This is a genomic window from Methylobacterium sp. FF17, assembly GCF_025813715.1.
Taxonomy (GTDB): Bacteria; Pseudomonadota; Alphaproteobacteria; order Rhizobiales; family Beijerinckiaceae; genus Methylobacterium; species Methylobacterium flocculans.
The window spans coordinates 1,308,061-1,534,156 of record NZ_CP107532.1; the positions used below are offsets into that span (position 1 = coordinate 1,308,061).

The 226,096-nt window shown below is 70.1% G+C and carries 214 protein-coding genes and 2 tRNA genes (2 of these 216 running past the window's edge); 97 read left to right on the forward strand and 119 right to left on the reverse strand.

The window, feature by feature from the left end; all coding sequences use genetic code 11:
- The 3 genes from OF380_RS06005 to OF380_RS06015 all read right to left on the reverse strand — a co-directional run.
- A protein-coding gene (locus OF380_RS06005) for an ABC transporter permease (protein ID WP_264049853.1) crosses the window boundary here: on the reverse strand, positions 1-577 show its start. The gene continues 1,124 nt to the left of window position 1, outside the view; the window shows 577 of its 1,701 coding nt (coding positions 1-577); its start codon is at positions 575-577; the stop codon falls past the left edge of the window.
- A gap of 87 nt (positions 578-664) precedes the next feature.
- The gene (locus OF380_RS06010; protein WP_264049854.1) at positions 665-1,678 is read right to left on the reverse strand and encodes an extracellular solute-binding protein; all 1,014 of its coding nucleotides are present in this window, start codon (positions 1,676-1,678) and stop codon (positions 665-667) included.
- Positions 1,679-1,826: 148 nt separating this feature from the next.
- Positions 1,827-2,903, reverse strand: coding sequence for an ABC transporter ATP-binding protein (locus OF380_RS06015; RefSeq protein ID WP_264049855.1), 1,077 nt, complete (start codon positions 2,901-2,903; stop codon positions 1,827-1,829).
- 156 nt (positions 2,904-3,059) lie between these two features.
- Between OF380_RS06015 and OF380_RS06020 the strand changes: the two genes are divergently transcribed.
- Both OF380_RS06020 and OF380_RS06025 read left to right on the forward strand, forming a co-directional pair.
- Complete coding sequence (locus OF380_RS06020) at positions 3,060-5,306, forward strand: primosomal protein N' (protein WP_264049856.1); 2,247 nt, start codon at positions 3,060-3,062, stop codon at positions 5,304-5,306.
- Between the two features lie 38 nt (positions 5,307-5,344).
- Complete coding sequence (locus tag OF380_RS06025; protein WP_264049857.1) at positions 5,345-5,704, forward strand: SpoIIAA family protein; 360 nt, start codon at positions 5,345-5,347, stop codon at positions 5,702-5,704.
- Positions 5,705-5,713: 9 nt separating this feature from the next.
- On the opposite strand, the gene OF380_RS06030 is transcribed toward OF380_RS06025, so the two are convergent.
- From OF380_RS06030 to OF380_RS06065, 8 genes are all read right to left on the reverse strand, one after another.
- Complete coding sequence (locus OF380_RS06030) at positions 5,714-6,109, reverse strand: hypothetical protein (RefSeq protein WP_264049858.1); 396 nt, start codon at positions 6,107-6,109, stop codon at positions 5,714-5,716.
- A gap of 196 nt (positions 6,110-6,305) precedes the next feature.
- Positions 6,306-7,289 (reverse strand): asparaginase, encoded by a 984-nt coding sequence (locus OF380_RS06035; RefSeq protein WP_264049859.1) that lies wholly within the window; start codon positions 7,287-7,289, stop codon positions 6,306-6,308.
- An 8-nt stretch (positions 7,290-7,297) separates the two neighbouring features.
- Positions 7,298-7,504, reverse strand: a complete 207-nt coding sequence (locus tag OF380_RS06040; RefSeq protein ID WP_264049860.1) for a Trm112 family protein — start codon at positions 7,502-7,504, stop codon at positions 7,298-7,300.
- Between the two features lie 27 nt (positions 7,505-7,531).
- A complete protein-coding gene (locus OF380_RS06045; protein ID WP_264049861.1) occupies positions 7,532-8,200 on the reverse strand; it encodes an LON peptidase substrate-binding domain-containing protein in 669 nt (222 codons plus the stop codon).
- A gap of 28 nt (positions 8,201-8,228) precedes the next feature.
- Complete coding sequence (gene trxA / locus OF380_RS06050) at positions 8,229-9,122, reverse strand: thioredoxin (protein ID WP_264049862.1); 894 nt, start codon at positions 9,120-9,122, stop codon at positions 8,229-8,231.
- Between the two features lie 168 nt (positions 9,123-9,290).
- Positions 9,291-9,794, reverse strand: coding sequence for a hypothetical protein (locus OF380_RS06055; RefSeq protein WP_404810600.1), 504 nt, complete (start codon positions 9,792-9,794; stop codon positions 9,291-9,293).
- Positions 9,795-9,858: 64 nt separating this feature from the next.
- The gene (locus OF380_RS06060; protein ID WP_264049864.1) at positions 9,859-10,836 is read right to left on the reverse strand and encodes a glutathione S-transferase family protein; all 978 of its coding nucleotides are present in this window, start codon (positions 10,834-10,836) and stop codon (positions 9,859-9,861) included.
- A gap of 42 nt (positions 10,837-10,878) precedes the next feature.
- Positions 10,879-11,844, reverse strand: a complete 966-nt coding sequence (locus OF380_RS06065; protein WP_264049865.1) for an alginate O-acetyltransferase AlgX-related protein — start codon at positions 11,842-11,844, stop codon at positions 10,879-10,881.
- A gap of 109 nt (positions 11,845-11,953) precedes the next feature.
- On the opposite strand from OF380_RS06065, the gene OF380_RS06070 reads away from it, so the two are divergent.
- From OF380_RS06070 to OF380_RS06090, 5 genes are all read left to right on the forward strand, one after another.
- On the forward strand, positions 11,954-12,484 hold the full coding sequence (locus tag OF380_RS06070; RefSeq protein WP_264049866.1) for a 2'-5' RNA ligase family protein: 531 nt from the start codon (positions 11,954-11,956) through the stop codon (positions 12,482-12,484).
- Between the two features lie 68 nt (positions 12,485-12,552).
- The gene (locus tag OF380_RS06075) at positions 12,553-13,326 is read left to right on the forward strand and encodes a phosphatase PAP2 family protein (protein ID WP_264049867.1); all 774 of its coding nucleotides are present in this window, start codon (positions 12,553-12,555) and stop codon (positions 13,324-13,326) included.
- 198 nt (positions 13,327-13,524) lie between these two features.
- The gene (locus tag OF380_RS06080) at positions 13,525-13,794 is read left to right on the forward strand and encodes a hypothetical protein (protein ID WP_264049868.1); all 270 of its coding nucleotides are present in this window, start codon (positions 13,525-13,527) and stop codon (positions 13,792-13,794) included.
- 151 nt (positions 13,795-13,945) lie between these two features.
- Positions 13,946-15,256, forward strand: coding sequence for a Gfo/Idh/MocA family protein (locus OF380_RS06085; protein WP_264049869.1), 1,311 nt, complete (start codon positions 13,946-13,948; stop codon positions 15,254-15,256).
- Between the two features lie 137 nt (positions 15,257-15,393).
- Positions 15,394-16,872 carry a carbohydrate porin gene (locus OF380_RS06090; RefSeq protein ID WP_264051211.1) on the forward strand — a complete coding sequence of 493 codons (1,479 nt, stop codon included), beginning with the start codon at positions 15,394-15,396 and terminating at the stop codon, positions 16,870-16,872.
- A 3-nt stretch (positions 16,873-16,875) separates the two neighbouring features.
- On the opposite strand, the gene OF380_RS06095 is transcribed toward OF380_RS06090, so the two are convergent.
- Positions 16,876-18,285 carry a TAXI family TRAP transporter solute-binding subunit gene (locus OF380_RS06095; protein ID WP_264049870.1) on the reverse strand — a complete coding sequence of 470 codons (1,410 nt, stop codon included), beginning with the start codon at positions 18,283-18,285 and terminating at the stop codon, positions 16,876-16,878.
- Between the two features lie 95 nt (positions 18,286-18,380).
- Here OF380_RS06095 and OF380_RS06100 point away from each other — a divergent pair, with 95 nt between their 5' ends.
- From OF380_RS06100 to OF380_RS06110, 3 genes are all read left to right on the forward strand, one after another.
- On the forward strand, positions 18,381-19,001 hold the full coding sequence (locus OF380_RS06100) for a regulatory protein RecX (RefSeq protein ID WP_264049871.1): 621 nt from the start codon (positions 18,381-18,383) through the stop codon (positions 18,999-19,001).
- A gap of 83 nt (positions 19,002-19,084) precedes the next feature.
- Positions 19,085-20,299 (forward strand): putative DNA modification/repair radical SAM protein, encoded by a 1,215-nt coding sequence (locus OF380_RS06105; RefSeq protein WP_264049872.1) that lies wholly within the window; start codon positions 19,085-19,087, stop codon positions 20,297-20,299.
- Positions 20,300-20,528: 229 nt separating this feature from the next.
- A complete protein-coding gene (locus tag OF380_RS06110; RefSeq protein ID WP_264049873.1) occupies positions 20,529-21,935 on the forward strand; it encodes a UdgX family uracil-DNA binding protein in 1,407 nt (468 codons plus the stop codon).
- Between the two features lie 4 nt (positions 21,936-21,939).
- Here OF380_RS06110 and ybaL read toward each other — a convergent pair whose 3' ends face one another.
- Positions 21,940-23,754 (reverse strand): YbaL family putative K(+) efflux transporter, encoded by a 1,815-nt coding sequence (gene ybaL / locus OF380_RS06115; protein WP_264049874.1) that lies wholly within the window; start codon positions 23,752-23,754, stop codon positions 21,940-21,942.
- Between the two features lie 322 nt (positions 23,755-24,076).
- On the opposite strand from ybaL, the gene OF380_RS06120 reads away from it, so the two are divergent.
- Genes OF380_RS06120 through polA form a run of 4 tightly spaced genes read left to right on the forward strand, consistent with a single transcriptional unit; the run spans position 24,077 to position 29,014 of the window.
- The gene (locus tag OF380_RS06120) at positions 24,077-25,234 is read left to right on the forward strand and encodes a YihY/virulence factor BrkB family protein (RefSeq protein WP_264049875.1); all 1,158 of its coding nucleotides are present in this window, start codon (positions 24,077-24,079) and stop codon (positions 25,232-25,234) included.
- 45 nt (positions 25,235-25,279) lie between these two features.
- Positions 25,280-25,576 (forward strand): nucleotidyltransferase family protein, encoded by a 297-nt coding sequence (locus OF380_RS06125; protein ID WP_264049876.1) that lies wholly within the window; start codon positions 25,280-25,282, stop codon positions 25,574-25,576.
- Positions 25,566-25,964, forward strand: coding sequence for a HepT-like ribonuclease domain-containing protein (locus OF380_RS28865; protein WP_449818272.1), 399 nt, complete (start codon positions 25,566-25,568; stop codon positions 25,962-25,964). Before OF380_RS06125 ends, OF380_RS28865 begins: the two co-directional genes overlap by 11 nt.
- A complete protein-coding gene (polA, locus tag OF380_RS06140; RefSeq protein ID WP_264049877.1) occupies positions 25,961-29,014 on the forward strand; it encodes a DNA polymerase I in 3,054 nt (1,017 codons plus the stop codon). Before OF380_RS28865 ends, polA begins: the two co-directional genes overlap by 4 nt.
- Before the next feature lie 19 nt (positions 29,015-29,033).
- Here polA and OF380_RS28755 read toward each other — a convergent pair whose 3' ends face one another.
- A complete protein-coding gene (locus OF380_RS28755; RefSeq protein WP_404810601.1) occupies positions 29,034-29,255 on the reverse strand; it encodes a DUF6968 family protein in 222 nt (73 codons plus the stop codon).
- Between the two features lie 614 nt (positions 29,256-29,869).
- On the opposite strand from OF380_RS28755, the gene OF380_RS06145 reads away from it, so the two are divergent.
- Positions 29,870-30,586: a DUF4142 domain-containing protein gene (locus OF380_RS06145; RefSeq protein ID WP_264049878.1), complete on the forward strand. Its 717-nt coding sequence runs from the start codon at positions 29,870-29,872 to the stop codon at positions 30,584-30,586.
- Between the two features lie 81 nt (positions 30,587-30,667).
- Here OF380_RS06145 and gph read toward each other — a convergent pair whose 3' ends face one another.
- Positions 30,668-31,360 carry a phosphoglycolate phosphatase gene (gene gph / locus OF380_RS06150; RefSeq protein ID WP_264049879.1) on the reverse strand — a complete coding sequence of 231 codons (693 nt, stop codon included), beginning with the start codon at positions 31,358-31,360 and terminating at the stop codon, positions 30,668-30,670.
- A gap of 328 nt (positions 31,361-31,688) precedes the next feature.
- Between gph and OF380_RS06155 the strand changes: the two genes are divergently transcribed.
- Together OF380_RS06155 and OF380_RS06160 are read left to right on the forward strand one after the other, a co-directional pair.
- Positions 31,689-32,195, forward strand: coding sequence for a GcrA family cell cycle regulator (locus tag OF380_RS06155; protein WP_264049880.1), 507 nt, complete (start codon positions 31,689-31,691; stop codon positions 32,193-32,195).
- An 89-nt stretch (positions 32,196-32,284) separates the two neighbouring features.
- Positions 32,285-32,527 (forward strand): hypothetical protein, encoded by a 243-nt coding sequence (locus OF380_RS06160; RefSeq protein WP_264049881.1) that lies wholly within the window; start codon positions 32,285-32,287, stop codon positions 32,525-32,527.
- Positions 32,528-32,533: 6 nt separating this feature from the next.
- Here the strand turns inward: OF380_RS06160 and OF380_RS06165 are convergent, their stop codons facing one another.
- The 10 genes from OF380_RS06165 to OF380_RS06210 all read right to left on the reverse strand — a co-directional run bounded on the left by OF380_RS06165 (position 32,534) and on the right by OF380_RS06210 (position 43,780).
- On the reverse strand, positions 32,534-32,743 hold the full coding sequence (locus OF380_RS06165; protein ID WP_264049883.1) for a hypothetical protein: 210 nt from the start codon (positions 32,741-32,743) through the stop codon (positions 32,534-32,536).
- Positions 32,744-32,863: 120 nt separating this feature from the next.
- Positions 32,864-34,531: a DNA repair protein RecN gene (gene recN, locus OF380_RS06170; protein WP_264049884.1), complete on the reverse strand. Its 1,668-nt coding sequence runs from the start codon at positions 34,529-34,531 to the stop codon at positions 32,864-32,866.
- A 132-nt stretch (positions 34,532-34,663) separates the two neighbouring features.
- Positions 34,664-35,542, reverse strand: coding sequence for an outer membrane protein assembly factor BamD (locus tag OF380_RS06175; protein WP_264049885.1), 879 nt, complete (start codon positions 35,540-35,542; stop codon positions 34,664-34,666).
- Between the two features lie 221 nt (positions 35,543-35,763).
- Positions 35,764-36,711, reverse strand: a complete 948-nt coding sequence (gene lpxC, locus OF380_RS06180; RefSeq protein ID WP_264049886.1) for a UDP-3-O-acyl-N-acetylglucosamine deacetylase — start codon at positions 36,709-36,711, stop codon at positions 35,764-35,766.
- Positions 36,712-37,038: 327 nt separating this feature from the next.
- The gene (gene ftsZ, locus OF380_RS06185; RefSeq protein ID WP_264049887.1) at positions 37,039-38,847 is read right to left on the reverse strand and encodes a cell division protein FtsZ; all 1,809 of its coding nucleotides are present in this window, start codon (positions 38,845-38,847) and stop codon (positions 37,039-37,041) included.
- 117 nt (positions 38,848-38,964) lie between these two features.
- Positions 38,965-40,287, reverse strand: coding sequence for a cell division protein FtsA (gene ftsA, locus OF380_RS06190; protein WP_264049888.1), 1,323 nt, complete (start codon positions 40,285-40,287; stop codon positions 38,965-38,967).
- Between the two features lie 60 nt (positions 40,288-40,347).
- Entirely contained in the window at positions 40,348-41,331 is a 984-nt protein-coding gene (locus OF380_RS06195) for a cell division protein FtsQ/DivIB (protein ID WP_264049889.1), read from the reverse strand.
- Positions 41,298-42,221: a D-alanine--D-alanine ligase gene (locus OF380_RS06200; RefSeq protein ID WP_264049890.1), complete on the reverse strand. Its 924-nt coding sequence runs from the start codon at positions 42,219-42,221 to the stop codon at positions 41,298-41,300. The genes OF380_RS06195 and OF380_RS06200 overlap by 34 nt, the downstream gene beginning before the upstream one ends.
- A 291-nt stretch (positions 42,222-42,512) precedes the next feature.
- Complete coding sequence (murB, locus tag OF380_RS06205; RefSeq protein ID WP_264049891.1) at positions 42,513-43,451, reverse strand: UDP-N-acetylmuramate dehydrogenase; 939 nt, start codon at positions 43,449-43,451, stop codon at positions 42,513-42,515.
- Positions 43,448-43,780, reverse strand: a complete 333-nt coding sequence (locus OF380_RS06210; protein ID WP_264049892.1) for a hypothetical protein — start codon at positions 43,778-43,780, stop codon at positions 43,448-43,450. Before OF380_RS06210 ends, murB begins: the two co-directional genes overlap by 4 nt.
- Here OF380_RS06210 and OF380_RS06215 point away from each other — a divergent pair.
- Positions 43,779-44,168 carry a helix-turn-helix domain-containing protein gene (locus OF380_RS06215; RefSeq protein ID WP_264049893.1) on the forward strand — a complete coding sequence of 130 codons (390 nt, stop codon included), beginning with the start codon at positions 43,779-43,781 and terminating at the stop codon, positions 44,166-44,168. The two genes, OF380_RS06210 and OF380_RS06215, sit on opposite strands and share 2 nt — an antisense overlap.
- 7 nt (positions 44,169-44,175) lie before the next feature.
- Here the strand turns inward: OF380_RS06215 and murC are convergent, their stop codons facing one another.
- From murC to OF380_RS06245, 6 genes are all read right to left on the reverse strand, one after another.
- Positions 44,176-45,591: a UDP-N-acetylmuramate--L-alanine ligase gene (murC, locus tag OF380_RS06220; protein ID WP_264049894.1), complete on the reverse strand. Its 1,416-nt coding sequence runs from the start codon at positions 45,589-45,591 to the stop codon at positions 44,176-44,178.
- Positions 45,592-45,650: 59 nt separating this feature from the next.
- Positions 45,651-46,760 carry an undecaprenyldiphospho-muramoylpentapeptide beta-N-acetylglucosaminyltransferase gene (gene murG, locus OF380_RS06225; protein ID WP_264049895.1) on the reverse strand — a complete coding sequence of 370 codons (1,110 nt, stop codon included), beginning with the start codon at positions 46,758-46,760 and terminating at the stop codon, positions 45,651-45,653.
- On the reverse strand, positions 46,757-47,923 hold the full coding sequence (locus tag OF380_RS06230; protein WP_264049896.1) for an FtsW/RodA/SpoVE family cell cycle protein: 1,167 nt from the start codon (positions 47,921-47,923) through the stop codon (positions 46,757-46,759). Before OF380_RS06230 ends, murG begins: the two co-directional genes overlap by 4 nt.
- Positions 47,924-48,185: 262 nt before the next feature.
- Entirely contained in the window at positions 48,186-48,413 is a 228-nt protein-coding gene (locus tag OF380_RS06235) for a hypothetical protein (RefSeq protein WP_264049897.1), read from the reverse strand.
- Positions 48,414-48,536: 123 nt separating this feature from the next.
- Positions 48,537-49,520 carry a CobW family GTP-binding protein gene (locus OF380_RS06240; RefSeq protein ID WP_264049899.1) on the reverse strand — a complete coding sequence of 328 codons (984 nt, stop codon included), beginning with the start codon at positions 49,518-49,520 and terminating at the stop codon, positions 48,537-48,539.
- Positions 49,521-49,560: 40 nt separating this feature from the next.
- Complete coding sequence (locus OF380_RS06245) at positions 49,561-50,157, reverse strand: TetR/AcrR family transcriptional regulator (protein WP_264049900.1); 597 nt, start codon at positions 50,155-50,157, stop codon at positions 49,561-49,563.
- Between the two features lie 132 nt (positions 50,158-50,289).
- Between OF380_RS06245 and OF380_RS06250 the strand changes: the two genes are divergently transcribed.
- From OF380_RS06250 to panB, 4 genes are all read left to right on the forward strand, one after another.
- Positions 50,290-51,234, forward strand: coding sequence for a quinoprotein relay system zinc metallohydrolase 2 (locus tag OF380_RS06250; protein WP_264049902.1), 945 nt, complete (start codon positions 50,290-50,292; stop codon positions 51,232-51,234).
- Between the two features lie 83 nt (positions 51,235-51,317).
- A complete protein-coding gene (locus OF380_RS06255; RefSeq protein ID WP_264049903.1) occupies positions 51,318-52,169 on the forward strand; it encodes a quinoprotein dehydrogenase-associated SoxYZ-like carrier in 852 nt (283 codons plus the stop codon).
- 12 nt (positions 52,170-52,181) lie between these two features.
- Entirely contained in the window at positions 52,182-52,790 is a 609-nt protein-coding gene (locus OF380_RS06260; protein ID WP_264049904.1) for a rhodanese-like domain-containing protein, read from the forward strand.
- A gap of 445 nt (positions 52,791-53,235) precedes the next feature.
- Positions 53,236-54,060 (forward strand): 3-methyl-2-oxobutanoate hydroxymethyltransferase, encoded by an 825-nt coding sequence (gene panB / locus OF380_RS06265; protein WP_264049905.1) that lies wholly within the window; start codon positions 53,236-53,238, stop codon positions 54,058-54,060.
- Positions 54,061-54,111: 51 nt separating this feature from the next.
- On the opposite strand, the gene OF380_RS06270 is transcribed toward panB, so the two are convergent.
- The 3 genes from OF380_RS06270 to OF380_RS06280 all read right to left on the reverse strand — a co-directional run bounded on the left by OF380_RS06270 (position 54,112) and on the right by OF380_RS06280 (position 58,142).
- Positions 54,112-56,274, reverse strand: coding sequence for a TonB-dependent siderophore receptor (locus tag OF380_RS06270; RefSeq protein WP_264049906.1), 2,163 nt, complete (start codon positions 56,272-56,274; stop codon positions 54,112-54,114).
- A gap of 442 nt (positions 56,275-56,716) precedes the next feature.
- The gene (locus tag OF380_RS06275; protein WP_264049907.1) at positions 56,717-57,019 is read right to left on the reverse strand and encodes a hypothetical protein; all 303 of its coding nucleotides are present in this window, start codon (positions 57,017-57,019) and stop codon (positions 56,717-56,719) included.
- A 190-nt stretch (positions 57,020-57,209) separates the two neighbouring features.
- Positions 57,210-58,142 carry a LysR family transcriptional regulator gene (locus tag OF380_RS06280; RefSeq protein WP_264049908.1) on the reverse strand — a complete coding sequence of 311 codons (933 nt, stop codon included), beginning with the start codon at positions 58,140-58,142 and terminating at the stop codon, positions 57,210-57,212.
- A gap of 461 nt (positions 58,143-58,603) precedes the next feature.
- On the opposite strand from OF380_RS06280, the gene OF380_RS06285 reads away from it, so the two are divergent.
- Positions 58,604-59,716 (forward strand): asparaginase, encoded by a 1,113-nt coding sequence (locus tag OF380_RS06285; RefSeq protein ID WP_264049909.1) that lies wholly within the window; start codon positions 58,604-58,606, stop codon positions 59,714-59,716.
- A 234-nt stretch (positions 59,717-59,950) separates the two neighbouring features.
- On the opposite strand, the gene OF380_RS06290 is transcribed toward OF380_RS06285, so the two are convergent.
- Positions 59,951-60,154, reverse strand: coding sequence for a hypothetical protein (locus OF380_RS06290; RefSeq protein WP_264049910.1), 204 nt, complete (start codon positions 60,152-60,154; stop codon positions 59,951-59,953).
- A gap of 99 nt (positions 60,155-60,253) precedes the next feature.
- Here OF380_RS06290 and OF380_RS06295 point away from each other — a divergent pair, with 99 nt between their 5' ends.
- Positions 60,254-60,673: a TetR/AcrR family transcriptional regulator C-terminal domain-containing protein gene (locus tag OF380_RS06295; protein ID WP_264049912.1), complete on the forward strand. Its 420-nt coding sequence runs from the start codon at positions 60,254-60,256 to the stop codon at positions 60,671-60,673.
- A 177-nt stretch (positions 60,674-60,850) separates the two neighbouring features.
- Here OF380_RS06295 and OF380_RS06300 read toward each other — a convergent pair whose 3' ends face one another.
- From OF380_RS06300 to OF380_RS06325, 6 genes are all read right to left on the reverse strand, one after another.
- Positions 60,851-61,771, reverse strand: a complete 921-nt coding sequence (locus OF380_RS06300; protein WP_264049913.1) for a bestrophin family protein — start codon at positions 61,769-61,771, stop codon at positions 60,851-60,853.
- Positions 61,772-61,854: 83 nt separating this feature from the next.
- On the reverse strand, positions 61,855-62,610 hold the full coding sequence (locus OF380_RS06305; protein ID WP_264049914.1) for a glucose 1-dehydrogenase: 756 nt from the start codon (positions 62,608-62,610) through the stop codon (positions 61,855-61,857).
- Between the two features lie 189 nt (positions 62,611-62,799).
- A complete protein-coding gene (locus OF380_RS06310) occupies positions 62,800-63,750 on the reverse strand; it encodes a LysR family transcriptional regulator (RefSeq protein ID WP_264049915.1) in 951 nt (316 codons plus the stop codon).
- Between the two features lie 52 nt (positions 63,751-63,802).
- Entirely contained in the window at positions 63,803-65,776 is a 1,974-nt protein-coding gene (locus OF380_RS06315) for an acyl CoA:acetate/3-ketoacid CoA transferase (RefSeq protein WP_264049917.1), read from the reverse strand.
- A gap of 349 nt (positions 65,777-66,125) precedes the next feature.
- A complete protein-coding gene (locus OF380_RS06320; protein ID WP_264051213.1) occupies positions 66,126-67,388 on the reverse strand; it encodes an ATP-binding response regulator in 1,263 nt (420 codons plus the stop codon).
- Between the two features lie 89 nt (positions 67,389-67,477).
- Entirely contained in the window at positions 67,478-68,650 is a 1,173-nt protein-coding gene (locus OF380_RS06325) for an FIST N-terminal domain-containing protein (RefSeq protein ID WP_264049918.1), read from the reverse strand.
- A gap of 133 nt (positions 68,651-68,783) precedes the next feature.
- Here OF380_RS06325 and OF380_RS06330 point away from each other — a divergent pair, with 133 nt between their 5' ends.
- On the forward strand, positions 68,784-69,443 hold the full coding sequence (locus tag OF380_RS06330; protein ID WP_264049919.1) for a response regulator: 660 nt from the start codon (positions 68,784-68,786) through the stop codon (positions 69,441-69,443).
- 4 nt (positions 69,444-69,447) lie between these two features.
- Here the strand turns inward: OF380_RS06330 and OF380_RS06335 are convergent, their stop codons facing one another.
- Positions 69,448-69,885 (reverse strand): PRC-barrel domain-containing protein, encoded by a 438-nt coding sequence (locus OF380_RS06335; RefSeq protein ID WP_264049920.1) that lies wholly within the window; start codon positions 69,883-69,885, stop codon positions 69,448-69,450.
- Between the two features lie 238 nt (positions 69,886-70,123).
- Positions 70,124-70,249, reverse strand: coding sequence for a hypothetical protein (locus OF380_RS06340; RefSeq protein ID WP_264049921.1), 126 nt, complete (start codon positions 70,247-70,249; stop codon positions 70,124-70,126).
- A 576-nt stretch (positions 70,250-70,825) separates the two neighbouring features.
- Between OF380_RS06340 and OF380_RS06345 the strand changes: the two genes are divergently transcribed.
- Positions 70,826-71,191 carry an SWIB/MDM2 domain-containing protein gene (locus OF380_RS06345; RefSeq protein ID WP_264049923.1) on the forward strand — a complete coding sequence of 122 codons (366 nt, stop codon included), beginning with the start codon at positions 70,826-70,828 and terminating at the stop codon, positions 71,189-71,191.
- Between the two features lie 77 nt (positions 71,192-71,268).
- Here OF380_RS06345 and OF380_RS06350 read toward each other — a convergent pair whose 3' ends face one another.
- On the reverse strand, positions 71,269-73,413 hold the full coding sequence (locus OF380_RS06350) for a helicase-related protein (protein WP_264049924.1): 2,145 nt from the start codon (positions 73,411-73,413) through the stop codon (positions 71,269-71,271).
- 146 nt (positions 73,414-73,559) lie between these two features.
- Positions 73,560-74,063, reverse strand: a complete 504-nt coding sequence (locus tag OF380_RS06355; RefSeq protein WP_264051214.1) for a YciE/YciF ferroxidase family protein — start codon at positions 74,061-74,063, stop codon at positions 73,560-73,562.
- Positions 74,064-74,557: 494 nt separating this feature from the next.
- On the opposite strand from OF380_RS06355, the gene OF380_RS06360 reads away from it, so the two are divergent.
- Positions 74,558-74,824, forward strand: a complete 267-nt coding sequence (locus OF380_RS06360) for a hypothetical protein (protein ID WP_264049925.1) — start codon at positions 74,558-74,560, stop codon at positions 74,822-74,824.
- A gap of 7 nt (positions 74,825-74,831) precedes the next feature.
- Here the strand turns inward: OF380_RS06360 and OF380_RS06365 are convergent, their stop codons facing one another.
- Together OF380_RS06365 and OF380_RS06370 are read right to left on the reverse strand one after the other, a co-directional pair.
- The gene (locus OF380_RS06365) at positions 74,832-75,413 is read right to left on the reverse strand and encodes a sigma-70 family RNA polymerase sigma factor (protein WP_264049926.1); all 582 of its coding nucleotides are present in this window, start codon (positions 75,411-75,413) and stop codon (positions 74,832-74,834) included.
- Positions 75,410-75,655 carry a NepR family anti-sigma factor gene (locus tag OF380_RS06370; protein WP_264049927.1) on the reverse strand — a complete coding sequence of 82 codons (246 nt, stop codon included), beginning with the start codon at positions 75,653-75,655 and terminating at the stop codon, positions 75,410-75,412. The genes OF380_RS06365 and OF380_RS06370 overlap by 4 nt, the downstream gene beginning before the upstream one ends.
- 377 nt (positions 75,656-76,032) lie before the next feature.
- Here OF380_RS06370 and OF380_RS06375 point away from each other — a divergent pair, with 377 nt between their 5' ends.
- Positions 76,033-76,974: a glutaminase gene (locus OF380_RS06375; RefSeq protein ID WP_264049928.1), complete on the forward strand. Its 942-nt coding sequence runs from the start codon at positions 76,033-76,035 to the stop codon at positions 76,972-76,974.
- Between the two features lie 12 nt (positions 76,975-76,986).
- Here the strand turns inward: OF380_RS06375 and OF380_RS06380 are convergent, their stop codons facing one another.
- Complete coding sequence (locus tag OF380_RS06380; RefSeq protein WP_264049929.1) at positions 76,987-77,745, reverse strand: helix-turn-helix transcriptional regulator; 759 nt, start codon at positions 77,743-77,745, stop codon at positions 76,987-76,989.
- Positions 77,746-77,821: 76 nt separating this feature from the next.
- On the opposite strand from OF380_RS06380, the gene OF380_RS06385 reads away from it, so the two are divergent.
- Positions 77,822-78,424, forward strand: coding sequence for a glutathione S-transferase family protein (locus OF380_RS06385; RefSeq protein WP_264049931.1), 603 nt, complete (start codon positions 77,822-77,824; stop codon positions 78,422-78,424).
- Positions 78,425-78,548: 124 nt separating this feature from the next.
- On the opposite strand, the gene OF380_RS06390 is transcribed toward OF380_RS06385, so the two are convergent.
- Positions 78,549-79,589, reverse strand: a complete 1,041-nt coding sequence (locus tag OF380_RS06390) for a glutamine synthetase beta-grasp domain-containing protein (protein ID WP_264049932.1) — start codon at positions 79,587-79,589, stop codon at positions 78,549-78,551.
- Positions 79,590-79,784: 195 nt separating this feature from the next.
- Here OF380_RS06390 and OF380_RS06395 point away from each other — a divergent pair, with 195 nt between their 5' ends.
- Positions 79,785-80,876, forward strand: a complete 1,092-nt coding sequence (locus OF380_RS06395; protein ID WP_404810545.1) for a cytochrome-c peroxidase — start codon at positions 79,785-79,787, stop codon at positions 80,874-80,876.
- 11 nt (positions 80,877-80,887) lie between these two features.
- Here OF380_RS06395 and OF380_RS06400 read toward each other — a convergent pair whose 3' ends face one another.
- On the reverse strand, positions 80,888-81,049 hold the full coding sequence (locus OF380_RS06400; RefSeq protein ID WP_264049933.1) for a hypothetical protein: 162 nt from the start codon (positions 81,047-81,049) through the stop codon (positions 80,888-80,890).
- Positions 81,050-81,386: 337 nt separating this feature from the next.
- On the opposite strand from OF380_RS06400, the gene OF380_RS06405 reads away from it, so the two are divergent.
- Positions 81,387-82,385, forward strand: coding sequence for a hypothetical protein (locus OF380_RS06405; RefSeq protein WP_264049934.1), 999 nt, complete (start codon positions 81,387-81,389; stop codon positions 82,383-82,385).
- 48 nt (positions 82,386-82,433) lie between these two features.
- Here OF380_RS06405 and OF380_RS06410 read toward each other — a convergent pair whose 3' ends face one another.
- Positions 82,434-82,781 carry a cupredoxin domain-containing protein gene (locus OF380_RS06410; protein WP_264049935.1) on the reverse strand — a complete coding sequence of 116 codons (348 nt, stop codon included), beginning with the start codon at positions 82,779-82,781 and terminating at the stop codon, positions 82,434-82,436.
- 196 nt (positions 82,782-82,977) lie between these two features.
- Between OF380_RS06410 and OF380_RS06415 the strand changes: the two genes are divergently transcribed.
- Complete coding sequence (locus OF380_RS06415; RefSeq protein ID WP_404810546.1) at positions 82,978-85,863, forward strand: EAL domain-containing protein; 2,886 nt, start codon at positions 82,978-82,980, stop codon at positions 85,861-85,863.
- A 48-nt stretch (positions 85,864-85,911) separates the two neighbouring features.
- Here OF380_RS06415 and OF380_RS06420 read toward each other — a convergent pair whose 3' ends face one another.
- Positions 85,912-86,214, reverse strand: a complete 303-nt coding sequence (locus tag OF380_RS06420; RefSeq protein ID WP_264049936.1) for a hypothetical protein — start codon at positions 86,212-86,214, stop codon at positions 85,912-85,914.
- 210 nt (positions 86,215-86,424) lie between these two features.
- On the opposite strand from OF380_RS06420, the gene htpG reads away from it, so the two are divergent.
- The 4 genes from htpG to OF380_RS06440 all read left to right on the forward strand — a co-directional run bounded on the left by htpG (position 86,425) and on the right by OF380_RS06440 (position 90,711).
- Positions 86,425-88,260: a molecular chaperone HtpG gene (gene htpG / locus OF380_RS06425; RefSeq protein ID WP_264049937.1), complete on the forward strand. Its 1,836-nt coding sequence runs from the start codon at positions 86,425-86,427 to the stop codon at positions 88,258-88,260.
- Between the two features lie 136 nt (positions 88,261-88,396).
- On the forward strand, positions 88,397-88,696 hold the full coding sequence (locus OF380_RS06430; RefSeq protein WP_264049938.1) for a hypothetical protein: 300 nt from the start codon (positions 88,397-88,399) through the stop codon (positions 88,694-88,696).
- Positions 88,697-88,866: 170 nt separating this feature from the next.
- Entirely contained in the window at positions 88,867-90,489 is a 1,623-nt protein-coding gene (locus tag OF380_RS06435; RefSeq protein ID WP_264049939.1) for a DEAD/DEAH box helicase, read from the forward strand.
- 146 nt (positions 90,490-90,635) lie between these two features.
- A tRNA-Thr gene (locus OF380_RS06440) sits at positions 90,636-90,711 on the forward strand.
- Between the two features lie 171 nt (positions 90,712-90,882).
- On the opposite strand, the gene OF380_RS06445 is transcribed toward OF380_RS06440, so the two are convergent.
- The 3 genes from OF380_RS06445 to OF380_RS06455 all read right to left on the reverse strand — a co-directional run bounded on the left by OF380_RS06445 (position 90,883) and on the right by OF380_RS06455 (position 96,540).
- On the reverse strand, positions 90,883-93,240 hold the full coding sequence (locus OF380_RS06445; protein WP_264049940.1) for a bifunctional diguanylate cyclase/phosphodiesterase: 2,358 nt from the start codon (positions 93,238-93,240) through the stop codon (positions 90,883-90,885).
- A gap of 341 nt (positions 93,241-93,581) precedes the next feature.
- Positions 93,582-96,347: a hybrid sensor histidine kinase/response regulator gene (locus tag OF380_RS06450; RefSeq protein WP_264049941.1), complete on the reverse strand. Its 2,766-nt coding sequence runs from the start codon at positions 96,345-96,347 to the stop codon at positions 93,582-93,584.
- 4 nt (positions 96,348-96,351) lie between these two features.
- On the reverse strand, positions 96,352-96,540 hold the full coding sequence (locus OF380_RS06455) for a hypothetical protein (RefSeq protein WP_264049942.1): 189 nt from the start codon (positions 96,538-96,540) through the stop codon (positions 96,352-96,354).
- 605 nt (positions 96,541-97,145) lie between these two features.
- On the opposite strand from OF380_RS06455, the gene OF380_RS06460 reads away from it, so the two are divergent.
- Positions 97,146-98,678, forward strand: a complete 1,533-nt coding sequence (locus OF380_RS06460) for a sensor domain-containing diguanylate cyclase (RefSeq protein WP_264049943.1) — start codon at positions 97,146-97,148, stop codon at positions 98,676-98,678.
- An 80-nt stretch (positions 98,679-98,758) separates the two neighbouring features.
- Here OF380_RS06460 and OF380_RS06465 read toward each other — a convergent pair whose 3' ends face one another.
- Positions 98,759-99,202: a hypothetical protein gene (locus OF380_RS06465; protein ID WP_264049944.1), complete on the reverse strand. Its 444-nt coding sequence runs from the start codon at positions 99,200-99,202 to the stop codon at positions 98,759-98,761.
- Positions 99,203-99,818: 616 nt separating this feature from the next.
- Between OF380_RS06465 and OF380_RS06470 the strand changes: the two genes are divergently transcribed.
- The 4 genes from OF380_RS06470 (at position 99,819) to OF380_RS06485 (ending at position 102,979) form a co-directional block, all read left to right on the forward strand.
- The gene (locus OF380_RS06470; protein ID WP_264049945.1) at positions 99,819-100,772 is read left to right on the forward strand and encodes a DUF4114 domain-containing protein; all 954 of its coding nucleotides are present in this window, start codon (positions 99,819-99,821) and stop codon (positions 100,770-100,772) included.
- A gap of 50 nt (positions 100,773-100,822) precedes the next feature.
- The gene (locus OF380_RS06475) at positions 100,823-101,416 is read left to right on the forward strand and encodes a TadE/TadG family type IV pilus assembly protein (RefSeq protein WP_264049946.1); all 594 of its coding nucleotides are present in this window, start codon (positions 100,823-100,825) and stop codon (positions 101,414-101,416) included.
- Positions 101,417-101,429: 13 nt separating this feature from the next.
- Positions 101,430-102,068: a TadE/TadG family type IV pilus assembly protein gene (locus tag OF380_RS06480; RefSeq protein WP_264049947.1), complete on the forward strand. Its 639-nt coding sequence runs from the start codon at positions 101,430-101,432 to the stop codon at positions 102,066-102,068.
- Between the two features lie 317 nt (positions 102,069-102,385).
- Positions 102,386-102,979, forward strand: coding sequence for a DUF4142 domain-containing protein (locus OF380_RS06485; protein ID WP_264049948.1), 594 nt, complete (start codon positions 102,386-102,388; stop codon positions 102,977-102,979).
- A gap of 81 nt (positions 102,980-103,060) precedes the next feature.
- Here the strand turns inward: OF380_RS06485 and OF380_RS06490 are convergent, their stop codons facing one another.
- Positions 103,061-103,411 (reverse strand): cupredoxin domain-containing protein, encoded by a 351-nt coding sequence (locus OF380_RS06490; protein WP_318784508.1) that lies wholly within the window; start codon positions 103,409-103,411, stop codon positions 103,061-103,063.
- 424 nt (positions 103,412-103,835) lie between these two features.
- Between OF380_RS06490 and OF380_RS06495 the strand changes: the two genes are divergently transcribed.
- Complete coding sequence (locus tag OF380_RS06495; protein ID WP_264049950.1) at positions 103,836-104,393, forward strand: metallophosphoesterase; 558 nt, start codon at positions 103,836-103,838, stop codon at positions 104,391-104,393.
- A gap of 302 nt (positions 104,394-104,695) precedes the next feature.
- A complete protein-coding gene (locus tag OF380_RS06500; RefSeq protein ID WP_264049951.1) occupies positions 104,696-105,061 on the forward strand; it encodes a hypothetical protein in 366 nt (121 codons plus the stop codon).
- A gap of 72 nt (positions 105,062-105,133) precedes the next feature.
- Here the strand turns inward: OF380_RS06500 and OF380_RS06505 are convergent, their stop codons facing one another.
- Positions 105,134-106,477 carry an MFS transporter gene (locus OF380_RS06505; RefSeq protein ID WP_264049952.1) on the reverse strand — a complete coding sequence of 448 codons (1,344 nt, stop codon included), beginning with the start codon at positions 106,475-106,477 and terminating at the stop codon, positions 105,134-105,136.
- Positions 106,478-106,505: 28 nt separating this feature from the next.
- Complete coding sequence (locus tag OF380_RS06510; RefSeq protein ID WP_264049953.1) at positions 106,506-107,528, reverse strand: helix-turn-helix domain-containing protein; 1,023 nt, start codon at positions 107,526-107,528, stop codon at positions 106,506-106,508.
- A 406-nt stretch (positions 107,529-107,934) separates the two neighbouring features.
- Between OF380_RS06510 and OF380_RS06515 the strand changes: the two genes are divergently transcribed.
- The gene (locus OF380_RS06515) at positions 107,935-108,183 is read left to right on the forward strand and encodes a hypothetical protein (RefSeq protein WP_264049954.1); all 249 of its coding nucleotides are present in this window, start codon (positions 107,935-107,937) and stop codon (positions 108,181-108,183) included.
- Positions 108,180-108,926 (forward strand): hypothetical protein, encoded by a 747-nt coding sequence (locus tag OF380_RS06520; RefSeq protein WP_264049955.1) that lies wholly within the window; start codon positions 108,180-108,182, stop codon positions 108,924-108,926. The genes OF380_RS06515 and OF380_RS06520 overlap by 4 nt, the downstream gene beginning before the upstream one ends.
- Before the next feature lie 19 nt (positions 108,927-108,945).
- Here OF380_RS06520 and OF380_RS06525 read toward each other — a convergent pair whose 3' ends face one another.
- The 4 genes from OF380_RS06525 to OF380_RS06540 all read right to left on the reverse strand — a co-directional run bounded on the left by OF380_RS06525 (position 108,946) and on the right by OF380_RS06540 (position 111,030).
- The gene (locus OF380_RS06525; protein ID WP_264049956.1) at positions 108,946-109,515 is read right to left on the reverse strand and encodes a peptidase S14; all 570 of its coding nucleotides are present in this window, start codon (positions 109,513-109,515) and stop codon (positions 108,946-108,948) included.
- A gap of 45 nt (positions 109,516-109,560) precedes the next feature.
- Positions 109,561-110,361, reverse strand: coding sequence for a Crp/Fnr family transcriptional regulator (locus tag OF380_RS06530; protein ID WP_264049957.1), 801 nt, complete (start codon positions 110,359-110,361; stop codon positions 109,561-109,563).
- 78 nt (positions 110,362-110,439) lie between these two features.
- Complete coding sequence (locus OF380_RS06535; RefSeq protein WP_264049958.1) at positions 110,440-110,712, reverse strand: hypothetical protein; 273 nt, start codon at positions 110,710-110,712, stop codon at positions 110,440-110,442.
- A 72-nt stretch (positions 110,713-110,784) separates the two neighbouring features.
- On the reverse strand, positions 110,785-111,030 hold the full coding sequence (locus tag OF380_RS06540) for a hypothetical protein (RefSeq protein ID WP_264049959.1): 246 nt from the start codon (positions 111,028-111,030) through the stop codon (positions 110,785-110,787).
- 152 nt (positions 111,031-111,182) lie between these two features.
- On the opposite strand from OF380_RS06540, the gene OF380_RS06545 reads away from it, so the two are divergent.
- Positions 111,183-111,896, forward strand: coding sequence for a YoaK family protein (locus tag OF380_RS06545; protein ID WP_264049960.1), 714 nt, complete (start codon positions 111,183-111,185; stop codon positions 111,894-111,896).
- 10 nt (positions 111,897-111,906) lie between these two features.
- On the opposite strand, the gene map is transcribed toward OF380_RS06545, so the two are convergent.
- The gene (gene map, locus OF380_RS06550; RefSeq protein WP_264049961.1) at positions 111,907-112,656 is read right to left on the reverse strand and encodes a type I methionyl aminopeptidase; all 750 of its coding nucleotides are present in this window, start codon (positions 112,654-112,656) and stop codon (positions 111,907-111,909) included.
- Between the two features lie 210 nt (positions 112,657-112,866).
- On the opposite strand from map, the gene OF380_RS06555 reads away from it, so the two are divergent.
- The gene (locus tag OF380_RS06555; protein ID WP_264049962.1) at positions 112,867-113,793 is read left to right on the forward strand and encodes a histone deacetylase family protein; all 927 of its coding nucleotides are present in this window, start codon (positions 112,867-112,869) and stop codon (positions 113,791-113,793) included.
- Positions 113,794-113,851: 58 nt separating this feature from the next.
- Complete coding sequence (locus OF380_RS06560) at positions 113,852-114,673, forward strand: endonuclease/exonuclease/phosphatase family protein (RefSeq protein ID WP_264049963.1); 822 nt, start codon at positions 113,852-113,854, stop codon at positions 114,671-114,673.
- Here OF380_RS06560 and OF380_RS06565 read toward each other — a convergent pair.
- The 3 genes from OF380_RS06565 to OF380_RS06575 form a co-directional block, all read right to left on the reverse strand.
- Positions 114,564-116,006, reverse strand: coding sequence for a phospholipase D-like domain-containing protein (locus OF380_RS06565; RefSeq protein ID WP_264049964.1), 1,443 nt, complete (start codon positions 116,004-116,006; stop codon positions 114,564-114,566). The two genes, OF380_RS06560 and OF380_RS06565, sit on opposite strands and share 110 nt — an antisense overlap.
- 243 nt (positions 116,007-116,249) lie before the next feature.
- Complete coding sequence (locus tag OF380_RS06570) at positions 116,250-117,263, reverse strand: catalase family peroxidase (protein ID WP_264049965.1); 1,014 nt, start codon at positions 117,261-117,263, stop codon at positions 116,250-116,252.
- 246 nt (positions 117,264-117,509) lie between these two features.
- On the reverse strand, positions 117,510-118,859 hold the full coding sequence (locus tag OF380_RS06575) for a dicarboxylate/amino acid:cation symporter (RefSeq protein ID WP_264049966.1): 1,350 nt from the start codon (positions 118,857-118,859) through the stop codon (positions 117,510-117,512).
- A 359-nt stretch (positions 118,860-119,218) separates the two neighbouring features.
- Here OF380_RS06575 and OF380_RS06580 point away from each other — a divergent pair, with 359 nt between their 5' ends.
- The 3 genes from OF380_RS06580 (at position 119,219) to OF380_RS06590 (ending at position 122,825) form a co-directional block, all read left to right on the forward strand.
- On the forward strand, positions 119,219-121,117 hold the full coding sequence (locus OF380_RS06580) for an ATP-binding protein (protein ID WP_264049967.1): 1,899 nt from the start codon (positions 119,219-119,221) through the stop codon (positions 121,115-121,117).
- Positions 121,114-122,472 carry a sigma-54-dependent transcriptional regulator gene (locus OF380_RS06585; RefSeq protein ID WP_264049968.1) on the forward strand — a complete coding sequence of 453 codons (1,359 nt, stop codon included), beginning with the start codon at positions 121,114-121,116 and terminating at the stop codon, positions 122,470-122,472. Before OF380_RS06580 ends, OF380_RS06585 begins: the two co-directional genes overlap by 4 nt.
- 98 nt (positions 122,473-122,570) lie before the next feature.
- On the forward strand, positions 122,571-122,825 hold the full coding sequence (locus OF380_RS06590; protein ID WP_264049969.1) for a DUF6894 family protein: 255 nt from the start codon (positions 122,571-122,573) through the stop codon (positions 122,823-122,825).
- Between the two features lie 109 nt (positions 122,826-122,934).
- On the opposite strand, the gene OF380_RS06595 is transcribed toward OF380_RS06590, so the two are convergent.
- The 5 genes from OF380_RS06595 to OF380_RS06615 form a co-directional block, all read right to left on the reverse strand.
- Complete coding sequence (locus tag OF380_RS06595; protein WP_264049970.1) at positions 122,935-123,567, reverse strand: DNA-3-methyladenine glycosylase family protein; 633 nt, start codon at positions 123,565-123,567, stop codon at positions 122,935-122,937.
- Positions 123,568-123,647: 80 nt separating this feature from the next.
- The gene (locus OF380_RS06600; protein ID WP_264049971.1) at positions 123,648-123,917 is read right to left on the reverse strand and encodes a hypothetical protein; all 270 of its coding nucleotides are present in this window, start codon (positions 123,915-123,917) and stop codon (positions 123,648-123,650) included.
- Between the two features lie 144 nt (positions 123,918-124,061).
- Positions 124,062-125,846, reverse strand: coding sequence for an ABC transporter ATP-binding protein (locus OF380_RS06605; RefSeq protein WP_264049973.1), 1,785 nt, complete (start codon positions 125,844-125,846; stop codon positions 124,062-124,064).
- Positions 125,843-127,012: a beta-glucosidase gene (locus tag OF380_RS06610; protein WP_264049975.1), complete on the reverse strand. Its 1,170-nt coding sequence runs from the start codon at positions 127,010-127,012 to the stop codon at positions 125,843-125,845. The genes OF380_RS06605 and OF380_RS06610 overlap by 4 nt, the downstream gene beginning before the upstream one ends.
- On the reverse strand, positions 127,009-129,171 hold the full coding sequence (locus OF380_RS06615) for a sugar nucleotide-binding protein (protein WP_264049977.1): 2,163 nt from the start codon (positions 129,169-129,171) through the stop codon (positions 127,009-127,011). Before OF380_RS06615 ends, OF380_RS06610 begins: the two co-directional genes overlap by 4 nt.
- A gap of 269 nt (positions 129,172-129,440) precedes the next feature.
- Here OF380_RS06615 and OF380_RS06620 point away from each other — a divergent pair, with 269 nt between their 5' ends.
- The 3 genes from OF380_RS06620 (at position 129,441) to OF380_RS06630 (ending at position 132,234) form a co-directional block, all read left to right on the forward strand.
- Positions 129,441-130,664 (forward strand): glycosyltransferase, encoded by a 1,224-nt coding sequence (locus OF380_RS06620; protein WP_264049979.1) that lies wholly within the window; start codon positions 129,441-129,443, stop codon positions 130,662-130,664.
- 65 nt (positions 130,665-130,729) lie between these two features.
- Complete coding sequence (glf, locus tag OF380_RS06625) at positions 130,730-131,884, forward strand: UDP-galactopyranose mutase (protein ID WP_264051217.1); 1,155 nt, start codon at positions 130,730-130,732, stop codon at positions 131,882-131,884.
- On the forward strand, positions 131,884-132,234 hold the full coding sequence (locus OF380_RS06630; protein WP_264049980.1) for a hypothetical protein: 351 nt from the start codon (positions 131,884-131,886) through the stop codon (positions 132,232-132,234). The genes glf and OF380_RS06630 overlap by 1 nt, the downstream gene beginning before the upstream one ends.
- Here OF380_RS06630 and OF380_RS06635 read toward each other — a convergent pair.
- From OF380_RS06635 to OF380_RS06680, 10 genes are all read right to left on the reverse strand, one after another.
- A complete protein-coding gene (locus OF380_RS06635; RefSeq protein ID WP_264049981.1) occupies positions 132,223-135,351 on the reverse strand; it encodes a glycosyltransferase in 3,129 nt (1,042 codons plus the stop codon). The genes OF380_RS06630 and OF380_RS06635 overlap by 12 nt on opposite strands.
- A gap of 791 nt (positions 135,352-136,142) precedes the next feature.
- On the reverse strand, positions 136,143-137,399 hold the full coding sequence (locus OF380_RS06640; RefSeq protein ID WP_264049982.1) for a D-amino acid dehydrogenase: 1,257 nt from the start codon (positions 137,397-137,399) through the stop codon (positions 136,143-136,145).
- Positions 137,400-137,562: 163 nt separating this feature from the next.
- On the reverse strand, positions 137,563-138,336 hold the full coding sequence (gene soxA / locus OF380_RS06645; RefSeq protein WP_264049983.1) for a sulfur oxidation c-type cytochrome SoxA: 774 nt from the start codon (positions 138,334-138,336) through the stop codon (positions 137,563-137,565).
- Complete coding sequence (gene soxZ / locus OF380_RS06650) at positions 138,333-138,653, reverse strand: thiosulfate oxidation carrier complex protein SoxZ (protein WP_264049984.1); 321 nt, start codon at positions 138,651-138,653, stop codon at positions 138,333-138,335. Before soxZ ends, soxA begins: the two co-directional genes overlap by 4 nt.
- Positions 138,654-138,659: 6 nt before the next feature.
- Positions 138,660-139,148, reverse strand: coding sequence for a SoxY-related AACIE arm protein (locus OF380_RS06655; RefSeq protein ID WP_264049985.1), 489 nt, complete (start codon positions 139,146-139,148; stop codon positions 138,660-138,662).
- A complete protein-coding gene (soxX, locus tag OF380_RS06660) occupies positions 139,145-139,642 on the reverse strand; it encodes a sulfur oxidation c-type cytochrome SoxX (RefSeq protein ID WP_404810547.1) in 498 nt (165 codons plus the stop codon). Before soxX ends, OF380_RS06655 begins: the two co-directional genes overlap by 4 nt.
- Positions 139,639-140,889, reverse strand: a complete 1,251-nt coding sequence (locus tag OF380_RS06665; RefSeq protein ID WP_264049986.1) for an NAD(P)/FAD-dependent oxidoreductase — start codon at positions 140,887-140,889, stop codon at positions 139,639-139,641. The genes soxX and OF380_RS06665 overlap by 4 nt, the downstream gene beginning before the upstream one ends.
- Positions 140,886-141,173 (reverse strand): c-type cytochrome, encoded by a 288-nt coding sequence (locus OF380_RS06670; protein ID WP_264049987.1) that lies wholly within the window; start codon positions 141,171-141,173, stop codon positions 140,886-140,888. Before OF380_RS06670 ends, OF380_RS06665 begins: the two co-directional genes overlap by 4 nt.
- Positions 141,170-143,362, reverse strand: coding sequence for a xanthine dehydrogenase family protein molybdopterin-binding subunit (locus tag OF380_RS06675; RefSeq protein ID WP_264049988.1), 2,193 nt, complete (start codon positions 143,360-143,362; stop codon positions 141,170-141,172). The genes OF380_RS06670 and OF380_RS06675 overlap by 4 nt, the downstream gene beginning before the upstream one ends.
- A 10-nt stretch (positions 143,363-143,372) precedes the next feature.
- Positions 143,373-143,834 (reverse strand): (2Fe-2S)-binding protein, encoded by a 462-nt coding sequence (locus OF380_RS06680; RefSeq protein ID WP_264049989.1) that lies wholly within the window; start codon positions 143,832-143,834, stop codon positions 143,373-143,375.
- A 498-nt stretch (positions 143,835-144,332) separates the two neighbouring features.
- On the opposite strand from OF380_RS06680, the gene OF380_RS06685 reads away from it, so the two are divergent.
- Together OF380_RS06685 and OF380_RS06690 are read left to right on the forward strand one after the other, a co-directional pair.
- Positions 144,333-145,076, forward strand: coding sequence for a Crp/Fnr family transcriptional regulator (locus OF380_RS06685; protein ID WP_264049990.1), 744 nt, complete (start codon positions 144,333-144,335; stop codon positions 145,074-145,076).
- Positions 145,073-145,318: a hypothetical protein gene (locus OF380_RS06690; RefSeq protein WP_264049991.1), complete on the forward strand. Its 246-nt coding sequence runs from the start codon at positions 145,073-145,075 to the stop codon at positions 145,316-145,318. Before OF380_RS06685 ends, OF380_RS06690 begins: the two co-directional genes overlap by 4 nt.
- Here the strand turns inward: OF380_RS06690 and OF380_RS06695 are convergent.
- From OF380_RS06695 to OF380_RS06715, 5 genes are all read right to left on the reverse strand, one after another.
- Positions 145,312-146,310, reverse strand: a complete 999-nt coding sequence (locus tag OF380_RS06695; RefSeq protein WP_264049992.1) for an SDR family oxidoreductase — start codon at positions 146,308-146,310, stop codon at positions 145,312-145,314. The genes OF380_RS06690 and OF380_RS06695 overlap by 7 nt on opposite strands.
- A gap of 95 nt (positions 146,311-146,405) precedes the next feature.
- Positions 146,406-147,209, reverse strand: coding sequence for a VOC family protein (locus tag OF380_RS06700; RefSeq protein WP_264049993.1), 804 nt, complete (start codon positions 147,207-147,209; stop codon positions 146,406-146,408).
- Positions 147,206-148,108 (reverse strand): SMP-30/gluconolactonase/LRE family protein, encoded by a 903-nt coding sequence (locus tag OF380_RS06705; protein WP_264049994.1) that lies wholly within the window; start codon positions 148,106-148,108, stop codon positions 147,206-147,208. The genes OF380_RS06700 and OF380_RS06705 overlap by 4 nt, the downstream gene beginning before the upstream one ends.
- 4 nt (positions 148,109-148,112) lie before the next feature.
- A complete protein-coding gene (locus OF380_RS06710; protein WP_264049995.1) occupies positions 148,113-148,571 on the reverse strand; it encodes a cupin domain-containing protein in 459 nt (152 codons plus the stop codon).
- Complete coding sequence (locus OF380_RS06715) at positions 148,568-149,062, reverse strand: DoxX family membrane protein (protein ID WP_264049996.1); 495 nt, start codon at positions 149,060-149,062, stop codon at positions 148,568-148,570. Before OF380_RS06715 ends, OF380_RS06710 begins: the two co-directional genes overlap by 4 nt.
- Positions 149,063-149,274: 212 nt before the next feature.
- On the opposite strand from OF380_RS06715, the gene OF380_RS06720 reads away from it, so the two are divergent.
- On the forward strand, positions 149,275-150,837 hold the full coding sequence (locus OF380_RS06720) for a GMC family oxidoreductase (protein ID WP_264049997.1): 1,563 nt from the start codon (positions 149,275-149,277) through the stop codon (positions 150,835-150,837).
- Positions 150,834-151,748 carry an alpha/beta hydrolase fold domain-containing protein gene (locus tag OF380_RS06725; protein ID WP_264049998.1) on the forward strand — a complete coding sequence of 305 codons (915 nt, stop codon included), beginning with the start codon at positions 150,834-150,836 and terminating at the stop codon, positions 151,746-151,748. The genes OF380_RS06720 and OF380_RS06725 overlap by 4 nt, the downstream gene beginning before the upstream one ends.
- A gap of 476 nt (positions 151,749-152,224) precedes the next feature.
- Here the strand turns inward: OF380_RS06725 and OF380_RS06730 are convergent, their stop codons facing one another.
- Entirely contained in the window at positions 152,225-152,845 is a 621-nt protein-coding gene (locus OF380_RS06730) for a class I SAM-dependent methyltransferase (RefSeq protein ID WP_264049999.1), read from the reverse strand.
- 285 nt (positions 152,846-153,130) lie between these two features.
- On the opposite strand from OF380_RS06730, the gene OF380_RS06735 reads away from it, so the two are divergent.
- The 5 genes from OF380_RS06735 to OF380_RS06755 all read left to right on the forward strand — a co-directional run bounded on the left by OF380_RS06735 (position 153,131) and on the right by OF380_RS06755 (position 158,413).
- Positions 153,131-154,267, forward strand: coding sequence for an S-(hydroxymethyl)glutathione dehydrogenase/class III alcohol dehydrogenase (locus tag OF380_RS06735; protein WP_264050000.1), 1,137 nt, complete (start codon positions 153,131-153,133; stop codon positions 154,265-154,267).
- 219 nt (positions 154,268-154,486) lie between these two features.
- Complete coding sequence (gene fghA / locus OF380_RS06740; RefSeq protein ID WP_264050001.1) at positions 154,487-155,320, forward strand: S-formylglutathione hydrolase; 834 nt, start codon at positions 154,487-154,489, stop codon at positions 155,318-155,320.
- Between the two features lie 53 nt (positions 155,321-155,373).
- The gene (locus OF380_RS06745) at positions 155,374-156,510 is read left to right on the forward strand and encodes a tyrosine recombinase XerC (protein WP_264050002.1); all 1,137 of its coding nucleotides are present in this window, start codon (positions 155,374-155,376) and stop codon (positions 156,508-156,510) included.
- A gap of 146 nt (positions 156,511-156,656) precedes the next feature.
- Positions 156,657-157,958 (forward strand): leucine-rich repeat-containing protein kinase family protein, encoded by a 1,302-nt coding sequence (locus OF380_RS06750; RefSeq protein WP_264050003.1) that lies wholly within the window; start codon positions 156,657-156,659, stop codon positions 157,956-157,958.
- A gap of 74 nt (positions 157,959-158,032) precedes the next feature.
- A complete protein-coding gene (locus tag OF380_RS06755) occupies positions 158,033-158,413 on the forward strand; it encodes a hypothetical protein (protein ID WP_264050004.1) in 381 nt (126 codons plus the stop codon).
- A 9-nt stretch (positions 158,414-158,422) separates the two neighbouring features.
- On the opposite strand, the gene OF380_RS06760 is transcribed toward OF380_RS06755, so the two are convergent.
- Positions 158,423-159,193 (reverse strand): SDR family NAD(P)-dependent oxidoreductase, encoded by a 771-nt coding sequence (locus OF380_RS06760; protein WP_264050005.1) that lies wholly within the window; start codon positions 159,191-159,193, stop codon positions 158,423-158,425.
- A gap of 262 nt (positions 159,194-159,455) precedes the next feature.
- On the reverse strand, positions 159,456-160,394 hold the full coding sequence (locus tag OF380_RS06765) for a 3-hydroxyacyl-CoA dehydrogenase NAD-binding domain-containing protein (protein WP_264050006.1): 939 nt from the start codon (positions 160,392-160,394) through the stop codon (positions 159,456-159,458).
- A 114-nt stretch (positions 160,395-160,508) separates the two neighbouring features.
- Here OF380_RS06765 and OF380_RS06770 point away from each other — a divergent pair, with 114 nt between their 5' ends.
- From OF380_RS06770 to OF380_RS06780, 3 genes are read left to right on the forward strand one after another with little or no spacing between them, the layout of a single operon-like run.
- Complete coding sequence (locus tag OF380_RS06770; protein WP_264050007.1) at positions 160,509-161,501, forward strand: ABC transporter substrate-binding protein; 993 nt, start codon at positions 160,509-160,511, stop codon at positions 161,499-161,501.
- Between the two features lie 8 nt (positions 161,502-161,509).
- Positions 161,510-162,313, forward strand: coding sequence for an ABC transporter permease (locus OF380_RS06775; protein ID WP_264050008.1), 804 nt, complete (start codon positions 161,510-161,512; stop codon positions 162,311-162,313).
- Positions 162,314-162,329: 16 nt separating this feature from the next.
- Complete coding sequence (locus OF380_RS06780; RefSeq protein ID WP_264050009.1) at positions 162,330-163,124, forward strand: ABC transporter ATP-binding protein; 795 nt, start codon at positions 162,330-162,332, stop codon at positions 163,122-163,124.
- Between the two features lie 213 nt (positions 163,125-163,337).
- Here OF380_RS06780 and OF380_RS06785 read toward each other — a convergent pair whose 3' ends face one another.
- The gene (locus OF380_RS06785) at positions 163,338-166,523 is read right to left on the reverse strand and encodes a helicase-related protein (RefSeq protein ID WP_404810602.1); all 3,186 of its coding nucleotides are present in this window, start codon (positions 166,521-166,523) and stop codon (positions 163,338-163,340) included.
- A 58-nt stretch (positions 166,524-166,581) separates the two neighbouring features.
- Here OF380_RS06785 and OF380_RS06790 point away from each other — a divergent pair, with 58 nt between their 5' ends.
- Positions 166,582-166,779, forward strand: coding sequence for a hypothetical protein (locus OF380_RS06790; protein ID WP_264051525.1), 198 nt, complete (start codon positions 166,582-166,584; stop codon positions 166,777-166,779).
- Between the two features lie 104 nt (positions 166,780-166,883).
- Here OF380_RS06790 and OF380_RS06795 read toward each other — a convergent pair whose 3' ends face one another.
- Entirely contained in the window at positions 166,884-168,374 is a 1,491-nt protein-coding gene (locus OF380_RS06795) for a DUF2252 domain-containing protein (protein ID WP_264050010.1), read from the reverse strand.
- A gap of 239 nt (positions 168,375-168,613) precedes the next feature.
- Positions 168,614-168,690 (reverse strand) — tRNA-Ala (locus OF380_RS06800).
- Positions 168,691-168,941: 251 nt separating this feature from the next.
- On the opposite strand from OF380_RS06800, the gene OF380_RS06805 reads away from it, so the two are divergent.
- On the forward strand, positions 168,942-170,573 hold the full coding sequence (locus OF380_RS06805) for an alpha-D-glucose phosphate-specific phosphoglucomutase (protein ID WP_264050011.1): 1,632 nt from the start codon (positions 168,942-168,944) through the stop codon (positions 170,571-170,573).
- On the opposite strand, the gene OF380_RS06810 is transcribed toward OF380_RS06805, so the two are convergent.
- Positions 170,566-171,753, reverse strand: coding sequence for a CaiB/BaiF CoA transferase family protein (locus OF380_RS06810; RefSeq protein ID WP_264050012.1), 1,188 nt, complete (start codon positions 171,751-171,753; stop codon positions 170,566-170,568). The genes OF380_RS06805 and OF380_RS06810 overlap by 8 nt on opposite strands.
- Before the next feature lie 225 nt (positions 171,754-171,978).
- Between OF380_RS06810 and OF380_RS06815 the strand changes: the two genes are divergently transcribed.
- The 5 genes from OF380_RS06815 to OF380_RS06835 all read left to right on the forward strand — a co-directional run bounded on the left by OF380_RS06815 (position 171,979) and on the right by OF380_RS06835 (position 177,807).
- Positions 171,979-173,208 (forward strand): acyl-CoA dehydrogenase, encoded by a 1,230-nt coding sequence (locus OF380_RS06815; RefSeq protein ID WP_264050013.1) that lies wholly within the window; start codon positions 171,979-171,981, stop codon positions 173,206-173,208.
- Between the two features lie 17 nt (positions 173,209-173,225).
- Positions 173,226-174,260, forward strand: a complete 1,035-nt coding sequence (locus OF380_RS06820) for an NAD(P)-dependent oxidoreductase (RefSeq protein ID WP_264050014.1) — start codon at positions 173,226-173,228, stop codon at positions 174,258-174,260.
- 24 nt (positions 174,261-174,284) lie between these two features.
- A complete protein-coding gene (locus OF380_RS06825) occupies positions 174,285-175,220 on the forward strand; it encodes a dihydrodipicolinate synthase family protein (protein ID WP_264050015.1) in 936 nt (311 codons plus the stop codon).
- A gap of 23 nt (positions 175,221-175,243) precedes the next feature.
- A complete protein-coding gene (locus OF380_RS06830) occupies positions 175,244-176,956 on the forward strand; it encodes an IlvD/Edd family dehydratase (RefSeq protein WP_264050016.1) in 1,713 nt (570 codons plus the stop codon).
- Between the two features lie 74 nt (positions 176,957-177,030).
- Positions 177,031-177,807 carry a 2-keto-4-pentenoate hydratase gene (locus tag OF380_RS06835; RefSeq protein ID WP_264050017.1) on the forward strand — a complete coding sequence of 259 codons (777 nt, stop codon included), beginning with the start codon at positions 177,031-177,033 and terminating at the stop codon, positions 177,805-177,807.
- 36 nt (positions 177,808-177,843) lie between these two features.
- Here the strand turns inward: OF380_RS06835 and ssuD are convergent, their stop codons facing one another.
- From ssuD to OF380_RS06860, 5 genes are all read right to left on the reverse strand, one after another.
- On the reverse strand, positions 177,844-179,007 hold the full coding sequence (gene ssuD, locus OF380_RS06840) for an FMNH2-dependent alkanesulfonate monooxygenase (protein ID WP_264050018.1): 1,164 nt from the start codon (positions 179,005-179,007) through the stop codon (positions 177,844-177,846).
- Positions 179,008-179,039: 32 nt separating this feature from the next.
- Entirely contained in the window at positions 179,040-179,879 is an 840-nt protein-coding gene (locus tag OF380_RS06845; RefSeq protein ID WP_264050019.1) for an ATP-binding cassette domain-containing protein, read from the reverse strand.
- A 239-nt stretch (positions 179,880-180,118) separates the two neighbouring features.
- On the reverse strand, positions 180,119-180,916 hold the full coding sequence (gene ssuC, locus OF380_RS06850) for an aliphatic sulfonate ABC transporter permease SsuC (protein ID WP_264050020.1): 798 nt from the start codon (positions 180,914-180,916) through the stop codon (positions 180,119-180,121).
- A 61-nt stretch (positions 180,917-180,977) separates the two neighbouring features.
- Positions 180,978-181,568 carry an FMN reductase gene (gene msuE / locus OF380_RS06855; protein ID WP_264050021.1) on the reverse strand — a complete coding sequence of 197 codons (591 nt, stop codon included), beginning with the start codon at positions 181,566-181,568 and terminating at the stop codon, positions 180,978-180,980.
- Positions 181,569-181,855: 287 nt separating this feature from the next.
- Positions 181,856-182,971 (reverse strand): HD-GYP domain-containing protein, encoded by a 1,116-nt coding sequence (locus OF380_RS06860; protein ID WP_264050022.1) that lies wholly within the window; start codon positions 182,969-182,971, stop codon positions 181,856-181,858.
- A gap of 376 nt (positions 182,972-183,347) precedes the next feature.
- On the opposite strand from OF380_RS06860, the gene msrA reads away from it, so the two are divergent.
- The 8 genes from msrA to OF380_RS06900 all read left to right on the forward strand — a co-directional run bounded on the left by msrA (position 183,348) and on the right by OF380_RS06900 (position 188,646).
- Positions 183,348-184,004, forward strand: a complete 657-nt coding sequence (msrA, locus tag OF380_RS06865; protein ID WP_264050023.1) for a peptide-methionine (S)-S-oxide reductase MsrA — start codon at positions 183,348-183,350, stop codon at positions 184,002-184,004.
- 143 nt (positions 184,005-184,147) lie between these two features.
- Positions 184,148-184,648, forward strand: a complete 501-nt coding sequence (locus OF380_RS06870; RefSeq protein WP_264050024.1) for a TIGR00645 family protein — start codon at positions 184,148-184,150, stop codon at positions 184,646-184,648.
- A 30-nt stretch (positions 184,649-184,678) separates the two neighbouring features.
- On the forward strand, positions 184,679-185,005 hold the full coding sequence (locus tag OF380_RS06875) for a DUF2293 domain-containing protein (protein ID WP_264050025.1): 327 nt from the start codon (positions 184,679-184,681) through the stop codon (positions 185,003-185,005).
- Positions 185,006-185,180: 175 nt separating this feature from the next.
- Positions 185,181-185,390, forward strand: coding sequence for a TOBE domain-containing protein (locus OF380_RS06880; RefSeq protein ID WP_264050026.1), 210 nt, complete (start codon positions 185,181-185,183; stop codon positions 185,388-185,390).
- A 4-nt stretch (positions 185,391-185,394) separates the two neighbouring features.
- Positions 185,395-185,934 carry a hypothetical protein gene (locus OF380_RS06885; protein WP_264050027.1) on the forward strand — a complete coding sequence of 180 codons (540 nt, stop codon included), beginning with the start codon at positions 185,395-185,397 and terminating at the stop codon, positions 185,932-185,934.
- 204 nt (positions 185,935-186,138) lie between these two features.
- A complete protein-coding gene (gene mepA, locus OF380_RS06890) occupies positions 186,139-187,038 on the forward strand; it encodes a penicillin-insensitive murein endopeptidase (RefSeq protein WP_264050028.1) in 900 nt (299 codons plus the stop codon).
- A gap of 52 nt (positions 187,039-187,090) precedes the next feature.
- Positions 187,091-187,981, forward strand: coding sequence for an aldose 1-epimerase family protein (locus tag OF380_RS06895; RefSeq protein ID WP_264050029.1), 891 nt, complete (start codon positions 187,091-187,093; stop codon positions 187,979-187,981).
- Positions 187,978-188,646, forward strand: a complete 669-nt coding sequence (locus tag OF380_RS06900) for a TenA family protein (protein WP_264050030.1) — start codon at positions 187,978-187,980, stop codon at positions 188,644-188,646. Before OF380_RS06895 ends, OF380_RS06900 begins: the two co-directional genes overlap by 4 nt.
- A 19-nt stretch (positions 188,647-188,665) precedes the next feature.
- Here the strand turns inward: OF380_RS06900 and OF380_RS06905 are convergent, their stop codons facing one another.
- Positions 188,666-188,980, reverse strand: a complete 315-nt coding sequence (locus tag OF380_RS06905; protein ID WP_264050031.1) for a hypothetical protein — start codon at positions 188,978-188,980, stop codon at positions 188,666-188,668.
- 377 nt (positions 188,981-189,357) lie between these two features.
- A complete protein-coding gene (locus tag OF380_RS06910; protein WP_264050032.1) occupies positions 189,358-190,074 on the reverse strand; it encodes an HAD family hydrolase in 717 nt (238 codons plus the stop codon).
- A gap of 166 nt (positions 190,075-190,240) precedes the next feature.
- On the opposite strand from OF380_RS06910, the gene OF380_RS06915 reads away from it, so the two are divergent.
- The 3 genes from OF380_RS06915 to OF380_RS06925 all read left to right on the forward strand — a co-directional run bounded on the left by OF380_RS06915 (position 190,241) and on the right by OF380_RS06925 (position 191,984).
- A complete protein-coding gene (locus OF380_RS06915; protein ID WP_264050033.1) occupies positions 190,241-190,561 on the forward strand; it encodes a PetM family of cytochrome b6f complex subunit 7 in 321 nt (106 codons plus the stop codon).
- Positions 190,562-190,726: 165 nt separating this feature from the next.
- Entirely contained in the window at positions 190,727-191,014 is a 288-nt protein-coding gene (locus OF380_RS06920; RefSeq protein ID WP_264050034.1) for a hypothetical protein, read from the forward strand.
- A 28-nt stretch (positions 191,015-191,042) separates the two neighbouring features.
- Complete coding sequence (locus tag OF380_RS06925) at positions 191,043-191,984, forward strand: ABC transporter ATP-binding protein (protein WP_264050036.1); 942 nt, start codon at positions 191,043-191,045, stop codon at positions 191,982-191,984.
- Between the two features lie 6 nt (positions 191,985-191,990).
- Here OF380_RS06925 and OF380_RS06930 read toward each other — a convergent pair whose 3' ends face one another.
- The 3 genes from OF380_RS06930 to argH all read right to left on the reverse strand — a co-directional run bounded on the left by OF380_RS06930 (position 191,991) and on the right by argH (position 194,599).
- On the reverse strand, positions 191,991-192,695 hold the full coding sequence (locus tag OF380_RS06930; protein ID WP_264050038.1) for an invasion associated locus b family protein: 705 nt from the start codon (positions 192,693-192,695) through the stop codon (positions 191,991-191,993).
- A 104-nt stretch (positions 192,696-192,799) separates the two neighbouring features.
- Complete coding sequence (locus tag OF380_RS06935; protein ID WP_264050039.1) at positions 192,800-193,123, reverse strand: hypothetical protein; 324 nt, start codon at positions 193,121-193,123, stop codon at positions 192,800-192,802.
- A gap of 90 nt (positions 193,124-193,213) precedes the next feature.
- Entirely contained in the window at positions 193,214-194,599 is a 1,386-nt protein-coding gene (gene argH / locus OF380_RS06940) for an argininosuccinate lyase (protein WP_264050040.1), read from the reverse strand.
- Positions 194,600-194,653: 54 nt separating this feature from the next.
- On the opposite strand from argH, the gene tlpA reads away from it, so the two are divergent.
- Entirely contained in the window at positions 194,654-195,280 is a 627-nt protein-coding gene (gene tlpA / locus OF380_RS06945) for a thiol:disulfide interchange protein TlpA (protein ID WP_264051220.1), read from the forward strand.
- 48 nt (positions 195,281-195,328) lie between these two features.
- Here the strand turns inward: tlpA and OF380_RS06950 are convergent, their stop codons facing one another.
- A complete protein-coding gene (locus tag OF380_RS06950) occupies positions 195,329-195,475 on the reverse strand; it encodes a hypothetical protein (protein ID WP_264050041.1) in 147 nt (48 codons plus the stop codon).
- 132 nt (positions 195,476-195,607) lie between these two features.
- On the opposite strand from OF380_RS06950, the gene OF380_RS06955 reads away from it, so the two are divergent.
- The gene (locus tag OF380_RS06955; protein WP_264050042.1) at positions 195,608-197,296 is read left to right on the forward strand and encodes a methyl-accepting chemotaxis protein; all 1,689 of its coding nucleotides are present in this window, start codon (positions 195,608-195,610) and stop codon (positions 197,294-197,296) included.
- Positions 197,297-197,308: 12 nt separating this feature from the next.
- Here the strand turns inward: OF380_RS06955 and OF380_RS06960 are convergent, their stop codons facing one another.
- The 3 genes from OF380_RS06960 to OF380_RS06970 form a co-directional block, all read right to left on the reverse strand.
- Positions 197,309-197,971, reverse strand: a complete 663-nt coding sequence (locus OF380_RS06960; protein WP_264050043.1) for a haloacid dehalogenase type II — start codon at positions 197,969-197,971, stop codon at positions 197,309-197,311.
- Between the two features lie 11 nt (positions 197,972-197,982).
- Positions 197,983-199,518 (reverse strand): murein biosynthesis integral membrane protein MurJ, encoded by a 1,536-nt coding sequence (gene murJ / locus OF380_RS06965; RefSeq protein ID WP_264050044.1) that lies wholly within the window; start codon positions 199,516-199,518, stop codon positions 197,983-197,985.
- 201 nt (positions 199,519-199,719) lie between these two features.
- A complete protein-coding gene (locus OF380_RS06970) occupies positions 199,720-200,319 on the reverse strand; it encodes a superoxide dismutase (protein WP_264050045.1) in 600 nt (199 codons plus the stop codon).
- A gap of 210 nt (positions 200,320-200,529) precedes the next feature.
- Here OF380_RS06970 and OF380_RS06975 point away from each other — a divergent pair, with 210 nt between their 5' ends.
- The 3 genes from OF380_RS06975 (at position 200,530) to OF380_RS06985 (ending at position 203,454) form a co-directional block, all read left to right on the forward strand.
- Positions 200,530-201,519, forward strand: coding sequence for a hypothetical protein (locus OF380_RS06975; protein WP_264050046.1), 990 nt, complete (start codon positions 200,530-200,532; stop codon positions 201,517-201,519).
- 349 nt (positions 201,520-201,868) lie between these two features.
- Positions 201,869-202,201, forward strand: a complete 333-nt coding sequence (locus OF380_RS06980; protein ID WP_264050047.1) for a hypothetical protein — start codon at positions 201,869-201,871, stop codon at positions 202,199-202,201.
- Positions 202,198-203,454: a pilus assembly protein TadG-related protein gene (locus OF380_RS06985; RefSeq protein ID WP_264050048.1), complete on the forward strand. Its 1,257-nt coding sequence runs from the start codon at positions 202,198-202,200 to the stop codon at positions 203,452-203,454. The genes OF380_RS06980 and OF380_RS06985 overlap by 4 nt, the downstream gene beginning before the upstream one ends.
- Positions 203,455-203,601: 147 nt before the next feature.
- Here OF380_RS06985 and OF380_RS06990 read toward each other — a convergent pair whose 3' ends face one another.
- On the reverse strand, positions 203,602-206,547 hold the full coding sequence (locus OF380_RS06990) for an FAD-binding and (Fe-S)-binding domain-containing protein (RefSeq protein ID WP_264050049.1): 2,946 nt from the start codon (positions 206,545-206,547) through the stop codon (positions 203,602-203,604).
- 237 nt (positions 206,548-206,784) lie between these two features.
- Here OF380_RS06990 and OF380_RS06995 point away from each other — a divergent pair, with 237 nt between their 5' ends.
- Positions 206,785-207,831 carry a threonine aldolase family protein gene (locus OF380_RS06995; protein ID WP_264050050.1) on the forward strand — a complete coding sequence of 349 codons (1,047 nt, stop codon included), beginning with the start codon at positions 206,785-206,787 and terminating at the stop codon, positions 207,829-207,831.
- A gap of 230 nt (positions 207,832-208,061) precedes the next feature.
- Here OF380_RS06995 and OF380_RS07000 read toward each other — a convergent pair whose 3' ends face one another.
- A complete protein-coding gene (locus OF380_RS07000) occupies positions 208,062-208,799 on the reverse strand; it encodes a GntR family transcriptional regulator (protein WP_404810548.1) in 738 nt (245 codons plus the stop codon).
- Between the two features lie 203 nt (positions 208,800-209,002).
- Between OF380_RS07000 and OF380_RS07005 the strand changes: the two genes are divergently transcribed.
- The 5 genes from OF380_RS07005 (at position 209,003) to OF380_RS07025 (ending at position 214,674) form a co-directional block, all read left to right on the forward strand.
- Positions 209,003-210,178 carry a pyridoxal-phosphate-dependent aminotransferase family protein gene (locus OF380_RS07005; RefSeq protein ID WP_264050052.1) on the forward strand — a complete coding sequence of 392 codons (1,176 nt, stop codon included), beginning with the start codon at positions 209,003-209,005 and terminating at the stop codon, positions 210,176-210,178.
- Positions 210,179-210,542: 364 nt separating this feature from the next.
- Positions 210,543-211,775, forward strand: a complete 1,233-nt coding sequence (locus OF380_RS07010; RefSeq protein WP_264051221.1) for an MFS transporter — start codon at positions 210,543-210,545, stop codon at positions 211,773-211,775.
- Positions 211,776-211,990: 215 nt separating this feature from the next.
- Positions 211,991-213,214, forward strand: a complete 1,224-nt coding sequence (locus tag OF380_RS07015; protein ID WP_264050053.1) for a CaiB/BaiF CoA transferase family protein — start codon at positions 211,991-211,993, stop codon at positions 213,212-213,214.
- On the forward strand, positions 213,211-213,996 hold the full coding sequence (locus OF380_RS07020; protein WP_264050054.1) for an enoyl-CoA hydratase: 786 nt from the start codon (positions 213,211-213,213) through the stop codon (positions 213,994-213,996). The genes OF380_RS07015 and OF380_RS07020 overlap by 4 nt, the downstream gene beginning before the upstream one ends.
- A gap of 150 nt (positions 213,997-214,146) precedes the next feature.
- A complete protein-coding gene (locus OF380_RS07025; protein ID WP_264050055.1) occupies positions 214,147-214,674 on the forward strand; it encodes a gamma carbonic anhydrase family protein in 528 nt (175 codons plus the stop codon).
- A gap of 18 nt (positions 214,675-214,692) precedes the next feature.
- Here OF380_RS07025 and OF380_RS07030 read toward each other — a convergent pair whose 3' ends face one another.
- The 9 genes from OF380_RS07030 to OF380_RS07070 form a co-directional block, all read right to left on the reverse strand.
- Positions 214,693-215,472, reverse strand: coding sequence for a FadR/GntR family transcriptional regulator (locus OF380_RS07030; RefSeq protein WP_264050056.1), 780 nt, complete (start codon positions 215,470-215,472; stop codon positions 214,693-214,695).
- Entirely contained in the window at positions 215,472-216,971 is a 1,500-nt protein-coding gene (locus tag OF380_RS07035; RefSeq protein WP_264050057.1) for a M81 family metallopeptidase, read from the reverse strand. The genes OF380_RS07030 and OF380_RS07035 overlap by 1 nt, the downstream gene beginning before the upstream one ends.
- Positions 216,972-216,981: 10 nt before the next feature.
- Positions 216,982-218,265 (reverse strand): Zn-dependent hydrolase, encoded by a 1,284-nt coding sequence (locus OF380_RS07040; protein ID WP_264050058.1) that lies wholly within the window; start codon positions 218,263-218,265, stop codon positions 216,982-216,984.
- Positions 218,266-218,294: 29 nt separating this feature from the next.
- A complete protein-coding gene (locus tag OF380_RS07045; RefSeq protein WP_264050060.1) occupies positions 218,295-219,005 on the reverse strand; it encodes an ABC transporter ATP-binding protein in 711 nt (236 codons plus the stop codon).
- On the reverse strand, positions 219,002-219,772 hold the full coding sequence (locus OF380_RS07050; protein WP_264050061.1) for an ABC transporter ATP-binding protein: 771 nt from the start codon (positions 219,770-219,772) through the stop codon (positions 219,002-219,004). Before OF380_RS07050 ends, OF380_RS07045 begins: the two co-directional genes overlap by 4 nt.
- Positions 219,769-220,833, reverse strand: a complete 1,065-nt coding sequence (locus OF380_RS07055) for a branched-chain amino acid ABC transporter permease (protein WP_264050062.1) — start codon at positions 220,831-220,833, stop codon at positions 219,769-219,771. The genes OF380_RS07050 and OF380_RS07055 overlap by 4 nt, the downstream gene beginning before the upstream one ends.
- 13 nt (positions 220,834-220,846) lie before the next feature.
- Positions 220,847-221,701, reverse strand: coding sequence for a branched-chain amino acid ABC transporter permease (locus OF380_RS07060; protein ID WP_264050063.1), 855 nt, complete (start codon positions 221,699-221,701; stop codon positions 220,847-220,849).
- 213 nt (positions 221,702-221,914) lie between these two features.
- Positions 221,915-223,132 carry an ABC transporter substrate-binding protein gene (locus OF380_RS07065; RefSeq protein WP_264050064.1) on the reverse strand — a complete coding sequence of 406 codons (1,218 nt, stop codon included), beginning with the start codon at positions 223,130-223,132 and terminating at the stop codon, positions 221,915-221,917.
- Between the two features lie 168 nt (positions 223,133-223,300).
- Entirely contained in the window at positions 223,301-223,849 is a 549-nt protein-coding gene (locus OF380_RS07070) for a cupin domain-containing protein (RefSeq protein WP_264050065.1), read from the reverse strand.
- 151 nt (positions 223,850-224,000) lie between these two features.
- Between OF380_RS07070 and OF380_RS07075 the strand changes: the two genes are divergently transcribed.
- Both OF380_RS07075 and OF380_RS07080 read left to right on the forward strand, forming a co-directional pair.
- Positions 224,001-225,338: an aspartate aminotransferase family protein gene (locus OF380_RS07075; RefSeq protein WP_264050066.1), complete on the forward strand. Its 1,338-nt coding sequence runs from the start codon at positions 224,001-224,003 to the stop codon at positions 225,336-225,338.
- 33 nt (positions 225,339-225,371) lie between these two features.
- Positions 225,372-226,096, forward strand: partial view of a CoA-acylating methylmalonate-semialdehyde dehydrogenase gene (locus OF380_RS07080; RefSeq protein ID WP_264050067.1) — the beginning only. Its footprint extends 775 nt past the window's final position; only the first 725 of its 1,500 coding nucleotides appear in the window; it begins with the start codon at positions 225,372-225,374; its stop codon lies off the right edge, out of view.

Genomic DNA, 226,096 nt, shown 5'->3' on the forward strand with positions numbered 1-226,096 from the left:
CGGAGGGTGAGCGCCCGAGCATCCGCGCCGCCTCGATGAGGTTGGCGGCCTGCATCAGGAAGAGTGCCCGGGTCGGAAGGTAGACGTAAGGGTAGAGCACGAAGCCGAGCAGCAGGATGCAGCCGGGCAGCGAGCGTAGCTCCGGCAGCACGAGGTCGCGCGGGCGGGCATAGCCCAGCATGTCGCGCAGGGTCGTCTGCACCGGGCCGATCGGGTGCATGAGGTCGAGATAGGCGAAGGCGATGATGTAGGTCGGCACCGCCATGGGCAGCAGCAGCCCCGCCTCCAGAAGCCGTCGGCCGGGAAACTCGTAAGCCGCCACGAGCCAGGCCGAGCCGGCCCCGAGTACGATCACCAGGGCGCCGACGCCCGCGAGCAGCAGGCCCGTATCCCACAGTGCCTGCGGCAGCACGTGGGCGACGAGATGGGGCCAGAGCGCCCCGCTTCCCTCGCCCGCCGCCACCACGAGGGCGACGACGGGGCTCAGCACGAGGGCGCAGAGTGCCAGGGCGGCGGCGCTCCAGGCCAGGGCACGTGGCCGGACCGTGGGCGAGAGGGCGGACGCGGCCCCGGTCATGCTGATCTCAAAACCGTTTCCGGATGAACAGGCTGAAGGGAGCAGGCCCCACCGTCCCCTCCCCGCTCGGAGGAGGAGAGACGGCGCTCAATTGTCGAAGCCGACCTTGTCCACGAGGAGGCTCGCCGCCTTGCGGTTGCGGGCGATCTCCACAAGCGGCACGGCATCGATGGTCAGGGGGCCGAGGGCCGAGGTGAGCAGGGGGTCGATCGGGGCGCCGGCCTTCACCGGATACTCGTAATCGGCCTTGGCATAGAGCCCCTGCGCCTCGTCGGAAACGAGGTATTCGAGAAGCTTGACGGCTTCCTCGCGGTTCGGCGCCGTCTTCGACACCACCGCGCCCGAGATGTTCACGTGGGTGCCGCCGCCCGCGAAGGTCGGCATCACCACCTTGATGCCGTCGCCCCATTTCTGCTGCTCGGGGCCGCCCCGGCCGGAGCGCATCAGGCCGACATAGTAGGAATTGCCGATCCCGATCTGGCAGGTATCGGCCAGGATGTCGCGGGCCACGTCCCGGTCGCCGCCGGCGGGCTTGCGCGCGAGGTTGGCCTTGACCGCGCGCAGCCACGCCTCCGTCTTCTCGGGACCGTGCTTGACGAGGTGATGCGCGATCAGCGCCGTGTTGTAGGGATGCTGACCCGAGCGCAGGCAGAGACCGCCCGTCCACTTCGGATCGGCGAGCCCCTCGTAGGTGATGGCCTTGAGGTCCGACAGGTCCTTGTCCGCGTAGAGCACGCGGGCCCGCATGGAGAGGGCGAACCAGCGCCCGTCCGCGTCCCGCAGCGTCGCGGGCACGGCCGCCTCGAGGACGCTCGAGCGCACGGGCTGGGCGAGGTCGCGGTCCACGAGGTCGATGAGGTTGCCGACATCCACCGTCATCAGCACGTCGGCCTTGGCGCGGGCGCCCTCGGCGGCCACGCGCTCGGCCAGCCCCTTCTCCACGAAGACCGTGTTGACCGTGACGCCGCTCTTGGCGGTGTAGGCGTCGAGGAGGGGCCGGATGAGGCCGGGCTCGCGGGTGGTGTAGAGGTTCACCTCCGCCGCCGAGGCCGGGCCGATCAGGGCCGCCAGCACGATGCCCGCGAAGCCGGTTGCCTTCATCCCACCCACCATGACCAACACCCCTCCTGAAGCTCGTGGCGGGTGTTCAGAAGCATCGGCGGAGAAAAAGCAAGCAGGATGTCTTTGATTTAAAACAGTTAAAAACTACAGTTTCGCAGGTCAATGCGTCGCGATCAAGTCTTGTGTTTTAATCCTGCGGATCCGCAAAAATAAAGCCGCGTGTCGCGTCGAGGGCGAGGCCGACGCGGTCACCCGGGCGACCCGGCACGTCGTCCGGCACCGGGAGGCGCAGGGGCTCGGGAAATCCCTCCACCGCGAGGGACAGGAGGGCCGTCGCACCGAGGAAGCGGCGCTCGATCACGACGCCGCGCAGGGGTGCGTCCGGATCGCCGAGGCGGATCGCCTCGGGACGCAGGCACAGGGTCAGGGTCGCGCCCTCCGCCTGGCCCGGTGCCGGCCACCGGCCGAAGGGTGTCGCGAGACCGCCGTCGCGGCAAGTCCCGGAGACCTCGATCAGGTCACCGAAGAAGCGGGCGGCAAAGCGCGAGGCGGGTCGCTCATAGAGGTCGCGTCCCGTGCCGACCTGAACGATGCGCCCCCGGCGCATCAGCGCGATGCGGTCGGCGAATCCGAGCGCCTCCTCGGGGTCGTGCGTGACGAGCAGCGTCGTGGCGCCTCCGGCGCGCAGAACCGCCAGGGTGTCGTCGCGGACCCGGTCGCGGGTGCGCCGGTCGAGGTTCGAGAACGGCTCGTCGAGGAGGAGGATGCGCGGCCCCGGCGCCAGGGCGCGGGCCAGCGCCACGCGCTGACTCTCGCCCCCCGAGAGCGTGGCGGGATAGCTCTTCGCCCGATCGCTCAGGCCCACCTGTTCGAGGCGCGCGGCCGCGATGGCGCGCGCCTCCGCACCGGGCCTGGCGTGGAGCCCGAAGCGGACGTTCTCGGCCACCGTCAGGTGCGGAAACAGCGCGTAGTCCTGGAACATCAGCCCGACGCCGCGGGCTTCGGGCGCAACCCCCTGCCCCCCCTCGCTGACCACGGCTCCGTCGAGGCGGATCGTGCCGGTCTCCGGCTGCTCCAGGCCCGCGATGGCGCGCAGGAGCGTGCTCTTGCCGCAACCGGAATCGCCCAGCAGCGCGAGGATCTCGCCGGGCTGAACCTGGAGGGCGATGTCGGCGAGCGCCTGGACCGCGCCGAAGCGCAGGCCGATCCCGCGCAGGTCGAGGCGTGGCGGGACGCGCGTCTGGGGATGAGAGGGGTCGTTCATCGGAACCGGGGCGATGCGGGGCCCCCGCTGCTTAGGAGCCAATGCGGTCCGGATGCAATCACCCGGTCGCGATCCGGCCAGCCATCGCCCGACACCCATCGCGTCGGGACGGCGTTATGCCTATATTCCGGTTATGTTCCACCAAAGCCCCGCCCGATGCCCTGCGTCGCCGAGATCCTGATCCCGCTGGCGCTCGACAGCGCCTACAGCTACGCCGTGCCGGCCGGGCTCGACCTCTCGGTCGGTGAGGTCGTGCAGATCCCTCTTGGGCCGCGCGAGACGGTGGGGGTGGTCTGGGGCGTGCGCCAGAGCGCTGCCGGCTCGAACCTGCGCCCCGTGACGGGGCGCCTCGACGTGCCGGCCCTGCCCGACGCCCTGCGGGAACTGGTGGACTGGCTCGCCCGCTACACTCTCGCGCCCAAAGGCTCGGCGCTGGCCATGGCCCTTCGGTTGCCCGACGAATCGGCACTCACCGAGACGGTGCGGGTGGGCGTTCGGGCGTCGGGCAAGGCCCCGGCGCGGCCGACCGCAGCCCGCACCAAGGTGCTCGCGGTGGCGGCGGACGGCGCCATGCGCGGCAAGAGCGCGCTCGCCAAGGAGGCCGGCGTCTCGCTCAGCGTGGTGGACGGACTCATCGACGACGGTGCCCTCGAGGCGATGGCCCTGACGCCCGAGCCCGTCGCCCTGCCGCCGGACCCGGACCACGCACGCGTGCCCCTCTCGGAGGCACAGGAGGCGGCGGTGCGCGAACTGGCCGTGCTGATGAACCCGGCCCCGGACGAGCCGCCCCCCACCGACGCGATCGGCGATCCCCTGCCGCCGGACGGCAAGGTCCCGCCGCCGGGCGTCGTGCACAAGGCCCCGACCGTCCTGCTGGAAGGCGTGACCGGCTCGGGCAAGACCGAGGTGTATTTCGAGGCGGTGGCCGATTGCGTGCGGCGCGGTCACCAGGCCCTGATCCTGATGCCCGAGATCGCGCTCACCGCGCAGTTCCTCGACCGCTTCGCCGAGCGCTTCGGCGTGCGCCCCGCCACCTGGCACTCGGGCGTGGGCGCGAAGCGCCGGGAGCGCATCCGGGCCGGGGTCACGGCGGGCGAGATCGCCGTGGTGGTGGGCGCGCGCTCTGCGCTGTTCCTGCCGTTCGCGGATCTCGGCCTCATCGTCGTTGATGAGGAGCACGAGGCCGCCTACAAGCAGGAGGACGGGGTTCACTACCACGCCCGGGACATGGCGGTGGTGCGCGGGCGCATCGAGAACTGCCCCGTGATCCTGGCCTCCGCCACCCCCTCCATCGAGACGCGGGTGAATGCCGAGCGCGGCCGCTACATCCGGGTCGCCCTGCCCGAGCGCTTCGGCGGGCGGCGCCTGCCCGACATCGCCGCCATCGACATGCGCGCCGACAAGCCCGAGCGCGGCCGCTTCATCGCACCCACCCTGATCGCGGCCGTGCGCGAGACGGTGGAGGCGGGCGACCAGGCCCTGCTCTTCCTCAACCGGCGGGGCTATGCGCCGCTCACGCTGTGCCGGGCGTGCGGCCACCGCTACCAGTGCCGCAACTGCTCGACCTGGCTGGTGGAGCACCGCTTCCGCCGGGCGCTCGTCTGCCACCAGTGCGGCTACGCCGAGCGGCGCCCGGATTCCTGCTCGGAATGCGGTACCTTCGACAACCTCACGCCCTGCGGCCCCGGCGTGGAGCGCATCGCCGAGGAGGTCGCCGAGCTGTTTCCGGACAAACGCGTCATCGTGCTGTCGAGCGACTTTCCCGGCGGGGCCGAGCGCCTGCGCGCCGAACTCCAGACCGTGGCGGAGGGCGGTTGCGACATCGTCATCGGCACGCAGCTCGTGGCCAAGGGTCATAACTTCCCGCACCTCACCCTGGTCGGTGTCCTCGACGCGGATATCGGCCTCACCTCGGGCGACCCGCGCGCGGCCGAGCGCACCTTCCAGCTCCTGCAGCAGGTCACCGGTCGGGCCGGGCGCGGCGAGAAGCCGGGGCGCGCCCTGCTTCAGACCTACCAGCCCGACCACCCGGTGATCGCGGCCCTGTTGTCGGGGGATTCGGAGCGTTTCTACGAGGAGGAGATCGGCGCCCGGGAGGCGGCCGGTCTGCCGCCCTTCGGGCGGCTTGCGGCCCTCATCGTCTCGGCCAACGAGCGCGAGGTGGCGGAAGCGCACGGGCAGGCGCTGGCCCGGGTGGCCGAACCGCCCGAGGGCGTGATGGTGCTCGGGCCGGCCGAGGCGCCCCTGGCGCTGATCCGTGGGCGCTACCGCTTCCGGCTGCTGGTGAAGACCGAGCGATCGGTCGATCTGCAGACCTACCTGCGCGACTGGCTGGCCCGGGGCCCGAAGGTTCGCGGCAACGTGAAGGTCGCCATCGACGTGGACCCGCAGAGTTTCCTATAACGCGAGCCCGACGTTCGACCTTTTCAGGAGTGCCACACGTGCTGACCTACACCAAGAAGCCGGATTCGAACGTGGCCGAGATCGTCGTCGACGGTCAGATCACCGATGCCGAGATGAACACCGTCATCACGGCGATGCAGGCCGACCTCGACAAGGGCGGCAAGATCAAGCTCCTGGAAGACGTGCGCGACTTCAAGGGCATGGAGCCGGCCGCGTTCTTCAAGGACCCGCGCTTCGGCCTCGCCATGATGAAGGGCGTCAGCCACGTCGCCCTGGTCACCGACGCCTCTTGGCTGCGGATGATCGCCGACACCTTCGGCAAGGTCTCGCCGGCCCAGATCAAGACCTTCGACCGCGCGCATATCGACGAAGCGCGTCAGTGGCTCGCCGCCGCTTGACCTGAGGGTTCACTCGGCCTGGGCGGTCCGCGTCGTATGACGCCGGGCCGTCCAGCGCCCCGAGCACAGGGACGAGACCTTCCAGGTGCCGCCGCCGCCCTGAGCCTGAAGGCGGCCCGAGACCGCGCCCGAGGTGGTGCCGTTCGAGACGTTGAGTCCGACCGTGCCGTCGGGACCGACGCGGCCGCTCACCGTGGCACTGCCGCTCGCGGAGGCGAGACGCACCAGTCCTTCCTGCACCGAGACCGCGTAGGTGTAGCGGCTGTCGCAGACCATGCCGCTCTCGGTGACGAGGTCCACAGACCAGGAACCGTTGAAGTTGCCCGCGTCCCGCGCGGCGGCCGGGTTCGTCACGGGCGAGGACAGGCCGGCTCCGAGCGCCAGGACCACCACGAATTTGGACATGCATCATCCTTCGATAGAAACGTCGGTCCGAGCCCGGCCGCGGGGCGGCACGGTGACATCGCAAGCAGACGATCGGGTGAGAATGCGCACATCATATCCGCCGAAGCGGCAGGATTATGACAGGTGCTGCATTCACAGGATGAGACCTGTCGCAGACGGCGCCTGAACAGGCCATGACCGTGCCGAAGCTTGGCGATTAACGGTCGTAATACGCCTGCAATGTTTGGCGATCCCGGGTCAGCGGCAGGGCGAGGAGGGCAAGCACGCGCGCCTTGTCCGGCGTCAGGTCGTCGGCGAAGATCGCGCCGGCCCGGAGAAGCATGTTGCCGCCGCCCTTGAAGCCGTAGACCGGGAGCGCCCGGCCCTGCGGGACCTGGCTCGCCACGACGACGGTGACACCCGCCGCGATCGCCCCGACCACCGCGTCGTGGAGGGCCTCGTTGACGTTGCCGAAGCCGTAGGCGGCGATCACCACCCCCTCGGCGCCGCGCGCCACCGCGTGTTGGAGATGGCCCCCGTCGTCACCCGCCGTCATCGCCACGAGGTCGACCCGCGCGAGGCGCTCGGGCAGCGGCAGCGTCTGGCGCCGCAGGGACTTGCGGGCGAACACCACCCGGTCCTCGTCCACGTGGCCGAGGAAGCCGGCCTCGCCCGAGTTGAAGGTCTCGACGTTGTTCGTGTGGGTCTTCCGGACCTCGCGGGCGGCGTTGATGTTGTGGTTGAGCGTCACCGTCACGCCCATGTCGCGGGCGCCCGGCGCCAGGATCTGGCGCACCGCATTGAGGAGGTTGCGCGTCCCGTCGGCATCGGCGTCGGAAGCGTTGCGCTGGGCGCCCACCATCACCACGGGCTTGTCGCTCGCCAGCGTCAGGTCGAGGAAATAGGCGGTCTGGTCCAGGGTGTCGGTGCCGTGCAGGACGACCGCGCCCGCGATCTCGGGCCGCGCGAGCAGATCCGAGACCGTGCGGTTCAAGGCGGGCCACAGGGCCGGCCCCATATAGGCGCTCGGCACGTTGGCGAATTCCACCACCTCGATCCGCGCGAGGTCGGCGAGGCGTGGGACGGCGGACGCGAGATCCGCCCCCGTCAGGGCCGGGACCGGCGCCCCCGTGGCGGGATCGGTCTTCATCGCGATGGTGCCGCCGGTGGCGACGATGGCGACGGTCGGACGGCCAGGCATGGCGACGGTCAGTCGGTCAGGGCCCGCGCCTCTTCCGGCAGCATGATCGGGATGCCGTCGCGGATCGGATAGGCGAGCCGAGCCGAGCGGCTCACCAGTTCCTGGCGGGCGGAATGGTATTCCAGCGTATCCTTCGTCAGCGGGCAGACGAGGAGTTCGAGGAGCTTGGGGTCGACGCGGGTGGCCTCGACGGGGCGCGGGGTGTCATCGGCCATCGGTGGCGTTCCTTCGAGAGAGCAAGATCACTGCAGCGTGGGCTCGGAGCCCGACCCGCGCACCAACTCCATTTCGGTCACCGCGATCAAGACCTCGGCCCGCGTCTTGAGGTCCGGCGCCTCCAGCATGGCCTGCTTCTCGCGCGCGCCGAAGGGGCTCATCATGCAGAGCGCGTTGACCAGCGCCTCGTTGGGCGCCTCCTCGATGCCGGCCCAGTCGACCTTGAGGTCGTTGACCTCGACGAAGTCCCGCAGGGCCTTCAGCACGCCCTCGCGGTCCACCCCCTCCTCGCCGGCCCGCGCCTCGAAATCGGTGGCGAAGTCGTCGTAGGAGACCTGGCAGCGCCGATAGCGCGTGGTGGTGGCGAGCTCGCTCTCCACCCGGAAGCGCGCGATGCCGGTGAGCGAGATGAGGTAGCGCCCGTCGCCGGTCTCGGCGAACTGGGTGATGCGTCCGGCGCAGCCGACCCGGAAGAGCCTGGGGGTCATCGGCGAGGCGCCCGCCTCCACGTCGGGCTGGATCATGCCGATGATCCGGTCGGTGCGCAGGGCATCGTCGATCATGGCGAGGTAGCGCGGCTCGAAGATGTTGAGCGGCATCTGTCCGCGCGGCAGCAGCAGCGCACCGGGCAGGGGGAACACCGGAATCACGCCGGGGCAATCGGCCGGTCCCTTGTAGCCCGCATGCGTGCTCATCGCGTCACCCCGCCGTTGGTTGGCCGCCTCACGCGAAGACAAGCGTCGACAAGCGCCGCCGCCCGCGGATCGAAGCCTTGTCCATGAGTCCCCAGGCCTCGAAGAACGTGAGGAGCTGCTTGCGTGCGGCCCCCTCGTTCCAGCTCCGGTCCCGTCGCTCGATCTCGATCAGTTGGTCCACCGCCTCGTCGCGCATGTTCCGGCCATTGAGGCCGAGCGCAAGGTCGAAGCGGGCCTGGAAGTCGTTCGGGTCGGCATCGATCCGCGTCTGGAACGTGCCGAGATCGCCGAGCGCCGCCGCCTGCTCGGCCAGCTCGATCGCCGCCCGGATGCTGGCGAGCCCCGCATGGCCCGCCTTGTCGGCAGGCGCCATGGCCACGAGCTGCTTGGCGTTCTCGATGTCGCCGAGGTCGAGCTGGATCTTGGCGAGCGCCGCGATCGCGTCGACGTTCTCGGGCTCCTCCGCAAGCACGGCGGCGTAGAGCTGCGCGGCCTGCGCCACATCGCCGGTCCCGAGAAGCGCCTCGGCCTCCGACATCGCCTCCTCGATGGGCGTCGGTCCGGCCGGGCCGGCGAGCCGCGTGATGAATTCCTTGATCTGGGCCTCGGGCACCGCGCCCATGAAGCCGTCCACGGGCTGGCCCTTGTCGAAGGCGATCACGGCGGGGATGGACTGGATGCCGAGCTGACCGGCGATCGAGGGATGCTCGTCGATGTTCATCTTGACGAGCTTCACAGCGCCGGCGGAGGCCTGCACGACCTTCTCCAGCACGGGGGCGAGCTGCTTGCAGGGGCCGCACCACGGCGCCCAGAAATCCACCAGCACGGGCTGTCGCATCGATTCGGCGACGACGTCCTGGCGGAAGCTCGCCGTGGTCACGTCCTTGGTGGGTTCGCCCTGCATCGGCGCATCGTTCAGCATAACGTCCTCAAGGCAGTCGTTGGAGCGGCGTGAAGAGCGGGTCTGTCCACACGCCCTCCTCAGCGTCAAGAGATGGGCACGCCGGGCGCCCGCACCAGAGTTCGCGCCTCGCGCCCGGAAATCCCTTTCGGACCGGCCGGCTCGGGCGCTCGCGCCAGTTCCGTTTCGTCAGCGCGCCGGCGCGGCCACACCCGCCTTCGGGGCGTCCGGCGTCTTGGCATCCGTGACGAAGATACCCTGGTAGAGACCCTTCGCGGCGTTGGCCTCGCAGGTGATCATGGTCTTGCCCAGTTGCGGCGTACTGAAACCGCAGGACCCCACGGCGACGAGGGGGCCCTGCACAACGCCGTCCTTCGTCGCCTCGCTCGGGATCACAAGGTTGATCGGCTGAAGCGGGTCGGTCTCCTCCGTACGCTCCTGCTGGGCGCCGTTGCCGCTGAAGCTCAAGGACCGGCCCTCGGCCGCGAAGTCGAAGCTCGTGCGGTTGCGCGTGACCGTGTTCATCAGGGTGCCGCGGCAGGAGGGGGTCACGTCCTTGCCCGCGATCACGAGCTTCTCGCACCGGCCCTCCAGCTTTACGGCGGTCTGGGCGGAAGCGGGCAGCACAAAGGTCGGCAGTGCCAGGACGAGCGGGGCCGCGATGCGTGCCAAGCGAGGGGTCGAGAACAACATCATGCCTCCGATGTAAGGCTGGGCGTCGATCTGTCGAGGGCCGCGCCGGGGATCGTCGGAGGCCTCAGGCCGGAAAGCGTCGAGCCCGGTCGTGCGGCGTCTCGAAGTCCAGGTCCGGCCCCAGCGGCACGATCCCCGTCGGGTTGATGGTGCGGTGGCTCTCGTAATAGTGGCGTTTGATGTGGGTCAGGTTCACGGTGCCGGCTACCCCCGGCAGGGCGTAGAGTTCGCGCAGGAAGTTCGACAGGTTCGGATAATCCGCGATGCGCCGGCGGTTGCACTTGAAGTGCCCGACATAGACTGCGTCGAACCGCACCAGCGTGGTGAAGAGGCGCAGATCGGCCTCGGTCAGCCGGTCGCCGCATAGGTAGCGTGAGCGGTCGAGACGGGCCTCCAGGTCGTCGAGTTCGGCGAACAGGGCCGTGACGGCCTCCGCGTAGGCGTCCTGCCGCGTGGCGAAGCCCGCCTTGTAGACCCCGTTGTTCACGGCGTCGTAGACGCGGGCGTTGACAGCATCGATCGCCTCCGCCAGCTCCGCCGGGTAGAGGTCCGGCCCAGCCCCGCCGAAGGCGCCGTTCAGCATGCGGATGATCTCGGCAGATTCGTTCGACACGATGACGGCGCGCCGCTTGTCCCACAGGACCGGCACGGTGACGCGGCCGGTGAAGGCGGGATCGCTCTTCAGGTAGACCTCGTAGAGCCGGGTCGCGCCGTTGACCGTATCGGGCGTGGCGCCGGGCGCGTCGCCGAACACCCAGCCTTCGGCGCCCATGTGCGGATCGACCACCGAGACCGAGATCGCGTCCTCCAGGCCCTTCAGGGCGCGCACCAGCAGGGCCCGGTGTGCCCAGGGGCAAGAGAGGGAGACGTAGAGGTGGTAGCGCCCCGCCTCGGCCGGGAACCCGCCCTCCCCCGATGGCCCGGGCGCGCCGTCCACGGTCACCCAGTTGCGGAACGTGGCGTCGGTGCGCCGGAAGCGCCCGTCGCTGCCCTTGATGTCCTCTGAGGTCTCCCGCCAGACCCCGTCGACGAGCAGTCCCATGCCGTTCCCCCTTGCGTGATCGCCCCGGAGAGACATGGCCGCTCAAGCCTCCGTGGAAAGCCCCTCGGACACGGCGATCTTGGCGCGCGGGGCGGCCTCGTCGCGGCCCTTGCCCGCCTGATGGCGCGCGATGTCGAAGGTGTCGTCGGGCAGGCGGACGAGGAAGCGCTCGGCGATCTCGAACAGCAGGAGATCGGGCTTCACCGCGGCGACGTAGTTCCAGTCGATGCTCGATGACCAGATGAAGTGGACTTCGCGGAAGGTCTCGGCGACGAGGCCCGTGAGCATGATCGGCGTGAAATGCGCATAGGAATCCCCGAACAGCACCACCGTGCGCGGGTCGGCCTCCGGCGATTCGTTGCGATAGCGCACATGGGCGCCGACATGCAGGTCGATGGCGCGGCCGGCGGCCTCGTAGGCCTCCACGAGGGGGCTCGCGTAGACCCGGCGGGCGTCGTAGTCGATTTTGCCGTGAATCGCGGTCTCGACGGGCCGGCCCGGCAGTTTCTCGCCGAGATCGCGCACGGAGGTGACCTCGTAGCGCTGGCGCGCGTCGAGGCCGGCCGGAGGCACCGCGCCGCAGGCCCGCATCAGGGTCCGGTAGGCCAGCAGGCAGCCCTCGTAGGTCCAGTGAGTGTCCGTGCGGTAGTAGAGCGGCGCGGGCCCGTCGCGCGCCGCGCGCAGCGGGGCGAGGAGATCGACGAAGGCCGGATTGCCGATGAGGCGCCGGCCCAGGGCGCGGGCGGGCGAGCGGCGCGGATCGTAATCGAGGTCCCGGGTCCGGTCGTCGTAGACGGAAAGCTTCTCCGGCACGATGACGTGGAGGTAGCGGATCCCGAGGGCCTGGGCCCGCGCGCGCCGGGCCTCGATGAGGCGGCGCCAGCCGCGCAGGAGCCACCAGCGGGCGAGGGTCGCGCGGTACTGCTCGAGGACGCCGTTGCTGCCCCCGATCAGGAAGAGCCAGCCGTCCCGCCCCTCATGAACCAGTTCCCGATGTCTGCGCCGCATCCGGGCTCTCTAGCCGCCCTCGGCCGCGCTGAACAGGCCACGTCCCCGTGAGGGGACCTGAGCGAGCGCGCCTGGACGGAACCGCGATGCGCGCCATCTCCCTCCCGGCATGACCCAGTCCGCCCCCACCACCGATCCGCTGATCCTGACGCTCGCGCTGGATCCCGAGACCTTCGCGCGGTTCGACGGCCTTCGGCGCAGGCATTTTCCGCAGGCGCTGAATCACATTCCGGCGCATGCGACGCTGTTCCACCACCTGCCGGGCCTGCACGAACCCGGCATCGTCGAGACCCTCGCGGCCCTGATGCGGACCCAGGCGGCCCCCGAGGTGGCGGTGACCGGCCTGCGCTTCACCGGGCGGGGCGTCGCCTACGTGCTCGCCTCGGAGCCTCTGTCGGCGTTCCGCGGCAGGCTCGTCGAGCATTTCCAGGCCCTGGATGACGGGCTGACCGCGCAGGACCGCCAAGGCTGGCGCCCGCATGTCACGGTTCAGAACAAGGTCGACCCCGCCACCGCCCGGGCGCTGCACACGGACCTGGAGGACAGCTTCGTACCGTTCCGCTTCACCGCACCCGGCCTCCTGCTCTGGCGCTATCTCGGCGGACCCTGGGAGCGCCGTGCCACGTTCTCGTTCGGGTAAGAGGGTTTTCCCCACTCACTCCGCACGGGTGCCTTGCTGCCCGGCCTCCTCGCGATGAAAACGGCCCCATGAGATCCCTGCCCTCCGGCTACCGGAACAATCCCCTCATCACCCGGGCCAATGCCCTGCGCCTCGCGCTGCGCCTCAACGAGGTCGGCCCCGTCATCGCGCTGCTTGCCGTGAGTCTCCTCGGCTACGGCTTCTTCGCGCTGGCCAACGAGGTCGGAGAGGGCTCGACGGCCGCCCTCGACCGCAAGGTCCTGCTCGCCCTGCGCAACCCCGCCGACATCTCCGATCCGATCGGACCGCGCTGGTTGGAGGAGACCATGCGCGACATCACGGGCCTCGGCAGCGTCTTCACCATCGTGTTCGTGACGGCGGCGGCCTGTGCCTACCTCGCCATGACCCGGCGCCGACGCATCGCCGTGTTCGTGCTGGCGGCGATCGGCGGCGGCGAGGCCGTTTCGACGGTCCTGAAGCTGTTCTATCACCGGCCCCGGCCCGACCTCGTCCCACACGGGATGGAGGTGTTCACCGCGAGCTTTCCGAGCGGTCACGCCATGATGTCGGCCATCGCCTACCTGACCCTCGCGAGCCTGGTCGCCCGTGTCGACCGGCAGCGGGGGGTGAAGGTGCTGGTGCTCATCATCGGTGTCTCGATGACGCTGCTCGTCGGGATCAGCCGGATCTACCTCGGCGTGCACTGGCCGAGCGACGTGGTCGCCGGCTGGTGCGTCGGTGCGGCCTGGGCGGCTTTGTGCTGGTTCGTCGCCCTGATCCTGCAGCAGCGGGGCGACGTCGAGGCCCCGAGCAGCCCCGGGGTGCCGGACGGCGAACCTTAACCTTATCCGACGATCGGCCGCGCGGGGACTTGTGCGCACCCGCACTCACCCCTCACAACCGCGTTATCCCGGATCACCACTTCTGGAGAGGCGGCTATGGTGGAAACGTCCAGGGAGCGGCGGCGTGGGGTTCGGCGGCGAAGCCTGCTCGGCGCCGACATCCGATGCGGCCTGCATGAATCCGAGACAGCCTGCTGGGTGCGGGACAGTGGACCCGACGGCGCACGCATCGCCCTCAGCGACGCGGTGCCGTTGCCGGAGGTCTTCGAACTCTACGTTCACAAGACCCGGCAGACGCGAACGGTACGCCTGATCTGGCGGGGCTCCGATTTCGTGGGCGTCCGCTACGTCCCCGTGGCGCCCGTCGCGCAACCGATCCCCATCGGTGTGATGCGTGACCTTCAGAATGCGCGCTCGGAGATCGCATCCCTGCAGGCACGCCTGGCTCGGCAGGACGACGAGGGCTGAACACGGCGGCGGTCCGATGCCGTGCCACCGGAATTGCCGGAACCGCGTTTCCCGACCTGACGTTCCCGCAGGACAGGCCGTGGCCGCAAGGTCCAGCAAGGCCCCGGCAGTCCCTGACGACCCCGCCCCGCCGGAACCGACAGCGAGCTTCATGACGGACAACCTTCCGCTTTCACGCCGCACCCTCCTTCATGCCGGCGGCGCCACGCTGACCGGGCTCGCCCTCGGAGCGACGGGGGCCGCGGCCCAGTCCGGTCCGCCCGCGCCCTCGGTCCCGGCCGATACCGGGGCGGTCCAGGGCGGCAAGGTGATGTTCCCGAACTGGCGCGGCCCCGGCGACAAGACACCTCCGCCCCCGCCCGCTCCGATGCCCCCGGGCCAGCGGGTGGGCTTCGCGATCGTCGGCCTCGGACGCTTGAGCCTGGAGGAGATCCTGCCGGCCTTCGGCGAGACCAAGCGGGCGCGCGTGGTTGCGGTGATGTCGGGAACGCCGGCCAAGGCCAAGCTCGTCGCCGAGCAGTACGGGATCGCGCCGGACGCGGTCTACGGCTACGACGAGTGGGACCGGCTCGCGCAGAACCGCGCGGTCCAGGCCGTCTACGTGGTGACGCCGAACGCGGTTCATCGCGGCGATGTCCTCGCGGCCGCGAAAGCCGGCAAGCACGTCCTCTGCGAGAAGCCGATGGCGAATTCCTCGGCCGAAGCGCGCGACATGATCGCGGCCTGCGCGGCGGCCAAGGTCAAGCTGATGATCGCCTATCGCTGTCAGTACGAACCCTACAATCGCGAGGTGGTGCGGCTCGCCCGCTCCGGCGCATTCGGCAAGCCGCGCCTGATCCAGGCCTTCAACGGCCAGACCACCGGCCTGCCCGAGCAGTGGCGTTTGAGAAAGGCGCTCGCCGGCGGCGGCGCCCTGCCGGATATCGGGCTCTACTGCCTCAACGGCGTGCGGGCGCTGACGGGCGAGGAACCGGTCTCCGTGGAGGCACAGATTTATTCCCCCCCGGGCGACCGCAAATTCGCCGAGGTGGAGGAGAGCGTCTCCTTCACCCTGCGCTTTCCATCCCAGGTCATCGCCCAGTGCATGACGAGCTACGGCGTTCACGAGTCGCGCCGGCTCCAGGTCCATACGGAGCGGGCCGACATCGATCTGCAGAACGCCTTTGCCTATCGCGGCCAGCGCCTCGTCGTGGCTCGGGCCGATGGGCAGGCGGAGTCGCAGGACACCCGCATCCTGGCACAGAAGAACCAGTTCGCCCTGGAGATCGACCACATGGCCCGCTGCATCCAGGAGGATCGGCGGCCCCGGACGCCCGGCGAGGAGGGCCTGCAGGACCACGTCCTCATGGAGGCGATCTACGAGGCCGCGCGCACGGGCCGGCCCGTGACGGTCGGCCCGCCCCCCGGTGCCGGTGGCGGCCTCGATGTCACACGCGGCCCCGAACTCGATGAGGCCGGCTGATCCACCCCCGTAGTGGTTGTCCGGGCGTCATGCAGCGTGACTAGGGTGGTGTCGAGACCCCCAACGGGACCGCGAGACACTTGGCTCCACTACAGAACAGCCCATCACCGGGACGGCGCTCCGCCACCAAGTACGGTATCCTCCTCGCGCTCGCCCTCAGCTTCGCGACCTCGCCGGCATGCGCCGAGACTCCGGCGGAGACGGCCGCGCGCCTCGCCGCCGAGGGTCGCGCCATCGGCTCGGCGCGGGGCGCCGGCGGCGATCCGCAGACCTCGGTGGCCCAGTCCGTTACCTCGTCGCGCCCCTCCGCCAACCTCGACACCTCGATCGAGGACCAGTTGGGCCCCTACGGCGATCCGTTCGGCTTCCGTGCCTACCTGAAGGAACGCGGGGTCACCTACAGCCTGACCTATATCGGCGAGAGCCTCGGCAACGTCTCCGGGGGCTTTCGCCGGCGCGGCATCTACGAGGGCCTGCTCGACCTCGAGATCGACGTGGATCTCGGCCCCCTCCTCGGCTGGACCGGGGGTGCGCTCCACACCAACCTGTTCCAGATCCACGGCGCCGGCCTGTCGCGCAGCGCGGTGGGGAATCTCATCACGATCAGCGGCATCGAGGCGCTGCCCTCCTCCCGGGTCTACGAACTGTGGTTCGAGCAGAAGTTCTTCGGCGATCAGTTCGGGCTGAAGATCGGGCAGATCGCCGCCGATACGGAATTCGCCGTGACCCAGACCGGCACGGTGTTCGTGAACTCCACCTTCGGCTGGCCCAACAACATGGCGGTCGTGCATCCCAGCGGCGGGCCGATCTACCCGCTGGCGGTGCCGGGCATACGCGCCAAGTACGTGCCGAACCCCAACCTGTCGTTCCAGGTCGGCCTCTTCGACGGCGACCCCGCCGGTCCCGCGCGCGGCACGCTCGACTCCGATCCGCAGCGTCGCAACCGCACCGGCACCAACTTCCGCACCAGCGATCCCCCCCTGGTCATCGCGGAGGCGTCCTACGCCTACAACATCGAGGCCGGCAGCACCGGTGAGGCCGGGACGATCACGCTCGGGGGCTGGTACCATTTCGGCCGCTTCGACAGCCTGCGCTTCGACGAGAACGGGACCTCGCTGGCGGCCTCGTCCAGCACCGGCGTCCCACGACGTTTCCGGGGACAGGCCGGGCTCTACGGCCTCATCGACCAGACCATCTATCGCGAGCCGGACGACCCGAACGACGGCGCCAGCGTGTTCCTGCGCGCCTCCGGCTCGCCCGCCGACCGCAGCCTGGTGGATGTCTACGCCGATGTCGGCATCGCCTATAAGGGGCTGCTGCCCGGCCGCTCGGACGACACCATCGGCCTCGCCTTCGGCCTGTCGCGAATCTCGCCCCAGGCACGCGGCCTCGACGCCGACACCATCCTGGCCACGGGCATCGCCACCCCGCGCCGGAGCAGCGAGGCGGTGATCGAGGCGACCTATCAGGCCGTGCTCGGCCCCGGCGTCACGCTCCAGCCGGACTTCCAGTACGTGTTCCGCCCCGGCGGCGGCATCGCGAACCCGCGCGACGCCGGCGGCGCGCGCCTCCGCAACGCGGCGGTGTTCGGCCTGCGGGGGACGATCCGGTACTGACGGCTATTCGGCCGCCGGCGCGTGGAGCGACAGCAGGCGGGCCGTGCGGGCATGGTCCACGGCCCGGCCGCCCTCGGCGTCGGTGGCGCCGAGGTTGCGCCGCTCGTCGTTGATCGCGGCGTGCACCGCGTCGATGGCGAGGATGAGGGCGCCCACCGTGCGGTTGTCGATGTTGCGTTCGCGCGCGTGTTGAACGACGTCGGCCACGAGGTCGTCGGTCTCGCGCACGAGGCCGTCGAGGTCGGTCTTGCAGGTCGCGGCCCGGACCTCGCGCAGGATGTCGAGGAGCCGGTCGAGGACGACGTCGATGCGTTCGCGGCGCTTGCGGGCGAGCCGCTGGGCCAGCCATGCCACACCCGAGCCGACGGTGCCGCCGAAGAACGCAAGGAGGTAAACGTAATCCTCATAGCGTTCGAAGAGCGTCTGCTGCTCGCGCTCGAAGTAATCCACCGCTCCGGGATGGTTCGGCAACCGCGCGCTGGTGGCGGCGACCGTCGAGTCGAAATCGGGCGCCTTCATCAGATTGGCGATGGGGGCGAGCGGCGCCAGCTTGGAGCGCCATTCGAACAGGTGCTGGGTCACCGAAGCGACGGTGTACCGGCTGACGCCGCCCCGGGCCATCAGGCGGTAGGACGCGCCCACCGTCTTGATGTCGTCGTCCGGCCGCTTGGGGCGCCCCCCGAAGGTGCCGGCCGGGATGGTGACGGATTGCAGCTCCGGCATCCGCTGGATGATGGCCTCGCCGTCGGCGACGGAGACGAAGCCGATCTTCTTCTCGGGCGACCCCGCCTCGACGGCGCGCACCGTCGAGATCGCGGCCTTCGAGGCCGGAGCGGCGATGACCGCCACCGCGTCGACGCGCCCCTCCGCGATGGCGCTCGTCACCTCGGCGGGCTTGAGCGGAACTAGGGCGACCCGAGCGGGGCCGAGGACCACATCGCCCTCCGCGGCGGATTGGGGCACGAAATCGTAGAAGCCGAGCAGGTTCGTGAGGAAGGGCAGATCGGCGGCGTGGCGCTCGACCACGCCGAGCCGCTTGCGCGCGAGATCGGGAAAGCTCTCCAGGCCCGCGGCCTCGGGGGCGGCGATCAGCAGGGCCTCGTCGTGCAGGATGGCGAGCGTCAGCCCGTTCTCCGGCAGGAGCACATCGGGACGCACCACCGCGAGTTCGGCCTTGTTGCGCTGGAGCGCCTCGGCACTGTCGCGCACGTCGTCATAGAACGTGAGCTGGAGGCGGACATCCTCGTGGCCCCGGACCAGCGCCTGCGCGTAGGTCTGAAGCAGCGTAGCCTCCGCGCCATCGCGGGGACCGACCGCCACCGTGAGGGTGGTGGGCCGCGACAGGTAGACCAGCATCCCCGCCACCAGGGCGAAGCCGAGGCCCAGGAGCACGAGGAGCCACTCGCGTCTCATGAGGAGAGCCGGCATGACAGGCACGAGCCTTTGTCCAGCACCATCACCATCTTCAGGAGCCTGTCTCCGAAACCCGTCCGGACTGTGAAGAACCGATGACATCGCGAAACGTTGCGTCGCACGCCTCCGGCAAGCGCACCCCCGGCAGGGACGCGACCGACATCAAGCCGCCGCCGCCCGTCACCCCCGCCTATCTCGAGCGTGCCGCCCTGCATTACCTCGAACGCTACAGCGCTTCCGTGGCGATGCTGCGGCAGACCCTGAAGCGGCGGGTGGACAAGCGCTGCCGCCTGCGCGGCGAGGATGCGAGCGCCTTCGCCGAGGCCATCGAGGCCACGGTGGCACGTGCGGTGAGTGCCGGCCTCGTGGACGATGCCCGCTTCACCGCCGGGCGCCTCGCGGCCCTGCGCCGGCGGGGCGCCTCCGCCCGGGCTCTCTCGGCCAAGCTCGCCGCCAAGGGCGTCTCGCGCGAGGAGGTCGCCGCCGCGATGGAGAACGAGCGCGAGCGCGCGGACGAGGGCGTCGACCTCGAGGAGGCCGCGGCGCAGGCCTATGCCAAGCGCCGCCGTCTCGGCCCCTGGCGCCGGCCCGGGACGCGCGAGGGCCATCGCGACCGGGATCTGGCCGCGATGGCGCGGGCGGGCTTCGGCTACGCTCTGGGACGCCGGGTGATCGAGGCCGACCTCGAATCCGAGACCGACGAGACCGAGGATTAGGCTGCGACAATCCGGCGGCGGAGAACGAACGGATTCCTCAAGGCATCCTTGAACGAAGCGCGAACGAAGCGCATTTCTGAGAGATGGACGAAACGCTCGCGAAGAAGCTGCGCATCCTCGCGGATGCCGCCAAGTACGACGCCTCGTGCTCGTCCTCCGGGGCGCCGAAGCGCAGCGCGGGCAAGGGTGAACTCGGCTCGACCACGGGCGCCGGCATCTGCCACGCCTATACGCCGGACGGACGCTGCATCTCGCTCCTGAAGATTCTGCTGACGAATTACTGCCTGTTCGACTGCGCGTACTGCGTCAACCGGCGTTCGTCGAACGTCCAGCGCGCCAAGTTCACCGTCGAGGAGGTCGTGACCCTCACGGTGGAGTTCTACAAGCGCAACTACATCGAGGGCCTGTTCCTTTCGTCAGGCATCATCAAGTCGCCCGATCACACCATGGAACTGCTGACGCGGGTGGCGAAATCCCTGCGGCGCGACCATGGCTTTCGCGGCTACATCCACCTGAAGTCGATTCCGGAAGCGAGCCCGTGGCTGATCGAGGAGGCTGGGCTCTACGCCGACCGGCTCTCGATCAATGTCGAATTGCCCACGGAGGCGAGCCTGGAACGCCTGGCCCCCGAGAAGGACGGCGCCGTCATCCAGAACGCCATCGCGCAGATCGGCGAGCGGATCGCGGAGGCCAAGGCCGAGAAGCGCCGGTTCTCGCCGGCCGGGCAATCCACGCAGGTGATCGTCGGCGCGGACGCCACCACGGATGAGGCGCTGATCCGCAAGAGCGCTCTTCTCTACGGCTCGTACAACCTGAAGCGGGTCTATTACTCCGCCTTCAGCCCGATTCCGGACGGCTCGACCATCCTGCCCCTGAAGTCGCCCCCGCTTCAGCGCGAACACCGCCTCTACCAGGGCGACTGGCTGTTGCGGTACTACGCCTTCACCCCCGACGACGTGGCGGATGCCACCGAGGACGGGATGCTCTCCCTCGACATCGACCCGAAGCTCGCCTGGGCGCTCAAGCATCGGGCGCGCTTTCCCGTGGACGTGAACGCGGCCGACCGGGAGATGCTGCTGCGCGTGCCGGGCCTCGGCGCACGGGCGGTGGACAAGATCATTCGGGCCCGCCGGCACACGCGCCTGCGCCTCGATGACGTGGCGCGCCTCACCTCGGCCCTGAAGCGGGCCCGGCCGTTCCTGATCGCCGCCGACTACCACCCGGCGGGCGGGCTGACCGACCGCCTCGACCTGAGGGCACGGCTGGCCGACCCGCCCAAGCAGCTGAGCCTGTTCTGATTTGCCTACCGAGAACCGCGCTCCCGCCCCTTCGCCGACGTTGCGAGAGTCCTCTCTCTCGGAAGGAGAGGGACAGGGTGAGGGGCGTGACCTCTTCGGAGACGGACCACACCCCACCTCGACCCTCTCCTTCCAAAAGCGGGAGCCCGAAAGCGCCGCTCTCCCGCCTGCTCCCCAGGCACCCGCCCCCGCGAAACCGGGAGCGGCCGGAGGGCCGCCACTCGAAGCCGTGTTCCTCCGAGCGGGCGCGGACCTCGATGGGTTTCGTGGCGCCGCCCGCTGCCTCGCGAGCCGTGGTGTACCGCCCGAGCGGGTGCTGTGGTCCATCGGCGAGGCGCCGGGCCTGTTCGGGACGCAGGCGACGGCCCCGGCCGACGAAGCCCCCTTGAGCCTGCCGCGCGGGGTGGGCGAGATGGTTTCCCGGGTGGTGCCCCATCGCGATCCCGAGCGCTACGCCCTGCTCTACGAACTGATCTGGCGCATCCTGCACGGTGAGCGCCGGCTGCTGGAGGTGTCGAGCGATCCCCTGGTCCATCGGCTGGAGCGGATGCGGAAAGCCATCGCCCGCGACCTGCACAAGATGCACGCCTTTCTGCGCTTCCGCCGGGTCGAGGGGGATGGGCCCGAGCGTTTCGTGGCTTGGTTCGAGCCCGACCACCACATCCTCGCCGCCGCCGCCCCGTTCTTCGTCGGCCGCTTCCGGTCGCTCATCTGGAGCATCCTGACGCCCGAGGCGTCCGCGCACTGGGACGGCACCACCCTGGCCTTCGGCCCGCCTGGGCGGCGCGAAGACGCACCGGCCGGCGATGGCTTCGAGGCGGGCTGGCGCGATTACTACGAGAGCACGTTCAACCCCGCCCGCACCAATCTCACGGCCATGCGGGCGGAGATGCCGAAGAAATACTGGCGCAACATGCCCGAGACCGCAGCCATCCCGGGCCTCGTCCGGCAGGCGGCGGCCCGCACCGGCGCCATGATCGAGAGGGAGCCGCAGATGCCGGTCAAGCGAAACCCCGCCCGCGCCGTCGCCGCGATGGCCGACCAGGCACCGGATTCCCTGGAGGCGCTGAACGCCATCATCCGGCGCTCGGAACCCCTGGTGCCGGGCGCGACGCAGGCCGTGCTCGGCGAGGGCCCGGAGGGCGCCACCATCGCCTTCGTCGGCGAGCAGCCGGGAGACCAGGAGGATCGCCAGGGGCGCCCCTTCGTGGGGCCCGCCGGGCAGTTGCTGTCGCGCGCCCTCGACGAGGCCGGGATCGCGCGTGGGGAGGCGTACCTCACCAATGCGGTCAAGCATTTCAAGTTCGAGGAGCGCGGCAAGCGCCGCATCCACCAGAAGCCCACCGCCGGCGAGGTCAGCCACTATCGCTGGTGGCTCGACCGGGAACTCGACTTCGTCGCGCCGAAGCTCGTCGTCGCGCTCGGCGCCACCGCCGTCCTGGCCCTGACCTGCAAGGCGATTCCGATCACCCGAGCCCGCGGTCCGGCCGATTTCGAGAAGCCCTATGCGGGCTTCATCACCGTGCACCCGTCCTACCTGCTGCGCCTGCCGGACGAGGCGAAGGCGGACGCCTACGCCACCTTCGTGGCGGATCTCCGCCGGGTGAACGATCTCGGGCGGTCGCTGAGGGGATAGGGCCCTAGACCTCGCCCTCCTTGTGCGGGCGCAGTTCCGGTGCACCCTGCTCGATCTCGGCCTCGACGGGGGCGGAGCGGCTCTCCACGCGGGTGCTGTCCACGAAGATGCGGGCCTCGCCCTCCTTCAGGCCGAGGCTGCGCAGGGCGTAGAGGGTCATGCCGAAGGCGAGTTCGCGCTCGGCCATGAGCACGAGACCGACGCCCTGCTCCTCGAAGTGGCGGCGCTCGCCGTCGTTGTGGGTGCGCACCAGGGTGTCGATGCCCGGATGGAGCTCGCGGGCGAGCTCGACGATGCGCCGCGCCGTGTGCGCGTCCGGGGTCGCGACCACGATCAGCCGAGCCTCCGCGATGTCGGCCGCCTGCAGGATGCCCGGCGCCGTGGCGTCGCCGAACACCGCCTCGGTGCCGTCCTTGCGCAGGTCCACGACCCGCCTTCGGTCGCGGTCGAGGACGATGTAGGGGAGTTCCCAGGCCTTCAGTGCCTTGGCGATCGTGCTGCCGACCCGGCCGTAGCCGACGATGATCGCGTGCCCGCGATGGGCCTCCACCCCCGTCGCCACCGAGAGTGCCTCCGCCCCCTTGCGCTCGAACCGAGCGGCGAGGTGCGGCCGCTCGGTGACCTTCCGCCCGACCCAGTCGGTCAGCATGAAGAAGAGCGGGTTGAGGGTGATCGAGAGGATGGCGCCACCCAGGATGAGGTCGCGCCCCTCTTCCGGCAGAAGCTTCAACGAGAGGCCGAGGCTGACCAGGATGAACGAGAACTCGCCGATCTGCGCGAGACTCGCCGCGATGGTGAGCGCGGTGCCGAGGGGATGCTTGAAGGCGAGCACGATCGCCACCGCCGCCAGCGACTTGCCGATGAGAATCACGCCGAGTACCGCCAGCACCGAGAGCGGCTCGCGGATCAGGATGCCGGGATCGAACAGCATGCCGACGGAGACGAAGAACAGGACCGCGAAGGCGTCCTGCAGCGGCAGGGAATCGGCGGCCGCCTGATGGCTGAGGTCGGATTCGGCGAGCACCATGCCGGCGAAGAAGGCGCCGAGCGCGAAGGAGACGCCGAAGAGTTCCGCCGAGCCGAAGGCGATGCCGAGCGCCAGCGCCAGGACCGCAAGGGTGAACAGCTCGCGCGAGCCCGTGCGGGCGGCCTGGTCGAGGAGCCAGGGCACGAAGCGGCGCCCGCCCACCAGCATCACGGCGGTGAAGACCCCGACCTTGGCCAGTGTCAGCCCCAGGGTGAGCCAGATGTTGCCGTCCCCGGCATGGTGCGCGGCCCCCGCGCCGTCGCCCCCGAGGGAGGGGGCCAGCGCCGGCAGCAGCACCAGGGCGAGAACCATTGCGAGATCCTCGACGATGAGCCAGCCCACCGCGATGCGGCCCTTGTCGCTGTCGAGGAGTTGGCGCTCCTCAAGCGCCCGCAGCAGCACCACCGTGCTCGCCACCGAGAGGGCGAGGCCGAAGACGAGGCCGGCCCCGAGGCCCCAGCCCCAGGCGAGGGCCAGGGCGCCGCCCATCGCGGTGGCCGCCACGATCTGCACGATGGCGCCGGGCAGCGCGATGGTGCGCACCGCCATCAGGTCCTTGATCGAGAAGTGCAGGCCGACGCCGAACATCAGCAGGATGACGCCGATCTCGGCGAGTTGCCCGGCAAGCTGGCTGTTTCCGACGAAGCCGGGCGTGTAGGGGCCGACGAGGACGCCCGCGAGCAGGTACCCGACCAGGGGTGGCAGGCGCAGGCGCTGCGCCAGCATTCCGCAGACGAAGGCAAGCACGAGGCCCAGGGCGATGATGGCGATCAGCTCGGTCGCGTGCGGCACGGCTGGGTGGTCTCCGGGTCGGACATCAGGGGTCTAAGGGCCGTGACGCCTGCCGTCCCCGAGGGCAAGCCGAGAACCGCCCTCACGTCCGGAATGGGCCGGAAAATCCGCATCGGCCGGTCCCTGAGGTGTCGCGACGCACAACGCCTGCCGCGCGAGCCGGGTTTCGAGGAATAAGGACGGGCCTCCCTCGGCCTTGGATTTCGGTGTGCCGCCATGAAACCCGCAGCCGCCACGCTCCGTTGTCGAGCCAAGATGTGCCGGCACGAACGATGCAGGCATCATCTTGCGAAGACGCTTTACTTGACGGGGCAGACGATCGATGACGCCAGAAAACGACCGTTCGACTGCGCCGAGCACAACCGATACTAGAAATTCGACGATCTGGACCGTCGCCCTCGCGACCGCGCTCCTGGGTTTCGTCGCCCTGCCCCGGCGGGCCGGCCCTCGTGCGGCTGCCCCCGCGCGCCCGAAGGATCCGACCCGCCGTCCCTCCCCGTCCCATGCCGGGCCGGACGCGCGCCAGGTGGCGGACAGCGAGCCAGAGCGCGGCCGCAAGGCGCGCAGCCCCTCGGAGATTCCCGCCAAGGGCTGGAAGGATATCGGCCTGCGCGTCTTCCACGACATCTCGGAGAACAACATCGTCTCGGTGGCGGCGGGCGTGACCTTCTACGTGCTGCTGGCGATCTTCCCGGCCATTGCGGCCCTGGTCTCCTGCTACGGGCTGGTGGCGGATGTGGCGACCATCAACGAGCACCTCCAGAACCTGCAGGGCATCATCCCTTCCGGGGCCCTCGAGATCATCGGCGAGCAGGTGAAGCGCATCGCCGAGAAGGGCGACACGACCCTCGGCCTCACCTTCTTCACCGGCATCGTCCTGTCCCTGTGGAGCGCCAATGGCGGCATGAAGGCGGTCTTCTCCGCCCTCAACATCGTCTACGAGGAGCGGGAAACGCGCAGCTTCATCTGGTTGAACCTGCGCTCACTGGCCTTCACCGCCGGTGCGCTCCTGTTCATCATCCTGGCGCTGGTCGGCATCGTGGTGGTGCCTGCTGCGATCAATATCATCGGGCTCAGTTCCGAGGCCTGGTACATCGCCCTACTGCGCTGGCCGGTTCTGCTCGCTGCCGTGCTGGGCGGCCTCGCCCTGCTCTACCGCTACGGGCCGAGCCGTGACGCGCCGCGCTGGCGCTGGGTGACCTGGGGCAGCGCCATCGCGGCCTTCGCCTGGCTCGCCACCTCGCTCGGCTTCTCCTGGTATGTCTCGAATTTCGGCAAGTACAACGAGACCTACGGTTCGCTCGGCGCCGTGATCGGCTTCATGACCTGGATCTGGATCTCGACCACGATCGTGCTCATCGGCGCCGAAATCAACGCCGAGATGGAGCACCAGACCGAGGCCGATACCACGCGCGGCCCCGAACAGCCGCTGGGCACCCGCGACGCCCGCATGGCCGATACGGTGGGGGCGGCGACGTGAGGGGACGGCCTTCAGCTTAGTTCTGATTTGGGGTAGGGTCGATGCATGGATCGCAGCACAGCCCTCGATATTCTTCGTGCGCACGAGGCCGAGTTGCGCGAGCGAGGCGTTCTGCACGCCTCGCTCTTCGGCTCCGTGGCTCGCGGTGAGGAGCATGCCGGGAGCGACATCGATGTCATGATCGACATCGATGAGAGTACCATTCGGGATGTCTACGGTTACGTCGGTGTGGTCGGTTTCATCACCGACCTTTTCCCGGTCGAAGTGGATGTCGCAACGCGCTCGATGCTGAAGCCCCACGTGCGCCCAGGGGCCGAGCGCGACGCGATCCATGCTTTCTGAGCGCGGACGTCGTGCTCTTCTCGGCATCATCGAAAACATCGAAGCCGCTCAGGATTTCACCACAGATCTGAGTTTCGAGGAGTTCGAAGGCAATCGACTCAGACTCTACGGCGTAACGCGTTGTCTGGAGATCGTTTCAGAGGCGAGCCGCCGCGTCGGCGAAGAGACCCGAACTCGCGGAACGCCCACATCCCCTGGCGTCGGATTGCAGATTCAGGAAACGTCTACCGGCATCGATACGAGCGTGTCTCGGCAAGGCTCCTATGGGGAACCGTACACGAGCCGTTGCCGGGCCTTCTCGTTGTTTGTCAGAACGAACTGCGAGTCGGCGAGTGATTTTCGCGGCAACCTTCCGTCTTCCTTTCTCCTTTCGTTGATCGATCAATGACCGCTGCCACCTCCGAAAATCCCGTCGGCCCCGGCGATCAGATCATTCTGGTCGACGGTTCGTCGTTCATCTTCCGGGCCTATTTCCAGTCGATCAACCAGGACCAGAAGTACAACACCCGGCCCTCGGACGGCCTGCCGACCGGCGCGGTGCGGTTGTTCTGCACCAAGATCGCCCAGTTCGTGCAGGAGGGCGCGGCCGGGGTGATGCCGACGCATCTCGCCATCGTGTTCGACAAGTCCGAAGGCTCGTTCCGCAAGGAGCTGTTCCCCGACTACAAGGGCCACCGGCCGGACGCGCCGGACGACCTCAAGCGGCAGATGCCGCTGATGCGCGACGCGGTGCGGGCCTTCGGGCTGCAGCCGATCGAGCTGATCCGGTACGAGGCCGACGACCTCATCGCCACCTATTCGCGCCAGGCCGAAGCGCGGGGGGCCGGCGTCATCATCGTCTCCTCCGACAAGGACCTGATGCAGCTCGTCGGGCCCCTGGTGCGATTCTACGACTTCGAATCCGGCTCGAAGGGCAAGCCCGGCTACCGGCCCGAACGCAACCTCGACCGCGACGCGATCATCGCCAAGTGGGAAGGCCTCGCGCCCGAGCAGATCGGCGACGCGCTCGCCCTCATCGGCGACACCTCGGACAACGTACCCGGCGTGCCCGGCATCGGCCTGAAGACGGCCGCCGCGCTCATCAAGGAATACGGCAGCCTCGACGCGCTGCTGGAACGCGCCGCCGAGATCAAGCAGCCCAAGCGCCGCGAGACCCTGCTCGCGAGCATCGACCAGGCCCGGCTCTCGCGGAAGCTCGTGGCGCTCGAAGAGAACGTCCCTGTTCCGATCCCCCTCGACGATCTTCGCCTGCCGAAACCCGATCCGCAGAAGCTCGTCAGCTTCCTCAAGGCGATGGAGTTCAACACCCTGACGCGGCGCATCGCCCAGATGCTCCACGTGGACCCGGAGGCGGTGCAGCCCGACCCGGCCCTGCTGCCGAACCGCGAGCCCGAGCCCGACGCGCCGTTCTTTCCCGACGCGCATGGGGATCCGGTGCCCGTCGATCCCGAGACCGCGTCCGGCGCAGGCAGCGGCGAGGTCGACCCCTTCGCCGATCTCGGCCTGCCCGACGCCGCCCCGAAGCCCCGCGGTCCTTCGGAGCCGACCCCCGCGAACCTCGTGGCGGCGCGGGCTGCGGAGTCGGTCAAGCCCTTCGACACCGCCGCCTATGAGACCATCGGCTCCGTGGAGCAGCTCGACGCCTGGATCGCCGAGGCCGAGGAGGCCGGCGTGATCGCCGTCGACACCGAGACGGACTCGCTGGACGCGAACACCGCCAACCTCGTCGGCGTCTCCCTCTGCGTGGCCCCGGGCCGGGCGGCCTACATCCCGCTTGCCCATAGCGGCGGCGACGACCTGTTCGGGGACGGGCTGCTGCCCGGCCAGATCCCCCTGAAGGACGCCATTGGCCGGCTGAAGCCGCTCCTCGAGAATCCGGGCGTGCTCAAGGTCGGCCAGAACCTGAAATACGATTTCGCCGTCCTGTCGCGCTACGACATCCGGGTGGCGCCCTTCGACGACACCATGCTGATCTCCTACGTGCTCGATGCCGGCAAGGGCGGGCACGGCATGGACGAACTCGCCCGGCGCCATCTCGGCCATCAGCCCATCACCTTCTCGGACGTGGCCGGCACCGGCCGGGCCAAGATCACCTTCGACCGGGTGGCGCTGGACAAGGCGACCGCCTACGCGGCCGAGGATGCGGACGTGACATTGCGCCTGTGGCGGATGATGAAGCCGCGCCTCGTCGCCGAGAAGCGTGTCACGGTCTACGAGACGCTGGAGCGACCGCTGGTCCCGGTCGTCGCCCGGATGGAAGCCGCGGGCATCCGCGTCGACCGCAATATGCTGAGCCGGCTCTCGGGTGATTTCTCGCAGATCCTGGTGCGTCTCGAGGAAGAGATTCAGGAGGATGCCGGGGAGAAATTCCAGGTCTCCTCGCCGAAGCAGATCGGCGACATCCTGTTCGGCAAGATGGGCCTGCCCGGCGCCAAGAAGACGCCCTCCGGTCAATGGGCGACACCGGCCACGCTGCTCGAGGAACTGGCTCAGGCCGGGCACGAACTGCCGAAAAAGATCCTCGAATGGCGCCAGCTCGCCAAATTGAAATCCACCTACACCGATTCGCTGCAGCAGCACGCCGACCGTGAGACCGACCGGGTCCACACCTCGTTCTCGCTCGCCGCCACCACCACGGGCCGGCTCTCCTCCTCCGAGCCGAACCTGCAGAACATCCCGATTCGCACGGAAGAAGGGCGCCGCATCCGCCGCGCCTTCGTGGCGGCGGAGGGCAACCGCCTGATCTCGGCCGATTACAGCCAGATCGAGCTGCGCCTGCTCGCCCACATCGCCGACATTCCGCAGCTGCGCCAGGCGTTCGAGGACGGCATCGACATCCACGCGGCCACAGCCAGCGCGATGTTCGGCGTGCCGCTCTCCGAAATGACGCCCGACCTGCGGCGGCGCGCCAAGACCATCAACTTCGGCATCATCTACGGCATCTCGGCCTTCGGGCTGGCCGATCGCCTCGGCATCGGCCGCGAGGAGGCCGGCGCCTTCATCAAGCAGTATTTCGAGCGCTTCCCCGGCATCCGCGCCTATATCGACGACACCAAGCGCCGCTGCCGGGATCTGGGCTACGTCACCACCCTGTTCGGCCGGGTCTGCCACTATCCGCAGATCCGCTCGAACAATCCCAACGAGCGGGCCAGCGTCGAGCGTCAGGCGATCAACGCTCCGATTCAGGGCTCGGCCGCCGACATCATCCGGCGGGCGATGATTCGCATGGAGGACGCCCTGAAGGCCGAGCGCCTCAACGTGCGCATGCTCCTGCAGGTGCACGACGAGCTCGTCTTCGAGGCGCCCGAGGACGAGGTGAAGAAGGCCCTGCCGGTGATCACCCGGATCATGGTCGACGCCCCCGCTCCCGCCCTGACCCTGAAGGTGCCGCTGGTGGTCGAAGCCCGCGCCGCGCTGAACTGGGAGGAGGCCCACTGACGCCTGCTCCGGAGCGCACTCAACCTTCGAATTTCAGGTCGTCGCCGATGAGGAGGTTTCGTCCATTCTTGGGACCGGGAAAGCCATAACCCGCGCCTGTCTCACCCCAGAAGAGGCGGCCGCCGGCGTGGTACTCACTCATATAGATATCGATGTTGATTTTCTGCAGCGTCAGATAAAGAACCTGAACGGCATCAAGATCCGCGCCAGAACTTGACCTTATTCCGTGCGACCAATCGATATGATATCGACAAGCCTACGATAAATCGTCTGTCTGCGGAGCAAATCCGACGATTTAGAACTGAACATCGCCATCTTCCGCTTCATATTCCAAGATCTGCCCAGCGATGAGCATTGCCCTTTTCCTTCTCATTCAAGGGCAAAATCGAATGCCACGTCTCACAAGCGGCAATTCCTGACATCATTCGAGATATCGACTGCTCAGTCATCGTCATCTTCAGCAAAAGCGCACTTTCCGCCGCGATACAAGATTATGAATTCGATCCGTATCGTTCGCTCGAAGGCGATTTGAACAGCACAATCAGGCTGAACGCCTTCCTCCCTTGGCCCGGCCGAAGACGCTGGCGATGCCGTCGAGGAGCGGCAAAGGCGCGATCTTGGGGCCTTCCGAAGACCTTCGGGCAAGACCCATGGGCAGGCTCGGCAGCCGGATTTTCGGACCCGGATCGCCACGTGGGACGGACCCGTGATGGAGGCGGCATCGGTGAAGAACACCCCCGCGAACGCAATGCTCCAATGCGACGCAGGGTGGAACGGGCCATCGGGCCACGTGTTGCCGCACCGCAAACGATATTCCCCAACGGCGTCGCCAAGGCGCCCCGGAAAGGTCCCGCCATGAACAAATCTCTCGTCGCCGCCCTCGGCCTCTCGGTCGCCGCCCTCGCCACCCCGGCGCTCGCCCAGGAGCCCCTGTCGTTCCGCGTCGCCCCGCAGTTCGACGGCAACCAGCCCGCCGTGACCGATACCTCGGACTTCCGCTCGGCCGCCCTGCGCTCGGATGCGGTGAGCATCGAGTCGAGCCGCATCGCCCTGGAGCGCTCGCGCAACCCGCGCGTGCGCCAGTACGCCCATAACGTCCTCGTGGAGCGCAAGGCCACCACCCAGGCGCTGCTGCCCGAGGGCACCTCGCTGACCGCCGGCGGCACCGTGGTCTCCGATACCCAGCCCTTCGAGACCCGCCTCGACAACCCGATCGGCGTCGTGCTCGCCCCCGTGACGATTTCGGCGACCATCGCCCAGCGCGTGGTCGGTGGCGTCCTCGGTGGCGTCGGTCTCGTGGACAACAGCCCCGCCGAGCCCGGCCGCCGCGTCGCCATCGGCGCCGAGAGTCAGGCCCGCATCGATCGCCTGAAGTCCGCCCGCGCCGGCCACGACTTCGACCGCACCTACGTGGATCAGCAGGCCCGCTCGGATGCCCGGACGCTCGGCCTCTACGCGTCTTACGCCCGCAACGGTGACAGCTCCCAGGGCCGTGAGTTCGCCAATCAGGCGCTGCCCTACATCGCCGGCGAGCACGCCCACTCGGCCAACCTCGCGGACCGCATCAACTGATCACCTCGTCCTGATGCCGTGACGACGGAGGGCCGTCCCGTGATGGGGCGGCCCTTCGCGTTTGCGGCTACGCGCCGAACGTCAGGCAGCCGGGACCAAGGCGGCAACGGCATCGCCGAGTTCGTCGAAATGGGCGATGACCCGGTCGGGTCCGAGTTCCGTCACCGGCCGGTCGGTATAGCCGAACGGGACCCCGATGACCGGGATGCCGGCGGCCTTGGCCGCGTCGATATCCGCGCGGGAATCGCCGACCATGACAGCCCGGGCCGGATCTCCTCCAGCCCGCTCCACGGTCAGGGTGATGTGGCGCGGGTCGGGTTTGAAGTACGGAAAGGTCTCCCGGCCGCAGATCGTCGCGAAGCGGTCGGCGACGCCGAGGAGGCCGAGCAGGCGCACGGCCTGGGCCTCGTACTTGTTGGTGCAGACCGCGAGCAGGAAGCCGCGCGCGCGCAGGGCATCCAGGGCCTCCGGCACGCCGGGAAACAGGTGCGACTGCTCGCAGAGGTGGTCGCCGTAATGGGTGATGAAGTCGCCGAACAGCGCCTCCAGCCGCTCCGTGCTCAGGGGTTCGCCGGCCGCCGTGAAGCCGCGCTGGATCAGAGCCTTGGCGCCCGCTCCGATCATGTCGCGGGCTTCCTCCAGGGGCAGCGCCTGCAATCCCTCCCGGCGCAGGATCACGTTCAGGGTTCCGATCAGGTCGCCTGCGGTCTCGGCCAGGGTCCCGTCGAGGTCGAACACGGCGATGGGCGGCAGGGTGGGCGGCAACTCGGTCATGGGGTCTCGCAGTCGGATCGCCCCACGCGCGCATTGCGCCCGGAGCCGAAGATCGGATGGCCCCGGCTCTAGACCATGTCCGGTGATCCGGCGAGGTCAGCGTGTCCTGCGCGGCCAAGCTTTGCCGGTGGACAGGTGCCGCAGGCTCAAAAGGGGCATCCGGCCCGCACTTGCTTCCGCGTCTCCGCCTCCTGTACGGTTCGCTCAGTCGACGGCCGGGGGGTCGGTTCGGCCATCATCCGGCGGCTTCGCCCGCGTCGGCACGGCGCTCCCGAGTGGGAACGACGGCGGGGACCGGGCGGGTGCGGACGATTTCGGAGGGGCGAAGATGGAGACGGTCCCGAGTTGGTCGGAGGAGCGCGTCGACCTGCTGCGTCGGTTGTGGGAGGAGGGCCTCAGCGCCAGCCGGATCGCCGCGCAGCTCGGCGGTGTCACGCGTAACGCCGTCATCGGCAAGATCCATCGCCTCGGCCTTTCGGGTCGGGTGAAGAACGGCGAGGGAGCCGGAATCACCCCGGTCGAGGCTGTCCTCGACGGGGAGACCCAATCCCTGGCGTCCGGCGACGGGGTGATCCCGATCGGCGAGATGCCCGTGGAGATCCGGTCCGGCCCGAAGGCCGCTCCCGTGGGACTCTCGGTCTCGCGGCGCGTGACCATCATGGACCTCAGGGAATCGATGTGCCGCTGGCCCATCGGCGACCCGACCGCGCCGGACTTCCATTTCTGCGGAGACCGGTCGATTACCGGCCTGCCCTACTGTCCCACGCACGCGCAGATCGCCTATCAGCCGGCGGCGGAACGCAGGCGGGACCGGCGCATCGGCGGATTTCGCTGATCCGGGCGCGGCCCGCATGGCACGCTTTCACGATGTCGCGCGTTCTTCCTGGTCGCCGGTTCTAAACCGGCACGGGAAGGTGATGGACCGTGACGGAGACATCGAGCACCACCGAAGAGGCCGAGGCCGCCTTTCAGGATCTGCACGCCCAGCGTGAAGACCTCGAGCGGCAACTGTCCCTCGCCCGGATGCACCAGCAATTCGGCACCGGCCAGGACGACGTCGACCGGGCCGCCAGCACGGAAAAATCGCTCCTGCTCTGCCTGGACCGGGTCCTGACCCAGATCCGGGCCGCGGAATACAAGCGCCAGCCCAACGCGCGCCGCTGGTAGGCTCGGTCAGTCGATCCGCCGCAGATCCCGCTCCCGGTGCCTCAGGCGCAGGAGGAGGTCGATCTGGCTATCCGGGATCGGCTGCATATCGCAGGTCTCCTCGTAGATGGACCTGAGGGCAGTCCCGAGCCGGTACCGGGTGTCGTCGGGCAGGTTGGGTTCGCAGGGACCCTCGATGTCGATGCGGCCCCCGCCGTCGCAAATTCTCTGGTCCAACGTCTCAGTCCCTCGTTCGAGCGATCCAACGCCGGCGCCGAATCGGAGCGCACTCGCCGTTACGCGAGTGTTACCGAGCATGGTTAAGGACAGGTTAACCGTGTTCGATTCCCGGCGTTCTCAGGCGTCGGCGGCCTGAAGCAGACGGGCGGCGGCGGCGCGCGCCTCGTCGGTCACGGTCGCGCCCGCCAGCATCCGGGCGATCTCCTCGCGGCGCGCGGGCGCCTCCAGGGATGCGACGCGTGTGGCCACCCGATCACTGCCCTTGACGGGATCCTTCGCGATCAGGAAATGCGTCTCGGCCCGCGCGGCCACCTGCGGCGCATGGGTCACGGCCACCACCTGCACGCGAGCAGAGAGTCGCCCGAGCCGCGCGCCGATGGCATCCGCCACGGCGCCGCCGACGCCCGTGTCGATCTCATCGAAGATCAGGGTCGGCGCCGAACCCTTGTCGGCCAGCACCACCTTGAGGGCGAGCATGAAGCGGGAGAGCTCGCCGCCGGACGCCACCTTCATCATCGGGCCCGGTCGCGTGCCGGGATTGGTCTGGGCCCAGAACTCGACCCGGTCCATGCCGGCGGGATCGCGGGACTCCGGGTCGGTGGCGATCTCGGTGATGAAACGGGCACGCTCCAGCTTCAGCGGCGGCAATTCGGCCTTCACTGCCGCGTCGAGGGCCTTCGCAGCGCGCTTGCGACCCTCGCTCAATTTCGCGGCCGCCTTGGCGTAGACCGCCTCCGCCTGGGCCAGCGTCGCTTCGAGCCCGGCCAGAGCCTCCTCGCCGGCATCGATGGCGGCGACGTCCGCCGTATAGCGCTCACGCAGCGCCGCGAGATCGTCCACCGGCACCTGGTACTTGCGCGAGGCCGCCCGCAGGGCGAACAGGCGCTCCTCCACCCGCTCCAGTTCGCGCGGGTCGAACTCGGCCTCGCGCAGGGCCGCGTCGAGGACGGTATGCGCCTCGTCGAGGGCGGTCAGCGCGGTGTCGAGGGCCGCGACGCAGGGCTCGACAAGGGCCGGCAATTGCGCGGCCCGCCGCTCCAGCTTGCGCAGGGCGGCGGAGAGGTGGGAGACGATGCCGCCCCCCGACGCTTCGATCGCCTCGTTGAGTTCGCGGGCGACCTTTTCGCTCTGCTGCATCACGGTGCGGCGCTCGGCGAGGCTCGTCTCCTCGCCGGGCTCCGGCGCCAGCGTCTCCAGTTCGCCCACCGCGTGACGCAGGAAGTCGGCCTCCTTGGCGGCGGCCTCCACGCGCGCGCGGCGCTCGGTCAGCGCGCCGCGCGCGGCCTTCACGCGCCGGGCCGCCTCGGCGACCTGGGTCAGCGGCCCCTGCAGGCCGCCGAAAGCATCGAGGATGGCACGGTGGGTGGTGGGGTCGGCGAGCGCGCGGTCGTCGTGCTGCCCGTGGATCTCCACCAGCGCCGCGCCGATGGCGCGCAGCACCTGCACGCCCACCGCCTGATCGTTGACGAAGGCGCGGGTGCGCCCGTCGGCCATCTGCACCCGCCGCAGGATCAGGTCGCCCTCGGTATCGATCTCGGCCTGCGCCGCGAGGGCCCGCGCGGGATGGTCCAGGGGCACGTCGAACACGGCGGTGACGGCGCCCTGGCCCTCGCCGTGGCGCACGAGACGGCCGTCGCCGCGCCCGCCCAGCGCCAGGGCGAAGGCGTCGAGCAGGATCGACTTGCCCGCGCCCGTTTCGCCGGTGAGGACGCTGAGGCCCTCGCGGAAGTTCAGGACGAGCTTGTCGATGAGAACGATGTCGCGGATCGCGAGCTGGCTCAGCATGCCGCGTATGGGGCCCCGTTGTGAACGCTGGCGCCGTCTTTACGGCGAACTGGCCCCGGCTTCACGCAAAAAGATGCCGCCCCCCGGGGGGAGCGGCCATGCGACATGGGGTGGCGGGGTGCCGGGCAGGCCTTACTGGGCCTCGGCGGTCCGGCCGATGACGCCGCGGTAGATCTTGCTGAGCCAGGAGGTCCTCTCCTCGCGCGGCTCAAGGCCACCGTTCTGCAGGAGCGCGTGGGCGTCCTTGTACCAGGGGCTGTCGGGAAAGTTATGCCCCAGCACCGCCGCGGCGGTCTGCGCCTCCTGGGTCAGGCCGAGCGCCATGTAGGCCTCGGTGAGGCGCTCCAGCGCTTCCTCGGCGTGACGGGTCGTCTGATACTTGCTCACCACGTCGCGGAAGCGGTTGATGGCGGCCGGGAAGTTGCGGCGCTCCAGGTAGAAGCGGCCGACTTCCATCTCCTTGCCGGCGAGCTGGTCGCGGGTGATCTGGATCTTGGCCTTGGCGTCGGCGGCGTATTCCGAGGTGGGGTACTTCTGGACGAGCTCCTGCAGGCCGACGAGCGCCTTCTCGGAGCGCTCCTGGTCGCGGGTGACGTCCGGGATCTGCTTATAATGCGACATCGCCATCAGGTACTGGGCGTAGGCCGCGTCCTTGCTCGCCGGATGGCGTTGCAGGTAGCGCTTCGAGGCGTTGATCGCGTCGTCGTACTTCGCGCCCTCGTAGTTCGAGTAGGCGGTCATCAGAAGCGCTTTGCGCGACCAGTCGGAGTAGCTGTAGGTCTTGTCGAGTTCGCCGAATTTCTTCGAGGCGCCCTCGTAGTCCTTGTCCTCCATCCGCGCCAAGCCCTCGCTGTAGAGCTTGTCGGCGGGAACGTCGGGGAGGATTTCCGGCTTGTACTTCTCGGCGAAGGGATTGATCGAGTCGAGGGCATCGCAGCCACCCAGCCCGAGGCCGACGAGGGTCACCAGCACGGCCGCCATCGCACCGCTTTTGGGTTGAGTAAGGCGCATTCCGGTCTTCCCCCAACAGACGGGTCCGCTCTCGGACGCGCGTCGTCACGCCATCACAAAGGTTCGGCCGCGTGGCTGACGGCCTCATGCCACGGTCCGGGTGCGCTGCACACCGGACGGACAGCCCGTTTTCACGCTCGATTCACCGTGGAGCGCGATTTGGGCGTGAAAGCGGCGGGCAGGCCACGCCCTTAACAGAAAGAAGAGGTGTGTCGGGAGCGCTACAGGTCGCCGACGAAGGCGGCGATGCCGAGGCTCGCACCGAACTCGGTCAGGCTCGTCTCGCGGCGGGTGCTGGCGCCCTCGACGATGGCGTAGTTGGCGCGATCGGAGAACAGGGCCGTGAGGACGCCGACATTCATGCGGTGGCCGCCGCAATAGGACCGGTAGCCACCCTGGAGCGGCAGGCCTGCCAGCGCCAGGTCACCCACCGCGTCGAGGAACTTGTGGCGGACGAACTCGTCCGTGTAGCGCAGCCCCTCCGGGTTCACGACGGCGTTCTCGCCGACCGCGACGGTGTTCTCGAGGGAAGCGCCGAGGGCGAAGCCCGCCTTCCAGTAGCGCTCCACGTCGCGCATCATGCCGAAGGTGCGCGCGCCCGCGATCTCGCGGCGGTAGGCGGAGGGGGTGAGGTCCATCGCCTTGCGGCTGCGGCCGATCACCGGGTTCTCGAAATCGATCTCGACGTCGAGGCGGAAGCCCCGGTCGATGGGGCGGAGTTCGGCGAAGGCGCGGCCGACCTCGATACGGACGGAGCGGAGAACCTTGATCCAGCGGCGGGGGGCGCCGCAGGTGGCGGTGCCGACGGCGTCGATGGCCTGGACGTAGGGAAGCGCGCTGCCGTCGAGGATGGGCATCTCGGGCCCGTCGATCTCGACGAGGACGTTGTCGATCCCCAGCCCGTAGAGCGCCGACATCAGGTGCTCGATGGTGGCCACCGCGCCGCTCTCGACGTCACCGATCACGGTGCAGAGTTCGGTGGCGGAGACGCAGGCGTGATGGGCCTTGATGAGACGGTCGTTGCCGGTGGGCATTCCGGTGCGGAGGAAGGCGATGCCGTGATTGGCGGGCGCCGGATGCAGCGTGATCTCGACCGGGTTCCCGGAATGCACGCCGATGCCGCTCAGGGTCGCGGGGGCTTTGAGAGTTGTCTGCTGGTTCGTTCGCATTCCATAGCCCTCGGCCGTGATCGGGCGTGCTCATCCCATCGGGATGGGCCATCAGCCCCTCTGATCCGTCCGCTGCTTGAAGCCCCTGCCGGCGCTTGACGGTCGAAACCGCCGCGCCTTTTCGTTCCAAAATTCGTATAGCCGCGCCTCAAAGCGAGGCCAAATCACGGATTCTTACGCTGTGTTACAGCCGAGGATTCATCACGCGAATCCAAAATCCGTTTCCTGACAATATCTTAACAACGAGCAAAACCCGGAGCCGCGAGGCTCCGGGTCTGTTGCGAAAATATCTCAGCCTGTGCGTCGTGGGTCGTCAGACCCCCGGCTTCAGTTGGCCTGACGGCGCAGGAAAGCCGGGATTTCGAGCTGGTCGTCGTCCATCATCCGGGGCTGGGGCGCGATGCGACCCTGCGGATCGAGGTTGCCCTGGGCCGGCCGGTAGGCCGGGGGAGCCTGGACCGGCGCGCGCTTGGGATACTCGGTCGGCGCGGCGGCCTGAGGCGCCGGGGCGGCCGGGGCGCGCATCGGCGGGGATGCGGGCTCGGCCTCCTCACGGCGACCACCGAAGCCCACCGTCGCGAGACGACGCAGCAGCGTCATGCGCTTCGAGTCGCCGGCCGGCTCCACCGGCTGCTCCTCACGGGCCCGCAGCTGGGCCTGAGCGGGCAGCGGCAGGTCTTGGATCTGCGGCATGCGCGGCGCGCGGGCGACGGCCACCGCCGGACGCGGCGGCACGAACGGACCGGCGGCATGCTGGGGCGCGGCCTCGGGAGCCTGCACCATCGGGGCGGGCTCGTAGGCCATGGCGGCGCGGGGCTGCGTCTGGGTCAGCATCACCTCGTCGCGCATGACCGGGGCCTGCGGCAGCTCCACCCGCATCGGCTCGGGCGCATGGGCCACCGGCTCGGGCGCGCGAAGCGGCTGGACGGGCGCCTGGAGCGGCGCAGAGAGGACCGGAGCGGATGCAGCGGGGGCCGCCTGGGTGGGCGACGCGGCCGCGAGCGGGGCGGCCGGAGCTGCTAGGGACGGCTCCTGTCCGGCGGGACGAAAGGTCTGCGCGGGCTGTGCCGCCCGCGCCCTCGCTTCCGCTCGCAGACGCTCGGCGACCTCGGCGATGCGCTGCTCGGTCTGCACGATGTCGGGGTTGTTCTGCGAGTTCGCCGAGATCAGGGCGGGCTCGATGCCGGTGGCGACCACCGAGACCCGGATGATGCCGTCGAGGCTCTCGTCGAAGGTGGCACCCAGGATGATGTTGGCGTCCGAGTCGACCTCCTCGCGGATGCGGGTGGCGGCCTCGTCGAGCTCGTAGAGCGTGAGATCGTTGCCGCCGGTGATCGAGATCAGCAGGCCGCGCGCGCCCTTCATCGAGACGTCGTCGAGGAGCGGGTTGGCGATGGCCGCCTCGGCGGCCCGGTTGGCGCGGTTCTCGCCGGAGGCCTCGCCGGTGCCCATCATGGCCTTGCCCATGCCGCGCATGATGGCGCGCACGTCGGCGAAGTCGAGGTTGATCAGGCCTTCCTTGACCATGAGGTCGGTGATGCAGGCGACACCCGAGTAGAGCACCTGGTCGGCCATCGCGAAGGCGTCGGCGAAGGTGGTCTTCTCGTTGGCGACCCGGAACAGGTTCTGGTTCGGGATCACGATCAGGGTGTCGACGGCGGCCTGAAGCTCCTGGATGCCGGCTTCGGCCGTGCGCATGCGGCGCACGCCCTCGAACTGGAACGGCTTCGTGACGACGCCGACGGTCAGGATGCCCATGTCGCGCGCCGCGCGGGCGATGACGGGGGCCGCACCGGTGCCGGTGCCGCCGCCCATGCCGGCGGTGATGAAGCACATGTGCGCGCCGGAGAGCTGGTCGCGGATCTCGTCGATGACCTCGTCGGCGGCGGCCGAGCCGACCTCCGGGTGCGATCCGGCGCCGAGCCCCTGCGTCACGCCCAGACCCATCTGGATCACGCGCTCGGCCTTCGAGGAGGTCAGCGCCTGGGCATCGGTGTTGGCGACGACGAACTCGCAGCCGAGCAGGCCCGATTCGATCATGTTGTTGACGGCGTTGCCGCCGGCTCCGCCGACACCGAAGACGGTGATGCGGGGCTTGAGTTCCCGGATATCCGGCGCCTGCAGAGAAATGGCCATGGTGTCGAGCCTTTCGTGCCTTTCACGTTTCGTTTGACGCCCGCGTAGGTCGGGGCGCCGATTTTCGTCGTCCGGTCCCGGCCACCCCGCGGGGTTTCGGCCGGGCCGGAGGTCGTCTCAGAAGCTCTCGCGGATCCAGCGTCCGACGCGCGAGAGGTAGCCGTCCGTCCCCGTGCCGGCGAAGGCCCCGTGGCCCCGCGGCTCGAAATGCTCCGCATGCGCCACTTGCGGGTAGACGAGGAGGCCCACCGCCGCCGAGAAGGCGGGCCCCTTGGCGGCTTCCGGCAGGCCCCGGATACCCAGGGGCCGGCCGATGCGGACCTGGCCTTCCATGACCCGGCGGGCGACTTCCGGCAGTCCGACGAGCTGGCTCGCCCCGCCTGTCAGGACCACCCGGCGCCCGGCCTGGGCGGAGAAGCCGGCGGCGCGCAGGCGGTCGCGCACGAGTTCCACCACCTCCTCGACGCGCGGGCGGATGATCCGCACGAGCTGCGAGCGCGGCACGTGGGTGGGGGCGTCCCCCTCGTCCTCGCCGACCCCGTGGACCGCGATCATGTCGCGCTCGTCGGAGGCCGTGGCGATGGCCGAGCCGTAGAGCGTCTTGAGACGCTCGGCGGCCGCGACCCGGGTGGAGAGGCCCCGGGCGATGTCCATGGTGACGTGGTGGCCGCCGACCGCGACCGCGTCCACGTGGACGAGGTGGCCGCCGGAGAACACGCCGACGCTGGTGGTGCCGCCGCCCATGTCGACCACGGCGACGCCCATCTCGGCCTCGTCGTCGACCAGGGCCGAGAGGCCGGCCGCGTAGGGGGTGGCGATCACCGCCTCGACGCCGAGGTGGCAATGCTCGACGGCGAGCATCAGGTTGCGGGCGGCGGCCGCCTCGCCGGTGACCACGTGGAGGTCGACCCCCAGCGCGTCGCCCATCATGCCGGAGGGATCGATGACCGCGCCCTGTCCGTCGATGGCGTAGCCGGTGGGCAGAGCATGGAGCACGGCGCGGCCGGGGCTGACGCCGTGGGCCGAGGCGGTCTCCAGCACGCGCTCCACGTCCGCGCCGGTGACGGTGCCGGTACGGGTGTTGACGCGGGCCTCGAAGTGCTGCGAGCCGATGCGGCCGCCGGACATGTTCACGATGACCGACTGCACCTCGACCTTGGCCATCCGCTCGGCGGCGTGGACCGCCTGACGGATCGCGGCCTCGGCGGATTCGAGGTCGACGATGACGCCGCCCTTAAGCCCCTGAGAGCGCTGGTGGCCGATGCCGATGACGCGGGCGAAATGGGTGCGCCCGCGCAGGGTGCTCAGCGCCTCGGCCGGCTGAAGCTCGGCGATGAGGCAGACGACCTTGCTCGTTCCGATGTCGAGCACCGAGAGGGTGGTGCTGCGCCGGGCCGAGAGGGGTTTCATGCGGGGGGTGAGGCCGTGCGGGTCGTGCATCGGGCTACCGAGCGGAAAGGGTGTGGCGGGACGCGGGATGCGCCGGACGGATCGTGCGGCTCATGTGCTGGTCCCCTTGGGCCTGGGCTTCTTCTGGGATTCGGCGCGGGCCGCGGCCGCTTCCTCGGTGAGCCGCACCACCACCCGGTCGGGCATGCGCAGGTCCACCGCGATGATGTCCTTGCTCAGGATGCGGTTGTCGCGCTCGAGCTTGACCAAGCGGGCCAGGGCCTCGGTGGCGCCGGTCTCGGGCAGGCGGATGTCGACCCCGTCGAGCTTCAGGGTCCAGCGCCGGCCGGAGACATAGGTGCCGGCCTTGATGCGCTCGGCGAGCGAACCCGCCGCCTCGATCAGGGCGAGGTAATCCTTGAGCTTGAGATTGGCGTCGTCGCCGACCACGAGGGGGAGCGCCGCGTAGCGGTCGTCCCGCATCTGGTCGATCTCGGTCCCGTCGGCAGCGATCACGGCGATCACGCCGTTGCGCTGCCAGAGGGCGGCGGGCTCACGCTCCACCTGGGTGATGACGATCTCGTTCGGGTACACCTTGCGCACCGAGGCGCTGGCGATGAGCGGCACCGCCAGCAGGCGCTCGCGCGCTTCCGCCACGTCGAGGAACACGACGGAGGAGTGGGCGTCGATGCCGGCGGCCTGAAGCACCTCGCGCTCGTAGAGCCGGGCGATGCCCGAGATGGTGACGCGCTCGACGCCGAACCCGGCGAGCCGCGCCATGATGTCGAGGGGGCGGCCGTGCTCGGCCACGAAGCGGTCATAGGCGCCGCTGCCCACGAAGCCGGCGAGCGCGAGGGCCGCGAAGGAGACCGAGAACACCGCCGTGCCGAGGTGGCGCGGCACGCGCCGTTCGATCGGAACCGCCAGGCGGGAGCGACGGCCCGGCGGTGTGAAGCGGCGCAGCCGGCCGGCGAGCGCCGCACGGACGGAGCCGACCGTGCCGGCGGCCGGCCCCACGGGACCGTGGCCGAGGCCGTGGCCGCCGGACGGGCCTTCGGCCCCTACCGGCCCAACGTTGCGTCCTCCACCATCCATTGAACGAGCTCACCGAAACCAAAGCCCGCATGGGCTGCCATCTCCGGGACCAAGCTCGTCTTCGTCATGCCGGGTTGCGTGTTGACCTCCAGGACGACGAGGGCACCGGTTCCACCCGGTGTGTCGTCGTAGCGAAGGTCCGCACGGCTGATGCCCCGGCACCCGAGTGCTTGATGCGCCGTTAACGACAACTCTTGGACACGCTGGTAAAGATTTGGTTTAATTTCTGCCGGGAGGACGTGGATCGACCCCCCCTCGGCGTACTTCGCATCGAAGTCGTACCACTCCCCCGAAGCCGGCTTGATCTCGATCACCCCGAGGGCTCTGTCGCCCATGACGGCGCAGGTCAGCTCGCGTCCGGCAACGTAGGTTTCCGCAAGGATTTCATCGCCGTAGCCCCAATCTTCACGGCCCACTTCCTGGGGCGGATGGGAGCGTCCGTCGCGCACGATGATGACCCCCATGGAGGAGCCCTCGGCCACCGGCTTCAGCACGTAGGGCGGCGTCAGCACGTGTGACTTCGCGGCCTCATGACGGTTAACGACGCGCCCCTCCGGGACACTGACGCCGGCCGCCCGCATGACCACTTTGGCACGTTCCTTGTGCATCGCGAGCGCCGAGGCCAGGACGCCGGAATGGGTGTAGGGGATGCGCAGCAGCTCCAGTAGACCCTGGATCGTCCCGTCCTCGCCCGCCGGCCCGTGCAGGGCATTGAAGGCCACGTCGGGCCGAAGGTCGGTGAGCACCGTGGCGATGTCGGGTCCGACATCCACGCGGGTCACGCGGAAACCCTGGCCTTCCAGGGCATCGGCGCAGGCGTTGCCCGAGTTCAGGGAGACCGGCCGCTCGGAGGACCACCCGCCCATGAGGACGGCGACGTGCTTGGACATGGGGACTCCGTTGGTTGAGACGTCGGTCGCAACTGACGCACTGAATAGGATCTGGGAACGGGTCGCTTCCGGTCCCGGACGAAGGCGGCGCGGACCGCCTCAGAGGCCCGCATAGGCCTCGTCATCGGCTTGCCCGCCCCATTCCGTGAAGGCCAGGAAGGGGTCTTCGTCCGCGAGTTGCACCGTGTCCGGCTCCTCGACGTCGGTGATCATGCGCATCTCACTCGATGAAAGCCATGATGCGCCGGCTCCGAGGACCGATCGCCGGCCGGATCGCCGGACTCGGACGTTCTATCGGCGTGCCGTGTCCGCATCGAGACCGATCCGCTTGATCTCCCAGTGCAGGTCGACACCGGACGTGTCGCGCACGCGCCGGCGCACCTCCTCGCCGAGCCCCTCGATATCGGCCGCCGTGGCGTTGTCGCGGTTGATCAGGAAGTTGCAGTGCATCTCCGACACCTGCGCGCCGCCGATCGTGAGGCCCCGGCAGCCGGCCGCGTCGACGAGTTGCCAGGCCTTGGCTCCGGGCGGGTTCTTGAAGGTGGACCCGCCGGTGCGCTCGCGGATCGGTTGGGCCGCCTCGCGCGCCGCCGTCACCCGCTCCATCTCGGCCTCGATGGCCGCGCGGTCGCCGGGCCGGCCGCGGAACACCGCATGCGTGAAGATCACGTCGTCGGGGGCGCTGCTGTGGCGATAGGCGAAGCCCATCTCCGCATGGGTGAAGCGGCGCAGGTTGCCCTGCCGGTCGACGCCGTGCGCCTCAGCGAGCACGTCGGTGGTCTCGCCGCCATGAGCACCGGCGTTCATGCGCAGTGCGCCCCCGACCGAGCCCGGGATGCCGCGGAAGAACGCGAGCCCATCGAGACCGGCCTCGGCCGCCGTCTTGGCCAGCCGCATATCGGGCACCGCGGTGCCGACCCGCAGGGTCTCGCCGTCGATCGCCACCGTGCCGAAGGCCTTGCCGCCGAGGCGCACCACGACGCCCGGCACGCCGCCGTCACGCACGATGATGTTCGAGCCGAGGCCGATCACCGTGACCGGCATCCCAGGATCGAGGGCCGCGAGCAGGAGGCCGAGATCTTCCGCGTCTGCGGGCGTGAACAGGACCTGGGCCGGTCCCCCCACTCGGAACCAGGTCAGGTCCGAGAGCGGCTGATTGGCGATGAGCCGGCCGCGCAGGGCCGGCGCCCGGGCACGGATATCGGGGGTGATGTCCGGAAAAATGGTCATTGGAGTTGGTACTTTTCTGGCATAACATCTAAGAGTTGCAAGATGAGGAGCGAAGGCGCGTGGTGGGCCGGACGGTCGGTTACACGCGCTTGGCAGCGCGCGTCCTCACCCGGATGCCGCCCAGGACAGAGGCGCTCATTCGTGAAAAGCCGTGCCTCCACGCCGAAAGGCCGGAAGCGCTCGCGAACAACATCGAAGTTCTGAAGGGTACCGAGGGCTACCGCCTTCGGGTCGGCGACTGGCGGGTGATCGTCACGATCGAGCCGGAACGGATCATGGTGCACGACATCGGCCCGCACGGCTCGATCTACGGCCAGGAAGATCGACATGACCATCGTGCGCACCAAGACCCCCTCGGGCGAGGCCATCGTGATCTTGCCGGAAGCGGAGTTCGAGCGCCTCATCGCCCTGGCCGAGGACGCGATGGACGCGCGGACGCTACAGGCCTCCCAGACGCGGCTTGCGGGCGGGGCCGACGAGGTGCTGGGTGATTCCGACCTCGATGCCCTGCGCCAAGCGCCGAGTGCCCTCGCCTTCTGGCGAACACGCCGGCGATTGACCAGGAATGCCCTGGCGAACCTCGGTGGGGTTACCGAAGCTTTTCTGGCGGCCCTGGAGCGGGGAGAACGCGCGGGCGACGTCATCGTCTACCGCGCCCTCGCGAGCGCACTGGGCGTCGAGGCGGAGGATCTGATCCCGGAAGGCGCCGACGCGTAGGCCGGGCTCACGCCGTCACACCATCCAGACCGGCGAGTTCGCCCGGCAGCGCGTAGGCCCATTGCGTGATGTTGCCGGCGCCGAGACAGATGACGTAGTCGCCGGCCTTGGCGCGGCCGGCGACGATGCCGGCGAGATCCTCCGAGCGCTGGAGCGCGATGGCGTCGCGGTGGCCGCGGGATTTGAGGCCCGAGACGAGGCCGTCGCGGTCCATGCCCTCGATCGGCGCTTCGCCGGCCGCGTAGACGGGGGCCACGATCACCGTGTCGGCATCGTTGAAGCAGGTGCAGAAATCGTCGAACAGGGAGGCGAGCCGGGTGTAGCGGTGCGGCTGCACGATGGCGATGACGTTGCCCTCGGTCGAGGCGCGCGCGGCCTTGAGCACCGCCTTGATCTCCACCGGATGGTGCCCGTAATCGTCGAAGATCAGGGCGCCGTTCCAAGTGCCCGTCTTCGTGAAGCGGCGCTTGACGCCGCCGAAGCCGGCCAGCGCCTTGCGGATCGCCTCCGGCTCGACGCCGAGTTCGTGCGCGACGGCGAGCGCCGCGGTGGCGTTCAGGGCGTTGTGCTTGCCCGGCATCGGCAGGACGAGGTCCTCCATCTCCAGGCGGAAGCCCGGGCGACGGTCGCGGATCATGACGCGGAAACGGCTCTGGCCGCCGCGCAGGTCCACGTCGAGGAGGCGGACATCGGCCTGCGGGTTCTCGCCGTAGGTGATGATGCGGCGATCCTCGATATGGCCGACCAGATCCTGCACGATGGGGTGATCGATGCACATCACGGCAAACCCGTAGAACGGGATGTTGTCGATGAAGCGCCGGAAGGCATCCTTGACCGCCTCGAACGAGCCGAAATGGTCGAGGTGCTCGGGATCGATGTTGGTGACGATGGCGACATCGGCCGGCAGCTTCAGGAAGGTGCCGTCGGATTCGTCGGCCTCCACCACCATCCACTCGCCCTCGCCCATGCGGGCGTTGGTGCCGTAGGCGTTGATGATGCCGCCGTTGATGACGGTGGGGTCGAGATTGCCGGCATCGAGCAGGGTCGCGACGAGGGAGGTCGTCGTGGTCTTGCCGTGGGTGCCCGCGATGGCGACGCAGGACTTGAAGCGCATCAGTTCGGCCAGCATCTCGGCCCGGCGCACCACCGGCAGGCGGCGCTCGCGGGCGGCCACCAGCTCGGGATTGTCGCGGCGGATCGCGGTGGAGACCACCACCAGGGCGGCCTCCTCGACGTTGCCGGCCTCGTGGCCGATGAAGGTGCGCATGCCCTTCTCGGCGAGCCGGCGGACATTGGCGTTGTCGTTGGCGTCCGACCCCTGCACCGTATAGCCGAGGTTGTGCATCACCTCGGCGATGCCGGACATGCCGATGCCGCCGATGCCGATGAAGTGGATGGGGCCGAGCTTATCGGGCAGCTTCATGGAACAGGACCAGTCTCAGGGGCATCGGGAACCGGGCGGGCCGGCTCGAACGAAGAGGTTCAGGTACGCGCCGCCGTCGCCACGACGATGTCGGCGAGCCGCTCGGCGGCATCATGAATTCCGGCGCTTTTGGCCGCTGAGGCCGCCGCGGTCAATTTTTCAGGGTTCGTGAAGAGGTCGACGAGTTCCGCCGTGAGGCGGTCCGGCGTGAAGGCGGATTGGACGATGGCCTGCGCCGCACCGATAGCACTGAGGGTCGCGGCGTTGGCCGCCTGGTCCTGGTCGAGGGCGCCGGGGAGCGGCACGAGGATCGCGGGCCGGCCGATGGCGGCGAGTTCCGAGACCGTCGAGGCGCCCGAGCGCCCGATGACGAGGTGGGCGGCCGCCATGCGGGCCGGCAGGTCCTTGAAGAAGGGCGCCGCCTCGAAGCCGGCGAGCCCCAGCCCGAGATAGAGGTTCTGGACCTGCGTCAGGTCCTCGGCCCGCACCTGTTGCACGAGGTGGAGGCGCGCGCGCAGGTCCGCCGGCAGGTTGGCGATGGCGTTCGGCACGACCTCGCCCATCACGCGGGCGCCCTGGCTGCCGCCGAACACCAGGAGGTGGAGCGGATCGCCCGGGGCCGATGGCGGATAGGCGGTCCGCGCCGCGTCGAGCACCGCCGGGCGCAAGGGATTGCCGGTATGGGTCCGTGGGGCGAGGGCCTTCGCGGGCACGCCGCGCACCTCCCGGAACCCCGTGGCGATGGCGCGGGCGCCCCGTGCCAGGAAGGCGTTGGCCCGACCCATCACGGCGTTCTGCTCGTGCAGGATGGTCGGCACGCGCAGGAGCTGTCCGGCGAGCATAGGCGGCACGGTGGGATAGCCGCCGAAGCCCACGATGGCCGCCGGATCGATCCGACGGATCTCCCGGGCCGCGACGCCGAAGCCACGTCCGAGGGTGAGGAAGGCGGTGCCGCGCTGGATCAGGGAACGCCCGGAGGGGGTCGCCGAGGCGATGGTGACGATCTCGGAGGCCGGAAAGCCGGCGGCGATGGAATCCACGCGGGCATCGGTCGCCAGCACCACTCGCACGCCCCGGGCGCGCAGGGCGTGGGCGAGACTCTCGGCGGGGAAGAGATGCCCGCCCGTGCCCCCGGCACAGAGCAGGATCGTGGCTGTCGCGACCGTCAACGCATCACTCCGGCGATGGTCGCCGGGGCGGTGCCCGGCGGCTTCTGGCTCAGGGTGGTGGTGCGCGGGCGCTTGCGGGTCAAGGCCACGAGGAATCCCATGCCCAGCGCCAGCGACAGCATCGACGAGCCGCCATAGGAGACGAACGGCAGGGTCATGCCCTTGGCCGGCATGAGCTGGACGTTCACCGCCATGTTGATGCAGGCCTGCATCCCGAACAGGGTGACGAGCCCGGTGATGGCGAGGCGGGAGAAGGTGTCGTCGGTGCGGCGGGCCAGCTTGAGGCCCCGCATGACGAGGTAGGCGAACAGCAACACGAGGCCGAGGCAGATCAGGACACCGAATTCCTCGCCGACGACGGAGAACAGGAAGTCCGTATGCGCGTCGGGCAGGTGGCGCTTGGCGAGGCCTTCGCCGGGTCCGACACCCAGCCAGCCGCCGGAATTGAACGATTGCTGCGCCCAGAAGGCCTGGAAGTTCTCACCCGGTTCCGTGCTCATGAACCGGTCGATGCGGTCGCGCACGTGATGCAGGAACTGATAGGCGACGCCGACGCCGAGGATGCCCAGGACACCGAGACCCGCCACCCAGAACCAGTGCAGGCCGGCCACGAAGAACAGCGCGCACCACACGATGGTGATGAGCATGGTCTGGCCGAAATCCGGCTGGAGCACGAGGGGCACGATGGTGACCGGCAGGAGCAGGATCGCCAGGAACCCGCCCGGCATGTCGCGGCGCTGCGCGCCCTCCGAAAAGGCCCAGGCGGCCACCACCACGAAGGCGGGCTTCACGAATTCCGACGGCTGCAGGCCGAAGGGCCCGAACTGGATCCAGCGGTGGGCGCCCTTGATCTCCGGCCCGAACTTGCCGGCCAGGATGCAGAGCGCCACTCCCATCATCCAGGTGAAGAGGGCCACGCGCCGGATGTGGCGCAGGGACAGGAACGACACGGCAACGATGATGATGAGGGTCGGCGCGAGGTACAGTGCCTGCCGGTTGAGGAAGTGGAAGGTCGGCAGGCCGATCTTCTCCGCCACGGGCGGGCCGCCACCCATGAGGAAGACCAGCCCCGCCACCATGAGCGCGCCGAGGCCGGCCAGCAGACCACGGTCGACGGTCCACCACCAGTCGGTCAGGGGCGTGCGTTCCGCGCGGGACATCATGGGATCAGCGCTCTCCGGGGCCTCACGGCGCCCGGTCCGGGCAGCCGATCGCGGCCGGCAGCGTCACGCCGGCACGAAAACGATCCTGTGCCGGAATGGTAAACCAAGTCTTGCGGGAACGCCGTTTGGCCGGCCGCTGAGGCAGTCGCGATCAGGGACCACCCCGAGCAGGCGTCGCAGCAAGGGTCCCGTCCTCTGCAGCGGAAACCTGCGTCGAGCCGCCCAAACCGGGTGAGGCGTCGGCCCGCCGACGCGAACCGGCTCAGCGGTGCATGGACTTGAAGCGGCAGGTGCGGCCGGTGTCGCGGTAACCCGCCGGACATTGCCGGACGCAGGCGCCGGCCGCGAACTTGAGCGGTGGCCGGCAGAACCGCGCGGCCCCGCCCTGCTGGAACGGGTAGGATTGCCCCGGCCCGGCCATCGCGCTCGTCGCGAGGAGCAGGGGTGCGACGCAGAGGAGGCCGGTCAGGCAGAGTTGGCGCAGGATCATCGCGGGGCTCGGATCACGGGAGGCCTTCGGCGACGCCGCGCCCCTCGCGGGAGCGCGGCGACCGTACGGACAATGCCCCGCCCCGCGATCGGTTCGCCGGAGGCCGTCGCGCAAACCTTCCCGTCAGGCCGCCTTGCACTCTTCGAACCCGGCGCGGATTTCGGCCGGGTCGAGCTTGCGCCCGATGAACACCACCCGCGAGACGCGGGGCTCGTCGTCCTTCCACGGCCCCTGCAGGTCTCCGTCGAGGATCTGGTGGACGCCCTGGAAAACGAAGCGCTGCGGCTCGTTGGGGAAGGCGACGATGCCCTTGCAGCGCAGGATATCGGGACCCTGGATCTGCGTCAGGGTCGAGATCCAGGGCATGAACTTCTCGGGGTCCACCGGGCCGTCGATGCGGGCGGAGACCGACTGCATCTCGTCGTCGTGATGGTGGTGGTGGCCCTCCTCCAGGAAGTCCGGCTCGATGTCGAGGATGCGGCCGAGATCGAAGGCGTTGCGCTCCAGCACAGCGTCCAGGGGCACGGCGCAGCGCTCGGTCCGGTGGACCTTGGCGTAGGGGTTGATCCCACGGATCAGGCCTTCGACGCGGGCGAGGTCCGCCTCCTCCACGAGATCGGCCTTGTTGAGCAGGATGACGTCCGCGAAGGCGATCTGGTTCTTGGCCTCGGGCGCATCCTTCAGGCGGTCCGAGAGCCACTTGGCGTCGGCCACCGTCACCACGGCGTCGAGGCGGGCGGCGGCGCCCACGTCCTCGTCGATGAAGAAGGTCTGGGCGACGGGGGCGGGATCGGCCAGCCCCGTGGTCTCCACGATGATCGCGTCGAACTTGCCGCGCCGCTTCACCAGTCCGTCCATGATGCGGATGAGGTCGCCGCGCACGGTGCAGCAGACACAGCCGTTGTTCATCTCGAAAACCTCCTCGTCGGCGCCGATGATGAGGTCGTTGTCGATGCCGATCTCGCCGAACTCGTTGACGATGACCGCGTAGCGCTTGCCGTGGTTCTCGGTGAGGATGCGGTTGAGGAGGGTGGTCTTGCCCGCGCCGAGATAGCCGGTGAGCACGGTGACGGGGATCTTGGCGGTGGGGTTGGGGCTGTCGGACATGGGAGCTCTTCACAGGGCGCGGGTCGCGTCGTTGCCCCTGTTATATTGTATCATCGCTCCGCGATGAAACCCCGGCGCTCCGCAAGGCCGCGCAGAGGGCATCGAGCGTGTCCCGGAACCCGGCCGGACCGGCGAGCAGGCGCTCCATCAGGAGAGCACCCTCCAGGGTCGCCACCACCATGCGGGCGGTGGCGGCCGGCACCACGCCGGCGCGGACCTGACCCGTGGCGATCCCCGCAGTCAGCACCGCCTCGAGCCAGGCGATGTGCTTCTCGAAGAAACGCGTGATCTCGGCGCGCACGGGTTCGGGCAGGGCCTCCCCCTCGATCGCCAGGGCAGCGCAGAGGCAGCCGAGCCCGGCCTCGACGCCACCGAGATAGAGCCGCCCGTAGGCCGCGATCCGCCCGATCGCATTCGGTTCGTCCGAGAGAATTGCGGCAAGCGCCGCGTCATAGCGCGCGTCGTAAGCCGCCACGAGGGCGCGGGCGAGATCCGGTTTGGTCGGGAAATGGTGGTGGATGCTCGCCTTGCGGATCCCCACCGCCTCGGCGAGGTCGGCGTAGCTGAAGCCCGCATAGCCCCGCCGACGCACGAGGACCTCGCCCTGCAGCAGGAGTTCGGCCCGGGTGTCCCTCATCGTCCAGCCAATCCCTCCGCGCCGGCGTCCACGCGAGACCGTGATCGCCCGTAGCCCCACACGCTTGTCTATGCCGTTGACGGGATCGAAAATCTACCTACTACTTGGTAGAAAGAAGATCGGAGGAACACCATGCGGACGGATGCGGTCCGGCTGGGCGCAACGCGGCGCGGTGCCCTGTTCGGAGGCCTGTGCCTCTGCTGCCTGCCGACGCTCGGCCGCGCGGAGGGTTTCGACCTGAGCGAGGTCGGCCCCGGCATCTTCATCCGGCGCGGGCCCGACACCGAGGCGACCCGCGAGAACGACGACGCCATCGCCAATATCGGCTTCATCATCGGCGACCGATCGGTGCTCGTCACCGAATCCGGCGGCAGCCTCGCCGACGGCGCCTGGCTGCGCGCCGAGATCGTCAAGCGCACGGACAAGCCGATCAGCCACGTGGTGCTCAGCCATGTCCACCCGGACCATTGTTTCGGGGCGGGAGCCTTCGCGCAGGACAAGCCGGTCTATGTGGGGCATGCCGCGCTCCGGGCCGCCCTCGACGCGCGGGGCGACTATTATCGCGGCCGCCTCGCCGAGATCCTCGGGCCCGAGCGGGTCGGTCCCGTCGTCTATCCCACCCTCGAAGTGGCGGATGCGGCTGAGATCGACCTCGGTGGGCGTACGCTGCACGTCAGGGCCCACGGCGTGGCGCATACGAACTGCGACCTGTCCCTCCGCGATTCTGCCAGCGGCATCCTGTTTCCGGCCGACCTCCTCTTCGTCACCCGCATCCCCTCCCTCGACGGCAGCCTCACCGGCTGGCTGAAGGAAGTGGAACGGCTGCGCGCCACCGGTGCGGCCAAGGCTGTGCCGGGCCACGGGCCGACCCTCGTCGACCTCGCTCCGGCCCTCGACGACCTCACCCGCTATCTCACCACCCTCCGCGACGGGACCCGCTCGGCGATCGCAGCGGACATGCCGATCGAAACGGCCGTGCGAACGGTCGGGCAGGCCGAGCGCGACCGGTGGGTCCTGTTCGACACCTATCACGGCCGCAACATCACCCAGGCCTTCAAGGAACTGGAGTGGGAGTGAGGGTCCTTGAGGGCCCCCACGCCCGGCGCCACATAATAGTGAAGCCATCACAACAAGAACGACGACCCGCTAGGAGAAACGCCATGACGCGCTCGCTCGCCAAACCCGCCCTCGCCCGCTGCCTTCTGACGGCCCTCGCCCTGGCCCTGCCGCTCGCCGGCACCGTCGTGACGCCTCACCCGGTCCAAGCCGCCGGCGCCTCGGACGACGAAGCCGAGCGCCTCGCCCGCTGGAAGGAGATCCAGAAGTCGATCTTCGGCGAGAAGGCAATCGGGACGACCGACAGCCTGGTGAAGGTCGATGCACCGGTGCGGGCGCTCGATGCCTCCCTGGTGCCCATCACCCTGACCATGCCGGACAAGGACCGGATCGCGGCCGTCCACCTCATCATCGACGACAACCCGTCGCCCTACGCAGCACGCATCGCCTTCGGCCCCGGGGCCGATGCCGGCGAGATCAAGCTGCGGGTACGCGTGAACAACTACACCAACATCCACGCGGTGGTGGAGACCAAGGACGGCCAACTCTTCGAGACGACGAAGTTCGTGAAGGCGTCGGGCGGCTGCTCGGCGCCCATGGGCATGAGCGACGAGGAGGCGATGAAGGGCATGGGCGACATGAAGATGAAGTTTGCGGAAGGCCAGCCCGGACGCCCGCAGGAGGCGACGCTGATGATCCGCCATCCGAACTTCAGCGGCATGCAGATGAACCAGATCACCCGCGACTACACCCCGGCCCGCTACATCAACAAGGTCGCGATCACGCGCGGGGACCAGGCCGTGCTGACGCTCGACGGCGACATCTCGATCGCCGCGAACCCGGTCATCAATTTCGGGCTCCGGTCCGGCGTGCAAGGCCCGATCAAGGTGGTGGCGTCGGACAACCAGAACGGCCGCTGGGAGCACAGCTTCACGGCGCCGAGCGCGACCAACTGAGGGATCGGCACGATGAGGCAGCGGCTTCTCCGCATCGCCGTCGCGGGAACCGCCGCGCTCCTCCTGACGGCGGCCGGCCCGGCCATGGAACGTCCGGCGGATTCCCCCGTCAACGTGCCCGAACCGGATGGGATCTGGACCGGACCGCAGCGGGGCTACACTCCGGCCACCCTCTCGGGCGCCGTGGTCGTCGACATCGATGCCCTCGATGCCCTGATCGCCCGCGACAGGCCGGTGCTCCTCGACGTGTCCCTGGCCGATCGGCGGCCGGCCGGCTTCCCCGCCGATCGGCCCTGGCTCCCTGCCCACCGCTCCGTGCCGGGCGCGGTCTGGATGGCCAATGCCGGGGCAGCGCCCCTCGAGCCCGGCCGGGAGGACCTGTTCCTCAAACGCGTGGCGGACCTCACGGGCGGCGACAAGGGCCGGGCCATCGTCACCTTCTGCCATCCCGAATGCTGGGGCAGCTGGAACGCGGCCAAGCGGCTGGTGCTCCAGGGCTATGGCCGCGTGCACTGGTTCCCGGACGGCATCGAGGGCTGGCAGGAGCGCCACCCCACCACGGTCATTCCCGAGGACGCGGCCTGGGCGAACGGGCGGGCCGGGGGCGAAGCCCAGCGCTAGGCGGTTCCCGCGCCGGTTCGGGGCAGCTCGGGGCCGCGCCTGACAGATCGACGAAACCCACTCTCCGAGCCGGAAGATCGGAGTTGACAGAGCTTCAGTCGTGGCAGAATAAAGGCATCGACCGGCGACCCGAAGTCTAGGGAGGGACGCTCGCGAAAGAGCCTGAAGCTGCGACGCCATCGCTGCTATCGGCACACGCGGGCAAGACTTTCGGTCCGGCAATCCAGAGATTGATGACTTGCGATTCCGATGGAGATCGCCTTCGCGATCCCGGATCCACGCCATGCGTCCAGTCCCGATGAACTGACTGCACCCCCTGCACCCCGCGACAATGCGTGGGGACCGTCATGGGGGGCCGCGCGAACCCGACGCCATCGGTGTATAGAGGCGCCACCAGCAGACGGCCGCCGCGTTACCGTGGCCCGAACCAGCCGGGTGGAGTTCCATGTCGCAAGCCGTGCAGTCCCGCCGTATCCATGCGATCGACCTGGCCAAGCGGAAGAGCGAGGGCGCCAAGATCATCGCCCTGACCGCCTATCACGCGCACACCGCCGGCATCCTCGACCCGTATTGCGACTTCATCCTGGTGGGCGATTCCCTCGGCATGCTGATGCACGGCATGGAATCGACCCTGCCGGTGACGCTCGAGATGATGATCGTCCAGGCCCAGGCCGTGATGCGCGGGACCTCGCGGGCGCTCATCGTGGTGGACATGCCCTTCGGCTCCTACGAGGCGAGCCCGCAGCAGGCCTTCCTCAACGCCGCCCGCGTGCTCAAGGAGACGGGGGCCGGGGCGATCAAGATGGAGGGGGGCGCGCGCTTCGCCGAGACCGTGGCCTTCCTGGTGGAGCGCGGCGTGCCGGTGATGGGCCATATCGGCCTCACGCCCCAGTCGGTGAACACCATGGGGGGCTTCAAGGTGCAGGGCCGCGATCCGGACGGCGAGCGCCGGCTGATGGCGGATGCCCGCGCCATCAACGACGCGGGCGCCTTCGCCATCGTGATGGAGGGCATCGTCGAGCCCGTGGCGCGGGCCATCGCCACCGCCCCCGAGATCACCACGCCGACCATCGGCATCGGCGCCACCATGGCCTGCGACGGGCAGATCCTCGTCCTGGAGGACATGCTGGGCCTGAGCGAGCGCGTGCCGAAATTCGTGAAGCGCTTCGGCACCCTGCGGGGCCAGATCGAGGCCGCTGTGAAGGATTACGCCGAGGAGGTCCGCTCCGGCAGCTTCCCGGCCGAGGAGCACACGTATCCGCCGCTCTGACACGGCGTCCGCGCGCGCGGCGCGACGGATCGCTCCGCCGCGCCCCGGAGGCTACCAGCGATAGCCGATGCTGCCGAGCACCCGGCGACGCTCGCCGTAGTAACAGGCCGTGACGGAGCTGCAGCTGCTGACGATGCGCTCGTCCGAGACGTTCGACATGTTGACCGCGAAGCGCCAGCCTTCCCAGTCGTAGTGGGCGACGAGGTCGCCGACGACGTAGCCCGGCACCCGGAACTGATTGGCCGTGTCGGCGAAGGAACGCCCGACGCCGCGCACGCCGCCGCCGAACCCGAAGCCGCGCAGGGCCCCACTCTGGAACGTATAGTCGACGAAGAGCGAGCCGTACTGCTCCGGGGTGTTGGTCGGCGTCGTGCCGAGGAGGGCCGTGTTCAGGTCCCGGGTCACCGACAGGTCGTAGGCGGTGTAGGAGGCAATCCCCCGCAGCCCCGGCGCGAGGTTGGCGACCATCTCGATCTCGGCGCCGCGTGAATTCACCGCGCCGGTCTGGACCACCTGCTGGATGTTGAGCGGGTTGGTGGTCACGACGTTCGAGCGGGTCAGGTCGAACAGGGCGGCGGCGAAGTAGCCGTCGAAGCCGGGGGGCTTGTACTTCAGGCCGACCTCGGTCTGCTCGCTTCGCTCGGGCAGGAGCAGCTGGCCGGTGACGCCGTTGATGCCGACGGTCGGGTTGAAGCCCTGCGCATAGGAGACGTAAGGGGCAAGCCCGGATTCGTCGTTGTAGATCAGGGCGACGCGGCCGCTGAAGGCGCTGGTGTCCCGGCTGGTGCTGGCCCCGATGCGATTGTCGTTGTCCGTGGCGACCCAGTCGTGCCGGCCGCTGAGAACCAGGGAGACGTTCCCGAAGGTGATCTCGTCCTGTAGGTAGGCTGCGAACTGGTTCTGGGTGATCAGTGCGTTCTGGTAGGGCGCGCGCAAGGTGAGGGGCGTGTTGGGATAGATCGGCCGGATCAGGTTCAGCGACGGACCGGAGCCGAAGGCTGCGAAATCGTCGATCTGGTAGCGGCGGTACTCGAAGCCGGCGAGCACCGTATGGCCGACATCCCCCGTGCGGAACGGGATGATGAGCTGGTTGTCGACGTCGCTTTGCACCGCCGCGCCGCGGGTGAAGAAATCGAAGCGGCTGAGATTCGCCTGTGCGGCGGATTCTCCGAAGACGTAGCCGCCGCCGTAACGGTTCGACAGATTGACGGTGACGGTGCCGTGGCGGGCGTTCTGCCGGAACTTGATGTCGTTGTCGAAGCGGTGCTCGAACTCGTAACCGACCATGTCCTGGGACCGGGTCAGGCGGTCGGTCGCCGGGTCGCCGGTGAAGCGGCTGGTCTTGATGAAGCCGAAGGGCGCCGGCGTGACCGTCCCCTCGTAGGGCAGGAAGTTCTGTGTGCCCGCGCGGTCGCGTTGCACCTGGGCCAGAACCGTCAGCGAGGTGTCGGCGTCGGGCTTCCAGGTGATCGAGGGGGCGAAGAAGAAGCGGTCGTTGTTGACGAAATCGACCTGCGTGCCGCCGCCCCGGCCGAGGCCGACGAGGCGGTAGAACAGCTTGCCCTCGGTGCCGGCCTCCACCGGGCCGCCGATGTCGAAGCCGGCATAGGCGTTGCCGAAATTGTCGATACCGGTCTCGACGTAGCGGATCGGCACGATCGGCGGCCGCTTGCTCACCGCGTTGATGATGCCGCCGGGGCTGGCGCCGCCGTAGAGGCCGGAATTGGGGCCCCGCAGGATCTCGAGGCGCTCCAGGCCGAAGGGCTCGAGCTTCCAGGTGGCGAAGGCCGAGGTGAAGAGCTGCAGCCCGTCGAGGAAGTAGCCGGATTCCTGGGCGGTGAAGCCGCGAATCAGGAACCAGTCGTTGCGCGGGTCGGCGCCGAAGGTCTCGCCACGGATACCGGGTGCGTAGCGCACCGCCTCGGCGAGCGACGTCGGCTTCTGATCGTCGATCTGCTGGCGCCCGACCACGGAGATCGCCTGCGGAGTCCGGAGGATCGGCGTGTCGGTCTTTGTGCTGGAGACGGAGCGGGTCGCGACGTATCCGGCGATCGGGCCGCGCGGATCCTCGGCCGCGCCGATCACCGGTGCGCCGCGACGGTCGCCGACGACCTCCAGCGTGTCGAGGGTGACGCTCGACGCGCTCGGCGGGCTGGATTGCTGCGCCGCCGCCGGACCGGCCGCCCACGTGGCGAGGGCGGCGACAGAGCCCATCAGGGCGGCCCGGAGCCGGGAGGCGCTGTTCGGCGCTGACGAAGATGTGAGGAGAAGCGGCACGTTCGAACCTGAAGCCGGATGTATTTCGCCAGTTGGAACGAAAAGCCGGACCGGTCAACGGACAATACGCTGGCTGTAATTCAAGGTTCAACGTCGTGATGGCAAAGCAACATTTTAGAATTGGTACAATGATGTAGCGGGCTGCCGAGCGACCGGTCCGCCGGTTGCAGGAAACACGAACACAACTCAATGATCGTATCTGTACCCGACGGGTGCCACGCCGGATTTACGCGGCGACCCGCGGGGGCGATCCCCATCCCGCCATCGGGTTGTGAGCACCAGCGGCGGCGCGGCCGAAACGAGAACGGCCCCGCCGGAGGGGCGGGGCCGTCTTCTCGCGGGCATCGAAGGCGCGGCGAGCGCCGCGCGGGCCGTCTTTCTACTCGCAGACGCGGACGCGGCGGATATGCTCGTAGCCGTAGGCGTCCACGTAACCGCGGCGCTCCATGTGGCACACCTCCTCCTCGACATAGACCGGGCGCGGGGCGCGGTAGACGGGGCGGCCCGGATAGTAGCCGCCGTCATTCTGCGAGGAGGCGATGGCGCCGCCGATCGCGAGACCGCCGAGCACGCCGAGGGCGGCCGCGCCGCCCGGGCTGATGCCGTCGCGCGCCTGGGCGCTTGGGACCGCCGCGACGGCGACCGTGGCGGCCACGAGGGCCGCGACCAGCGAATTCTTCATAGCTCCGTTCCCTTGATCCCGAAGAGCGTGTGTCAGATCAGAAGCGTCACCGTGGAACGGAATCACCGAACGATTGATGAACGGTAAGCGTCCCCGTCGTTTCGCATCGCTCCCCTGTGCGATCCCTCACGCGGATTCCGCAGATCACGCAGGATTGTGCCGCTGGCGTGGCGGTTCCCGGGGCGTCGGGTCAGATCGTGCCGGTCGGCTCCTCCACCAGCGCGAGGAGCGTCCGGCGCAGCCAGCGATGGGCGGGATCGTCGTCGTAGGAGGCATGCCAGAGCATCGAGATCGCCACGTCCTCGAGCTCCACCGGCGCCGGGCTCACGGTAAGGCCCAGCGCCCCCGCGAAGAAGGTGGCGAGGCGGGCGTGCATGGTGGTGAGCACGGGGGCGCTGCGCACGAGGAACGGCACCGCCAGGAAGCGCGGCGTCGTCACCGCCAGGGTGCGGCTGCGCCCGAGCCGGGCCAGGGCATCGTCCACCACCCCGTGCGCCGTCTCCTTAAGGCTGGTCAGCACGTGGGGGAAGCGCAGGTAGTCGTCCAGCGAGATCGGCGGGGTCAGGCCCACGAGGCCGGCGTTGAACATGCAGAGGTAGCGGTCGCGATAAAGCAGGCGCTGCTTGTGGTGCGTCTGCCCCTCCGAGAAGAAGCCGATACCGAGGTCGACCCGGTCCGCATCGAGTTCCTGCAGGATGCGGATGCGGTCGATGGAGCGCAGGAGCAGGCTGATCCCCGGCGCCTCCGCCCGGAGATGGGCCAGCAGGCGCGGGCCGATCAGCACCTCGGCGCTGTCCGGCAGGCCGATGGTGAAGGTGCGTGTCACCGTGCGCGGGTCGAACTCGGCGTCGCGCCGCACCAGCGCCTGGATCTGCCGCAGCAGGGTCCGGACCGGCTCGGCCAGCGCGAGGGCCCGGGGCGTCGGGCGCATGCCCTCGGGCGCGCGGGTGAGGAGTTCGTCGGCGAACAGGGTTCGCAGGCGCGCGAGACTGCTGCTCATCGCCGACTGGCCGATGCCGATGCGGGCGGCGGCCCGGGTGACGCTGCGCTCGGCCAGGAGCGCGTCGAGGGCGACCAGCAAATTCAGGTCGACCCGGGAGAGATCGACGTGGTCAATCGTCATGATCGGTCCGTTCCGTTCAGTCCATGCCGTGGTGCACAGCATCTTTGCCCCATCGGCAAGGGCCTCGGGCCCTTCGCCCCGCCGAGGCGAGCCTCGCTCATGCCCCTTCGTACCACGCGCATCAGCGCCGCCGTGTGGTTGCCGCCCTCACGGGCCATGGCCCGGGCCGCGACGATCAAAACCCCTGACGGCGATGGAGATCGCCTCGCCGGCGACAGCGTCCCGGTGTCCGGACCAGACCCGCCGTAACCCATGAGCCCGCGTCCCTCCCCGAAGCGACGCGGTCCAACCACGAGCCTTGCGACCACGAGCCTTCCGACCACGTGCCGGGAGGCCCATGACGCTGCGGATCATCTGTTTCGAATGGATGGGTTTTGAGCCGCCTTCGCCGTCTTTTTCGGCTGGGCCTCGCGAACCCCTCGGGCCACAATGCCAGCTCCGAAACGACCCGGGACTCACCCATGCGCCGTAGCCTGCCGATTGCCCTGATGGCCCTGATGGCCGGAGCCGCCCTGCCCGCGTTGGCGCTGGAGGGGCCGATCCCGGCCAAGCCCGGGACGGCGACCACCGCACCGGCCGCCTCGGGAAAACCCCGCGTCGTGATCGTCGCCACCGGCGGCACCATCGCAGGGGCCGGCGCGGACGCCGCCAACAGCGCCACCTACCAGGCCGCCAAGGTGCCGGTGGACAAGCTGATCGCGGCCGTGCCGGCGATCGCGGGCGTGGCCGACGTCCGCGGCGAGCAGGCCTTCCAGATCGCCTCCGAGAGCTTCACCAACGCCCAGCTCATCGAGCTCGCCAAGAAGGTCTCCGCGCTGGTCAAGCGCGACGATGTCGACGGCATCGTCATCACCCACGGCACCGACACGGTGGAGGAGACGGCCTACTTCCTCGACCTCGTGGTGAAGACCGACAAGCCCATCGTGATGGTGGCCTCGATGCGCCCCTCGACCGCGATCTCTGCGGACGGCGCCCTCAACCTCCTCGACGCCGTCACCGTGGCGGGCGCCAAGGATGCCCGCGCCAAGGGCGTGCTCCTGACCATGAACGACGAGATCCAGGCGGGCCGCGACACCACCAAGCGCGTCAACATCAAGCCCTCGGCCTTCTTCAGCCAGTGGGGCCCGCTGGGCATGGTGGTGGAGGGCAAGACCTACTGGTTCCGCGCGCCGGTCAAGCGCCACGGCACGACCTCCGAGTTCGACATCGACGCCATCGACAGCCTGCCCGAGGTCGCCATCGTGTACGGTTCGGGCAACATGCACCCCGAGCCCTACACCTCGGCGGTGGCGGGGGGCGCCAAGGCGATCATCCACGCGGGCACCGGCAACGGCTCGGTGGCGGGCTACCTCGTCGACACCCTGAAGGACCTCCGCGCCAAGGGCGTTCAGGTCATTCGCTCATCCCGCGTCGGCGACGGCTTCGTCCTGCGCAACGCCGAGCAGCCCGACGACAAGTACGACTGGGTGGTGGCCCACGACCTGAACCCGCAGAAGGCCAAGATCCTGGCCGCCGTGGCGCTGACGAAGACGCAGGACTCCAAGGAGCTGCAGCGGATCTTCTGGGAGTATTGAGCGGCCCGGGTCGATGGCGGGGGCGATGTTCGGTGTCCGTTGCGGACCCGACCCGACCGTTCACGGCAGCCAGCATCGTTCCCAAAAGCCGTTGTTCGCGACGCGCCCGCCTTGCCGGGTGCGTCGCGCGGTCGATCTTCGTTCGACCGCCTCGGCGACGTTGTGTGATGGCTCTGGAGTGTGCCGTCGGCCGCACGCCCGGAGTTCGTCGCGCGAACCCGATCCGTTCTCCGATCACCGCATCATGCGAAACGTCGCCCGGATATGCTCCACGAACGCCGCCGGGTTTTCCATGGCTGCGAAGTGCCCTCCACGCTCCGCTTCGGCGAAGAAACGAAGGTCGGCGAAACGTTTCTCCGCCCAGCGGCGGGACAGGCGCAATTGTTCGCCAGGGAACAGGCTGACGCCGGCCGGTAGGGGTACGGGGGCGGACGGCATGCCCCTCCTCATCTCCTGCGCGGCCTCCTAATAGAAGCGCGCGGAGCTTGGTCCGGCATTGGGGAGCCAGTAGAGCTGTTCACGGCCGTGGTGCGAAGGATGGTGGACCGGACGCTGCTCCCGTCCGGCGAAGTACCCTGGCACCTGCCTCTCCCGGATCGGCTGCAGGCAGTGGGGCTTGCCTTGCTCTCACAGGCACTCAGCTTCGAGGTGGTCGCCTTGATGCGCGTGGTCGTCACGACTGCGCACCGGATGCCGGAGCTCGCCAAGTTGGCTGACCGGATCGGCCGGGATAGCGGCGTGTACTGCGTCGCCACGGCGATAGCGGGTGAGAACGCAACGGCAGAAGCAATCGACCGTGCCTCGACGGTGGCGAGCACGTTCATCGATCTGGTGTTCGTCCCCCATCAGATGCGCGCGTTGCTCGGCGACGATTCCATGAGGCTCGAAGCGGAAGCCCCACGAAGGGTCTCCGAGGCGATCGACCTCCTCTCGAAGGCCGGATGGCTCGCCGAGTGAAGGCCGCAGCGGTTCCCTCTGATGCGGCCTAGCCTTCGCTCGACCCCGTACGAGGACGCCGACGATCCTCACCAGAGGCGCAATCGCCAGCGGCCAGCCCGAAGCGGTCCGGCGCATCCCCACCCATCCCGGACCACACCCGAAGACACCACCCCTCAGAACTCCAGGCACGCCCCCTCACGTCAGCAGATAGCGCTGCGGCTCCAGCGGCGGCGGCGCTGTCTCGCCCAGCGCGTCGAGCACGATCCCGTCGATGGTGTGCAGGAGGGCGTCGAGCGGCAGGTCGTTCGGCGCGAGGCCGAACGGCTCCTCCAGTTCGTCACCGAGCGCATCGAGACCGAAGAAGGTGTAGGCGACGAGCGCCGTGGCCACCGGTGTCGCCCAGCCGAGAGAGGCGGCGAGACCGAAGGGCAGGAGCAGGCAGTAGACCCAGGCCGTGCGGTAGAGGAGCAGGGTGTAGGCGAAGGGCAGCGGGGTGTTCTGGATGCGCTCGCACACGACCTGGACCTGGGCCAGCGCCGCGATCCGGTGCTCCAGGGTTGCGAACAGCACGTCGGTGAGGGCGCCCCGGCGATACGCCTCGGCGAGGTCGGCGGTCAGCCGGGCCAGGATCGCGTCCGCCGCGCTCGGATGCCCGGCGAGCGCCCCGGCCTCGTCCGCCGGGAGCCAGGGCCCGGCCGCGACGGCGGGCTCGCCCCCGCGCAGTTGGGCGTGCAGGGCATGCGCGAAGGCCGAGAGGCGCCGCAGCGCGCGGCCGCGCCGGGAGGCCTCGGCCTCATCCGGCAGCAGGGCGTTGAGCAGCCGGGCGAGCCCCCGCGCCTCGACGACGAGGCTGCCCCAGGCCCGGCGCCCTTCCCACCAGCGGTCGTAGCAGGCGCTGTTACGAAAGCTCAGGAAGATCGACAGCGCGATTCCGATCAGGGTGAAGGGCCCGACCCCGGCGGTGATCGGGAACGCCTCCGGCCAGCGCCGCTCCACCGCCACCACCACGACCGCGATCCCGGTGATCCCCAGGACCTTGAGGGCCACCTGCGGCAGGATCGAGCCGCGCAGGGTGAACAGGATGTCGAACAGGCTCGGGCGCGAACGGACGATCATCGCACCGTCTTCTCAGGCCACGGCTTGTCCCGCAACCGCGCCACGTCGTCCGCGCGCCCCTCTCGCGTTCACGGATCCGGCGCTCAGAGCGACCAGCCCCCGTCGACCGAGATCGAGGCGCCGGTCACGAACGCCCCGAGATCGGAGCACATCCACAGGACCGCCTCCGCGATTTCCTCTGGCCGGCCCAAACGCCCGACCGGCTCCAGCGCGATCGCCTTCCGGATGTCGCCGCCGGTGAAGCGGTCCATCATCGGCGTCTCGATGTTGCCGGGCAGGACGGCATTCACCCGGATGTTCGAGGTGGCGTAGTCGAGGGCGGCGGACTTGGTCAGGCCGATGATCGCATGCTTGGACGCGGCGTAGCTCGCGCCGCCCGCCACGCCCCGGATGCCTGCCCCCGACGCGGTGTTGACCACCACACCGCCACCCTGGCGCAGCATCTGTGCGATCTCGTGCTTCATGCACACGAAGGTGCCGCGCAGGTTGATATCGAGGATCCGGTCCCACGCCTCCAGCGCGATCTCCGCGACCGGTGCGGCCTCGTTCTCAACCCCGGCATTGTTGAAGGCGATGTCGAGGCGGCCGAACACCGCGACGGTCCGCGCGACCGCCGCCTCGACCTGCTCCGGAACCGCGACGTCGCAGGCGATGGCCAGCACCGCGCCGCCGGTCGCCCGGATCGCATCCGCCACCGGCTGCAGCGCATCCTCCGCCCGGTCGATCAGGGCGACACGCGCCCCTTCCTGAGCGAAGGCGATGGCGGTGGCACGCCCGATGCCGCTGGCGGCTCCGGTGATGAAGGCGACCTTGTCGGTGAAGCGGTCGGGGCGGGACATGGCGGAATCTCCTCGCGTGGGGCCGGGATTGGATCCGGGCGTCGCACCGAGGGTGAAGGCGTCGCGCTCACCCTTGGACGATCCCTGAAATCGCCACTCCGATCTAGGCGGAGGGCACCGTCGGGGTGAGTGGGCACCCCCTCAACGGAGCGATGAGCGGCGCTCATCGTCGGCGCGATCGGCCGACCGCTACGATCCGAGTGGATTCATCTCGCGGATGAGGGCGATCAGCAGGCGCAGGCCGGTCGGAAGCTGACGGCGGCCCGGGTAGTAGATGTGGAAGCCCGCCCCGGTTGGTGCCCAGTCCGTCAGGACCGGGCGCAGGTCGCCGTCGCGAATCAGCGCCGCCACGCAGGGCTCCGGCAGGTAGGCGAGGCCCACGCCCGCCCTGGCGAGGGCGATCAGCAGACCCGTATTGTCGAGGGTCAGCGCGCCGGGCACATCGCGCGCGACGGCCTCGCCGGCACGCTCGAACTCCCAGCGATAGATCTGATCGTCGCCGAGGCGGACGCACAGGCCGCGATGTCCCGCGAGGTCGTCCGGATGCAGCGGCACGCCGTAGCGCTCGAGATAGGCCGGTGCGCCGACGACGACCCAGCGCAGATCGGCCGACAGGCGCTGCGCGACCATGTCCTCCGGAACCGTATCGCCGTAGCGAATCCCCGCATCGGCCCCGGCCTCGATGACGTCGAGCAGGTGGTTCGAGACGCGGACCTCGACCGCGATCTCCGGATAGCGCGCGTTGAAGACCGGAAGGACGGGGGCGAGGAGGAGCATGCTCGCATGCTCCAGCACGTTCAGCCGCACGCGTCCGGTCGGTTTGCCGCGATGGCGGTTCAGCGCCTCGACGGCCTGGTCGATCGCCGCGAACGGCCCATCGAGGGACGCGAAGAGCTCCTCGCCGGCGGCGGTGAGGGTGACGCTCCGGTTCGTCCGGTTCAGCAGGCGGACGCCGACCTGCGTCTCCAATCCCTTCAAGGCATGGCTCAGGGCCGACGCGCTGACGCCCAGGTCAAGGCCGGCCCGCCGGAAGCTGCGATGCTTCGCGATCGCCAGGAAGGCGCCGAGGGCGGGCAGGCTGGGACGAAGAGGCGGCACGGATCGGTTGTGCCGGCGCGGGTGCGCCGACGCAACCACCATGAGCGCTCCTCATCGTCGGACGCCGACCGGCCCGGGCTCGCGCCGCCCAGGCTTACGCCGCCGAGGCGATCGCCGTCGAAGCGCGGCGGACCTTGCCGGCGCCCTCCAGGAAGGCGTGGGCGTCCTCCTTGCGCTCGAAGACGTGGGGAGCGAGGCCGCGGCGGTTCAGAGCCTCCTCCATCTTCAGGCGCAGGAAGGCGCTGGTCGCGTAGCGGGTGGTGGTGAGATAGTAGTTCGCCTGCAGGTATTGGATCATGTGGGCGTAGTCGTCGTACAGGTTCTCGTTGATGCGGAACCCGTCGTGGTTGACCACGGTGTTGACCCGCTGGCCGGCCTTCTTGCAGGCGCCCACCAGCACCAGGCGCAGGTCGTCGAGGTCGCTCTTGGCGCGGGCGTGCCAGCCTTCGAGATTCACGAACAGGATGTTGCGCTCCGGGTCGTAGCTCACCCGCTCCGGCAGATTGAGGTTGAGAAGGTCGGCGAGCAACTCCATCGGCTCCTCGCGGAACAGGCGGGCATCCATCGGCACCGGCTGCTTGATGATGGGCTTGAAGCCCATATGGGGCAGGATGTCCCGCTCGATGTCGATGCCCGGCGCCACCTCGATGAGTTCGAGCCCCTCGTCGGTGAGCTGGAATACGCAGCGCTCGGTGACGTAGATCACCGGCTGCGCGCGCATCTGCGCGTAGTGCCCGCTGAAGGTGATCTGCTCGACCTGCGGCAGGAACTTCTGCGAGCGTCCTTCGGTGACGATGCGAAGCTCGCCGTTCTCGATCACCGTCTCTAGGCCGCCCACCGTGAAGGTACCGGCGAAGACCACGGAGCGGGCGTTCTGGCTGATGTTGATGAAGCCGCCGCAGCCGTTGAGGCGGCCGCCGAACATGCTGGTGTTGACGTTGCCGTGCTGGTCGCACTCGGCGAGCCCGAGGCAGGTCATGTCGAGGCCGCCGCCATCGTAGAAGTCGAACATCTGGTTCTGGTCGATGACGCAGTCGGCGTTGGTCGCCGCGCCGAAGCTCGACCCGGAGGCGAGCACGCCGCCGACCGCCCCCGCCTCGGTGGTGAGCGTGATGTAGGGGGTGACCTTCTCCTCGTTGGCAACCGCCGCGATGCCTTCCGGCGCCCCGACCCCGAGGTTGACGACGCCGTTCGGGGGCAACTCGAAGGCGGCGCGGCGCGCGATGACCTTGCGGGCGTCGAGCGGCATCCGCTTCATGCCGCTGACCGGGACGCGGATCTGGCCCGCCAGCGCCGCGTCGTGCTGCACGCCGTAGTTCATGCGGTGCATCTCCGGCTCGGCCAGCACCACGCAATCGACCAGGATGCCGGGGACGCGCACGTCTTTCGGCAGCAGGAAGCCGTCATCGACGATGCGCTCCACCTGGGCGATCACGATGCCGCCGTTGTTGCGCGCGGCCATCGCCTGGGCGAGGCAATCGAGGGTCAGGGCCTCCTTCTCGAAGGAGATGTTGCCCGACGGGTCGGCCGAGGTGCCGCGGATGAAGGCGACGTCGATCTTGGTGGCGGTGTAGAACAGCCACTCCTCGCCATCGACTTCCACGAGCTTGACGATCTCGGTCTCCGTCACCGTGTTGACCCGGGCGCCGCCGTGGCGCGGGTCGACGTAGGTGTGCAGGCCCACCTTCGAGAACAGGCCCGGCTGGCCGGCGGCGCAGGCCCGGTAGAGCTGCGAGATCACGCCCTGGGGCAGGTTGTAGCCGAGGATCTTATTCTCCTGCGCGGCCTTGGCGACCTTCGGCATGCGGCCGAAATTGGCGGCGATGACCCGCTTCAGGAGGCCCTCGTGGTGCAGGCGCCCGGTGCCGAGGCCTTTGCTGTCGCCGGCCCCCGCCGTCATGATCAGGGTGAGGTCCCGGGGCGCGCCCGTGTCCACGAAGCGCTTCTCCAGGGCGGCGTGCAGCGCCTCGGGGATGCAGCTCTGGACGAAGCCGGTGGTGGTGACCACGTCGTTGTGCCGGATCAGCGCGATCGCCTCCTCGGCCGTGATGACCTTATTTTTCTTCATGAACCGGGTCTTCCTCCAGGCATTCCCATGTCCACCCGCGAGCGGCCGGTCTGAACCTGCCGTGCCGGATGGCTGCGAACATCTTGTTGTCGCGCGAAAGCCTAGAGACCCATTTGAAGCTTCGCAAGAGCCTAAAACCCAGCATCGCAGCGCATTGGACGCCTTGTGCGATGCACAGTTGACCTTGGATATTCAAATCGAACCTGAGACGCTGTTGAAAATATTTTCTTCGCTGCGGCGAAGTGGGAGACACCTGAAATTCCGACGCATGGATTCGGCGGATTATTCATAATAATGCTTGCTACCAGACGCACCCGACGTGCCTGATCGGGTCGAAACGCCCCCTTCGTCACGCCAGCAGGTAGGTCAGGAGCGCGCGGAGTTGGGCCGGCCGCACGGGCTTGTGGACCAGATGGCCCCCGAGGGCGGCGACCTCGGCCGCGATCTGCGGCCCGTGATTGGCCGTCGTGACGATCACCGGCAGGCGCGCGCCCGTGCGCGCCTGGAGATGCGCCGCCACGGCGAGGCCGCAGGCACCGTTGTCGAGGTGGTAGTCGAGCACCAGAAGGTCCGGCAGGGCCATGCCGGCGGAGAGCGCCGCTTCCACGCCGGCGAGATCCCGGTGGATGCGGACCTCGGCGTCCCAGGCGCGCAGGAGGCGCTCCAGCGCGTCGGCGGTCGACGGGTCGTTCTCGACGACGAGGACGCGCGCGCCCGTGAGCCGGGTCGCCAGGGGGGTCGCCGCCGCCGCCCGCTCCGGCGGCGTCAGGCTCACGGGCACGGTGAGGCCCATGCGGGTGCCACGGCCGAGACGGGAGGCGAGGTCGAGGGGATGGTCGAGGGCGACCGCCATCCGGCGCACGATGGAGAGGCCGAGCCCGAGGCCCGGCTCGCCCCCCTCCCCTTCCGCGCCGCCGCGGAAGAACTCCTCGAACACCAGTTCGCGCTCCGCCGGGGCGATGCCGCAGCCGGTGTCGTACACCGCGATGCGGCAGGCGGTCCCGCGCCGGCGCACCGCCACCAGAACCCCGCCCTGCCGGGTGTAGCGGATGGCGTTGGAGACGAGGTTCTGCAGGATACGCTGGAGCAGCATCGGGTCGCTGGCCACCACGAGGTCGGGACCACGCGCGATCAGGCGCAGGCCCTTGCGCTCGGCCAGGGGTCGAAAGCTCGCGACGATGCCGTCCAGGAGGTCGCTCAGGGCGACGGGTCCGATCGCCGGGCGAACCACGCCGGCATCGAGCTTGGAGATGTCGAGAAGGGTCTTGATCAGGTCCTCGATGATCTGGAGCCCGCGCTCGATCCGCCCGGAGATCGCCACCGCCTCGGGCCCGAGGGGGAGGTCGGCGAGCGCCGAGGCCGAGAGCCGCGCGGCGTTCAGGGGCTGGAGGAGGTCGTGGCCGGCGGCGGCCAGGAACCGGGTCTTGGAGCGGTTGGCGTTCTCCGCCTCCTCCTTGGCCGCGACCAGGGCCTCGTTGGAGCGCTCGAGGCGGTGCATCAGCCCCGTCAGCTCCTCGGTGCGGGCGCGGACCCGCCCCTCCAGCATGGTGGCGGTCTGGAACAGCGAATAGGCCCCGCCCTGCTGGTCCATGCTGCGCTCCACATGCGCCATGAGGGCGGCGTTGATACGCTCCAGCTTGGCGATGCGGCGCGGCGCATCCTCCCCCGGCGGGTGGCTGTCGGAGCCGGGGGGCGGAACGCTCACGCCCCGACGCCTCCCCGCCCGATCGCGATGCCCGTGAAGGTCTGGTTGAGGTGCATGGAACGGTACTGCTCGCCGTAGGTGTCGAAGCCGACGATGTCGTAGCGCCGGTAGAGCTCGAAGATGCCGTGGCGGACCTGGCGGCTCTCGGCGTCGAGGCGGCGCAGCACGCATTCGAAGCCGATGACGAGGTCGATGCCGCCGAGGGCCGCGTCGAGGCGCGCGAGTTCGGCCGCCGTCGCCGCCACGATGTCGCGCGGGCGCGCCAGGGTGAGGACAACCCCCTCGTCGATGGCGCAGAAGAAGCTGAGCGAGCCGTCCGGGTTCATGCGCCGGATCGAGCGGCAGAAATACTCGCCCCCCACCTTCACCGCGAGCGGATAGGCGGCGAAGCTCATCGGCGAAAGCCGTTCGGGGTCGAGCCCCACCGCCATGGCGTATTCCCGCGCGGCGGGCTCCGCGTTGAGTTCGTGGACGGTGCGCTGCTCGTCATCCGAGGCCGTGACCACGAACCGTGTGGCCGTGGGCTCGAAGTTGTCGCTCTTGAAGATCTGGATCGGGAAATCCGTTTCCACCAGCAGCAGCACGGCGGCGCGCTGATGGATGCGCCCATCATGGAGCAGAACGGTCTCGCGGAAGGTGAGGTCGTCCCCCGCCGAACCTCCGACGAGGGGGATGCCGTCGAGCGCCCAGGCGATGGCCGAGACCACGGTCTCCTCGGCATTGGCCAGACCGTCGATGAGCGAGAGGGCGAAGCGCTGGCCCGTCCCCGGATCGGCGCCCGCGCCGTCGAGGCTCCGGCGCAGGGCCCGCACGCCGGAGGCGGTGCGCTCGACGTCGAGATGGTCGATGGCGTCGAGCAGCGTGGAGACGATCCGGAAGCCTTCCCGCGGGAAGGCGATGACGACGAGGCCACGCTCCAGCCCGCCCGCCGGCGAGATGCCCCCTGACATGGTGCAACCGGCGATTCCGGCTCCGGGAAAGCGCGCGGCGAGGCCCCGGCTCAGGGTCTCGACGTCGTAATCGGCCGAGAAGAAGGCCACCACCTGGGACACCCCGCGCGCGCCGATGGCGGCGCCGACCTCGGCGATCGCCCCGTCCGCGTCAGGGGCCTCGCTCCAGGCCGTCGTGATGCCGCACAGGTGCGTGCGCACCCGCGTCCCCTCCGCCACGCTCGTTCCCTCGCCCGCCCGGTGCGCGCCGGGCTTGACGCCCGGTTCTCCACGATGACACGAGTATGTCGGGAGGCCGGTTTGCGCGCAATGCGGGGCATCGGCTCCGGCACAGCCCCCCGGTGGAACGGGCATGCACCTCCTCATCGTCGACGATCATCCGCTGTTTCGCGAGGCCCTCGCCAGCGTGGTGGGGCTGGCCTACCCGGCGGCGACGCTGCACGAGGCCGACGGGATCGCAGGGGCCTGCGCGATCCTCGGGGCGCAGCCCGCCGTCGAGATCGTCCTCCTCGACCTGTCGATGCAGGGGGTGACCGGCTTCGAGGGGCTGATGGCGATCCGGGCGCGGGCACCGCGCGTGCCGATCCTGGTGGTGTCCGGCCTCGAGGATCCGCGCATCATCCGGGAGGCCCTGGACCATGGCGCGGCGGGGTTCGTGCCCAAGGCCGTGGACAGGGCGACCCTGACGCGGGCCATCGCGGACGTGCTGGCCGGCGGCCTCTTCGTGCCCGCCTCGCTGCAGGCTGCGGCACCGGCGGCCCCGGCCCGGCACAAGGCCTCCCTGGCCGAGCGGGTCGCGAGCCTGACGCCGCAGCAGCTGCGGGTGCTGTCGATGATCCGCCAGGGCAAGCTGAACAAGCAGATCGCGCACGAACTCCAGGTCGGGGATTCGACCGTGAAGGCCCACGTCTCGGAGATCCTGCGCAAGCTCGACGTGATCAGCCGCACGCAGATCGTGATCGAGACCGCACGCCTCGACTTCGATCGGATCACCGCCGAGCCGGGACCCTGAGTCCTCAGGCGGTGGGGGCCTTGCGGCCGCCGTAATGGCCGTCGACGCGCTCGCCGAAGCCCGGCTCGGCGAAGGGATCCTCCCCGGGGCCATGGGTCGGGGCACCCGCCAGGGTGTCGCGGTCGATGTCCACGATGTAGCCGCCGAGCTCGACGCTGTAGGTCAGGGCGCGCCAGGGGACCGGATGGTAGCTCTCGCCGAGTCCCAGGAAGCCGCCGAACGACAGGATGGCGTAGGCGACCTGCCCCGAGACCTTGTCGACCATGAAGTTGTAGACCGTGCCGATATGCTCGCCCTCGCGGCTGTAGGCCGCCGTGCCCTCGACCTTGTTCGAGGCGATGAGGCGCGGGGTCTCGTCGATGGCCACGCCCTCGGCGGAGGGATCGAGCTCCATCGAGCCGGCGGGCCGGATGCTGCGCTGGTTGGGGAGGTCCGTCGGCATGCCTGTTCCTCGAGTTGCGGCGGCGCGCGGAACGGCCGGCGCCGCACCGGACAAAGCCCGACCTCCGAGGGGGTTCCGCCCTCCGGCACGCGCGCCCACGGCGAGACCGGTTTTCGAGGGATCACGGCGGCGTCGAGGGCGGGGAAGCGCCGGCGCAGGGCGTTCCTGCGCAGCGCGAGGCGAAGCCGCTCGCCATTCTGGCGCGGCTCGAAACCCGCGCGCGACCTGGGATCCGACCTCAGATCAGGCCCGCGTCGCCCCGCGCGGCGGGACCGGCCGGGGCCTCGCTCGACACCACGGCCCCGAGCCCGATGATGAGCGCGGCGGCGGCACCCAGCGAGAGTGTGAAGGCGATCAGGATCATGCGGTCAGATGATCCGATCGCCGTTAAGGCCCGGTAACGCCCCGGCTTCCCCCGTGTCCCGGGATCGCGCAGGACGGGCCCCGTCACGGCCCCCGCGTGAAATTTCGGATGTGCGCCGCATCGACTTTCGAGGGCGTCCATCCTTTCCGCGCACTGCGTCGCGCGGAGGATCGACCGAGCGCTCCTCCGGGACGGAGGCCTGTCGGGGCGGGTCCATCGAGGCACGGCGTTCCGGCGATCGGAGTTCGACCCAGCGGAGGCTATCCCCGAGCAAGCCCTTCAGGAGCCATGGCTTTCGGTGCTGCGCGGCATGCAACCACGCCGTGCCTCGACGCGGCCGCTTCCCTCAAGTACAGGTCGGGCGAGACCAAGGTCTCGTGCAAGTCGAGCGTCTATCTCCCCGGTCCGTGGCGGCAGAGGGCCCGCTTCGCCGCCGCGCCTGTGGATGACGCGCGCTATCGATGCGGATTTCCCTTGGAACGCTCGCGGCACCGCTTAGTTGTTGCAGCTATGCGCTGCGAGGCCACAGGCCGTGGGCGTACCGGCGCTCACCGCCGACATCCGGAGGACGACCCCATGGCAAAGAGCACCACCAAGACTGCGGAGAAGGCGGCCCCGAAGGCCGCCGAGAAGGATGCCGAGAAGCCCGCCGCCAAGGGCAAGAAGGTCGCCGCGCCGAAGGGCGATGGTGCCAAGCCGAACGCCCTGCAGCAGCCGCTGAAGCCCTCGGCCGAACTCGCCGCCGTCGTCGGCGACGCTCCCCTGCCGCGCGGCGAGGTCGTCAGCAAGGTTTGGGAATACATCAAGAAGCACGAGCTTCAGAACCCTGAGAACAAGCGCGAGATCCTCGCGGACGACAAGCTCAAGAAGGTCTTCGGCAAGGACAAGTGCACCATGTTCGAGATGAACAAGCACCTGGCCGCGCACCTGAAGTCGGCCTGACGGCAAAACCCGGATCGGCGTCGGACAGGGGCAGCCCTCCCCCTGGCCGACGGGTCCAACGCGGATCCGGGTGGCGATCAGGCCCCCGCGCCCGCCCGGCGCGACCGGCGCTCGACCTTGCGGGTCGCGGTCTCCCGGAGGTGGCGTTCGATCTCCCCGTTCGCGCGTGCCCGCATCGCCCGGATGGCCTCGGCATCGTCGAAGGTTTCGGGGAAGCGCCGCGACAGCCAGAGATAGGCGCTGGCGAGCTTCACCGTACGTTCCTGATAGACGAGTTCGCCGGCGAGGTTCGCCCGCAGGGCCGGGACGGTGAGTCCGCCCGCCCGGGCCTGCGTCCAGCGCTCCAGCATGCCGAGCGAGACCGGGTCGCGCCGGTCCACCGGGCAGACCGAGAACGCGAACTTCTCCGCAATCGGCAGCCGCGCCTTGTCCACCACGCGGGCGATCTCGAGGATTTCCTCCAGGGCCGAAGGCTGGAACGGCGAACCGGCATAGAAGGTGGCGCGGGCGAAATGCGCCAGCACCTCGCGCAGGCTGTCGGTGCGCATCTCCTCGGCCACCGAGTTGATGGCGATGAGGTCGGGCCGCACGAAGAAGCGCGTGTCGGCGGCCGGCGCGGTGGGGGCTCCGGCAAGCGCCGCGCGGATCGGCTCCAGGCCGGTCTCGTCCACGGCGGCGACGTAGCCCTCGTCCTGATGCCCGAAGCGGCCGGCGCGGCCGGCGATCTGGCGGATCTCCGAATTCGTGAGCGCCCGCTCGCCGACGCCGTCCCACTTGCGCACCGCCGAGAACACGACCCGCTTCAGGGGCCCGAGGTTGAGCCCCATGCCGATGGCGTCGGTGGTGACGAGGACGTCGGCCTCGCCGGTGCGGAAGCGCGCGGCCTCGGCACGGCGGACCTCCGGCGAGAGCGCGCCGTAGATCGTCGCCACCCGGTGCCCGGCCGCCACCAGGATCTCGCGGTTCTCGTGAACGGCCCGGCGCGAGAAGGCCACCACGGCGTCGCCCGGCGTCACCTTCTCGAGGGGAACGGGTGCCTCCTGCAGCACCAGCGGCGTCTTGCGCACGAAGGTGACCACCTCGAGGGATTCGTCGGCGGCCTCCGCCGCCCGGCGCACGGCGGCGAGCGCATCGTCCGAGCCGCAGACCACGACGGTGCGGGCCGGCACACCGAACAGGGCGTTGGTCCAGGCCCAGCCCCGGTCGGGGTCGGAGATCATCTGGATCTCGTCGATCACCGCCACCTCGATGGGCCGGCTCAGGTCGGCGGTTTCGATGGTGCGCGCCGTGTGGGTCGGGTTGAGGTCGCCCAGGGTCTCCTCGCCGGTGACCATGCCGGCTCGCAGGCCGCGCTCGGCCAGGGCCTCGTAATTCTCCAGGGCGAGGAGGCGCAGGGGCGCGAGGTAGGTGCCGGTGGGCGCGGCGCGCAGCATCTCCAGGGCCGCATACGTCTTGCCGGAATTCGTCGGCCCCATGTGGAAGACGATCCGCCGGCCGAGGCGACGCGCGGCGGTGAATTTCTCGATGTAGGCCCCGAAGCCCACCTGATCGCGCAGGCGGCGCAGGCGCGAATTCTCGCGCGCCACGTTGCGGGCCCGGGCGCGCACGCCCTTCAGGGTGTCGGTGAGCGACTGGTTCAGGTTGGGCGAGAGCAGGAAGGCCCGCGAGCGCAAGGACCGGTCGAGGTGGTCGATATAGGTGGCGGCGTCGGCCCCCACCTCGCGCAGATCCTCGGCCACCTGGTCGCGCAGGCGCTCCACCGCCCGGCGCAGGGCTTTTGCGGTCCGCACCGACGTCTCGGCCACGGCGGCGCGCAATTCGTCGAGGCGCCAGGTCGGGTCGTTGCGATGGGCCATGCCGGCGAGGATGCCGGCGATGCCCGTCTCGGGGGCCGCGTCGACCCGCAGGTCCAGGCGCCCCCCGTCGAGGATCGGGATCATGGTCCGGATCGTCCAGGCAATGGCGCCGTCGCGCATCACGGCGGCGCGCAGGGCCGGGACCGCCTTCTTCAGGCTCGCGACGCCTGTTTCGGCAAAGGTGCGCCGGGCCTTCAGCTCGCGCAGGCCCTTGGCGACCACCGCATCCTCGACGAACCCGCCGAATTCCGGCAGGCCGAGATGGAGCCGTAGGGCCTCCACCTCGACGCTGCGGGGCGGCAGCCCCAGGCGCATCGCCGCCTCCAGGAGGATCTCGCTCGTCGGTCGCACACGCTTGCGGGCCATGGGCCTCTCGTCATGAGGGTCGTCGATCGCGGCGACCGATGCCCATCAGGGTGCGCGCGACGCGGGGCAAAAGGCAACGGTCCGGATCCGCGCAAGGCGGGTCCGGGCTCGGCAGGGCGGGTTGCCCCCAGGCAAAGTGGCGAGCGTCAGGCCGCCCGCTGGTTCACCTGCCGCTCGGCGAGCGCGGTGAGCAGGTGGTCGGTGGCCTTCTCCTCGTCGAGGTTCTGCTGCAGCACGCCGGCGCAATCGTCGCGCCCGAGCTGTTTGGCCCAGGCGATCAGCGAGCCGTACCGGGTGATCTCGTAATGCTCGACGGCCTGGGCGGAGGCGACGAGGGCCGCGTCGAGCACGTCCTTGTCGGCAACCTCGCCAGCGACCTCGTTGGCCTCCTCGATGATGCCGTTGATGGCCGGGCAGGTGACCGCCTTCGGGCTGTGACCGTGCATCCGGAAGACCTCTTCCAGGCGCTGGATCTGGGTCTCGGTCTGGCGCAGGTGGGTCTCGAAGCCCTGCTTCAGCTCCGGATGGGTCGCCTTGGCGATCATCTTGGGCAGCGCCTTCGTGATCTGGTGCTCGGCGTAATAAATGTCCTGGAGCGTATGCACGAAGAGGTCATCGAGGGTTTTGATGTCGTGGGTGAACAGGCCCATGGTTTCCTCCGTCATCGATGCGTCGGGGTCACGGGAGGCGATCCGTTCGCCACGCTCGGCTTGCGCGGAGGTTCCGGCCGCTTCCCATGCCCGCGCCGTCCCGGACACCGGGTTCCGGGCCGGTCGCGGCGGCGCGCGTATGCCGGGGCAACCGCAGGGACGCTTGCGTGTTCCGCGCGCCAAGTCCCTGGCAGGGGGTACGACCAGGCAACCGCATCGCGAGACTCGAGGCCCCGCACATTCGTACGTTTCGGTACGAAGCAACGACCGTTCGTCGCGATCCGCGCGCAGTTTGCTTCACGTTATAGGCCCCGCTTTCCGGCTCTTGCTAGGCTGGAGCCGTAGATCAGAACGAGGGTTGCGCGGGCAAAGTCTTGCGCACTGTCTTGGGCGAGGTCTTGCACAAGGTCTTGGGATCATGCCCGGGGAGCGGCGTGCCTGCACGGGCAGAGCTGTCAGAGGCCCACATCCAGACACATCAAGGAACGATCACGATGCACGAGGATCCCGCCGGACCGGCCACGTTCTGGGCCTCCGTGGCGCATCACGTCACCTGCCGGGTCGAGCCGGTCCTCGCCCGGAACGACGCGGCCCGGGCGGACGTCATCGAGTACCTGCGCGACCTGGAGGCGGTCGCCCTGCGCGAGGGCAGCAGCCGCGAGGCCCTTCAGGTGATCGCCTCCGGCCGGCGGCTCCTCGGCGATGGCAGCGAAGTCCCGCGGGCCGAGGTGGCCCGCGCCGTGCGGAGCAGCCTCGGTTGACGCCCCGTCAGGGCGTGGCCCCGAGGGCCGCCCGCGTGACCGCATCGGCGCCGATATCGTCGGTGCCGTGCATGCCCAGGGTCTCGATGAGCCGGACGCGGGCCCGGCTGACCCGGCTCTTCATGGTGCCGACCGCAACGCCGCAGATCTCGGCCGCCTCCTCGTAGGTGAAGCTCTGGGCACCGACGAGGACGAGGGCCTCGCGCTGGCTGAGCGGCAGGCCGTCCAGGGCGGCCTGGAACTCCCGCATCTCCACCCGGATCTCCTGCTCGGGCAGGCTCGTGAGGCGCCCGGCCATCGCCCCGTCGGCATCCTCGACCTCGCGCTTGCGCTTGCGCTGCTCGGAGTAGAACAGGTTGCGCAGGATCGTGAACAGCCACGCCGTGAGGTTCGTACCCCGGGTGAAGCTGTCGGCCTTGGTCCAGGCCCGCACCAGGGTGTCCTGGACGAGGTCGTCGCTGCGGTCGAGGTCGTAGGTCAGCGAGAACGCGAAGGCGCGCAGGGCCGGGATCGCCCCGAGCAGGAGCGCGCGCATCTCGTCGTCGGCCCCGCGCGGCGTGCCGATCGGGGCCAGGATGGCGTTCGTCATGAGGATCCCCCCGGATCGGTGCGCGCGGCCAGATTGGCGAGAAGGGTGCCGAAACGGTCGGGAAGCGGCTCGTCGAGTACCTCCGCGTAGAGGAGGCGCAGGTTGCGTCCGATGCGCAGGCGCGCCTCGCGGGCGATGCCGGCGGGCGTATCCGGTTCCGCGACCGCGCGGGGCGTCGGCCCGGCTTGTGGACCTTCCTCGGCACCGGTGCCGGGAAACAGCTCGCTCTGGTGAATGCTCATCGCTTCTCATCGCTCGACGGCAGGAACCGGAGAGACCGGAGCGCTGTCTGTTCGTCGGCGGTGCTAGCGATCGGCGATTTAACGGCCTCTGAAAAACGTATTCATCCGATCTTAAGCCGCGAAATGCAGGCCCAAGGCGGAGCAAATCAATCTGGAAACGATCGCTTACAAACTGAGTTCGGACGCTGAGCGCCACTGCCCCGATCTATAGAGGCGACACCCTGTCGATAAGCTGAACAATACGGGAGCGCATCACGGGCACGTCGCATCCCGGAACCGCTTGCTCCCGAAGCGGCGCCGTGCCCGATCGGGGTCTGGCCCGCCGCTTGCGGCGACGCTTCCGGCCCTCCGACCCCTCCTTGCGAAAAACCGTTCCGATGAGCACAGCCGCGCCCGATCTCGACCGCATCGTTCGGGAGATCGCCGACGAGATGCGGGACCGCTCGGACCGGGGCGAGGTGGCGACCTACATCCCGGAACTCGCCCGCGTCGACGGGGGCGCCTTCGGCCTCGTGGTGATCGACGCGGACGGGCATGTGGCGGCGGCCGGCGACAGCGACGTGCCCTTCTCGATCCAGAGCATCTCGAAGGTGTTCACCCTGACCCTGGCGCTGGGCATGGCGGGCGACCGGCTCTGGCGCCGGGTGGGCCGCGAGCCGTCGGGCAGCCCCTTCAACTCCATCGTTCAGTTGGAGCGCGAGCGCGGCATTCCGCGCAACCCCTTCATCAACGCCGGCGCCATCGCGGTCACCGACCTGATCCTGTCGGGTCACCAGCCCCGCGAGGCCCTCGGCGAGATCCTGCGCTTCATGCAGTTCCTGGCCCTCGACGCGTCGATCACCATCGACGAGGCGGTGGCGGCCTCCGAGCTGCGCACGGGCTTCCGCAACGTGGCGTTGGCCAACTACATGAAATCCTTCGGCGTCCTCGACAACCCGGCGGACTTCACCCTCGGCGTCTACTTCCACCATTGCGCGATCAGCATGTCCTGCCGGCAGCTCGCCCAGGCCGGCCGTTTCCTCGCGCATTCCGGGCGCAATCCGGCCACGGGCCATTCCGTGGTGTCGCCCGAGCGGGCGCGCCGCATCAATGCGGTGATGCTAACCTGCGGCCATTACGACGGCTCGGGGGAGTTCGCCTACCGCGTCGGCCTGCCGGGCAAGAGCGGCGTCGGCGGAGGCATCCTGGCGATCGCGCCCGGCAAGGCCTCGATCGCGGTCTGGTCCCCCGGCCTCGACGCCGCCGGCAATTCGCATCTCGGCCGCATCGCCCTCGAAATGCTGACGAAGCGCCTCGGCTGGTCGATCTTCGGAGCGTGAGCGGGCGACGCCTCACCCCGCCGGAGACGCCTCTTTTCCTGCCGGAGACGTCTCTTTTCCCGGCGGAGGCGTCTCTTTTCCTGCCGGAGGGGTCTCTTGCAAGGCGGCGAGGTAGGCCTTGAGGAGGGCGACCCGCTTCGGCCGGAAGCTCGGGCCTCCGCCCTCGGCGGCGACGATCCGGTCCGCGCGGAACATGCGATGCGCCGCGCGCAGGCAGCACCAGGCGAGGATCACGAGCTTGCGGTCGAGATAGACGATCGCGAGGGGCCAGATCGCCCGATCCGTGACCCGGTCCTCCCCGTCACGGTAGCGGATCGTCACCGCCTCCTCACGCCAGCACCCTTCGCGGATCGTGGCGAGGCTGGTCGCGGGCGCGAAGCGTTCCTCCGACCGGCGCACCCGCGAGACCGCGTGAAGGAGGTGCTGCTGGCCCGCATCCGGCAGTGTCGCGGCAACCTTGGCGAGCACCGCGCCTGCGGCCCGGGCCAGGGCCGGATCCCCCATGTGGCGCACCTCGGACAGGCCGAGGACCAGGGCCTCGATCTCGATCCGGTCGAAGACCTGCGGCGGCAGGGCGCCGTCCTCGATCAGGCGATAGCCGTAGCCGCGCTCACCGGCGATCTGGGCGCCGGCCGCGCGCAGGCTGTCGATGTCGCGGTAGACCGAGCGGAGGGAGACGCCCGTCTCCTCCGCCAGCCGCGCCGCCGTCACGGGCGCGGGAAGCACGCGCAGGGTCTGGAGCAGGCGAAACAGGCGATCGGTGCGGGCCATCGCGCAACTGACGGAAACTGGCAGGTGCCCTGCGCTATAGCGGCTCCCGTCGAACCCGCCAACCGGAGCCCAGCCCGTGCTGATCCTCTACCATTCCCCCCGCAGCCGCTCGAGCCGCGTCGTCGCCCTGCTTCACGAACTCGATGCCCTCGACGCGGTGACGATCGAGCGGGTCACCATCCCGCGCCAGGACGGCTCGGGCGCTTCGGATCCGCGCAACCCCCATCCCGAGGGCAAGGTCCCCTACCTCGTCCATGACGGCGTCGAAATCCGGGAGAGCAGCGCGATCATGCTGTATCTCGCCGACCTGTTCCCGGATGCAGGCCTGAGCATCCCGCCCGGGCACCGGCAGCGTGGCGCCTACCTGAGTTGGTTCGCCTGGTACGCGGGCGTGGTCGAGCCGGTGATGCTGCTGGAGGCCCTCGGCCTCTCCCATCCCGCGCTGCAGGCGACCTTCCGGGACGGCGAGGCGATGCGCCAGCGCCTTCGCGCGGCCCTCGCCGAGGGCCCCTTCCTGTTCGGCGAACGCTTCACGGCCGCGGACCTGCTGCTGCACTCGCCCTATGCGTGGTTCGGCAAGCCCGGCGATCCGGTCCTCGACGCCTGGATCGACCGCTGCATGGCGCGGCCCGGAGCGGCCCATGCCCTGGCGTTCGATACCGCCGCGCAAGCGGCCTGAGCAGGCACGAGCCGGCAACGCCGCGTCCCTGCCTGTCGAATGCGCAAAAACAAAACCCTGCCGCAGCGTTTGCGGCAGGGTCTGATCGTTCAGTAGGCAAAAGGCCGATTTACTTGCCTAAAACTTAGGCAGCAGCCTGCTGGTCGGTCGCGGTCGGGACTGACGCGATCGTCTTCAGGATCTGCGAAGCGATCTGGTAGGGGTCCCCCTGGCTGTTGGGACGGCGGTCTTCCAGGTAGCCCTTGTACGCGTTGTTGACGAAGCTGTGCGGCACGCGGATCGAGGCACCGCGATCGGCCACGCCGTAGCTGAACTGGTCGATGGCCGCGGTCTCATGCTTGCCGGTGAGGCGCATGTGATTGTCGGGGCCGTAGACCGCGATGTGGTCGTCCAGGTTCTCCTTGAAGGCGGCCATCAGCGCCTCGAAATAGGCCTTGCCGCCCACGTTGCGCAGGTGCTCGGTCGAGAAGTTCGCATGCATGCCCGAGCCGTTCCAGTCGGTGGCACCGAGCGGCTTGCAATGGTACTCGACGTCGATCTCGTAGCCTTCGCACAGGCGCTGGAGCAGGTAGCGGGCGAGCCACATCTCGTCGGCAGCCTTCTTGGAGCCCTTGCCGAAGATCTGGAATTCCCACTGGCCCTTGGCCACTTCGGCGTTGATGCCCTCGTGGTTGATGCCGGCGTCGAGGCAGAGGTCGAGGTGCTCCTCGACGATCTTGCGGGCGATCGCGCCGACTTCCTTGTAGCCGACGCCACAATAGTACGGGCCCTGCGGAGCGGGGTAGCCGGTCGTGGGGAAGCCCAGCGGGCGGCCGTCCTTGTAGAAGAAGTATTCCTGCTCGAAGCCGAACCAGGCACCGTCATCGTCGAGGATGGTGGCGCGCTTGTTGGAGACGTGTGGGGTGACGCCGTCCGGCATCATCACTTCGCAGAGCACCAGCACGCCGTTCTTGCGGGTGGAGTCCGGGACATGGCGCACGGGCTTGAGCATGCAGTCGGAGCTGCCGCCCTCGGCCTGCATCGTCGAGCTGCCGTCGAAGCCCCAGAGCGGAAGCTGCTCGAGGGTCGGGAAGCCGTCGAATTCCTTGATCTGCGTCTTGCCGCGAAGGTTCGGCACCGGAGTGTAGCCGTCGAGCCAGATGTACTCGAGTTTGTATTTCGTCATCCCGAACCTCTTGTCCTGAAGCGATGCGGAATCCGAAGGCTCCCGGCCGGATCCGCAGCCAGCGCTGGCTGGGGCCCCATAAGCAAAGATCGCGCCAAACGTTCCCCGAAATGCCCTGCGGCAAATCTGCCCAGTAATCGTCGACAGACTTCGTTAATGGGTTCGGACTAGCGCTGATCGGATCAGGAGATCGCGATGCGCAGACGGATCAGCAGCGCGCTCGCCGGCGCCGCTCTGCTCGCCGTCGCGGCGGCGGCAGGACTCGGCCTCAACCGGCTGAGCGCCGGCGAGCCCACGACGGGGGATGGCGGCGCGGCAGGCCGCGAGATGGCGGCCCTGCGGGACGCCTACCGGCGCGCCGACGAGAACCCCTACCCGGACGAGAACCCCTACAGCCCGGCCAAGGCCGAACTCGGCCGCCGCCTGTTCTTCGATCCGATCCTGTCCGGCGCGGGCACCATGAACTGCGCCAGTTGCCACGTCCCCACCCAGTCCTGGAGCGACGGACGCCCGCGCGGGGTCGGCGAGACGGGCGCGGAAATGAAGGTGCGCACGCCGACCCTCCTCGACATCGCCCAGATCCCGATCCTCGGCTGGGACGGCAAGTTCCGCGATCTCGAGGATGTGAGCTTCACGCCGATCACCAGCCCCAATGCCATGAACCTGCCCGAGCCGGTGCTCATCGCGCGCCTGAAGCGCAGGCCCGATTACGTCCGCGCCTTCGCGGCCGCCTTTCCCGACGAAGGCGCGGCGGCCGGCCCGGGCAGGCGCGGCGCGAAGCGAGCCGTCACCCGCCGGACCATCGAACTGGCCCTGGCGACCTTCCAGCGCGCCATCGTCTCGGGTCAGGCCCCCTTCGACCGCTGGGTGATGGGCGACGAGACGGCCATCGATGATCGTGCCAAGGCGGGGTTCGCGCTGTTCAATGGCAAGGGGCAGTGCGCCGCCTGTCATTCCGGCTCGTCCTTCACCGACGGGTCCTTCCAGGACATCGGGGTCGGCACCGGTGACGATATCGGCCGCGCCACGTTCTTTCCGAACTCGGAGCCGCTGCGCTACGCCTTCAAGACCCCGACCCTGCGCGATGTCGCCGAGCGCGGGCCCTACATGCATGACGGCTCGCTCACCACCCTGGAGGAGGTCATCGACCTCTACGACCGCGGCGGGATCGCCCGGCCGAGCCGTTCGCCCTCGATCCGGCCGCTCGGCCTCACGGAGACCGAGAAGCGCGACCTCATCGCCTTCCTCAAGACGCTCACCGCCGACGCCCCGGCGCGCATGAACTGAGCTGCCCCGCGTCAGCGGAACAGCGGAAGGCCGGCCCCGAGGAGTCCGAGACCGGCGAGCAGCAGCCGTCCGGACCAGAGCTCGAGGGCTTCGGCCCGGTTCGGGACCCGGATCGCCGCGTAGGAGAGCCCGGTCCCCATCATCAGGCTCGAGAGGCTCAAGGTGGCGATCATCGGGTCGCTCCGGAGAAGTGCTCGGGACGATTTCCTACCCCTGCCAAGGTTACCGGACCATGCCGGCCGGGCGAGTTCCGAGCGGCACTCTTACCAAATTCTTAATTCATCGCGACGCATGCGGCGAAAGCTGTGACCGGCCGGGACGCCACCAGGGCGTAGCCTGTTAACCATTTGTTCAAGTTGGTTAACAACTTCCTTCCGAAATCGAGCGAAGGCAGGTAGTTTTTATCTGCCGGCCCGCCGTGATCGCCGGTCCTCTCAGCAAGGCCTCCCCATGCAACCCGGTCTTTCTCGGCAACCCGGTAGAGTTTGGCTGCCCCGCCCGGCGGTCCTGATGATGACAGCCCTCCTCAGCGTGGTGGGATCCACCGCCGCGACGGCGCATGTGAAATGGTTCTGCGCCTACGACCTCGTCGGATCGCCGCGCGGGCTCGGCGAGGTCCTCTGCGCGGATTTCGAGCAGCTCGTCGGCCTGTCCCTGCTGGCCCTGATCGTGGGAGGCCTGCTGGAGGGAACGGTGCTGGGGGCCGCGCTGATCCGCTCCCTCGACCGGACGACGGCCTGGGCGCGCGACAACACGGAACTCCTGTTCCGCGCGGTCTGCGGCGGCTTCTTCGTGGCGCTCTGGACCCTGGGCGGGGTCATCCTGACGCCGGAGCTGAAGACGGCCAACGCCGCCATTCCGTGGTTCCAACTCGCCATCGCCACGGGCTTCCTGTGGCGCCGGACGATGCCCTTCTCGGCGCTCGGCATCGTGGTTCTCTTCGCCACCGCGATCCACGATTACGGCGCCTTCCACCTCGCGGACTACCCGGTCTTCCTCGGCGTCGCGGCCTATATCGCGCTCACGGGCCTCGGCCGGCAGTTCCCCGGCGGGATCCGCCCCCTCGACGTCGTGCGCTACACGGCCGCCATCACCCTGATGTGGGCCTCCGTGGAGAAGTGGGCCTACCCGCAATGGTCCTTCCCGCTCTTCATCGAACACCCGGCGATGACCCTCGGGTTCACCGGCGAGTACTTCATGAAGGCGGCCGGCGTCGTCGAGTTCGCCCTCGCCTTCGCGCTGGTCTGCACGCCCCTGGTCCGCCGCGTCTCCGCGATCCTGCTCGCCGCCACCTTCGTCTCGGCCATCTTCGAATTCGGCAAGATCGACGCCATCGGCCATGCCCCGATCATCGTGGCCATGGTGGCGATCGCGGCCGACAACGCGTCGGCGCCCTACCGCCTGCGCAACCTGGCGTTGACTCCCGTCGGGTACGGGGCCGCGCTCGCGGGCTTCATCGGGCTGTACTACGGCGCTCACGCCCTGCTTCAGGGATCGAGCGTGCTCTGAACGCGGGGCTCCCCCGTCCCGGGAGAGCCGGCACCGCGTCGGGGAGGATCAGCGCCCTTCGACGCGGACGGTGAGCTTCATCTTGGGGTGGATTCCGCACAGGACCGCGAAGGTCCCCCCCTCCGTGAAGGCCACCAGGGTCTTGCTTCCGGGCTTCAAATCCCCGGAATCGAAGCTGAAATTCGGGGAATCAATGTAGACGTGGTGCAGGAGGTCGCCGTCGTCGTTGACGATCTCGACGCTGGCACCGCGCTGCAGGATGACGGCGTTCGGCTGGAACGCGCGCCCCTTCTGGGAGACGTGCAGGGTCGGCGCGCCGATCGCTGCCAGGGCGAGCCCGCCCGTCGCGGCGCCCACCGCGCCGAAGGCAAGACAAAAAAGGGAAATACGTCGCATACGTTGTCCGTTCCTGCCGCGATGCTTCGGTCCCGACACGAGATTCGGCTTCGGTTTCTGTACATTTCTCAGCCCTGCCAGCCTTTCACAAGCCGGTGAAGTATGAGTTAAAGGCCCGAATGCCGGGGCCATGCTTCAAGACGACCTTAACATCTTCGCGTCATCCTGAGCCTCATCGTTGGATGGGACCGCATTGATGACATCTCGCGAAGCGCCGGTGACACCGTCCCGGGAGCGCCCTCGGCGCGTGACGGACACCATCGGCGCGCTGGTCGGCACGATCCGCGGTCGGATCGTGATCGCGTTCCTGGTGATGAGCGCGATCACGGGCGTCCTCGGCCTGTCGGCGGCCTCGAGCATCCGCCGCGCGGACGAATTGGTGAGCCAGACCTTCGACCGCTCGCTGATGTCGATCAACTACGCGCGCGCCGCCGCCACCGACTTTGCCGGGATGCGGTCCGTGGAGGCGCGTCGCTGGGTGATCACCGATCCGGTCGCCCGGGCCGCCCTCGACGAGCGGCTCGTCAGCCTCCAACGCCTGCTTGCGGAGGACCTGGAGATCGCCGTCGCGCGGGCCCAGTCCGACCGGGCCACCGGCGCGGCCCGGGCCGCCGAACAGGCGGTCTCCGCCTGGACCGGCGCCCGCGCCAAGCTCTCCGAACGGGACCGGGGCCAGGCGGCCTACGCGGAGCTCGACCGGCATGCCGCCGCCGCCGAGGAAAACTTCGACCTGTTCATCAACTACACGGCCGGCGACGGCTTCATCTATCGCCAGCAGGCGCGCGCCATCGTCGCCCGCGAGACGCGGATCAACCTGTTCGGCACGCTGATCGCCGTACTTCTCTCGGGCACGGTGGCGTTCTATCTCTCACGCCGCATCATGGGTCCGCTGGCCGATGCCTCGCAGGCGGCCTCGCGCATCGCGGCGGGCGACCTCAGCGGGACCATGCCGGCGGGGGGCGCCGACGAGGTCGGCACGCTGCTCGCGGCCATGGGCGTCATGCGCGACAACATCCGCCAGGCCATGGAGCGGGAGGTCGCGCAGCGGATCTCGGCGGAGGACCGGCTCGCCGATGCCCTCGAAACCTCGCGCGAGGGCATCGTCGTGGTCGACGAGACCGGCCGCATCACGCTCACCAACAGGCAGGCGGACGACTATCTCGGATTTGCCGCCGGGACCTTGCCGCCCGGCAGCGCCATCGCGGACCTCGCCCCCCGGGACGGCACGGGGCCCGGCAGCCTGGCCCGGGCCCTCCTCAATGCCGCCGACGAGCACAGCGAGTTGCGCCTCGCGGACGGCCGCTGGCTGCGGATCAGCCGAAGCGCAACGCGCAGCGGCGGCTTCATCGCGGTCTGCAGCGACATCACCCTGCTCAAGGAGCAGGAAGCCACCCTGCAATCGACCAACCTGCGCCTCGACACCGCCCTCGACAACATGTCCCAGGGTCTGTGCCTGTTCGACGCCGCCGGCCGCCTCACCGTGGTCAACCGCCGCTACTGCGAGATCTTCGACCTGACGCCCGAGGATCTGCCCCTGGGCCTGTCCTATCGGGCGGTCACGGCCCTGGGTTCTGGCGGAAGGGACGACCCGCACCCCGACGCCTTCGCCCTGGCGCTCGCCGAGACGTCGGCCGGGCGCGCATCGAACACCGATTTCCTCCACCTCAGCGACGGCCGCGTTGTGGCGGTCTCGCACAAGGCCGTGCGCGGCGGCGGCCTCGTGGCGACCTTCGAGGACGTGACCGAGCAGCGGGAGGCCGACGCCCGCATCGCCTTCATGGCCCGCCACGACGTCCTCACCGGCCTGCCGAACCGGGCGATGTTCGGCGAGCGCATCGAGGAGGCGGTCGCCCATCTCGGCCGCGGCAACCCGTTCTCGGTGCTGTGCCTCGACCTCGACCGCTTCAAGGAAGTCAACGACACCCTCGGCCACCCGGTCGGCGACGTGCTCCTGCGTGCCGTGGCCGACCGGCTGCGGGCCTGCGTGCGCGAGGTCGACACCGTCGCGCGCCTCGGCGGAGACGAGTTCGCCATCATCCTGTCGGACACCGAGCGGCCGCAGGATGCCGCCGTGCTCGCGCGCCGCGTCATCGAGGTGGTCAGCGCCCCCTACGACCTCGACGGCCACCGCGCCAGCGTGGGCGTCAGCATCGGCATCTGCCTGGCCCCGGGCGACGGCACCGCCTGCGACAAGCTCCTCAAGAACGCCGACGTCGCCCTCTACCGTGCCAAGGCGGACGGACGCGGCACCTGGCGCTTCTTCGAAGTGGAGATGGACATCAGCCTCCAGGCGCGGCGCGCCCTCGAACTCGACCTGCGCGAGGCCCTCGGGCGCGGGGAGTTCGAGCTGCACTATCAGCCGATCTACGATTTCCGCACCCAGCGGATCGGCGGGTTCGAGGCCCTGGTGCGCTGGCGTCATCCGGTCCGCGGACTCGTGCCGCCCGGCGAGTTCATCTCGGTCGCCGAGGAGATCGGCCTCATCGTGCCGCTGGGCGCCTGGTGCCTCACCACCGCCTGCACCGAGGCGATGCGCTGGCCCGACGGCATCAAGGTGGCGGTGAACGTCTCGGCGGTGCAGTTCCGCGACGAGGTCGTGGTCGAGGCGGTGCGCGAGGCCCTGTCCAAGAGCCGTCTGCCGCCCGGCCGCCTGGAACTGGAGATCACCGAATCGGTGCTCCTGAAGGACAACCTCGCGACGCTCGCGACCCTCTATGCCCTGCGCCGCCTGGGTGTGCGCATCGCCATGGACGATTTCGGAACCGGCTACTCCTCCCTGAGCTACCTGCGCAGCTTCCCGTTCGACAAGATCAAGATCGACCAGTCCTTCGTGCGCGACATCACGAACAAGAGCGATTCCGGGCTGATCGTGCGCGCGGTGATCGGCCTCGGACTCAGCCTGGGGATGCGGACCACCGGCGAGGGGATCGAGACCGAGGCCCAGTTCGACCGGCTGCGCTGCGAGGGCTGCGACGAGGGACAGGGCTACTACTTCGCCAAGCCCGGCCCCGCGCGCGACGTGCCCGCCATAATCGAGCAGTGGTCCTCCGGGGCGAAGGGCGTGTCCCGCGCCGTGGCGTGACACGCGAAAGGGTCCGGGCCGGCGCCGGTCCGGTCCGGAGTCACGGCTTCAGTCGACGACCTTGAGGTCGTTCACGTTCACGTCGCCGTTCTGGCTGGTGAAGGTCGGTGCCCGTCCGTTGGACTGCGAGACGCCGCCGATCCGGTGGTCACCGCTGTCGTAGGTGGTGAGCTTGCCATCGGTCTCGACCAGCAGGCGCTGCTTGTCGGGGAAGAAGGCGTAGCGCAGGCCGTTCTGGCCGCCGCTGGTGGACGGCTGGCCGAGTTCCTGCGGCCACCACGGCTCGGCGCCCTTCATCGGCTCCATGGGCTTCATCGGTTCCATGGGCTTCATCGGCTTCATCGGTTCCATTTGGCGCGTCTCCTGTCGCGGTGCTGTGAAGTCACGGTGACGTTCGAGACGTCCCAAGGTTGCACACGGTGGGGCGATCGGTTCCGCCGAGCCCGGCGGGAGCCCCCGCCGCCGCGGTGGAGCACCGACCTTGGCCGCCATTGAATTCCTGAAACCGCAGAGGCATATCGCGCCCGGACATCATCCTTTTCGACACCCGGAGGCGATCCCTTGAGCGACACCGTGGAGCGGCACGAGTTCGGTGCCGAGGTCGGGCGCCTGTTGGACCTCGTGGTCCACGCGCTCTATTCCGACCGTGAGATCTTCCTGCGCGAACTGGTGGCCAACGCCGCCGACGCCATGGACCGCCGCCGCTTCGAGGCGCTGACCGATCAGGCCTCCGCGCTGCCCGCCGACGCCCGGGTCCGCATCGTGCCCGACAAGGCAGCCCGGACCCTGACGCTGTCGGATGCCGGCATCGGCATGACCAAGGCGGAACTGGCCCAGAACCTCGGCACCATCGCGCGCTCGGGCACCCGCGCCTTCAGCCAGAGCCTCAGCGATGCCAAGCCCGAGGACAAGCCGAGCCTGATCGGCCAGTTCGGCGTCGGCTTCTACTCGGCCTTCATGGTCGCCGACCGGGTCACCGTCACCTCGCGCCGCGCCGGCTCCGAGGAGGCCTGGACCTGGGCGTCCGAGGGCCAGGGCAGCTACACCCTGGAGCCCGCCACCCGCGCGGAGCCCGGCACCGACATCGTCCTGCACCTCAAGGCGGATGCCGACGAGTACCTGGAGAGCTACCGCCTCGACCACGTCGTGCGCAAATGGGCCGACCACATCACGGTGCCGATCGCGATCCAGGGCGAGGATGGCAACGAGGAGAACGCCAATCAGGGCACGGCCCTGTGGCGCAAGCCGAAATCCGAGGTCACCCCCGAGCAGTACACCGAGTTCTACCGCCACGTCGGCATGAACTTCGACGAGCCCTGGGCGACCCTGCACTGGCGTGCGGAAGGCGCCCTCGAATTCTCGGCCCTGCTGTTCGTGCCCGGCATGAAGCCGTTCCAGGCGGTGGAGGGCGAGCGCGGGAGCAAGGTGCGCCTGCACGTACGCCGGATGTTCATCACCGACGAGGCGGAACTCCTCCCCTCCTGGCTGCGCTTCGTCCAGGGCGTGGTCGACACCGAGGACCTGCCCCTCAACGTCTCGCGCGAGATGCTGCAGGCGACCCCGGTCCTGACGAAGATCCGCCGCGCGGTCACCGGCCGGGTGCTGACCGAACTCACCAACCGGGCCAAGGACGCCGAGGGCTACCGGCCGTTCTGGGAGAATTTCGGCCCCGTCCTCAAGGAGGGCATCTACGAGGACCATGAGCGCCGGGCCGAGATCGCTCCGCTCCTGCGCTTCCAGTCCTCGGCCGTGGAGGGCTGGACCTCGCTGCCGGACTACGTCGCGCGCATGAAGGACGGCCAGGAGGCGATCTATTACCTCGTGGCGGACGATGCCGATGCCCTGAAGCGCTCGCCCCAGCTCGAAGGTTTCCGGGCTCGCGGCGTCGAAGTGCTCCTGCTCTCCGACCACGTGGACGCGTTCTGGCCGGAAGCCCTGGCCCGCTTCGAGGACAAGCCCCTGCGCTCGGTGACGCAAGGCGCGGTCGATCTTTCGAAGTTCGCGGGCGAGACGCCCGAGGGCGAGGAGGGACCGGCTCCGGTCGACGCCCTGGTCGGTGCCCTCAAGGCGGCGCTCGGGTCGGACGTGTCGGACGTGCGCGCCACGGACCGCCTCGTGGAGAGCGCCGTGGTGCTCTCGGCCTCCGGGCAGGGCCCGGACCTGCAGATGCAGCGCCTGCTCCGCCGGGCGGGACGCGGCGGCGGCGGCATGCCGGTGCTGGAGATCAACCCGCGCCATCCGCTGATCCGGGCGCTGAGCGCCCGGGTGGAGGCCCAGGACGACATCGCCGACGCCGCCGGCACGCTCCTCGACCTCGCACGCGTCCAGGACGGCGATACCCCGCGCGACCCCGTCGCCTTCGCGCAGAAGATGGCGGCGGCCCTGGCGACCGCCTGATCGCGGTTTTCGGACGTATTCAGAATTCGGCGGGGCGTTCTCCGCCGGATTTATGATGCCACATTTGCCTATCAAAGGACGGAACGAGTGGCAGGGTACGGGGTTAGGCTCCAGAAGAATTAATCTTGGAGGAAACATGACCGCTCGGAATCTTGCCCTCGCCACCGCCGCCCTGATGCTGACCGCCACCTCGGCCTTCGCGGCTCCCTGCGCGACCGGCACCACCAGCTCGATGAAGGACAAGTCCGCCTCGATGGAGAAGTCCTCGAAGGTGGATGGCGGCTCGACCACGAACGTGACGCCCGGCGCCAAGGCCGAGTCGCCCGGCACCGTCGGCGCGATGAACAACGTCGGCGCCAACACCCAGCCCGCCCCCGGCGAGAAGAAGCCTGCCGAGGGTCAGGTCGTGAAGGGCGACGGCGCCGACAATTGCTGATCCGGTGATCGGCGGCGCGCCCGGGCTTCCGGTCGCGCGCCGAACCCGTCAGACTCACGAACGCCTCGCGGGCCGATCCGGCGCGTGGGGCGTTCTCGCGTCCAGAGCCGTCCGGGGCGCGGCAGATTGGACACGGACACGGGGCGGCACCGGCGCTAGAAGCCCCGCCGATGGAACTCCGCTCCTACCAGCGTGCCAGCCTCGACGCGCTCCGTGCCGCCTGGGCCCGGGGTGACGGCGCCAGCCTCATCGTCCTGCCGACCGGGGCGGGCAAGTCCCTCGTCATCGCGGCCCTCGTGCGCGAGCTCCTGGAGGAATCCCCGGGCTACCGCGTCGTCGTGGTGACCCATACCCGTGAGCTGATCGCGCAGAATCACCGGGAACTCCTCGCCCTCTGGCCGGAGGCACCGGCCGGCATCTACTCCGCCGGGCTCGGCCGGCGGGACGCGGGCGCGCAGGTTCTGTTCTGCGGCATCCAGTCGATCTGGAACCGGACGCAGGCGCTCGAGCCCTTCGACCTCGTCGTGGTGGACGAGGCGCACCTGATCCCGCGCGATGCCGAGACCCGCTACGGCCGGTTCCTCGCCGCCCTCAGGCAGGCCCGCCCGGCCCTGCGCGTGGTCGGCCTCACCGCGACGCCCTATCGCCTGGACAGCGGCCGCCTCGACGAGGGCGCCGGCCGCCTGTTCGAGCGCATCGTCCACGAGGCCAATGTCGGCGACCTGATCCACCAGGGTTACCTCGCGCCGCTGATCTCCAAGGCCACGCGGACCGCCCTCGATGTCAGCCAGGTGCCGAAGCGCGGCGGCGACTACATCCCGAGCGCCCTCGAAGCCGCCGTCAACCAGGACTGGATCACCCGCGCGGCGGTGGAGGAGATGGTGGGCTACGGGCATGGACGCCGCGCCTGGCTCGCCTTCTGCGCCGGTGTCGCCCATGCCGAGGCCGTGCGCGACGCGATCCGGGCCGAGGGCTATCCCTGCGAGACCCTCTCGGGCGAGACGCCGAAGCGCGCGCGCGACCGCATCGTCCGGGCGTTCCGCGAAGGCCGGGTGCGCTGCCTGACCTCGGTCGGCGTGCTCTCCACCGGGTTCAACGTGCCCGAAGTCGACCTCGTCGCCCTGCTGCGGCCGACCCAGAGCACCGGCCTCTACGTCCAGCAGGTGGGCCGGGCCCTGCGCCGCGCGGCCGGCAAGACCGATGCGCTCATCCTCGATTATGCGGGCCTGGTGCGGATGCACGGCCCCGTCGACATCGTCACCAGCCACAGCGCCGCCGCGATCCGGGGCCGCGAGGGCGAGATCCGCGCCAAGCCCTGCCCCGGCTGCGGCGCCCTGATCGCCCTCAACGCCAGCACCTGCGAGGCCTGCTGGGTCGAACCGGACAGCGAGGACGGCCCGAGCCACGAGGCCACGGCGGACGATGCGCATTCCATCCTCTCCGGCGCGCTCCCGACCTGGCAGGAGGTGGTGGATTGGCGCTTCGCGTCCCGGGCGCGCCCGGGCCAGCCCGACGACCTCGAGGTCGTCTTTCTGCTCACGGACCACCGCACCCACCGCATCGTCGTCGCGCTGGAGCAGGCCGGCTATCCCCGCGAGAAGGCGGTGCAGTGGTGGCGGCAACTCGGGGGCGGGCGCGATGCCCCGATGACCGTCGCGGACGCCGTGGACCAGCGGCATGCCCTCACCCGCCCAAGGGCGATCCAGGTCCGGGCGAGCGGCCGCCTGACCGAATCGATCAGCTACCGATTCGACGACGGACGCACCTTCGCCGACACGCGCCGGGTGGCGTGATCCGGAATCGCGAGGCGCCCGACCCGTCGCGAGGCCCACCGAACCGCGACGCGCCCGGCCGTAGGGTGGGGTCGGCGCGACGCAACGGCGAGCCGGGACCGGCGGACTTGCGCCGGACGGACGGCGCTGCTAGCGCATCACCCTGCGCCGGTTTAGCTCAGCTGGTAGAGCAACCGCCTTGTAAGCGGTAGGTCGCGAGTTCAAGTCCCGCAACCGGCACCATTTTTTCCTATCCCGCATCGAAACTCCCGCCATCGGTGTCCACCGGCATCCGGACCGTCGATTCGCGAACCGCCCCGACGGGAAGCAGGTCCAGGCTTCGTTTCGACGCGCGTCCCGCACGCCCAACCGGCACGCGCTTCGGCAAAGGAGCGCACGTCGGAAAAGAGCACCTTAGGCCGCCAGTTCGATCCCGTCCGACGGGTTGCCCTGCGCCGGTGGGGCGGGCCGGCCGATCAGGTACCCCTGGACCGCGTCGCACCCGATGTCCCGCAGGAGGTTGAGCTGCTCCAGGCTCTCCACACCCTCCGCCAGGGTCGGAATGTCCATGTCCCGGCCCATCTGCGTCACGGCCTTGATCACCGCGAGGGACTGCTTGTCGTGCAGCGCCGCGGCCACGAAGCTCCGGTCGATCTTGATGCGGTCGAGCGGGAGATCCCGCAAATGGGCCAGGGACGAATAGCCGGTTCCGAAATCGTCCATGGCGATCTTGATGCCGAGGCTGCGCAGCGCCGTCAGGGTGTGGGCGATCTGGCGCCCGTCCTCGACCAGGGCCGTCTCCGTCAGTTCGAGTTCCAGGCGATGCGCTGGAAAGCCGCTCTCCGAGAGGGCCTGCGCGACATGCGTCAGCAGCAGGGGGGATCGCAGCTGGACCGCCGACACGTTCACCGCGAGATGGTGGCTCGGCGGCCATCGCGCCGCTTCGCGGCAAGCCTCCTCGAGGACCCATTTTCCGATCGAAACGATCAGGCCGTTCTCCTCGGCGAGCGGTATGAAGTCGGCCGGCGACACGAGTCCCCGCAGGGGATGCGTCCAGCGGATCAACGCTTCGTAGGACACGACCTGATCGTCCGTCAGCGACATGATGGGCTGGTAGACGAGGTGAAATTGCCGATGGGCCAAGGCGCCGCGCAGATCGTTCTCGAGATGGCCGCGCTCGGCGATGGCCTCCATCATGCCGGGCTGGTAGCGCACCGCCTGCCCGCGACCGCGCCGCTTGGCTTCGTAGAGCGCGATGTCGGTGCGTTGCATCAGGTCGTCGAGACTGCTGCTGTCCGTAAAGTCGCAGATCCCGATGCTGCAGCCGATGACGACGGTCACGCTGTCCAAGGCATAGGGCCGATCGATCTCGGTGACGATCCGCTCGGCGAGATCCCGGCCGGAGGTCGCGTCGCCCGGCGTGAGGATCGCGAACTCGTCACCGCCCTGGCGTGCGACGAAGCCCTCGTCGGAGAACCGGCGGAGCCGGTCGGCGACGGCGACGAGAAGCTGGTCGCCCGTGAAATGCCCGAAGGTGTCGTTGACGGCCTTGAACCGATCGAGGTCGATCAGGAGGAGGGTCGAGGGGATGCCGCCGCGATGATCGGTCAGCAGGCGCTCGCTGAGCGCGCGCCGATTGGGAAGCCCGGTGAGCGGGTCGTGATAGGCCAGGTGCGAGATTTCCTCCTGGGCGCGCCGGTCCCGGGTCACGTCATCGTAGGTCAGGACGGCGCCGTCCGTCATCGGCTGGCAGGCGATCATCAGGATGCGGCCGTCGTCGAACTGATGTTCGACCCGCGTCTCGGTACGCTTCTCCATCCAGAGCCAGTGGTTGCGCACCACGTTGGCGGTGCGGTCGACGCTCCATCCGTTCGCCTTGCCCGTCATGGCCAGGAAACGCTCCAGGCGCATGCCCACCGAGAGCTCGTCCGGAGACAGCCCGAGCATGGTGCACAGGCGCTGGTTGTAGAGCTCGATGGTCCCGTCGGACGCGATTTTCAGAATGCCGTTCGACATGCTCTGCAGCGCCGTGGCGAGCACGTTCAGATGCGCTTTTTCCTGGGCCTCGAACCGGCCCGTCGCGGCCAAGGCGATGAAGGCCCCGACGATGAGGATCGCGGTGCCTCCCGCCGTCAGGAGACTCAGCGCCACCTGGATGTTCGGCACGAGCGCACCCGCGTGCTGGCCCTCGATGCTGGTTCCGGCCAACGAGGTGAAGTGCGTGCCGCAGACCGCGAGCACGATCAGCGGACAGGCCACGGCGTACGGATGCCGCTGCGGCGGCAGACCCCGCACGATCCCCATGACCGTCGTGCCCACGAGGCACGCGAAGGCGTTGGCGAGCGCGGACTGATCCTGCACGCAGCCTTCCAGGGCGGACATGCCGGTGATGTGCATCGCGCCGATGCCGAACCCGGACCCCGCACCGAGCAGCGCCCGCAACGATCTGCGGGCCGGCATCGCGGAAAGAGCGAAGGGTAGGCCGACGGCCACCACGGCGATCAGGGCGGAGGCCAGCGTCCTGCCGAAGCTGTAGCTCAGGACGATGTCCGTGCGGTACCCGAGCATGGCCATGAAATGCGTGGTCCAAACCCCGACACCGGCAACCACGGCCACGGCGATGAGCCATCCGATGCGTCGCTTCCCGGATCTGTCTTCCGCCTTCCGGATCAGGTGGACCATCAGCCACGCGCTGACCGTACAGATCGTGGCTGCCGCCAGAACGAAACTGACCGCCTGAGATTCGAGAAGCGTGACGAGCGTAAGCAGCATGCTTGCCGCGTATCAGTTACTTGTTGTCGTTTCGTCAAAGCGCGAAGTAAAAATTCGGTTAAATCGAAACATCTCTCCGGAGCGCCGCAGCTACACGACCTATTCGGTTAGGATTCTGCAGGATCTCACGAATCCGTGATCGGGTCCGATGCTATCAGCCCTTCCTCGAAGGGGCGGCCGTGACCCTCTTCGAGACCACCGCAAATCATGAGCGGCGGCAGACGTATCTTGCGTGGGTGGGCAGTGGGTGTCGCGGCGGGACCGCTCGGGCCGGGCCGACGATGTCACGGCCGAGACCGGCCCTGCTGCCGCGCCAGGCCCCGCTGTCTCATGAGGATGCGTCAGCCCTGCGCGATCATTTCGCGGATGCGCACACCCAGCGTCTCCACCACGAAGGGCTTGGTCAGCACCGCCATGCCGGGTTCGAGGTGGCCGTTGCCGACGACGGCGTTCTCGGCGTAGCCCGTGATGAAGAGCACCTTGAGGTCGGGCCGGTTCACGCGGGCGGCGTCCGCCATCTGGCGACCGTTCATCCCGCCCGGCAGCCCGACATCCGTGACGAGCAGGTCGATCCGGACGTCCGATTGCAGCACCTTGAGCCCCGAGGCGCTGTCGGCGGCCTCGATGGCGGTATAGCCGAGATCCTCCAGCACCTCGGTCACCAGCATCCGCACGGTGGGCTCGTCGTCGACGACGAGGACCGTCTCGCCCTGCTCGGCGCGCGGCGCTTCCGTCAGACCGCCCAGCGGGTCGTCCTCGGTCACCAGGCCGTGATGGCGCGGCAGGTAGATGCAGGCGGTCGTGCCCTCGCCCACCTCCGAGTACAACCGCACCTGCCCCCCCGACTGCTTGGCGAAGCCGTAGATCATGGACAGGCCGAGCCCGGTCCCCTGGCCGATGGGCTTGGTGGTGAAGAACGGGTCGAACACCTTGGCGAGCACGTCGGGGCCCATACCGGTGCCGGTATCGGTGACACAGAGCGAGAGGTACTGCCCCTCGGGCACGTCGTGCTTGCGCGCCGCCCAACGGTCGAGCCAGGCGTTCGCGGTCTCGATCGTGATGCGGCCCCCATCCGGCATGGCGTCGCGCGCGTTGATGCAGAGATTCAGCAGCGCGTTCTCGAGCTGCGGCGGGTCGACCAGGGCCGCCCACAGCCCGGCGGCCCCGACCACCTCGACCGTGACGGCGGGGCCGACCGTGCGCCGGATCAGCTCTTCCATGCCGCGCACGAGCGTGTTCACGTCGGTGGGCTTCGGGTCGAGCGTCTGGCGGCGCGAGAACGCCAGCAGGCGATGGGTCAGCGCGGCAGCGCGCTTCGCTGCCCCCTGGGCGGCCGACATGTAGCGATCGATGTCCTTGAGCCGCCCCTGACCGATACGGGTCTGCATCAGCTCCAGCGAACCGGAGATGCCCGCGAGCAGGTTGTTGAAGTCGTGCGCGAGCCCGCCCGTGAGCTGGCCCACAGCCTCCATCTTCTGGGACTGGCGCAATTGCGCTTCGAGGCGTTCCCTCTGCTCGGCGGCATCCTTGTCCGCGGTGATGTCGCGGCCGGTCCCCGTCAGGCGCCTGCCACCGGGCTCGGGCGCCAGCTTCCACGCGACCCAGCGCCAGGTCCCGTCGGCGGCCCTGAGCCGGTCCTCGAAGCGGACCGGCTTGTCGCTGGCCCGCATCGCGAGCAAGGCTTCCATGACGACCGGGAAATCGTCCGGATGGACGAGTTCGGCATACGGCCGGGCGAGCAGGGTCTCCTCGGTATGGCCCAGCAGCGTCGTCCACGACGGACTGACCCGGAGCAGGCGGCCCTCGTAATCGGCCTGAACGAGCAGGTCCTCGCTGAGCTCCCACAGGCGGTCCCGTTCGGCCGCCAACCCGGCCTCGGCGTCCCGCTGGCCGGTCACATCCTGGACGAAGACGTAGAAGCCGTCGACCGCGCCCCGGGAATCCCGGCGCGGTTCGTAGCGGATGTCGGCGATGCGTCGGCGCCCGTCCGGCCAGGGCCACAGCAGATCCGTGCGAACCGCCGTTCCGGCGAGCGCCCGCTCCATGTTCGGCCGCCGCGCCCGGAACCCGGCCTCGCCGACGATGTCGGGAACCCGCCGGCCGGCCACCTCCTCCGGCGTGCGTCCGAACCAGACGCGGGCGGCATGGTTCACGAAGCGGTAGGTCAGGCTCCGGTCGACGAAGCCGACGAGCAGCGGGAGCGCATCGGCCACGAGGCGCAGGTCGGCCTCGCTCTCGCGTAGGCTCGCCTCGGCGAGCTTGCGGTCGTGCACGTCCTCGACGACGCCGTACCAGCGGATGATCGCGCCGGCTTCATCCCGGCGCGGGTAGGCGCGGGCCCGCTGCCAGCGGTACTCGCCCGTGGCGGCGATGCGGATGCGGTAATCCACGTCCACCGGCCCGCCCGAGGACAACGCGGCCGAGAAGGCCGCCCCCGTCGGCGCTAGGTCGTCGGGATGCAGCGCCTTGGTCCAGCCGGTGCCGTCCGGCTCCCCGGGCGCCTGCCCCGTGAGTTCGAGCCAGCGGTGCGAGTAGGAGGTGATGTTGCCGTGCGGATCGCAGGTCCAGGGCACCTGCGGGTTGAGCTCCACCGTCTGCCGGAAGTGCTCCTCGCTTTCGCGCAGCGCCTTGTCGCCCAGCACCCGCGCGGTGGTCTCGTTGGTGAAGACGAACAGCCCGGCCACGCCCCCCGCGCCGTCGAGCACCCGCGAATACGAGAAGGTGAACCAGGTGTCGGCGCCGCCCCGGTCGGTGGCGAGCTTCCACGGCAGGTCGTCGAAGCGCCGGCTGCGCCCCGCGAACGCATCGTCGATGATGGGCCTCGCCTGGTCCCAGGCATCGGCCCAGACCACGTCGAAGCGCTCGCCCATGGCCCAGGGCAGGCGAGGTCCGAGCAGCGGGACGTAGGCGTCGTTGAAGAAGAACGTGAGGTCCGGCCCCCAGGCGAGGATCATCGATTCCGGCGAGTTCAGCACCAGGCTGAGGGCGACGCGCAAGCCTTCGGGCCAGGTCTCGGGAGCCCCGAGGGGATGACCCGACCAGTCGCACGTGCGGATCATGCGGGCGGCCTCGCCGCCGCCGGCGAGGAAGGCCAGGGACTCGCTCATGCGATCAAGCCTCGGCCGCCGAGGACGGCACGTCGCGGTGGCTCTCGAAGGCGTGCACGCGAGCGTCGAGCGGGCGCGGCGCCGGGCGCACGACCGCGCTCCTGTCGCCGTCGCGCCCCGGGGTGAGCGCCCGCCCGGTGGCGGCTGGACGCCCGGGACTGAGCGAAAGGGTGACGGGCTTGCGGCAAGGCATGCGGACGTTTGGCCTGTCGAATTTGCTCCGACAACGCGTCGACCTGCCGCAAGGCTGCATCGTCGGGCCGAGGCGCGCAGGTCCGGACCGCCGAAGGCGCGGACGCCGACGCGCACAGGAGTCGTCGTCCCGGAGGGCACCGGCAGCCGCCGGACATCCGGTGCGGGAAAAGGCTGCCCGGGCTCATGCCCGCACCGTGTCCGCCCCGATCTGCGGTGCGGCCCAGGGGCAGCATCGATCCACCGGGAGCCGGCGAAGCGCGCCTGCCTCGGTCACACCGACATCCGTGCATCCCTGTAGTCGATGCTTCGCGCCTCGAAATACCAGACGGCAACGATCGAGCAAATTGCCAAGCTGTTGGTCAGTTTTCTGACGAACGCGCATCGAAAAAACGCAGAACGATGCCGTCAGAGATCATGCCAGGAATTCTCTGTTGCGTTCGATGACGATTTATTAAGGATAGAATCACTGTCGGTTTTCCAACATCATCTGCCGTAGCGCATTCTTAATTCTTGGGGCACCAAGGACCAAGGAGACACCACGAAGGCAGGAAGCGCTCGCCCATGATCCTTCCAACATGATCCTTCCGACATGATCCTGCCGACATGATCCTTCCGGACCGCTTCGCGCGCCGGCTCCGCTCCGCCCGGACATGGATCGTCCTCGGCGTGCTGGCGCCCCTCGGGATGCTCGCCGTCTCCGGCCTGATGCTGCTCGACCTGAGGCAGGATGCCTGGGACAAGGCCGGGCAGACCTCGAAGAACCTGCTACAGGTCATCGAGCGCGACATCGCCCGCAACGTCGAGATCGTCGACCTCTCGCTCCGGGCCGTCCAGGACAATCTCCGCGCCCCGGGCCTCGCGCAGCTCGAGCCGGAGATGCGCCAGCTCGTTCTGTTCGACCGCGCGGCGTCCGCGCGCGACCTCGGCGTCATGTTCGTCCTCGACGAGAACGGCGACGTGATCATCGACGCCGCGGCCTTCCCGCCGCGCAAGGGCAACTACGTCGACCGCGACTACTTCCAGGCCCACAAGGCCAACCGGCATCTCGGCCTGCATGTGGGACGGCCGATCGTCTCACGCCTCACGGGCGAGCGCATGCTGACCTTCACCCGGCGGATCGACAAGCCCGACGGCTCCTTCGGCGGGCTGGTGCTCGGGAGCCTGAAGCTGACCTTCTTCAGCCGCCTCTTCGACCAGATCGGCCTCGGCAACGAGGGCGCGATCAACCTCTATCTGCGCGACGGCACCCGCATCACGCGCCACCCTTACCTGGAAGCCGATATCGGCGTGAACATCGCCGGCTCTCGAACCTTCGACCGTTTCGCACGCGAAGGCAGCGGCAGCTTCGTCGAGACCTCCGTCCGCGACGGCATCAGGCGGCTCTACACCTTCGCACGCGTCGGCGACCTTCCGCTGATCCTGAACGTGGCGCTCGCCGTCGACGCGATCGAGAGCGGATGGCGTGCAAAGGCGCTCGTCATCGGCGTCGTCGTGCTGGTCCTGTGTGGGCTCACCGCCGCCCTGTCGCTGCTGTTCGGGCGCGAGCTCCGCCGCCGCGCCGCCATGCAAGCCGAACTCGCCCAGCTGTCGCTCACGGATGCCTTGACGGGGCTGCCGAACCGGCGCCGGTTCGACGAGGTGTTCGAACGAGCCCGGAAGGGCGCGCGGCGGACGGACAGACCGCTGTCCCTGCTCGTCGTCGATGCCGATCACTTCAAGCGCTACAACGATCGGTACGGTCACTCGGTCGGGGACGAGGTGCTCCGCTGCCTGGCGCGCTGCCTGTCGGCCAGCGTGCACCGGCCGGACGACCTCGTCGCCCGCGTCGGCGGCGAGGAGTTCGTGATCCTGCTGCCCGACACCGACCTCGACGGAGCCCACCGCATCGCCAGGAAGGTGCACGCGGTCGTGGCGACGCTGGCGGTGCCGACGGCCGGCATCGGCGCGGGTGCTGTCACGGTGAGCATCGGACTGGCTGTCGAGGACGGCGTGGGAGGCACCGCCGGGGGAGAACTCTACGAACGCGCCGACGCGGCCCTCTACGAGGCCAAGGCGGGCGGACGCAACCAGACGCGGTCCGCGACGGCCACGAAACCGCGCGGGGCCGGACCGCCCATGCGTCTCGTGGCGTCCTAGGCGGCGGCTTCGGCGATATGGCCGGAGCGTCGAGAACCCGGCGCACCCCGACGAGGGCCGGGCCCGTTGTGGGGATCGGGTCAGGCGAGGTCGTTCTGTTCCTCGGGCTCCTCGGGGAGCCGCTCAGACGGATCGACCGTTTCCTGGGTGTGGCTGCCCTCGATCCGGGGGGTCTGGGCCGTCGCCGCCTGCCCGGCCTCGCCCTTCGGCGCGGAGCCCTCGGGATCGCGGTTGCCATTCCGCGTGATCACCTGATCCATCGGGACGTCCAGCGGATCCTGCTTGTTCTCAGCCATCGTTTCCTCGCCTGTTGTGTTGCCGGTTTTTTGCAAGTCTTCTCGCAGAGGACCAACGGCTGAGCCCGACCGAGGTTCGCGCGGGTGTTCATCGTCGCGCTCGGCAGGGAAGCGGCCTGCCGGATGGGTTCGTCCCGCAGCGGTGGCGCCGAACAAAAAGCCCGCCTCGGATTGCTCCTGGCGGGCGAAGGTGTTGCCTCGGGTAAGGACAATGGCCGGACGGGTCATTCCGCCGACTCCGTGCGCCCCTTGCACGATCTTTGCCACGGAGATGTGACGCACCAGGTGGTCGACGCGAGAAATCCGTCCGGGATTGCCGATGCCCGCCGTTCGTTCCCTCGAAGCCGGATGGGACGATGCCGAGCGCCGCAGCGTGGCCTCAGCCATCCGCCGGCCGACGAGGCCCCCGGGCTGGCTTCGTTTCCGTCAGGATCATCCAGCCGGGAAACGACAGGATACACGCGCACCGATAAGATTATCGCGACGCCAGGACTCCCTAAACCCTGTTCTCCTCATGCGATTAAGCAGGTCATCACGATCGTGCGATCCACTAACCGGCTGTCGAATCACGCGTGATATCTTCGACATGACTAGACCGTAGAACAGCGGAAACTTTTTCCGAACGTCAGAAAGAACGATCTTCGCTCGTGTGCTTCAGGGAGTTTTTACGATCTCCAGCCTTCTACTGCCGAGGGTCCGTGGGTCGGCAACGCGCAGGGCGGCGGCCGAAGGGGAGACCGTTCAGACCATGCGGCACGCGAGGCGCCTTCGAGGATGCGAGGACGGAAACATCTTCATCCTCTTCGCGCTCAGCCTGCCCGTTCTCCTGGGGGCCGCGGGAGCCATGATCGACTACGGCAACGCCATTCGGATCCGGAACGCCGAAGCGAGCGTCGCCGATTCGACGGCGTTGCTGGTGGCGAACGCCGAGACGCCCGCCGCGGCCCTGGAGGCCTTCCGGCTGGCGAACGCGCAACTAGTCCGGAATCTGGGCGATCAGAGTTCTTCCGGTGGCTACAGGATCAACGGAGCCTGGATCGACGGCTCGAACTATCGGGTGACCGTATCGACGACGATGAAGACGATGTTCGTGCACCTGCTGCCGGGCATGGCGAAGGAGATGCAGGTCGACGCCGTGACGACCGTGAATCGCGTTGCCCCAAAGTATCAGACGGCGCCACCGACCTTCACGCAGCTCTCGCCCGATGCCGCCGATTACAACCGCATCTACGTCTACTGCTATTCCTCGGATCCGAAGCGCCAGAGGGAGCCGGACCTCGGCCGACGCGGCCTGACACCGATCGCGGACAATGCCGGCACCCGGTACGATATGAGCAGCGCACCCACCTGCGAAGAGGGCGAAGCGCCCAGCTTCCTGCTGCGCAACGTCCGGGACAAGCGAACCAGCCCGAGCAACTGGAACGATACCGGCCGGCAAACCTATAATTACTACACGGATACGAAGATCGACAACAGCACACTCGTGCACACGATCCAGATGAAAGGGTCGAACATGGGAACCGGGGAAGTCATCGACGTGGTCAAGTATCCCATACTCGAAACCATCATCTGCAACACCCAGCGGGAATGCACACCCCGATCGGCGGGCGGCATCATCGCCGATCGTACGAACGCCACGGCCTCGGTCGCCACCGGAAGCTGCGAGAAGGGGAAGTTCATGTATTACGGCTGGGAGGACAGACCAGGGGGCGATCGGGACTACAACGATATCCGGCTCGTCGTGAATTGCCCGATCCCGGAGCGGATCGCGGACAAGAAACTGAGAATCGTCGAGTAACCGTCCTCATTCCATGCCCGTCACCCGTCTCATCCGAGGCATTCCGCCGTATGACCGCTGAATCCGCAATCGCGAGGAGGTGCGCGGCCCGCTGGCGGCGCCTGCGTGCCGATCAGGGTGGCGCGGCGGCCCTGGAATTCGCCCTCGTGAGCCTGCCCTTCATCACGCTGTTCCTCTCCATCCTCCAGATTTCCCTGGTCTACTGGGTGGGCCAGAACCTCGAGGATTCCCTGCAGAGGGGCGCGCGCACGCTCTACACCGGGACATTCCAGGGCGACACCCGGACCCAGAAGGACGCCTCCACCCTTCTGACCAACCTCAGGACCAAGATCTGCAGCCGCGGCGTCGCGTTCGACTGCAACAACCTGAAGCTCGACGTCTCGGTGAGCACCTCCTTCGCGGGCGGCGCGGTCCCCACCGCCCTCGATACGCGGACCGGCACCTGGATCAGCGGATTCGGTACGAAATACACCTGTGCCAATCCGGGCGCGATCGTGGCCGTGACGGCCGCCCTGAAATTCCCCGTCGCCTTCACCTTCCTGAACGCCGGCGCGTCGGCCTTCAGCGACGGGTCCAGGCTCATCCAGTCGACGTACGTGATGCGGGTCGAGCCCTATGACGTCTCATCCGGCTCCGCCTGCTGAAGCGGACGGCACCGTGTCGTCCCCCCCACGCTTGCCGCACAGCTTTGGCGCGTTCGCGCGCGCGGACGCGGGCGCCTCGGCCATCGAATTCGCCCTCGTGCTGCCCATCATGCTCGCGATCCTGGTCGGATGCCTGGAATTCGGCCGGGCCCTGGACAACCAGCGCAAGGTCGAATCCCTCGCCCGCACCATCGCCGACCTGACCTCGCAGGGCGACACGACCGATGTCATCCGGTCCGCGACGATGGCCGACATCGTGGCGAGCGGGAAGCTCGTCCTGGGTCCCTTCAACGGGACGGCCGTGAAGATCGTGGTCAGCGCGCTGGCCGTGGACCTCGCCGGAACGGTGACGAAACCCCGCGTCTGCTCGAGCTATGCCACCGCGAACGCGTCCGCCCGGAGCCTGGGCCTGGCCGGCGACGTCACCATTCCGACCGGGTTCAACACGCCGGGCATGCGCTACGTCTTCGCCGAGATCTCGATGCCCTACACCCCCCTCTTCGGCAGCGAGGTGGTGCGCTTCTTCACGGGGGCGAACAACGTGTTCTCGCTCAGCTCGTCGATGCCCTGGCCGGTGCGTGTGGGGAAGAGCTACAACGAGAACCCCTACAACGAGGTGATCATGCCGGGCGGCAGGGCATGCTATCTGTGAGCGCCCCGCCACCATCCCGCTCCGCGCTGCCGGCACCGACCGCCCGCCTCCTCGAGCGGTGACCGGACCGGGCTTTGGGACCGAGGCGATGCGGGCCGCCCGGGGGTGAAAGCTATCTCGCTGCCTCAGACGGGCGCCGCTGACAGCCGCTCCCGCTGCCGATGCGCCATGCCGACGCATTCAACCCTTGCGCGCACCTCGCAGGAAACATCGCCCGATCGGGGCAGGTTGGCGCGTCGTGAGGATCTCCTGGACCGAGTTCCCGAACCTTGCCGGTCCGGCGATCCCGTACCCAGCGCCCATTCGAGGAAACACCCATGCGTCGTCTTGCCCTCAGCGCCGTCGCGCTCGCTTTCGCCCTGCCGACCCTTCCCGCCATCGCCCAGAACGCCCCGAGCACCGTCTCGGAGAAGACGGGCAACAAGGCCGCGATCATGGGAGAGGCCGAAGCCCGCCATGCCGCCGACACCACGACGGCCGGGCTCATGGCGCTCGAAACCAGCCGGATCGCCTTGAAGAGAGCGCAGAACCCGAAGGTCAAGGAGTTCGCGCAACTGGAAGTCGCCGAGCAGGAGACCATCGCGGACGTGCTCAAGTCCATGCGCGACCAGAGCGTCCCCGCGAGCGGCCAGGTGAAGGCGCCTTCGGCCGAGGTCGTCCAGACCAATCTCGATGCCAAGGGCAAGGCGATGGCCGAGAAGCTGCAGAAGGCCGAAGCAGGCGCTGCCTTCGACCGCGACTACGTGCAGGGGCAGATCGAGGGCCACAACCAGTTGCTCGAGATCCAGGAAACCTACCTGAAGACCGGCAAGGACCGGGAGAACCTGAACGTCACGAAACTGATGCGCGGGCAGATCAAGGAGCACCTGACGCTCCTCCAGGACATGCTGAAGCAGCTCGGCCGGAGCTGAGATCCGCAGCGCTCGCCGCCCCCTCGGACGGAGGGGGAGGCGAGCGCCCGTCATCGCTCCGAGGGGACGGGCATCGCGGCCTCAGCCGGCGGGGGCCGTCAGCACCAGCTTGCCCTCGAACGGGGCCTTGCGATTCCGATTGCTCGTGCAGGCGTAGGTCGTCTGCCCTTCCTTCAGGGTCCGGATGCGCAGCACGCCCTTGCCGTTCTGCTTGACGAGGTAGCCCTTCTCGCTCGCCACGTGGACGAGGTCGCCGTCCGCATGCAGCACGTTGGCATTCTCGAACTGGCCCGGCGCCGTGAGGGTGACGGGCTCCGGCGCCTGGCTGGCGATGTGAAGTTCCACGTTGGTGTTGGCGGGAAGCTTCAACTCGGCCGGCGCGCAGACGGGCTTGTCCCCGTCCATCGTGATCGTGAGTTCGACGGGCGGCATGACATCGCTGGAGGCAGGGGGCAGCGGCTTGCTCTGAGCAAACGCCGCGGGGGCGAAGGACGTGGCCGCAAGCGCACCAAGTCCGAGCAATGCGTATCGCATGGGATGACCTCGACGGATCTGAAGGGAATGCCAGGGTAAGAACCGCCCCGGTGCGGAGTTCCGGCACGCGGCGGCGCGCCGCAAGGGCAGCGCACCGCTCCGGGTGGCGAAGCGACATCGCGTCGGCTTGCCGGCTCCAGAGGCGGCACCATCTCGGGAAGCGGCATGTCGCGGGACGGCATGGCTCCTCCCCCGCCCGAGTTCTTCCCCGCTCCAGTCCTTCCCCGCTCCAGTCCTTCCCTGCTCCAATCCTTCCCTGCTCCAATCCTTCCCCGCTCCAATCCTTCCCCGCTCCTTGGCGAGCGCATCCCATCCGGGACGCATGGCGATCTTTTTCACGGCCGACACGCATTTCGGTGACGCGCCCCTCGTCGAGCGGCGGCGTCGGATCTTCGGCTCGGTCGAGGCGCATGACGAGGCGCTGATCGCGCGCTGGAACGCGACCGTCTCCGTCGAGGACGAGGTCTGGCACATCGGCGATTTCGCGGCCGGCGCCAGCCGTGAGCATTGCGCGGCCGTGTTCGCCCGGCTCAACGGCGTCAAGCGCCTCGTGCGCGGAAACCACGACACCAATCGCGTGCTCGACCTGCCCTGGAGCGATCCCCCCGTGGAGAACGCCCGTATCACGGTGCAGGACGAGACGGGGCGCGCGTGGCGGCTCTTCCTCTCGCACTACCCGCATCGGTCCTGGCCGGGCTTCTGGCGCGAGACGCGCCACCTCTACGGCCACACCCACGCCTGCCTTCCCGACACCAGCCGGGCCTGCGACGTCGGAGCCGATGCCTGGGCGTATTCACCGGTCGGCATCGAGGCGCTCATCGCCCGTCAGGACGCCGCGCCGCAGGCCCCCGAGGAAATGGCGGCGCGGGGCCTGCGCTGACGCTGTCCGAAGGCCCACCGCACGCGAAATCCCGACGGCCTCGACGGCGCAGCCGGATCAGGCACAGAGAAACGCGGGGCTCCTCGTAGCCGTGTGCCGGCGCACCGTCCTCGCCGTCATGGTGCTCGTCGGGCAGGATAATGCCCGGGCGATTCCGCCTCACCGGGTCGCCCTCGTTGGCAGACTCGCTCTCCCGGGGGCAGGAAGACGGGGGCGTCGTCGGCCACGAGCCAAGTGCGAAGTTTCGCGTTGTTGCTGTTTTGTTCCTAGCTCAAACCCGCCGAATCGGCCATATTCGGGTCATGCGCAAGATCGTCCTCTGTGCCCTCCTGTCGATCAGTCTCACCGGGACACGCGCGGACGCGCAAACCCCGGCCCGCTCCACCGGCGACCTCGCGTCCCTGGAGCGCGACTGGCACGGATGCGTGCGGGAGGCGTTCCAGCGCCAGCCCGCCAGCCAAAGCCGGGCCGCCTCGCAGCGCAGCGCCCTCGACGAGTGCCAGGCCGGCGAGGATGCGTACGTGGCCGCCGCCATGCGGATGGAGGGTCGCTCGGCCGATCGCGGCGCGCGCCGGGAGCTGACCGAACGGGCCCGGGCCTGGGCCTCCTCCGTCGCCGCCGAAGTGATCGATCCGGTCTCGTCCTGGCTGGAGGCCCTCCGGCGCTAGGGCACGTTCCGCGGAGGCGGGTCCCGGTTCGGCGCTGGCGAGTCCGGACCGGGCCGGTGGCGATCATTCCGGCTACGGCCGGGCCTGCGCGGGCCTGCCCCGGGCGGCCCGCACCGCGAGCCAGGCACCCGGCACCCCCACCAGCAGGAACAGCGTGATCAGGGCCCGCCCGAGCTGGTCGGCGCCGTAGACGGTGTCGGCGAGGAGCCCGAGCAGCACCGGGCCGGTACCGGAGGCCACCAGGGTCACGGCGGCGATGAAGAGCGCGCTCACGCGCCCCCGCAGGGTGATCGGCGTCAGCCACTGCACCCCGGTCAGGGCCGCCGGCGAGGCGAAGCCGAGGACGACCATGAGCAGGGTGAAGGCGGCGAGCGAGAGTATCCGGTCCTGGGCGGTCGCCATGGCCGCGACGATGGGCAGGGCGAGCACCAGGGCGAGGGCGAGCATCCACGAGGCCGCCGAACGCCGGTGACGCGCGGCGATGCGGCCGAGGATCAGTCCCCCGCTCAGGTGACCGACCGGACCGCCGACCAGCAGCAGGAATCCGAGGGTGATCCCGCATTCGGCCGGGCTCATGCCGTGGCTGCGCACGTAGAAGGTCGGCCCCCAGGCGGCCAGGGTCCGGCCCATCAGGACGGCGGCGGTGGAGGCCGCGACGTGCGGCAGGTAGATGCCGCGCCGGCGCATCACCCAGGCGAAAGCGGTGCGCAAGCCCGGTCGGACCAGGGGTGGTGTCGGCGGCAGGCGGACCGAGGCCGCGGCGAAGATGAGGAGGAGGTTGGGCAGGCAGGCCAGGACGAAGATCGCCCGCCACGGGGGCAGCGTCCCGAGGCCCGGGAACCAGGCGCCGCCGCGCGACACCAGCCATGCGAGCACCGCGCCACCGGACAGGAGGGCGAAGGATTGCCCCAGGCTCCCGGCGGCCGTGAACAGCGAAACCGCGAAGGCCAGGCGCCCGCGTGGGGCGTGATGGGCAATGAGCGAGAAGGCGGCCGGGGCGACGCCCGCCTGTCCGAGGCCCAGCGCGAGGCGACTGAGGACCAGGGCGGCGAAGGATCCCGCCAGGCCGAAGCCGAGGGTCGCCAGGGTCCAGACCGCGATGCTCGCGAGCAGGATGGTGCGCTGGTGCCCGCGATCCGCCAGGGTGCCGAAGAACGGCATCGTCAGCGCATAGAGGAACACGAAGGCCGAACCGAGTAGGAGGCCGAGCTCCGCGTCGCTCAAGGCCAGCGCCTGCTTCACGGGCACGGCCACCAGGGTGATGAGGAAGCGGTCGCTGGCGGCCGAGAGCTGCGCGCCCGTCAGGAGCAGCATCAGCGGCAACAGACGCGCCGACAGGCCGGTCCGCTCCGGGCCGGACGGTTCGCGCAGGGCTGGGTCGCGCAGGACTGGGTCGCGCATGTCCGGCGTCGTCACCCCGGAATCCGTGCGTGGAGCGGGCGCATCAGTAGAGTTCGCAGAGCCACTCGGTCAGGATCGCCCTTGGACCCCCATCGGTCCGTGCCTCGCTGCGGCGCCGGTTCAGGCCGGCGCGGAATTGCCCCGGCGGGCAGCCGAACGCATCCCGGAAGCTTCGGTTGAAATGCTGCTCGCTGGTGAACCCGTAGGCATAGGCCAGGGTGGCGACGGAGCGCGTTTCACCCTGGCGTCGAAGGGCCTGGCGGACGCGTTCGAGGCGCCGCTGCCGCAGGTAGCGGGCGACGCCGCCATCCCCCGAGAAGGCGCGGTACAGGAGGCTGCGGGAGACCGCGATGCCGGACGCGATGACCTCGGCGTTCAGGTCCGCCTCGCTCAGGTGCGCCTCGATGAAGGCCTCGGCCTGGCGACGGCGCGACTCCTCTTCCGGCCAGTCATGCGTGCCGGCCCAGACCACCGCCTCGGCCGGTGGATCCTGCCCCCGCAGGGCTGCCGCCAGCAGCATGCCGATGGTGGAACTCGACCGGGTGACGACGCCGGGATCGAGCATGGCCGAGCGCCGGGTCAGGGAGACCAGGAAATCGCCCAGGAGGCCGCCGACGGATTCCGGCAGGATCGCTCCGTGAAAGGCCCGGATGTCCGGCACCAGGGGCTCGATCAGGTCCCGCGCCACCGGCGTGGAGATCACGTTGACGTCGTAGGAGCGGCTCTGCTGCGGCAGGCTGTTGTCGAGGACGAGGATCTCGCCCGGTCGCATCCGGCGCTCATGGCCGGGCGGCCCGGCGAGCATCTCGCCGACCATCAGGAGATGGAGGGTGATGTGGTCGAAGGCGTCCCGCCGCACCCGTGTCGGGTTCCGGCTGTGCCCGAGGCCGTTGAGGCTGCGCTCGAACAGGATCATCCGGTCGAAGCGATAGGCCTGCACCCGCGCGTGGAAAGGACCCCCGACACGGGCCACGTCGGCGCCCGCGGCATACAGGTCGTGATAGGCGCCGAACGCGAGGTCCGGGCACAACCTGTCCGTGCTGAAGGTGATCGACGGGAGCGACACGATGGCGAACCGGAGGGGCGCCCGACAGGGCAAGGACGACGTGGGGACCGGGACGAAGGACCCGGGTCCCGCGCGTCCGTGCTAACTTACGCGCGACGCGAGCTTCAAACCAGATCCGCCTCACGGCTCTGTGAAGACAAAACCCGGAGTTTGAAGACGTAGTCGAGATGTGATGCCGCAGCGTCACGCATTTTCCTTGGCGCGGCAGGCATCATCTCAACTGAGCCCGGGTCCTTCAAAAGCAACAGGCGCGTACAGCCCTCTCGCCGTTCCGGCGCGGGGCACGGGACCCGCGCATCCGGCCGCCCCCGGGACGGGGCGGGACGGCGTGCCGCAACGCCCCGGTAACCGTTCCGGTTTAGGTCCGGGGAACCCCATCGTTTCCAAAAACCCACGATCGGCATTGATGACCCGAGACCAGTTGGCCGCCGAACTCCTCCGCATCTCCAAGCTGCAGCTCAGCGACATCACCCGCGCCGTGAAGAACGGCGAGAAGTCCATCGCCCTGAACGAGGTGGTGGACCTCGGCCGGCGCCTCAACCGCCTCGCCGACGCGGTGGCGGGCCGGCCCGCGCCGACGCCCGCCGCCCCGGCGCCGGGCGACCAGGTACCCGGCGGCCAGGTACCCGGCGGCCAGGTGCTCGTGGAGGCGTGAGCGCCGCATCCGAGTGGCGCGCCGCGCGCAACGTCGCGGCGCGCGGGCGCCTGGAGCGGGCGCTCCCGGCGATCTTTCCCGGTGCCGTCCTCCGGCACGCCCTGGCGCGCCCGCTGATCCCCCCGACGCCGCGCCTCGCGGTGGAGAGCTACTGGCGCATGCACCTGATGCGCGCCGACCGCCTCGCCCGCGCGCTCGCCACCCGCTCGGGCCATCCCGAGGGCTGGACCTGGCGCCTGGGCACCGCCAAGGATTCGGGGCTCGCGGCCACGTTCCGGCTGCCGCCCTCGCCCTTCCGCGAACCCGCGCATACGCGCGGCAAGGGGCATTGCTGCATCTGCGGCCAGCCCGTCTACCGCTTCGGCTGGCACCGGGACCTCTGGGGCACGGGCGTCCCGAACAAGAACGCCCGCTGGCACGCGGCCTGCGTGACCGCCTGGAAGCTGTGGGTGGCCCCCAGCGACCAGGTGAAGGTGCTCAAAGCCCATCAGCGCCACCGCTGCGCCGCCTCCGGCAAACGCCTGTTCCGGACGGCCGAGGTCGACCACCGGGTGCCGCTCTACCGGGTCTGGCGCGAGCACCGCGATGCGCCCTGGCCGACGCTCCTCCGCTACTGGGGAGCGCCGAACCTCCAGGTCGTCAACCGCGTGGCCCATGTGGAGAAATGCGGGATCGAGGCGGGCGAGCGGGCCTCGAACCGGCGCGGTCCGCGCGCCGAGCCCGAGCAGGAGTCCCAGACCTGACCCGCGGGGCGACGGGACCTCAGACCACGCCCTCGATCAGGCCGAGTTCCTGCGCCTGCCCGGCTTCGATGTACCAGTTCTCCGGAGCTCGCCGCAGGACCTCGTCGAGGGTCACGCGCGACCCCCGGACGAGGTTGGCGAAGCCCTCGTTCTGGATCTCGATGGAGCTTTCGATCTCGTGCAGGGTCGCCTTCACGGAGGCGATGCAGGTGGTCAGCGGGCCGTTGAGCTGCACCGTCTTGGCGAGCTTGCGCTCGTGGATCATCAGGCGCGTGCCGCGGGTGAGATAGCGGTTGGGGCGAGAAAAGAAGCTCATGAAGGTGGTGCCGGCCGAGTAGATCGCGGCCTTGCCGAGGAAGACGAAGCGGCGCCCGGGCGCCACGTCCGTGCCGAAGCGGATATCCTCCCCCATCATCCGGGCGACCTCCGGGTCGCCGCCCAGGGTCGTCAGTTCCACCACCACGAGATCGCGCTCGGCCGCCGCGTCGAGCTGGCGCCGGAAGTCGCGGTACATCTCGTGGTCGACCGGTCCCGAGAGCAGGATGGCGGGGCTGCAGAAGTCGCGGGGGGAAAGGGGCGTCGGGTCCATGGCGGGCTCCCGGCCGCGGGAATCGCGGCCGATGCCGGGTGAACGCTAGATCCGCGCCAAAGGATCGCCGCCGGAATGCGAATCCGGCTGGGCTCCGGAGGCGGCCGGCGGCGCGTCGTCCGAGCCGGGCGGGGCGAGGTTGCGAAATGGCCCGATGAGGTCTTCGTAGGCGGCTTCCGCCGAGCCGTAGCTGCCGCCCGCATGGTCTGTGAGCAGGCCGCGGTCGAGCACCGTGATCCGGCCGCGCCGCGCCCGGATCATGCCCTGGCCCTCCAGCGCCTGGATCGCCAGGGTCACGCCGGAGCGCTGCGTTCCCAGCATCAGCGACAGGAAGTCGTGGGTCAGGGCCAGGTCGTCGCCCGCGAGGCGGTCATGCGCCATCAGGAGCCAACGCGCCAAGCGCTCCTCGATGGAGGAGGCTCCGTTCGAGAGGGCCGTCTGCGACAGGGTCATGATGAGGAAATGCGCGTAGCGGAGCAGCACCGCGCGCAAGCCCGGCAGGGTCTCGAAGGCGTCGCGCAGGTGCCCGGCTTCGATACGCAGCCAGGGTCCGCCGACTTCCACGATGATCTCGTGGGGGGCTTCGCGCGCACCGAGGAACACGCCCGTGCTGATCATCCCCTCGAAGCCGAAGCAGCCGACCTCCAGCCGGCGGTTGCCGTAGGCCGTGGCGATGTTCGAGGACAGGCCGCTTTCCGGAAAGTAGGCGAAGTCCAGCGCGCCCCCCGCTTCGATCACGCGCTCCCCCTTCTCCACCGCGACGCGAGTAAACAGGGGAAGGAGGTGCGCGACCTCCGCCTCCGGGAGGGACCGGAGCAGCAGGTTGCGGGTCTCGGTGATGCTCATGCCGCCCGGCCCGGCTGACCGGGGACGCGTCCGTTCCAGCGCATGCGCATTCCGAGCCTCGCGGAGGTCGAGCGGAGGTCAGTAGGGGTAGCCGTAGACGGGCCGGCGGCTGGGGCGATACCGGTTGCGTACGGGACGGTCGTAGCGACCCTCGTAGGCGCCGAGATAGGGGTCGAGTTCGGGGGCGCGGTAGTTGCCGTTGTTCACCCCCGCCGAGCGGTCGTTGCCGCTGAGCGCGGCATAGGGCGAGAGGCCGTCACCGCCACTGCCGCCGCCACGGGCCAGGGCCGCGCCGGACAGGCCGAGCACAAGGGCCGCGGCGAAGGTGTTGCGAACGAGGGATGCCGACATGGAAACCTCCTGGGATGCTGAAGCGACCGAATTCCGGGTCGCCCTCGGATGTCGGGGCCGTTCCCGCTTGCCTCAGCGCTCGGCCTGCAGGCTCTTGAGGAAGCGGCGGGCGACGTCGCGAACCGCCGCGTCGTCCCGTGTCTCGTCGTCGCCCTTGTCCCAGAGGTGGTCGAGGCTGGCCTCGAGGCTCGTCAAAAGCTCCGGGTTCTCGCGGGCGAGATGCCGGATCGTACCGAACAGGAGATGCTCGATCGCGAGTTCGCGGTGGCGGGCCTCGGCGAGGGCAGCGCTGGTGGTGGGGGATTCAGCGTTCGTCATGAGAACACAACGAGCGGGCTTGCCGACGGTTCATGTCCATCGGCCACAGCCGCAAGCTTTCGCCAATCCCCCGGCATCGAACACTTCCACTCACCGATGCTTTCGGCCAGAGAGCCCGGCACGTCGGGGATGATTCGCGAGGCAGGGACGCGATGGCACAGACACCAGGCCCGGCGACGGGCGGCGCGGGACCGGCTTCCTTCGACACGGACCTGACCGCCGGAATCGGCCTCGCCTTCGTGGCGGGCTTCGTGGACGCGGCGGCCTTCATCGCGCTCGCCGGCCTGTTCACGGCGCATGTCACGGGCAACTTCGTCCTGATCGGCGCCGAACTCGTCTCGACCTCGGTCGGGGTCGTGGCCAAGCTCCTCGCCCTGCCGGCCTTCGTCCTCGCGGTGGCGGGAACGCGCCTGTTGGCCCTGGGCCTGGAGCGGCGCGGGGTGGCGCCCCTGCGCTGGCTCCTCGCCCTCGAAACCCTGCTGCTGGCCGGCTTCGGCCTCGCGGGCCTCGCCCTGGCGCCGCTGGGCTCGCCCGACGGCGCGGCGGCGGTGTCGGTGGGCATGCTGGGCGTGGCCGCCATGGGCGTGCAGAACGCCATCGGCCGCCTCGGCCTGCCGCATCTGGCCGCCACCACGGTGATGACCGTCAACGTCACCCAGGCGGTGATCGACCTCGTGGACTGGGCGCGCGGCGCGGTGGCGCCGGACGGCGCGGCCCGCCTCCGGATGCGCCGGATGCTCCCGGCGGTCCTGGCCTTCGCGCTGGGCGCCCTGGCGGGCGCCTTCGGCGTCGCCGCCTGGTCGTTCGCCTGCCTCGCGATCCCGATCGCAGCACTCTGCGGCCTGATGCTCCTGCTCAAGCCCTGAGATTCGGACCCTATCCCGGCATGCTGAGGACGAGCGGCCCGTTGCGGGTGGCGACGACGGTGTGCTCGTACTGGACCGTGAGGGCCCTCGGCCGGGCGTAGAGGGTCCAGGGGTCGTCGCCATCCTCCGCGAAGGTGGCGCCCAGCGACAGGAAGGGCTCGATGGTGAAGACCAGCCCCTCCCGCATGATCCGGCGCTCGGAGGCGTCGGGCCAGGTGGCGATCTCGGTGGGCTCCTCGTGCAGCGAGAGGCCGACGCCGTGGCTGGCGAGATTGCGCACCAGGGTGTAGCCGTTCTTGCCCGCGAAGGCGCCGATGGCCCGGCCGATCTCGGCGAACGGCCGGCCGGTCCCGACCTGGCGCAGGCCCGTCCACATCGCCCGGCGCCCGTCCTTGCAGAGCCGCTCCACCGCGCGCGTCACCGGCGGCACGGCGAACGACGCTCCGGTATCGGAGAAGTAGCCGTCCTTCTCCGCCGAGACGTCGATGTTGACGAGATCGCCCGGCCGGATCGCCCGGTCCCCCGGGATGCCGTGCGCGATCTCCTCGTTGACGCTGATGCAGGTCGCCCCAGGGAAGGCGTAGGCCATCTCCGGTGCCGGACGGGCCCCGGCCGCCTCCAGGGAGGCCCGGCCGACGCAATCGAGTTCGCGGGTCGTCATGCCGGGCTCGATGGCTTTTCCCATCGCCTCCAGCGTGTTGGCGACGATGCGCCCGATCCGCTTCAGGGCCGCGAGATCGTCCTCGCTCGAAACCGTCATCGCGTCTCCTTTCGCACGACCGTGAAGGTCCGGCCGCCGCGCGCCCGGACGAAGGCCGCCCCATCCCGGGCGCGCCCGGAGCGGGCCATTCCGTCTCGCCCGGGTATACGCCGATCGTCGGATCGAGGCGAAAGTCCGCGCGCAGCACTCCCCTAGCCTGTGTCCCGCCATCTGGTATACCAGGACAGCCAAGACGTCCGGGAGCGCCGCATGACCATCCTGTTCAGCCACGAGGCCGCCCTGGGGCACCGGACGCCGCACGGGCATCCGGAGCGGCCCGAGCGCATGCAGGCGGTCAAGGACGCGCTCGGTACGGACGCCTTCGCGGCCCTGGTCCGGCGGGCGCCGGAGCCCGCGAGCCTGGAGACCGTGGCGCTCGCGCACCCGGAGGAATGGGTCCGGGCGATGATCGCGGCGGCCCCCGCCGAGGGTCTGGTCCACGTCGATTCCGACACGGTGCTCTCGCCCGGCACCATCGACTGCGTGCTGCGCGGGGTCGGGGCCGCCGTCGAGGGCGTCGACGCGGTGATGCGGGGCGAGGCCCGCAACGCCTTCTCGGCCATGCGGCCGCCGGGCCACCATGCCGAGCGCACCCGCGCCATGGGGTTCTGCCTGTTCAACAACGCGGCCATCGCCGCCCGGCACGCCCGGATCGTGCACGGGGCCGAGCGGGTCGCGATCGTGGATTGGGACGTGCACCACGGCAACGGCAGCCAGGACATCTTCTGGGCCGATCCCTCGGTGCTGTTCTGCTCCACCCACCAGATGCCGCTCTATCCCGGCACCGGCGCGGTCTCGGAATCCGGCGACCACGACACCATCGTCAACGCGCCCCTGAAGCCGGGCGCCGACGGGGAGCGCTTCCGCGAGGCGTTCACCGCCCGCATCCTGCCCCGGCTCACGGAGTTCCGGCCGGACCTCATCATCATCTCCGCCGGGTTCGACGCGCATTGGCGCGACCCGCTCGCCAACCTGATGCTGGAGGCGGAGGATTTCGGCTGGGCGACGCGGCAGGTGATGGACGTGGCCGAGCGCTCCTGCGGCGGGCGCATCGTCTCCGTGCTGGAGGGGGGCTACGACCTGCGGGGGCTGGCCGAATCCACCGCCGCGCACGTGTCCGCCCTGATGGAGGCGTGAGGGCACCCCCGCAGCGGACGGGCTTCCCAAACCCCGGCCCTTGCCCACCTATGTTACGATGCTCAACGATCGACGCCTCGCGCGACTGACCGCCCATGCCCTCCAGAACTCCCACGGACGCCCCGGCCACGACCGGCCCGGCACCCGCAAGATCGTCAGCTGGAACCTGCTGCGCCGGGTCGGCGCGAACGTCGCCGGCATCGCCGCGCTGATCGAGCGCGAGCAGCCCGACCTCGTGCTGATGCAGGAGGCCACGAAGGACATCGAGGCGCTCCAGGCCAAGGTCGGCGGGCACTACGCCTGGGCGCAGATGCCCGGGCGCATCCACGGGCTGGCGGTCTGGAGCCCGACCCCCTTCGCCGCCCCCCCGGAGGCGATCGAGCTGCCCTCGGGGGCGATGTTCGACCGGGTGAGCCAGGTGATCGATCTCGGCGCCTTCGGCGTCGCCAACGTGCACCTGTCGCATGGGCAGGTGCTCAACCGGCGCCAGTTGCGCCGCATCGAGCAGAGCCTGCCCGCCCGCGCCGCCGTCATCGGCGACTACAACCTCGTCGGCCCGCCCCTGCTGCCCGGGTTCCGCGACGTCGGCCCGCGCCTGCCCACCCATGCCATGGCGCGGGTGGTGCCCCTGCGCCTCGACCGCTGCCTCGTGCGGGGTCTGACCTGCCACGGTCGCAGCGTGCTGCCGCGCGGGGATTCGGACCACCGCCCGATCATCGTGCACCTGGCGCCCAGCCAGGAGGCCGTACGGCGCGAGGCGGAGGAGAAGCCTACAGGTATGGCAGCAGTAATCGGACGCCTGCGTCGCGCAGCCGGACGGGGAGCCCGCGCCGCGACAACGTTTCGCGGGTCAGCCGAACGCGCATCTTCTCCCGCATGAAGGCGTCGAGCCGCCCGGCGAGCCCGGCGTCGTAGACCTCGACGTTGAGTTCGAAGTTCAGGCGGAAGCTGCGCGTGTCCCAGTTCGCGCTGCCGACGAAGCACCAGACCTCGTCGACCACGAGGAGCTTGGCGTGGTCGAAGGGCGGGTCGTCGAGCCAGATCCGGACGTCGCTGGCGAGCAGCGGGTCCACATGCGCCCGCGTCGCCCAGTCGACCACCGCGTGGTCGCTCGCCATCGGGATGATGACGTCCACCGTCAGGCCCCGGAGGGCCGCCAGCGAGAGCGCGCTGACCAGCACCTCGCTGGGCAGGAAATAGGGCGTCATCAGGCGGATGCTGCGGGTCGCGCAGGTGATCGCCTCGAGCACCACGAGCTCGATCTTGCGCAGGTCCGCGTCCGGCCCCGAGGTGACCACCCGGGCCGGGCTGTCGCCCCGGGATTCGAGGGACGGGAACCAGTCCGCGCCTCCGATCTCCTCGTCCGTCACGAAAGCCCAGTCGCTGGCGAAGGCCGCCGTGAGCTGCGCCACCACCGGGCCCTCGATCCGGAAATGCACGTCGCGCACGGGCTCGGGCGGGTCGAGCGCCAGCCGGTTCTCGTCCGCGATGTTGATGCCCCCGGCAAAGGCGAGCGCCCCGTCGACGATGAGCAGCTTCTTGTGCGTGCGCAGGTTCAGGAAGGGCATCCGCCAGGGCAGGACCGAGTGCATGAAGCGGCCCACCGGCACGCCCCGGCGCCGCAGGCCCCCGTAGACCGTGGCGAAGAAGTAGCCGCTGCCGATGCCGTCCACGAGGACGCGCACCGCGACGCCGCGCGCATGGGCCGCCTCCAGGGCGTCGAGGAAGGCGCGTCCCGTCGTGTCCTTGCGGAAGATGTAGCTCGAGAGGGCGATGGAGGACCGCGCCTCCGCGATCGCCGCCAGCATCGCGGGATAGACCGCGTCGCCGTTGCGCAGGATCGCGATGCGGTTGCCGGCCCGGAGCGGGAGCGCGGTGATGCGCCGGACCGCGTGGTCGAGGGGGGCGAGGTGTTCCGGCAGCCCCGAGGCCGGCGCCCCGCCGGCCTCCGCCCGGCGCGGTTCGGAAGGCCGGACGCCGAGCTTGCGCGCGCGGCGCGTGACCCGGTTGATCCCGAACAGGGCGTAGAGCGCGCTCCCGAACAGGGGCGAGAGCCAGACGAGGCCGATCCAGCCGATCGCCGCCCCGACCTCACGCTTGCGCAGCAGGACATGGACGGTGAGGAGACCGGACAGGCCGGCGCAGAGCAGCCAGAAAACCTCGGTCCGGATCGCGGTGAGCCCGCCGATCCATGACAGCAATGCCTGTTCCAACGCGGCTCCCGGGGCTCAAGGTCGTCGGGAGATACGCCAAGGCCGGGTGGCGCACAAAGCCGGCGGGATGCGCGGGCCTCGGCGGAACGAAAAACGGCCACGGTGGCCGGGCATGGGGTGCGCGTACATCCGGCGTCACCTCACATCCGGGCTCCGTGGCCCTGTCCGGTCGTTTCCGACCGGCTTGCAAGCACATTGCCCGATCAAGGTTAACGAATCCTCAACGGACCCGGCCTGGGTCGGTCAGTTCGTGCGGCGCGAGAGCGAGATCGCGTAGGCCGGCGAGCGGATGGCGAACATCGGGTCGTCGGCCGGGCCGGCGACGCCCTCGGGCAGGTCGGCGACGGGGTCGAAGGTGGCGGCATCGCAGGTGGCCGCCGGCTCCAGGGCGGTGATCGACAGGGTGCCGAGGGTGACCGTCTTGCGGCTCTCCTCGGGCCACTGCGCCGTGGGGTCGTTCGTCGGGTCGCCGGCCTCGCCGAGGACGGCCACGAGGTCGAAGCGGGCCGGCGCCTGCGCGAGGCGCTCCTTCATCTCGTCGGCGTAGAAGGCGTCGGGCTTGGCCTTGGCCTCGTCGTCGGACAGGCCGAGCTGGCCCGCCGCCGCCACGGTCTTCAGCTTGGCCACCGTGGCCCGTCCCTTGGCGTCGGTGAGCGTGTAGGCGTGGACGCCCCAGTAATCGACGCCGGCATAGCTCGCCGGGACGGGGCGGGCGTTGAGCCAGGCGGCCTGCCGGGTGGTCTCCGGGTTGGCCGCCGAGAACGCCTTGATCTTGTCCGCATCCGGCTTCCCGTCGGGACCCGGCGCCCGCACCGTGGCGAAGTCGAGCAGTTGCTGCGGGGTCTTCGTGCCGAAGACCGGCGCGGAGATGAACACGAACACCATGTCGCCGGCCGGGTTCGCGATCCGCATGGAGAAGCCGCGCGTCACGGCCTTGGCCTTGTCGGACACTTTCGGGTTGCTGCCGCCCATGGAGAACCGGGCGGTGACCGGCGATGCCCGGGTGAAATGCGGCGCCTTGGTCAGGCCCGGCGCCTCGGCCGAGGGGGTGAACGTACCCTTCACGCAGACGCCCTTGGCGCCGCTCGCCCGCACGTTCGGCTGGTTGCCGCCGGCCTTGAACAGGGCATCCACGATGGCCTGGGTGTCGACCTCGCGGGACACGGTGTCCGGCGTGCCGCCCTGCGCCAGGGCCGGCCCCCACCCTGTCAGGAGCAGCAGGGACGCGACGGTCGGCGGGCTCAGGCGGATCGACATCGTGGGTTCGCTTCCGAATCGGGGCGGGGCTGCGAATCGCAGGCCCGACACGCTGCGATTCGGCGCGCAGTTTGGAAAGGTTTCAAGGCTGGAATTTGGTATCCCATCCCCTCAAAAGGCTGCGAGGACACGCAGAATGCCCGCGCGGGGCATGGGGGTAATCCCCCTGCCCCGCGCGGGCCGCGATCCAGCTCGAAGACGGCTTGCCGGGGCCGGGCCGTTATGGCCGGCCCCGGGGCGTCCGGCTCAGACGGCCGGCTGGAGCGCCGGAGCCGGGAGCTCCGAATCCAGGGGCATCGGGTTGCCGCCGAGAGCCGCCGCGAGCTTGACGTCGTCGACCTCGCCCTCCCAGCGGGCGACCACGATGCAGGCCACCGCGTTGCCGATGAAGTTGGTGAGCGCGCGGCACTCGGACATGAAGCGGTCCACGCCGAGGATCAGCGCCATGCCGACCACCGGCACCGAGGGGACCACCGCGAGGGTCGCCGCCAGGGTGATGAAGCCGGAGCCGGTGACGCCGGCCGCGCCCTTCGAGGAGAGCATTGCCACGAGGAGGAGAAGGCCCTGCTCGCCGTAGGTCAGCGGCGTGTCCGTGGCCTGCGCGATGAAGAGCGCCGCCATGGTCATGTAGATGTTGGTGCCGTCGAGGTTGAACGAGTAGCCGGTGGGGACCACGAGGCCCACGACGGGCTTCGAGCAGCCGGCGCGCTCCATCTTCTCGAGCAGCGAGGGCAGGGCCGACTCGGAGGACGAGGTGCCGAGCACCAGCATCAGCTCTTCCTTGATGTAGCGGATGAGCTTGATGATCGAGAAGCCGTTGTAGCGGGCGACCAGGCCGAGCACGCCGAGCACGAAGATCGCCGAGGTCAGGTAGAAGGCGCCGACGAGGTAGGCGAGGTTGGCGAGCGAGGCGATGCCGTACTTGCCGATGGTGAAGGCCATGGCGCCGAAGGCGCCGATGGGGGCGACCTTCATGATGATGTTGACGACGCCGAAGATGGCTTCCGACAGCACCTTGATGATGTCGAGGACCGGCTTGCCGCGGTCGCCCAGGAAGGCGAGGCCGAAGCCGAACAGCACCGAGAAGAACAGCACCTGCAGGATCTCGCCGCCCGCGAACGCACCCACCGCCGTGGACGGGATGATGTTCATGAGGAAGTCGGTGATCGACTGGGTCTTCGCCTTGTCGGCGTACATCGCGATCGACTTCGCATCGAGCGACTTCGGATCGATGTGCATGCCCGCGCCCGGCTGGACGAGGTTCGCGACGATCAGGCCGACGATCAGCGCCAGCGTCGAGAAGGTGAGGAAGTAGATCAGCGCCTTGCCGCCGACGCGGCCGACCTTCTCGAGGTTGGTCATGCCGGCGATGCCGGAGACGACGGTGAGAAAGATCACCGGCGCGATGATCATCTTCACGAGCTTGATGAAGGCGTCGCCGAGCGGCTTCATGTCCGCGCCGGTCTGCGGGTAGAAGTGGCCGAGGGTGATGCCGATCGCCACGGCGACCAGAACCTGGAAATACAGGGTCTTGTAGATCGGCTTGGGCTTCGGCGGGGCGTGCGGGGCGGTGAGGGGCAGTGGTACGGCAGCCATGAGGGCGTTCTCCCGGTGGGTCTCTCGAAGGGTGTCGGTTCGGGTCCGGGGCGCAGCCCCGTCTCCGTCCGCTCTTGGTCTTGCGCCTCGGGGTTCCAGCAGTCCCGGTCGCGCCCCTTGGGGGCACGATGGCGGGAGGTCCGGACCTTCGGCACCGAGCCCTGCGAGGGGTGCAGGGCTGCGTTACCCTCCCGGAATGGCAACCGGCGTGCCAGCACGGGAACGCATGAAACTTTTCCGTAAATCTTTGAGAATAGCTTGGTTTTTCTCGTGATCCCGCGACCCTTTCCAGCGCGCCGTGCGGGTTTCCGGACACGGAGCGGGAATCCCGTCCGGAAACCCGCAGCGGGCCCGAGCGCATGACGCGTCCAGCCCCGCCGGACGCGCTGGGTCGTGCGCTGGCACAGGCGCCGGCCGATGCGCCGGGGCGGCGGCGCCTGTTCCTCCTCGCCAGCCTCGCCGCCATCCTGCTCGCGGCCTGGGCCGCCGGGCGGGTCGCCGAGCGCTGGGCCATGGCCGACCTGCAACGCACCGCCCAGACGGCGCTCGCCCTCCAGGTCGGGGCGCTCGGGGCGGAGATGCAGAAGCAGACCTCGCTGCCGCTGGCCCTGGCATCCGACCCGGAGATCGCCGCGGCGGCGCAGGGGTCGGCCCCCGCCGATCTGATCGCCCGCGTGAACCGGCGCCTCGCCGAGGTGGCCCAGGCCACGGGCTCGGCCGTGATCTACGTGATGCGGCCCGACGGGATCACGGCCGCGGCCAGCAACGCGGGCGCCCCGGGCAGCTTCCTCGACTGGAATTACGGCTTCCGGCCCTATTTCCGCGAGGCCATGCGGGAGGGCGCCGGGTCGCAATTCGCCCTGGGCACCGTGAGCGGGCGCGCCGGCCTCTACCTGGCCCGCCGCATCGGCGCCGCCGGCGGCGTGGTGGTGGTCAAGATCGAGTTCGACACCGTCGAGGCGGGCTGGCGCACGACCGGGGACGGGGTGTTCGTCACCGAGGCGCGCGGCATCGTCCTCGTGGCGAGCGACCCGGCCTGGCGCTTCACCACGCTCCGGCCGATCGACGAGGCCGAACGCCGCCGCATCCGCGAGGCCCTGGATTTCGGCGACGCCCCCCTCGACCCGGCGCCGCTCCATCCCGTCGCGGGCAGCGAGGACCTGGCGCGGGTGGGACGGGGGGCGCAGCCGGCCCGGATCGTGCTGCGCCTCGACGCGCCGATCCCCGGCACCGGGTGGCGGCTCCACACCCTGACGCCCCTGGGGGGGACGGTGGAGCGCGAGCGCGTCCAGGCCTGGATCATCGCCGGCCTCGTCACGGGGCTGGCCTGCCTCGGCCTTTCCGCGCTGGCGGGCCGCGGCCGGCGCAACCGCGCGCGCCTCGTGCAGGCCTCCGCGCAGCGGGACGCCCTGGAGGCGCGCGTGCGGGAGCGGACGCTGGAGCTCACCGACGCCAACCGGCTCCTGCGGCTCGAGATCGAGGAGCGGCAGCGGGCGGAGGCCGAGCGCGAGCGCCTCGGGCGCGAGCTCGCCCAGGCCGGTCGCCTCGCGGCGCTCGGGCAGTTCGCCGCCAGCATGGCCCACGAGATCAACCAGCCGCTCGCCGCGATCCGCTCCTACGCGGACAACGCCGCCATCCTGGTCCGACGCGGCCGGGGAGAAGAGGCGGCCGAGAACGCCTTCGCCATCGGCCGCCTGACCGACCGCATCGGCGGCCTCACGCGCCAGCTCAAGGGCTTCGCGCGGCGCTCCTCCGCCAAGCGGGAGCCGGTGGCCCTGGCCGAGATCCTGCGCAACGGCCTGGAGCTGGTGGAGGCCCGCGCGGCGGCGGCCCGCATCCCGCTCACCGTAGAGGGCGCCGCCTCCGACCTCCGGGTCCTCGGCGACGGGCCGCGCCTCGAACAGGTGGTCGTGAACCTGCTCCAGAACGCGATCGACGCCGTACAGGGCCGGCCCGAGCCCCGCGTCGGCCTGCACGTGGCCGCCGAGGCGCCGGACCGCGTCGTCGTCGAGGTCCGCGACACCGGTCCCGGCATGCCCGAGGCGGTGCGGGCGCAGATCTTCGACGCCTTCTTCACCACCAAGTCGGACGGCCTCGGCCTCGGGCTCGCCATCGCCCGCGGAATCGTCGAGGATTGTGGCGGCAGCCTCACCGTCCAGGACGATCCGGCGGGCGGCACGATCTTCCGCATGGCATTGACGAAGGCTCCGGCAGGCGGGGCCGCCAGGGCGGCCGGACCGGCGGAGACGACGACGTGAGCGAGACCAGGGATGGGCGGGCCTCGGCCGAGCGGGTCGTCTTCATCGACGACGAGGCGGATGTCTGCCGCGCCAACCGCCAGAGCCTCGAACTCGACGGCTTCACGGTGGAGACCTTCGAGGCGGCGGGGCCGGCCCTGACCGCGATCCTCGCCGATCCGCCCGGCCTCGTCATCACCGACGTACGCCTGCCCGACCTCGACGGGAACGCCCTGTTCGCGCGCCTGCGCACCATCGACCCGGAGTTGCCGGTGATCCTGATCACCGGGCACGGCGACATCCGCATGGCGGTGGCGGCGATGCGCGACGGCGCCTACGACTTCCTGGCCAAGCCCTACCCGGCCGAGGCGCTGCTGGCCTCGGCCCGGCGCGCCCTGGAGCGCCGCCGCCTCGTGCTCGAGAACCGCCAGTTGCGGGCGCGCCTCGACGCGGCGCTGGAGGAGGACCCGGCCTTCCTCGGGGTGTCGCCCGAGATGGTGCGCCTGCGCCAGCTCGTGCGCGAGGTGGCCCATGCCGATGTCGACGTGCTCGTGTTCGGCGAGACCGGGGCGGGCAAGGAGGTGGTGGCGAGCGCGCTGCACCGCTGGGGGCGGCGGGCCAAGCGCAACTTCGTGGCGATGAATTGCGGCGCGCTGCCCGACAGCGTGGCCGAGAGCGAGCTGTTCGGCCACGAGGCCGGGGCCTTCACGGGCGCGGTGAAGCGCCGGGTCGGCCGCATCGAGCATGCGGAGGGCGGCACGCTCTTCCTCGACGAGATCGAGAGCATGCCCCTCCACCTGCAGGTGAAGATCCTGCGCGTGCTGCAGGAGCGCAAGGTCGAGCCCCTCGGCAGCAACGACAGCCTGTCCATCGACATGCGGGTGGTGGCCGCCACCAAGGTCGATCTCGGCCAGGCGGCGGCGCAGGGCACCTTCCGCGACGACCTCTACCACCGGCTCAACGTCATCACGATCGCCATCCCGCCCCTGCGGACCCGGCGCGAGGACGTGATCCTGCTCTTCCAGGAATTCCTGCGGCGGGCGTCCGCCCGCTTCGGCCGCGAGGTTCCGGCGATCACCGGCCCGGTGCTGGAGCACCTGCGCCGGCACGATTGGCCCGGCAACGTGCGCGAACTCGGCCACTTCGCCGATCGCTACGCCCTCGGCCTCGGCGCCCTCGACCTCTCGGCCCCGGAGGTCGTCACCACCGGCACCCTGGCCGAACAGGTCGACCGCTTCGAACGCAGCCTGATCCGTGAGGAGCTGATCATGGCCGGTGGCGACGTCCGGGTCGCGGCGGAATCCTTGGGCACGCCGCGCAAGACCCTCTACGACAAGATCGCCCGGCACGGCCTGACGCCGACCGATTATCGCTGAGGCCGCGCGGTCGGGCCGGGGGCGGTCGGATCGCCCGCTTCCAGAACATCGGGCGGCCGGAGCGGGTTGCCGAGGGTCTGGCTGAGAGAGGACCGCCCGTGACGCGCTACTACATCGACTCGGACGACAACGACCGCACCGTGATCGACGAGGCGGGGTTCGAGCTCTCCGGGCCCCTCGAAGCCCGGTCCATGGCGATCGACGTCCTGCCCGACATGGCCCGGGAGAAGCTGCCCGACGGGGATCGAAGGACATTCTCGGTGCGGGTCCGGGACGAGGCGGGCACCGTGATCTACAGCGCCGAACTGACGATGGCGGGCGAGTGGCACGTTCCCCCACCCGAGCCCGCGTGATGAGAGAAGCCTTCGGACGTGGAGGGCCAGGGCCGGCGGACTGGGAGACGGACTTGGAGACCGGCTTGGCACCGGACTTGGCGCCGAGCTTGGCGGTGCCGGGACGGGCCTATAGGCTCGGCGCTCCGCCGGGGGCGGATTTCGGCAGGTCCTTGATGCGCCAGGCGTAGCGCGCCAGCAGCGAGCGATAGGGCGCGAAGGCCGCCGCGACCGCCTGCGTGTCCTCTCGTCCCGTCAGGCGCCGCAGGCAGCCGACCGCCGCGACGTCGCCGTCCGGCCAGATGTCGGGGTCGTTATAATGGAAGATGCCGATCATGTCGGCGGTCCAGGGACCGACGCCCCGGATGCGGCAGAGGATGGCGGAGCGCTCGGCCTGCGGCAGGTCCGCGAGGGCGGCGCCCAGCAGCCCGGCCTCCTCCGCCGCGCGGATGGCCTGGAGCGCGCGCACCTTGTTGCCGGAGAGGCCGCAGGCCCGCAGGGTCGCCTCGTGTCCGGGCACGAGCAGAGCCCAGGGCGTCAGGCCCATCCCGGCGGCAGCGGCCTCGACGCGGGCCCAGATCGCGGCCGCCGCGCGGACCGAGAGCTGCTGGTTCACGACCTCGACGCAGAGGCGCTCGGCCACGCTCCCATGCGCCGGCGGCTCGATCGTCAGGGGGCCGACCCGCGCAATGGCCTCGGCCAGGGGCGCCGCGAGGCCCGCCGCGATCGTCAGGATGTGCTGGTGGATCTCGGGTTCGGACACGGCCATCGGGGAAGGCATGAAACGCGGACGCCCGGCTCCATCGGAACCGGGCGTCGTGGATCTTCGATCGGCGAGGACCCTCAGCGGTCGCGGCGCTCGCGCACCGTGGTCCGCTCCTCGCGGCGCTCCAGACGCTCCTCGCGGCGGTCGGGATCGACACCGAGGACGCCGCCGACCGTTCCGGTCGCGGCCCCGACGGCACCGCCGACGATGCCGCCCACCGGACCGGCGGCCCGGTTGCCGTCCTCGATCCCGCGCTCGGCGCCGCGCACGGTGCCCTGCGCCTGGGCGGAGCCCATCAGGGCGACGGGCGAGAGAAGCAGGGCAGCGGCGATGATGGCAGACTTCATGGAGGATTCCTTCATGGTCATCTCAAGGAGCCCGTTCGCGCGAGGCGAACCGGGCGGGCATGTCCTGTCAACGACCGAGCACCGGAAAGGTCGCATCCGCCGGGATTTTTCCCGCCCTTCCTCGGCCGGTACCGAGCGACCCTGTCAGGCAGTGGGCTCCATCTCGGCCGGCAGGCCCTCGGCCTGGAGGCGCCACATCCGCTCGAACAGCCCGCCGGCCCGGCGCAGGGCGGCGGCGGTGCCGTCCTCCACGACCCGGCCCTGGTCGATGACGAGGATGCGATCGAAGCTCGTCAGGGTCGAGAGGCGATGCGCCACCGCGATCACCGTGCGCTGCCGCATGATGCGCACCAGGGCGGCCTGGATCGCCATCTCGGATTCCGTGTCGAGGGCCGAGGTCGCCTCGTCGAGGAGGATGATGGGCGCGTCCTTCAGGAAGGCCCGCGCGATGCCGATGCGCTGGCGCTGTCCACCCGAGAGCCGGGCGCCGCGCTCGCCCACGATTGTGTCGTAGCCCTGCGGCAGGCGCCGGACGAAGCCGTCGCAGGCGGCCGCCCGGGCTGCGGCGAACACCGCCGCGTCGTCGGCCTCGGGCCGGGCGAAGCGGATGTTCTCCATCACGCTCCGGTGCAGGAGGCTGATCTCCTGGGGCACCACCGCCAGGGCGTCGCGCAGGGAATCCTGGGCGACGGCATTGATCGGCGTGCCGTCGATGAGGATGGCGCCACCCTCCACGTCGTGGAGCCGCTGCAGGAGGTGGACCAGGGTGGACTTGCCGGCGCCCGAGGGACCGACGATGCCGACCTTCTGGCCGGCGTGGATCGTCAGGCTGACCTCCTCCAGGGCCCGCCGCCCCGTCCCGTAGCCGAACGACACGTTGCGGAGTTCGACGCGGCCCGCCCGGCAGGACAAGGCGGGCGCGTCCGGCACGTCGCGTACCGAACGGGGTTTGGCGATGACCGCCAGGGTCTCCTCCACGAAGCCGAACTGCTGGGCGACATCCACCAGCGACAGGGCCATGTCCTTCGAACTGTGAAGGATTCGCAGGGTCAGGCTCGCCACCACGACCACGTCCCCGGGGCTGGCCTGCCCCCGGCTCCAGAGCGTGAGGACCCAGGTGAGGATGCCGGCCGCCATGATCCAGAGGGCGAGGTCGTGCAGCAGGCGGGCGGCCTCGAGATACATCCAGCTCCGGCGCTGGGCCGCCGCCTCGGCCTCGAACCCGGCGCGCAGGCGCTGCCACTCGCGGCGTCGGGCCGAGAAGGCCTTCACCGTCCACATGTTGGTGATGCTGTCGACGAGGTCGCCGGCGACCGTGGCGGCCTGCCCGGAATAGGCCCGGTGCAGGGGGCGCCCGCGCTCGCCGAACACGATCAGCCCGGCGGTGACCGCCACCACGAAGGCGAGGAGCGCCAGGGTCAGCGTCCCGTCGATGGTGGAGAAGATGATCACCGCCCCGCCGACATCCACCACGGGCGGGATGATGCGCCAGACCAGGGTGTTGATCAGCGCCCCGAAATTCCCCGCGGTGGCGGTGACGCGCTGGCCGAGCGAGCCCGCGAGGTTCTCGGCGAAGTAGCGCATCGACTGTGCGCTGAGTTCGTCGAAGAGTTCGAGGCGCAGGTCGACGCCGACGCCCACGGTGGAGCGGCAGGCGAGCCAGCCGGTGAGCCGCGCCAGCACGCTCTCGGCCGCGATCAGCCCGAGGAACAGGAGGATCACCCCGGTGGCGGCCGAGGCGGCATCGGAGGGGCGGGCCACCGCGTCGACGAACTGCTTGAGGACGTATTGCTGCCCGACCCCGCAGGCCGCCGAGGCGGTCACCAGCGTGAACAGCAGGCCGAAATGCCAGCGCCAGCGCAGGAGGTGATGCAGGATGAACCGGCCGGGGCCGGACAGGTGCGGGGCGACCGTGGACGCGTCCCTCATGGGCGGATCACCGTTTCGGCGAAGAGGGCCTGCTGGCGCCGGAGTTCGGCGGCGAAATCGGCATCGCAACTCCGCCGGCCGTCCCGGTCGGGGACCGAGAACAGGCCGACCGCGCAGGGCCGGTCGTCTTCCCATCCGGGGTAGTCGAGGATTGGATAGAGGCAGATACCCTCGACCGGCACCCCCGCAGCGCGCGCGGCCCGGACCTCGGCGCAGACGTAGTGCAGCCAGGCGGCACGCGCGCTGCCCTCGGCCCCGGTCTCGGCCACCAGCATCGGGCGCCGGTACCGAGCATGGACCTCCGCCAGCAGGCTGCGCAGGGGCCGGTAGGCGTGGTGCCCGAGGGGGATCGTGCCCCCACCATGGACCCATTGGTTATCCGGGTAGAAATTGACGCCGACGACGTCGAGGCAGTCCGGCCCGCCGCCGAGGTCGGGGCAGAGGTCGCCACTCACCATGTCGAGAGCCTCGTACTGCGCGAGATGGTAGGCGCCGGCCGCGTCCGCGTCCTCGGCTCGGCCCGCCGCCACGTGGATGAGGGGCTCCGCATGGAGGAAGCGGGCCTGCGGGACCGCCGCCCGGATCGCCCGCGTCGCCGCGATGGAGGCGCGCACGAGCTGGCGCTTCAGGACAGGCCCTTGCCCGAGCGCCAAGGGACCGATCCGGCCGACATCCCCACCGGCCCAGGCCCAGTAGGACATCTCGTTGACGGTGCAGAAGGCCGGGGCACCCTCGGTTTCGGCGGCGACCACCCGGGCCGCCCCGGCGGCGAAGGCGGCGAACCGGGCGACGAAGGCCTCGGACCAGATGTCGATGTCGTCCGGCCAGCCGTAATGGCAGAGGTCCCAGATGACCCGGAGGTCGCCGGCGCGGGCCGCCCGCAGCATCGGCAGGACGCTCGACCAGTCGTAGCGGCCGGGAGCAACCTCGATCCGGTGCCAGCGCAGGCCGTCGCGGGCAGCGCCGAGGCCCTGGGCCATCAGCGCCGCGTAGTCCTGCGCCGCCCCGATGTCGTGCCCCGTCGCGGCGATGAGGTCGAGGCGCCGACCGTCGAAGCGGCGGTGGCTCGAACATTCGAAGCCACCGAGGAACGGCGCCGGGGTGATTGGCCCCAAAGCCCCGTCAAAGGGCGGCACGTCCCAGGTCCCGCCAGCGACGCGTCTCATTCCGCAGCCTGCCGGGCGTTGGTGGCTGGAACCGCGCGCGCCGCGTTCCCGAAGCGCGCCAGGGCACTGGCCCGGGTCGGCATGAGGAGGCCGCGCGCGCTGGTCAGCGCCCGGTTGAGCATCGGCGGCCGCGAGCCCCCGGTGGGGGGTGCGTGCCCCCGCAGGGCGCAGGCCAGCGCGGCCACGACCTCGTCGCGGGCGATCGGTCCCCGGTTGGCGAGGTGCCAGGGTCCGGCCTCGCCGTCGATGAGGAGGTCGAGGGCGGCGTGCGCCAGATCCGGCAGGTAGCTCAAGGACAGGGTCTCGGGTTCCCGGGGCGGCATCCCCACGGCGGCTCCGAGGGCTGCGAGGATGTCCTCGGGGCGGGCCTCGGGGGCGGGGGCGTCGAAGACGAAACCGGTGCGCACGATCAGCGCGCGCGGGTGCCGCGCCCGGACCTCCGCCTCGGCGGCGGCGAGGCTCGTCCCGTACTGGCCTTCGGGCGTCAGGGGATCGGTCTCGCAGGCCGGACGACCGAGGCGGCCATCGAAGACGTGATCGCTCGACAACGTGAGGAGCGGCACGGCCGCCCCCGCGCAGGCCGACGCGATGCGGCCCGCCCGACCCACATCGACGCGCAGGGTCCCGCCCGGATAGCGCCGGACGGCCGCATCCGTGGCGAGGCCGGTGGCGTCGATCACCGCCCAGGCCCGATGCATGGCGATGGCGTCGGCGAGCGTATCCCCTTCGCAGCCCTCGGCCCGGATACCGACATGCTGCAATCCGCGATCCCCGGCGATCCGGAGCAGGCCCCGCGCCAGGGGGCCGGCGGCGCCCAGGATGAGGATGGGGCGCGCCGCCTCCGGCGGAGGCGCCCGCCCCGCGCGCGGCGGCCCGTAGAAGCGTGCCGGGCGGCGCCACCAGCCCGGCCCGTCGAGGACCGGATGCGTGAACCGGCCCGTGGCCGCCAGGGCCCGAGCCGCCCCGGCCAGGGCCGTCGGGCGCGGAACGGGCGCCCGGATGTCGAAGGCGCCGGGCTCGTAGGTACCGGCCCGTTCGACCAGGAGGCTGTTCCAGTCGACGGCCCCGAGGAGCGACCACAGGGTCACGGCCACCACGGGCACGCCCGTGGCGCGCAGGGTGGCGGCCGCGTCCCAGACCTCGGCGAGCCAGCGCAGCTGGTCGTCCCGGCTGCAGCCGTGATGCACCTCCGTCACCGCCAGGGGCCGGCGGTACCGCTCCCAGGTCTCGGCGAATCGCGCGGCCGGCCCGGTGACGTCGGCGCAGAGGGGAATCCGGACGGCCTCCGCATCCGCGTAGCGCTGGCGCCCGTTCCCGCCGCGCAAAGGCTTCGGGTAGGCGCCGAGCCGACCGTCGAGGTAGCGCTCGCTCGTGAGGTAGTGGTTGACCCCGATGAGGTCCGGAGCGCCCTCGCCATCGTACAGGAGGGCCAGGTCGTCCGGCGCGATGCCGGTCTCGATGAGGCGGCGGTACCAGGGATGAGCGGGCCCGATCCGCCCGCACAGGAGATCGAGGCTCAACCAGCGGCGCTCGTTCTCGTAGGCGGCCTGGCCGGCAAGCCCCGGCGTGCTGAAGGTCCGGCCGATATCCTCGGTCTGGACGAGCTGTGCCCGTGGATTGATCCGGCGGATCGCCCGCATGGCCAGCACCGTCGCCTTGCACTGCGCCACCACCATGCGCAGGAAAGCCGCCTCGCTGCGGGCATGGGGATACCAGTGGCCGTAGAGCCCGCTGAAGCGGGCCGTGGTCAGCGGCTCGTTGACCGGCGTGAAGCGCGTCACCCACGGATAACGGGCGGCGACGCGCCCCGCATGGTCGGCCAGGAGCGTGGGCAGGGCGGGGTCGAGGAGGTCCGTATAGGCCGGGCCACTGCCGTGGTGCAGCAGGCCGAGGATCGGAGCGATGTCGAGGCGCTGCAGATGCGCCAGCCGCGCATCGTGCCAGGACCAGTCCTGAACGTCCGGGGCGTGCGGCGACACGGTCTCCCACAGCACCGGGTAGCGCAGGGTGCGGATCCCCAAAAGTGCGACCGCGTCGAGATCCGTCATCCGCCAGCGGTGCCCGGTCTCGCGCATCTGGTCCCGATACCGGTCCCCGATCCGCGCGACCGTGCATTCGAACCCGCCCCAGAGTTCAAGCCGCGCGGTGGTCGTTTTCATGAAGCGAACTTCAGCCCATTACCCAATGGTCCGTCGGATTCCATACCATGCATAGCATCCGGAAAATCTTCCAGAACCATCCATTGCTGAAGCAAAATATGATTTACCCCATGGACTAACATTAACATTTGCGTGGGACCGGCTCAGAAAATCTCCATAGCTATTGCTGAACAATCGATAACTTTCGGTAGTTTGCTTTGACGTGCGCAGCCACCAGAGTTGAGGACGGGATTAAATCTGTGAATCTGGATTCCGGATCGATCTTTCGCGTGACCGCTGAAACCGAAGGTGTCCCCAAGGTCGGCGACGGGGCCGGCACCGCCCCCACGCCTCCCGACATCCTGGGATCCGATTCCCGTCCGCTCCTCGTCTGCTTTTCGCATCTGCGCTGGAACTTCGTCTGGCAGCGTCCCCAGCACCTGCTCAGCCGTGCCGCCGCCCGTTTCGATGTCGTCTTCATCGAAGAGCCCGTCCTCGAGGCGGGGGCCACGGCCGGGCTCGCCCGTGAGCGGGTCGGCCCGGCCATCGAGGTGCTCGTTCCGATCCTCGACCCGGGGCAGGCGGACGCGCAGACCGCGATGCTGCAGGGCCTCATCGCCGAGGAACTGGGGGCCCGGCCTCATGCGAGCCGGATCTTCTGGTACTACACGCCCGCCGCCCTCGCCTTCACGTCGGACCTGGCACGGGACCTGACGCTCTACGACAACATGGACGAGTTGTCGGCGTTCAGGGGCGCAGCGGCCTCGCTGATCGCCCAGGAGAAGGCCCTGTTCGCGCGGGCGGACCTCGTCTTCACGGGCGGACGCAGCCTCTACGAGGCCAAGCGCGACGCCCATTCCGATATCCACTGCTTCCCCTCTTCGGTGGACACCGCGCATTTCCAGCGGGCGCGGCAGGCGGGTGTTCCCGATCCCGCCGATCAGGCCGCAATCCCGCATCCCCGCCTCGGCTTCTTCGGTGTCGTCGACGAGCGCTTCGATGCCGATTTTCTCGCGGCGATCGCCGACCTGCGGCCGGAGTGGCAGTTCGTCATCCTCGGCCCGGTGGTGAAGATCGATCCGGCGGGCCTGCCGAAACGGCAGAACATCCACTGGCTCGGACCGAAATCCTACGCCGACCTGCCCGATTACCTGGCGCATTGGGACCTCGGCCTGATGCCGTTCGCCCTCAATGCCTCGACACGCTTCATCAGCCCGACGAAGACGCCCGAATTCCTGGCCGCCGGACTGCCCGTCGTCTCGACGCCCATCGTCGACGTGGTGCGCAGCTACGGCGCGCCCGGCCTGGTGGAGATCGCCGAGACGCCGATCCAGGCGGTGGGCGCGGCGGAGGCCCTGCTCGCGCGCCCGCGCGGCCCCTGGCTCGCGCGCGTCGACCAGCGCCTCGCGGAAAGCTCGTGGGACCGGACCTGGGCCGAGATGGAAGCCCGCATCCGCGCCGGCCTTCGCCGTCCGGCCGCCGGTCCCTGCGCGCCCGTGCGCGCGTACGCCTGACCCGCCTCCCCCTCCCGCGCGGACCGTGTCGCCGGACCGTGCCGCAGCACGAAAGTTGACGCATGATGCACGATTGGCTGATCGTCGGCGCCGGTTTCGCGGGCAGCGTGCTCGCCGAGCGCATCGCGCGGGTGCGCGGCGAGCGCGTGCTCCTCGTCGACAAGCGCGATCACATCGGAGGCAACGCCTATGACGGCCTGAACGCGGATGGATTGATGATCCACCGCTACGGGCCGCACATCTTCCACACCAATGCCAAGCCGGTCTTCGACTACCTCTCGGACTTCACCGCCTGGCGCCCCTACGAGCACCGGGTGCTGGCCGAGGTCGACGGGCAGCGGGTACCGATCCCGATCAACCTCGACACCATCAACCGCCTGTACGGACTCGACCTCGATTCCGAAGCCCTGAAGCGCTGGTTCGCCGCGCGGGCCGAGCCGGTGGCGGAGATCCGGACCGCCGAGGACGTGGTGGTCGCGGCGGTGGGACGCGAACTCTACGAGAAGTTCTTCCAGGGCTACACACGCAAGCAATGGGGCCGCGATCCCTCCCAGCTCGACAAGTCGGTGACGGCACGCGTACCGACCCGGACCGACCGCGACGACCGCTACTTCACCGACACCTACCAGGCCATGCCGAAGCACGGCTACACGGCGATGTTCTCCGCGATGCTCGACCACCCGAACATCACCCTGGCACTCGACACCGATTACCGCAGCCTCGGACGCCCGGCCCGGGCCTGCCGGACCGTCTTCACAGGGCCGATCGACACCTATTTCGACACTTGCTACGGCCCCCTGCCCTATCGGAGCCTGCGCTTCGAGCACGTCACCCGCGACGTCGCCTGGCACCAGCCCGTGGGCGTGGTGAACTATCCCCAATCCGAGGATTACACCCGGGTCACGGAATACAAGCACCTCACGGGCCAGTCGCACCCACGCACCGCGCTGACCTACGAGTATCCCGCGGCCGAAGGCGACCCCTACTATCCTATCCCCTGCCCGGAGCATCAGGCCCTGTTCAAGCGCTACGAGCGCCGCGCCCTCGACGAGCGCCGGGTCTGGTTCGTCGGACGGCTCGCCACCTACCGCTACTACAACATGGACCAGATCGTCGGTCAGGCGCTGGCCACGTTCCGGCGGATCGAGGCCCAGGTTCCGCGCCGCGACGGGCGATCCCGCCCCGCGCCCGCCGAACAGGCCGCCACCGGCCCGGCCTGATGCCCATCGACGGGCGGACGCCCCCGCGCGGGCGATGGCTCCAGGCACTCCCCGCCGGTTCGGTCCGCGACAGGCTCGCCACCATTCTGCGGGACGGGGCCAGCGGCCCCCTCACACCGGAGGAGCAGCGGTTCGCCCGGCTGCTGGCCCTCGAAGCGCAGGCGGTCGGCGCCGACGCGGCGACCCGGGATGCGATCGCCGCAGCACGCCGGGCCGCCGGCCTACGATGCCGCCCGGACCGGCGCGTCGAGCCTGACTGCGAACAGCCCTCGACGGAGCCCTCCCCTCACCGCGGGGACGCGCCCTCACCGCGCAGCACCGACGGGCCGATCAACCGCTCAAGGCGGTGAGACGGGGACGGGCGGCACCCTCGAGGGCGCCGGGCTCCCGAACGGCATCATCGACCCTGCATTGGCGTGTGCCTCCTCGAAGGGCGGCAGATCCGCCCGCTCCCGCGACACCGCGTGCTGGACCGGCAGACCGGGCTCCGGCCTGTCCGGCGCCCGCGCCGGGACGGCCAACGGCTGCGGCTCCGCTCCGGGCCCGCGATAATAGGCGTCCAGGGACGGAACGAAGGTGGGTTCGGGCCGCATCGGCTCCATGGCGGCCACGCGGGCGCGGGCGTCCGTCAGGGCATCGAGGATGATGCGGGTATCGCGGGTGAACGGGATCACCACGCCCCCACCCACGGTCTTGATGCGGTCGGCAGGCGCCCCGATGTCGAAGGCGACGATGGGGTAGCCCGCTTCCCAGACCTCGGACAGGACGTAGGAATAGGTCTCCGGCCAGATGCTCGGCAGGAACACGAAGTCCGGATCGATCTCGTCGAGCTTCCGCTTCAGCTCGGATTGCTTGTAGGCGCCGGTGACGCTGGCGTTCCCGTAGCGCTTCAGCCGTTCGTCATCCACGGTGAAGCCGACGACGGTGAGAAAGAAGGGCATGCGGTCGCGCGCCGCCCGCTCCGCCATCCGCACGAGGACGTCGAAGCCCTTGACCCGTCCGATCGCACCCACGACCGCGATCCGCAGGCCACCCGGCGATGCGCCGGCCCGTGAGACCACCGGTGTCTTTCCGTTCAGGCGAGGCTCCGGATGGGGCGCAACGACGATCTCGGGCAGGGTGAAGCGCTTGCGATAGCGCGCCGCCGTGTCCTCCGAGGGGGCGAGGATCCGGGTCGCGCGCTCCAGGATCTTCGCGTTGAACCCGAGCCAGGCTTCCAGGTCGTTTTCGATCAGTCCCCGGTGGTCGGCGAAGTTGTGCTCGACGCCCCCCGAGACGCAGAGCTGGCAGATCGAGGGCGCGGGCTCGCCGCAATAGCTGAGGCGCTCGTCCGTGAGGTGGACGCGCGGACAGTACCACTGGAAGTCGTGCAGCATCACGGTGTAGGGGCGCTTGCCCGAGAGCAGCGCGTCCAAAAAACCGCTCTGGAAGGCCAGGCGCGAGTTCACATGGATCTGGACCTCGACACCGGTCGCCTCCAGGGCCGCCAGCACCCGTTCCAACCGCGGAGGCGTCAGGGTCAGGACGACGCCGGCCCGGTCGAAGCTCAGCGACAGGCGCGGGTCGTCGCCCCGATCCTCAACCGGCGCAAGCACGGCGACCTCGTGATCCGGAGCGCGGGGAAGCGCCCGGATATCGTCGACGTAGCGCTTCGTACCGCCACCGAGCCCGTGCATCAGGTGGAGGGTCAGGGCCGTGAACCGCCCGGCGAGGAGGTGCAGCAGGACATCCGCGCGCAAGTCCTCCAAGGGGTCGGCGCGCAGGAAGGCCTGCACCTCGCCGAGATATTCCGGATAGAGCCTCTCCAGGCGGACGTGGTTGGTGGCCAGGATCGTCGTCCGTTCGTCAACGCCGAACGAGACCGAGCCCTCGTGGATGACGAAGGTATCGGTCGCGGCCAGGTGAACCCAGCCGAGATCGCGCGCGGCGAGGCACCAATCGACCTCCTCGCAGTAACCCCGCCCCCATTCGGGGGAGAACGCGCCGACCTCGTCGAGGGCCTGCCGGTTCATGTGCATGCAGAAGCCGATCCCCGTCGGAATCTCCATCGGGGCGGCGCCCTGCGCTGCGAAGACCCGGTCGATCTCGGCGACATCGAGCCCGAGCGCCGGCAGGCTCGGCGCGACGACGTTCGGGAAGCTGAGGATCGTCGCGTTGTTCGACATCGGCGTCACCGAGGCGATGCCGGGCCGGACGTGACAGTGCCGTGAGAGGCGCGCAACGGCCCCGGGCGGCAGGACCGTATCGGCATTGACGAGGAGCACGTCCTCCCCGGGCTCGAGCAGGGAGAAGCCGCGATTGACGGTTCCGATGAAGCCGAGGTTCTTCGGGTTGTCGAGGATCGTCAGGCCCCGATGGTCCTCCGCGGCGAGCCCGGCCAGGTAGCGGCCGATCCCCGGATCCGGCGACTCGTCGTTGATGACGATGGCGCGCACCCGCCCGGCCTCGAGTTGCGGAATCAGGGATGCGAGGCAGAGTTCGAGATCGGACAATCCCTTGTAGACGGGGACGATCGCGCAGACGGGTGGGGGCGTGCGCGGCGTCGATGCGGCCTGGATCGATTTTGGAGCGGCCTCGCGCGGGAGCGGGATGGTTTCCGCGGCGATCACCGGCTGGAAGCCGATCGACCCGGGTCCACGGGCGCGGTCGACCTCGACCAGATGGGTGCGGATGCGGCGTCGCATCATCATGCTGGTATCCGGCCGCGCCGATCCGAGGAGATGGGCGCGGGCCAGTTCCCGCTGCGCCCGGACCTGGACCTGGATGTCGCTCTCGAACCGGCCGAGAAGCAGGCCCGGGCCATCCGGTCCCGCGACCAGCGCGCTACCCGGCTGGATCTCCACATGTTCGAAGACGAAGCCGGCGATCTCCCGCCCGAACGCCACCTTCACGTCGTTGCGGGCATGCGTCCTGCGCTCCGACTGGGTCAGGCCGCCCCTGACGATCCGAAGCGTCGTCGGCGCATCGAGCATCGCGGGATCGATGTACCAGCCGCGGACGCCGCCGGGGCTGAACGCGTCGATGTTGTATTTCGGCTGGCTGCTCCAGTTCCCGAACTCGAGCGTCGTCCCGCCGGCCCTGATGCCGAGCCGATGCGGCTTTCCGTCGAGGGCCTGGACCGGCAGGGGCAGGGAGAACCCGTTCCAGCCGCCTTGACCGGAGGTCATGGATTGGAACTCGGCGCGGTAGCGGTCCAGGGGCCTTGGGTCGCCAATGATTCCGTCGACGACCAGTTGGACGCTGGGCTCCGAGGTCTTGAAGAGGGGCGAGAGCCAGCCCTCCAGGCAATAGTCCCGCACCCCATCGATGCAGCCGGTGTAGCGGTCGGGCCCGACCTCGAACCTGTGATTATACGTGCGACCGTGCACCATCACGCTGACGGCACAGGTCCCCGGGCGCTCGGACAGGCTCGCGGGCAACAGGGCATGGACGAGTTCAGTCCCGCTGATGCGGCCGGCGGATTCCACCGGAAGATCCTGCGGAGCACCGCCCGCGAATCGGACCTCGACCCGAACCTCCTCGCGATGCGTGTCGGGCGCGAGCGCCAGGAGAACGCCCCCTTCGTGCAGCGTGACCCAAGCGATCGACGCGCGGCCCTTGTACAGTCCGGCACCGGCCGCAGCCCTCGGCCGCAGACTTCTCCAAGCTTTCGTGAACGATACCCGATCAAGATTCGGCAGCTTCGGAAAACGCACTATGCCCTCACTCCAGACCGCGTATGTTCGATTACTCTTCAGCCTGGAGACAGCGCGCTGAAGCACTCAGACCGAACAATGAATTTACCTGAAAGACCAAAGTACAAACGGGATATTGGATCAATACATAATACATGATCAGCGATAATCGAAAACAACGCTCACAGGCCAACATAGTCTACCATCGGATACGCTCAACCCGCCGAGAACCATCAGAGATCCGACACCGTGTCTTCCCCCCATCCGCATCGTCCAGTGCCCCCCGGGACAGTATCGGAGGAGAAAGCGTCAGTTCTCCTGATCGCCCGGAGAAAGTCCGTTCGATTCGGTGCACACGCGAATGATATCACCGGCAGGCCGCGTCATCATGCCATCCCCGCAAAGTCCTGACGCAGCCCGCGCCGGATCAAAAGTCGATTTGCGGGATACGCCTTTCACAAACTGACATTGGAAGCCTGACACGCCCCTCCTCCGACGATTCGATGACGGCGCGTTGACGAAGGCGATCTGGCCGAAGGCCTCCGACAGCGCTGGAATACCGGGACCACGCACAGCCCGTGAGGTCAAGCATAACGCTGCACCGCGAAATCCTGCGGTGCGATCTCGGGCTGCCGGCCGGACATGAGATCCGCGAGCATGCGGCCCGAGCCGCAGGCCATGGTCCAGCCGAGGGTACCGTGACCGGTGTTGGTGTAGAGGTTCCGGTAGGGCGTCTCACCGACGATGGGGGTGCCGTCGGGCGTCATCGGGCGCAGGCCGGTCCAGAAGCGGGCTTTCGCGAGATCGCCGCCCTGCGGGAAGAGGTCACCGACCGAGCGCTCCAGGGCGGCGCGGCGCGGCCCGCGCAGGACCTGGCTGAAGCCGGCGAGTTCGGCGGTGCCACCGGCACGAATGCGGTCCCCAAGCCGGGTGATGCCGACCTTGAAGGTCTCGTCCATCACGGTGGAGACCGGCGCCGCCTCCGGGTCGTCGATGGCTAGGGTGAGCGAGTAGCCCTTGACGGGGTAGACCGGCAGGTTGACCCCGAGCGGACGCAGCAGGGCCGGGGTGTAGCTGCCCATCGCCGCGACGTAGGCGTCCGCGCTCAAGGTCTCCCCTCCGTCCGTGACGACACCGGTGACGCGGCCCGGCTCGTGGCGAAGGCCGGTCACCGTCACGCCGTAGCGGAAACGGACGCCGAGCCCCTCGCACAGCCCAGCGAGGGCTTGCGTGAACAGGTGCGCGTCGCCCGTCTCGTCACCGGGCAGGCGCAGCCCCCCGGCGATGCGCTCGCGGACCCGCGCCAGGGCCGGTTCGGCAGCGATGCAGCCGGCGGGATCGAGCACGTCGTAGGCCACGCCGTACGTGTCGAGGATCGCGGTGTCGGTGCCGACCTGCTCGAGTTGCTTCTGCGTGCGGAACAGCTGCAGCGTGCCCTTCTCGCGGTGATCGTAGGCGATCCCGGTCTCGGCACGCAGGGTGCCCAGCACGTCGCGGCTGTATTCGGCGAGGCGGACCATGCGGCCCTTGTTGCGCCGGTAGGCGTCGTGGGTGCAATTGGCGAGCATCCGGGCAAGCCAGCCGTAGAAGCGCGGCTCGAATTGCGGCAGCAGTACCAGGGGGCGATGACGCATCAGCAGCCACTTCATCGCCTTGACGGGAATGCCGGGCGCCGCCCAGGGCGCCGAGTAGCCGGGCGAGACCTGCCCCGCATTGGCAAAGCTGGTCTCCATCCCGGCGGCAGGCTGCCGGTCGAGCACGGTGACGCGGTGGCCGGCCTTGGCGAGGTAGTAGGCGGTGGTGACACCGACGACGCCGCTGCCCAGAACGAGGACGTTCACGTGAAGATTCCTCCGTCCGCATTCCGGAATGCTTGAGCCCCGGAGCTTGTAACAGGCGCTGCGGCCTGCTTCCGCTGCATTGCACAAAGCTTGCCGCATGCCGGGGCTGCGCCCGATGCAAGCCGAACGCTCTTTTGAGACTTTCGGCGGCGCATGCGAGACCTCAGGGCCGAACCGCCGGCGTTTCCATCGGCAGGGGGCTCGCGCGATCCATCAGGTAGCGTTCGAGGGCGACGAAATCCGGCGCGCCGTAGGGGAAGGGTTCGGCCCGCATCCCGGTCATGCAGTTGCGCAGGCGCCGCTGCACCGATCCGACGCCCTGCCATTCGAGCCGATAGAGGGGGTAACCTGTAGGGTGCCCCTGCGGGATCAGGGCGGCGCCGAGTCGGTGCCCCGCATAGGCGTCGTGGCAGGCGGCGCAGGATAGGCCGAGCTGGCCCATCCGCCCCGTGAACAGCGCGCGGCCGGCGGCACGGGTCGGCGCCAGGCGGGGATCGTCGGGCGGCGTGATCGGCAGGCCACGCGATTGCGCGGCGACGTAGGTGGTGAGCCCCAGGAGTTCCTGGCTCTCGTACGCCAGGGGGTCTGCGCCCTGGTGGCGCGTGCGACAGGCGTTGATCCGGCCCTGGAGGTCGATCGCGCCGCCGGTTGCAGCGTCGTAGGCCGGATAGCGGGCGGCGACGCCGCGCATGCTTGCGCTCGCCGCGCCGTGGCATCCGGCACAGGCGGGGCGGGCCGGCGCCGGGGCCTTCGCCCAGAGGTCCGCGCCGTCCTGGAGCCAGAGCATTCCCGGATTGGCGGTCGCGTCGCGTTGCATCGCCTGGATGTCGGGGCTCATGCCGTCGAAGCCCGAGCGCCGCGCCTCTCCCGGAATCTCGGTGGCGGAGGCCGGCCACGCCAGCAGAAGCCCGAAGGCCAGGCGGGCGGCCCGGCTCACGTCACCGTCAGGGTGGCGGTCTCGGTCTGCTCGAAGCCGTTGTCGCCGCGCCAGGTGAGGGTCAGGGGGCCGGTCCGCGTCGCCCGGAGGGCGAAGGTGAGGTAGGGGTTCGCGGCCGTGGCCGGGAACAGTTCGGCCCGGAACACCGTCTCGCCGTCATACAGGCAGGTGAAATCGGTGATGATGTCGCGGGGTCGGATCCGGCCGTCGGCACCGGGGCGGAAGCCGGTCTCCATCGGGTGCGAGATCAGGGTCTTGATCGTGACCACCTCGCCGGCTTGCGCCGTCTTCGGAACGTTGATCAGGGTGCGGGCCATGGCGGATCAGCCCTCCAGGCAGGCGGCGAGGGTGACGATGGCATCGGCCGTGGTCGACCAGTAGCGGCCGTCGCTGGTCTCGGCGATGGCCGTGATGCGCTGCGTGTCGGCGAGCCGGATGCGGGTGCTGAGGGCGGCGCGCCCCGCGCCGGACCCGAGATGCGCCGTGATCACGTTGGGCTGCGGGTTCTTGTCGTTGAACACTGCGATGCGGCGGACATGGTCCTGCGGCGTCATCGGACTGTCCACCGTCACCGTGATGGTGACGGCGTTGCCGTTCTCGACCAGGGGCGGCAGGTCGAGGTGGATGCGGCCCGGACGAATCTCGGCGTCGCCGGCGAAGCGCCGGACAGCCTCGGCCGTGCTTTCCGTGCGTTGCGCGGCGGCCGACGCCGCGACAGGACGCAGGGTCACCGTGGCGACGCTGCCAAGCCCGAGGGCAAGGACATGACGACGGTTTCGACCGCCATCCCTCTGGTCGTCCTGGGCGCTCACGGCGTCGTCCTCTCTGTCCCGGTGTCGCGCAGCGTGGCGAGGAAGGTGACGATGTCCTCGATCTCCTGGGCTTCCAGCACGGGCCGGCCGCGCCAGCTCACACCCACTCGGGTCATATTCTGCAGGCTGTAATAGGAAGGCATGATGGTGTCCGGGTTCAAGGCCCGGCCATCGACGAGGCGCAGGCGCAGCGCGCCGGCTGAAAGCCGCCCGCCGATTCCGGACAGGTTGGGGCCGAGATCGCCCTGGAAGCGCTCCTCGGGGAATGGCCCGGCATGACAGAGCAGGCAGAGCCCCTTCGTGCGGTCGGTGACCAGGGCGCGCCCCCGGGCGGCATCACCCGGCAGGTCGGTCAAGGGGTGGGGGATTTCGGAAGCCACGACGGTGATGGGCCGCAACGCGTCCTCCGCCCTTCCCTCCGCGCCCAGGACGGAGAGCAGGATCGCGCATCCGATCCCGCCACCGTAGGACGCTTTGATCCGGATACGCGTCACCCGAAAACCTGCCGTGTGATGGTCCGGTACCAATCGGCGGCGTAGAGCGCCTCCTGTTCACGCAGGGACCTCGGCGCATCGACGGGGCTGATGCCGCCGGCGCCCTCGACATCCGCGAGCACGCCACCGGCCGGATGGTAGACGCCCGCGATGGAGATGCCGTAGCCGGGCGCCACGAGGCTGTAGCAGGTGTTGATGAGCTTCGGCGTCTCGGGGGCACGCCCGGCCAGGAGGTCGATCACGGCAGCCGCGCAGACCTTGGCCTGGGCATTGGCCGAGAAGGCGGATTTCGGCATCGCCCCGGCGATGGCGGCGTCGCCGATGACGTGAAGGCCCGGCACCAGCCTGGATTCGAAGGTCACGGGATCGATCGGGCACCAGCCGCTGCGGTCGGCGACGCCGGCGACGATCGCGATCCTGCCGGCGCGCTGGGGCGGGATGATGCAGGCGACGTCCGCCTTGTACTCCGCGAAGTCGGTGCGAACGATCATCGCGTCCGGCTCGACGGCGCTGACCTGGCCGCCCTCGGCCAACGGCACGTACTCGATCTGCTCCGGGTAGAGCGTGGCCCAGGCCGATTGGAACAGGCGCTGCTTGGAAAAGGTGTCCTTGGCGTCAAGCAGGATCAGCTTGGCGCGGGGTTTGCGCGTCTTCAGTACGTGGGCGATCAGGCTGGCGCGCTCGTAGGGTCCGGGTGGGCAGCGGTAGGGATTGCCCGGGACCGCCAGCACCACCGTGCCGCCCTCCGGCATCGCCTCGATCTGCCGAGCCAGCAGCAGGGTCTGCTCCCCCGCCTTCCAGGCGTGGGGCATGCGGGCCGCGGCGGCCTCGTCGTAGCCCGGAATGGCATCGAAGCGCAGGTCGATGCCCGGCGAGAGCACGAGGCGGTCGTAGGGAAACGTCGTGCCGTCGGCGAGCGTGACCCGTCGGGCCCCCGCATCGATGCCGGTGGCGGCAGCATGCACCACGCGGATGCCGGCGCGGGCCAGACCCTCGTAGCCGAAACGCTGCGCCGCCATCGGCTGCAGCCCGGCGATGACCTCGTTGCTGAACGGGCACGCCACGTAGGTCGGGTTCACCTCGACCAGGGTCACGTCGAGGCCGCCCCGGTGCAGGGCACGGGCGGCGGTAGCACCCCCGAAACCGCCGCCGATGACCACGACCTTGGGCGCAGCCTGCGCCAGGGCAGGCCGCGCCAGAGCGAGTGACGCCCCGGCGGCAAGGAGCGCGCGGCGCGTCGTGTTCATGGCTGCCCTTGACGTGCGAGGTAGGCGGCGATCGCCTGGGATTCCGCCTCCGAGAACCCCTTGGCGATGCGGCCCATCACGCTGTCGGGCCGCGTCCCCGAACGGTACGCGGCGAGCGCCGCCGCGATCTCGGCCTCGGGGCGCCCGTCGATCGCCCCCATTGCGGCTCCCTCGGCATGGCACCCGGCGCAGGAGGAAGCGCCCGGCGGCGGGCGCTCCGCCGCAGAGGCCACCCCGACCGGTCCCGCCAGCAGGCAGGCCGCGACCATCGGGAAGAGCTTCACGCCCGACGCAGGTCCGTGTTCTTCACCGGCATCTGGCGCACGCGCTTGCCGGTGGCCGCATAGATGGCGTTCAGCACGGCGGGCGCCGCCACCGCGATCGTGGGCTCGCCGACCCCGCCCCAGAACCCGCCCGACGGCATAACGATGGTCTCCACCACCGGCATCCCGTCGAGACGCATCACCGGGTAGGTGTCGAAGTTCGTCTGCTCGATGCGGCCGTCCTTGACCGTGCATTCCTGATAGAGCGCCGCCGACAGCCCGTAGACGAAGGAGCCGGCGATCTGGGCATCGATCTGCTGCGGATTCAGGGCATGGCCCGGATCGGTGGACGCGACGATGCGGTGGACCTTGACCGCGCCGTCATCCCCCACCGAAACCTCGGCCACCGCCGCCACGTAGGAGCCGAAGCCCATCATCTGGGCGAGGCCGCGATGGACGCCTTGCGGGGGCTTCGAGCCCCAGCCCGCCTTGTCCGCCACTGCCTGCAGCACGGCCCGGTGCTTGGGGTGCTTGTCCATCAGCTTCAGGCGGAACGCCAACGGGTCCTGGCCGGCCGCGTGGGCGAGCTCGTCCATGAAGCATTCGAGGTAGATCGCGTTCGGGTTCATGTTCACGCCGCGCCAGAAGCCCGGCGGCACGTGCGGGTTGCGCATGGCGTGATCGACCAGGATGTTCGGGATCGTGTAGCCGATCGCCGCCTCCGCGCCGCCCGCGTTGAGCCCCTGGAACACCACCGGGTCCTTGCCGTCCACCATCCGGTTCGGCGCCACCGAGACCAGGATCGACTGGCCGGAGATGCGCATGTGCAAACCGGTGAGATTGCCGGCTTCGTCGAGGCCGGCGCGCATCCGGCACTGGGTGATCGGGTGATAGCGCCCGTGCGTCATGTCCTCTTCGCGGGTCCAGATCATCTTGATCGGGGTCCCGGGCATCTCCTTCGCGATCAGGACGGCCTGGCGCAGCCAGTCGTGGGTCGCGCCGCGCCGGCCGAACCCGCCGCCGAGGAGGAGTTTGTGGACGTCGCACTGATTGGCCGAGAGGCCGGCGGCCTCCGCGACGGCGGCGAGCGCCGCCTCGCCGTTCTGGGTCGGCGCCCAAGCCTCGCAGCGCTCCGGCGTCCAGCGCACCGTGGCGTTCATCGGCTCCATGGTGGCGTGGTTCTGGAACGGAACGCCGTAGGTCGCCTCCACGACCTTGGCCGCCCCCTTCAGTGCCGCCGCGGCGTCGCCGCCCTTGTTGCCGACGTAAGCCTCCGGCGCGTCGAGGCCCTCCCGCAGCATCGCGGCGATGCTCTCGCTCGAGACCGTGCCGTTGGGACCGTCGTCCCAGACGATGGGCAGGGCCTCGACGGCGGTCTTGGCGCGCCAGAACGTGTCGGCGATCACGGCGACGCCGGAATCGCCGACCGCGACGACCTTCTTCACGCCGGGCATGCCCTCGACCGCCTTGGCGTCGAAGCTCTTCACGGTGCCGCCGAAGACTGGACAGTCGCGGATCGCCGCGTTCAGCAGGCCGGGCATCGTCAGGTCGATGCCGTAGATCTGGCTGCCATCGGTCTTCTCGACGGTGTCGAGGCGTTTGACCGGCTTGCCGGCGATGGTCCAGTCCTTCGGGTCCTTGAGGACGATGTCCTTGGGCGGCGCGACCTTGGCCGCCGCCATCGCCACCGCGCCGAAGGTGGTGCTGCGGCCCGAGCCCGCATGGGAGATCACGCCCTTCTCGACGCGGCACGCCTCGGGTGCGACGCCCCAGCCCTTGGCGGCGGCCTCGACCAGCATCATGCGGGCGGCGGCTCCGCCCTTACGGACATAATCCTGCGACTCCCGGATGCCGCGGCTGCCGCCGGTGCCGAAATCGCCCCAGACCCGGCCGCGCGCGACGTTCTGGCCCGGCGTCGGGTATTCGGTGGTCACCTTGGACCAGTCGCAGCCGAGTTCCTCGGCGACGAGCTGGGCCAGGCCCGTCAGCGTGCCCTGGCCCATCTCGGAGCGGGCGATGCGGATCACCACGGTCTCGTCGGGCTTGATCACCACCCAGGCATTGACCTCCGGGGTGAGGGCGGGGGCCGCCCCTTGCGCGGCGGCCTCGGGTGCGAAGGGCACGTGGAAGCCGAGGCTGAGGCCGCCGGCGGCGGCGACGGCACCCGTCACGAAGGCGCGGCGGGAGGGCTGGTTCGCGGAGACGGTCATGGCTCTCTCCTCAACCGGCCTGGCCGCCATTGGCGGCGAGCTTGATGCCGGCGAGAACCCGGCCATAGGTCCCGCAACGACAGATGTTGGTGATTTCCGAGCGGATCTCCGCCTCGCTCGGGTGCGGGTTCTGCGCCAGCAGGGCAGCCGAAGCCATGATCATGCCGGACTGGCAGAAGCCGCATTGGGGCACGTCGAGCTCGGCCCAGGCCTTCTGGACCGGGTGCGAGCGATCCGACGACAGGCCCTCGATGGTGACGATCTTCTGATCCGGCGTGATGCCCGAGACCGGCATCGAGCAGGAGCGCACCGCCGCTCCGTCGATATGCACGGTGCAGGCACCGCACTGGGCGATGCCGCAGCCATACTTCGTGCCCGTGAGCCCGGCCTGCTCGCGAATCACCCAGAGGAGCGGGGTGTCGGGCTCCGCCTCGACCTCGCGGATGGCGCCGTTCAGGTTCAGACGGATCATGCGTATCCTGCCCCGGTTTTCCGTCGCGAGCCACGCGCGGCCGACCAGGCGCACGTCCAGCCCCGTATTTGGAATTGTTATACGGTGCGGACGGGGCTTGCGTCTACTGGGGCGAAGCGCGACCGGTCGCGACGAATGCTTCCGTGCACCGGCGGACATCGCCGCCGGGCCGCGCCAGCCCGTCGATCAACCTTCGGACGTTTCCGGGGGTCGTATGGTGGCCGTCCCGCTGGTTTCGGCGGTGGCCTCGACACCGGCGGCGATCCCTACCCTTGCGCGTCACGCGCCCCACATACCCCATCTTCGCCAAGGAATACGTCGCGCACGACGCCACATGACGGCATACCGGTCCTGGCGCGCTCTGCCCCCTGGACCGCGAACCGGGATGTGAGCGACCGGGCCAGGCGGGGGAAGACACGGAGCCGGGAAAGCCGGTATTCCGTGCGGAGGCCTGCGGAACCGTGGCGCCGCCCCGGAACAGGAAAGGGTGATGTCGATATGAGCTTCGCAGCCGGCTCCGATCTCAGCCTGCTCACCCGGAAGCTGGAATCCATCATCACCCTCTCGGACGTGGAGCGCCGGGCCCTCGAACGCCTGCCCATCAGCCGGCGGCAGCTCCCCGCCCGCCGGGACATCGTGCGCGACGGCGACCATCCCTCGCAATGCTGCCTGCTCCTCGACGGTTGGGCCTTCCGCTACAAGCTCCTGGACGAGGGCAAGCGCCAGATCCTGTCGGTGCATATTCCGGGTGACATCCCCGACCTGCAGAGCCTGCACCTGCCGGTGATGGACCACAGCCTGGGCACGCTCACCGCCTGCACCGTCGCCTTCATCCCCCATGAGGCGATGTATGAACTCACCCGCCAGCACCCCGGCATCACCGCCGCCCTCTGGCGCGACACGCTGGTCGATGCCGCGATCTTCCGGGAATGGATGACGAATATCGGCCGGCGCTCGACCCTTGGCCGGATCACCCACCTGTTCTGCGAACTCTACCTCAAGCTGCACGCCATGGGTCTCGCCGAGAACCACGTCTGCGAGATGGCCCTGACCCAGGGCGACATCGCCGACGCGATCGGCGTCTCGAACGTGCACGTCAACCGCGTGCTGCAGGACCTGCGCAGCCAGGGCCTGCTGACGCTGCAGGGCCAGCGCCTCGTGATCCAGGACTGGGCGCAGCTGACGAAGCGCGCGGAGTTCGATCCGGCCTATCTGCACCTGAAGCCGGCGGCGGTCCCGTGACCCTCCGGCTCCAGCCCATCCGCGTCCGGACCGCGAGCGACGACGAGGACGGGCAACTCGTCCTCGTGGACGAGGCCCTCGTGGCCGTGCTCGTCCGCCTCGCGCCGGATCACGGGGCGATGGCGGGCCACTGGTACCTGGAAGCGGGGTTCGGCCAGGTCACCGTTCCGACCTCTCCGACCTTCCCGGATCTCGACGCGGCCCTGGCCTGGATCGCGCAAAGGCTGCACGCGCCTTACTGAGGCGACCGCCGCTGTCCCGGGGCGAGGCGCCGGCCGAGGAGTAGAAGCGCGGCGCCCCCGACGAGGGCCGCCCCCGCGACGCTGAGCGGCCGGGCCGAGGGAACGCCCTTGCGCGCGCGCCAGCCCCCGCTCGTCCTCGGAGGGTCCGACAGGGGCGCACGCAGGGCTCCCTCCGTGCGCGGCGCCGGGCCGGCCCGGTCGAGGGCGCGATGGATGGCGAAACCCATGGCATGCTCGGTGGGTCCCGACGCCAGGGCGTAGGCCACCTGCGCCATTCGCGCCGGCCAGCCCACCGCGACCTCGTCATGCGGATGGCGGGCAAGGTGCACGAAGGTCTCGGCCACGTCCTCGGGGGCATAGACCAGGGGGCCCGTATCGATGGTCCGACCCGAGACGTTGGCGCCGTGCTCCAGGCCTGGCGTGTCCACCATGGCGGGAAAGACCGAGCAGACATGGATGTCGCGGTGGCGCCGCAACTCCTGGCGCAGGCTGGCGGTGAAGCCGCGCAGGCCGAATTTGCTCGCCGTATAGGCCGCCGCGAACGGGGCCGGCGCCCAGCCGCCGAGCGAGATGTTGGTGATCAGCGTGCCGTGCCCCTGGCGCAGGAAATGGGGCAGCACCGCGTAGGCGCCGTACATGCCGCCGAGCAGGTTCACCGCCACCGTACGATGATGGAGGTCGAGGGGTGCGTCCTGGAACGGGCCGAAGACCCCGGTGCCGGCATTGTTGATCCAGACGTCGATCCCACCGAAGGCCCGGTGGGCGGCGGTGGCGAGCGCCTCCACGGCCGAGGCATCGGTGACGTCGGTCGGAACGGCGATCGCCTCGCCGCCCTCCTCCCGGCACGCCCGCGCCAGGTCCGCCAGCGCCTCCGCCCGGCGGGCCGCGAGGACCACGCGCGCCCCTCGCGCCGCGAAGGCGAGGGCAGCCGCCCGCCCGATGCCGCTGGACGCTCCCGTGATCACCACCACGCTGCCGCGCAGATCCCGCATGCCCGTCTCCCGGCTCGGACGGTGCGCCGATCGCGCCGTCGCCCGTGCGGCCAACCGGACCCGGACGGGCGCTGTTCCTGATCCGGGGTCGGGGGTTACGTCAGCAGCAGGCGATGGCCGTCGGGATCCCGCAGCCGCCGCGGCGCGTCCTCCCGAGGCGGCGCGTCCGCACCGGAGAAGACCAGGACCGTGGCGGCGATGTCGTGGTCGTCGCAGGTGAGCCCGGCCCGGGCGAATGGGCCCGCGTAGCAGAGGAGTTCGACGTGGGGCGTCGGCGCTCCCGGCGGCGCCAAGCCCGTCACCGTCACGCGCGGCTCCGCCACCGCATCGAGGCGCGCCTGCTCGGGGCCGGTATTGATGGAGCGCGACAGGACCGAGAAGCCGAGCCCGCGATAGAAGGCGAGGCTCGCCTGCGTGTCCCCCACCGAGATCGCGGAATGGTCGAGGCCAAGGCAGATGTCCGGCCCTGGCCCCCGCCAAACCTCCGGCTCGCGCCCCGTCGGGAAGGCCAGCAGCTCGAGGGGATGCCCCTCGGGGTCACAGAACTTGAAGGCGTCGACGCCGCCCGAGGAAGCCGGCAGGCGCTCCGGCCCCGCCGTCGAGATGGCGCGCCAGCCCGCCCGGGCGGCGAGGCGCGCATGGGCGGCGGCCATGTCCGAGACCACGATGGCGATATGCTGGAACAGGGGGCTCCAGCCCGGCACCTGCGCCGGGTAGGGCCGACCCGGCGCGTCATAGCCCACGAGGTCGACGGCCTGTGCGCCGAGCCGCAGGGGAACCACGGTCTCGCCGGCCCGCCGAACGGTCGCCCCGCGCGAGAAACCGAGGGCCCCGATGTAGAACCCGGCCAGGGTTTCGGGGTCGGCGCTGACGAGGCGGATGCGGTCCAGGCGGATCACGGGACCTGAGCGCCGCGCCGATTCAGGAAGATCGCGTAGAGGGTGTGCGAGCCGCCGATGAACAGGCGGTTCTTCATGCGGCCGCCGAAGGTGAGGTTCGAGACCCGGTGGGGGATGAGAATCTTGCCCATCAGGGTGCCGGTCGGATCGATGCAATGGACGCCGTCGGCGGCGCTGCTCCAGACGTTGCCGTCCTCGTCCACCCGCATCCCGTCGCAATAGCCGGGGCTGATCGTGTGGAAGACCGCGCCGCCCGAGAGCGCGAAATCCAGGCCGACATCGAAGACGCGAATGTATTGGCGCGGGTTCGGTCCCGTCTGGTCGCCGGTCTCGGCCACGTAGAGCCGGCGCTCGTCGGGCGAGAAGGCCAGCCCGTTCGGCCCGTCGAAGTCGGTGGCCATGGCGCGGATGTCGCCGGAATCCGGATCGAGGCGGTAGAGGGTCGGGGGCTGCTCCGAGACCTGGCGTCCGCCCTCGTAATCGTTGGCGATGCCGTAGACCGGATCGGTGAACCAGATTGCCCCGTCCGAGGCCACCACCACGTCGTTCGGTGCGTTGAGGCGGCGCCCGGCATGGTGGGTGACCAGCGTCGTGACCGCGCCGTCGTGCTCGGTGCGATACAGGCAGCGGCCGCGATGGGAGCAGGCGATCAGCCGGCCCTGGCGGTCGCGGGTCTGGCCGTTCGCATAGTCCGAGGGCGCCCGAAAGACGGAAAGCCCCTCCGCCTCGCTCCAGCGCATGGTGCGGTTGCGCGGCAGGTCCTGGAACAGCAGGCAGTCGGCGTCGCCGAACCAGACCGGCCCCTCGATCCAGCGGAAGCCGGTGGCGATCTCCTCGAGTTCGGCGTTGCCGAGGATGTACCCGGCAAAGCGCGGATCCACGATCTCGACGCTCGACATGGGCCTACCGGAACCGGCACGGGGTCGCGATCGTGGGTGGTGCATCAAACTGCACAACCATCAGCACGGCGGGTGCATCGCCGACCGTGCCGGAGAGGTGCCCCTGGCGTCCGTCCACCGCCTTCGTGTTCTGATCCTCGCCGAAGGAGATCTCCCCCGGCCCCATCTCGACGCGGGTGCCGTCCATGGATTCGACGAACCAGCGCCCCGAGAGCGGGATGATCCATTGCGGCTTCGGGTTCTCGTGCCAGGCGCCGGTCCAGCCCACCGGCTGCACCGTGACCATCACGGTGGCGCCGTCATGGGTCTTGGTACCCTGCCATTGCGGATCGGCCGGCGGCTGCATCGACTTCATGTCGAAGTCCGTGAGCGCGCAGCGGGTCTGGTGGCTGACACCCTCCGCGTCGGTCCACAGGTGCCAATAGGGGACGCTGGGTTTGTCCGGCGCATTCGTGTCGGTCATCGGGCGGCTCCCGCCGGTTCGGTCGAAGGGGTGATGCGGTAGGGCTGGGAGGAGGCGAGCGGATGGCTGAGGAAGAGCCGCACCGTCTCGGCCCCGGTGCCAAAGGTGATGAGGAGAAACCCGCCGGCCAGGGCGAAGTTCTTCAGGAAATCCCAGAACAGGCCGCGCCCCTTGCTGTCGCCGCCCGCCCAGAAATCGCCGGGACGCCAGAACTGCTTCCACAGCAGCGCCGTGACGCCGCAATAGCCTGCGAGCACGAAGGCAGCCGCGCGGTCGGCGATGCCGGTGAGGATGCCCAGCGACATCACGATCTCGACGAACAGGCCCGCGAGGATCAGAACCCGGGCGAGGCTCGCGTTCGGGACGCGCTCGCGTGCCTGTCCCACCGCGCCGCGGAAGTTCAGGACCTTGTCCAGGGCGCTGAAGGGCAGGAACAGCAGCACCAGGAGGAGCCGGACCGCGAAGGCGATGGCGATGCTGAGTTCTGCCACGGGCCTGTCCTGCTCAACTGGGACGCCGCAGGCGGCGACGGGGCCATCCGGATCGCCGGCCCGCGGGACCGCGATGCCAGCGGCGGTTGAACGCGGCACCTTCGTGCAGGTTCAAACGTTCGTTGCATCGGGCGCCTCACGTCGGCGCGAGAGCGGGCGGCCGGCGGCGCGCTCCGGGCGTCCGCGAATTGTTGGCCCAAGGCGGAGGCCCCATGAGCCCAGACCATTACGACGTCGTGATCGTGGGTTCGGGGCCGGGCGGCGGCACCATGGCCTGGCGCCTCGCCCAGACCGGCAAGCGCGTGCTGCTACTGGAGCGCGGCGGCTACCTGCCGCGCGAGCGCGAGAACTGGGACGCCCGAGCCGTGTTCGTGGATGCGCGCTACCAGGCGCCCGAGACCTGGTACGGCGCCGACGGGCGCACGTTCCATCCGGGCCTGCACTACTACGTGGGCGGCAACAGCAAGGTCTACGGCTCGGTGCTGCTGCGCCTGCGGACACGCGACTTTGACGTGGTCCGCCACCCCGACGGCGACGCGCCGGAATGGCCGGTGAAGTACGACACCTTCGCGCCCTACTATCAAGCCGCGGAGGAACTCTACCACGTCCACGGTCTGCGCGGCGAAGACCCGACCGAGCCGCCGGCGGACAAGCCCTACGCCTACCCGCCGGTCTCCCACGAGCCGCGCATCCAAGAGCTGTTCGACGGGCTGAAGCGCGAGGGCCACCGGCCCTTCCACCTGCCGGTGGGCATCCTCCTCGACGAGCGCGACGGCAAGGCCCTGCCACACTCGGCCTGCATCCGCTGCGACGCCTTCGACGGCTACCCGTGCCTCACCAACGGCAAGGCGGATTCGCAGATCATCTGCGTCGACCCGGCGCTGGCTCAGCACCCGAACCTCACCCTCTGGACCGGCGCCTATGTCGAGCGCCTGATCACCAGCCCGAGCGGCCGGGCGATCACGGGGGTCGAACTCGTCCGCGACGGCCAGCGCCGGACGGTGTCGGGCGACATCGTCGTGGTGGCCTGCGGCGCCCTCTCCTCGGCGCTGCTGATGCTGCGCTCGGCCAACGACGCGCATCCGCACGGGCTCGCCAACGCGTCGGGCCAGGTCGGGCGCAACTACATGCGCCACAACAACGCCACCGTGCTCGCGGTCTCGCGCACCCCGAACCCGACGAAGTTCCAGAAGACGCTGGGCCTCAACGACTTCTACTTCGGCTCCGACGACTGGGACTTTCCGCTGGGCCACATCCAGATGGTCGGCAAGTCCGACGGCACGCAGATCCACGGCGAGGGCCTGCCGGACGTCCTGCAATGGTTTCCGGAAAAGCCCTTCGACTGGATCGCCAGGCATTCCCTCGACTTCTGGCTGACCTCGGAGGATCTGCCGCGGCCGGAGAACCGGATCTTCTACGACGGCGGCCGGGTTCGCCTCGACCTCACCGAGAGCAACATGGAGGGGCATGCCCGGCTGAAGCAGAAGCTGCGCGACCTCTGCGGCAAGCTCGACGTGCACCCGCACCTGTTCGACCGCTCGCTCTACCTCGGCAAGGACACGCCCATCGGCGGCACCGCGCACCAGGCCGGGACGCTGCGCTTCGGCGCGGACCCGGCGACCTCCGTGCTCGACCTCGACTGCCGCGCTCACGGCATCGACAACCTCTACGTCACCGATGCGAGCTTCTTTCCTTCGATCGGCGCCGTGAACCCGACCCTGACCATCATCGCCAACGCCCTGCGGGTGGGCGACACCATCGCTGACCGGCTATGAGCAGCCTTCCCGCCCGCCTCGCCGCCCTGGCGATCCGCCTGACCGGTCGGCGGCGCGGCCTCGCCCGGGACGACCTCGATCCCGAGGCGGCGATCGCGAACCGGTCCCGCCCGGCCCGGCCGACCCGCGCGCTGCGCCGCCGCCTCGCGGTGACCTGGGCCCTCCACGACGGCTTCGAGGTCTATACCCTCTCGCCGCGACGGGCCACGCGGGCGGGCCGGGTGATCTACTTCCACGGCGGCGCCTACACGAGCCCGATCACCCGCATCCACTGGCGCTTCCTTGCCCGCATGGTGGAGGCGACGGGCCTCAGCGTCACGGTGCCGCTCTATCCGCTGACCCCGGAGCATGCCTGCGCCGATACCTGCGCCTTCGCGCTGTCGCTCTACCGCGCGGGCCTGGAGACCGGTGCCGGGCCGCCCGTCGCCCTCATGGGCGATTCGGCCGGGGGCGGGCTCGCCCTGTCGCTGGCGATGCAGGTCCGCGACGCCGGCCTGGCCCTGCCCGGCGGCCTCGTCCTGATCTCGCCCTGGCTCGACGTCGCCACGGCCGATCCCGCGCAGGCGCGGATCGAACCTTCGGATGTGATGCTGATGCGCCCCGGGGTCCGGACCCTCGGGCGCTGGTACGCGGGCGACTGGGCGCTGACGGACGAACGGGTGAGCCCGCTCTTCGGTGCCCTCCAGGGCCTGCCCCCGATCGAACTCTTCTGCGGCACGCACGACATCCTGGTCGCCGACGCCCGGCGCCTGACCGCCCGGGCCCGGGCGGAAGCGATCGCCCTCGCCTATCACGAGGAGCCGGGCCTGATGCACGTCTACCCGCTGCTCGGCCTGCCGGAATCGCGCCGGGCTGAGGCGCGGATCGCATGGTTTCTCGGGAGGTCGGACGCTGCGGGGCCGAGCGCCTGAAGCGGGCGGCTCCGACGCCGCCCTGGGCCTGGTGGCGCCCCCGCAGCCGTTGAAGGCTCGACTGTCCGCATGCGGGGCGCGATTCGTCGACGGGCGGATTCACCGTTTGAACGCTCCGTCTCGGCCGATTCGGACGCGGCGGCCCGGCTCCCTGGCGCGGGCGCGGGGAAGCCGTGGCGGATCACGCTCCACGTCCTGCCACGGCGTCGTGCCGACCGCCGGCTGGCCCGTACGCGACGGCAACGCAGGGACGGACACCGCGATCGATCGTGAGCGCGTGCAGGCCCCCTCCCCGGAGGCGACGGGGATCGGTTATCCCGTATACGACGCCGCCGGGTCGATCCTGTGGATCGCGGCGAGCCCCTCCATCGACCGGAACGATCTCGTCCTGCCGAGGCGCATCGCGCGTCTCGCGAACGGGCCGCCGCGCGGCCATCCCTGGCCGCCGAACCGGATCCCGCCGTCCCGGATCGCCCTCACGCGGTCCGGCGGAAAACCAGCCCGAGGTTGTTCGCCGGCAGGGCGATCCGTCGGTCCAGGCGCAGGCCCTGATCCTCGGCCACGCCCGCGACGGCCTCGAGGTCGCGGACGCCCCAGCGCGCATCGCGGGCCTGCAGATCCGCGTCGAAATCCGCGTTGCTCGGCGCGGTGTGGCGCCCGTTCTCGCGGAAGGCGCCGTAGAGGAACAAGGGGCCGCCCGGCGGCAGGAGGCGGCCCGCCTGCCGCATCAGGCCGAGGGTCGCGGCCCAGGGCGCGATGTGGATCATGTTGATGCACAGGATGGCGTCCGCCCGGTCGATCGGCCAGGGTCCGGTGGCGGCATCGAGGTCGAGGGGCGGCCGGATATTCGCAGAGCCGGCGGCCCGCGCATGGACCTCGATGCTGCGGCGATAGGCCGGTTCCGGATCGCTCGGCTGCCAGGTCAGGCCCGGCAGCGCGGCGGCGAAGTGGACCACGTGCTCACCGGTGCCGCTGGCGATTTCGAGGATTGTGCCGGAGGTCGGCAGGACGCCGCGCAGGGCCGCCAGGATGGCCTCGCGGTTCCGGGCGACGGCGGGCGCGACCAGGGCCTCCGTGCGCGCATCCCAATCCTGCATCGTTCGTCCCATCCCACTGCGCCGATTCGGCCATCGCCCGGAACCGGGGCGGATAGCATATCCTCGCGGCCGGACGCGGGTTCCGGAGGAGGCCGGACGCGTGATCCCGTGCCCGAAGAGCACAGGACTTTCCGAAACGAAGCCTCGGGCGTTGCATCCGGACGCGAGAAGCATCACACACGCCGCAGATTTTCGGGCCGTTCGGCGTGCCGCCCCAGAGCGAGACGCGCCGAAGAGTCGACCGTTCGACGCCGTCCGTAATCGTCCACGCAACAGGAGTTCGTGATGAAGACGCGCGCAGCGGTCGCGTGGGAGGTCAAGAAGCCCCTCACCATCGAGACCATCGACATCGAAGGACCCAAGGCCGGCGAGGTTCTCGTCGAGCTGATGGCCACCGGCATCTGCCACACCGACGCCTACACCCTGTCGGGTCTCGATTCCGAGGGCAAGTTCCCGGCGATCCTCGGGCACGAGGGCGCGGGCATCGTCCGCGAGGTCGGCGCGGGTGTCACCACCCTGAAGCCCGGCGACCACGTCATCCCGCTCTACACGCCGGAATGCCGCAACTGTAAGTCCTGCCTGTCGCAGCGCACCAACCTCTGCACCGCGATCCGCGCCACGCAAGGCCAGGGCGTGATGCCGGACGGCACCAGCCGCTTCTCCTGCGTCTCCACCGGTGGCAGCCCGGGCGGGTCGAACACCGTGTTCCACTACATGGGCTGCTCGACCTTCTCGAACTTCACGGTGCTGCCGGCGATCGCGCTCGCGAAGATCCGCGAAGACGCCCCCTTCGACAAGATCTGCTACATCGGCTGCGGCGTGACCACCGGCATCGGCGCGGTGATCTACACGGCGAAGGTCTGGCCCGGCGCCAACGTGGTGGTGTTCGGTCTCGGCGGCATCGGCCTCAACGTGCTCCAGGCCGCCCGCATGGTCGGCGCCGACAAGATCATCGGCGTGGACATCAACCCCGACAAGCAGGCCATGGCCCGCAAATTCGGCATGACCCACTTCATCAACCCGACCGAGATCGGCACCGACAAGGTGGTCCAGGCCATCGTCGACCTCACGGGCGGCGGCGCGGATTTCTCCTTCGACTGCACCGGCAACGTCCACGTGATGCGCCAGGCGCTGGAATGCTGCCATCGCGGCTGGGGCGAGTCGATCGTCATCGGCGTGGCGGAGGCCGGCCGCGAGATCTCGACCCGTCCGTTCCAGCTCGTCACCGGCCGCGTCTGGAAGGGCTCGGCCTTCGGCGGTGCGCGCGGCCGCACCGACGTGCCCAAGATCGTGGACTGGTACATGGAGGGCAAGATCAACATCGACGATCTCATCACCCACACCATGCCGCTCGACGAGATCAACCACGGCTTCGACCTCATGCACGAGGGCAAGTCGATCCGGTCGGTGGTGGTTTACTAGGACCGGCCATTCCGGAACGACTGACGAACGAAGCGCGGGTCCCCTCTCCTGCGGGAAAGGGGCGGGGTGAGGTGCGTGATCTCTCCGGAGGTGGACCACACCTCACCCCAACCCTCTCCTTTCGGGAGCGGGAGCGCGCTGCGCCTCATCAGTCCGAACGCCTCAGAGAATCCTCGCGCCGCCACGAACGCTCCGCTCCCAGAAGGAAAGCTCCGCACCATGGAAACCATCTCGAAGGCCCGCGCCCATGGCGGCACGCAGGGCGTCTACAAGCACGATGCGGCGACCACCGGCTGCCCGATGACCTTCGCGGTGTTCGTGCCGCCGCAGGCGGAGCACGGCCCGGTCCCGGTGCTGTGGTACCTGTCGGGGCTGACCTGCACGCATGCCAACGTCATGGACAAGGGTGAGTACCGCAAGGCGGCGGCCGAGCACGGCGTCATCGTCGTCGCGCCCGATACGAGCCCGCGCGGACCCGGCATCCCCGACGAGGAGGGCAACTGGCAGTTCGGCTCCGGCGCCGGCTTCTACGTCGACGCCACCCAGGCGCCCTACGCCGCGAACTACCGGATGTGGAGCTACATCACGGAGGAGCTGCCGGCCCTCGTCGCGGCGAACTTCCCCGCCGACATGACGCGTCAGGGCATCTTCGGCCATTCCATGGGCGGCCACGGGGCCCTCACCATCGCGCTGACCTATCCCGATCGCTTCAAGTCCTGCTCGGCCTTCGCGCCGATCGCCCAGCCCTCCACGGCCGGCTGGTCGAAGCCTGCCTTCGAGAAGTATCTCGGCCCCGACGAAGCGGCATGGCGCGCCCACGATGCCACCGCGCTCATCGCGGACGGCAAGCGCTTCCCGGAATTCCTGGTGGATCAGGGCACCGGTGACAGCTTCCTGCAGGACGGCCTGCGGCCTTGGCTGCTGGAAGAGGCCTGCAAGGCGGCCGGCATTCCCCTCACCCTCAACATGCGCGAGGGATACGACCACTCCTACTTCTTCATCTCGACCTTCATGGCCGATCACATCGCCTGGGCCGCCGCCCGCCTGAAGTGACGCCGGACGGCGCGCGCAACGGAGCGTCAACGTCTCCCTGGCCTGATGGGGGCATGTCATCCGCCCCCGTTGCCGATCCCGCGCCCATCCCGGACCCTGCCGCCGAGCCCGACTCGGCGGCGGACCCGTTCGCGTTCCCCGGCGATGCGCGCCTGCGGGCCGCCGCGCTCGCCTGGCAGGACGAACTCGCCCGCGAGCGGCGCCTCTCGGCCAACACCGTCGAGGCCTATGCCCGCGACCTGCGCCAGTTCCTGAGCCACCGCGCCGCCCGTTACGGCACGCCCGGCATCGCGGGCCTCGTCGCCCTCAAGCCCCGGGATATCCGGGGGTTCATGGCCGCCCGCCGCGCGGACGGGGTCGGCGGGCGCTCGCTGATGCGGGCGCTGGCGGGCCTGCGCTCGTTCGCCCGGCACCTCGAGCGGGAGGGTCACGGCAGCGTGGCGGCGCTCGGCGCCGTGCGCTCGCCCAAGGTCGAGCGGCGCCTGCCCCGGCCGATCCCCATCCCCGCCGCGCGCGCGATGACGGGCTCCGAATTGCGGGCCGGAGAGGACCGCGAACCCTGGATCCTCGCCCGTGACGCGGCGGTTCTCGCCCTCCTCTACGGCTCGGGGCTCCGCATCTCGGAGGCCCTCGGATTGCGTGCCCGGGACGCGCCCGGGACGGGACTCGACGCGGTCACGGTGCTGGGCAAGGGAGGCAAGATGCGGATGGTGCCGGTGCTGCCCGTGGTCGGCAGCGCCATCGCCGCCTATGTCGATGCCTGCCCCCATCCCCTCGCGCCGGACGGTCCGCTCTTTCTCGGGGCCAAGGGCGGTCCGCTCTCCCCCCGCGTCATCCAGTACGCGGTGGCGTCCATGCGCGGCGCGCTGGGCCTGCCGCCGAGCGCGACGCCGCACGCCCTGCGCCACTCCTTCGCCACCCACCTGCTGGCCCGCCGGGGCGAGTTGCGGGCGATCCAGGAACTGCTCGGCCACGCCTCGCTCGCGACGACCCAGCTCTACACCAAGATCGACGCCACCCGCCTGATGGAGGCCTTCGACGCGGCGCATCCGCGTGCGGGAACCGCGCCGCTCCGAAGCACCGCCCTGGGTGTGAGAAGCGGCGCGCACCCGCGTCGCGACGCGGTGGGGGACGACGCCCGGACCGCGACCGAACGATCGCGTCCCGGACCCGTGGCTCGGGGCTTGTAGGTGAAGGTGCTGATCTCGCAGACATTGACGTTGCGGCGGAGGCCCGGCTCGAAAGCGACGACCAATGCCCGTCTACCGACCAAGCCGAACTCGCCTCCGGGGACCGACCGCATGATCCCACACCGCCGCGCCGCACCGGCCGCCCGATGACGCAGAGCCTACTCGACGCGCTTCGGCGCGGGGATTGCGCGGGCGCGCGGGAATTGCGCTTCCCGCCGGGCCTCACCGAATTCCCGCGCGAGATCCTCGCTCTGGCCGACACGCTGGAACTGCTCGACCTCAGCGGCAGCGCCCTGTCCACGTTGCCGGACGATTTCGGCCGCCTGCGCAAGCTGCGGGTGCTGTTCTGTTCGGGCAACCGCTTCACCCGCCTGCCCCCGGTGCTGGGGGATTGCCCGGCGCTGAGCCAGGTCGGCTTTCGCGCCACCGGCCTCGTCGAGGTGCCGGGCGAGGCCCTGCCCCCGGCCCTGCGCTGGCTCACCCTCACCGACAACCGCATGGCGCGCCTGCCCGATGCCATCGGGGCGCGGCCGCTCCTTCAGAAGCTGATGCTCTCCGGCAACGCCCTGCCGAGCCTGCCGGAGAGCCTCGCGAATGCGCCGAACCTCGAACTGGTGCGGCTCGCGGCCAACCGCCTCGAGGCGCTGCCGCCCTGGCTCTCCGCCCTGCCCCGCCTCGCGTGGACCTCGTTCGCCGGCAACCCCTTCGAGGGCGAGCCCGTCCCCCTCGTCGTGCCGTGCGTCCCCTGGGGCGACCTCGAACCCGGCGCGCTCCTCGGGGAAGGGACCTCGGGACGGGTGTACCGCGCCCTCCGGCATCGGGGCGACGCCGCCTCCGAGGCCGTTGCCCTGAAGCTTTTCAAGGGCACCATGACCAGCGATGGGCTGCCCGAACGCGAGATGGCGGCCTGCCTCGCCGCCGGCGCGCATCCGAACCTGACCGGGGCCCTGGGGCGCATCGCGGATCATCCGCAGGGCGCGTTGGGACTGGTGATGCCGCTGCTGCCAGCGGACTGGCGGGTGCTCGCGGGGCCGCCGAGTCTGGCGAGCTGCAGCCGAGACGTCTACGACCCCGCCCTCGCCCTGGCGCCGGACGTCGCCCTGCGGATCGCGCGCGGCGCGGCGGAGGCCTGTGCCCACCTGCATGCCCGTGGGATCCTGCACGGCGACCTCTACGGGCACAACCTGCTGTGGGACGGGGCGCGGGGCGCGGCGGTGGTCAGCGATTTCGGCGCGGCCTCGACGCTTCCCGAAGGACCGGCGGGCGCGGCCCTGCGGCGGGTCGAGGTCAGGGCCTGGGGGCTGTTGCTCGGCGAACTCCTCGCGCTCGCGGGCGTCGAAGCCGGCCCCTGGCGCGCGCTGGAGCGGGCCTGCACCCAACCCGTCGTCCCGGAACGCCCGGATTTCGCGGAGATCTTGAGCGTCCTCCGGGCCGCATCTCCGGCGTGAGCCGGGGATCGGCCCCGATTTCGTCACGGTGAACCGCCAGGGACCGCAGCCATCCTCACAGGATTGCGGTCACGATGAAGAGAATCACCTACGCGCTTCTGGTCATCGGGGCGCTGGCGGCGCCGCAGAGCGCCCTGGCCGCGAGCAAGACCACGGTGGGCGTCGGCACGGGCGCGGTGGCCGGCGCGCTGGTCGGCGGCCCCGTGGGAGCCGTGGTCGGGGGCATCGTCGGCGGCTATATCGGCGCCACTTCCGAGAGCCCGCGCCCGCGTCGCCGCCGGGTGCGCAACGCCCGTCGGGCCGCGGCTCCGCCGCCGCGCCGGCTGCGCGTAGCGGAGGAGCCCACCCGCCCGGTCCCGGCGGCGACGGGCAGCCTCACTCCCGTCACGGCTGCCCCAGCGGCCGCGAAACCTGCGCCGGCTGCGGCCGGAACGACGTGGCGCGACCCGCGCTGACGCCTCTCATCAGGCGCCGCCCCACTGCATCGTCAGCCCGCCGTCGACCACGAGGGTGTGGCCGGTGACGTAATCGGCATCGTCGGAGGCGAGGTACAGGATCGCCTTGGCGATCTCGTCCGGCTGGCCGGCGCGATGCCACGGGATGCGCGCCAGCGACTGTTCCAGCACCTTCGGGTCTTCGAAGCGATCGCTGGTCATCGGCGTCTCGATCAGGCCGGGCGCCACGTTGTTGACGTTGATCCGGTCTTCGGCGAGTTCCCGGGACAGGCTGCGGCAGAGCGAGCCGACGCCGGCCTTCGACATGCCGTAGGGCGCACTTTCCGGGGTCGGCAGGTGCTGGGCCACCGAGGAGACGATCACGATCTTGCCGCGCCCGCCCTGGGCCCGCCGCACCCGGATGAAGGCGCGGGCGCAGAAGACCGGGGCCATCAGGTTGACCCGCAGGATCTGCTCCAGCTTGCCGTCGTCCATCTCGGCCACGGGCATGCCGCTCATGGCCTGACCGGCATTGTTGACGAGGATGTCGAGCACGCCGAGTTCCTCGGCGACCTGCGCGAAGGTGGCCTCGACGGAGGCCGGGTCGCCGACATCGTTGCGGATGACGAGGCAGCGGCGGCCCGCGGCCTCCACCCGGCGGGCGGTCTCGCGGGCACCCTCCGCATCGGTGTTGTAGGTGATCGCCACATCCGCGCCCTCGCGGGCGAAGCGTTCGGCGGCGGCCTGACCGATGCCGGAATCCGCCCCGGTGATGAGTGCGCGCTTGCCCTGCAGCTTCATGATGAGCCGGTCTCCCCGCAATCGTCGGATGGTTTGCCTCGGAAGGCCTGCCTGGGACGGCTTGCCTCGGAAGGCCTGGCCGAGGGGGCCGACCGTCGCCATCGGCGCCCCGATGCGGGATCAATCGGCCGGGGCCGGGCCCTGTTCCGATGCCTGACCCCGGACCGCGACGAACTCGACGGAATCGGGGCCAGCCCGCGCGACGGCGTGGCGGCCGGTCGCCGAACCGCGACGAGCAGGGGCCGGGGTCCGGGGGCTGAAATCAGCCGTCGTCGCCCGCGACTTCGACGCGCGCCTTGAGGATTCCCATCAGCGCCGCGTCGCGTCGGGCGGCCAGTTCGGCGAGGGAACGGCCCGCCGCCTCCGCCTCGACGCCGGCCACGATCCGGTCCTTGACGTCCGACGTCAGGTCCGGCGTCCCCAGGCTCGCCCAGCGCCGGACCTGACTGGCACCGAGATGGTCGAGGTAGTGGCGGATACCGCCCTCGCCGCCGCCGAGGTGGTAGGTCATGTGCGGGCCCATGGCGGCCCAGCGCAGGCCGGGGCCGTTGCACAGGGCGGCGTCGATATCGGCGACGCTCGCCACCCCCTCCGCCACGAGGTTCACGGCTTCCCGATAGAGCGCGGAGGCGAGCCGGTTGGCGATGTGGCCCGGCATCTCGCGGTTCAGGACAACCGGACGGCGCCCGAGCCGGGCGTAGAACCTGCTGGCCCGCGCCGCCACCTCCGGCGTGCCGGCGACGATCTCCACCAGCGGCACGAGGTGGGGCGGATGGAACGGATGCGCGACCAGGATGCGCTCCGGCCGGGTGCAATCCGCCACGATGGCGCTGCGCAGCATGGCCGAAGTGCTCGATGCGACGAGGACCGACGGGGGCAGCAGGCGATCCACCTCGGCCAGAAGCGCGCGCTTCACGGCCTCGTTCTCAGGTGCGTTCTCCTGCACGAAATCCGTGCCCGCCAGGGCATCCGCCTGGCGCTCGTGGAAGCGCAGCGCGCCCTGCCCCGTGAGCCCGAGTTCGGCGAGTTGCGCGCGCGCCTCGGCGATGGCGGGGGCCGTCCGCTCCGCGAAGCCGGGGGCCGGATCGTAGGCCGCCACATCGAGCCCGTGGGCGAGGAACAGAGCGGCCCAGCTCGCGCCGAGAGTTCCGCAGCCCAGCACGGTGACCCGTGCGATTTCATCCCGTTCAATGCCTGTCAAAACTCACTCCCCTGCCGCTTTACATTCGAATGCAGGTTACGCTTATTCAGCGGTGTACCGACCGTGTTCGCGGCGGACAAAGCGGGCGAAACGACCCGCGCCGGGAGAACGCCCATGTTCACGCGCAACGCCACGGCTCGCGCCGCCCTTTTCTTTCTCGCGACCCTGGGGGCCCTCGGCAGCGCCAGGGCCCAGGATGTCGTCCGCCTCGGCAATCTCAAGTTCGCGCATTACGGCGCCATCTCCTACATGAAGGAGATCGCCCCGAAATACGGCCTGAAGATCGACGAGAAGGTCTTCGCCAAGGGCGCCGACATCTACCCCGCCATGGCGGTGGACCAGATCGATATCTCGGCGTCCGGCGCCGACGGCGCGGTGGCCGCGCGCGGCAACGGCGTAAAGCTCTACGTGGTGGCGGGCTTCGCCAATGGCGGCGTGCGCATCCTGCGCCGGCCCGACCTCGATACGGTCAAGACCCTCAAGGACGTGAAGGGCCTCAAGGTCGCCACCGTGCGGGGCGGCACCCAGGACCTGATGCTGCTCGCCGAACTCGACAAGCACGGGATGACCTGGTCCGAGCGGGCCGGCAAGGACGTGCAGCTGATCTACTTCAACAACTACGCCGACCTGAACCAGGCCCTGTCGCAGAAATACGTCGACGTGATCTGCCAGAGCGAGCCGCAATCGACGCAGGCCATCAGCGCCGGCTACGCCACCGAGGTGGTGAAGCCCTACGACACCCCCATCGGCGTGCCGGTGCGCCCGCTGGTGATGACCGAGAAGATGTACAACGAGCGCCCCGAGGTCGCCGCCAAGGTGCTCAAGCTGTTCGTGGCCGCGACCAAGGCGTTCATCGACGATCCGGCGCTCGCCGAGAAATACGTCCGCGAGACCGTGTTCAAGGGCCAGCTCTCGAGCCAGGACTTTCGCGACGGCATGGCCAACGCGAAGTACACCTACGACGTGCCAGCCGGGCACATGCAGACCACGACCGACTACATGATGAAGTACGGTCTGGGTAAGATGGTGAACCCGCCGAAATCCGATGCCGAGTGGGTGAAGACCGACCTCCTCGAGAAGGCCAAAGCCGAACTCAAGACGAACTGAGCCACAGCATGAACCGGCTCCGTGGCGCCATCGTCCCGATCGCCCTCCTCGTCCTGTGGGAAATCCTCAGCCGGGTGGGCGTCTTCTCCCCGATCGTGCTGCCGCCGCCGAGCGCGGTGGCGGTGAAGTGGTATTCGGGCCTCCTGCCCGGCCTGCCCTACGATCCGGCGGCCGAAAGCTACTGGCACTGGATGTTGTCCGGCGAGATGCCGCACGATGCCATCGCGAGTCTCGGCCGCGTGCTCATGGGCTTCTGCGTGGGTGCCGGCCTCGCGGTGCCGGTCGGGCTCATCCTGGGCACCAGCGACCGGCTCTACGCGCTGTTCAACCCGCTCCTCCAGATCCTGCGGCCGATCCCGCCCATCGCCTACATCCCGCTCGCCATCGTCTGGTTCGGCCTCGGCAATCCGCCGGCCCTGTTCCTGATCGCGCTCGGCACCTTCTTCCCCGTCCTGGTGAACACCATCGCGGGGGTGCGACAGGTGGACTCGATCTACATCCGCGCGGCCCGCAACCTCGGGGCGAATTCCTGGACGATGTTCCGCCGGGTGATCCTGCCGGCGGCGAGCCCCTTCGTGCTCGCGGGCATGCGCATCGGCATCGGCACCGCCTTCATCGTGGTTATCGTCGCCGAGATGATCGCGGTCTCGGACGGGCTCGGCTACCGCATCCTGGAGGCCCGCGAATACATGTGGTCCGACAAGATCATCGGCGGGATGCTCACCATCGGCATCCTGGGCCTCATCATCGACGGGGCGATGTCGCGCCTCAACGACCACCTCCTGCGCTGGCATCGCGGCCTTGAACGCTGAACCGGGACGCCTCACCATGTCGGCGCAGATCGAGATTGCCAACGCCAGCAAGGTGTTCGGCGTGGGCTCCGGAGCCGTGGCGGCCCTGGACGACATCACCGCGACAGTGCCGGAGGGGCAGTTCCTCTGCCTGCTCGGCCCGTCCGGCTGCGGCAAGTCCACCCTGCTCAACGCGGTGGCGGGCTTCACCCCCTTGAGCGCCGGGCGGATCAGCATGGGCGGCCGCCCCGTGACCGAGCCGGGCCCCGACCGGGGCATGGTCTTCCAGGAATACGCCCTGTTCCCCTGGATGAACGTGGAGGACAACGTCCGCTTCGGCCTCGACATCCAGGGTGTGCCGCGCGCGGACGCCACGGTGACGGTGGACCGCATCGTCGCGACGCTGGGCCTGTCGGATTTCCGCAAGCGCTATCCGAAGGACCTCTCGGGGGGCATGCGCCAGCGCGTGGCCATCGCGCGCATCCTGGCGCTGGACCCGCCGGTGATGCTGATGGACGAGCCGTTCGGGGCGCTCGACGCCCTGACCCGGCGCACCCTGCAGGACGAGCTGCTGCGGATCTGGGCCGAGTACCGCAAGACGGTGATCTTCGTCACCCACTCCATCGAGGAGGCGATCTACCTCGCCGACCGCATCCTGGTGATGACCTACCGGCCCGGGCGCATCAAGCGCGACATCACCGTGGAGATTCCGCGCCCGCGCGACACCGCCTCGGGCGAGTTCAACGGCCTCAAGCGCGAGCTCGCCGGGCTGGTGATGGCCGAGCAGCAGCGCTTCACCAGCGCCGAATTGCACGGCTCGGCGGTGGACTGACGCCTCCCCGGAACGCACGCGGCCGGTCGCCCGCCCGTGGTAGTCCGGAAGACGCATTGTGCCGCGTCGGATGCGCGCTATGGTTTCCGGGCTGCGGGTGAAGCAGGCGACGACCGGGGTCCACCCGGCCGGCGGCGGGGCAGCACCGTCCCACCCGCTCCAGTGATCCGCAACCTCGGTCCCGGCCGACGGCGCCTCCGCCGGCCGGGACCGTCAGGCTGCAGCCATCGTCCGGTCGCCCTGCGCCCGCAGCCGCTCGAGGAACGCCGCGGCGAGCCGCCCGCGCTCCGCCGGGTCCTCGCTGCCCTGGCGCAGGAGCACGCGGTTGTCCCGCCGCTCGATATGCGCGTGGGCGGGCACATGCAGGGCGGGCGCGTTCGGCCGGAGGTCGGCCGCCAGCCCCTGCGGTCCACCGCTGAGGCGGTGGATGCCGAGCGCGAGGCAGCCGACCCGGAGGCGGGCGAGCGCGATCAGGTCCTCGAAGGCGGCGGGCGGCGGGCCGAAGCGGTCGACCACCTCGCTGCGCAGGGCCTCGACCTCCTCCGCGTTCGTCAGGCGCAGGGTGCGCGCGTAGAGGCTGAGCCGCACCTCGGGCTCGGGCACGTAGTCGCCCGGCACGGCGCCCGAGAGGCCGAGACGGATCTCCGGGTTCCAATCCTCGGCCGGCTCGCCCTTGGCGGCGCGGAGCGCCAGGTGCAGCAGGTGCTGGTAGAGCCCGAGGCCGATCAGCTTGACGTGGCCGGCCTGGTTCTCGCCGACGAGGTCGCCCGCACCGCGGAGATCCAGGTCGCGGGCGCTGATGGCGAAGCCCGCCCCGAGGCGGTCGAGGGCTTCCAGCGTCCGCAGGCGCTTCTCGGTGGCGGGTGTCAGCGGCTTGTCGGGGCGGTTGAGCAGATAGACCACGCCCCGCCGCTGGCCCCGTCCGACCCGGCCGCGCAGCTGGTGCAGCTGCGACAGGCCGAAGCGCTCGGCATCCCAGACCAGCATGGTGTTGGCGCGCGGCACGTCGAGGCCGCTCTCGATGATGCTGGTGGCAAGCAGCACGTCGCCCTCGCCATCGGCGAAGCGCACCATCACGTCGTCCATCTCGGCAGCCTTGAGGTCGCCGTGGGCGATCATCGTCGTCAGGTCCGGCACCAGGCGGGCGAGGCGCGCCGCCATCGGGGCGATGTCCTCGATGCGCGGGCAGACCACGAAGCTCTGGCCGCCGCGCCGGTGCTCGCGCAGGAGAGCGTCGCGCGTCGCCTCGTCCTCGAAAGAGGCGATCACGGTGCGGATGGGCTGGCGCACGGCCGGGGGAGTCGCGATCACGCTGAGGCTCTGGAGCCCGACCAGCGCGCTCTGCAGCGTGCGGGGGATCGGGGTCGCCGTCAGCGTCAGGACGTGGCCGTCGCTGGCCGCCCCGCGCAGACTCTCCTTGATCTTGGCGCCGAAGCGCTGCTCCTCGTCGATGACCATGAGGCCGAGATCCGCGAAGCTCACGCCCTTGGCGGCGAGGCAGTGGGTGCCGACGACGAGGCGGATCGAACCGTCGGCGAGCCCGGCCTTCACCCGTTTCGCCTCCGCCGGCGAGACGAGGCGCGAGAGGTGGGCGACCTCGATGCCGAAGCGCGCGAAGCGCCGCGTGAAGGTCTGGACGTGCTGGCGCGCCAGCACGGTGGTCGGGGCGACGATCGCCACCTGCTTGCCGGCGAACAGGGCGGCGGCGGCGGCCCGCAGCGCCACCTCGGTCTTGCCGAAACCGACATCACCGCAGACGAGGCGGTCCATCGGGCGCCCGGAGGCGAGGTCGTCCATCACGCCGGCGACGGCGCTCGCCTGATCGCCGGTGAGCGCGAAGCCGAAGCCGGCGGCGAAGCGCTCCATCTCGCGGTCCCGTGGCGCCAGGACCGGTGCCTGGATCGTCCGGCGCTTCTCGGCGTCCGCCAGCATCACGCGCGCGGCCCGCGCCATGCAGGCCTCCGCCTCCAGGCGCCGCCGTCCCCAGCTTCCGCCTTCGAGCTTGTCGAGGGTGACGGCCTCGACCTCGGAGCCGTAACGCCAGATCCGATCGGCCTGCGAGACCGGCACCATCAGGATGCCGTCGCCGGCAAAGCGGAGGCGCAAGGCGTCCTCGCTGCCGCCGTCACCGGTGCTCACCGCCTCCAGGCCCTCGAACACGCAGAGCCCGTTGTCACGGTCGACGGCGACGTCGCCGATGCGCAACTCGACCTCGCCGATGGGCAGGATGGCACTCGGGCCGCCGGCCGCCGCGCAGGCGGCCCGCGCACCGAACAGGTCGGCGGCGGCGATCACCGCCATGCCCCGGTCCGGCACCCGGAAGCCGGCCTCGATCGGGGCTTCCAGGCTGAGGAGCGCCCCGGATTTCGCCGCGACGGCCTCAGCCCAGGCCCGGACCGTCCGCGCCTTGCGGCCAAGCGCCCGCTCGGCGATGCGCACCAGCCGCGCCAGCGGCTCGGCCGGCCCCGTGAGGAGGATGCGGTCGCCCGCCTTCAGGCGCTCGCGCAGGGTCTCGGCGAGCGCCGTGTTCGGTCGCGCCTTGCGCACGAAGGCCGGAATGGCGAGGTCCTCGGTCCCGTCCGCCTGGGCCTCGGCGACACGGCGCCGGGCCAGTTGCGTCGCCCAATCCTCCGGGCTCAGGTAGAGGCCGGCATCGTCGGACGCACCGCGCCGGGACCGGGCCGCGGCCTCGCGGCCCTCGGCGATCTGTTCGAAGAAGGCCTCGGCCCGCTCCTCCGCCCCGTCCTCGACCACGAGTCGGGCGTCCGGCACCTGATCGAGGACGGTGGTGAGGGAGGGATAGTACCGGGTGAGGCCGTGCTCCTGTCCGGTGAAGGGCTCCAGCCGGCTCTCGGAGCCTTCGGGCAGGACGATCTCGGTGGCCGGATCGATGACCAGCACGTCGGCTTCGGCCAGCGAACGCTGCGAGACCGGGTCGTAGGAGCGGATCGCGGTGACGCGGCCCTCCTCGTACTCGATGCGGCAGGGGCGGTCGGCGGCGGCCGGGAAGACGTCCACGGTGCGGCCCCAGACCGCGACCTCGCCGGGCTCGTCGACCCGGTCGTCGAGGATGTAGCCCAGCCGCTGCAGGAACGCAGAGACGGCGGACGGATCGAGGGCGTCGCCGACCCGGAGTTCCAGGCGCGCCTGCGCCCAGGTCTCGGCCGGGGGGACGCGCTGGATCAGGGCCGGGGCGGTGGTGAGGACGATGTCGGGCAGAGCCGTCGTATCCGTGAGCCAGCGCAGGACGCCGGCACGCGCGCCCATCACCCCACGCGAGGGCGAGGCGCGATCGTAGGGCAGGCAATCCCATTCCGGGTAGAGCGCGACTTTGCGCTCCGGCGCCAGCGCCCGCAGGATTCCCGCGATCGCCTCCAGCCGGTGGCTCTCGCGGGCCATGTGGACGAGGGGCTTGCCGGCTTGGGTCAGGTCCAGGAGCGCGACCGCGAGGGCGCCGGTGGGCACGATCGGCGCGACGATCTCGGAGGTCGCCGGGCTCGGGGCCGGCTCGGCCGCCGGCTGTCCCTTTCGGGTGGTCGCACGCCGGGTCGGGGTTTTACGGGTCGGGGCTTGGGATGCGGAGGTTTTCGGCGCGCGCGCCGAAGCCGGGGAAGCGTTCGCGGAAGACGTCTCGGTCCTGCGTTTTGCCATCTGAGAGGTGTGCTGCCCGGCTCGAGGATTGGACTCAAGCAACGCGGGTCGCGGGGTCCGGGCTCCGTACTCGGATCGTCCGTCCCCAGTTTGTCGCAGTCCTGTGGACTACATCTCGGGGTCGGGCGCCGCCTCCAGGCGGCCTTGCGCGATAGCGGCTTGGAAGGCTGCGAAATCGCTCTCGTTCTGGTCGCCATAGGCGAAGGCCCAGTCAGCCAGAGCCTCGCGCAGGTCGCATTGTCGGTCGCGGCCGCAATAGCCCGCGATGGCGGCCGCATCCCCGGTGCGGGCGTGTGCTCGCGCCAGCAGGGCGCCATAGGCCCAGGAGAAGTAGATCAGCGGCTGGCCGCTGAGGCCCGCCACCGGGATGTCGCCCTTCATGTTCTTCATCTGGCGCACGTAGAACGGCCGCCCGTCGATGGTGGTCCAGCCGAGCAGCGGGTCGCCCACCGCCTGGAGCAGGCGCTGGCCGTAGATCACCCGCTCGCCCTCGTGGTCGCCGTAGGCATCGGGCATGCCGGCGAGGTAGGGGGCGTGGGCCGGCGTCACCGCCTCCTTCACCTGGAGGAAGAGCACGTCCTGATCCGAGTTGCCGCACAGCAGCGCGACGTAGGCCCGGGTGCCGACGCTGCCGACCCCGACGACCCGGTGGGCGACGTCGACCACGTGGTAGCGGCTGAGCATGAACCGGCGCTCGCGCGGCAGGGTCTCGGCATAGTGCTCCAGCCCGCCGATCACCGCCTCGCGGGTCTCGGCATCGACGCCGGTGAGGATCGGCGCCTCCGCCTTGAAGCGCCAGCCGCCGTCGGTGCGGCGCTCGCCGACGCGGGCGAGCAGGCTCTTGTTGTGCTTCTTGCGCGCCTTCTCCACCGCCTTGGCGATGACCGCCTTGGAATCCTCGTCGATGGAGAGGCCGGCGAAGTCGAGCCGGTCGGCCCGCGCCGCCTGGTGCCAGACGTCGAGGGGCCCCTGCGGCGCCAGCTCGGTCATGGTGTGCTGGTAGCCCGCCACCGCCGCGAGGGCGGCCTCGCGGCGCTCGGCCTTGCCGACCCCGTCCGTGCGCGCCGCCACCTCGATGCTGGCCACGAGGCGCTTGAGGTCCCATTCCCACGGGCCGATGGTCACCTCGTCGAAGTCGTTGAGGTCGAGGACGATATCGCGCTGCGGCGTGCCGAACAGGCCGAAATTGGCGAGATGCGCGTCGCCGTTCATCACCACCGCGATGCCGCTGCGCGGGGTGTGGGCGAGGTCCCAGGCCATGATATGGGCGGCCCCGCGCAGGAAGGCGAAGGGCGAGCTCGCCATGCGGGCGACCCGGAGCGGAATGAGATGCTCCTGGCGTCCCGCATGCGCACCCTCGATTAGGGAGACCGGGTCCGGACGGTCGCCCGGCGGGTGCCACGCCCCGTGGCTCGCGTGCGGCACGACCTCGCGCAGGGCCTTGCCCGCATGACGGCGCTTGTCCCAGGGCTCGCCGGCCTCGCGCAGGTTGATGCGCGGGATGTCGGCGAGCGGCGTCAGCAGGATGTCCTCCGCCGCCGTGACGGTCGCTTCCTGCTCTCCGGCGTCGCGCACGTCGACACCCTGCGGACATTCCATGATCCGTCCTCACACACGCTTGTACGACGGACAAATCTTGGCCGTTGGGGTTCGTTCCCGGGGCATCACGTCTCAGCGCCGCGCTTCATCCCCCACGCTGAATCAAACTTGAAGCATTGCGGCTCTGCGCAAGCATACGCCATCAGGCCGCGACGATCAGCGAAGCTTTGGCAGATCCACCGCGATGACGACCGGCGCACAATGCTCCAACACCGGCGGGAGCGGACGGTTATGGTGCGTGGAGGCCGGGGTCCGGATTTGAACCGGACGTAGGGATCCTTGCGGGGATCCTGGCTCAACACTCACCCACCTGGCCGAGGCGGTTGAACCACGGATAGGGACGCACGGCAAGGGAAGAGCATCCCGGTCTAGTCAGGCTCGGCGTCGCTCTTCCACGGTTTTCACCGGCGGCCGTGAGCGCGTGTGCGGACCAGAGCGCTGCCTCAGCCGGAACGATGCTTGCTCGCCTGGCGGAAGGTCCGTTCTGGCGTGCGGGGCACGCGTCCGCGATTGACCCGCGTGGGCAAACGGCGTTGTTGGGCGCGAACGTCCAGGAGTGCTTGAACGATGCCCTTAACGTCCGTGCCGACGACGCCTTACGACGACCAGAAGCCGGGCACGTCCGGCCTGCGCAAGAAGGTTCCGGTCTTCCAGCAGGCGCGCTACGTCGAGAACTTCGTCCAGGCGATCATCGACTGCATCGCCGACCGGGCCGGCGCGACCCTGGTGCTCGGCGGCGACGGCCGCTTCCTGAACCGGGAGGTCGTGCAGACCACCCTGAAGATCGCGGCGGCCAACGGGTTCGCCCGCGTGCTCGTCGGGCAGGGCGGCCTGCTCTCGACCCCGGCCGCGTCCTGCGTCATCCGCAAGCACGGCGCCATCGGCGGCATCATCCTGTCGGCGAGCCACAACCCGGGCGGACCGGACGGCGATTTCGGCATCAAGTACAACACCGCCAATGGCGGCCCCGCCCCCGAGGGCGTGACGGCGGCGATCTACGCCCGCACGAAGGCGCTCACCGAATACCGCATCGTGGAGGGGCCGGACGTCGACCTCGATACCCTCGGCGAGACCCGGATCGGCGACATGACCGTGGCGGTGATCGATCCCGTCGCGGACTATCTCGCGCTGATGCGCGACCTCATCGATTTCGACGCGATCACCCGCCTGTTCGCCGGTGGTTTCCGCATGCGCTTCGACGCCATGAGCGCGGTGACCGGCCCCTACGCGCACGCCATCCTGGAAGGCGTGTTCGGGGCGGAGCCCGGTACCGTCCTCAACGGCACGCCGCGGGAGGATTTCGGCGGACACCATCCCGATCCGAACCCGGTCCATGCCCACGACCTCTACGAGCTCATGCTGAGCGCGGCGGCACCGAACCTCGGCGCGGCGTCCGACGGCGACGGCGACCGCAACATGATCGTGGCGCCGGGCCTGTTCGTGACCCCGAGCGACAGCCTCGCGATCCTCGCCGCGCACGCGCATCTCGCACCGGGCTACGCGAAGGGTCTCTCCGGCGTCGCCCGCTCGATGCCGACGAGCCGGGCGCTCGACCGGGTGGCGGCCTCGCTCGGCATTCCCGCCTACGAGACCCCCACCGGCTGGAAGTTCTTCGGCAACCTGCTGGATGCCGGGCTGATCACCCTCTGTGGCGAGGAGAGCGCCGGCACCGGCTCCAACCACGTCCGCGAGAAGGATGGGCTCTGGGCGGTGCTGATCTGGCTCAACATCCTGGCGGTGACGGGCAAGCCGGCACAGGACGTGGTGCGCGGGCACTGGGCCACGTTCGGGCGCGACTACTACACCCGGCACGACTACGAGGAGATCGATTCGGATGCCGCCAAGCGGCTGATGGACGGCCTGCGCGCCCAACTCGCCGGATTGCCGGGCACGAAGGTCGGCGGCCTCACCGTCGCGGCGGCGGACGACTTCCGCTACGTCGATCCCGTGGACGGCTCGATCACCGAGCAGCAGGGCGTGCGCGTCACCTTCGCGGAGGATGCGCGGGTGGTCTACCGCCTGTCCGGCACCGGGACGGCGGGTGCGACCCTGCGGGTCTATATCGAGCGCTACGAACCCGCCCCCGACCGCCTCGAACTGCCGGTGTCGGAGGTGCTCGCCCCCGTGGTGAAGGTCGCGCGCGATCTCGCCGACATCGCCGCGATCACGGGCCGGGCCGAGCCCAGCGTCGTCACCTGAGCCCGGCGGCCCCGGCCGCAACCTCCGCCCGGATCTCGTCGCCCGAGGCGTCGAGGGCGGGCGGCATCCGGCGCACGGGCAAGCGCTGCCCGTCGAGGCGGTAGGGCGGAGCGAGGACGCGGGCCGCCGCGTGGGCGTCCCCGCCCTGCGGGCTCACGAGGTCCCGGGCCCGCTCCGAGGTCAGGGCCTCGTGCAGTCCCAGGACCTCGCCGCCGGGGATGCCGGCCGCGTCGAGGCGGGCGAGGAGGTCGGCGCGGGTCCAGCGGGCGAGCTCGGCCTCGAGCGCCGGCAGGAGCGCGGCGCGGTTGCGCGAGCGCTCCAGGTTGGTGGCGAAGCGCGGATCGGAAGCGAGGTCCGGGCGCTCCAGCACCCGCTCGCAGAGGCGCCGGTACTGTGCGTTGTTGCCCACCGCGAGCACAATCGGCCCGTCGCCGGTCTCGAACACGCCGTAGGGCGCGATGGACGGGTGGGCGTTGCCGGCCCGCACGGGATCGTGCCCCCGCACCAGGGCATCGAGGCCGTAATAGGCGGTGAGCGCGATGCCGCAATCGAAGAGGCTGAGTTCCACGTGGCGACCGAGGCCCGTGCGCTCGCGCTCGAACAGGGCGGCGAGGATGCCCTGCGCCGCGTATTGCCCGGTGAAGAGGTCCACGGCCGCCAGGCCGAACTTGAGGGGTGGCCGTTCGGCCTCGCCGTTGAGTGCCATCAGGCCGGCCTCCCCCTGCACCACGATGTCGTAGCCGGGGCGCGTCGCCTCCGGCCCGTCCGAGGCGTAGCCGGAGATCGAGCAGTAGATCAGGCGCGGGTTCTCGGCGCTGAGCGCGGCGTGGCCGAGGCCGAGGCGCTCGGCGCCTCCCGTCTTGAAGTTCTGCACCACCACGTCGCTGGACCGTGCCAGCTCGCGGGCCGTGGCGAGCCCCTCCGGGGTGGCGAGGTCGAGGGCGATCGAGCGCTTGTTGCGGTTGGCCGCGTCGAAGTACGAGGTGTTGGTCGCCCCCGTGGGCAGGCCCCAGTCGCGGGTGTCGTCGCCGCGCGTCGGGTGCTCGACCTTGATGACCTCGGCGCCGAGGTCGCCCAGGCACATGGCGCACCAGGGGCCGGCGAGCACGCGCGAGAGGTCGAGCACGCGGATGCCGGTGAGCGGCAGGGGGCGGGCGCCGCCCGCGTTCGTCTCGCCCATGACCGGATCTCCGTTCCCGGGGCCACCCCAGGGGGCCCCTATCTCTCGGGACAGGAGTCATGGCGCGCGCCGCGCGCAGGCGCAACGCCCCGCTTCCCCTGACGATGCGCGCGATCCCGTGCCAGCGGCGCCAGGCACGGCTGGCCTCCCCGGCCCGGCCTGATAGGATCGGCGAAAACCCGGTCGAAGAACCGGCCGTGAGGAATTGCCCGTGAGGAACTGCTCATGAACGCCCCGACGCGCCCGCCCGGCTCCGACGCGCCGTCCGCCCCGCCCTCCTCCGCCTTCGTCTGGGACGATCCCTTCCTGATCGAGGACCAGCTCAGCGCGGACGAGCGCGCCATCCACGAGGCGGCTCGGGCCTTCGCGCAGGAGGAACTGCTGCCCGGCATCGTGGAGGCCTACGCGCAGGAGACCAGCAACCCCGACCTGTTCCGGCAGATGGGCGCGCGCGGCCTGCTCGGCGTGACGCTGCCCGAGGAATACGGCTGCGCGGGTGCCTCCTACGTCGCCTACGGACTCGTCGCCCGCGCCGTGGAGGCGGTGGATTCCGGATACCGCTCCATGATGAGCGTGCAATCCTCCCTGGTGATGTATCCGATCCACGCCTACGGCTCGGACGCGCAGCGCCAGAAATTCCTGCCCCGGCTCGCCTCCGGCGAGTGGATCGGCTGCTTCGGGCTGACCGAGCCCGACGCCGGATCCGATCCCGCGGGCATGAAGACCAGGGCGGAAAAGATCGACGGCGGCTATCGGCTCTCCGGCGCCAAGATGTGGATCTCGAACGCCCCCTTCGCCGACGTCTTCGTGGTCTGGGCCAAGTCCGACGCCCATGAGGGCGCGATCCGCGGCTTCGTGCTGGAGAAGGGCATGAAGGGCCTCTCCACCCCCACCCTGAAGGGGAAGCTCTCGCTTCGCGCCTCCACCACGGGCGAGATCGTGATGGAGGACGTGGAGGTCGGGGAGGACGCCCTGCTGCCCAACGTCTCGGGCCTGAAGGGGCCGTTCGGCTGCCTCAACCGGGCGCGCTACGGCATCGCCTGGGGGGCCATGGGCGCGGCGGAGGATTGCTGGCATCGGGCGCGGTCCTACACCCTGGAGCGCCGGCAGTTCGGCCGCCCCCTGGCCCAGACCCAGCTCGTGCAGAAGAAGCTCGCCGACATGCAGACCGAGATCGCACTCGGCTTCCAGGCCGCGCTCCGGGTCGGACGCCTGTTCGACGAGGGCCGCATGGCGCCCGAAATGATCTCGCTGATCAAGCGCAACAATTGCGGCAAGGCCCTCGACATCGCCCGCACCGCTCGCGACATGCACGGCGGCAACGGCATCATGGGCGAATATCATGTGATGCGGCACGCCCAGAACCTCGAGACGGTGAACACCTACGAAGGCACCCACGACGTCCACGCCCTGATCCTCGGACGGGCGCAGACCGGCCTGCAGGCGTTCTTCTGAGGCCGCGAACCGGCCCCATGCTCTCCCCGCAAGGCGTCTCCCCAACAAGGCTGCTGCCCTTGAGTGCACCCGACACCGGTCCGGCTCCGACGGATCTGCCCCTGGTCGTCCTGACCAACCCGATCCACGCGGAGGCGATGGCCCTGCTGGCGCCGCACGCACGGGTCGTCAGCGCGGGGGACACGGCGCCCGAGACCCTGCGGGCGCTGGCGGCGGAGGCGGCGGGCCTGATCGTGCGGGCGCAACTGCCCGACGACATCCTCGACCATGCGCCGCGCCTGCGCGGGATCGTGCGCCACGGCGTCGGGCTGGATTTCGTACCGCTGGCGGCGGCGACCGCGCGTGGCATCCCGGTAGCGAACCTCCCCGGCAGCAACACCGGGGCGGTGGCCGAGTACGTCTTCGCGGCCCTGTTCCACCTGCGCCGCCGCCTCGGCCCCCTCGACCGGACCCTGCGCGAGGCCGGCTGGCTGAGCGCCAAATCCCAGGCGAGCGACCTCGGCGAGATCGGCGGCACGACGATCGGCATCCTGGGCCTCGGCGGGATCGGCCGCCGGGTCGCCGCCATCGCGCGGCACGGCTTCGGCATGCGGGTGCTCGGCCATTCCCGCAGCGCCCGCGACCCGGACGGCCTGATCGAGGCGGTGGATCGCGAGACGCTGTTCGCCCGGAGCGACGCGGTGGTGGTGGCCTGCCCGCTGACGCCCGAGACGCGGGGTCTCGTCGATGCCGACCTCATCGGCCGGATGCGGCCGGACGCCGTGCTGATCAACGTGGCGCGCGGGCCGATCGTGCGGGACGACGCCCTCGCGGCGGCCCTGCGCGCCGGCACCCTCGGGGGCGCGGCCCTCGACGTGTTCGGGGTCCAGCCGCTGCCCCCGGACCACCCGTATTTCGGGTGCCCGAACCTGCTGCTGACCCCGCACGTGGCCGGCACGAGCGCGAACAGCCTGCGGGTGATGGGTCTCGGCGCCGCCGAGGAGATGATCCGCATCCTGCGCGGCGAGCCGCCGCGCAACCTCGTCAATCCGGCCGCGCTGGCGGTCCGCTGACCGGCACTCTCGGGAGACAACACCATGGCCCTGACCAGCGCGATCAAGGGAGTGATCCCCATCGCCCCGACGCCGTTCCATCCCGATGGCCGGGTCGACGAGACCTCCCTCGACCGGATGTCCGACTTCTTCGCCGGCGCGGGCATCGACGGCCTCACGATCCTGGGCCAGCTCGGCGAGGCCCCGAAGCTCGATCACGCCGAGGCCGTCGCCATCGCCCGGCGGGTCATCGGGCGCATGGACGTGCCCGTCCTCGTCGGCGTCTCGGCGCCGGGCTTCGCCGCCATGCGCTCGCTCGCCCGCGAGGTGATGGATCTCGGTGCCGCCGGCGTGATGATCGGGCCGCCCAACACCCTGCGCACGGACGACCAGGTGGTCGCCTATTACCGCAACGCCGCCGAGGCGATCGGGCCGGACGTGCCCTTCGTGATCCAGGACTATCCGCTCACCTTCTCGGTGGTGATGACGCCGGCCGTGATCCGCCGGATCGTCACCGAGAACCCGTCCTGCGTCATGCTCAAGCACGAGGACTGGCCGGGGCTCGACAAGATCACGGCCCTGCGCGGCTTCGAGCAGGACGGCTCCATGCGCCACATCGCGATCCTGACCGGCAATGGCGGTCTCTTCCTCGATTTCGAGATGGAGCGCGGAGCGGACGGGGCCAATACCGGCTACGCCTTCCCGGAGATGCTGGTGGACGTGGTGCGGCTGTCGGCGGCGGGCGAGCGGGACGCGGCCCACGACCTCTTCGACGCGCACCTGCCGTATCTCCGCTACGAGCAGCAGCAGGGGCCGCTGGGCCTCGCGGTGCGCAAGTACGTCTTCCAGAAGCGCGGGATCTTCGCCTCCGACGCGCAGCGCAAGCCCGCCGCCGCCCTGTCCGCGCAGGGCAAGCGGGAGGTCGACTATCTCCTGTCGCGCATTGCCCGCGTCGACCCGCGCGCACGCATGGCGCCCTGAAACCGGGACGGAAGCGAATCATCATGAGCAAGGGTCTGCGCAAGGGCCTCACCAGCTACGGCGACGCGGGCTTCTCCCTGTTCCTGCGCAAGGCCTTCATCAAGGCGGCGGGCTACACGGACGATGCCCTCGACCGGCCGATCGTCGGCATCACCAACACGGCGAGCGACTACAACCCCTGCCACGGCAACGCCCCGGCCCTCATCGAGGCGGCCAAGCGCGGGGTGATGCTGGCGGGCGGCCTGCCCATGGTGTTCCCGACGATCTCGATTCACGAGAGCTTCGCCCACCCCACCTCGATGTACCTGCGCAACCTCATGGCCATGGACACCGAGGAAATGCTGCGGGCGCAGCCCATGGACGCCGTCATCGTCATCGGAGGCTGCGACAAGACCCTGCCGGCACAGATCATGGCGGCGGCGAGCGTGGACCTGCCCACCGTCGTCATCCCGGTCGGGCCGATGGTGGTGGGCCACCACAAGGGCGAGGTGCTCGGCGCCTGCACCGATTGCCGCCGCCTCTGGAGCGCGCACCGGGCCGGGACGATCGACGCCGACGAGATCGAGGCCGTCAACAGCCGGCTCGCGCCGTCGGTCGGCACCTGCATGGTGATGGGGACGGCGAGCACCATGGCCTGCGTGACCGAGGCCCTCGGTCTGTCCCTGCCGATGAGCGCCACCGTGCCGGCGCCGCATGCCGAGCGCATCCGGATCGCGGAACTGAGCGGGCGCCGCGCCGCCGAGATGGCGGTCTCGGGCGGTCCCCGTCCGAGCCAACTCCTGACCCCGGCCGCCTTCCGCAACGCGCAGGTCGTGCTCCAGGCCATCGGCGGCTCCACCAACGGCCTGATCCACCTCACGGCCATCGCCAACCGGACACCGCACCGCATCGACCTCGACGCCTTCGACCGGATCGGGGCCGAGGTGCCGGTCCTGGTCGACCTGAAGCCCTCGGGCGAGCACTACATGGAGCACTTCCACCATGCGGGCGGGATGCCGGCCCTGCTGCGCAACCTCGGGCCCCTCATCGACCGCGACGCCCTGACCGTCGCGGGCGGCACCCTGCGGGAGGTGGTGGCGCAAGCCGAGGACGTGCCGGGACAGACCGTGATCCGCTCGGCCGGCGATCCGATCAAGCCGGTCGGCGCCATGGCGGTGCTGCGCGGAAACCTCGCCCCGCGCGGCGCCCTCATCAAGCACAGTGCCGCGAGCCCGGGCCTGCTCCAGCATACCGGCCGGGCGGTGGTCTTCAGCTCGATCGAGGACATGACCACCCGGATCGACGATCCCGACCTCGATGTCGAACCCGACGACGTCCTCGTCCTCCAGAATGCCGGCCCGAAGGGCGCCCCCGGCATGCCGGAGGCGGGCTACCTGCCGATCCCGCGCAAGATCCTGGCGCGCGGGATCAAGGACATGGTGCGCATCTCGGATGCCCGCATGAGCGGGACCGCCTTCGGCACCATCGTGCTCCACATCACCCCGGAATCGGCGGTCGGCGGCCCGTTGAGCCTCGTCCGGACCGGGGACAGGATCCGCCTCGACACCGCCGGTCGGCGCATCGACGTGCTGGTGGAGGCGGCGGAATGGGAGTCCCGCCGCACCGCCCTCGACCCGGCGCGAAGGCCGGACTGGGCCGCACGCGGCTATGCGCGCCTGTTTCACGACACGGTGCTGCAGGCGGACGAGGGCTGCGACTTCGATTTTCTGCGGGCCGAACCGACGCGCGAGCCGTAAAGGAAACCGGCGCGCGGGCGCGTCGACATCCGGTCGATGCGAAGCGCCTCCGCCCGACCGTGAAAAGGGTCTCCATGTCCGAAGCCTTCGATCCCCAGCCCGCCGCCGACCTCCTGCTCGCGGCCTACCGCGAGGGCCGGCAACTCACGGACCTGCCGGACGCCGTCCGCCCGCGCACCATGGCGGAGGGCTACGCCATCCAGGACCGTCTCCTCGCGGCCATCGGGGATGAATGCGCCGGCTGGAAGCTCGCCATCGGCAGCGCCAAGGGCAAGCGCACCTCCGGTGTCGGCCGCTCCATCGCGGGCCGCGTGCTGAAGAGCCAGCTCCACGGGGACGGCGCGGCGATCCGGATGCCGCATGCCGGCGCGGTGACGGTGGAGTTCGAGATCGCCTACGTGATCGCGCGCGACATCGACCCCGACGCGCCCGCCGTCGAGGCATCGGACGTCGTCGCCGAGACCCGCGTGGCCTTCGAACTCGTCCTGTCGCGGTTCTTCGACCGCCGCGCCGTCGGCTGGCCGAGCTTCGCCGCCGACAATTCCGCCTTCCAGGCCCTGGTGATCGGACCGGCGATCGAGTCGGGGGACGTCGCCGAGGTGGCGCGCAGCCTCGTGGTCGAGGTCGACGGTGTCGCGCGGGTCCGGGCCGTGACGGGCGAGGACGAGACCGACCCGCTCGCGGCCCTCACCGATCTCATCGCCGTCTCGCGCGAGCGCGGCGTGCCGATCCCCGCCGGCAGCATCGTGTCCACCGGCACCCTGTCCGTCCCCTTCGACCTCACGGGGCCGGGGACGATCACGGCGCGCTTCGCGGGGCGGAGCCTGGGATTCTCGCTCCTGCCCGTGTGAGGGACGCCCCGCCCGCGCGGGGCGCGGGAAACCGCCTCAATGCGCCGCGATGCGGCGGTTCGGGACGATGTCGTTGGCCATGACCTCGCCGAACGGACCGTTGTTGCGGGCGTTCGTCGGGGCGACCCCGGTGGTGGCGCGCAAGGGGAGCTTGGGGAAGACCAGCTCGGCGAAGCGGTAGGCCTCCTCCAGGTGGGGATAGCCCGACAGGATGAAGCGGTCGATCCCGAGGTCGATGTACTCCTTCATGCGGTCGGCGACCTGATCCGCCGAGCCGACGAGGGCGGTTCCCGCCCCGCCACGCACGAGGCCCACGCCCGCCCAGAGGTTCGGCGAGACTTCGAGCTTCGTGCGGTCCCCCCCGTGCAGGGCCATCATGCGGCTCTGGCCGACGGAATCCTGGCGCTTCAGGGTGGCCTGCGCCCGCGCGATGGTCTCGTCGTCGAGGCGCGAGATCAGGCTCTCGGCGGCGGCCCAGGCCTCGCCCTCCGTCTCGCGCACGATGACGTGGAGCCGGATGCCGTAGGAGAAGGTCTTGCCCTTGCGGTCGGCCGCCTCGCGGGCCCTGGCGATCTTCTCGGCGACGCCTGCGGGGGGCTCGCCCCAGGTGAGGTAGACCTCGCAATGCTCGGCCGCGACCTCGATGCCGGCGGGCGACGAACCGCCGAAATAGAGCGGGGGATAGGGGCTCTGCACGGGCGGGAAGATGACCCGGCCCTCCTCCACCTTGAGGTGCTTGCCCGTGTAGGACACGGTCTCGCCGGACATCAGCCCGCGCCAGATGTGCAGGAACTCGTCGGTGACGACGTAGCGCTCGTCATGGTCGAGGAAAACGCCGTCGCCGCGCAGTTCCACCGGATCGCCGCCGGTGACGACGTTGATGAGGAGGCGCCCGTCCGAGATCCGGTCGAGCGTCGCGGCCATGCGGGCGGCGACGGACGGCTCCTGCAGGCCGGGCCGCACGGCGACGAGGAAGCGCAGGCGCTTCGTGAGCGGCGCCAGCGCCGAGGCCACCACCCAGGAATCCTCGCAGGAGCGGCCCGTGGGCAGCAGCACGCCGTAATAGCCGAGCTCGTCCGCAGCCTGCGCGATCTGGCGCAGGTACGAGATCGAGACGTCGCGGGCGCCTTCCTGGGCGCCGAGGTAACGGCCGTCGCCGTGGGTGGGGAGGAACCAGAGTACGTCGGTCTGTCCAGTCATGGGGTCTCTCACGCGGTTTGAGGGCGCGGCGTTCAGGCCGGCGCACGCTCGGAAAGCAAGTGGTCGAGGATGCGGCCTTCGAGGGCCGCGAGGTCGGCGTCCCCCCGGCGGCGCGGGCGGGCCACGTCCACCGTCACGTCGAGGGCGATGCGGCCGGCCTCCACCACGAGGATGCGGTCGGCCATCGCCACGGCCTCGGCGACGTCATGGGTGACGAGGATCGCGGTGAACCCCTGCGCCCGCCAGATCCGCTCGATCATCGCCTGCATGTCGATGCGGGTCAGCGCGTCCAGCGCTCCCAGCGGCTCGTCGAGGGCGAGCAGGCCCGGGCGGCTGACGAGGGCGCGGGCGAGCGCCACGCGCTGGCGCTGGCCACCCGACAGGGTCGCGGGCCAGTTGCCGGATTTCTCGGACAGGCCGACCTCCGCGAGGGCGGCCTGCGCCTTCGCGCGTCGCTCCGCCTTCGGGCCGCCTTCGCCGAGGCCCACCGCGACGTTGTCGACGACCCGGGCCCAGGGCAGCAGGCGCGGCTCCTGGAACATGATGCGCTTCGGGGGCGTGCGCAGGGCCTGCGCTTCGAGGTTGATGCGCCCGGCGCTGGGGCTCTCCAGCCCGAGGATCAGGCGCAGCAGGGTGCTCTTGCCGCAGCCCGAGCGTCCGACCACGGCCACGAACTGCCCGGCCGGGATGTGAAGGTCGAGCCCCTCGATCACCGTCTGGCCGTCGAAGTCCTTCCTCAGGTCGCGGATCGTGATGCCGGTGGCGGAAGGCGCCGGCCCGGTGCGGGCCGGCGCCTTCGGGACGGAGGCCTCACGCGGTTTCAAGTCGCGAATCTCGGTGTCCTCGGGGACGCGAAGGGCGGTGGCGAGCATGGGACGGACCGTCGAAGGGGAGTGGGGGTTTTGAGAAAGAGCCGCATGGCACCGTGGTGGCGCTCTTCGAAGAGGGCGCGTCCCCCTCCCCCTTGCGGGGAGGGGTCAGGGGTGGGGCTGGTTGGGTGACCCTCGGCCCCCAGAGGCTGGCGGAGCCACCCCCACCTCCGGCTCCTCCCCGCAAGGGGGAGGAGAGCCGTGCCAGGATCCGTGCGTCGTGATCAGTCCCAAATGGCGCATCACGCGTTCCGGTAGGCCGGGTTCCAGGCCAGGAACCTGCGCTCAAGCAGCCGGGTCACGGCATCCGCCGCCTTGCCGAGGCCGGCATAGATCACGATGGCCAGGACCACGACGTCCACCAGCATGAACTCGCGCGCCTGCATCGCCATGTAGCCGAGGCCGGAGGAGGCCGAGATCGTCTCGGCGACGATCAGCGTCAGCCACATGATGCCGAGTGCGTAGCGCAGGCCCACGAAGATCGAGGGCAGCGCGCCCGGCAGCACCACGCGGGTGAAGAGCGAGACCGGCGACATGCCGTAGACCCGGCCCATCTCGACGAGTTGCGGATCGACCGAGCGGATGCCGTGCAGGGTGTTGGCGTAGACCGGGAAGAACACGCCGATCGCCACGAGGAAGAGCTTGGCCTCCTCGTCGATTCCGAACCACAGGATCACCAGGGGGATCAGCGACAGGTGCGGGATGTTGCGGATCATCTGCAGTGTCGTGTCGGTCAGGCGCTCGGACAGCCGCGACAGGCCATTGGCGAGGCCGAGCGCGAAGCCGATGCCACCACCGATGAGGAAGCCGACCGCCGCGCGGGCGAAGCTGATCGAGAGGTTGGTCCAGAGTTCGCCGCTGCGCGCCGCCGCCCAGCCCGCCGCGAGGACGCCGGAGGGCGCCGGCATGAAGCGGGTGGAGACGAGGCCGGCGGAAGCAGCCACCTGCCAGCCCAGCAGGATCGCCACGGGGACGAGCCAGGGCGTCAGGCGCTCGGCGGCGCGGGCCTTGAAGGTGCGGGTCTCGGAAAGGGTCGTCATGCGCTTCAGCCCTTGCTCGGCGGGGCGATGGGGTGGCGTCGGGCGATCAGCGGCGGCGTCCTCACCCGGCGCTGGCGAAGGCCGCAGGCCCCGCTTTGGGGGCGGATGCGCGGGCGGCGCGGGCTCCAAGCAGGTCCGCGAGCTGGCCCGCCGCATCCTTGACCCGGGCCTTCACGCCGGCATCGACCAGGACGCCGTCACGAAAATCCGCATCGGAACCGTAGACGGCACTGGGGATCGTGTGGGCGCTGAAGAACCCGAACAGCGGACGCAGGGAATGCTCGACCACGAGGGCGTGACGCGGTCCGCCGCCGGTGGCGGACAGGATCACCGGCTTGCCCACCAGGGCGGCGGGATCGACGAAGTCGAACAGGTGCTTGAACAGGCCCGTATAGGCTCCCTTGTAGACCGGCGAGCCCACGATGAGCGCATCCGCCCCCTCGATGGCCTCGACGATGCGGCGCGCCGGCAGCGGCAGTAGATCCCGCGACCACGCGGCCCCGAGGCCGGTGCCGGCATCCACCATGTCGTAGAGGCGGATCTCGGCCCGGATCTCGGCGCCCACCGCCTCAGCGAGAGCCTCCGCGAGGGCCCGTGTCTTCGAAGGGCGCTGGAGGTTGGCGGTGAAGCCGACGATGCGGGGCAGCGACATGGGATCACTTTCGAATCGGCGCCAAGATCTCGGAACGCGTGAGCGCCACCGTCCCAGAGGAGCACTGGTCAACACGGATGATCCCGCAGATATGCGCACTGTAAAACGTGATGGATTACGCGCCGATCGGTGACGACGCCTTGACGAAAACGTGCCCGTTGCGGGCCGCAAAATCAATAAAACGTTCTTTTGAAAGCAACGGCGCCGGGAGAGAATCTCTCCAACCAGCGGGCATCCCGGAGACGATCTCCGTCGAGGAGCATTATCCTGCCAGAACTTCCACCCGATCAGGCGGTCGCGCCGTCGAGCACGCCGTGCAGCACGACCCGTTCGAAGGCCCGCAGGAGGTCGGCGTCGAGCTTCGGAACCATGGCCTGCATCAGGGTATGGGCTTCCCGATGCGGGAGCGGATCGCGGTAAGGCCTCCGTTCCGTGAGCGCCGAGTGGATGTCGCAGATCGTGACCAAGCGCACGAGGTCGGGAATCGCCGCGCCGGCGAGTCCGTCGGGATAGCCGCTGCCGTCGAGCATCTCGTGATGGTGCCGGACGACCTCGAGGGTCGCGGTGTCGAAGCCGCCCTGGTCCTTGAGGAGATCGGCGCCGATGGCGGGATGGGTGCGCATCACCGCCAGTTCGGCGGCGCTGAGCCGGCTCGGCTTGTTCAGGATCGCGAGGGGGATCTTCGCCTTGCCGAGGTCGTGCAGGAGAGCGGCCCGGGCCAGGCGCATCTGGTCGGCATGGGTGAGCCTGAGGCCCGCTCCGAACGCGGCGGCGTATCCGGCGACGCTGAGGGAGTGCTGGTAGAGTTGCTGGTCGTGGCGCTCGATGACCTCCAGCCAGGTCCGGATACCGCAATCCGAGATCGCCGCGAGGATGGTCTCTGTTCCGGCATCGGCCTCGGCCGGGGTCAGGGGATGTCCGGCCGAAGCAGCTTCGAACAGCCGGGCGATCATGCCGCTGGCGGCCCGCGCGAGGCTCTCGGCTTTTCTGGAGATCGCCGGGCCGGAGGATCCTTCGCCGGGAAGGGCCGGGGCGGTCATCGTCGCGGCGGTGTTGCGACGCGCCGCCTGCCAGGTGTCGATGAGGCCGAATAGGGTGGCGAGCACGACCGTCCGGGGCGCATCCGCCCGCAGGGTCCGGGTCGCCGCGGCCATGCGTCCGGCCGGCGCCTGGTCGGTGAGTTGGAGGCTCGCGATCCGGGAAACGTGCAGGCGTGCGATCCAGGTCCGCGCCAGGGCGACATCCTGGTTGACATCGACCACGGCGACGAGGGGCAGGACGGCCGGCAATGCCTCGCGCGGCCCGATGCAGTGGCAGGCGACCACGTTCTCCACGGCACGGGCGAGCAGGGCCGCAAGATGCGGCCTGTCCGAGACGATGAGGACAGCGGGTGCTTGGGTCACGGGCGGATCCGGTCGACGTGGCGCGTGGTCCGGCCTTCCGCCCGACAGACGATATTTGACAGAAAGTTGTTATCGATAAATTCACGACAAATCATCCGGGAAGACCACTGACCCCTTGTGCGGGCGCCCGTCGATGCGCACCGCCCGCGTGGCGAGACATTGCGTCGTCCGGACCTCGTGAGTCGCGCTGTCCTGTGCGGGGCGGCGGGCCGGGACCGCATCCGCTTCAACTCGGCGGTCGGGCGCCCCATATGAGCCTCAGCCAATCGCCCTCCCGACCACGCCCAGCGCGCGGCCTGCCATCCGGTCCTCGCGAACCTCGCGCCGTAACGGTCCGGCGCTGCGCGCGGCCCGCTCCCAACCGGAGATCCAGCCGATGTTCCAGTTCCGCAAGCGTCCCGAGATGCCCGATCCCGCCGATATCCTGCCGGGGCGGCCGAATCCGATCCCCACCGCCGAACGGCACTTCGTCAACGGCAACCCGCTCAAGGGCCCCTATCCGGAAGGCTTCCGGCACATCGTCCTCGGGCTGGGCTGCTTCTGGGGCACGGAGCGCAAGTTCTGGCAGCTGCCGCGCGGGGTGTTCGTCACCGCCGTGGGGTATGCCGGGGGGACGACGCCCAACCCGACCTACGAGGAGGTCTGCTCAGGGCTGACCGGGCACAACGAGGTGGTGCTCGTGGTCCACGACCCGGCGGAACTGTCCCTGGAGGCGGTACTCAAGACCTTCTTCGAAAACCATGACCCGACCCAGGGCATGCGCCAGGGCAACGATGTCGGCACCCAGTATCGCTCCGGGATCTACACGGTCGATGCCGACCAGGCGGACGTCGCCGAGCGGGTGCGGGCGGCCTACGGCGCGGCGCTGCAGGCGCGAGGCTTCGGGCCGATCACCACCGAGATCAAGCCGCTGGAGGCGTTCTACTTCGCGGAAGCGTACCACCAGCAGTACCTCGCCAAGAACCCGGCCGGTTACTGCGGCGTCGGCGGCACCGGGGTCACCTGCCCGATCGGCACCGGCGTCGCCGCCTGAGCCCGGACGCCTCCGTTGAGAGGCCGGCAAGCGCCTCGCCGCGACTTGCCGGCCCGCCTCCCCCATGCGACAGGCCCGCGCGAAGCGTTGCGGTTGCACCGCACGATTCCGGGACCGGGATCGTCGGACAAGGGGATCTCGATATGGAAAGCCTCTTCGAGAAGGCACTGTTCGCGAGCCGCTGGCTCCTGGCGCCGTTCTATGGAGCCCTCGCGATCGGTATTCTGGTGCTGCTGGTCAAGCTGCTGCAGGAACTCGCTCATTTCGTGCTGCACATGTGGGACGCCACCGAATCGCAGGTCGTGCTCGGCGTCCTGACCATGGTCGACCTGTCCCTCACCGCCTCGCTCCTCGTGATCGTGATGTTTTCCGGCTACGAGAACTTCGTCTCGAAGATCGATCACGCCGACCACAAGGACTGGCCGGCCTGGATGGGGACCATCGACTTCACCGGGCTCAAGCTGAAGCTCGTCTCGTCCATCGTCGCCATCTCGGCGATCTCGCTCCTGAAGGCCTTCATGGACCTGAAGGCGATGAGCGACCGGGACCTGTACTGGCTGGTCGGCATCCATATGGTGTTCGTGGTCTCCGGCCTGCTGATGGCGTTGACCGACCGCCTGATCGCGGGCCACCACGACCGCTGATCCCGGGGCGCTTTTTAGGAGAGCGAGGCGATGAACCGGCGCGAGGCGGTGGCGGCGGCCCTGACGCATCTCGCTCCGCGCCTGCCCGAATTCGAGACGGAGGCGGTGATCGACCGGGCCCTGGCCAGCCCGGGCCTGCGCAACGCCCAGGCGGACACCGCCGCTTGGCTCGCCCTCGTGGCCTATGCCCGCCACGTCTTCACCGAGTACGACGCCCTGCTGGATGAGGGCTACGACCGCGACAGCGCCCGCCACTTCGTCCTCGACGAACTCAACGACGTGCTCGCCGAATGGGGCACGCGCCGCCGGGTCTCCGATGCCGAGACCGCTCCGGAGGATGATTCCGAGTCCTCCTGAATCGGTCCTCCCGTGGCTCCAAGGACCCGCCTCCCCGAGGGCGGGCCGGTTCCGCGTGGTATTGCCGACGCAGGGTTGCACCCGAACGGCTTGCCCCCGGTGGCCCCGGACGGCATCGTCCCGGTCGGCCGCGACGTTCTCGTCCGGGCCGGCAATGGTGAAGGATTTCCGCTTCATGAAGATCAGCGCGCGCAACGTCCTCAAGGGCAAGGTCGTCTCCGTCGAGAAGGGCGCCACCACCGCCCATGTGAAGATCGAGATCGCGGGCGGCGAAGTGGTGACGGCCTCGATCACCAACGAGTCCGTCGACAGCCTCAAGCTGACCGTGGGCGGCGACGCCTACGCCGTCGTGAAATCCTCCGACGTCCTCGTCGCGGTGGATTGAGATCATGCGCCGCTTTGCCGCCGTCGTGCTCCTCGCGCTGGCCGCCCTGCCGGCACGGGCCCAGGGCGAGCCTCCGCACAGCCCGGGCGGAACGCCGGGCGCGGATCCCGCCGCCTGCACGCAGTTCGACTGGTCGCTCCTGCGCGAGCAGGCCTGGTTCTCGGCTGCCGGCCTGCCGCGGGTCGAATCCGGCGGCACGCTTGCGGCAATGCCGGCCGCGACCCTCGGCCTGAGGCCGCGGGACGCGATCACCCTGCCCTTCGCGCCCTCGCGGGAGCCGAAGCCCGGCTCCTTCAGCGGCGTGCTGCACCTCGACGCGCCGCTGGCGCCCGGCCCCTATCAGGTCACCCTCTCGGACCGGGCCTGGATCGACGTCAGCCAGGACGAGAAGACCACTCGGCCCGCCACGGCCCACACCATGCGGCCGGGCTGCCCGATGCTCGCGAAGAGCGTGCGCTTCCAGCTCGGCACCGCGCCCATCACCATCGTGGTGAGCAATGCCGCGTCGGACGCCATCCGCATCGCCGTCGCACCCGTGGAGTAGCTCCGGGGGGGCTGGAGCCGCTTCCGTCCGGACGCAATCGGCTCTAGCGTGGCGCCCCACGTTCTCGTTCGATCTCACTTGCTCGTTCGATCTCACTTGCTCGTCCGATTCCACTCGCTCGTCCGATCCGTCGCACGATGCTCCGCGCCGCGCCCGGCGCGGAAGCGTATCCCGGGAGCCCCTCCGCTGACCCTCCTCCGCCTCGTGACGCTCCTGCTCCTCGGCCTCCCCCTGTCGGCACAGGCCCAGGACCGGGGCAGCGTCAATCCGAAGCCGCTTCCGCCCCTCGCGAACCCCGACGCACCCGACACGCCGGCCAAGGCCCTGTTCGGCCGGGCCACGACGCCCGCCTCCGGCCCGGCCCATGCCTACGGCTCCTATGCCAAGGGCTGTTTCTCGGGAGGCGAGGCGCTCGCGGTCGACGGACCGAACTGGCAGGTGATGCGCCTGTCGCGCAACCGCATGTGGGGCACCCCGCCGCTGGTGGAGTTCCTGGAGCGGCTCGCCGCCAAGGCGCCGCAGGTGGGTTGGAACGGCCTCCTCGTCGGGGACATGTCCCAGCCGCGCGGCGGTCCGATGCTCACGGGGCACGCCTCGCACCAGCTCGGCCTCGACGCCGACGTCTGGCTGACCCCGATGCCGAACCACCGCATGAGCCGGGCCGAGCGCGAGGAGACCTCCGCCACCAACGTGGTGCGGTCCGACCGCCTCGACATCGACCCGCAGGTCTGGCGCCCGGAGCACCTCCGGTTGATCCGGATGACGGCCCAGGAGCGCGAGGTGGCGCGCATCTTCGTCAACCCGGCGATCAAGAAGGCCCTGTGCCGGGAGGCCGGCGGCGACCGGGCCTGGCTCTCGAAGGTGCGGCCGATGTACGGGCACAACTATCACTATCATATCCGCCTCGCCTGCCCGGCGGGCCAGGACCAGTGCGGCGACCAGGCCCCGCCCCCCTCCGGCGACGGCTGCGGCGAGGAGCTCGCCTACTGGTTCAGCGACGCGGTGATGAACCCGAGACCCTCCACGAAGCCGCCGAAGCCCAGACCCCCGATGACCCTGGCCGCCCTTCCGGCCGCCTGCCGGGCGGTGCTGAAGGCGCGCTGACCGAACCTCCCCGCCGCCCCGTGCAGGTGGCCAGCCGAACGACAGGACACCGATGGGCGAACGGATCACGATCACGGCCGAGGACGGCACGCAGGCGACCATCGCGGTGGACGGCGCCGAGCCGGTCTCCTGGCAAGTGGCGGGTCGCGAATACCTCTGGAGCGGCGACCCGGCGCACTGGAATCGCCATGCGCCGTGGCTGTTCCCGGTGGTCGGCGCCTCGACCGGCGGCGCGGTGCAGGTGGACGGCCGGGCCTACCCGATGCCGCAGCACGGCTTTGCCCGCGACCTGGCCTTCACGGTAATCGAGCGGGCCGGGGACAGCGTGCGCCTGCGTCTTACGGACAGCGCGGAAACCCGCGTGCACTACCCCTATGCCTTCCGCCTCGACATCACGGCCCGGGTCGGCCCCGGCCTCCTCGACTTCGAGGTCTGGATCGAGAACACCGACACGCGGGCGCTGCCCTACGGACTGGGCTTCCACCCGGCCTTCCCCTGGCCCTTTGCCGGCGGCACCCGCGCGGCCGGGGGCGGCTACGCGGTCCGGTTCGCGCAGCCCGAGCGCCCCTTCGCGCCCGAGGTGGGGGCCGGCGGCCTGCTCCTGCGTGAAGAGCGGCCGATCCCCCTGGAAGGCGCCACCCTGCCCCTCGATCCGGCGATCTTCAGCGAGGCCCTGGTCTTCCGCGACGCGGCGAGCAGCTGGCTGCGCTTCACAGGCCCGGACGGTCAGGCGATCCGCATGGCGGTCTCGGATTTCCCGCACCTTGCCGTCTGGACCAAGCCGACGGCGCCGTTCCTGTCCCTCGAATGCTGGACGGGCCATGCGGACTGGGCGGGCTTCACCGGCGACCTCGTGGAGCGGGACTCGCAGCGCCTGCTGGCCCCCGGCGCCCGAGCCCGCCACGGCGTCACCCTCTCCTTCGAGCCGGAGGCCCGGGGATGACCGGCACATTCTCGGCGGAGGCCTGGGCGCGCAACGCGGCCGCCTACGAAGCGATCCGCACCATGCCGTTCAACGCCGAACTCGCGGCAGGCTCGTTGAGCCGGGCCCGGTTTCTCCACTACATCGTCCAGGACGCGCATTACCTCGTGGGCTTCGGCCGTGCCCTGGCGCTCGCGGCCGCCAAGGCGCCGGACCCCGACCGGATGGTGCAGTTCGCCCGCGCGGCCGAGACGGCCATCGTGGTCGAGCGTTCGCTGCACGGCGGCTTCTTCCGCGATTACGGCATCGATGCCGATACGTTCGCGCGCACGCCGCTCTCGCCGCCCTGCGACCACTACGTCGCCTACCTCATCGCCACCGCCTATGCGGAGCCCTACGAGGTGGTGCTCGGCGCCCTGCTGCCGTGCTTCTGGATCTATGCCGAGATCGGGCGGGATATCCTGTCCCGTGCGCGCGGCGACAATCCGTACCGCGCCTGGATCGACACCTATGCGGGTGAGGATTTCGCCACAGCCGTCGCCGCGATGATCGCGGCCACCGATGCGGCGGCGGCCCAGGCCTCCCCGGGGGCGCGGGCGCGGATGCACCACGCCTACGACCAGGCCACCCGCCTCGAATACCTGTTCTGGGACGGCGCCTACCGCGAGGCAGCCTGGCCGGTGTGAGGCCGAGAGCGGCCCGGCCTCACACCGCCTGAAGCCGGGCCCTCGGCCGGGACTGGTTGCGGAACCGGTCCCGCGCGGCGCGGGCCGCCTGCTCGACGCTGCGGAAGACCGTGCCGTCGAGGGGCGCGAAATCCCGGCTCGAGGAGAAGAAGCGTACGCCGCCGGGTTCCGGCACGACGATCCCGGCCGTGACTTCGCCGATCTCGATGATGCGCGGCGGGGCCGGCTCGACATGGAGACGGTTGCGGGCGCGGTCGGCGCGATGATCCACGAAGCCGGAGGGCGTGTGCAGGTGGTTCAGCGCACGCTCGGCGTCGGTGTGAAGGTGAGGCATGGACGAACTCCGGTGGCCGGCGCGGGGGCCGGCGAGGGTCTGACGGGCGGACGCGACAGGGAGATGTCAGCGTCGACAGCAACCGCCTTGGGACCGGAGGGCCAGGGAACTTTTGCAAACAGTCACGGCAAGTCATCCTTTCCGAGAAGGACCACGAGGCGCGAGCGCGTCGCGGTGCTTTAGCGTTTGATAACGCGGCGCAAGCTACACACTTCAAATCACCGCGGTTCGGCGACACTGTCTCGTCCCGCCGAACATCCTTAAAATGCTGACTCCATCTCGTTTCGTCAACGGATCGATCTTCCGAATGCGCGAAAGAGCATGGCAGAAACCGCCACGCTTACACCCGCCGACGCGAGCTTCCTTCGCACGAGCCCTCAAGCAGCCGCGATGACCGCTGCGAGGTCCCGGTAATCGCGGAACACCCGGGAGGCACCGGCCCGGGTCAGATCGGCCGCCGCCGGATCATGGCCCCAGTGCCCGCCGCCGCTGAAGCCGACCACGCGCATGCCGGCAGCGCAAGCCGCCGTGACGCCGGGCACGCTGTCCTCGATCACGAGGCAGGCCTCGGGTGCGGCGCCCATGGTGGCGGCCGCGTGCAGGAAGAGGTCCGGCGCCGGCTTGCCCCGCGCCACCATGGTCGAGGAGAAGATCCGTCCCTCGAAGAGCGGCAGCAGTCCGGTGAGTCCCAGCGAGTGGCGCAGGCGGACCGGGTCGCTGCTCGATGCGACGCAGGACGGGAGCCCGAGGGCGACGACCGCCTCGGCGACCCCCGCCATCGCACGAAGCTCCGCATCGAAGGCCCGCAGCGTGTCCTCCTTCACCGCCTCGACGAAGCCGTCGGGGGCCACGATCCCGTAGTCGCGCGCGATGTGGTCCATGATCGAGGTCATTGATGTGCCGGCGAAGCGCGCGCGCACCGTCTCGACATCGATCGGCACGCCGATGCGGTTGAGGCCCGCCGTGAGGCGGGCCAGGCTGATCGGCTCGCTGTCGACGAGCACCCCGTCACAATCGAAGATCACCAGCGCGAGGGCCGGCGCGGGTCCGCGGGTCGCGGGCACCGGATGGGGTGGAATCGGGGCGTCGCGCATGGGGGCGGCAAGTCTCGTCTTCGGATCGGGGGCGCGGGGATGCGCCGCCCGCATATGGCCCGGCTTCCCGCGCGAGCCAACCACGCGCGCCCGCTTGCGCCCACAGGCGCGCGCTCCTACTCAGCCTCCAGGCCGGCGCGGATGCCGGTGGGTGCGATCGGGTGCGATGATCCGTTTCTTGAGCCGCTTCCTCGGCCTCGTCTTCCTCGCGGCCGGCTTCGTCTGCCTCGTCTATGATGGTGCCCGCTCCATCGCGAACAACGGGGTGCGCGTCACCAGCGTCAGCGACCTCGCCTTCACCCTGTTCAAGGACAGGGCGAGCGCCCTCCAGGGCAGCGTCGAGGCCGTGGCGCCATGGCTCTGGCAGATCCTGGTGCTGCCCCTGACCCTGGCGCCCGCCGCCCTGATCGGTCTCGTGATCGGCGCCGTCCTGCTCTGGATCGGCCAGCCGGCCCGCGAGCGCATCGGCTTCCTCAGCGGGCCCTGACGTGTGCCTTTTGGCACGTATGTCGCCGGGTCGGTGCCGCGCCGCACGGCGACGGTGCCATATTTTTCACGTCCAGCCATCGTAGGATGGAAAGAACTGTGGAGAGTGGGATCGTCTGGTCGCCCTGCTCTTCGTCTCGAACCCTGTCGGGGATTGTCCGCCCTCATGTCCCGCATCGTCGCCCTCGCCTCCCTGGCCCTCCTCCTCGGAGTTGCCCCCGCCCTGGCCCAGCCGGCACCGGGCACACCGGGCGCCCCCGTCCCGCGCAACATCACCTCCACGGGCGTGACGAAGCCGCCCGGCGGCGGCGGAGGGGACAAGGGCAGCGCCCCCTACTCGCGCGCCTCGACCGAGGCCGACATGGCCAAGGCCCAGCGCGCCGCGGCCGCCCGCGACAAGGCATGGGATTCCAAGATGCGCACCACCATGGGTTCGATCTGCAAGGGCTGCTGACGATTGGTCCGCCGACCCGCCGGCGGCCGTGATCCGCTTCGAGGGCGTCAGCAAGCGGTTTCCCGGTGCGGGGCGCGCGGCCGTCGAGGCCCTCGACCTCGTGGTCCCGGAGGGGAGCGTGTGCGCCCTGATCGGCCCCTCGGGCTGCGGCAAGTCCACGACTCTGCGCATGGTCAACCGCCTCGTCGAGCCGGATCGCGGGCGGGTGCTCGTGGGCGGCGCGGACGTGGCACGGGGCGACCCCGTCCTGCTGCGGCGGCGCATCGGCTACGTGCTCCAGGGCGTCGGCCTGTTTCCCCACCGCAGCGTCGCCGACAACATCGCCACCGTGCCGGGCTTGCTCGGCTGGACGCGAGCCCGGATCGCCGACCGCGTCGAGGCGATGCTCGACCTCGTGGGCCTTGATCCCGCCGCGTACCGCCACCGCCGTCCGCACGAGCTGTCCGGCGGCCAGCGCCAGCGCGTCGGCGTGGCCCGGGCGCTCGCCGCCGATCCGCCGATCCTCCTCATGGACGAGCCCTTCGGCGCCGTGGACCCGGTCGCCCGCGACCGGCTGCAGGTGGAGATCGGCGCGATCCTGAGGCGCCTCGGCAAGACCGTGCTCATCGTCACCCACGACATCGACGAGGCGATGCGGATGGGCACCCGCGTCGTGCTGATGCGGGAGGGGCGCATCGTCCAGGCCGACACGCCGGAGCGCATCCTCGCCCATCCCGCCGATGCCGATGTCGCCGAGTTCGTCGGCCAGGACCGGGCCTTGCGCCGCCTCGCGCTGATCTCCGCCGGAACCCTCGCGGTTCCGGGCGCTGCGCCGGACGCCCCCACGATCGCGTCGGAGGCCTCGCTGCGGGACGCGCTGGCCCTGCTCCTCGCCACCGGCGGCGAGCGCCTCGCCATCACCGGCGACGGGTCCCCGGCGCACCTCACCCTCGCGGCGATCCGCGCGCGGGCGGCGCAGGCGTCGGACTGAGCGGTTCTACTTGCACTCCTCGCGGGCGCGTTTCATCGCGTCGGCGAAACCGGCCAGGGCATACTCGTCGCTGGTGGAGCTGCCCCGCATCGAGGTAGTCTTGATCTGGAGCTTGGCGGTCCGCGTCATCTCCGTGACCACGCGCGTCTCCTCGGCCGGGTTCTGGAGCCAGGCGTTGTTCTCCTTCGTCACGAGGCCGTAGCGGGTGGCCCCGAGGTTCAGGGTCGGATCGGTGGGAGCCGGGCCGGCATTGGCCCTGGCCTGGCTGCTGGCGGGGGCCTGGCTGCTGGCAGGCTTGGCCGGGAAGCCCAGCATCACCGCGACCTCGTTGGCCACGTTCTCGGCCTTGCGCACGGTGACGAACAGGTAGGCGGTGTCGCGCTTCAGGGTCTTGGGCGAGCGCGTCTGGGGCTGGGCGATGGCGTAGCACACCCGCGTCTTGCCCTGGCCGTTGGCGAAGACGTTCCAGTCGCCGAAGATCGCCACCGGTGTCGCCTGCTGCATGCCGGGGGCGGTGACGGGAGCCTTCGCCGCCCGCTCGCGGCCGCGCCGGCGCGCCTTGGCGGGGGGCTCGGCCCCTTCCGGAGCCGCCTCCTGCGCTAGGGCCGGCTTGGCCGCGAAGGGGTGAGGCGCGCCGATCAGAGAGGCGGGACCCGCCAGGACGAACGTGGCGGCCCCGAGCTGGAGACCGCGCCGCAGAACAGGAAGCATGGGTAACCTTTTGAGGACGTCTCGGGGCTGAGAGACCCTGGCAATCGTCCGGAATTGCGGCGCGGGGCGCACGGCGGATGCGGAACCTCGAATGTGTCGCGCCCTCAGGCGGCGTGCGGCTCCGTCGTGAACGCCCCCGGGAGCGTCGCCAACACCGCCGCGGCAAGCGCCGACAGCGGCGCGGGCTCCACCGGCGGGGGTGCGCAGGGCGCCTCGCGGGCGGCGGGCTCGGCCAAGGGCACCTGCGCGCGCGGCAGGGCGCGCGGCTTCGGATCATTGTAGGGCGTGTTGTAGCACTTGCGCACGGAGGCCCAGAACGCGTCCCGATCCGCCTCGGTCAGGCGGCTCAGGGTTCCGTCGATCCGGGCGATGGCGTTGGCCGCGCAGGCCGCGACGTCGTCCGGCGCAATCCAGCTGTCGGGAGGCATGAAATGATCTCCGAAGGACTCGGGCAGGTCCTACACAGCATCACATAGCTGAGCCGTGAACGCACCTGCCCCGATCGCGGTTCTTCGCGCCTACGCGTTTCCGAGGACCGCGAGCCAGCGCGAGGCCTGCGCCCGCACGTTGTCGGGCGCGGTGCCGCCGTAGCTGGTGCGGCTCGAGACCGAATTCCCGACGCCGAGCACGGCATAGACCGCGTCGGTGATGCGGGGTTCGGCCTCCTGCATCTCAGGCAGCGACAGCTCCTCCAGACCGACGTTGCGGGCAGAAGCCGCGCCGACGAGGCGGCCGGTGACATGGTGCGCCTCCCGGAACGGCAGGCCGAGTTCGCGCACCAGCCAGTCGGCGAGGTCCGTGGCGGTGGCGTAGCCGGAGCCGGCGGCGCGGGCGAGCACCTCGGCATTGGGTTCGAGGTCGCGCACCATGCCGGTCATCGCGGCCAGACACAGGGACAGGGCCTGGAGCGCATCGAAGGTGCCCTCCTTGTCCTCCTGCATGTCCTTCGAATAGGCGAGCGGCAGGCCCTTCATCACGATGAGGAGGCCGGTAAGCGCGCCGATGACCCGGCCGGATTTCGCCCGCACCAACTCGGCGGCGTCCGGGTTGCGCTTCTGCGGCATGATCGAGGAGCCGGTGGTGTAGCCGTCCGACAGGCGCACGAAGTTGAACTGGGCCGAGGTCCAGACCACGAGTTCCTCGGCGAAGCGCGAGAGGTGAACCGCGCAGATCGAGGCGGCGGCGAGCGATTCGAGGGCGAAGTCGCGGTCGGCCACGGAATCGAGGGAGTTCGCGGTGGGGCGGTCGAAGCCGAGGGCAGCGGCCGTGGCATGCCGGTCGATGGGGAACGAGGTGCCGGCGAGCGCGGCCGCTCCGAGGGGGCACTCGTTCAGACGGGCGCGGGCATCGCGGAATCGGCCGCGGTCGCGCGCCAACATCTCCACATAGGCGAGGCAATGGTGCCCGAAGGTCACGGGCTGGGCCGATTGCAGGTGGGTGAAGCCCGGCATCACGGTTGCGGCGTGGGTCAGCGCCTTCTCGGCGAGCGCCCGCTGAAGGTCGGCGGCCTGCGCGTCGAGGCTGTCGAGGGTGTCGCGCACCCAGAGCTTCATGTCGGTGGCGACCTGGTCGTTGCGCGAGCGCGCGGTGTGCAGGCGCCCGGCGGCGGGACCGACGATCTCGGTGAGCCGGCTCTCGACCGACATGTGGATGTCTTCGAGTTCGCGCTTGAACACGAAGCTGCCCGCCTCGATTTCCTCACGCACGGCCTTGAGGCCGTCCTGAATCGCGGCCACATCGGCGGATGGCAGGATGCCGGCATCGCCCAGCATCGCCACATGCGCCAGTGAGCCGCGGATATCCTGGGGCGCGAGGCGCTTGTCGAACCCGATGGAGGCGTTGATCTCCTCCATGATCTCGGCGGGGCCGCTCGCGAAGCGCCCGCCCCACATCCGGTTGCTCATGCTCTCTCACGTCCTTGAAGCCGCCCCGCCCGCTTGGCCCGAGACGCAACGATGATGCCCGGTCGCACGGCCGCCCTGACGGCTGGGGCCGTCCTCGTCGCCGCGCTCGGGGCGGGGCTTGCCGTATACGGGACGGGCTCGACCGGCGGCAACTCCGCTCCCTGTGCGGGCTCCGCCGCGGCGGCGGCCCGGATCGCGCCCCTGGCGCGGGGTGCGGTGGCGGCCCTCGAGGTCGCGTCGGCGCCGGTTCCCGCGCCCGCCCTCGCTTTCAAGGGGCCGGACGGGTCCGAGACGACCCTCGCCGCGGTGACGGGCCTGCGGCTGGTGAACCTGTGGGCGACCTGGTGCGCGCCCTGCAAGGCGGAGATGCCGGCCCTCGACCGGCTTCAGGCGCGGCTCGGGGGAGCGGACTTCTCGGTGGTGGCGATCAACGTCGACACCCGCAACCTCGACGTGCCCCCGACCTGGCTGAAACAGAACGGCATCGCCCGGCTCGCCTACTACGCCGATCCGGGTGGGCGCGTGCTGCCGGCGATCCAGAAGGCCACGGGATCCCTCGGCCTGCCCACGACCCTCCTGGTCGATGGGCACGGCTGCACCCTCGGTGTGATGAAGGGCCCGGCGGAGTGGGACGGCGCCGACGGGATCAAGCTGATCGCCGCAGCACTCGGGCGGGACTGACGCCGGGGCGCGGCACCGCGTAGGACCCTGTCGTCGCCGAGCGTCGGGTCAGGGCATAGACATGCCGACACCGGCACGGTCCTGAGAATCAACAGCATCATAGAGATTGGCAATCTCGATCGCCGTCGAGAAGACGATCACTGCCACAACTTTTGATAAACATAAAACGATATCGGAAACACGCGCTTGTTGCATTTATCATGCGACGCCGCACACGAAAATAACCGGTCTATTGGGTGGCACATCTCAACCGAAGGGTGCTGGGTGAAAATTAAGCTTCCTGCCGCAAGGCTGGTTGTGCCTCTTCACCAACCGGCTCACCGCTCCATGCCCCTCCGCGCGCTGTCCATCAGGACCAAGCTGTTCCTTGGCTTCGGCCTCGTCTGCCTCCTCGTGGCCGGGATCGGGGGCTTGGCGCTGATGCAGCTTCGCGCGGTCAACGACGTCGCGCGCGAGATGCGCGCCGAGCGGCTGCCGAACGTGCAGTTGGTCGGCAAGATGCAAGTGCTCGTGCTGCGCACCCGGACCAATGGCGCGCGGTTGATCACCGCCGATACGCCGGACCTGCGCAGCGAAGTCTCGGCGACCTTGGCCAAGCGCGAGGTCGAGATGAACGGCACCCAGGACGCGTTCGCCGCGCGGCCGAAATCGCCGGAGGCCGCCGCCCTCTACGAGAGCTTCCAGACGGACTGGACCGCCTACAAGGCGATGCAGGAATCCGTGATCGCCATGGTGAAGGCCGGCAACGCCCCGGCGGCCCAGCGCATCTACAACACCGACATGTCCACGGGCGTGAACGCGGTGCTCGCCGCCCTTCAGAAGCTCGTCGAGCACGAGGAGCGGGAGGCCAGCGCGAGCGGGGCCCGGGCCCAGGCGACCTACGACACCGCCCTCCTCACCACCGTGATCCTGGTCGGCCTCGCCCTCCTGATCGCGCTCGGTGCCGCCATCGGCCTCGCCCTCGGCGTGAGCCGGCCCCTGCGCCGAATGACGGACGCGATGGGCCGCCTCGCGGACGGCGATACGGGGATCGCCGTGCCGGGCGTCGGGCGGGGCGACGAGATCGGCGCGATGGCCGGCGCCGTCCAGGTGTTCAAGGACAACCTCATCCGCACCCGCGCCCTGGAGGCCGAGACCGAGGCCGCCCGGGCCGGGGCCGAAACCCTGCGCCGCGAGGGGATGCGCAGCCTCGCCGACCAGTTCGAGGCGGCAGTGGGCGGTGTCGTCGCCCAGGTCGGCACGGCCGCAGCGCAGTTGCACGTGACGGCCGGCGGCATGTCCGGCACTGCGAGCCAGACCGCGCAGCGTTCCGTCGCGGTGGCGGCGGCGGCCGATCAGGCGGCGACCAACGTCACCACGGTGGCGGCGGCGGCCGAGGAGCTCGGCTCCTCGGTGGTGGAGATCGGCCGGCAGGTCCAGGGCTCGGCCACCCTCTCGCGCGAGGCCGTGACTGCGGCCAGCCAGACCGCGTCCTTCGTCCGCGACCTCAGCGAGGCGGCCCAGCGCATCGGCGACGTGGTGGCGCTCATCTCCAGCATCGCGGGCCAGACCAACCTCCTGGCGCTCAACGCGACCATCGAGGCGGCCCGCGCCGGCGAGGCGGGGCGCGGCTTCGCGGTGGTGGCCGCCGAGGTCAAGGAGCTCGCCAACCAGACCGCACGGGCCACCGACGAGATCACGGGGCAGATCGCGCGTATCCAGGGTTCGACGACCCAGGCGGTGGAGGCCATCGGCGGCATCACCGGACGCATCCGCGAGATCAGCGAAGTGGCCTCCTCCATCGCGGCGGCCGTCGAGGAGCAGGGTGCGGCCACCCAGGAGATCGTGCGCAACGTGGCCCAGGCCGCGATCGGCACCGGCGAGGTGACGCAGAACGTCACGGGTCTGGCGAACGCCGCCGAGGAGACCGGCCTGGCAGCCTCCGACCTCCTGGCCTCGGCCTCCGACCTGTCGCGCCAATCCGAGCAACTCGGGGGACAGGTGGCACAGTTCCTCGCGACCGTGCGGGCGGCCTGACGTCGGTTCGTTCTAGAGCAGGGCGTCGAGGCGGCTCACGACCCGCTCGGGCGGGAAATCCGGATATTCCTCGGGCAATCCTTTGCGGTTGACCCAGACGGACCGGAAACCGAAGGCCGTGGCGCCCGCCACGTCCCAGCGGTTCGAGGAGCAGAACAGCACGTCACCGGGCGCGACCCCGAAACGCGCCGTGGCGAGACGGTAGGCCGCCGGATCCGTCTTGAAGGTGCGGGCGGCCTCCACCGAGAGCACCGCGTCGAGCCGGTCCGTCAATCCGGCGGACGCGACCGCGCGCTCCAGCATCGGGCCGTCCCCGTTGGAGAGGATGGCGGTGCGCCAGCCCGCCTCCTGGAGATCCCGGAGCGTGCCCGGCACCTCCGGATAGGCGTCGAGGTCGCGATAGGCGTCGAGGAGCCTCGGGCGCAGGGCCCGGTCGACATCCGGATAGGTCGCCAGCGCGTGGTCCAGCGCCCGCTCCGTCAGGTCCCAGAACGGGGTGAAGCGCCCCATCAATCCCAGCACCCAGCTATATTCGAGCTGCTTGTTGCGCCACGCCTCCGAGAGGGCCCCGGCATCCGGCCCGATCGCATCGGCATGCCGCGCCACCGCCGCATGGACGTCGAACAGGGTGCCGTAGGCATCGAAGACGGCGACGCGCGGATCCGGTCCGGCCATTGATGGGCTCCTCAGGCGCGCCGCAGGCGAACGCCGAACAGGCGCAATGTCCCCAACAACAGCACCGCGTAGACCACTGTTCCGGCGAGCCCCAGCACCGCGAGCACCGCGATCTCGCGCAGACGCGGCAGGGCCGGCACCAGACTTTCCGCCAGGGGCAGGCCGTAGCGGGCGGTGGCCGCGAGGGCGGCGCAGGCCACCACGACCCCGAGGGCGGTGACGCCCAGCGTCCGGCCCGGCGCCATCCAGCCGCGCCGCCAGGCGAGGGCCACCAGGATGACGAGGTTGATCCACGAACCGATCGCGGTGGCGAGCGCAAGGCCGGTGACGCCGTAGGGCCCGGTCAGCACCACCTTCAGCGCCACGTTGATCGCGATGGCGGTGAGCGAGGCGATGAGGGGCGTCGTCGTGTCCTGACGGGCGTAGAAGCTCGCCAGTGCGCTGCGCAGGAGCACCACGGCGGGCAGCGCCAGCCCGTAGGCCGCCAGCACGGAGGCCGCGCGGGCCGCATCCTCCGCCCCGAAGGCGCCGCGCTGGAACAGGGCCGTCATGATCAGGGCCGGCAGGATGAGGAAAGCCACCGTGAAGGGTGCCGAGAGGGCCAAAGAGAACCCGGCGGCTCGGTTCTGCGCCGCGTGCGCCCCGGCCACGTCGCCCCCGGCGATGCGCCGGCTCATCTCGGGCAGCAGCACCGTACCGGCGGCGATGCCGATGACGCCGAAGGGCAGCTGATAGAGCCGGTCGGCGTACCACAGGGCCGAGACCGCGCCGACGGGCAGGAAGCTCGCGATGATGGTGTCGGCGAAGGTGGCGATCTGCGGGCCCGCCGAGCCGATCACCGCCGGGCCCAGCACCCGGAAGAAGCGACGCATGGCCGGATCGCGCAGGGTCGGCGCGGTGAGCGTCGGCGCGATGCCGGCGCGTCGGCACCCCCACCAGACGGCCACGAACTGCAGGACGCCCGAGACCGTGACGCCCCAGGCGGCGGCGTAGGCGGCGTTCGGGAAGAAGGCCGCGAGCGCCAGGGCGACCAGCATCGACAGGTTGAGGAGCACGGGTGCGCCGGCCGCCACGGCGAAGCGCCGGTGCGCGTTGAGGAGGCCGGAGAACAGGGTCACCAGCGTCATGAACAGGAGGTAGGGGAAGGTGATCCGGGTGAGCGAGACGGCGAGCGCGAAGCGCTCGGGATCCTCGGAGAAGCCCGGCGCCAGGGCCCGCACCACGAGGGGCATGGCCGGCATCGCCAGCGCCAGGAACGCGACCTGCACGATGAGCATCAGCGTGAAGATGCGGTCGGCGAAGCGGCGGGCCGCGCCGGCCTCCGCCGTATCGGTCTCCGACAGGCCGGCATAGCTCGGCACGAAGGCGGTGTTGAAGGCGCCTTCGCCGAAGATCGCCCGGAAATGGTTCGGCAGGCGGAACGCCACCACGAAGGCATCGGCCACCGGCCCCGCCCCGAGGATCGCGGCCATCACCACGTCGCGGGCAAAGCCGGTGACGCGCGAGACCAGCGTCCAGCCGCCGACGGAGAGGATGCTGCGGATCATGGGGCTCGCTCAACGGGCATCACGAACCCTTCCCCCTCTGCGGGGAAGGGCGGATTCGCGCGGGCTGGATGACAGTCTGAGACGGAAGGGCCCGACGTCATCGATCGAGCCCCATCGGGACGCCGCCGGCCTCGTGAGGGGGCCGGCATGGCAACGCCGCGAGCCCGACGACCCGCGGCGCGAATGGTCCGGTCGTCGGTCTTACTTGGTGGCCTCGCCGTACATCGTCTCGACGTGTTCCCAGTTCACGAGGTTCTCGATGAACGCCTTCAGGTAGTCGGGGCGGCGATTGCGGTAGTCGATGTAGTAGGAATGCTCCCAGACATCGACGCCGAGGATCGGCTTGGCGCCGTGCACCAGCGGGTTCTCGCCGTTGGGGGTCTTCATGATCGCGAGCTTGCCGTCCTTGACCGCGAGCCAGGCCCAGCCGGAGCCGAACTGGCCGATGCCGGCCTGGATGAAGTCGGCCTTGAACTTCTCGAAGCCGCCGAGATCCTCGTCGATCTTCTTGGCGAGCGAACCCGGGACGGCGCCGCCGCCGTTGGGCTTCATCCACTGCCAGAAATGGATGTGGTTGTAGTGCTGCCCGGCATTGTTGAAGAGCGGCTGGTTGTTGCCGTAGGCCGAGACCAGCACCTCCTCGACGCTCTTGCCCTCGAGACCCGTGCCCTCGAGCAGCTTGTTGCCCGTGTCGACATAGGCCTTGTGGTGCTTGTCGTGGTGAAACTCGAGGGTTTCCTTCGACATGTAGGGGCCGAGCGCGTCGTAGGCGTAGGGCAGTTCGGGCAGGGTGAAGGTCATGGGCAACTCTCCGGCTCGTGAGACATTGGGCGGGACGGCACGCGCGTGGGGGATGCCGCCTTCGCACCAACGCGCCGTTACCTAAGTCGATGCCTGGCCGAAGTCGATGCCCGGGACGGCGCAGCGCCCGGCGCCCGATTTTGCAAACGCCCGCCCGGCCTTTAGTGTGCGCGCCGCATCGTCAAGGTGCAGGCGTTTGTCGAGAAGTCCATGAACATCGCGCTGTTCGCGCTGGCCGCCGTCATGATCGTCGGGGGCATCGTATCCGTCATCCAGGGTTTTCCCTTCGTCCGGCTGGAGAGCGGTCTCGCCATGACCATCGCGGGCGCCACCACGGCGTCGGCCGGTGCCGTGGTGCTCGGCCTCGCCGTTGTCGCCCGCCGCCTGCGTGGCCTCGAACGCACCCTGACCACGACGGCGGCCCCCCAACCCCTCCCGGAGGCGGCGCCGCTCGATGCCGAGGCTGCCGCCCCCGCGCGCCAGCGGCCGAGCCTCGCCGCCACCGCCGCGAGCCTCGGCGGCTTTGCCGGAGCCGGTCTCGGGACCGCCGCCGCGACGCGCGCCGGCCGGGAGCCAACCTTCTTCGATCCTGCGCCGCCACCGGCGCCGGAATCCGCCTCGACCGAGGCGCCGACCTCCGCCGAGGCGCCTCCGGCTGAGCCGCTCCTGCCGAACCTCCTGCCCGAGGGTGGGTCGCCGGAGCCCGCCGGACGGACGGAACCCGTCTTCTTCGCCGCCGAGGGCTACCCGGCCGAGGCGGAGATGCTGTTCGAAGCGCACGAGCCGAAGGCACCGGACGCGCCGCACACCCCGGAATTTTCAAGCGCGGAGACGGCCGACGGGACCGTGCCCGCCCATGAACCCTCCCCAACCGCCCCGGCAGAGGCACCGGTGGAGACCCCGCCGGCGCCCGAGCCGGTCGCCGTTCCGCCCGCCCCCGCCGAGACGGCGGAGTTCACGGAACTCCCGGCCGCTTCCGAGCCCGTTTCGGAGCCTCCACCGGTCGAGGAAGCGCCCTTTGTCGAGGCCGAGCCCGTGGTGGTGGGCACCTATGCGTCGGGCGGCAACACCTATGTCATGTACGCGAACGGCGTGATCGAGGCCGAGACCCCGCGTGGGCGCTACACCTTCGCCTCCCTCGATGAACTGAAGGCGTTCGTGGAAGCCGGCGGAGAGACCGACGCGCGCGGCGCAGCCTGAAACGTTCGCCGACCCGGTCCTACGATCCCGGCGTGCCTGCGCGGAAGCCGGATCGCGCTTCCGGCCTAAGCAGGCACCCCGTCCGGTGTTTTACGGAAACATTGTCGCGATAACGACGCGTCTCGTCTTGTCGATTTCGACGGAGAACCGCACTCCAGCCATGACCCATGATTTAGTCTTATATTAATCCCCGTTTGGTCTTGTCATGCCGCTGGCCTCTTTGGCCGGAACAGGCTTGACGATGAGATCCTGCCGAACACACGCGCGCTTTTTACGGATGGTCTTGCCTCTCGGCAGGGATCGTCATGGCGTATCGGCGGTCGAATTTGCCCTTATAGCTCCGATATTGATGGCCCTGCTGGGTGGTATCTTCACCATCTCGATGGTCATGCGGGCACATAATAGCCTTCACACGTATGCTCGGGAGGCTGCACGCGGCGTCGCCATCGGCTACATGACCGTGGCAGAGGCAAAGCAATTCGCCGAGACACAAGCCAAGGACGAACTCAGGGTCGCTGTGAGCGCCGCTATCGACCCGGCCACCAAGGGCGATCAGACCGACCGCGACGTCATCGTCACGCTCCCGATCTCCCAGGATGAATTGGCCAAGATGACGCCGTTCGGAAATCTGGTTCCGGGTGGCCTGACGAGCCGAGTCGTGATGCGAAGCATCGCGGAATGACCGTCCGGACTTCGGGTCTGCTCAGGACTTTCGCGAAGCACGATCGGGGCAGCGTCACGCTGCTGTTCGCCCTGCTCGGGCTCATCCTCATCGGGTTCGCAGGTCTCGCGCTTGATGTCGGCTTGGCCCAGAAGGAGAAGAACAGCCTTCTGACGAGCGCCGAAGCGTCGGCACTGGCGACTGCGAGGCATATCGGAACCGCCAGCCGAACAGTGGCTCTTGCCACGGCGCAAACCTATGCCGGACTGAATCGACCGGGCATCGAGCACCTGGTGACCGACGTGGATCTGCAATTCGGGACCTGGAGCAACGGCGCGTTCACCGTGGGCGCGGGCGGAAACGCCGTTCGCGTCACCGCCTCCCGGACCAAAGCCAAGGGCAACAGCCTGAAAACGACCTTCGCGCACTTCTTCGGCGTGGAATCCTGGGACGTCTCGGCGAGTGCCGTCGCGGTCTCCGCACCCCTCTGCATCCTCATCCTTCATCCGGACCACAACGACGCCTTCGACGTCGACCCCGGGGCACAGATCGATGCACCGGATTGCGGTGTTCAGGTCAACTCGAAGCACAAGGAATCCCTGGAGCTTGGCCGATCCTCATACGTCAACGTCAGGAGTATTCGCGTCGTCGGCGGTGTCGACAAGGCCGATAGTGCGCGTGTCTATCCAACCCCGATCACCGGCGCGGATGCTGTCAGCGACCCCTATGCCTCCCTGACTCCCCCCGTGAACAACACCTGCGGGGGCGCGAAGAAGGTCACCGGAACGGTAACCCTCAGCCCTCAATTCGCGTTCTGTAGCGGTTTGACGATCGACAACGGAAACGTCACGTTCTCGCCCGGCGTGTACGTCATCAAGGGCGAATTCACGCTCAAGAACGGCGCTTCAATCGTCGGAAAGGATGTACTCATCTACATGGAAGGCAAAGGCAGCGATCTCTTCTTCCATAGTAAGACGAGCTTCAACCTGAAAGCCGCAACGACCGGAGCGTATGCGGGTATCGTCCTCTGGTCCGACAAGAACAATACCAACGATCACGATATCTATTCGAAATTCGGCGCCTCCGCCGAGGGAACCATTTACGCGCCCAGTAGCCAGGTCGAATTCGAGAACGACGTCGTCTGGGACGCCAACTGTATCCGGATCGTGGTAGCCCGCCTGGAACTCGACAACAACTCAAAGTACTACGCGTCCGATCCAGGCGCTCATTGCAGCAACAATATCAGTCAAGGCGGCGTCCGACTGGTGCGGTGATAACGCTGAACCCGGTTACTCGACGATGATATACATCAAAAGCATCCTCTCGGTTCGAATACAACACTCGGCTTCGGGGTCGCCGTGCCAGGGAGACGGAGCGGATCCGGCCTCCCAGGAGTCGATGACGATCCCCACCCGCAGCGATCACCCTGTCCGCAAGGCCCCGTCGAGCACCCGGGCGACGTGGCGGGCCTCGATCCCGAGGCCGTCGTGGATCTGGTGGCGGCAACTCGTTCCGTCGGCGACCACGAGGTCGTCGGGGCCCGCCTCGCGCAGGGCCGGGAACAGCGACAGCTCGGCCATGGCGAGGGACACGTCGATGGTCTCGGCGCCGTAGCCGAAGGCGCCGGCCATGCCGCAGCAGCTCGACTCGATCACCCGCACGTCGAGCCCCGGCACCGCACGCAGCACCATCTCCACCGCCCCCATGGCCGCGAAGGCCTTCTGGTGGCAATGGCCGTGCAGGTGCGCCACCCGTCCGCCCTGGTCGGCGAGCGGCAGGGCGATCCGCCCCGCCGTCAGGTCCACCGCCAGCAACTCCTCGAACAGCAGGCTCGCCTTGCCGAGGTCCGCGGCCTCGGGGCCTGGCAGGAGCGCGGCGAACTCGTCTCGGAAGGTCAGAAGGCAGGAGGGCTCGAGGCCCACGATCCGGGCACCGGCCCGCACGTAGGGCAACAGGGTCGTCAGCGTGCGCCGGGCCTCCGCGCGGGCCCGGTCGGTCTGGCCGGAGGCGAGGTAGGTCCGCCCGCAGCAGAGGGGACGCCGTCCGCGATTCGGGAAGACCCGGTGCAGGCGGTAGCCGGCGGCGACCAGCACCCGCTCGGCGGCCTCCAGGTTCTCCCGTTCGAAGGCCCGGTTGAAGGTGTCACCGAACAGGATGATGTCGCGCAAATCGCCCGTCACGTCGTCCGGATGCGCGGGTTCGCCCGTCTCGCTCCAGGGTCTGCGCCATTGTGGCAGCGTCCGGCGCGCCGAGAGGCCGACGACGCGCTCCGACAGCCGCGCCAGGGCGGGCAGACGGTCGCGCAGGTTGAGGAGCGGCGCGAGCCGCGCGGCCGTGCTCGCGTAGAGCGGGAGCGCCGCCACCAGCCGCTCCTTGAGGGGAAGGCCATGCCGGGCGTGGTAATGGTGCAGGAACTCGACCTTCATCTTGGCCATGTCCACGCCGGTGGGGCATTCGCGCCGGCAGGCCTTGCAGGAGACGCAGAGGTCCAGCGTCCGCTTCATCTCGTGGCTGGTGAAGGCGTCCGGCCCGAGCTGCCCCGAGATCGCCAGCCGCAGGGAGTTCGCCCGACCCCGGGTGAGGTGCTGCTCGTCCTTCGTGACGCGGTAGGACGGGCACATGGCCCCGCCCGCGAGTTTACGGCAGGTGCCGTTGCTGTTGCACATCTCCACCGCAGGGCCGAAGCCGCCCCAGTCCGACCAGTCGAGGGCGGGGACAGCGGGGGCCGTCACCGCGTAGCCCGGTTGGAAGCGCATCAGCGAGCGATCGTCCATCCGGAGCGGCTGGACGATCTTGCCGGGATTGAGCCGGTTGTCCGGGTCGAACCCGCCCTTGACCGCCTCGAAGGCCCGGGTCAGGCGGGCGCCGAACATCGGTTCGATGTATTCCGAGCGCGAAATGCCGTCGCCGTGCTCGCCGGAATACGAGCCTTTGAAGCGGCGGACCTCCGCGCTGGCCTCCTCGGCGATGGCGCGCATCTTCGCGACGTCCCCGCCCTGCTTCATGTCGAGGATCGGGCGGACGTGCAGGCAGCCGACCGAGGCATGGGCGTACCAAGTGCCGCGCGTCCCGTGCCGGGTGAACACCTCCGTCACCGCGTCGGTGTAGTCGGCCAGATGCGCCAGCGGCACCGCGCAATCCTCGATGAAGGAGACGGGCTTGGCGTCCCCCTTCATCGACATCATGATGTTGAGGCAGGCCTCGCGCACCTCCCAGACCGACTTCTGGCGCACGGGTTCCGGGACCTCCACCACGGCATGGGCGAAGCCGTGGTCGCTCATGCAGGCATCGAGGCGCGCGAGATCCTTCAGGAGCGCGTCGCGGTCGTCGCCCGCGAACTCCACCAGCAGGAGGCAGTTCGGCTTGCCCCGGGTGATGTCGGCGAGCGTGGTACGAAAGAGCGGGATGTCGGCGCCGAGGACGAGGACGTTGTTGTCCACGAGTTCGACGGCCACGGGATCGAGGTCGACCAGCGCCTTCGTCGTCTCCATGGCGGCCCGGAAGGAGGGGAAGTGGCAGACGCCCATGACCCGGTGGATGGGAAGCCGCGAGAGCTTCAGGGTCACGCTGGTGGTGGCCGCCAGCGTCCCCTCGGAGCCGACGAGGAGATGGGCGAGGTTCGGACGTGGTTCGATCAGGGCGTCGAGGTTGTAGCCGCCGACCCGGCGCTGCACCTGGGGGAAGCGGGCCAGGATTTCTTCCCGCTCCGCCTCGGCGAGGGCCCGCATCGCGGCGGCCAGGTGCTCGGCCCGGTCCGGGCCTGTCACGCCGCTGCCGTCGTTGCCCGTCAGCCCGAAGCCGAAGGCGGTGCCGTCGGGAAAGAGGGCCTCCATGGCCAGCACGTTGTCGCTCATCTTGCCGAAGCGCAGCGAGCGCGCGCCGCAGGAGTTGTTGCCCGCCATGCCGCCGATGGTGCAGCGGGTCGCCGTCGAGGGCTCGACGGGGAAGAACCAGCCGTCCGCCTTCACCCGGGCGTTGAGGCGCTCCAGCACGATGCCGGGCTCCACCGTGATGGTGCCCCCCACGGGATCGTAGGCGCGCACGCCGTTGAAGTGGCGCGAGCAATCCACCACGAGGCCGCGCCCGATCGGCTGGCCGTTCTGCGAGGTGCCGCCGCCGCGCAGGATGACGGGCACGTCGTGCTCGGCCGCGATCTTGAGCGTCGCCGCGATATCGGCAGCGCTCCGGGGCAGGACGACGCCCGCCGGCACGATCTGGTAGATCGAGGCATCGGTGGCGTAGCGGCCCCGAGTGAAGGCGTCGAAGCGGGCCTCGCCCTGCAGCGCCTCCGCGAGACGCCGCGCGAGGCCGGCATTCTGGCGGGTCGCCGCGCGGGGCGTGGTCGATGGCTCAGCCGTGGCGGTCATGCTTCAATCGTCCTCGCGTGGGGCCGGACGCGGCCTCGACGCCTGAAAGCTTGGTTGGCAGGGCAAGAACTTGGTTGGCAGGGCAAGAACTGGGTTGGCAGGGCAAGAACTTGGTTGGCAGGGCAAGAACTTGGTTGGCAGGGCAAGAACTGGGTTGGCAGGGCAGGAACCGGGTGGCGGACGCGGCCGCCGGAGCTAAGGTTACGGCTGTATTTTGTATACGAATAGGACCGCCCGATGATCGACTTGTTCAGCGACACCCAGACGCGGCCCACGGACGGGATGCGCGAGGCCATGGCGCGGGCCGTGGTGGGGGATGAGCAGTCCGACTCGGACCCGACGACGCTGGACCTCTGCGCCCGGGTGGCCGACCTGCTGGGGTTGGAGGCCGGCGTGTTCATGCCGTCGGGCACGATGTGCAACCTCGTCTCGGTGCTGGTGCAGACGCGGCCCGGGGACGAGATCGTGGTCGACGACCAGTCCCACATCTTCAACACCGAGGCCGCCGGCGCGGCGGCCATCGCGGGCGTCTCCGTGGCGGCGCTGAAGACCCCGGCGGGGGTCTACACCCCGGAGGCGTTCGAGGCCGCGATCCGGCCCCCGGCCCGGACGGCGCCGCGCTCGGCGCTCGTCTCCATCGAGCAGACCACGAGCTTCTCGGGCGGGTCGGTCTGGGCGCTGCCCGACATGCGGCGCATCCGCGACATCGCGCATGCGCGGGGCCTGCGGGCGCATATCGACGGGGCCCGGCTCCTGAACGCCGTGGCCGCCACCGGGATCGCGGCGCGGGACTACGCGCAGGGCTTCGACAGCGCCTGGATCGATCTCAGCAAGGGTCTCGGCTGCCCGGTCGGGGCGGTTCTGTGCGGGAAAAGCGATTTCATCACAGAAGCTTGGCGCTGGAAGTACCGGCTCGGGGGCGCCATGCGCCAATCCGGCATCCTGGCGGCGGCGGGGCTCTACGCCCTCGACCACCACGTGGCGCAGCTCGGCCGCGACAACGCCCACGCGGCGCTCCTGCGGGACCGGATCGCGGGGGCGCCGGGGCTCGCCATCGAAGCCGGGGCGGCCCAGTCCAACATCCTGTGCTTCTCGGTGGAGCCGCTGGGCGTCACCGCCCCGGATTTCGCGAAAGCCTGCCTGGCGCATGAGGTCCGGGTCCGGGCGATCGGCACCCACCAGATCCGCGCCACCACCCACCTGGAGGTGGACGAGGCCGGCATCCTGCGGGCAGCGGCGGTGATCCGGGCCGAGGCGGAGCGCCTGTTCGCGGCGCGCGCCTGATCCGTTCCGCGCCCGGTCCGTGGGCCCGCGGGCGGCGGAATGCGGGTCTATCGCCCTGACATCTCTCAGCTTTTTCGAACCAGGCGGTGTCCCCTCCCCCGTGTGGGGAGAGGCCGGGAGCGGCGCCGCCGGCCGGGGCCGGCCGAGGGTCACCGATCCAGTCCCACCTCCAACGCCTCCCCGCACCGGAAAGGCGGGCCGGTCGGTGCCGGACGCGGCCATGGCTCCGGTCAGCCCTCGGCCGCCGCGGTTTCCCGCGCGGCGGCGGCGCGGCGCTTATTGCGCAGGTGCCGGAACAGGATGTCGCTGAGTTCCGGGCCGGCCCGGCGCCGCAGGGCGTCGAGGATTTCCTCGTGCTCGCGCATGGCCTCGCCCCAGCGGTCCCGGTCCTTGTCGAGGTTCGCCGCGTAGCGGACCCGGCGCAGGCGCCCGGCGAAATTCGCGTAAGTTACTGCCAGCACTTCGTTTTCTGCGGCCTCCACGATCCGGTCGTGGATGGCCTGGTTGCCCGTGAAGTAGCCGTGGAGGTCGCGGCGGAGATAGGCGGCGTACATGGCGTGGTGCAGGCGCTCGATCTCGGCGAACCCGTCCTCCGTGATCCGCTCGCAGGCGAGGCGGCCGGCGAGCGCCTCGAGGCCGCCCATCACGTCGAAGAGGGCGACCATCTCCTCGGGGCCGATCTGGCGGACCCGGGCGCCCCGGTTCGGCAGGAGCTCGATCAGCCCCTCGGAGGCCAGGACCTTGAGGGCTTCCCGCAGGGGCGTGCGCGAGACGCCGAAGCGCTCGCACAGGGTCCGCTCCGGCACCCGGGCACCGGGGGCGAGGTTGCCCTCCACGATGTAGTCGCGCAGCTGCGCCAGCAGCGTGCCGTGCAGCGAGGTGCAACAGGATGCAGCCGCCGGTGCATCATGCTGCGCGGCGACCGCTGCATCGTCGGCTGCGGGATACACGGAAGATTCGAGCATCATCGTTCCAGTTGTATCAGCCCGACCCCGGCCGGTCGAGCCGCATGGCGCGCAAAATAATGCTTGTGCCGATCCAGAATGAATGCAAATTTTGGGTCGACCAGCGTGATGGCGACCGAGATCGCCGACGATCGTGCGAGCGCCGACGAGGCTTTGCCCTCAGTCCCCGACTTGCTCCCAATCCCCGACTTGCCCGCGAGGCCCCGATGACGACACGGACCGGACGTCACTTCCTGCACATCCCGGGGCCGAGCCCGGTCCCCGAGCGGGTCCTGCGCGCCATGGACATGCCGGTGATCGACCATCGCGGGCCGGATTTCGCCAAGCTCGGCCGGGCCGTGCTGGAGGGGTCCCAGGCGGTGTTCCAGACGAAGGCGCCGGTGATCCTCTATCCGGGTTCGGGCACGGGCGCCTGGGAGGCGGCCATCGTCAACACCCTCTCGGCGGGCGACCGGGTGCTGATGTTCGAGACCGGCCACTTCGCCACCCTGTGGCGCGGGATGGCGGCGCGCTGGGGCATCGAGGTCGAGTTCGTGCCGGGCGACTGGCGCCGCGGCGTCGACCCGGCCCGGGTCGAGGCGATCCTGGCCGAGGACCGGGCGAAGTCGATCAAGGCCGTGATGGTCGTGCACAACGAGACCTCGACGGGCGCCACCAGCCGCATCGCGGAGATCCGCAAGGCCATCGACCGCGCCAACCACCCCGCCCTGTTCCTGGTGGACACCATCTCGGGGCTCGGCTCGGCCGAGTACGCCCATGACGAATGGGGCGTCGACGTCTCGGTGAGCTGCTCCCAGAAGGGCCTGATGCTGCCGCCCGGCCTCGGCCTGGTGGCCCTCTCGGACAAGGCGCTCGCCGCGACGAAGACCGCCACCCTGCCGCGCTCCTACTGGGACTGGCAGGAGATGCTCAAGCCCAATGCTTCGGGATACTTCCCCTATACGCCGGCCACCAACCTGCTCTACGGCCTGCGCGAGGCCATCGCCATGCTGATGGAGGAGGGCCTACCCAACGTCTTCGCCCGCCACCAGCGCCTGGCCGCCGCCACCCGCGCCGCCGTGGAGGCCTGGGGCCTGGAGGTCCTGTGCCAGGAGCCGTCCGAATACTCGCCCGTGCTCACCGCCGTGGTGATGCCGGAGGGCCATGACGCGGATGCCCTGCGCAACCTGATCCTCGAGAAGTACGACCTCTCGCTGGGGACCGGGCTCGCCAAGGTCGCCGGCAAGGTCTTCCGCATCGGCCATCTCGGCGAGACCAACGATCTGATGCTGATGGCGGCGCTGTCGGGCGTCGAGATGGGCCTGAAGGCCGGCGGCGTGCCGCATGCCCGCGGCGGCGTACTCGCGGCGATGGACGCGCTCCGCTCCGGCCTCGACGATTGAGGCGACACCGCCCTCCCCCTCGCGGGGAAGGATCGCGGGTCGGGGTGGCCGGGTGCCCCCCGGTCCCAGGCGGCCAGCGGAGCCGTCCCCACCCCTGACCCCTCCCCGCAAGGGGGAGGGGAACAGCGCCGATCACACCCCCCCCCGCGTGCCCCCGCAAAAAGCCCGGCGATCAGACCGGGCGGGGCGGTGCGTTCAACCGGAGGAAACCCCGATGACGCCAGCAAATGGACGCGTCTCCGCGTCGCTCCCTGACCAGAATCCTCTTGCTCCAAATCCTCTGGCCCAAAATCCCCTGGCCAAAAGTCCAGCGGCCAAAAATCCCTTCTCGGCATCGAACAGGGTGCTGTTCCTGCTCTGCCTGATGTACTTCGTGACCTATCTCGACCGGGTGAACATCGCCACGGCCGGCGGCGAGATCATGAAGGATCTCGGGATGTCGAACACCCAGTTCGGCCTGATCCTCTCCGCCTTCGCCTACCCCTACGCCATCTTCCAAGTCATCGGCGGCTCGGTGGGCGACAAGTTCGGGGCGCGGCGCACGCTCCTCGTCTGCGGCCTGATCTGGGCCTCGGCGACGATCCTGACGGGGCTCGTCGGCGGGCTCATCAGCCTGTTCCTCGCCCGCGTGCTGCTGGGCTTCGGCGAGGGCGCGACCTTCCCCACCGCCACCCGCGCCATGCAGAACTGGACGGCGCCGGGCAAGCGCGGCTTCGCGCAAGGCATCACCCACGCCTTCGCGCGGTTCGGCAACGCGGTGGCGCCGCCGATCGTGGCCTTCCTGATCTATCAGGTCGGCTGGCGCCTCGGCTTCGTCATCCTCGGCGTCGCGAGCTTCTCCTGGGTCGTGGTCTGGTACGCCTATTTCCGCGACGATCCGAAGGACCATCCGGCGATCACGCCCGAGGAACTCGCGGTGCTGCCCGAGGCGAGCAAGGTCGGCGCCAAGCAGAACATCCCCTGGGGCCGCCTGACCCGGCGCATGCTGCCGGTGACGCTGACCTACTTCTGCTACGGCTGGACCCTGTGGCTGTTCCTCGGCTGGCTGCCGAGCTTCTTCAAGCTCAACTACGGGCTCGATCTGAAGAACTCGGCCCTGTTCGCCTCGGGCGTGTTCTTCGCCGGCGTGGTGGGCGACACCCTCGGCGGCGTGTTCAGCGACCGCATCCTGAAGCGCACGGGCAACCTCAAGCTCGCCCGCCTCAGCGTCATCGTGGTCGGCTTCCTCGGCGCGGCGGCGAGCCTCACCGGCGTGTTCTTCACCCGCGACCTGACCCTGGTGGCGCTGCTGCTCAGCTCGGGCTTCTTCTTCGCCGAACTGGTCATCGGCCCGATCTGGTCGGTGCCCATGGACATCGCGCCGAAGTATTCGGGCACGGCCTCGGGGCTGATGAACACCGGCTCGGCGGTGGCGGCGATCATCTCGCCGATCGTGTTCGGCATGATCGTCGATGCCACGGGCTCCTGGACCCTGCCCTTCGTCGGCTCCGTCGGCCTCTGCCTGCTCGGCGCGGGCCTCGCCTTCACCATGCACCCGGAGCGCCCCTTCGCCGAAGAGCCGGAGGTGCCGCTGGGACGGGTGGTTCCGGCGGAGTAGCGGGCCGCGCGGGCCCCTCTCCTTCGGGAAAGCCAGAAGGTGAGGTGTGCGATCCGTTCGGAGATGGACCACACCTCACCCCCGCCCTCTCCCGAGGGAGAGGAAGCCGCCGAGTGCCTCGCACGGAGGTGGATCGATCTTCCACGGACGAGGCGCCTGCGCCCACCCGACCACCGCCCCACCGGATGCCCAGCAACCCACAGGAACCCGGCACGATGGACGAACCCGTGCACGACGAAACCCGTCCCCTCCCCCTGTCCGGCCTGCGCGTCCTCGACGTGACGCAGGTAATGGCGGGGCCGGTCTGCAGCATGCTGCTGGCCGATCTCGGGGCCGACGTCATCAAGGTCGAGCCGCCGGGCACCGGCGACCAGACCCGGGGCGCCATGGGGTTCAAGATGAAGGGGCCCGATAGCATGGGCTTCCTCAACATGAACCGGAACAAGCGCAGCCTCGCCCTGAACCTGAAGAACCCGGCCGGGCGCGACGTCCTCCTCGACATGGCGGAGCGCGCCGACATCCTGGTGGAGAACTACCGCCCCGGCGTGATGGCCCGCCTCGGCCTCGGCTACGAGGCGATGCGCGCGCGCAACCCGGGCCTGATCTACGCCAGCATCTCGGGCTTCGGCCAGACCGGCCCCTGGGCCAAGCGCCCCGGCTACGACCTCATGGCCCAGGCCATGTCCGGGGTGATGAGCGTCACCGGCCATCCCGGCGGGCCGCCGGTGAAGGCCGGCGTGCCGGTGGCCGATATCGGCTGCGCCCTGTTCGCGGTCTACGGTATCCTGAGCGCCTATATCGGCCGGCAGGCCAGCGGCGAGGGCCAGTACATCGACGCCTCGCTGTTCGATTCGGCGCTGGCCTTCTCGATCTGGGACATCTCCGAATACTGGGGCACCGGCCGGGTGCCGGAGCCGCTCGGCACCGCCAACCGCATGAGCGCGCCCTACCAGGCCGTGCGGGCGGCGGACGGCTACTTCGTGATGGGGGCGACCAACGGGAAGCTCTGGCGCCTGCTCTGCGACGTGCTCGGCCGCGAGGACCTGCTGGCCGATGCCCGCTTCCTCGACATCGCCGGCCGGCTGGCCAACCGCGAGGCGCTGATCGCCGAACTCGAGGCGAGCTTCGCGGCCAAGGACGCGGAGACCTGGGTGACCGAACTGCTGGCCGCCGGGATCCCGGCGGGCCGCATGAACACCTATCCCGAGGCCTTCGAGAGCGCGCATGGCCGGCACCGTGAGATGCGGATCGAGGTGCCGCACCCGCACGAGGGCAGCGTGCCGAATATCGGCTTCCCGGTGAAGCTCTCGGGCACGCCCGCCCGGGCCCGACGGCACGCGCCGCTGCTTGGCGAACATTCGGAGGAGGTCCTGTCCGAATTCGGGCTCTCGGCGGAGGCCATCGCGCGCCTCGCCCGCGACGGAGCCTTCGCGGCATGAGCGCCCCCGCCGAGGACGGCGCGGTCCATACCCGCGTGGCGGGGGGCATCGCCCACATCACCTTCGACCGCCCGCAGGCGCGCAACGCCATGACCTTCGCCATGTACGAGGCGCTGGCCGCCGGGCTGGCGCGCATCGAGGCCGACCCGTCCGTGCGCGTGGCCGTGCTGCGGGGAGCGGGCGGCCAGGCCTTCGTGGCGGGCACCGACATCGAGCAGTTCGTCGGCTTCACGGGCGCGGACGGCGTCGCCTACGAGGCGCGCATCGACGCCTACGTCGCGGCCCTGGAGGGGTGCCGCGTGCCCACCGTCGCGGTGGTCGAGGGCTTCGCGGTCGGCGGCGGGCTCGCCATCGCCAATGCCTGCGACATCCGGATCGCGCAGGCCGGCGCGCGCTTCGGCGTGCCCATCGCCCGGACCCTCGGCAACTGCCTCTCGCCCGCCAACCTGCGCCGCCTCTCGGCCACGCTCGGCCCGAGCGTCGTCGCCCGCATGCTGCTGCTCGCCGAGATGCCGACCGCCGAGACCCTGGCGCCGCTGGGCTACCTCGCGGCGATCGCCGAGCCCGAGGCCCTCGAGGCCGAGGTCGAACGGACCTGCGCGCGGCTGCTCGGCCATGCCCCCGTGACGATGCGGGTGACCCGCGCCATGCTGCGCCGCCTCGCCCTCGACCCGGGGGCCGAGGCCCCCGACCTCATCGCGGACTGCTACGGCAGCCGGGACTTCGCCGCCGGCGTGGAGGCCTTCCTCGCCAAACGCCCGGCCGCCTGGACGGGCACCTGATCCGAAGTTTTGCTGGAGCCTGACCGAAGATCAGGCTCGGGGAGATCCGGCGGACGACCGCCGCCGCGCCGTCGCGCGGGCAGGCCCGATCGTCGCCGTTCGGGCAAGCCCCGCAGGACACCCTGGACGAAATCCGGGAAGGACCCCCGCATGACCCTCTACGCCCTCGGCCCCCACCACCCGCGACTGGCCGATCCGGACCGCGCCTGGATCGCGCCCGGCGCGCACGTGATCGGGCAGGTCCATCTCGGCCTCGACGTGAGCATCTGGTTCGGGGCGGTGCTGCGGGGGGACAACGACACGATCCGCCTCGGCGACCGCTGCAACGTCCAGGACGGGGCGGTGCTGCACGCCGACCCGGGCTTTCCCCTCGATCTGGGCGACGACGTCACGGTCGGGCACCGCGCCATCGTGCATGGCTGCACCGTCGGGGCCGGCACCCTGGTGGGGATGGGCGCCACGATCCTCAACGGCGCCCGCATCGGGCGCGGCTGCCTCGTCGGCGCGGGCGCCCTCGTGACCGAGGGCAAGGACTTTCCCGACCACAGCCTCATCGTCGGCGCGCCGGCGCGGGTGGTGCGCACCCTCGACGCGGAGGCGCTGGCCCGGCTCGCGCGCACGGCCGAGAGCTACGTCGCCAACGGCCGGCGCTTCGCGGCGGACCTGCGGGCGTCGTAACGCCCCCGTCCGCCGCCCCTACTCGGCGGCGCGGGCGCCGGGCGCGCGCGCGCTCAGGAGGTCCGTGCGGAACTTGGCGTCGAGGCGCTGCATGAAGTGCTCGGCGCAGCACATGTGCGCGTGCATCTCGGCGCGCACCGCCTCCGCGTCCTCGGCCCGGAAGGCCCGGACCAGGGCGCGGTGGCTCGCGAGGTTGTGGGCCCCGAAGGCCTCGTGCTCGGTCAGGCTCTCGCTGCGGAACTCCACGAGGTCGCGCAGCAGGCTGTTGAGGAAGCGGCACATGAAGGCGAGGAGCGGGTTGTCGCTGGCGTCGCAGAGGATGTCGTGGAAATCGACCTCGGCGATGCGGCCGGTCCCGCGCGGCCCCGCCGCCTCCGGGGCTGCGCAGGCCGCGATGTTGGCCTCCAGGCGCGCGAAGGCGGCCTCGTCCAGGCGCCCGACCACGCTGACCCCGAGCTGGACCTCCAGGCTGCGGCGCAGGGCGTAGACCTGGGCGAAATCGAGGGCCTGGAAGTGCAGGAAGCGGCGCAGCTGCTGCGCGGCGGCCTCCACCGGGATCGGGCGGATCTCCGGGCCGCCCTGGGGGCCGGACTGCATCGTCACCAGTCCCTGCACCTCCAGGGACTTCAGGGCCTCGCGGATCGTGCCCTTGGCGCAGCCGTAGTGCCGCATCAGCGCGGCCTCGTTCGGCAGGCGGTCGCCGGGGGCGAGGCGCTCGCGGGCGATGCGGCGGTAGAGATCCTCGGCGATCTGGTCCGAGAGCTTGATCCGCCGCAGCGGGGCGGGGCGCGTGCCCATCACGGCGTCCAGGCCGCGTCGGGGTCGAGGGGGAAGGCCGGGCGGGCGAGCTTCCGGAACGGGAACAGCGCGTAGTCGGAGCTGGTGACGCCCCGGCTCGCGCATTCCACCACCGCGCGGGCGATGGGCTCGAAGACGGGCCGGCAATACATCCGCGACTTCAGGATCAGCACGCGGGCGCCGGCCGGGTCGAGCCCGAGCGACGTGAACACGGCGAGATCCCAGGGCTCGTGCGGCTGCTCGGAAACGAGGATGCGGGCGGCGCCCGTGTCGATCACCGCCGCCCGGCCCATGCCGCAGCGCTGGCCCGTATAGGTCGGCCCGGTGATGACGTAGTCGCCGTCGCCGAGGGCCGCCACCGTCCCGCTCACCGCGAGGGGGGCCCGGGGCGGGAAGCCCGGCAGGGGCACGCGGTTGCCGAGGTCGATCGCGACCCGGGCGCCCAGTCCGGCCGCGTGCAGGGCCGCGACGGCCTCGGGGTCGCAGATCGGGCCGGCGACGAGGCCGTCCATCCCGGCCTCCAGCGCGGCGGCGAGCACGTCCATCACGTCGCAGGTGCCCCCCGACATGCAGTTGTCGCCGTGGTCGAGGAGGAGGACGGGGCCGTCGCCCGGCCCGGCGAGGGCGGCCCCGGCCGCCGCGAGGGAATCCGCCAGCGGCGCCTCGGCGTAGACGAAGCTGTCCCGGGCGGCCCACAGGCCCTGCGCGAGGTCGGCGGCGGCCCGGTCGGCGGCCGCCTGGGTCTCCGCCGTGACGGTCACCGAGACGCCCGCCTCGGACAGGTCCGCCAGCGAGAAGCCGCCGAAGATCGTCGCGGCGAGGACGCCGGGGCGGGCTTCCGCCGCCGCCGCCGCCCGGACGGCATCCCGCATCGGGCCCGGCACGCGGGTGTCCATGCGCAGCGTGTGGGCGAGCATCGGCGGGTGGATCCAGGCCCGGGCCGGCGCCAGCCCCTCGTCCAGCATGCGCCCGACGATGCCGGCGACGCGCTCGCCCGTCTCGGCCATGTCCACGTGCGGATAGGTCTTGAAGCCCGCGAGCGCGTCGCAATGGGCCACCATCCGTTGCGTGACGTTGCCGTGCAGGTCGAGGGCGACCCCCAGGGGAACGCCGGGCGCCAGGGCCCGGACGCGGGCGAGCAGCTCGCCCTCGCCGTCGTCGTGGCTCTCGGTCACCATCGCCCCGTGCAGGTCGAGGAGGATGGCGTCGCAGCCGGGCCGGATCGCATCGAGGATCGCGCTGCAGAGGACCTCGAAGGCGGCGTCCGCCACGGGGCCGCTCGGGTTGGCATGCGCCGTCACCGGGACCGCGACGGTGGCGCCCCGCGCCTGCGCGAACCGGATGAAGGCGCCGAGCGCCGTGGTGGCGTCCTGCCCCGCCGCCAGCGCGTCCGCCCCCCAGAGGGGGTTGAAGGCGGCGAGCGGGGTCGCCAGCGGCGAGAAGGTGTTGGTCTCGTGGTTCACCCGGGCGGTGACGATGCGCATGGGGGTGCCTTTCACGGGAGCCGGATCAAGCCGCGGGGGTGTGGCGGGCATCGTAGTCGAGCACCGCGTCGAGGAGCACCTGCGCGCCCGCCGCGCATTCGGCCGGGGCGGTGGCTTCCGCCGGGTTGTGGCTGAGGCCCCCGGCGCTCGGCACGAACACCATGGTGGTGGGCACGAGCCCCGCCACGTGCGCCGCGTCGTGCCCGGCCCCCGAGACCATGTCGCGGGTGATGTGGCCGCCCTTCTCGGCGGCGCGCCGCACGGCGGCGATGCACTCGGGGTCGAAGGCGACGGGGGCGGTCCGGGAAATGATCTCGAGGCGGCCGTCGAGGGCGAGCCCGACGGTGACGCGGTCGAGGGCGTCGCGCAGGGCGGCCTCCATGGCGTCGAGCACGGCCTCCTGCGGGTGGCGCAGGTCCACGGTGAGGAAGACCCGGCCGGGGATGACGTTGTTGGAGTTCGGGCTCACCGTGAGGTGACCCACGGTACCGACCGCGTCGGGGGCATGCGCGTGGGCGGCGGCATCCACCGCCTCCACCAGCCGGGCGGCGCCGAGCAGCGCGTTGCGGCGCAGCGCCATCGGGGTCGAGCCCGTATGGGCGGACTGGCCCTCCAGGGTCACCTCGTACCAGCGCATGCCCTGCACGCCCTGCACCACGCCGATGGCGGCCCCGTGCGCCTCCAGGATCGGCCCCTGCTCGATGTGGAGCTCGAACATCGCCCCGAACGGCACCGCGCCCGGCGCCACCTCGCCGCGATAGCCGATGGCGTCCAGCGCCGCGCCGAAGCGCGTCCCGGCGGAATCCTCGCGGGCCTCGGCCCAGTCGCTCCCGTAGATGCCCGCATAGACGCCCGAGCCCAGCATGGCGGGGGCGAAGCGCGCGCCCTCCTCGTTGGTCCAGTTCACCAGGAGGAGCGGCGCTTCCGTGACGTAGCCGGCCCCGTCGAGGGTCCGCAGGACCTCCAGGCCCGCGAGCACGCCCAGCACCCCGTCGAACTTGCCCCCCGTGGGCTGGGTGTCGAGGTGGCTGCCGAGGGCGATGGGCTTCGCGTGCGGGTTCCGGCCGGGGCGCAGGGCGAACATGTTGCCGACCGCGTCCACCGTGAGGGTGCAGCCCAGCGCCTCGACCTGCGTCCGCAGCCAGTCGCGCACCCGGCGGTCGTCGTCGCTCAGGGTCAGGCGGGCGATGCCGCCGTCCGGCGTGCCGCCGATGGCGGCGGTCTCGGTCAGGCTGTCCCAGAGACGCCCGGCGTCGATGGCGAGGTTCGACAGGGAGCCGGAGTTCGACGGGGTGGCGGAATTCGACATGGGGTTCCCGGTGCTCACGCTGTGAAGTCTCACGCGGCCTTGACGCCGAGGTAGCGGTCGCGGGCCGCGTCGTCGGCGATGAAGTCGGCATTGCCGGCCGCGTAGGCGACGCGGCCGAGTTCGAGGATGTAGTGGCGGTCGGCGAGCGCGGTGCAGACGGCGAGGTTCTGCTCCACCAGCAGGATCGGCACGCCCGCCGCCCGGATGGCGCGGATCTGCGCCACGATCTCCTCCACGATGACGGGGGCGAGGCCCTCCACCGGCTCGTCGAGCATGAGCAGCTTGGGCCCGCTCAGGAGCGCCCGGGCGATCGACAGCATCTGCTGCTCGCCGCCCGAGAGCTGGGCGCCCCCGTTGCGGCGGCGCTCCTCCAGGCGCGGGAACATCGCGAAGATGTCCCGGCGGCTCCAGGGCGAGCCCCGGCGCTCGGCGATGGCGAGGTTCTCCTCGACGCTGAGCAGGCTGAAGATGCCGCGATCCTCCGGCACCAGGGTGAGGCCCGCCCGCGCGATGCGGTGGGCGGGCCAGCCGGCCACATCCGTGCCCTGGAAGCGCACGCGGCCCCCGCGCGGGGTCAGGAGCCCGCACACGGCCTTGAGCGTCGAGGTCTTGCCGGCGCCGTTGCGGCCGAGCAGGCAGACGATCTCGCCGGACCGCACCTCCAGGCTGACGCCCTGGAGGATGTGGCTCTTGCCGTAATAGCCGTGGACGTCCTCCAGGCCGAGGGCGGGCGCGCTCACGATGCGAGGTCCCCGGTGATCATGTTGCCGAGATAGGCCCGGCGCACCTCGGGATCGTCGCGGACCTGCGCCGGCGGCCCCTCCACCAGCACGCGGCCCGCGCGCATCACCGTCACGGTGTCGGAGATGTTCATGACGATCCCCATGTTGTGCTCGATGAACAGCACGGTGTGGTCGCGGCCGAGATCGCGGATCAGCGCCTTCATCGCGGCGATGTCGTCGATGCCCATGCCGGAGGTCGGCTCGTCGAGGAGGATGACCTTGGGGGCCGCCGCCATCGCCATGCCGACTTCGAGCCGGCGCTGCTGGCCGTGCGAGAGTTCGCCCGCCGCGCGCAGCGCCACGCGGGTGAGGTCGAGGCGCTCCAGCATCGCTTCCGCCGTCGCCAGCGCCGGCGTGTTGGCCTCGGCCCGGCGCCAGGGGGCGAGCGCCTGCCAGGGCGTCTTGCCCTGTGCCGCCAGCCGCAGGTTCTCGCGGACGCTCAGCGTCGGGAACAGGCTGGTGACCTGGAACGAACGGGCCAGACCGAGGCGCACGCGCTCGTGGTCGGAGGTCCGGGTGATGTCCCGGCCATCGAGGGTGATCCGCCCGGCGGAGGGCGCGACGCGCCCGGTCAGCGCGTGGAACAGGGTGGTCTTGCCGGCCCCGTTCGGGCCGATGATGGAGTGGACGCTGTTTGGCGGGATGCGCAGGGTCACGTCCTGGAGCGCGACGAAGCTGCCGTAGCGCACGCCGAGCGCGTCGGTGGCGAGGATGGGCGCGGTCATCGGGTCGTCCCCGGGGTCGGCCGGACGGTCGCCACGGGATCGGGATGGGCCTGCTGCCCGCGCGATCCCGGAAGATCGGACGCCACGACGGGCCGGTCGGGAGCCGGGTCGTCGGGCGGCGGCGCCCGCGTCACCAGGGCGACGGCGCGCTCGATCAGGCCCCAGAGGCCGCGCTGCAGGAACAGCGTGATGACGATGAGGAGGAGCCCGAGCGCCAGGAGCCAGCGCGGCCAGATCGCCGAGAGGGCGTCGGCGGCGAGCAGGTAGGCCCCGGCGCCCAGCAGCGAGGCGAACAGGTTCGCGCTGCCGCCGATGATCGTCATGATCAGCAGGGTCTCGCTGGTGTGGTAGTCGATGTTGGAGAGCGGCGCGACGCCGATCAGCATGGCGTGGAGCGCCCCCGCGAGGGCCGTGACCGCGCCCGAGATCGCGAAGGCCGCGACCTTGAAGGCCCGCACCGGATAGCCGATGGCGCCGGCCCGGCCCTCGTTGTCGCGGATCGCGAGCAGGGTCCGCCCGAAGGTCGAGAGGGCGACCCGCTGCAGGACGGCGAAGAGGCACAGGAAGAGCACCGCGACGTAGGCGTAGTAGGTCCACGGATCGGCGAGGCGGGCGCCGGCCAGCGACGGGCGCGGGATGTCGAGGAGGCCGTTGTCGCCCCCCGTGAGCCCGCTGAACGTGTAGGCCAGGAAGTAGAACATCTGCGAGAAGGCGAGCGTCAGCATCACGAAGTAGACGCCCTGCCGCCGGATCGAGACCCAGCCCACCAGGGCCGCCACCAGGGCGCCGACCCCGAGGGCGAGCAGCAGCATCACGGGCGCCGGCAGGCCGGCGCGGACGAGGCCGAGGCCGGCGACGTAGCTGCCGAGGCCGAAGAAGATGCCCTGGCCGAAGGACAGGAGGCCGGTATAGCCGAGCAGCAGGTTGCAGGCGGCGACCGCCAGCCCGAAGATCAGGATCTCGCTGGCCAGCGTGCCGGAGCGCATGGCGAGCGGCAGGATCAGGACGGCGGCGGCCGCGAGGCCGAACTGGACGAGGGGCCGGTCGAGGAGCGGGATCATCGGATGCGTCCCCTCAGGCCCGGCCGAACAGGCCGCGCGGCATCGCCATGATGATGCCGGCCATGCCGAGATAGATGACGAGGCGGGCGCCCTCGGGCCAGAGCGTCGCCATCAGGCTCTGGGCGATGCCGACCAGGATGCCGGCGGCGAGCGCCCCCGCGTAGCTGCCCATGCCGCCGATCACCACCACCACGAAGGCGATGCCGAGCGCCTCGACGCCCATGAAGGGCTCGACGCCCCGGATGGGCGCGGCGAGCGCGCCCGCCAGCCCCGCGAGCCCGGCGCCGAGGGCGAACACGGCGGTGTTGATGCGCAGGGTGTCGTAGCCGAGCAGCGCCATGTTCGACGGGGATTCCGAGCCCGCCCGCACGATGGCGCCGAGGCGCGTCCGGTCGAGGAGCCACCACAGGCCGGCGGCGAGGATCGCCGTGAAGCCGATCACGAAGAGCCGGTATTCCGGATAGACGAAGTCGCCGAGGATCATGACGCCGCTGAGTTCGTCGGGGGGCGCGACGTTCCCGCCGAGCGGCCCCCAGACGATGATGACGAGTTCCTGCACCACCAGGGCGAGGCCCACCGTCACCAGGATGTGGAAGGTGTGGGGCAGCTTGTAGACCCGGCGCAGGAGCACCCGCTCGGTGAGCCCCGCCACGCCGGCCACCACCAGGGCGGCGAGCGGCATCGCCACCCAGAAGCTCAGGCCCCGCTCGACGCCCTCGTAGGCGAGGTAGGCGCCGAGCAGGTAGAACGCCCCGTGGGCGAAGTTCACGAATTGCAGCAGCCCGAAGATGATGCTCAGGCCCACCGCCAGCAGGAAGTAGAGCATCCCGAGGCCGAGACCGTTCAGGATCTGGAACAGGTAGGTCACGGGGTCTCCGGGTCGCGTGTGCCTGGCGCGGGGTCGCTCCGACGCGTTCCCCCCTCCCCCTTGCGGGGAGGGGACGGGGGTGGGGGTGGTTCGGCGACCCTCAACCCGCCGGGGCTGGCGGAGCCACCCCCACCTCCAACGCCTCCCCGCAAGCTCGACGGATCGCGGGCAGGCCCGGGATCCGCCGGGGCGGAGGGCCGCGGCGCGCGGTCCTCACGCCATCTTGCAGCCGGCGGCCTCGGGCGAGAGGAACGACTTGCCGGAGTGGATCACCTGCGCGAAGTCGTCCTTGTCCGCCATGGCGGACTTCGCCTTGCCCTTGAGCAGGTAGTAGTCCTTGATGACCTGATGGTCGGCGGCGCGGATCTCCTCCTGGCCCGTCAGGCCGGAATACTGCATCCCCTCGAGGGCCTTGATCACGGCGGGCCCCTCGGCGCTGCCGGCCTTCGCGGCCGCGTCGAGCAGGAGCTTGGTGATCTGGTAGGAGCCGGCGAAGGAATAGTTCGGCGTCATCCTGGCAGTCTCGCGGACCTTGGCGACCAGCGCCTTGTTCAGGGGCGAATCGATGCCGTGCCAGTACTGCGCGCCGAAATACACGCCCTCGCAGAGGTCGGGCCCCAGCGCCTCGAACTGCTCCAGGCCCGAGGCCCAGGCGAGCACGATGGTCATGCGCTTCTTGAGGCCGAAGCTCACCGCCTGGCGCAGGGCATCCGAGGATTGCGAGCCGAAGTTGAGGAGCAGGAGCACGTCGGGCTTCGTCGCGATGGCGTTGGTGAGGTAGCCGCTGAACTCCTTCTCGGCGAGCGAGTGGTAGCTGTTGCCCACGTGCTCGATGCCCTTCTCCTGGAACACCGCCTTGGCGGCACTGAGCAGGCCCTCGCCGAACACGTATTGCGGGGTGATCGTGTACCAGCGCTTGGCGTTCGGCATCTGCTCGATGAGCGGCCGCACGGTCTGCGCGATGGCGCCGAAGGTCGGCACCGTCCAGCGGAAGGTGCCCCGGTTGCAGTCGGAGCCGGTGATCTCGTCGGCGCCCGCCGTGGTGATGAAGACGCCGTCGCCCTTGGTGACCTCCTTGCCCATCACCAGAGCCTCGGAGGAGAGGATGCCGCCGGCGAACAGCCGGGTGCCCTGCGCCATCGCCTCCTGCACCTTGCGGGCGGCCGGGGCCGGCTTGCCCTCGGTGTCGATGTCCGCGACGGTGACCGGGCGCCCGAGCACGTTGCCGGCCTCCCGCGCGGCGAAGGCCGCCCCGAGGGTGGCGAACTTGCCGTTGGCGGCGAACGCTCCGGAGATCGGCAGGGGCGCGCCGATGACGAGGGGGCCGTCCGCCGCCCGGGCACCGCGCAGGAGGCCCGGAAGCGGGACGCCGGTGGCCGCCAGCGCGCCGGCCGCCAGGGATCCTTTGAGAAACGTCCGACGATCCCGCATGCCACCGCTCCCTGTCGCCGATTTCAGCGAACCATCCGATTGATACGCATAGAATGTTGCTTGCGCGGATCCGTCAAGCGGAGAAGTTTCTGCTGCACTGCACTTGAGCGAAGGCTGCTTTTTCGTGCGGATGCTGCCCGGATCGTGGGCAGACCTCGCTTGCCCCCGTCAGAACGTCGGCGGGGTGCAGGCGCTGACCACCTCGCAGGCCACCGGGCCGACGCAGCGGAAGCGGTGGGGGCGGCGGCTCTCGAAGGAATAGGCGTCGCCGGGGCCCAGGATGCGGCGCTCGTCGTCCACCGTCACCTCCAGGCGCCCGCACAGGATGATCCCGCCCTCCTCGCCCTCGTGGACCAGGGGCACGCGGCCGGTGTCGGAGCCGGGCTCGTAGCGCTCCTTGAGGAGTTGCAGGCCGCGCCCGAACAGGTTGTCGCCCACCTGCCGGTAGGAGATCGGCCCCTTGCCGATCTCGGTGAGTTCGTCCGCCCGGTAGAAGACCTTGCGCGGACGCTCCGGCTCCACCGCGAAGAACTCGGACAGCCCGATCGGGATGCCGTCGAGGATGCGCTTGAGGGCGCCGACGGAGGGGTTCACGCCGTTCGACTCGATGAGCGAGATCGTCGAGTTCGGCACGCCGGTGCGCTTGGCGAGGGCGCGCTGGGAGAAGCCGTGCAGGCTCCGCACGTAGCGCAGCCGCGCGCCGAGATCGATGCTCATGGGGCCCGCCGCTGTTAGGGATGTTCAGGATCCGCCAACATTGTCCATGTCCGCGCAAGCATTTCAAGCACATGGCGCGGGGAAGAAAAGGACTTGTTCGGGCCCCGCAATCGGCGCCTCCTTGCCGCCCATCGCCCCCCGGAGACGAGCCATGGACCCCCACGCCACCGCGAACGCGCCCGGCCTCGACGCCTATTGGATGCCGTTCACGGCCAACCGGCAGTTCAAGGCCGCCCCCCGCCTGCTCGCCTCGGCGAAGGGCATGCACTACACCGCCACCGACGGGCGCAGCGTCCTCGACGGCACCGCCGGCCTCTGGTGCGTGAATGCCGGGCACGGGCGCCAGGGCATCGCTTCGGCCGTGGAGCGCCAGCTCACCACCCTCGACTTCGCCCCCTCCTTCCAGATGGGCCACCCGGCGGCGTTCGACTTCGCCGAGCGGCTGGCCGCCATCGCGCCGGGCGGCCCGGAGGCCGGCCTCGACCGGGTGTTCTTCACCGGCTCCGGCTCCGAATCGGTGGACACCGCCCTCAAGATCGCGCTCGCCTACCAGCGCGCCATCGGCCAGGGCACGCGCACGAAGCTGATCGGGCGCGAGCGCGGCTATCACGGCGTCGGCTTCGGCGGCATCTCGGTGGGCGGCCTCGTCAACAACCGCCGCGTCTTCCCGCTGCTGCCGGGCGTCGACCACCTGCGCCACACCCACGACCCCGCGCGCAACGCCTTCTCGAAGGGCCTGCCCGCGCACGGGGCGGAGCTGGCCGACGACCTCGAGCGCCTCGTGGCGCTGCACGGGGCCGAGACCATCGCGGCCTGCATCGTCGAGCCGGTGGCCGGCTCCACCGGCGTGCTGCTGCCGCCGCAGGGCTACCTGGAGCGCCTGCGCGAGGCCTGCGACCGCCACGGCATCCTGCTGATCTTCGACGAGGTCATCACCGGGTTCGGCCGCCTCGGCACCCCCTTCGCCACCGATTATTTCGGCGTGGTCCCGGACCTCGTCACCGCCGCCAAGGGCCTCACCAACGGCACGCTGCCGATGGGCGCGGTGTTCTGCAAGCGCAGCATCCACGACGCCCTGATGCATGGCCCCGAGGCCGTGATCGAGCTGTTCCACGGCTACACCTATTCGGGCCACCCGGTGGCCTGCGCCGCGGGGCTCGCCACCCTCGACATCTACGCGGCCGAGGGCCTGCTCACCCGGGGCGCGGATCTAGCCGACGATTGGGCCACCGCCATGCACGACCTGCGCGGCGCGCCGAACGTCATCGACATCCGCACCATCGGCCTCGTCGCCGGCATCGAGCTCGCCCCCCGGCCGGGGGCCCCGGGTGCGCGGGCCTACGACGTCTTCGTCGATTGCTTCGAGCGCGGCCTGCTCGTGCGCGTCACCGGCGACATCGTCGCCCTGTCGCCGCCGCTGATCGTGGAGCGCGAGCAGATCGACACCATGGCGTCGATCCTCGGCGACGCCATCGCCCGCGCCGCCTGACGTCTCACGCGTTCCCGTTCCCAGGATTTCTTAATGACGACCGCGATTTCCCACTACATCGGCGGCCAGCGTGCCGCCGGCACGGCCACGCGCACCGCGCCCGTCTTCAACCCGGCCACCGGCGAGGAGACCGGCCGGGTCGCGCTGGCCAACGCGGCCGACGTGAACGCGGCCGTCGCCTCGGCCAAGTCGGTCGCCCGCGACTGGGCCCTGACCACCCCCCTGCGCCGCGCCCGCATCCTCAACGCCTTCCTGCGCATCGCCGAGGCGCGCACCGACGAACTCGCCGCGCTCATCACCGCCGAGCACGGCAAGGTGCTCTCCGATGCCAAGGGCGAGATCCAGCGCGGGCTGGAGGTGGTGGAGTTCGCCACCGGCATCCCGCAGCTCCTCAAGGGCGAGGTCACGGAGAATGTGGGCACCCGCGTCGACAGCCATTCCCTGCGCCAGCCGCTGGGCGTGGTGGCCGGCATCACGCCGTTCAACTTCCCCGCCATGGTGCCGATGTGGATGTTTCCCGTCGCACTCGCCTGCGGCAACTGCTTCATCCTGAAGCCCTCCGAGCGCGACCCCTCGACGGCCCTGCTGATCGCGGCGTGGCTGAAGGAAGCCGGGCTGCCCGACGGCGTGTTCCAGGTCGTGCAGGGCGACAAAGAGGCGGTGGACGCCCTCCTGCACCATCCCGACATCGCGGCGGTGAGCTTCGTCGGCTCGACCCCGATCGCCCGGTATATCTACGCGACCGCCACCGCCAACGG

Coding starts and splice junctions, on each gene's coding strand:
- ssuC (WP_264050020.1), bottom strand. CDS start 180,916: ATGACGACCCTTTCCGAGACCCGCACCTTCAAGGCCCGCGCCGCCGAG.
- OF380_RS06915 (WP_264050033.1), top strand. CDS start 190,241: ATGATCCGTTTCTTGAGCCGCTTCCTCGGCCTCGTCTTCCTCGCGGCC.
- OF380_RS06760 (WP_264050005.1), bottom strand. CDS start 159,193: ATGAAGCTGCAGGGCAAGCGCGCACTCATCACCGGGGCGGATTCCGGC.
- OF380_RS06555 (WP_264049962.1), top strand. CDS start 112,867: ATGACCATCCTGTTCAGCCACGAGGCCGCCCTGGGGCACCGGACGCCG.
- OF380_RS06805 (WP_264050011.1), top strand. CDS start 168,942: ATGCCCTTAACGTCCGTGCCGACGACGCCTTACGACGACCAGAAGCCG.
- OF380_RS06070 (WP_264049866.1), top strand. CDS start 11,954: ATGACCCAGTCCGCCCCCACCACCGATCCGCTGATCCTGACGCTCGCG.
- OF380_RS06270 (WP_264049906.1), bottom strand. CDS start 56,274: ATGGGCTCTGTCGCCGCCCTCGCCACGTGGGCGGCCGGTCCGGCGGCG.
- OF380_RS06815 (WP_264050013.1), top strand. CDS start 171,979: ATGAACGCCCCGACGCGCCCGCCCGGCTCCGACGCGCCGTCCGCCCCG.
- OF380_RS06530 (WP_264049957.1), bottom strand. CDS start 110,361: ATGAGCATCACCGAGACCCGCAACCTGCTGCTCCGGTCCCTCCCGGAG.
- glf (WP_264051217.1), top strand. CDS start 130,730: ATGCACGATTGGCTGATCGTCGGCGCCGGTTTCGCGGGCAGCGTGCTC.
- OF380_RS07020 (WP_264050054.1), top strand. CDS start 213,211: ATGAGCGCCCCCGCCGAGGACGGCGCGGTCCATACCCGCGTGGCGGGG.
- OF380_RS06285 (WP_264049909.1), top strand. CDS start 58,604: ATGCGCCGTAGCCTGCCGATTGCCCTGATGGCCCTGATGGCCGGAGCC.
- OF380_RS06875 (WP_264050025.1), top strand. CDS start 184,679: ATGAACCGGCGCGAGGCGGTGGCGGCGGCCCTGACGCATCTCGCTCCG.
- OF380_RS06430 (WP_264049938.1), top strand. CDS start 88,397: ATGACCGCTCGGAATCTTGCCCTCGCCACCGCCGCCCTGATGCTGACC.
- OF380_RS06240 (WP_264049899.1), bottom strand. CDS start 49,520: ATGTCCGACAGCCCCAACCCCACCGCCAAGATCCCCGTCACCGTGCTC.
- OF380_RS07050 (WP_264050061.1), bottom strand. CDS start 219,772: ATGACCGCGCCCATCCTCGCCACCGACGCGCTCGGCGTGCGCTACGGC.
- msuE (WP_264050021.1), bottom strand. CDS start 181,568: ATGTCGCTGCCCCGCATCGTCGGCTTCACCGCCAACCTCCAGCGCCCT.
- OF380_RS06990 (WP_264050049.1), bottom strand. CDS start 206,547: ATGACCGCCACGGCTGAGCCATCGACCACGCCCCGCGCGGCGACCCGC.
- OF380_RS06230 (WP_264049896.1), bottom strand. CDS start 47,923: ATGATGTCCCGCGCGGAACGCACGCCCCTGACCGACTGGTGGTGGACC.
- OF380_RS06155 (WP_264049880.1), top strand. CDS start 31,689: ATGGAGACGGTCCCGAGTTGGTCGGAGGAGCGCGTCGACCTGCTGCGT.
- OF380_RS06145 (WP_264049878.1), top strand. CDS start 29,870: ATGAACAAATCTCTCGTCGCCGCCCTCGGCCTCTCGGTCGCCGCCCTC.
- OF380_RS06535 (WP_264049958.1), bottom strand. CDS start 110,712: ATGTCGGCATCCCTCGTTCGCAACACCTTCGCCGCGGCCCTTGTGCTC.
- OF380_RS06405 (WP_264049934.1), top strand. CDS start 81,387: ATGATGACAGCCCTCCTCAGCGTGGTGGGATCCACCGCCGCGACGGCG.
- OF380_RS06210 (WP_264049892.1), bottom strand. CDS start 43,780: ATGTCGATCTTCCTGGCCGTAGATCGAGCCGTGCGGGCCGATGTCGTG.
- msrA (WP_264050023.1), top strand. CDS start 183,348: ATGTTCCAGTTCCGCAAGCGTCCCGAGATGCCCGATCCCGCCGATATC.
- OF380_RS07055 (WP_264050062.1), bottom strand. CDS start 220,833: ATGATCCCGCTCCTCGACCGGCCCCTCGTCCAGTTCGGCCTCGCGGCC.
- OF380_RS06710 (WP_264049995.1), bottom strand. CDS start 148,571: ATGACCGACACGAATGCGCCGGACAAACCCAGCGTCCCCTATTGGCAC.
- OF380_RS06290 (WP_264049910.1), bottom strand. CDS start 60,154: ATGCCGTCCGCCCCCGTACCCCTACCGGCCGGCGTCAGCCTGTTCCCT.
- OF380_RS06315 (WP_264049917.1), bottom strand. CDS start 65,776: ATGAAGAAAAATAAGGTCATCACGGCCGAGGAGGCGATCGCGCTGATC.
- OF380_RS06575 (WP_264049966.1), bottom strand. CDS start 118,859: ATGGCTGCCGTACCACTGCCCCTCACCGCCCCGCACGCCCCGCCGAAG.
- map (WP_264049961.1), bottom strand. CDS start 112,656: ATGACGGTTTCGAGCGAGGACGATCTCGCGGCCCTGAAGCGGATCGGG.
- OF380_RS06040 (WP_264049860.1), bottom strand. CDS start 7,504: ATGGCCGATGACACCCCGCGCCCCGTCGAGGCCACCCGCGTCGACCCC.
- OF380_RS07065 (WP_264050064.1), bottom strand. CDS start 223,132: ATGCGGGATCGTCGGACGTTTCTCAAAGGATCCCTGGCGGCCGGCGCG.
- OF380_RS06730 (WP_264049999.1), bottom strand. CDS start 152,845: ATGCAGGATTGGGATGCGCGCACGGAGGCCCTGGTCGCGCCCGCCGTC.
- OF380_RS06030 (WP_264049858.1), bottom strand. CDS start 6,109: ATGTCCAAATTCGTGGTGGTCCTGGCGCTCGGAGCCGGCCTGTCCTCG.
- OF380_RS06470 (WP_264049945.1), top strand. CDS start 99,819: ATGATCGACTACGGCAACGCCATTCGGATCCGGAACGCCGAAGCGAGC.
- OF380_RS06705 (WP_264049994.1), bottom strand. CDS start 148,108: ATGTCGAGCGTCGAGATCGTGGATCCGCGCTTTGCCGGGTACATCCTC.
- OF380_RS06980 (WP_264050047.1), top strand. CDS start 201,869: ATGGCCCTGCTGGGTGGTATCTTCACCATCTCGATGGTCATGCGGGCA.
- OF380_RS06125 (WP_264049876.1), top strand. CDS start 25,280: ATGGATCGCAGCACAGCCCTCGATATTCTTCGTGCGCACGAGGCCGAG.
- OF380_RS06105 (WP_264049872.1), top strand. CDS start 19,085: ATGGACGAAACGCTCGCGAAGAAGCTGCGCATCCTCGCGGATGCCGCC.
- OF380_RS06685 (WP_264049990.1), top strand. CDS start 144,333: ATGAGCTTCGCAGCCGGCTCCGATCTCAGCCTGCTCACCCGGAAGCTG.
- OF380_RS07010 (WP_264051221.1), top strand. CDS start 210,543: ATGTACTTCGTGACCTATCTCGACCGGGTGAACATCGCCACGGCCGGC.
- OF380_RS06340 (WP_264049921.1), bottom strand. CDS start 70,249: ATGATCCTGATCGCCTTCACACTCTCGCTGGGTGCCGCCGCCGCGCTC.
- OF380_RS06995 (WP_264050050.1), top strand. CDS start 206,785: ATGATCGACTTGTTCAGCGACACCCAGACGCGGCCCACGGACGGGATG.
- OF380_RS07025 (WP_264050055.1), top strand. CDS start 214,147: ATGACCCTCTACGCCCTCGGCCCCCACCACCCGCGACTGGCCGATCCG.
- OF380_RS06970 (WP_264050045.1), bottom strand. CDS start 200,319: ATGACCTTCACCCTGCCCGAACTGCCCTACGCCTACGACGCGCTCGGC.
- OF380_RS06020 (WP_264049856.1), top strand. CDS start 3,060: ATGCCCTGCGTCGCCGAGATCCTGATCCCGCTGGCGCTCGACAGCGCC.
- OF380_RS06540 (WP_264049959.1), bottom strand. CDS start 111,030: ATGACGAACGCTGAATCCCCCACCACCAGCGCTGCCCTCGCCGAGGCC.
- OF380_RS07005 (WP_264050052.1), top strand. CDS start 209,003: ATGACGACACGGACCGGACGTCACTTCCTGCACATCCCGGGGCCGAGC.
- OF380_RS06300 (WP_264049913.1), bottom strand. CDS start 61,771: ATGATCGTCCGTTCGCGCCCGAGCCTGTTCGACATCCTGTTCACCCTG.
- OF380_RS06745 (WP_264050002.1), top strand. CDS start 155,374: ATGTCATCCGCCCCCGTTGCCGATCCCGCGCCCATCCCGGACCCTGCC.
- OF380_RS06465 (WP_264049944.1), bottom strand. CDS start 99,202: ATGACCCGTCCGGCCATTGTCCTTACCCGAGGCAACACCTTCGCCCGC.
- OF380_RS06415 (WP_404810546.1), top strand. CDS start 82,978: ATGACATCTCGCGAAGCGCCGGTGACACCGTCCCGGGAGCGCCCTCGG.
- OF380_RS06750 (WP_264050003.1), top strand. CDS start 156,657: ATGACGCAGAGCCTACTCGACGCGCTTCGGCGCGGGGATTGCGCGGGC.
- OF380_RS28865 (WP_449818272.1), top strand. CDS start 25,566: ATGCTTTCTGAGCGCGGACGTCGTGCTCTTCTCGGCATCATCGAAAAC.
- OF380_RS06380 (WP_264049929.1), bottom strand. CDS start 77,745: ATGGCCCGCACCGATCGCCTGTTTCGCCTGCTCCAGACCCTGCGCGTG.
- fghA (WP_264050001.1), top strand. CDS start 154,487: ATGGAAACCATCTCGAAGGCCCGCGCCCATGGCGGCACGCAGGGCGTC.
- OF380_RS06245 (WP_264049900.1), bottom strand. CDS start 50,157: ATGAGGGACACCCGGGCCGAACTCCTGCTGCAGGGCGAGGTCCTCGTG.
- OF380_RS06845 (WP_264050019.1), bottom strand. CDS start 179,879: ATGCTCGCCACCGCCCTTCGCGTCCCCGAGGACACCGAGATTCGCGAC.
- OF380_RS06675 (WP_264049988.1), bottom strand. CDS start 143,362: ATGACCGTCTCCGCGAACCAGCCCTCCCGCCGCGCCTTCGTGACGGGT.
- tlpA (WP_264051220.1), top strand. CDS start 194,654: ATGCCCGGTCGCACGGCCGCCCTGACGGCTGGGGCCGTCCTCGTCGCC.
- OF380_RS06930 (WP_264050038.1), bottom strand. CDS start 192,695: ATGCTTCCTGTTCTGCGGCGCGGTCTCCAGCTCGGGGCCGCCACGTTC.
- OF380_RS06830 (WP_264050016.1), top strand. CDS start 175,244: ATGAGCAAGGGTCTGCGCAAGGGCCTCACCAGCTACGGCGACGCGGGC.
- OF380_RS06610 (WP_264049975.1), bottom strand. CDS start 127,012: ATGAGACGCGTCGCTGGCGGGACCTGGGACGTGCCGCCCTTTGACGGG.
- OF380_RS06365 (WP_264049926.1), bottom strand. CDS start 75,413: ATGACGAACGCCATCCTGGCCCCGATCGGCACGCCGCGCGGGGCCGAC.
- OF380_RS06295 (WP_264049912.1), top strand. CDS start 60,254: ATGGTGGACCGGACGCTGCTCCCGTCCGGCGAAGTACCCTGGCACCTG.
- OF380_RS06630 (WP_264049980.1), top strand. CDS start 131,884: ATGCCCATCGACGGGCGGACGCCCCCGCGCGGGCGATGGCTCCAGGCA.
- OF380_RS06390 (WP_264049932.1), bottom strand. CDS start 79,589: ATGACGAAATACAAACTCGAGTACATCTGGCTCGACGGCTACACTCCG.
- OF380_RS06360 (WP_264049925.1), top strand. CDS start 74,558: ATGCACGAGGATCCCGCCGGACCGGCCACGTTCTGGGCCTCCGTGGCG.
- OF380_RS06525 (WP_264049956.1), bottom strand. CDS start 109,515: ATGGACCCGACGCCCCTTTCCCCCCGCGACTTCTGCAGCCCCGCCATC.
- OF380_RS06350 (WP_264049924.1), bottom strand. CDS start 73,413: ATGGCCCGCAAGCGTGTGCGACCGACGAGCGAGATCCTCCTGGAGGCG.
- OF380_RS06065 (WP_264049865.1), bottom strand. CDS start 11,844: ATGCGGCGCAGACATCGGGAACTGGTTCATGAGGGGCGGGACGGCTGG.
- OF380_RS07070 (WP_264050065.1), bottom strand. CDS start 223,849: ATGAGCATCGATCTCGGCGCGCGGCTGCGCTACGTGCGGAGCCTGCAC.
- OF380_RS06600 (WP_264049971.1), bottom strand. CDS start 123,917: ATGAAGTCTGCCATCATCGCCGCTGCCCTGCTTCTCTCGCCCGTCGCC.
- OF380_RS07030 (WP_264050056.1), bottom strand. CDS start 215,472: ATGGGCACGCGCCCCGCCCCGCTGCGGCGGATCAAGCTCTCGGACCAG.
- OF380_RS06735 (WP_264050000.1), top strand. CDS start 153,131: ATGAAGACGCGCGCAGCGGTCGCGTGGGAGGTCAAGAAGCCCCTCACC.
- OF380_RS06200 (WP_264049890.1), bottom strand. CDS start 42,221: ATGTCCAAGCACGTCGCCGTCCTCATGGGCGGGTGGTCCTCCGAGCGG.
- OF380_RS06195 (WP_264049889.1), bottom strand. CDS start 41,331: ATGGATGGTGGAGGACGCAACGTTGGGCCGGTAGGGGCCGAAGGCCCG.
- argH (WP_264050040.1), bottom strand. CDS start 194,599: ATGAGCAACCGGATGTGGGGCGGGCGCTTCGCGAGCGGCCCCGCCGAG.
- lpxC (WP_264049886.1), bottom strand. CDS start 36,711: ATGCGAACGAACCAGCAGACAACTCTCAAAGCCCCCGCGACCCTGAGC.
- OF380_RS06420 (WP_264049936.1), bottom strand. CDS start 86,214: ATGGAACCGATGAAGCCGATGAAGCCCATGGAACCGATGAAGCCCATG.
- OF380_RS06375 (WP_264049928.1), top strand. CDS start 76,033: ATGAGCACAGCCGCGCCCGATCTCGACCGCATCGTTCGGGAGATCGCC.
- OF380_RS06100 (WP_264049871.1), top strand. CDS start 18,381: ATGACATCGCGAAACGTTGCGTCGCACGCCTCCGGCAAGCGCACCCCC.
- OF380_RS06410 (WP_264049935.1), bottom strand. CDS start 82,781: ATGCGACGTATTTCCCTTTTTTGTCTTGCCTTCGGCGCGGTGGGCGCC.
- soxZ (WP_264049984.1), bottom strand. CDS start 138,653: ATGGCCCGCACCCTGATCAACGTTCCGAAGACGGCGCAAGCCGGCGAG.
- OF380_RS06905 (WP_264050031.1), bottom strand. CDS start 188,980: ATGCCTCACCTTCACACCGACGCCGAGCGTGCGCTGAACCACCTGCAC.
- OF380_RS07075 (WP_264050066.1), top strand. CDS start 224,001: ATGGACCCCCACGCCACCGCGAACGCGCCCGGCCTCGACGCCTATTGG.
- OF380_RS06280 (WP_264049908.1), bottom strand. CDS start 58,142: ATGACGATTGACCACGTCGATCTCTCCCGGGTCGACCTGAATTTGCTG.
- OF380_RS06835 (WP_264050017.1), top strand. CDS start 177,031: ATGTCCGAAGCCTTCGATCCCCAGCCCGCCGCCGACCTCCTGCTCGCG.
- OF380_RS06060 (WP_264049864.1), bottom strand. CDS start 10,836: ATGGGACTGCTCGTCGACGGGGTCTGGCGGGAGACCTCAGAGGACATC.
- OF380_RS06870 (WP_264050024.1), top strand. CDS start 184,148: ATGGAAAGCCTCTTCGAGAAGGCACTGTTCGCGAGCCGCTGGCTCCTG.
- OF380_RS06085 (WP_264049869.1), top strand. CDS start 13,946: ATGACGGACAACCTTCCGCTTTCACGCCGCACCCTCCTTCATGCCGGC.
- OF380_RS06780 (WP_264050009.1), top strand. CDS start 162,330: ATGTCGGCGCAGATCGAGATTGCCAACGCCAGCAAGGTGTTCGGCGTG.
- OF380_RS06310 (WP_264049915.1), bottom strand. CDS start 63,750: ATGGTGGTTGCGTCGGCGCACCCGCGCCGGCACAACCGATCCGTGCCG.
- OF380_RS06305 (WP_264049914.1), bottom strand. CDS start 62,610: ATGTCCCGCCCCGACCGCTTCACCGACAAGGTCGCCTTCATCACCGGA.
- OF380_RS06515 (WP_264049954.1), top strand. CDS start 107,935: ATGACCCGAGACCAGTTGGCCGCCGAACTCCTCCGCATCTCCAAGCTG.
- OF380_RS06445 (WP_264049940.1), bottom strand. CDS start 93,240: ATGCTGCTTACGCTCGTCACGCTTCTCGAATCTCAGGCGGTCAGTTTC.
- OF380_RS06495 (WP_264049950.1), top strand. CDS start 103,836: ATGGCGATCTTTTTCACGGCCGACACGCATTTCGGTGACGCGCCCCTC.
- OF380_RS06435 (WP_264049939.1), top strand. CDS start 88,867: ATGGAACTCCGCTCCTACCAGCGTGCCAGCCTCGACGCGCTCCGTGCC.
- OF380_RS06820 (WP_264050014.1), top strand. CDS start 173,226: ATGCTCTCCCCGCAAGGCGTCTCCCCAACAAGGCTGCTGCCCTTGAGT.
- ftsZ (WP_264049887.1), bottom strand. CDS start 38,847: ATGGCCATTTCTCTGCAGGCGCCGGATATCCGGGAACTCAAGCCCCGC.
- OF380_RS06320 (WP_264051213.1), bottom strand. CDS start 67,388: ATGGCGCATGTGGAGCGCAGCATGGACCAGCAGGGCGGGGCCTATTCG.
- OF380_RS06935 (WP_264050039.1), bottom strand. CDS start 193,123: ATGCCTCCCGACAGCTGGATTGCGCCGGACGACGTCGCGGCCTGCGCG.
- OF380_RS06825 (WP_264050015.1), top strand. CDS start 174,285: ATGGCCCTGACCAGCGCGATCAAGGGAGTGATCCCCATCGCCCCGACG.
- OF380_RS06400 (WP_264049933.1), bottom strand. CDS start 81,049: ATGATCGCCACCTTGAGCCTCTCGAGCCTGATGATGGGGACCGGGCTC.
- OF380_RS06335 (WP_264049920.1), bottom strand. CDS start 69,885: ATGCCGACGGACCTCCCCAACCAGCGCAGCATCCGGCCCGCCGGCTCG.
- OF380_RS06035 (WP_264049859.1), bottom strand. CDS start 7,289: ATGCCTGGCCGTCCGACCGTCGCCATCGTCGCCACCGGCGGCACCATC.
- OF380_RS06910 (WP_264050032.1), bottom strand. CDS start 190,074: ATGCGCGACGCCCCGATTCCACCCCATCCGGTGCCCGCGACCCGCGGA.
- OF380_RS06615 (WP_264049977.1), bottom strand. CDS start 129,171: ATGAAAACGACCACCGCGCGGCTTGAACTCTGGGGCGGGTTCGAATGC.
- OF380_RS06725 (WP_264049998.1), top strand. CDS start 150,834: ATGAGCAGCCTTCCCGCCCGCCTCGCCGCCCTGGCGATCCGCCTGACC.
- OF380_RS06810 (WP_264050012.1), bottom strand. CDS start 171,753: ATGGGCGAGACGAACGCGGGCGGCGCCCGCCCCCTGCCGCTCACCGGC.
- OF380_RS06605 (WP_264049973.1), bottom strand. CDS start 125,846: ATGAGGGACGCGTCCACGGTCGCCCCGCACCTGTCCGGCCCCGGCCGG.
- OF380_RS06895 (WP_264050029.1), top strand. CDS start 187,091: ATGGGCGAACGGATCACGATCACGGCCGAGGACGGCACGCAGGCGACC.
- OF380_RS06545 (WP_264049960.1), top strand. CDS start 111,183: ATGGCACAGACACCAGGCCCGGCGACGGGCGGCGCGGGACCGGCTTCC.
- OF380_RS06500 (WP_264049951.1), top strand. CDS start 104,696: ATGCGCAAGATCGTCCTCTGTGCCCTCCTGTCGATCAGTCTCACCGGG.
- OF380_RS06260 (WP_264049904.1), top strand. CDS start 52,182: ATGAGGCAGCGGCTTCTCCGCATCGCCGTCGCGGGAACCGCCGCGCTC.
- OF380_RS06775 (WP_264050008.1), top strand. CDS start 161,510: ATGAACCGGCTCCGTGGCGCCATCGTCCCGATCGCCCTCCTCGTCCTG.
- OF380_RS06235 (WP_264049897.1), bottom strand. CDS start 48,413: ATGATCCTGCGCCAACTCTGCCTGACCGGCCTCCTCTGCGTCGCACCC.
- OF380_RS06370 (WP_264049927.1), bottom strand. CDS start 75,655: ATGAGCATTCACCAGAGCGAGCTGTTTCCCGGCACCGGTGCCGAGGAA.
- OF380_RS06475 (WP_264049946.1), top strand. CDS start 100,823: ATGACCGCTGAATCCGCAATCGCGAGGAGGTGCGCGGCCCGCTGGCGG.
- OF380_RS06045 (WP_264049861.1), bottom strand. CDS start 8,200: ATGAGCACGCATGCGGGCTACAAGGGACCGGCCGATTGCCCCGGCGTG.
- recN (WP_264049884.1), bottom strand. CDS start 34,531: ATGCTGAGCCAGCTCGCGATCCGCGACATCGTTCTCATCGACAAGCTC.
- OF380_RS06450 (WP_264049941.1), bottom strand. CDS start 96,347: ATGAGCGAGTCCCTGGCCTTCCTCGCCGGCGGCGGCGAGGCCGCCCGC.
- OF380_RS06955 (WP_264050042.1), top strand. CDS start 195,608: ATGCCCCTCCGCGCGCTGTCCATCAGGACCAAGCTGTTCCTTGGCTTC.
- panB (WP_264049905.1), top strand. CDS start 53,236: ATGTCGCAAGCCGTGCAGTCCCGCCGTATCCATGCGATCGACCTGGCC.
- OF380_RS06960 (WP_264050043.1), bottom strand. CDS start 197,971: ATGGCCGGACCGGATCCGCGCGTCGCCGTCTTCGATGCCTACGGCACC.
- OF380_RS06680 (WP_264049989.1), bottom strand. CDS start 143,834: ATGATCCGTCTGAACCTGAACGGCGCCATCCGCGAGGTCGAGGCGGAG.
- OF380_RS06665 (WP_264049986.1), bottom strand. CDS start 140,889: ATGAACACGACGCGCCGCGCGCTCCTTGCCGCCGGGGCGTCACTCGCT.
- OF380_RS06490 (WP_318784508.1), bottom strand. CDS start 103,411: ATGCCGCCCGTCGAACTCACGATCACGATGGACGGGGACAAGCCCGTC.
- OF380_RS06455 (WP_264049942.1), bottom strand. CDS start 96,540: ATGCCTTGCCGCAAGCCCGTCACCCTTTCGCTCAGTCCCGGGCGTCCA.
- murJ (WP_264050044.1), bottom strand. CDS start 199,518: ATGATCCGCAGCATCCTCTCCGTCGGCGGCTGGACGCTGGTCTCGCGC.
- OF380_RS06695 (WP_264049992.1), bottom strand. CDS start 146,310: ATGCGGGATCTGCGCGGCAGCGTGGTGGTGATCACGGGAGCGTCCAGC.
- OF380_RS06770 (WP_264050007.1), top strand. CDS start 160,509: ATGTTCACGCGCAACGCCACGGCTCGCGCCGCCCTTTTCTTTCTCGCG.
- OF380_RS06355 (WP_264051214.1), bottom strand. CDS start 74,063: ATGGGCCTGTTCACCCACGACATCAAAACCCTCGATGACCTCTTCGTG.
- OF380_RS06095 (WP_264049870.1), bottom strand. CDS start 18,285: ATGAGACGCGAGTGGCTCCTCGTGCTCCTGGGCCTCGGCTTCGCCCTG.
- OF380_RS06785 (WP_404810602.1), bottom strand. CDS start 166,523: ATGGCCCGCGAGAGCCACCGGCTGGAGGCGATCGCGGGAATCCTGCGG.
- OF380_RS06395 (WP_404810545.1), top strand. CDS start 79,785: ATGCGCAGACGGATCAGCAGCGCGCTCGCCGGCGCCGCTCTGCTCGCC.
- OF380_RS06010 (WP_264049854.1), bottom strand. CDS start 1,678: ATGAAGGCAACCGGCTTCGCGGGCATCGTGCTGGCGGCCCTGATCGGC.
- OF380_RS06460 (WP_264049943.1), top strand. CDS start 97,146: ATGATCCTTCCGGACCGCTTCGCGCGCCGGCTCCGCTCCGCCCGGACA.
- OF380_RS07015 (WP_264050053.1), top strand. CDS start 211,991: ATGGACGAACCCGTGCACGACGAAACCCGTCCCCTCCCCCTGTCCGGC.
- OF380_RS06920 (WP_264050034.1), top strand. CDS start 190,727: ATGTCCCGCATCGTCGCCCTCGCCTCCCTGGCCCTCCTCCTCGGAGTT.
- OF380_RS06975 (WP_264050046.1), top strand. CDS start 200,530: ATGAACATCGCGCTGTTCGCGCTGGCCGCCGTCATGATCGTCGGGGGC.
- OF380_RS06215 (WP_264049893.1), top strand. CDS start 43,779: ATGACCATCGTGCGCACCAAGACCCCCTCGGGCGAGGCCATCGTGATC.
- OF380_RS06885 (WP_264050027.1), top strand. CDS start 185,395: ATGCGCCGCTTTGCCGCCGTCGTGCTCCTCGCGCTGGCCGCCCTGCCG.
- OF380_RS06075 (WP_264049867.1), top strand. CDS start 12,553: ATGAGATCCCTGCCCTCCGGCTACCGGAACAATCCCCTCATCACCCGG.
- OF380_RS06880 (WP_264050026.1), top strand. CDS start 185,181: ATGAAGATCAGCGCGCGCAACGTCCTCAAGGGCAAGGTCGTCTCCGTC.
- OF380_RS06015 (WP_264049855.1), bottom strand. CDS start 2,903: ATGAACGACCCCTCTCATCCCCAGACGCGCGTCCCGCCACGCCTCGAC.
- trxA (WP_264049862.1), bottom strand. CDS start 9,122: ATGCTGAACGATGCGCCGATGCAGGGCGAACCCACCAAGGACGTGACC.
- OF380_RS07040 (WP_264050058.1), bottom strand. CDS start 218,265: ATGTCGAATTCCGCCACCCCGTCGAACTCCGGCTCCCTGTCGAACCTC.
- OF380_RS06950 (WP_264050041.1), bottom strand. CDS start 195,475: ATGCAACAAGCGCGTGTTTCCGATATCGTTTTATGTTTATCAAAAGTT.
- OF380_RS06900 (WP_264050030.1), top strand. CDS start 187,978: ATGACCGGCACATTCTCGGCGGAGGCCTGGGCGCGCAACGCGGCCGCC.
- OF380_RS06570 (WP_264049965.1), bottom strand. CDS start 117,263: ATGTCGATCCGCCTGAGCCCGCCGACCGTCGCGTCCCTGCTGCTCCTG.
- polA (WP_264049877.1), top strand. CDS start 25,961: ATGACCGCTGCCACCTCCGAAAATCCCGTCGGCCCCGGCGATCAGATC.
- murC (WP_264049894.1), bottom strand. CDS start 45,591: ATGAAGCTGCCCGATAAGCTCGGCCCCATCCACTTCATCGGCATCGGC.
- OF380_RS06755 (WP_264050004.1), top strand. CDS start 158,033: ATGAAGAGAATCACCTACGCGCTTCTGGTCATCGGGGCGCTGGCGGCG.
- OF380_RS06560 (WP_264049963.1), top strand. CDS start 113,852: ATGCTCAACGATCGACGCCTCGCGCGACTGACCGCCCATGCCCTCCAG.
- OF380_RS06255 (WP_264049903.1), top strand. CDS start 51,318: ATGACGCGCTCGCTCGCCAAACCCGCCCTCGCCCGCTGCCTTCTGACG.
- OF380_RS06055 (WP_404810600.1), bottom strand. CDS start 9,794: ATGTTGTTCTCGACCCCTCGCTTGGCACGCATCGCGGCCCCGCTCGTC.
- ftsA (WP_264049888.1), bottom strand. CDS start 40,287: ATGCACGACCCGCACGGCCTCACCCCCCGCATGAAACCCCTCTCGGCC.
- OF380_RS06580 (WP_264049967.1), top strand. CDS start 119,219: ATGACGCGTCCAGCCCCGCCGGACGCGCTGGGTCGTGCGCTGGCACAG.
- OF380_RS06485 (WP_264049948.1), top strand. CDS start 102,386: ATGCGTCGTCTTGCCCTCAGCGCCGTCGCGCTCGCTTTCGCCCTGCCG.
- OF380_RS06795 (WP_264050010.1), bottom strand. CDS start 168,374: ATGGAATGTCCGCAGGGTGTCGACGTGCGCGACGCCGGAGAGCAGGAA.
- OF380_RS06720 (WP_264049997.1), top strand. CDS start 149,275: ATGAGCCCAGACCATTACGACGTCGTGATCGTGGGTTCGGGGCCGGGC.
- OF380_RS06345 (WP_264049923.1), top strand. CDS start 70,826: ATGGCAAAGAGCACCACCAAGACTGCGGAGAAGGCGGCCCCGAAGGCC.
- OF380_RS06120 (WP_264049875.1), top strand. CDS start 24,077: ATGACGCCAGAAAACGACCGTTCGACTGCGCCGAGCACAACCGATACT.
- gph (WP_264049879.1), bottom strand. CDS start 31,360: ATGACCGAGTTGCCGCCCACCCTGCCGCCCATCGCCGTGTTCGACCTC.
- OF380_RS06985 (WP_264050048.1), top strand. CDS start 202,198: ATGACCGTCCGGACTTCGGGTCTGCTCAGGACTTTCGCGAAGCACGAT.
- OF380_RS06330 (WP_264049919.1), top strand. CDS start 68,784: ATGCACCTCCTCATCGTCGACGATCATCCGCTGTTTCGCGAGGCCCTC.
- OF380_RS06275 (WP_264049907.1), bottom strand. CDS start 57,019: ATGAAGAATTCGCTGGTCGCGGCCCTCGTGGCCGCCACGGTCGCCGTC.
- ssuD (WP_264050018.1), bottom strand. CDS start 179,007: ATGACTGGACAGACCGACGTACTCTGGTTCCTCCCCACCCACGGCGAC.
- OF380_RS07000 (WP_404810548.1), bottom strand. CDS start 208,799: ATGATGCTCGAATCTTCCGTGTATCCCGCAGCCGACGATGCAGCGGTC.
- OF380_RS06250 (WP_264049902.1), top strand. CDS start 50,290: ATGCGGACGGATGCGGTCCGGCTGGGCGCAACGCGGCGCGGTGCCCTG.
- OF380_RS06175 (WP_264049885.1), bottom strand. CDS start 35,542: ATGCGCCTTACTCAACCCAAAAGCGGTGCGATGGCGGCCGTGCTGGTG.
- murB (WP_264049891.1), bottom strand. CDS start 43,451: ATGACCATTTTTCCGGACATCACCCCCGATATCCGTGCCCGGGCGCCG.